The sequence below is a fragment of the Flavimarina sp. Hel_I_48 genome (assembly GCF_000733945.1).
Taxonomy (GTDB): Bacteria; Bacteroidota; Bacteroidia; order Flavobacteriales; family Flavobacteriaceae; genus Leeuwenhoekiella.
Window position 1 is genome coordinate 2,093,084 of sequence record NZ_JPOL01000002.1, and the last position, 230,686, is coordinate 2,323,769.

Sequence of the window (230,686 nt, forward strand, 5' to 3'; positions counted from 1 at the left end):
GGTCAAAAGGTGGGATACCACGATCGTTATTATAGGCACCAAGGAAACCGAATTCCATTTTGCTGCTTAAAACCAACTTACCAACCAACGATGTAAACCACTGACCTTCCATTTTCACTTTATAGTATTCCAGCCAGTTAAAGCGTTCCTGGTCTATTTCACCTCTTCGTTCAATCATTTGCGTGCTAGCAGTCTGTGCATTTACAGCGGCTTGCAATGGCGCACGTTCTTCGGCTAGTGCTTTGTAATCTACCCCATTAAAAAGAGAGTAGGGCGGAGTTAATTTGGCTGTTAAGCTAAATTTTGAACCACTTCGAGGAAATATAGGGTTGGCATCTCCTTGATTTCTTGAAATCCCAATGGTATAGGCCAGGTTTTCTGAAGATCCTTCCCCAAACGTAAAGAGCCCCACGTTGTAATTTTTTAGGTCAAAATGCTGAAAGCTGATCGCATGGGAGATGTAGAAATAAGGATCTGGAAGTTCCAGTCGTGTGCTTATCCCAACAGATCCACCGGTGATGGTAAAACGTTGATCAGTATTTGGTCTAGCTTGACGACGGCCCGGTTGAAAATCGTAGCGAAATTGTGTACTGTGGCTAAAAGAAATAGAAGCCTGTACCGGTTTTTTACCGCCTAACCAGGGTTCTGTAAGTGAAGCACTATAGGTGCGGTAAAATGTACTTGCCTGTGCCCGTAAGCTAAATTGTTGCCCATCACCCATAGGCAGTGGCTTATACGCTTCTTTGTTAAAAATATTCTGTATGGAGAAATTATTGAAGGTAAGTCCAAGTGTACCCACAAAACCACCACCACCGTAACCGCCTTGTAATTCTATCTGACTTGCGCCCTGTTCTACCAGATCATAATTGATATCAATAGTACCGTCATTAGGGTTTGCATTGAGAAATTCTGGGTTTAATTGTTCAGGGTCAAAAAAGCCAGTTTGTCCCAGTTCGCTTACCGTTTGTAAAACTGCAGCCTGACTATAACGCTGTCCAGGTCTTGTGCGCAGGTTACGGTAGATCACCCGGTCTTTTGTTTTGTCATTACCTGAAACTGTTATTCTGTCAAAAAAGGCCAGTTTACCTTCGGTAATACGTATTTCAAAATCAATGGTATCGTTTTGTACGTCCACTTCTACAGGGTTTATACTTGAAAACAGATATCCGTTGTTTTTGTAAAGGTTAGAAAGATCGTCTGCCTGAGGATCGCCTCCTTTTGAAATACGGTTTTTAAGCAATACGCCGTTGTACACGTCGCCTTTAGAAAGACCTAGTTGACGCTGCAACTCATTGTCTGTATACACACTGTTTCCTATGAAATCAATGTCGCCTATATAGTATTTGTCACCTTCTTCTATATTAAGGTTAAGGGAGATGCGATCATCACTATCGCGTACCAGTGTATCAGAAACTATACGGGCATCACGGAAACCTTTTTCCTTATACTTTTCAATTATACTTACTTTATCTTCTGCGTAATCCTCTTCTATATATTTCGATCTTTTCCAGAACCTAAAGATGTTGCGCTCCTTGGTATTCTTCATCTGCTTGCGCAGTTTTGCATCAGAGAGCTGCTCGTTGTTCTCAAAGTTGATGTCCGTAATTTTAACTTTCCCGCTTTTCTCAATGTTGATCAACATGTCCACCTTGTTTGAGGTGCTGGATGTGTCAACCACGGGCTTGGTAATGATGGTTACGTTAGAGTTGAGATAACCGTCTTTTTTATATTTATTTTCAATATAAAATTTGGTCTTGGTGATTAGGTTTTCAGTGACTTTTGTACCTTTTTTAAGATCATTGTCCTCTTTGAGCTCTTTGGTCTTTTTCTCTTTGATCCCTGTAATGGTAATTTCATTAAGTTCAGGAACCTCTTCTACCACAAGCTCCAGATCTGCTACGTTATCGCGCACGTCCTTAACATTAAGGCTTATATCGCTAAATAAGCCAATGGCCCAGAGTTTTTTTATGATCTCACTAATGCGGTCACCGGGAAGATAAACGAGATCGCCGGTTTTAAGACCGGTATAGGCTATGATCGTCTGTTCATTATATTGCTGGGAGCCTACTACGCTTATGGTACCTATTTTGTACTGTTTTCCCTCTCCGGCTAGTGGAGCGGTCTGTGCTTGTACTGTAGTGGTATGGATAAAGCAGTAAAAAAGGACTGCGGTAATAAGGCTTGCTTTGATGGGCATCTGCTCAATTAATTTGCTCACTCGTCTTTCCAAATCTTCTTTCTCTTTTCTGATAATTATAAATTGCTTCGTACAGATGTTCTTTAGTAAAATCGGGCCACAATACAGGCGTAAAGTAGAGTTCAGCATAGGCGATCTGCCATAGCATAAAATTACTTATACGTTGCTCCCCACTTGTCCTGATCAAAAGGTCAACGTCTGGCAGGTCATGAGTGTACAAATGTTCTTTAATGACTGCATCGTCAATTAAATGTGGCGAAATTAAGTCTTTTTTAACTTTAAGGCTTATTTCCTTTACGCTTTTTATTAATTCTTCCCGTGCGCCATAACTCAGCGCCAGGGTTAAGGTCATACGCGAATTGTTCCTGGTTTTTTCGATAACCTCTTCAAGCTCCCGCTGTGCTTTAGCGGGGAGGGAACTCAGATTGCCAATGGCGCGCAGGGCAATATCGTTGTCCTGCAGTGTCTTTATTTCTTTTTTTAGGGAAGAAACCAATAATTTCATGAGTGTATCCACTTCAATCTTTGGGCGGTTCCAGTTTTCAGTTGAAAAAGTATACAATGTCAAATACCTGATCCCCAGCTCTGCACTGGCTTCTACCGTTTCCCTCACCGCTTTGCTTCCTTTCTTATGGCCAGCAACACGCATAAGACCCTGGCCTTTTGCCCAGCGGCCGTTACCGTCCATGATCACAGCGATATGCTGTGGCAGTTTTGACGTGTCTATTTCCTCAATAAAGTTCATAGATGATTGATTAAAAGCCGCAGTAACACGGCTGTCTGCCAAAGGTATAGGTAAGTATTATTCCGCTAAATACATACCAGTCATTATTATTTGGATTGCCAAAGGGGCCAGAATCTATTTCGGGGCCCGGTGCGCTACCGTCAATATTATCTGTAAACATATAACGGGCACCAACTTCTGCCGCTAAAATAAAACGCCTGCTTATTGCTTTTTTATACCCAATTGCAATAGGGATCGAAAAATCGAATTCATTACCAAAATCCCGCAATACAAGATCGCCATTTTGATCAAAGCCCTGACCATGCTCCTTGTGATAAAAATAATTGATCCCTGCAAACAAGTAGGGTGTACCGGGCAAACTGAAGCCACGGGTCATATCAAACTCCCAGAAGGTATATTCAATACCCAGTGAAGCTTCCACAACGGGGCTTTTAAAAGACAAACCTCGTTGCTGGCGACTGGTTTCATCAGAGTCCAGATCATTTCCTTCAATATTACCAGCTAAAATACTTGCCCTAAAAGAATGCCTTGGACTACGATTCCATTTTAAAATTCCGCCTACGGCTGGCGTATTGGGATAAATGTAGTTTGTTCTACCCACATCTCCTATATAGTTTAGCCCACCAGCCATCACACCTATTTCATAGGTCTGGGCGACTGCCGTGCAGCAACAGATCATGGCGATCAATACAACCGTCAAATGCTTCATAGGTTTTAAAAAGTTTGCAAATATAACAATAAAGTGCAGCCCATGGCAATGCATGGGCGGGTCTTTCTGATAAACAGCAAATTCGGCTAATTATTGCCTTAATTGCGCTTATCTTCCCCCCATAGAAGTTTTTTGCGCAGTGTAGTGAGAAAGGTATCTTTTTCAAGAACTACCAGTTTGATTTTAAAAGAGGCTTTTTTAAGGATGATTTTAGTTTCCACGGGAAGTGTTGCTATTCTTGAATCCAATGAAACCAAATGCTCTTTTTCCCTGCCCGAAACCCGTATGGTTATTTCAGTGTCATCTGGGACTACAAGAGGCCTGGCGTTGAGGTTGTGCGGTGCAATTGGCGTTATTATAAAACTTGGGGTCGTGGGCATGATCACCGGGCCGCCACAGCTCAGGGAATATCCGGTAGAGCCTGTGGGTGTAGAGATTATAAGTCCGTCAGCCCAGTAATTGGTCAATTTTTCACCATTCAAGTGCGTTTCCACAGAAATCATGGAGGTGCTGTTCTTTCTACTCACCGTGATTTCGTTGAGCGCAAAGTTGAGTTCGCCCAGGTTGTCCTCTTCACCTTCACATCGCATACTAATGAGGGAGCGTTCTGTAATGCTGTAGTTGTTATTAAAAATATCCTGAATGCTATCTGCAAGTTGCTCTTTTTGTACGGAAGCCAAAAAGCCTAAACGACCTGTATTTATACCTACAATAGGAATATTAAGATCCCTTATATAGGTAATAGTCTGTAAAATAGTACCATCGCCCCCTATGCTGAAGAATAGGTCGTAACTATCGTCAAGTTCTTCAAAAGTGCTAAAATGAGAATAGGTTTTATTAATTTGTTCGTTGTCATTGATGAGTTTGAGAAAATACTCTTCAATAATCACCTCGGCATCTTTTTGGTCCAGGATATCCAGCAACTGCTGCACGTAAATACCAGAATTTTCATGATAAAACTGTCCGTAGATGCCTACTTTCATTTGTGATGTTTTTTTCAACTTATATATTTAAATACTTCTCCAGATAATCAGAACGTTCCCGTAGGTCAATAAGATAAGAATCTTCCTGGTGTTCAGAAATAACCTCATAGCCATACCTTCTAAAAGACTGCAATAATGCATTTAAACCTACGTCGCCACCTACCTTTAAGGAAAGCTGAACCATATCCTGATCAAATTTTGATATAAAAGCACCAAGTATTTTACCCTCATTGGATTCTACGATCTGGCTTATTTCACTAAAACTATAATCAAAAATACCCTTTTCAAGGACTAAAATAGTGCCTTCCTCGCTCAAAAATGGAGTCTGGTTAAAGTAATTCATGACATCCTTGAGTTCATAGTAACCCAGGTACCTGTTCTGGGAATCGAGTACGGGCATGATATTGGTCTCATTCTGGCCAAAAGCCTCAAGGGTATTCAACCAGTTTGATCTTTCCCTTATAAAAAACCCTTCATATAAGTGCGTTTGCTCGTCAATGTGCTCATCAGCTTCATGGCAATGCACATCGTTTTCGGCAAGACATCCCAGGTACACTTCTTCCCGCATAACCGGTATGTGGGAATAGGTTGTTTGCGAAAAAAGTTCCTGCGCCTCGCCCATTTTACTCTTTTCGGTAAGGGGCGCTATATCGTTTATTATATAATCAGTAAGAGTCATAACGAGCTTTTATGCAATTTAATTAAAAAAACAAGGCCAAGCCTAGGGTACTTCGTATTTTTGTCGAACAAAGATAGATGAACTGACAATGACAAAATTAAGCGTTAACGTAAATAAGATTGCCACATTGCGCAATGCCCGTGGTGGCAATATCCCCAATCTAATTAAAGTAGTTAGGGACATAGAACGATTTGGTGCACAAGGTATCACGATACACCCCAGACCAGACGAGCGTCATATAAAATATGAAGATGCCCGCGATCTAAAGAAAGTGGTGAGTACTGAGCTGAATATAGAAGGGAATCCTCTGGAGAAGTTTATCTCGCTGGTTCTTGAAGTGAAGCCAGACCAGGTTACCCTGGTGCCAGACACCGTAGATGCTATTACTTCAAATGCGGGCTGGGATACCCTAAAGAACAAATCTTTTTTGAAAGAGGTAATCGCGGAATTTAAAAGAAATGGGATAAGAACCTCCATTTTTGTGGATCCTGACAATAAAATGATTGAAGGTGCAAAAGAAACGGGTACAGATCGTATAGAACTTTATACGGAAGCTTTTGCGACAGGTTTTGCCAATGCGAACAAAAATGCGGTAAAACCCTATGCTGATGCCGCATTGTTTGCAGACGATCTGGGTCTTGGCATAAATGCCGGGCATGACCTTTCTCTCGATAATATAGAATTCTTCAATAACAGCGTTCCACATCTCATGGAAGTATCCATAGGGCATGCGCTGATAGCCGAAGCCTTATATATGGGACTTGAAGAAACGATTCACAAATACCTAGCCTTGCTAAAATGAAAGATATCCATAGCAATATATTAGGCAAGGGGACCCCTTTTATCATACTTCACGGCTTTCTGGGCATGGGGGATAACTGGAAAACCCTGGGTGGGCGGTTTGCCGAAGCTGGTTATGAAGTACATCTTATAGATCAGCGCAATCATGGGCGCAGTGTAAATAGTGATGATTTTAGTTATGACCTCATGGCAGAAGACCTGAAAAAGTATTGCGACGAGCAAAAACTGGATCAGATCATCCTTTTGGGACATTCGATGGGAGGAAAAACAGCAATGAAATTTGCAGTCAACTACCCAGATCAAGTTTCAAAATTGCTTATTGCCGATATAGCACCAAAGTATTACGCACCACATCACGAGCAGATATTAGAAGGGCTCACTGCGCTACAGGCGAATGAGGACGCGCGTACCTCTCGTGGTGACGCAGATGAATTTCTAAAGCAATACATTCAGGAATGGGGAACCCGTCAGTTCCTGCTAAAAAACCTCTATTGGAAAAAAGATAAGATTTTAGCGCTGCGCTTAAATTTACCGGTGCTTAAAAATGCCGGAGAGACCATAGGGGAGGCTCTTGAAGAAAATGAGCGCTATGAGGGAAAAACACTTTTTCTGCGCGGAGGAAAATCCGCATATATAAAGGATTCTGATTTCAACCTTATAAAAACACATTTCCCAGAAAGTGAGGTTATAACAGTTCCTGATGCCGGTCATTGGTTACACGCCGAAAATCCTGATTTTTTTTACCGCGAAGTAATAAATTTTTTATAATATTACTACTAATTATTGCTATGCATGCATAATAAATGGCTGTTTATTGCCGTTTTCTTAGTTATGCTGTGAATTTTTGAGGATATTAAAACAACCAATTACTATTTCCCCATGAAAAAACTTTTAGGAATTTTACTTTTTTTTAGCGCCTTTACTGCAGTCTATGCGGGTGGATACCGCGTTGCAATACAGGGTCAGCGTGGTCTCGCTATGGGGCACACCGGCGTTGCCTATGTAAATAGTGCAGAACTAGCCTTTTTTAACCCCGCTGGTCTTGTTTATCTGGAAGATCGCCTTAATATCTCGGCCGGTGTAAGTGGTGTTTTTTCTAATGTAACCTGGCAAAACGAGAATTTTGGGCAGGCATCAAAGACAGATAGTCCCATGGGAACACCCTTTTATCTTTATGCCTCCTACGCGGCCACAGATTGGCTTAGTGTAGGTCTTGCGGTTTATACGCCTTATGGCAGTAGTGTAGAATGGCCCACAGACTGGGCGGGTTCTCATCTGGTAAATAATATTGAGCTGCAGGCTATTTTCGTTCAGCCATTGGTTTCCTTAAAAATTTCCGAAAAATTTAGTGTGGGCGGTGGACCTATTTTTGTTACCGGAAATGTGAATTTTAACCGGAATGCCAACCGTACCTTAACGGATCTGGAGGGCAACCGCGCAAACGTTACCGTTGACGACTCTGGCGTAACAAACTGGGGCTGGTCACTTGCAACGATGTTCAACTTTACAGATCACTTTAGAATAGGTGCGCACTACCGTTCTGAAATCATACTTGACTCTAAAGATGGGGATGCGACTTTTGCCAATTTCCCAAACAATACAGGGCAGCCACTGGTGGTGAATCCTACAACGGTAATTCCTTCTAACGGTACAATTGGGTTTAATGCGTCCTTGCCCATGCCGGCAGAAATGACCGTGGGACTTTCTTATGACAAGGAGAAATGGGCGTTCAATTTTGATTACTCCAGGACGTATTGGGATGTATATAATAACCTGGACATACTATTTAGTAATGGCGGCGAGGCGATAAACCCACGGAATTATAAAAATTCCTCTACTTACAAATTCGGTGTACAGTATGATGCAAACGAACTGATTTCACTTAGGGCTGGTTATTATTTTGACGAATCACCGGTTCAGGAAGGTTATTTTGCCCCGGAAACACCTAGAAACGATGCTGATGGTTTTACCGCTGGTGTTTCATTTACCGTCAATAGCCATCTGGCCATTGACGCGTCTTTTCTATACCTCCGTTTTGAAGAAGTAGATGCCTCATACAATTTCTATTCTGAAAATGGCCAAAATGTACCCTTCGGTGGAACCTACAAATCCAGTGCTTTTGTGCCAGGGATAGGAGTAAGTTACAAATTATAAGTTTAGCAAAAATGATGAAAAATTATATCAAATATTCCGTAGTACTTGCACTGGGTTTACTGGCCTGTGAGCCAGAATTGGAAAATCCCATTGATGAGGATGATTTTTATACTTCCGGCACGGCAGACCTTTCTAATTTTGTGGCTCTGGGTAACTCGCTTACCGCTGGTTATGCAGATGGCGCGTTGTACATTACCGGTCAGCAAAACTCCTTTCCCAATATTCTTGCAGGGCAATTTGCACTCGCAGGTGGTGGCGAATTTACCCAGCCTCTAATGGCCGACAACCTGGGTGGTTTTTCCGGTTTGGCAACATTTCCCAATAGGCTGGTCCTTTCCCCTGGCGGCGACGGTCTCTCGCCCACACGCCTTGGCGGGACGCCCGCTACAGATTTTACTAATGTGCTTTCGGGGTCTTTTAATAATATGGGTGTTCCCGGCGCAAAGAGTTTTCACTTAGGTCTTGCAGGCTATGGTAGTGCGGCAGGCGTTTCCGCAGGTACTGCAAATCCATATTTCGTGAGGTTTGCTTCATCGCCAGATGCCACGGTAATAGCGGATGCTGTTGCTCAGAACCCCAGTTTTTTTACGCTTTGGATAGGTAACAACGATATACTTTCTTTTGCTACCAGTGGCGGGGTAGGTATAGATCAAACGGGTAACCTTGATCCTGCGACCTACGGTTCTAGCGATATTACAGATCCTAATGTATTCGCCTCTGTTTACAATACTTATGTGAGTGTTCTTACCGGCCTTACTCCAGATGGTATTCTTGTAAATATACCAGATGTGACCTCCATACCTTATTTTACCACCGTTCCATTTGCACCGCTAAATCCGGCAAGTCCAGATTTTGGCGCGCAGATTCCTACCTTAAATGCAACATTTGCCCCCATAAACCAGGCGTTTGCATTTTTGGGAGTTCCTGAACGTTCTATTCAGTTTAGTGCAAATGCTGCCAGTGCGGTCGTGATTATGGATGAGTCTATGCCTAATATCTCCCAGCAGCTGACCCAGGTTTTGATAGGTGGTGGACTTGATGCTGGTACTGCGACAGTCCTGGGACAGCAGTTTGGGCAGGCCCGCCAGGCGAATGAAAATGATTTGCTTGTACTTCCCAGCTCTTCCATTATAGGAGAGCCTAATGCAGAATATATGCAGCAACTTATTGCTATGGGAGTGCCGGAGCAGTTTGCCGCACAACTTTCGGTAAATGGAATAACCTATCCGCTTCAGGATCAATATACATTGACCGCTAGCGAACAGGAAATGGTCTCTACAGCTCAGCGTGCATATAATCAAACCATTGCTGCACTTGCCGCTGCTAATGATCTTATACTTATAGATGCGGAAGCAATTTTAAACCAATTAGCAGATGGCGGGATTTCCTATGATTCTGGAATGTTGACATCAACTTTTGCTACCGGCGGCGCGTTTTCATTAGATGGCGTTCATCCCACACCACGCGGGTATGCATACCTTGCGAATGAAATGATCGCAGCGATCAATAAAAAATATGAAGCGAATATCCCAAGGGTAAATCTAGGCGATTACAATACGATCAGCGTTTCTGCCAGCGCAGACTAAAATTTCTGAATTTGCTTTAAATGATAAAAAAATCGGCCTTTTTAGGCCGATTTTTGTTGGTTTTAAGGCTATTTTTAGCTGTTTTTTGACAAAAATGAAATCCTATTTCTATGAAAATACTATTAAAATTAGTGGTTACTGCCATTGCCGTGCTCGTTTTGGCCAACCTGCTACCGGGGATCTATGTAGATTCATTCTGGACATCGCTTGTCGTGGCCGTTGTTCTGGGTTTGCTTCGGTTGATCGTTAAACCTGTCCTTGTGCTGTTGACGCTTCCCATTACCTTACTTACTTTAGGTCTGTTCCTCCTTATTGTCAATGCGATCATTATTTTGATGGCGGGATATCTTGTTTCAGGTTTTGGGGTAGAAAGTATTTGGTACGCATTGATATTTAGCGTGCTTTTATCCTTATTACAGTCCGTTCTTTTCGGTTTAATTAAAGAGGAATAGGACACGATTTGCCATTTGACAAATGCTAATCTGAGCAATATTAAAATCTGCTTTTCCGTATTTTTTTGTGCTTTTCATCTAAATGTCTGGCAGATGAATACGACTCTCTAATATGGAAACTTGGCAAGGATGCAAAAAAAGTGTACTTTTGCACTCCAATTTTTATCTCCAAAATTCTATATAGCAAATGAATATCACAAGAGAAAATAAAGACGAGCTTAATGCGGTAGTAACCGTTGAGATTGCAAAAGATGATTACAACGAGAAAGTTCAGAAAATACTGAAGGATTACCGTAAATCTGCCAACATCCCCGGTTTTAGAAAAGGTCATGTGCCCATGGGACTTGTGAAAAAACAATACGGAAAGGCTGTGCTGGTAGAAGAGGTAAACAAATTATTGCAAAGTTCCCTTCAGAAATACCTTACCGAAGAAAAATTAGAAGTGCTGGGCAACCCATTACCTAAAGATCAGCAAGATCTTAACTGGGATTCTGAAGATTACAAATTTGAGTTCGAGCTTGGGCTTGCGCCAAAATTTGAACTTGACCTGAGTCCGAAAAAAGAAATTACCGCTTATAAAATTGTGGCAGATGATAAAATGCTTGACAATCAGGTAAAAACGATCCAGAAGCAATACGGTAAAATAAAGAGCCAGGACGAAGTAGCGGAAGGCGTGGAGATCACAGGTTCTTTTATTAATGAAGACGCTGAGGTAAACAAGCACACCACTTTTGAAATCAGCAAACTTGCAGATGCCCCTAAAAAAGAGTTCATCGGTAAAAAAGAAGGCGATACGGTTACCATAAATACAAAAGGCCTCTTTACGGAAGATGCCAACTATTTTGCGCACCTGGGTCTTAAAAAAGAAGAAGCTGAAGAGAAGAATGCTGATGTAACGTTGAAGATAGAAGAGATCAACCTGCGCGAACCAGCAGAATTGAACAAAGAGCTTTTTGATAAACTTTACGGGGAAGACGCCGTAAAAAGTGAAGAAGAATTAAAAGCTAAAATCAAAGAGGAAGCGGAAGCCCAATTTGAACAACAAAGCGATCAGCAGTTGCTCAACGATGTGACTGAAACCCTTCTTGAAGAAACCAAATTTGACCTGCCATCTGAATTTTTGACACGTTGGATACAACGTTCAGGAGAAAAAGAATTAACGGAAGAAGAAGCAAAAGCAGAATTTGAACGTTCAGAAAAAGGACTGCGTTACCAGCTTATAGAAGGTAAGATCATAGCAGACAATGAGTTGCAGATCACTTTTGAGGAAATCAAATCTTATGCTAAAGAAATGATCAAGGCGCAAATGGCACAATACGGTCAGGCAGATCCAGAGGAGAAACAATTAGATGATATCGCGGCACGTATATTGAGCAACCAGGATGAAGTAAAGCGACTTTCTGAACAGTTGATGAACAAAAAGTTATTGGAATTTTTTAAAGAGAAAGTAAACACAAAAACCAAGGAAGTAAGTTTTGATGATTTTGTGAAAGAAGTTTATAACTAGAGCCTTAGTAGAAAATATAGTATCTTTAAGGCGTTTGACCTAGTTAGTTAAACGCCTTTTGTTTTCTGGTTAGGATCGTTTTACCCGCTAAGTAAACTGAAAATAATGTGAAACTTCCAGCCCTATAATGGTACTGGAAAGATTCAATTTAAGGTAAAGAAGAAAAAAATGGATTATAATAAAGAATTTAAGGATTTTGCGACTAAAGATCAGGGAGTCAACAGTATGTACTACGACCAGATCATGAGCAGCATGTATCCCGTGTCCCTGACACCTAATATTATTGAGGAGCGTCAGATGAACGCGGTTGCCATGGACGTTTTTTCCAGGCTGATGATGGATCGTATCATCTTTATGGGAACCGGTATTAACGACCAGGTGGCAAATATCATACAGGCACAGCTTCTGTTTCTTGCCAGTACAGATTCCTCAAGGGATATCCAGATATATATCAACTCTCCGGGAGGTAGCGTTTATGCAGGTCTGGGTATTTATGACACCATGCAGTTTATCGCACCAGACGTAGCTACGATTTGTACCGGTATGGCAGCGTCTATGGCCGCAGTACTTCTTGCAGCAGGGGAAAAAGGAAAACGAAGCGGTTTGACACATTCCCGTGTCATGATCCATCAGCCTATGGGCGGTGCTCAGGGTATGGCCAGTGATATTGAGATCACGGCCCGTGAGATTTTGACTTTAAAAGAAGAGCTTTATAAGATCCTCGCAAACCATTCTGGTCAATCGTATGAAAAAATAAACGAGGATAGTGACCGTGATTACTGGATGAAGGCAGATAAAGCCTTGGAATATGGTATGATAGATGAAATCCTGACCAGGGACAATACCAAGAAAAAATAAGGCTGCAAAGCGTATGAAGCCTTGACAAAACGTCATAAACAGATCGTATCTAACGCTATTGCGAAGTACCCCACTCAATAGTTCATAAGATAATTTGTGCGCATTCAAAATAACAAAGTATACGCTAAAAGTGGGATTTTAAAACACTAGATTATGGCTAAAGAAGAGTTAGAATGCTCATTTTGTGGAAGAAAAAAACCGGAAACCAATCTGCTTATCGCAGGTCTGGATGCCCATATTTGTGATCGTTGTATAGAACAAGCACATGGTATTGTTCTGGAAGAATCAAAAGAGACCCAGAACGGCGATCTCTCCAAAGATTTGATGCTTAAAAAGCCAAAGGAGATCAATGCTTTTCTGGATCAATATATTATAGGGCAGGAGTATACCAAGAAGGTTATGGCCGTTGCGGTATATAACCACTATAAGCGTCTGGTTCAGCCCGGAAATGATGAAGATATAGATATTCAAAAGAGTAATATCATCATGGTAGGGCAGACCGGTACCGGAAAAACCTTAATGGCCAAGACCATTGCCCGTATGCTTAACGTACCCCTCGCAATCGTGGATGCAACAGTACTTACAGAAGCAGGTTATGTAGGTGAAGATGTGGAAAGTATCCTTACACGCTTGTTACAGGCAGCAGACTACGATCTTGAAAAAGCACAACGTGGTATTGTTTTTATTGATGAGATTGACAAAATCGCACGCAAGAGCGACAATCCTTCCATTACACGTGATGTAAGTGGTGAAGGCGTTCAACAAGCTTTATTGAAACTGCTGGAAGGGACAACGGTAAACGTTCCGCCAAAAGGGGGTAGAAAGCATCCAGATCAAAAGTTCATTGAAGTAAATACTGAAGATATCCTGTTTATCGCCGGTGGTGCCTTTGACGGTATCGAGCGCGTGATCAGTAAACGCCTTAATATGCAGGCGGTAGGTTTTAGCGCAAGTAAAAATGAAGATGTTTACGAGAAGGATAACCTACTGAAATATATCATTCCGAAGGATCTTAAGGATTTCGGTCTGATCCCCGAGATTATAGGTCGTCTGCCCGTACTTACATACATGAACCCACTGGATAAAGAAGCACTTCGCGCCATTCTTACAGAGCCTAAAAATGCCATTATCAAACAATACCAGAAGCTGTTTGAAATGGATGAGGTCGAATTTGAGATTACCGGTGAAGCTTTAGACTATATTGTGGGCAAAGCGATGGAATATCAGTTGGGCGCCCGTGGACTTCGTTCTTTATGCGAAGCGATCCTTACCGATGCCATGTTTGAACTACCAAGTTCTGAAGAAACGGAATTAAAGGTTACCCGCGATTATGCAGAGCGGAAGTTGGCCAAATCAACCATTAAAAAGTTGAAAGCGGCCTCTTAGAATCATAGGAGTAGAATAAAAAACCTGTCTGATTTGAAAGAATCAGACAGGTTTTTTTATGCTTTATAGGTTTAAAAATTAATAAAGCTTATTTATTCGAAAACAGGATATTCAATCTAAAATCAGATCATATTTAGATAACAATCCCTGCAAGGCTGGCCAGGAGAATTTCGCTTTGCGCACTTTATTTTCTTCAAGATTGATACGGTAATTTAGGGCAGACCGAAAATCAGCACCGCTCAGATTGGTATTTTCAAAAGTAGTCCCCGCAAAATCTGATAGATCAAAAATGGCCTGACTTGCATCACATTCAGAAAAATTGGCTTCTTTGATAGAGCAATCTAAAAATGAGGTTTTAGCGATTTTTTTACCGGTAAAATCAGAAAAATCAAGTACGCAGTGATCAAAATTCACAGAAAATAAAAAGTCGCTGCACACGCTAAAGTTGACCCCCAGTAAGGTACAATCCTGAAAAGAGCAAGAGTCCAACTGACTTGTATCAAGTTTGAGCATCTTAAGATTGCATCCCGTAAAAGTACAATTAGTAAACGTACAGGAAAGAAAACAGGCTTCAGAAAAATCACAAGCTATAAAAGAGCAACCGTCATATTCCACATGGCGTATAGTCCTGGAAGGAGACTTTAGTTTTTCAAAATCGGTATCTAGATAATGGGATTCGGTCATCATTTCGGTAAAAAAAGGTCTTAAATAGGCTGTTTTTCGTTCATTTTAAGTAATTCTTCAAGGTACTCGCGCGTATTGCTCAGACGTGGTACTTTGTGCTGGCCGCCTAGCTTGTTTTTTGTCTTCAACCAGTCGTAAAAAAGATTTTCACGACCGTAGTGAATTGTAGGCTCATTCAAGGTGAGGTTGTTAAAACGTTTGGCCGCATAATCACTGTTTATTTCCTGTAGTGCCTTGTCCAAGGTTTCTTTAAACCGTTGAAGGTCTCTGGGCTGGGTTTTAAATTCAATGATCCATTCGTGTGCGCCTTTTTCTTTTCCCTTCATAAAAATGGGCGCTGCGGTGTACTCCACAATTTCAGACTGCGTCAGGGCCGTTGCTTTTTTAAGGGCTTTTTCGGCATTTTCAATGATTAATTCTTCTCCAAATGCGTTGATATGGTGCTTCGTCCTGCCGGTTACTTTAATACGGTAGGGGCTTATCGAGGTAAACCTGATCGTATCGCCCACTTTATAGCGCCACAGGCCGGCATTTGTGGTAATAATCAAGGCATAATTGATCCCAAGCTCCACCGCGCTCAGCGGGATAGGATTTTGATTCCCTGAGGCTGGGCCGCTCATGGGAATAAATTCATAAAAGATACCGTAATCAAGCATCAGCAATAATTCTGAAGAATCATTTTGATCCTGGATCGCAAAAAAACCTTCTGAAGCATTATAGATTTCGTAGTATTTAAAACGAGACCGCGGGAGTATTTTGTGGTACTGTTCGCGGTAAGGTTCAAAGCTCACCCCGCCGTGAAAATAGACTTCAAGATGTGGCCAGATTTCAAAAATATGGCGTTTTTGCGTGGTTTCAAGTACCGTATTGAGCAATACGAGCATCCAGGAAGGAACGCCCGCGAGGCTGGTCACCTTTTCATTTATGGTTTCATCTACAATGGCCTGCATTTTGGTTTCCCAGTCATCCATAAGTGAAACTTCATTGCCCGGGGTGCTACTGAATTCGGCCCAAAAAGGCATATTATCTATCAGAATAGCCGATAAATCCCCATAAGAAGTCCCCTTGTTCTCGTATAATTTTTTGCTCCCGCCCAGGCGCAGGCTTTTTCCCGTAAACATTTGCGCCTCGGGATTGTTATTTAGGTAAATGCAAAGCAGATCCTTGCTTGCGGCATAATGGCAATCCTCAAGAGACTCAGGGCTTACGGGAATATACTTGCTGCGCGCGTTTGTGGTGCCACTGCTCTGGGCAAACCACCTAATGGGCGTGGGCCAGAAGATATTGGCCTCGCCCTGCCTACCGCGTTCTATTTTTTCCATAAAGCACTCGTAGGAAGTTACGGGAACGCGATTGGCAAACTGCTCATAATTCTTTATGCTCTCAAAATCATAGTGTTTGCCCAGTTCGGTGTTTTTTGCGCGTTGTACCAATTTTAAAAGTACTTCCTGCTGTACATCGTGAGGGTATTTTATAAAGAGCTCCATCTGGTGGATGCGCTTTTTGAGGAACCAGGACGCGACCGAATTGACTAAAGGAATAGGCATTTTGTTAGTATCTTTGGTTTTCTCTTAAAGGCATAACAGTTGGCTGTTTTAGCAAATGTCTTTAAGGGATTTAAAGTTAGGTTTTTCTAAATTTTAGGTACTGAAGTTACGAAATGGGAGCGGTTTTGATCCGTTTTTTTTCAAAACCAAACGCGTTTCGGCAGTAATCTTTAGAATTTTCCAAAAATACGTTTTTCCGATAATTTATTTAAAACGTCTGCGAAAGCATTCCGCAAAACAACAAAAGTTATTTTATGCACTATCAAGGGGTACTCACTAAAATGAAAACAGAATTTCAAGAACCTGTACACTATTACCTGCTGTTTGAATCTGATTTTATACATGTGAACCAACTATTAGATAAGCACATACATATAGAATTTTTACGGTATCAGTGCCTTGCCTGCGGAAAAAACAAGAAAATTTACCGTCAGGGCTATTGCTATGATGACTTTTTTAAACTTCCGCAAACGGCAGACTGGGTCATACGCCCAGAACTTAGCACTGCACACTTAGACCAGGAACACCGCGACCTGGCCTATGAAAAAAGTGTACAGCTCAAACCGCATGTGGTTTATCTCGCAAACAGCAGCAATATAAAGGTTGGGGTGACCCGAAAAACGCAGGTTCCCACGCGGTGGATAGATCAGGGTGCGCATGAGGCCATTGAAATCCTGGAAGCGCCTAACCGTTTCCTTGCCGGTATTACCGAGGTTGCTCTAAAAGCGTTTGTCGCAGATAAAACCAACTGGCGAAAAATGCTCAGAAATGATATTGAGGATGAGGATCTCTTCGCGCAGCGGGAAAAACTAAAAGGCTACATTCCAAAAGAGGCGCAGGATTATTTTATAAGCAGCACGCAGGAAACCCATATTAAATTTCCCGTATTGCGCTATCCCACGAAACTGAAAAGCCTCAACCTTGAAAAAACCCCGAGCTTTGATGGGGTTTTAAAAGGGATCAAAGGCCAGTATCTGATTTTTGAAGATGATACGGTTTTTAATGTGCGCAACTCTGAAGGTTATGTGGTAAGCATTAAAGTTTCTACTTGATTTTTTTAATGCGAAACGCTTCCCCTCTTTTCAAGGAAGGGGTGGCCGCGAATGTGGCCGGGGTGGTTAAAAACGTGAACTTAAGGTAAAACCACTTTACGTATCCAACCCTTCCGTCACCTGCGGTGCCACCTTCCCTTGACAAGAGAAGGAGCTTTTTTTTTGAAAAAAGCGACCAATAGCGCCGTAAAAACCTTTATAAAAGGCTTATTTACTGTCCTTTTAAGTTATTTTTTTAAGTAGTTCTTTGGGTAGAAGTATACAAATTCCTTATTCCTATGAATAATTAAACTAAATAATTAGTTTAAACTAAACATTTAGGTATATTTGTAAAAGAAGTAATTCAAATACCCGTACATGAAACAGTTGACAAAAGCAGAAGAAGAAATAATGCAGATCCTCTGGGATCTCAAAGAGGCGAATGTGGCCACGATTATTGAGAAAATGGCTGAGCCCAAACCTGCTTACAATACGGTATCAACGATTACGCGCATTCTCGAAAACAAAGGTTTTGTGGATTATAGAAAAGAGGGCCGTGGCCATATTTATTTCCCAATAGTGGAAAAATCGAAATACAGCAGTGACTCCATGAACAAAATGGTAAACGACTATTTTAATGGAAGTTTTAAAAGCATGGTTTCTTTTTTTGTGAAGAAAAAAGATATGAGTGTTGCAGAACTGGAAGCGATACTTAAGGAAATCAATAAAGAAAAATAATTCTGATCATGGTCAATTATATAATAGAAATAGTAGTTTTTCAAGCCATTTTTCTAGGTTTTTACCTCGTTTTTCTTCGCAAAGAGACCTTTTTTCAATGGAACCGGGCATATTTGCTTCTCACCGCGGCACTCGCATTTGTACTTCCATTTATGGAACTTCAAATTTTTAGTAACCCGGTAAATATTCCGCTGCAAATTCAGGAATTTGCCCCCGTTTTTATTGGTGAATCTTCTGCCCCAACTGACCAAGAAACAACGCAAACAGCCGAATTTTCTGCCGATGTATGGTGGATTCTTGTTTACGCAGCGGGCTTACTTATTAGCCTGGGAATACTTTTCAAAAAGTATGTAGTGGTGCGCCGGTATTTTCGGTTTCAGCAGAAGGAAAACAAGACTTTAATTAGTGTTCCCAACAGTGATGCCGCTTTTACTTTTTTGAACACCATATTCATAGGCAACAAACTGGATGACAGTACTCGCAATCATATCCTTGCACATGAGCGTGTGCACGTAGCTCAAAAACATGGCCTGGATCTGTTGTTTTTTGAACTGCTGAAGGTGTTGCTCTGGTTTAATCCCCTTATTTACGCCTACCAGAAAAGCATTAGCGAAGTACACGAATACCTCGCTGATCAACAAGCTGCCAAAATCATAGAACCCAAAAGTTATTATAACCAGTTACTGAATACCGCTTTTGGCACCCACGAAATTTCATTCATCAATACATTTTTCAATCAATCATTAATCAAAAAACGAATCGTTATGTTACACAAAAATTCAAAAACCACTGCAAAATGGAAGTATGTTCTCCTTGTTCCCGTACTTGCCGGAATGCTTACCTATGTGGGCTGCTCAAGTGATGAAAGCTCAGGAAAACTACAATCGACGTCCTTAGATCAGCAGATTTCAAACTTACAGGCAACCATTGATGCAAAAGGCGAATTGAGCGAACAGGAGAAAAAAAGAATTATAAAATTGGCCACAAGTACAATTTCCAAAGAAAAAGGTTCAAAGGCGGTTGTCTCGGTAAATCCAGGTAATTCTTCCCAGGAAGAAGATAATGTGCCTTTTGCTGTAATCGAAGAAGTTCCTATCTATCCAGGTTGTGAAGATCTAGAGACCAATGATGCTAAAAAAGCTTGCATGTCTGAGCGTCTCACTGAGTTTGTAACTAAAAACTTTGACACTAGCCTGGGTAAAAAATTGGGTATGACGGGAATTAATAAGATTTATGTACAGTTTAAGATCAATGAAGAAGGTATTATTGAATTCATGGGTTCTAGGGGGCCACATCCTGATTTGGAAAAAGAAGCTGAGCGTATTGTAAACCTGATGCCCATTATTAAACCTGGTAAACAAGGTGGTCAGAAGGTGAATGTTCTCTACGCAATGCCTATTGTTTTTAAGGTTGCTGAATAGTCTGGCAGCAAATTAATCCATAAGATTTAGGTTAAATTTAAATCATGCATAAACTACTATTTTTAATTTGGATAGCCTTTTTTCTCAAAGCCGAAGCTCAAAAAACTTCGGCTTTGACCATTGCAGATAGTCTGCATGCCGTAGGAAATTATTCTCAAGCTATTGCGGGTTATTCACTTATTCTGCCCAAAAACGAATCGATTTACTTAAAACTGGCCCGTGCGCAACGGGCAAGAGGTACTTTTGGTGATGCTTTGCAAAATTATGAACAAGCTTCAAAAAGCGGAAAAAATACCATTGCTTCAGCCGAATATGGAAAACTCCTTATTACGACTGCACAGTATCAGAAGGCCGATAGCATTTTTACCGAATTGATAGATCGCTATAACAACAACCCTGATTTTTATTATCAACGGGGCCGTGCAAGAATAAAAATTGCAGATGATCCACAAGCTGTTGATATAGACACAATCGCTGATGAAAGTTTTGAAATTGAAGCTTATATTGAAGATTTTGAGAAGGCTGTAGCGCTTGATAGTACGCATCAAAAAGCTCTTTATGAAACGGCCAAGTTTCATTTGCGGCACAAAAACTATCTTTTAGTGGAGCGTTTATGCAAAAAGGCGCTGGTAACCTATCCTGACAATGTAGAAGTCATCTCGTTGCTGGCTCAGGAAAATTTTATACGTGGTTTTGTAAGTGACGCCATTCCGCTGTTCGTGAAATTGCTTCAGTTAGGACAAGATTCGCAGTTCATTTATGAGAAACTGGGTGCGTGTTATTATAAAAAAAGGCAGTATCAAAATGCCATTTCGGCTTATCTCAAGGCCTTGAACTTTTCACAGGAAGATCACAGCATACATGCAAACCTGGCCCAACTCTATAATTTTACCGAAGATTTTGAAAATGCCGAAATGCATGGAAAACTGGCTATTTTATACAAAAAACTGCCATTGGATACCAATTATTATACACTGGGGAACACCTATAGAATCCACCAAAAGTGGAAAAAAGCATTGGAAAATTATAATAAGGTCCTGACCGAAAATCAAGAGTATAAGCAAGCCCGTTATTACAGGGCGGTAGTGGCAGATAATTATTATGAGGATAAAAAGGAAGTGCTTCAGTTATATGAACAATTCATTGAAAAATACGACGGCACCGCAGCATATGATCCTACGCTAGACCTTGCCCGTGAACGGTATAAATTACTGAAGAGGGAAATTTTTATGGATGAAAATAATTAGTTTTTTGCAATAAAATAAAAAATATGGAGCAGTTAATACTACTTACAGTTCGTACATTTGATCTTTAAAGCACCACTTTTTTGAGATCTATCCTAAGCATTATTATAATTCTTGTTTTAAGTTCCTGCGATAGCGAGAACAGTTTTGATTGTGTTCAGGAAGCCGGGGAACGGGTAAGTCAGGAATTTGAGGTTGCCCCATTTAAGTCCATAATCGTTGAGGAGCGTTTACAGCTCATCCTTAAACAGGGTTTGCAGCAAAACGTGGTTGTACAAACCGGTAAAAACCTTTTACCGGATATTGAAGTCAGCGTTGTGGATGGCGTGCTCCAACTCAACAATAGGAACGGTTGCAATCTCATTCGAGACTATAATATCACCCAGGTGGTGGTGACTTCGCCAGATCTTGACACCATTCGCAATGCTTCCGGCTATGAAGTGCAAAGTGATGGTGTGCTTACGTATTCATCGCTAACCTTGCTCAGCGAGGATCTGGAAGAGGAAGATGCATATCATAAAGACGGTGATTTTAGGTTACGTCTGGCGGTAGATACGCTCAAAATTACTGCAAACGGACTCAGTAACTTTTTTTTATCTGGAACCGCAAATGTGGCCAATATCCAACTTCTGGAAGGCGATATGCGGGTAGAGGCGCAAAATCTTGCCGTGCAGGATTTGAATATTTTTCATCGCGGAACGCAGAAAGTTATCGTAAATCCCATCCAGAGCATGCATGGTAAAGTGTTGAGCACCGGCGACCTTATTTCGGTGAACCGGCCGCCCGTGGTTGATGTAGAAGAAACCTATACGGGAAGGCTTCTTTTTGAATAGTTTTTATTTCCGCCACGGCGGAAATATGCTGAGCTCAACTTTAACCGTATCTTTGCAGTTGGAAATCTTAAAATACAACACGCTTGGACTCTGAAAATAAAAATCCGTTAACGGCTCAACCACAAGAAAATAAACCACATAAAGCTGGTTTTGTAAACATTATAGGGAATCCCAATGTGGGGAAATCCACCTTGATGAACGCGCTGGTGGGCGAGCGCCTTTCCATTATTACCTCAAAGGCACAGACTACGCGTCACCGCATTCTGGGGATTGTTAACGGCGATGATTTTCAAATGATCTTTAGCGATACGCCGGGAATCATAAAACCCGCGTACCAGCTGCAGGCCTCGATGATGGACTTTGTAAAGTCGGCTTTTGAAGATGCTGATGTGCTTTTGTACATGGTTGAACTGGGCGAAAAAGAGCTGAAAGATGAGGAGTTTTTCAAAAAAATAACCAATACGAATATCCCCGTTTTACTGCTTATCAATAAAATAGATAAAGGCAACGAAGAACTACTGGAAGAAAGCCGCGCGCACTGGCAAAAAATGGTTCCCAATGCCGAAATATTCGCGCTTTCCGCGCTTGAAAATTTTGGTGTACGGGAGGTTTTTGACCGTATTTTGACCAATTTACCAGATTCTCCACCCTTTTATCCCAAAGATGCGCTTACAGACAAGCCCGAACGTTTTTTTGTAAACGAGATCATTCGCGAGAAGATCCTGATGCATTACAAAAAAGAGATCCCTTACTCTGTAGAAATAGACACTGAAGAATTTTTTGAGGAAGAAAAGATCATACGTATGCGCAGTATCGTCATGGTGGAGCGCGAGAGCCAAAAAGGAATCATTATAGGTCACAAAGGGAACGCTTTAAAACGCGTGGGAGTTGAAGCGCGCAAAGATCTGGAGACCTTTTTTGGTAAACAAGTGCATATAGAACTCTACGTAAAAGTCAATAAAGACTGGCGCAGCAGCGACCGGGAACTCAAGAGATTCGGTTACAATAAGTAATGAGTTGATAGCATAAAAGAGGGTATGGGATAGGTTTTTTCAATATCTATAGCTCAGAATTAGAATGTTCTCTAAGTTTAATTTTAACGAGATCTTTGGATTAAAGAAAAGTTACCAGATAGGTAACTTTTTTTGTATTTTAGCATTAAATTATTTATGTGAAAATTTTTTCAAGAGGAACGTTACGTGATTTTTGGTCAGAGCATGGGGATTGCGAACTTCAGCTAAAAACGTGGTATCGTGAAATCGAGAAATCTACTTGGACATCGATTAACGACCTCAAAATGGATTATCCCAGTGCAAGTATTTTAAAAGATAACCGGATTGTTTTCAACATTAAAGGAAATAATTATCGGCTGATTGTCAAATTCAATTTTGAATATCAGCTTGCGTGGATTCGATTTATTGGAACGCACGCGGAATACGATAAAATTAACGCAAACGAGATTTAAGATGAATATAAAACCAATTAGAAGCGAAACAGATTATCAAAAATCAATGGAGCGTCTGGAAGTTATATTTGACGCAAAAAGAGGGACTGATGAAGGCGACGAATTGGAAATTTTAGCAATTGTCATTGACAAATATGAAAACGAAAGTTTTCCCATCGGTATGCCAGACCCTATTGCTGCAATCCATTTCAGGATGGAGCAAATGGGACTGAAGCAAAAGGATTTGGTCAATATTATTGGTTTCAAAAGTCGTGTCAGCGAAATAATGAATAAAAAGCGCAAACTGACTTTAGAAATGATTAGAAAACTTAATACTGAATTGAATATCCCAACCGAGGTACTAATCCAAAATTATTAAACATTTCGGTAAAGATTAAGCATGACAGCGAGCAAAAAATAATCAATTACAGTTCTTCAATCAATCCCATAAAAAGCTGGATCATATCAGGCTCCGCTTTTGCCGCAGCGGCCATAATATCATCAATGTCAACCGGTTTTAGGTTGTCAGGATCACATTCATCAGTAAGCACCGAAACCGCTGCCACGGGAAGGTCCAGGTGATTGGCCACAATTACTTCGGGAACCGTGCTCATTCCCACGGCATCTGCGCCTATAATTTTGAGATAGCGGTATTCTGCCCGGGTTTCCAGCTGTGGACCCACAACGGAAGCATAAACACCTTTGTGGAGGGTGATTCCCTTAGCTTTTGCGATCGCCTCTATTTTATCTGACATATCCCTGTCATAAGGCGTGCTCATATCCGTAAAGCGGGTGCCCAGTTTACTTACACCTTTAAATGCAAGCGGTGAACCGCCCTGTAGGTTGATGTGATCTTCAATTAGCATGATCTGGCCTTTGTCAAAGTCAAGGTTGATCGCCCCGGCGGCATTTGAAACCAGTAATTTTTTGATACCCAGCGCGTGCATAACACGAACGGGATAGCTTACATCGCGCAAGGTATAGCCTTCATATACGTGAAAACGCCCTTGCATAACGATTACTTTTTTGCCGGCCAGATCGCCATAGATCATTTTTCCCATATGAAATTCTACCGTAGCTGTTGGGAAGTTGGGAATATGATTGTAGCTCACATCTATGGCATTTTCGATCTTATCTACGATCTGTCCCAGGCCTGTACCTAAAATGATACCTATTTCCGGGACATCAAAGCCGCGCTGTTTTAAAAATTGGGCAGACTGGTCTATGTATGTTTTCATTGCTTTATTTTTTATCCTTTTAGGTTTTTTATCTTTTAAAATATCCGGAAAGAGTACAAATATAAAAGCAGATCATTTCAAGAATGGCTTAAATAATTGTTTCTTGGACCTCTTTTTGGTTATTTTATTGGTTTGGGCGTTTCCCTGCGGGTCGGGCTTTGCGTTGCAATCTTTTTGCCCGTGCCTCACAAAAAGGATTTCCGCTTCAATCCCTAACGCAAGATTCGTTTTTAGGGCACAAGATTATTTTTTTACCTCTTTCTTAAGGTTTTCTGGTAAAAACTGCTGAAAAATGGCAACATCTGCGATATCTTCGTAGTAATCCACGTCATTGCGTTCTTCAATAATCGCGACGCTTTCTTCTTTAAGATCCTTGAGTGTATCTTCAAAAACGCTAGGTGTGCTCCATTCTTTATTTTTAAAAACCTTATCGTTTAGTTTTTTCATCCCCAGTAGATAATAACCACCATCTTTTGCCGGGCCTATTACATAATTGTGATCGTTGAGTTCCCTAAAAGCAGCTTCTATATCTGGTGCGGTAAGCTCATAAAGGTCACTGCCCACGATCATTACTTTTGTGTATCCCGAGTCAAAAAGACTGCTAAAAGCGTTATGCATTTTATCGCCCAGGGTTTCCCCTTTCTGAATGCGCTTCGTGTAACTATTGTCATCCCAAAAATCATTTTCACGAATGGAATCTGTGTAATAAACAAATTTATCGGCTTTTACGCTTTTTGTGATTTTGGCGGTATGTTCTAGTAAAAATTTATAAATGCGCAACGCGCGCGCATCGCCCACGGTTTTTGCAAGCCGTGTTTTGCACTTGCCCAGTTCTGGGTTGCGGGTAAAGATCACAAGTGCCTGGGTTGATGTGGGGTAATGAAAATCTGTAGCAAAATCTACATCTTCATTGGTTTGCTTATTAAGTAATATGCCCATAAATAACTTTAGAATAATTTTTTATTGAAAAGAATTAGGCTGAAAAAAAGCAAATCATCGCTTTGATTCCCAGCACTGGGAAACCCTTTATTTACTTGTAAAATTCGGGAATTTCAATAGATTTTCTCACCATTTTTAAGATACTTTCCCCAGATCTTAGAATATACATGCACTTTTTCTGTTTCTCTTCCCGTCAGGTCAACAATGGGGAAACCTGCGTTTTTCCAGGCAAAAATGCTTCCGTAGAGGTTGTTAATATCGGTAAAACCGGAGTTTTTTAGCCGTTCGCCATAGCTTTCGCTGCGTACGCCCACCGTACAATATACCACGATAGGTTGTTCTTTTTTTAGTTGTAGGGACTCAATACGGGCAGCATCAAAATGCTCGCCCACCCAGATCGCTTCGGCAAGGTGACTTACATCGTACTCCTCTTTTTTTCGGGTATCCAGAAGTACATAGTTATCCTTTTCCATTTTTAAGGTTTCCACCGAAATATAGGGCACGCTCTGCGTATTGTATTTTTTAAGGATATCGTCTATACTTTGCTGGGCGTGCAGTGATTTTATAAAACCAAATAGAAAAGGAATTGTAAAAAGGAGGGAACTGAACTTTTGGGGCGATACGATCATTATTTTTGAATGGGGTTGAGACTATATACCGTAAAATGGGACGAGGTGGATGTGAAAATAATTACCCTTGAAATTCAAAAGTGATGCTTCCCAGCTGGTCACTTCGGGAGGCATCATTAAACATCGCCCTTTTCGCATAACTGAGCGCCTGTTCTACCAGGCAACCATTTGAAGTGGTAGAAGCGGCACCGTTAAAGGATGTTTTGGTCACATTCCCATTACCGCTCACCTGGACGTTGATCACTACTTTACCCACCGCATCGCAGGTGTACACAGGATTGGGAATGGCTAGCGCATTACGCTCTTTTAAAATGTAGCTTATGGTCGTTCTCCTGGCAGTTGATGAGGATCTGGTTTCTTTTTTCTCCGGTTTTTCTATTGGGGCGCTTTCTTCTGCTGCTTTGATCTTAGCGCGTAATTCAGCTATTTTATCCTGATAATCTGTACGTTCATTTTCCTCATTATTTTCATCACTCTCTGCCGCATTTTCCTCCTGCGCCAGTGCTTCACGTACTGCATCTAATTCTGAAAAAAACTTTTCGGCCTCGGTCTGTAAGCGTGATTCGTTTTTGAGTTGGTGGGAAATGGGTTCATTCTGAGCAATTGCTTCCTTTTCTTCCATTTTTTCCTCCAACTCTGGTTCTTCAATAATGGGAATATCCATAAATTCCTCTGCCGCCACCTGCTCCTGATAAGGATGCAGCTTACTGAAAAAGAACACCAGCACCAGTACGCATGCACTGCTAAAGGTGATCAAGAAGGCTTTATCTTGTGGACTGATATTCATAGTATAAACCGAAGTTTTATAGGGCTTTTAAATACGTAAAGTCGTCTATAATGTGTGGTAAAATAACGTTGAAAAGTCTGGTTTCCAAACGATTTATGAAACTTTTAGAGAAAGGGCATTCTTAAATTTAATCCTTTTTAGTCAAATAGTGCTCAAAATCTTCCAGATTGAGCCCGTTTTTGACCTCAAAATCCCCAATTTTAGTCCGTCGCAAAGCAGAAAGATGACCGCCATTGTTCAATGCTTTTCCAAAATCATGTGCCAGTGAGCGGATGTAGGTCCCCTTGCTACAAACCACCCTAAAATCAACATTGGGTAGGGCGATCTGTGTGATTTCAAACGCGCCAATATGTACTTCCCGCTCCGGGATTTCAACCTCTTCCCCGGCACGGGCAAACTCGTACAGCCGTTTTCCTTCTTTTTTCAGGGCCGAAAAAATAGGTGGCCGCTGTTTGATCGTTCCTGTAAATTGCGCGGTGGCGGCTTTTATTTGATCTTCTTTAAGTTCATCAAGGGGAAACGTGGCGTCAATTTCGGTTTCCAGATCGTAGGATGGCGTTGTTGCGCCCAGGGTAATGGTGCCGGTATATTCTTTTTCCTGGCCCATAAATTCCTCAATACGTTTGGTGAATTTCCCGGTACAGATGATAAGGAGTCCGGTTGCAAGCGGGTCTAAAGTTCCCGCATGTCCCACTTTTATTTTTTTGATCCCGTAGGTTTTTCTAATTAGCCAGCGCACTTTGTTCACCACCTGAAAAGAAGTCCATTCCAGTGGTTTGTCAAAAAGCAGCACCTGGCCTTCTTTAAACTGTTCTTCGGTAAACTTCATAAAACGGTATTGAAGATTCTTTTTCGGCCCTGAGCCAAAAGATCGTGTAATTAGGTAAAATAGGCGAAAAATGGGCTAAATAATCGTTTTTTAAGCAGAATAATAGCCAAAACCAACCGCAATGATACCCACAATAAGGCAGTAGATAGCAAACCAGGAAAGTTTGCTTTTCTTGACCAGTTTGATCATCCAGGTACAGGCAACCAGGCCGCTTACAAATGCGGCGACAAAACCTATGAAAAGTGTGGTAAAATTTCCTGATTCCACAGTAAGATCCCCGCCCAGAATGTCTTTGGCGATTTTGCCAAAAATCAAGGGAACCACCATCAAGAATGAAAAACGCGCCGCTTTGCTCTTATCGTTCCCCAGCAACACGGAGGTTGAAATCGTCGCGCCACTACGTGAAATACCAGGGAGCATGGCAATTGCCTGCGCAATCCCTATCGTAAATGCATTGCTGAAACTTACTGGTTTCTGGGTATCTTTAGCCCGGTCTGCCAACCAAAGCAACAAGGCGGTAATGATAAGCATCATGCCTACAAGAAGAATATTTCCGCCAAAAAGCGATTCTAACTGTTCTTCAAAAAACAGCCCTATAATTACTGCCGGGATCATAGATAAAACGATCTTGGTGCAAAACTGCGTTTCCTCATTCCACTGAAACTGGAACAAACCTTTAAAGAGATCAATAATGTCTTTTCTAAAAACCACAACGGTACTCAGTGCGGTTGCAAAATGAAGCACCACGGTAAAAAGCAAACTCTCTTCTGGTACGGTACTATCGCCTAAAATGGCTTTGCCCAGTTCCAGGTGACCGCTTGAGGAAACAGGTAAAAATTCGGTAAGGCCTTGAATAACACCAAGGATTATAGCATCTAGAACGTCCATTTACTTGTCGTGTTTTTCAGAATCAGAAAGCGTATCGTTTAAGTTTTCGCCCGCTTTAGGAGTGGGATTGAGCAAAATGGCATAAACTTCTATACCAAAACCTATCAAAACGAGGGCAGGGGCAAGGCGTATGCGTCTCCAGCTATAAATTTCGGGATTAAAAACAGTGGGGTCATCGCTGCCACCACCGGCCATGAGCAAAAATCCAAGGGTGATCACCCCAAGCCCAATGAGCATGAATTTATAGTTCTTTCTGCCAAAAACAAACGTACTGCGGTGCAGTTCGCGGTTTTTCTTTCTTTTCTGTTCTCCCATTTTTTTTGAAATTAACCTGCAAAGTGTTGCCGACGTTAGAAGGTCTCCTTGTAGGTTTTGTTTATTCTTTTATCTTTTATCGCTTCTCGATACATCCCGATGAAAAATCGGGACACTCGAAGTGACAGGCCATTTTCATCATTGTCGTCTTTATTCTATTTTCTCTATTCTTTTTTCCATTCCCCACTTTTAGGGACAGGGGATCAATAATACAATTCGTCTGTCCTTAAATTTAAAAAGCGCTGTGTGGCGAAAAAAGTTGATAACCAACTTATAACAATCCCGGCCAGAAAAACACCTCCAAAGATGATCGCCAAGATTTTCTTATCACCCAGTAAATCCAACTGTGGAAAGGTCTTGTTGAGGTAATATAGTACTCCCGCCATACCGGCCAGGGCGATAATGGCTCCTATAAGCCCCAGTTTTACATTCTGCAAAATGAAAGGACGGCGAATAAAACCTTTGGTAGCGCCCACCATTTGCATGGTTTTTATGGTAAATCGCTTTGAATATACCGAAAGCCGAATGGAACTATTGATCAGTAAAATGGCAATAAACATGAATAAACCGCTTACAATTACAATCCACAGGCTTATTTTTTTGACATTTTCGTTCAGTAAAGAGATTAAGGGTTGGTCATAATTCACCTCATCCACAAATTCCTTGCTGGCAATAGTGTCTGCAATTTCCTTCACCTGTGCTTCTGAAACAAAATCAGCGTTCAGGAACACGTCAATGGAATTCTGAAGTGGATTGTACCCTAAAAAGTCCATAAAATCCTCCCCTATTTCCTCGCTTTGCTGTTTTGCCGCCTCATCTTTGGTAATATACTGGGTGGATTTTGTGTATTTGGCAGCAGCAAGAGTATCGTTGAGCGCTTTAATTTCATTCTCTTTAGCCGAATCTTTCAGGTAGATATTTAATGCGATCTGTTCCTTGAAATGATCGGCAACCTTTTTTGAATTCAGGACCAGAAGCCCTAAGAGACCCAGTAGGAAAAGCACGAGCGCAATGCTCAATACCACCGAAAAATAAGAAGACAGCAATCTGCGGCGTTGGTACTTTTCAAACGAAGCCATAAATAGGTTAAGAATTTGGGCAAAAATAAGAAACTTAAACCTTGATAAACGTCAGTTTCTGGCTATTTGTATGCAAAACGGTTTAAAATAATGCAAAAAGCGCTATTAATTGTAAATTTGCGCCTTCCCCCTAACCCCCGAAGGGGAAACATGACCTGCTGGATTTTCAGCGAGGCAAGAGCGGTTCCTTGTAGGTCTTTCATCACATTAATGACAGAACGAAGACAATAAAATGAAATACGATCACAGCGCAATAGAACAAAAGTGGCAGCAATACTGGAAGAATAATAATACTTTTCACGCTACTAACAATCCCCCTTCGGGGGAATACAGGGGGAAATATTATGTGCTTGATATGTTCCCTTATCCTTCTGGGGCGGGGCTGCACGTAGGGCACCCGCTGGGCTATATCGCCAGTGATATCTATGCGCGTTACAAACGCCATCAGGGTTTTAATGTATTGCACCCGCAGGGGTACGATTCCTTTGGTCTTCCGGCAGAGCAGTACGCGATCCAGACCGGGCAGCACCCGGCTATCACTACCGAAACGAATATTGCGCGCTACCGCGAACAGCTTGATAAAATAGGTTTTTCATTTGACTGGAGCCGGGAGGTGCGCACCTCAGAACCTGAATATTACAAATGGACGCAGTGGATTTTTATTCAGCTTTTTGAAAGTTGGTACAACAACGATACTAATAAAGCCGAGCATATAGACACGCTTATCGCGAAATTTGAAAAAAAAGGAAATGCTTCGGTTAATGCGGTTTGTGATGAAGATATTGAACCGTTTTCCGCAGAAGAATGGAATAATTTTTCGTCCAAAGAAAAACAACAAATCCTCCTAAAATACCGCCTCACCTACCTTGCAGAAACCGAAGTGAACTGGTGCCCAGAGCTGGGAACGGTACTGGCTAACGATGAGATCGTAAATGGCGTTTCAGAACGTGGCGGGCATCCTGTTATTCGTAAAAAAATGACGCAGTGGAGTATGCGCATTAGTGCCTATGCACAGCGCTTGCTAGATGGTTTGCAGGATATCGACTGGCCACAACCGCTTAAAGACAGTCAGACGAATTGGATCGGGAGAAGTAAAGGGGCTCAAGTAGAATTCAAAATTCAAAACTCAGAATTCAGAATAGGAGTTTTCACGACTCGTCCCGATACTATTTTTGGCGTTACGTTTATGACTTTGGCACCAGAGTTGGATTTAGTACAAGAGATCACCACTCCAGAGCAAAAAGCTGAGGTTGATGCTTATATCGAGGCGACTGCAAAGCGCAGTGAACGCGAGCGTATGGCTGATGTCAAAACCATTTCTGGGGCGTTTACCGGGGCGTATGCAGAGCATCCATTTACTAAGGAACCCATCCCGATCTGGATAGGGGATTATGTACTGGCCGGTTACGGTACAGGCGCGGTGATGGCCGTTCCCTGCGGAGATCAGCGGGATTGGGATTTTGCTAAACATTTTGATATTCCAATCAAGAATATTTTTGACGGCATTGATATTTCGGAACAGGCTTACGCCGAAAAAGACAATACGCCGTTGAAGGATTCTGATTTCTTAAACGGACTTTCCTATAAACAGGCGCTTCCCAAAGCGATAGAGGAATTAGAAAAATTAGATGCCGGAAAAGGTAAAGTAAACTACCGTTTGCGTGATGCTGTTTTTAGCAGACAGCGGTATTGGGGAGAGCCTTTCCCCGTGTATTATGTGGATGGAATGCCGCAGATGATCGATGCAAAACACTTGCCGCTCCGACTTCCCGAAGTTGAGAAATACCTTCCAACGGAAGAAGGTGAGCCGCCTCTAGGTCGCGCTACAAAATGGCATTGGGACACAAACACTAACGAAGTTGTTTCAGTCCCGGAAGGTGAAAAGCCCCCTTCGGGGGTTTGGGGGATAGAATTAAACACCATGCCGGGTTGGGCAGGGAGCAGCTGGTATTTCTTTAGATATATGGAGAAAGCGATGCGCGACGAGACTTTTGCCTCAAAAGAAGCGATGGACTACTGGCAGAATGTTGATTTGTACATAGGCGGTAGCGAACATGCAACGGGTCACTTGTTATACAGCCGTTTTTGGGTTAAATTTTTAAAAGACCGCGGGTTTGCTTCTGTAGAAGAACCCTTTAAAAAGCTGATCAACCAGGGGATGATTCTGGGAGAGAGTGCTTTTGTTTATAGACTTATTGGTAGTGAACCCCTAAGTGGCACTTCTAAAGCCAATAGAACGAATGAAGATGCAAAACAATCATATTACCATTCTGGCTATTTCATTTCAAAGACTGTTGCAGATAAAATAGAAGATAATTCACTTGATTTTGATTTGAAAATCAACCTTGTCAAAATTCTGAATTCAGAAGTAATTAAAAATGGAAACAAGGAACACTATCAAGAATTGAATGTTTCAAAAACTCATACAGATGTTTCTTTTGTAAATACTTCCAACAATCTCGACATCGAAGCTTTTAAAAACTGGCGCTCGGAGTTTAAAGACGCCATTTTTATAGGAGAAACTGGCGAAGAAATCAATGATAATACCAGTAAAAATAACAAATATATAGTAGGCCGAGAAGTCGAAAAAATGTCTAAATCCAAATACAACGTGGTTAATCCCGATGATATTTGCGACGAGTACGGCGCAGATACGTTGCGTATGTATGAGATGTTTTTAGGTCCGTTAGAGCAGGCTAAACCGTGGAATACCGCTGGGATTACCGGAGTGCACAACTTCCTTAAAAAATTCTGGAAACTGTATCACGAAGTAGATAAAGATGGAAATATTGGATCTTTTAAAGTTCCCCCTTCGGGGGCGGAGGGGGATTCGGATGCAATGAAAGTATTGCACAAAACCATTAAAAAGGTACAGGAAGATATTGAGAACTTCAGTTTCAATACTTCGGTTTCTACGTTTATGATCGCGGTTAATGAACTTTCGGCCTTGAAATGCAACAACCGTGAAGTGCTGGAACCTTTGGCCGTTTTGATCTCGCCTTACGCGCCACACATCGCAGAAGAATTATGGAGTTTGTTAGGCCATGAAGGTTCTATCGCTACAGCGCCGTTTCCGGAGTTTGACGCGAAGCATTTGGTAGAAAGCAGTAAAGAATATCCCATTTCGTTTAACGGTAAAATGCGTTTTACGATGGAGCTTTCCTTAGACCTTTCTAAAGAAGAAATTGAAAAGGCGGTGATGGCAAACGAAAAAACCCAGGAGTATCTGAATGGTCGCACACCTAAAAAGGTAATTGTTGTCCCCGGTAAAATTGTGAATTTAGTGGGATAGTGCATGATAAAATGCTAAATACACGTCAGGAATCAAAGTCCAACGTAGTTAGAAGTAACCTCTAGAACTAGCCTCCTACAAATCCTGAGTCACAAAATGATTTCAGGAGGCTGTTCTGTTTTTTTTCTTGTTCTCAGGATTACCAGTGTCGCACCATAAATTAGACAAATTGCGAAAGGGATGGCTATAAATCGGTGTTCGGGAAGCAGGTACCACAGTATAAGAATCAAAATTGTTCTTGTCAGGGCGTGAAAAATACCGACCCAGTGATTTACAATCCATGAGAATGGTAGCCACATGAGTCCGGTTAAAATCCCTACGGTAAGCGGTAAAGAGGAATAATCTATTTGAAAAAATGGAATTGCAATTGCATAAACCAATATAGCTTGTGCAACTGTAAAGAAGAAGAGTTTATCAAATTCATTCTTTGGTTTACTCTTATCCATAAAATTTTCACCGGTAAATTTGGAGAGGAATAGACTTAGGTACACGATACTTCCAGTTCCTATAAAAATGGACCACACCGAAACAAAATCAGAGAAAAAAATACCGATAAATCCAATGATGATCCAGATAATCAAGCCTGCCAAAGGGGTCGCCAGAAATCTTTGATTTGAAAATGCAACCCGCTGTTCTTCAAGTGTTCTCCTCATTTCTTTCGTTTGAATAAATGTACATCATTATTGATTAAAGAACCTGTAAAAATGGAGTCAAATATGTTTGCAGTGTGCTGTAATTATCACATTCTCAAAATATAACGTTCATTTTTGCTGATTAATTTCCGCGCAACTCCCAGCTAAATATTATTTTGCCTTTTTCATTTAAAGAAGCGACTTATGATCATTGGCGTTCCCAGCGAAATTAAAAATAACGAAAACCGCGTAGCGATTACCCCTGGCGGAGTTTTTGAACTTACTAAACAAGGTCATCACGTGTTTGTGCAACAGGACGCCGGCTTTCACAGCGGGTTTTTTAATGAGGATTATAGTGATGCGGGTGCAAAAATTCTCGAAACGATCAATGAGGTTTATGCCATTGCAGAAATGATCGTAAAGGTAAAGGAACCCATTGAAGAGGAATATAAACTGGTAAGGAAGGACCAACTGATTTTTACCTATTTTCATTTCGCTTCCAGCGAAAAACTGACCCGGGCCATGCTTGACAGTGGCAGTGTGTGTATCGCTTATGAAACCGTAGAAGAAGAAGACCGAAGCCTTCCCCTGCTCACGCCCATGAGCGAGGCTGCCGGGAGAATGGCCATACAACAGGGCGCGCGCTATCTGGAAAAACCGGTAAAGTGCTTGTTCTGGGTGCGGGAGTTGTTGGGATTCAGGCGGCAAAAATGGCCGCGGGACTGGGAGCACACGTCACCGTTATGGATATCAGCATGAAACGCTTGCGGTATGTAAATGACATCATGCCACCGCACGTGGTCACCGAATTTTCCAGCGAATATAACATCCGCCGTCTTATTAAAACGCATGATCTTATCATAGGTGGTGTGTTGATACCCGGTGCGCGGGCGCCAAAACTGATCACCCGCGATATGCTAAAAGAAATGCGGCCGGGTACCGTGATCGTAGATGTGGCCGTAGATCAAGGGGGATGTGTAGAAACTTCCCGACCCACAACCCATGAAAATCCCGTTTTTATCATAGATGATGTGGTGCATTACTGCGTGGCGAATATGCCTGGCGCCGTGCCCTATACCTCTACCGTAGCGCTTACAAACGTGACCCTGCCCTATGTGGTCATGCTGGCCAATCAGGGGTGGAAAGAGGCCTGTGCCACAAGTCCAGAACTACAAAAAGGACTGAACATTGTTAACGGTGAAATTGTTTATAAGCCTATATCAGATGCCTTTGGGATCAGGTATAAGGAGGTAGATCTTTGCCTTTAGTCCTTTTATTAGGTTTATTTTATATTTTTTGACGCTCATAGGTCAAAACGACAGGTTGTTATTTCGGCTTAACTTTTGATTCTTAATTGTAACTTTAAACATCTAAAAACAAAAGATTATGATGGGAGGATATATGGGTTACTACCTAATTATAGGGGTGATCGCACTGGCCAGTTGGCTGGTAAGCAGAAAATTAAAAAGCAAATTCAAAGAGTATTCTAAGGTACACCTGCAAAACGGCATGAGCGGCGCAGAAATCGCCCGAAAAATGCTGAGTGATAATGGTATTAATGATGTAAAGGTAATCTCGGTACAGGGCCAACTTACAGATCATTATAATCCTAAGGACAAAACGGTAAATCTTAGTGAACCGGTATTTAATGAGCGTAACGCGGCAGCAGCTGCGGTTGCAGCACATGAATGTGGGCACGCGGTACAGCACGCCAAGGCCTATTCCTGGTTGAAAATGCGTTCTACACTGGTGCCTGCGGTAAGTGTCGCCTCAAAGCTTTCTATGTTTGTGATCATGGGCGGGGTCGTACTGATGGCAACCACTCAAATGGGCTTTACCGTTGCGTTGATTGGGCTTTGTCTTTTTGCAATGGGAACCTTGTTTGCCTTTGTCACCTTGCCTGTGGAATATGATGCGAGCAATCGCGCACTGGCCTGGATGAAAAGTTCTAATGTGGTAACCTCAAAAGAACTGGCCGGGGCAGAAGATTCCTTAAAATGGGCTGCACGAACGTATGTGGTTGCCGCATTGGGATCACTGGCTACATTACTTTATTTCGCTTTGCAGATTTTTGGCGGAAGAAGGTAAGCGAAGCAATAAAGATTTTGAAAAGGTCGCCCAGAAGCCGGGGGACCTTTTTTTGCGCAATGTTGTAAAGCAGATTGGTTTTCAACGGCTATTTTTATGCGTAAATAAGTTATTTCTCAATCGTTTTCGGTAATTTTTATGTATTTTAAGTACTTGAAAATAAATTAACTATGGGAATAAAAAGTTTTATGGGCAAACGCTCAGCGGTAAAGGAGGCCCCGGTAAATATACGGGTATCTGATTATATGACTCGGAAACTCATCACTTTTAGGCCAGAACAGTCTATTATGGAGGTGATGGAAAAACTGATCAAAAATGGTATTTCTGGTGGGCCCGTTGTGAATGAAAACAATGAACTGTTAGGCATAATTTCTGAAGGGGATTGTATGAAGAGGATCAGTGATAGCCGCTATTACAACATGCCCATTGATGATGCGACGGTAGAAAATAATATGGCCAGCGATGTAGACACGATAGATGGCGATATGAATGTCTTTGACGCGGCAAAAAAATTCCTGGAGCTAAAACACCGCAGGTTTCCTATTCTTGAAGATGGAAAACTCGTGGGCCAGATTAGTCAGCGGGATATACTTAAAGCGGCACTGGAACTCAAAGGCCGAACTTGGTAAAATCTCCTTTTTAGACGAAAAAACGCCAATTTTCAGCCTAAAAACGGTGTTTTTTTGCTATTTATGGTAGAAAAAAGAACTCTAAATTCTGGGAATCCCTTCCTCAAAAGGCTCAATATGAATGTGAACGTTGTCAATGTTCGGCATTTTCTCCACGAGCGTATCCTTAAGGTCGTGTGCCAGTTTGTGACCTTCGGTAACGCTTATGTGTCCGTTGACCATAGCGTGCAGGTCTACATGAAATTTCATTCCTGATTTTCGGATATAGCATTTTTCGGTATCCTTGATCCCTTTAACGGTTAATGCGATTTCCCGCACTTCATCAACCAGGTCATGATGTCGCTGTTCATCCATAATTTCCCCAAGCGCCGGCCGTAAGATCAAATAGCTGTTGTACAGGATAAAAGCGGCAGCCACAAGGGCAGCCCAATCATCTGCCGTCTCATAGCCCTTGCCAAAGATCAATGCGATTGAAATACCCACAAACGCGGTTATCGAAGTGATGGCATCGCTGCGGTGGTGCCACGCATCTGCTTTAAGCGACGAACTCTGCGTTTCCACACTTTTGCGCATCACGATCTGATAACAAATTTCTTTCCAGACAATGATAATCCCTAGAACGATGAGCGTCCAGGCCTTTGGGATTTTGTGCGGGGTACGTATATTTTCAATACTCTCGTAAGCAATTATGGTCGCTGAGGTTACCAGAAAGGCAACCACCACAAAGGTGATCAGCGGTTCGATCTTGCCGTGGCCATAGGGATGGTTATCATCTGGCGGGCGCTTGGCATATTTAAGCCCCAGCAGCACAAAAAAGGATGAAAAAATATCTGTGGTAGATTCGATCGCGTCTGCGATAAGTGCGTACGAATTTCCAAAAACACCGGCAGAACCTTTGATAAGCGCCAGGCCCAAATTGCCCACGATACTAAAATAAGTGGTTTTTATAGCGGTTTCTTCTGGGGTCATGGCCGGTTTAAATAGGTTGCCTGCATTAGGAAACCGCAAATTTACGAAGAGATAAATCTAAAAGGTGTTTTGTCTGTCCTTTTTTAGAACCGAATATACCCTATATCAAACTATTTAGACGCGAATGTAGTTTTGCCCGTGATCTTACAGATTTAACAGGTTAATGTGCTACTTTGAGGCCCAGTGCTTCTTCAGATTTTTCAAGGTGTTCTTTAAAAAGTGCTTCATTGAGCTCCGTTTTATACGTGGGTACGATCGCATTCAGTCGTGCTTTTCCTTCCTCTGTATTTACCACTTCAGGGAATGCGCGTTCAAAAACGTCAAGCATGATTTTTACCGCGGTAGAAGCACCCGGGGAAGCGCCCATTAGGCAGGTCACCGTACCATCTTTACTGCTGATGACTTCGGTACCAAATTCTAATTTTCCGCCTTCATATTCATCGCGTTTTATGGTCTGCACCCGCTGGCCGGCAACGACAACTTCCCAATCTTCGTCTTTGGCATCTTTTACAAATTTCCGCAGATCGTCCATACGGTCACTAAAAGACATCGCGACTTGTTTGATAAGGTATTCGGTAAGGGGCAAGTTGTGCCAGAACGCGCCCAGCATGGATGGGATATTTTTAAAACTGATGGATTTGAACAAATCAAGGTTAGATCCTTCTTTTAAAAACTTCGGACTAAAACCTGCAAAAGGGCCAAATAAAAGTTCGCGTTTGCCGTCAATATAGCGGGTATCCAGATGCGGAGTTGACATAGGGGGATCGCCCAACCCCGCTTTACTATAAACTTTTGCCTGGTGCTGGTCAATAACATCCCGGTTTTTGCAGACCAGCCATTCCCCACTAACGGGGAAACCGCCGTAGCCATCTTTTTCATCTATTTCCACTTTCTGTAACAAGAGCAAACTTCCGCCCCCGGCGCCTATAAATACGTGTCGCGCTTCGAGTTGGCGTTCCTTTCCGGTTTTGGTATTTTTTACTTCGACTGACCAGTCTTTTTGATCAGGATCAATATCCTTGACCTCTTCGTTGCACTGTACGGGCGTATCAAATTTGGTTTCCAGAATGTCAAAAAGCTTCCGCGTAAGCGCGCCAAAATTGATTTCGGTTCCGCGATCAATACGGGATGCCGCCATGATCTCATCAGGTGTGCGCTCGCGCATGATCAGCGGAAACCATTCATTCATCACATCTATATCCCGTGTAAAATGAATACTTTCAAACATAAAATGCTCCTGCATTTTATGGTATCTTTTTTCCAGATAATCTGCATTTTCCTTACCGCTTACCCAACTGTGGTGCGGGACATGGGAAATAAAGGATTCTGGATCGTCAAGCAGGTTTTCACGCACTAAAAACGACCAGAATTGCTTGGAAATCTCAAACTGGTTACAGATGTCTATCGCTTTTTTGATATTAATGGAGCCGTCTTCCTCCTCTGGCGTGTAATTGAGTTCGCAAAGTGCAGAGTGCCCGGTGCCCGAATTGTTCCATGCGGCAGAACTTTCTTTTGCCACTTCACCCAGCTTTTCCAGGATAAGTATTTTAAGGCTGGGATCCAGCAATTTTGCGATAAGGGCGAGCGTTGCGCTCATAATCCCGCCGCCTACGCAGATCAAATCGTATTCATATGCTGCCAGAGGTGTTTTTTTGCTCATTTTATAGCGTTTTTTGGTAATTATCGTCGGTTTTTGGTCGGTTTTGAAAAGTCCAATTTCGTATTGAAAACAGCTTTTTCGGCTAAAAAATGGTCAATTTAACTCCTAAACAGCCCGTTTTTTCAATTGTAAAATTAGTCAAGTAATTCAGAAAGAAACAGAAGGCTATGTTAATTCCGTTCTCTCCGGCCGGTCTCTATTCCCCACCCGGCTTCCCCTAAGGGGAGGAGCTCTTACGCATCTGCTAATTTAGATGTTCCACTCCTTTGGACTTGCATCCTGCGCGGGTACTGAGCGGAATACGCAAGGGGAGGATATTAACGCCATTTTTTACAGGAATCCCCCTGTTGTCTTTAGCTTTGTAGGACAAATTAGACTATATGAGCACGACCACCGCCTTACCAGGCAACCCAGCCTTAGTATCATCACACGAATCCCTTGATGCCCTGGCAGCACTGGATACCGGAAAGTACAAATACAATGTTGAAGATTATTTTGCGAAGCCCATAGCGGCAAGCTTTAATGTTTCCCCTGATGGTACATACATTTCCTATCTGGAGAAGAATGCGCAGGGCAAGCGCCATGTGATGGTAAAGGTGCAGGAAACCGGAACGGTGAAGCGCGCGATAGAAGAAAAAGACGAGCTCATACGCGGTTACGGCTGGGTAAACAATGAGCGTCTTATTTATGCGATGGACAAAGGCGGCGATGAGAATTACCATCTGTATACGGTTCATGTAGATGGCACGGAAGCTAAGGACCTCACGCCCTTTGACGGTGTTAAAGCCAGTATTTTACGTTTGCTCAAAGAGGATAAAGATCATATCATCATCTCGATGAACAAGAACAATCCTGCGATATTTGATCCCTACAAACTCAATGTGGTAAGTGGCGAGATGGAGCAGTTGTACAGCAATGACGATGAGGCTAATCCCATAACCGGTTACGATTTTGACAAAGATGGCAATCTGAAGGCCTTTACCCGTATGCGCGACGGTATAGAACAGGATCTTTATTATGTCAACGACAGCCGGGAATATGAATTGTTGAAAAGCCTCAACTGGAAAGACGCATTTTCCATTTTGGGATTTGACTATTCCAGTAAGAATCCGCATGAAGCGTACGTAATTTCCAATCTGGAAGGGGACAAGGTCAAGATCATTCTTTATGACCTGAAAAAGGATGAGAAAGTGCGTGATATCTTCAGTCATGAAGACTATGATGTTTCCGGGATTTCCATTTCGCGGAAGCGGGGCTATGAGATCGATTACTTCAGGTATGAAGGGGAAAAGAAGGTCACCATCCCGGTAAGCGATTATTATAAAAAGCTGGATGCGCGTTTTAAGGAACACTTTGGCGAAAAGCAATACGGTATAGCAGACAAGACAGATGAAGAAGACTTTTACCTGATCTATGTAAACAGCGATCGTGATTATGGCACGTACCATTCCTACGATGTTTCCACAGATACCTTTGCCGTGGTTTATGAGCTGATGCCTCAATTGCACGAAGAAGATATGTCTGAAATGAAGCCCATTTCCTTTAAAAGCAGGGATGGGATTGACCTGCACGGTTATATCACCTTGCCCCCGGCCGCGCTGGAAGGTAAAGAGGTACCGGTGGTTGTGAATCCGCATGGTGGCCCACAGGGCATCCGCGATTCCTGGGGTTTCAATCCAGAAGCGCAATTGTTTGCCAGCCGTGGTTATGCCACGCTACAGGTCAATTTCAGGATTTCCGGAGGATACGGAAAGGAGTTTCTGGAATCTGGTTTTAAACAAATAGGCCGAAAAGCGATGGATGACGTGGAAGATGGGTTGCACTATGTGATTGATCAAGGTTGGGTAGATGCCAAAAAGGCGGCAATTTATGGTGGAAGCCACGGCGGTTACGCAGTATTACGCGGACTCACAAAAACACCGGATCTATACGCCTGCGGTATAGATTATGTAGGGGTTTCTAACCTGTTTACATTTATGCAGACCATACCGCCTTACTGGAAACCGTATCTTAAAATACTCAAAGAAATTTGGTACGATGAGGCGATCGCCGAAGAAAAACAAATTATGGAAGAGGTAAGTCCGGTTTACCAACTTGACAAGATCAAAAAACCGCTCTTTGTGGTACAGGGTGCCAATGACCCACGGGTGAATATTGATGAAGCAGATCAGATCGTTTCCGCATTACGCGAAAAAGAAGTAGATGTTCCCTACATGGTGAAATATGATGAAGGGCATGGTTTTGCAAAAGAGAAGAATTCGCTTGATTTTTACAGGGCGATGATGGGATTTTTAGCAAAACATCTAGCATAGAAAACAGATGGTTTCATAAAAATGTTTAAAATTTGGCCGTTCAAAATGATAAAGGCTCTTTGTTAAGGATTATTTATCATTTTCAAAAACTACATCCCAAGAATTGGTTTTAAGTAAATTTTGAAGAGCATCCACCTTTTCTTGTTTCAGATGTTTTTTGTGGGCAGAATGACCACAACATAGTTTCTAGGACTGTTTTGTTGCGCATTTAATAAAGCAGTCACTAAATCAGATACATTTGAAAGTCCAAAATCATAAATTAAAAACGCTGAATATTCTCTAAGGTTGGGTATTCAATAGATTCAATTGAAGTAATATTTAGTGTTAAGGCTTTTAAATTATCCAAGCTTGCCAACCTTTTGTTCGATGGTGGAATAAAATGATAATAGTTCCAAGTTTGGCAGACCGGCAAGCAGTTCAGTAATATTATCTATCTGCACATCAGTCAAACTTAATTCTGTAAGTTCATCCAGATCATATAGCACCATCTTGTTTATTTCGGCTCCATCATATACTGCTGTACCCCCATTAAAAATGGCGCTTCATATATAAGTCCCATTTATTGCCAAAAACCTCCATTTTTCATCGAAAAACGGAGGTTTTTTTTAGTATTAATTCGTTTTAAAAACGAGAAATTTTAAACAAATAAGAGGATCACTGTCAGCATCACACCGGCCACGGCAAAGTACATTCCTTTTTTGAAGATAGGCATTTTAGGCGTATACATCCAGAATGCGGACAGTACAAAAAACAAAAGGGAAACGCCAAAAAAGATATTTAGGAAAAACAGCGGACTGTTTGTATTTGCTTTATGCAAACGTTCCATTTTTTGCAGTAAATAGGGCAGTTGTTTTTTCTTTACTTGAGCAATCCCTGTTTTCTGGTTGTAAGTGCCATTTTTGAAATATAAAATATCACCTTCCTGCTTTTCAATAACTTTTGCAGTGCGTATTTTTGAACTTAAATTAGCGCCGGTTAAATCAGGCTGAAGTTTTTGTTCTACCGTTACCTCGCTCTTCAGAAAATCTGTGTTCCTGAAAATCATTAAAATTCCGCTTAGCGCATATACGGCCATGATTCCCGCTAAGAAATAACCCAGATACCGGTGAATGATCCTTACCTGAAAAGAGAAAGGTGTTTTTCGTTTTGCCATCACTATAATTTGATTAGTTCACGCATTTTAAGACCCCAAAAATAATCAAGAGTTTAACGGCGCTAAAATAGGATTGTTTTGGGTTAAAACTGATTGGACAACTATTTTTCTTCAGTCCGATTATGAGCTATCAGGGTTTACATATTATTTTTACTTTGAGCGTTTGTAACCCTAAAGGTTGCAGCATAAAGAGTTGCGTCTGCATTTAATTTTCACATAAAATATCATGGGAACTGAAGCAAAACTTACCAGTAAAAACTTCTAACCGTATACTGTTCATTACCTCAACAGTTACAGCAACTCTGCCGTATTTTTAATTTCGGCATAGAAATAATCCAGCGCTGCAATAAAAGCGTTTTGCACATCAGCTGCCTTTACCTGTTTGTTGTTGATTTCTAATGTCCGCGTTGCACACGCATCTGCAATAACGGTGCACTTAAATCCTAAATCCTTAGCCGCGCGTACGGAAGCATCTATGCACATATGGGTCATCATGCCCACAAAGACCAGTTCGGTTATGTTTTCTGATTGAAGGTGATCCAGAAGATCGGTTTCCCTGAACGCGTTTGGAAAATGCTTCGTGATCACCTTCTCACCACTAAGCGGTTTTACATTGTCGTGAATTTCCGCTCCTTTGGTATCCGGTAAAAAGAAACCGGCATCTGGAGAAGCCGCGCGGTGCTGTATGTGTACGATCGCTTCTTTATCGTTTCTGAATTTTTCCAGCAATTTCTTTGCATTTTCGCTGGCTGCAAGAGGGTCTTCAAGCTCCATCGCGCCACCTTTAAAATAATCGTTTTGTATATCAATAATCACTAATGCCTTGCTCATATTTTTTTGTTTTTACAAAGGTCAAGATAAATGTGCGGAGCGGCTGTTAAGAAGTTATGAAATAGTGTTATTTTGAACTTCGTCCTTGGTGGTTGGCAGTAGTCTGCGCACGGTGATGGTATTCGAATAGTTGCGAATTTTAAACAACTAATTTTGTTAATACGAACCGAAGAAAAATTAGCGACGTTTCTAGAAGTTGGTGATAAAAGGCAATTATTTATAGCTATCATTATCGTTGTTATAAATAATTTTATACTTCTAAATATTTTGTAATTTCTTCTGGCCAGATTATAAACTGCCCATATTGACCACTTTTCTCGATTCCGCCAATTTCTTTTCCGCGTTTTGTGGTAAGCCAATCATCGTTTTTCTTGTACATAAGTTTATTGTGTGTCAACCAGCTATTAATTTTTCGACTACTTAATCCTGCAATTTGAGCTAATTCTTTTGTGGTGAGAAATTTTGAATTTGAAGTGCTCACAGCTTTTGGTTGAATTTCTTTCTTTTCCGTTGCAGCTACTTCAGGAATGGAAGTGAATTCAAATCTTTCACTCGTTTCGTCAATGAAATCTATTTCTTTACATGCGTCTTCAAATAATTCTTTGTCTAATTCGTCATTCAAGTCTATTAGAACCCCCATCTCTTTATTATTGTTCATTGAGAATTCGTAAAGATTGAGGGAAGTAATAATCATTTTTTCATCATTCAGATAACATTTTGCGTGTAAATCTTGATTGTATTTTAAAATCACAAATCTCAATCCTTGAAGAAATTTCATTTCGTGTGGATTCAATTCTTGTTTTCCGAAAATTACTGTTGTTATTTTATCCTTGCTGTTTCTGTATGTCAGTAATTCTTTAAAATCTTTTGATAATTTTAGATATGGTGAGATTAAAATCAGTCGGGTTTCAGCATTTCTTATTAGGTCTTCTATTTCAGATACTGCCTTTCTTGTGTTTAAAAATTTTGCCATTTATCTTTCAGTTTATCGGTTTCTTTTGATTTTCGTAAATTATTTGCAATAGGATTGCATAAGATTAGACACGTGTTCAAGCAATTTATTTAGCAAATACGCCTCTTCTGAAAATCATTGATTTTCAGAAGAGGCGGAAAAAAACAGTTATTTAAAGCATTTGCTAGAATACAGCTACTATTTTAATTTTTTCAGTTGTCCCACTTTTTCGGAGTTTGCGTCATTATTCATGCTTATTGTAATCAATAACTTTCCACGTTCTGTAGTGTATGTTGTTCCACTTTTAAGGGTTCCATCAATTTCTTCTGGTTTTAATTTGTGCATGGCCCCAGTAATTGGGTCAATGATAAGTCCTATCAATCCTCCAAAAGCAATATTTCCTATGTACCACGCATTGAATTTTCTTTCCAACTTAGTCTCATAAGGTTCGTAGCCGTCTAATTTGAGGACTAAACTATACTCCTGATTTCTTTTGAGATTTTTTTGTACCGGTGTGTTTCCTATTTCGATCCCATTAATGTAAACTTCAGCTGAACCTGGTTCAGAATTGATTTCCACGTTTTGGCGTGAACCTGAAATAATTGTTGCGCAACTTGAAAGCAAGAGCACAGATAAAAGCAAGATAGATTTAGATATAATTTTCATTGATTTGAATTAAAGGTTAGTCAAGTGTTAATTTGTATTGAGGTAAAGAGGAAACATCGCCATTATAGCTGTAAAGTTCAATGCTCAAGCGGTAGCAACTGCTCCATAAATTAGGTTCTTTTTTTTCCACAATTTTTACAATATTTGCTCCACTTTTTCTTGCTTCAATCCTTGCCTGGTTCATCAAGCTGTTAAAACTACAATCTGTAGAGAAACCAGAATCCTGAAATCTTAAATCTCCCACTTTTATTGGATTTTTAGGTAGTTTGTGTTCAATATCCAATAGGGCTACTTTCTCATCGCTTGCAAGCGTAGGCTGGGGATTGGTAAAATTTGATTTGATCTTTGGGCTACAACTTGTAAAGCCAACAATCAGTATCAGAAACAGTATTTTAAAAATAGCTTTCATGAAATAGTTTGTTTTCAAGTAGGATTCTTTAAACAGTACTAAAAAAGTGAATTAAAATTCACTATGCTTGAGGTTGCCAAATATAGAAAAAGTTAAAAAAATTCACATTATTTATTAAATAAATAAAAACAAACGACGAAATAACTAAAAAAGTGGTTTTTGTGTAGGCTTTTAATAACGCTTTGGTGGTGTAGATGCTTTCAGAGTAGTTGATGTCAAAACTGGTATTCTCTGATTTGAGTTATAGGAAAGTGGTTTTCTCGTCTGGATTTATATTTCCTGGTAATCCTTGTAACTTTCAAAAAGCCGGAATCACATGCATTATAAACGATTTTCAGATTCTCTCTGGTAGCTAGATTAGGTCTGCCCTAAGATGAAAATTACGTGTCCGTTTTGGTAAAAGGATAGGTCAAAAGTGAAATAAATATAACAGCCAATATCTAGAATTGTAGATTATTGGCCAAGGATAAATATGTCTCAGATTTAATGTGGAAAAGAGTTGTTTTTTACCTCAGTTCTTTGTTACCACACGTTTTTTATTCAAATTTCACTTCTCTGTATATAGCAATCGGACTTACAGAAATTTTTGGATATGTAGGAACAAAAAAGAATTTTTCAAATCCCTCAAAAGAAGAGAATACACCTCTAAATGCTTTTACAAATATTTCTTCGTCTTTTAAATCCTCATCTTCATAGCCTAAATATTCATCATTAAGGTCAACTCTTACATCTGTTTTTTGAGGACAAGATGTTATAATTCCAAATACTGATAATTTGATATTAGGTCGACTGCCATATGTGTAAATTACATTCTCAAAATCCCCATTTACTAAATATTCACTTTTCAAGTTTGCAAGGATTTGAAAATCATTAAAAACATCAAATGGTGCTAAACGAAAATTTAATCTATTTGCTGAAAATGTATTTAAGAATGTTTTTACTCTATCAATAAATGTTTCGTCAAGAAATACTGCTCCAGCTTCTGTTTCGATTGTTTTATCAAAATTTTTCTCTATAGCATTGAGTTTCCTTAATTCAGATGTCTTATTTGATTTATTACTAGACCTTATTTCTTTTCGTAAATCATTAATTTGTTCTTTTTGCTTAATTACTTCAGGATTATTTTCCAAAACAGACGCAAAAATTAATCTTTGAATTTCATTGAAATTATCCATTATATGCTTAAACCTTTCAAAATCTTCGAAAGAACTCCAACCTGTAGATTTGATGTAAGTAAAATCAGGAACTTTTTTTAAAAAATCATTAAATGGAATTCCTCCATTATCAAACTCGTCATTTATATCAGTCAGAATTTTTTTTTCAAAAAGCGACTTCTCGATTTCATTCAAAAGCTCGTGATAAAGTTCAATTTTTTCTGTTTTGAATGTTTTTCCTTTATCAGTTCCGCCAACGCTTCCTTTTAGAACTTTAATATCAAACCCTATTTCGGTCGATAATCCAGTTTCTTCTTCCATTGCTCTTGTCAATTCACTAATTATTCCACCATTCAGTTGGCTGTTTAGTGATTTAGCCTTGTCATAGTCGAAATAAATTAAATCTTTGATTGAGCTCATAGTTTTTTTCAAATGTGTGGTAACGGTCTCGGCTATGAGTAGTTGCGCGTTTTAGCACTTAACTTTGCAAGTACACACCAAGCTGAAAATCCGCAAGGATTTTCAGAAGTAGGCGAGAGCAAGCAATTACTTATAGCCATTGTTGTGCTTTCGTACTTTTAGTTTAATAGTTCATTTATTGTCTCTAACCATCCTCTAACTTCATTATTTGGGTCGCGTTCTTCAATCATATCTGCTGTCATATTTGGAAAAGCTCGTTCCGCTAGAAACTTTTTCGCTTTTGTATCTTTTATTGTATTTGGTAGTCCAGTTTTTTGAGAGTATGCTTCTGCGAAAATTTTCGGTGTTGCTTTACCATCTTCATTTAACTGGTCAGGTATTTCGATTTCTATATCAAACCCAGTGATAATGGCATTTTTATGCAAATAACTTTCTATTTCAAGCTTTTGGGTAAGTTGACCACAAGAATTATCATCTCTATTATTAACTTGGTCGATAGATTGTTGATATGTGTTTACATCATTATCGTACAAGTGAAATTCAGGCTTCCCTAATTCTTTTAAGTAATTGTGGTTAACCCAATGTTTAAGAGTAGAACCACCCATTAAAACAAATACAACTTTCTCGTTATTTGTTAAATCTGGTAATTCGGGATATTTATTATTCATTGCTTTGCTCAAAGCACAAAGAGCCGAAACATCTGTTGGGCCTTCAACACAACACAAAACATTAACTCTACTATCTGGTGTTACACCTAATGTCTTTGCGATTTTTAAGAAAACATCTTCACCAAAGCTAACTTTTAAATTACCTGAATCGATGTTTACAAACCTTAAACTCTCAATTGGTAATTCTGAGGCTAATCCTGGACTGTGTGTTGTTAATATTATTTGACAATCACTTTCATTAGCTAGTGATTTAAAAGATTCAATTAATATCTTTTGATTGTTTGGATGTTGGGCAGTTTCAGGCTCTTCGATTGCATATATAATGTTTTGTTTTGATGAAGATTTTAAACGCCTTTCGGCTTCTGCTTTAAAAAAACTTACAAGAATCATTCTTCTTACACCACTTCCTCTTTTGTTTAAAGGAATGCCATCATCTGTATCAAGTTGAATTGAAAATAGTCCGTTCCATCTTGCTGGTGTTGGTGGATTAAATTTAGGGTCTAATTTACTTGCTAAGTTCTCGTCAATTTCTTTCAATGCTTTGTGGGTATTGTTTGCAATTTCTTCTGCTTTTTCCCTCACTTTTTGTTGAATATCGTTTATTTCTTTTTGAACTTCAGAAATAGCCGTAGCAATAGCTGCTTTCATTGGGTCTTGAATTTCATTATCAGTGTCACTACTGCTTCTATCACTTTGGAATAAAGCAAAGATTGGAAGGTAGCTATCTATTTGTTCCCAAATTCTTTTTGCATCTTCTTTAGGTTTTGATACAGGTATTTCTATCGTTTGAAGTTTTAATTCGCTTATTGATTCCCAAATTGCTTTTCGCATTGTCGGGTTTCCTTTTAATTTAGAATCTAAAGATTTTGACTTTATAATTGCTTGAAGGTCTTTTTCTTTTAACTCTAAAAGATTTGAAACTTCTTTCTCAGTTGGATGGTTGGCGATAATAAATATGTCGACACTCGGTGTTTTTTTGCCACAATCAAATTTCTTTTTAATAACAAGAGTTTCATCTGTCGATAATAAATATTCGTCTTTTAAATTTGTTGGTGATGAAGTGTCTATTGATATTTCCGCGGGATAGTCTGTAAACTCACAAGTAATTTCTACTATTTTAGAAGTCGAATGGATATTGGGATCCGATGAGTCAATCTTTATTGTTTGATTATTGAAGAAGATTTCAAGAGCTTCAAGTATAGTTGATTTTCCAATATCATTTCTACCAATAATGGTTGTCAATTGGTCAAATTCAATTTTAGTTTCATTTTGATAAGCTCTAAAATTTTTTATTGTAATTGATTTTAAGTTCATTGGTTAGTTTTTTTTCAGTATGAAGCACAACGTGTTTGTGTATGATTTCGTTGCGTATTTCAGCAACTAAATTAGCAAATACAAACCAAATAGAAAATCCGCGAGGATTTTCGTAAGTAGGCGAGTACTAGCAATGAATTATACACGGTGTTGGCAATAGTGTTTTAATAAATTAATAATCGAATATCTAAATTTTTATTAAAAGTCATAAACGCTTTTAAACCCATTTCTAAATATATTCCATCTTTATCCGCTTGGACAAATTCTTCAATAATGGCGTTATCTGTTTGGTTTATAATTTCAACGAGATATCCTTTCGAACTAGTCAAAGTGAGTTTGCCATAAAAATCAGGTATTTTTGCATTGTCTGACTCAGCTTTAAAATCGATTGTACGAATTTTTTCTGATGTTTTTTTTGTATCGATTTCTGTAATAGTAATTTTTCCTTCCATTAATCCATACCAGTTTTCAAGTATACTTTTTAAGGTTTTATAGTTTTGTTTTTCTTCTAAATTCCATAAAAGTTCTTCGTATAGATTTTTAATTAGACCAAAAAATTCGGAAGTGAATTTTGGGCTTATAACTCTTAAAAATTGACTTTCCTCATTGTAGTGAAAGCTGTCAGAATATGTTTTTACAAATTCTAAAATTGATTCACCAGTCATTTGTGAACCAGCGTGAATAATTTTGTTTCTTACTTTTTGAATTTTTTCGAGCTTAGAAATAGTGCTTTCAAATGGTTCTTTAGGTATGTCAATTACTAGCTCTAAATAGTCAAAAGATGCTTTCAAATAATCCCTTGAGTTGAAATGAGTGACTTTTATTTTTTGGTTAAATATTTGCGAAGCGATATCACATATTTTGTTCAAAAAATTTTCATTCAATGAATATATTGAAACCAAAGTAGATTTACTAAAAAGGTCTAAAAAATCAGAATATTTTAGTCTAATTTTTTCAATCTCCTCATATTTATTATGCATTATATGGTCTATTCCGGAAATATGCGTAGCATAAGCAATATTGTCTTGGTCATCGGGTTTTTCGGTACTAAGAGCCTCATCATATCTTTTTTGAGCCTCTTGTTCTATTTTTTCATATCTTTTTTCTAAAGACCCTAATTCTTCATTTCTACTTTTTAAATACGAATTAATAGTGTTTGAAAACTGTTTTTCATACAAATCAATTTGTTCATTAACTTCCAAAAAAGAGTTCTCGAGGATTTCAATTTCTCGCTTATTATTAATGTAATGAAATGTAATCTGGAAAGGTGTCATTTTGTTTTTTTAGCATTATTGCCAACGTATGTATAAACGCACCATTACGCTTATCTAAAATATCCTCTCAAATATAGCAAAGCTATCTTTTTAAAATTTCCGGTTTTCCAGAATTTATTAAAAAAAGTCACAGATTTAATAAAAAAGTGACTTAAAAACACCTATTTTAGGCCAAAATATTGAGTAAATAGCCAATTTTTCTTAGTATTCAATTCCGCTTAACCAGCGCATAAAAATCCCCTTCAATAGGTAAATACCCCTGATCATACACAAAATAATAGACCGTTCCCGCCTTGGTGGTGTAGATACTCGTAAAATAGGTAAAATCAAAACCGGCGTCGAGAAGTTTGGCTTTGGGAGCTGTGGTTTTATCGTTGGGATTTAGGGTTTCCAGGATGCGGTGATTCTTGCGTAGTTTATTGTTGATGTTACGCACCAGTTTTCGGCTATCGCTGTTCAGTCGGTTGTTATGACTGTTGCGGCAGGCGTCACCACAAAACTTTTTATCGGAACGGCCCTTAAGAATATCCCCACATTCTAAACATGTTTTTGGCATTTTAAGGTTGGTTTTAGGCTGTTTTTGAGTGATTTACGCATAAATATACCTATTTATTAGATAGCAAATGATTACAAACGTTTGTAACCGGTTATAAACGAAAGTAAATAATTCGTCACCGACTTTCTTTTGCCACCCTCACCATCTTTGCCCTATCAAAAATAAATAACCACTTAATATATAGTATGATGAGCACACTTAGAAACAAAGTACAATTGATAGGCAACCTGGGCAGCGATCCAGAAATCCTCAATCTGGATTCCGGTAGCAAGTTGGCCAAATTTAGTCTTGCCACAAACGAATCCTATAAAAATAAGAACGGCGAGCGCGTTACAGATACGCAATGGCACAACGTGGTCGCCTGGGGAAAAACCGCCGAACTTATTGAAACCTACGTTACCAAAGGAAAGGAAATTGCCATAGACGGCAAGCTCACCTCAAGAAGCTATGAGACCGCTTCTGGTGAGAAACGATACATTACGGAGATTGTCTGTAATGAACTTGTTCTGTTGGGGAAATAAGTCCCCACCCAACCTCCATCCCCTCCCAGCCTCAATCCCCTCCCAGCCTCCCCCAAGGGGAGGGGTTATAATCTTTTTGCGGACTTAGATTATAATTAAAAAAGTCCCTTATAGATAATCATCTATAAGGGACTTTCAAAGTTCCCCCCTTTCTCCAAAAGAGTCAGGGAAGCAATCCCCCTCCTTCGGAGGGGCTAGGGGAGGATGGAGGATTAATAAGGCGAATTCGGGAACACGTCGTTACCGGAATTTACGTCGGTCACCTGTTTTTTAGGGTCAAATTCAACTTTTACGACCGTTTTATCGGTGCGCAATAAATGCGTCCAGCTATCGCCGCGTTCCCAGATCTCTACGGGAAGCATCACTTCTTCGGTACTTTCGTCTGTGTAAGTGACCTGTAGTTTTACGGGAATTGGGAAATCGCCCTTGTTGCTTACCGTGATCAGATAACCGCCCTGCACCGCGCGGTAGTCGTCTACCGAAATATCAATATTTCCGTTGCCATAAAACCAGCCTTTCCAGAACCAGCTTAGGTTTTCACCGGCCACATTTTCCATATGGTTAAAGAAATCTGAAGGCTGCGGGTGCTTAAACGCCCAGGTCTTGATATACGATTTAAAAGCATTGTCAAAACGCTCTGGCCCCAGGATATAATCGCGTAACATAATCAGGCCGGTCGCTGGTTTGTAGTACGCTGTATACCCTAAATTGCGCGTGTTCACCACATCAGGATAGGTATTGATGCCCTCCCGTTCAGGATTAGTCAAATAGCTGTTGATCCTGCGGGTTTCGTTTAAGGTGGAACCAAACTCGCCGTTGTTGAAGGCCTGTGTGCTGTAATGGTTTATAAAGGTATTGAAACCTTCATCCATCCACGGGTAGCGACGCTCGTTTGAACCTACGATCATGGGGAACCAGTTATGGCCAAATTCATGATCAGTCACGCCCCATAAGCTTTCTCCAGTACTCTTCCAGCTGCAAAAACTAACGCCGGGATATTCCATACCGCCCACGTTTGCCGCAACATTTACCGCATTCGCGTATGGGTAGGGATAATAGGTTTCAGAATAGAATTCAATCGCTGCTTTGGTATATTCCGTAGAACGTGACCATGCGGCATCGCCTGCGCTTTCTTTAGGATAAGCGGACTGTGCCATTCCTTTTTTACCACTGGAAAGGTTCATGCGCGCTGCATCCCAGATAAATGCTTTGGAAGTGGCAAAGGCAACATCGCGGGTATTTTCCATCTCAAAATGCCAGGTAAGGGTACCAGAACTTGTAGGTCGGGATTCAGGTTTTCCCACTTCGTCTGCCTTGATGATCATCACGGTAGAGTCGCTTTTTGCTGCTTTCGCCAGTCGCTCGCGCTGGGTGGCGGTAAGCACGTCGCGTGGATTTTCCAGCACGCCAGATCCTACTACAATATGGTCGTAGGGTACGGTGATCTCATAATCAAAGGCACCGTATTCCAGGTAAAATTCACCGGCGCCCAGATACGGTTCGGTATTCCAGCCTACCACATCGTCAAAAACGGCCACGCGCGGGTACCATTGTGCCATGGCATAAATAGTCCCATCTTTTACATCCAGCCGGCCCATACGGTCCATGCCTTCTATCGGTATTTTGTATTCAAAGTCCATCGTGATTTCGGCTTCATCGCCATCAGCTTCAAGGGGCTCGTCAAAAAATACCTGCATGCGGGTATCGTTTATAAGGTGTTTGCTGGATGCGTTGCGGCCCACTTTGGCCTTAAGGTTGCTAATGGTGTAGCCGCCGTCAATATCGCCATTGTACCGGTTTCCCTGTACGGGCGTGGTCAGGGTGCCGCGTGAATCTTCGGTAAAGCGGTTCTGCTCCAGGTAAAGCCAGATAAAATCCAGCGCTTCCGGACTGTTATTGGTGTAGGTGAGGGTAAGTTTTCCGGTTAGGGTGTGGGTTTCCTCGTTCAAGTCGGCCTTGATATTATAATCGGCTTTGTTTTGCAAATAGCTGGGGCCAGGTTTTCCATCTGCGGTGCGATAGGCACTGCCCTGGCGGTACATTAGGTCATCAAATTGGGTTTGGTTGTCTTTGGCCGTGCTTTCCTGCGCACGTGCGCCCTGCGTGATCCCCATCGCTATAAGAAGGGTGAGCAGCACATTCATTCTATAGTTCATGTATTATAATTTTAGGATGTCAAAATTACGGAAACAAGCGGCATCAGGCAGCGCCATTGCTCAATTTCTATAGTCCTGGTTTATTAATATTTTCATAATGAAAAGTGAAACTTTCTCGATCTTAGGATTGCGTTACAGGAATAAAAGGCCATTAAATACCCTCAACTGATTGATCTGTATTTATTTAATGTTTTTATTTTAAAATTTATAATGCGTTCCTTAACCTGAATGCGCAGATGTTTTAATACGGCAGAGCCGGAAGAAGTTTGGCGTATAACTGTATATTTAGCCCTATTCTTGAATGATAAACGGTACACTATGAAAAAGATACTTTTAATGTTCGTTTTGATCGCGCTGAGCACGGGCTGTGATACCAAAGAAAAACCAAGTTCCATTGACCCTATTAAATGGGAAGAACGCGAGGTGACCAAAGGAAAATTGCCAGATTCGCTGGAAAGTGGTAAAAGTTACCTGTCTATTTATTCCCAGATTTTTAGCCTTACAGAACACAAAACGCATAATCTGACTGTCATGGTAAGCTTGCGGAATACCAGCGATACAGATACGATTTATATGGATACTGCACGGTATTATGACACGCATGGCAAACGCATTCACGATTATTTCAAGAACACTATTTATCTCGCTCCGCTGGAAACTCTTGAAATAGTCATTGACGAAATGGATACCGCAGGGGGCACAGGCGGTAATTTTATATTTGATTGGAAAATACCGCGGTCATCACCAGAACCTCTCTTTGAGGCGGTTATGAGTTCTACCACCAGCCAGCAGGGACTTTCCTTTATTACCGAAGCCAAACGAATTGACTAAAAATGCCGGTTTACGGCCGATTTTTGGGTAAAAAACCAAGTATTTTCTTCTATGACGCTCACCACCGAAAACATTTTACTCATAGGCTCCATTTTGCTGTTGATCAGTATCATAGCGGGTAAAACCTCCTACAAATTTGGAGTGCCCACTTTAGTGCTTTTCCTCGCTATTGGTATGCTCGCGGGATCAGATGGGATAGGGGATATTCATTTTGACGATCCCAGTGTTGCCCAACTCATAGGCGTGGTATCGCTCAATTTTATACTTTTTTCCGGGGGGCTTGATACGAACTGGAATGCGGTAAAGCCCATTCTCAAAGAGGGGATTGCGCTTTCTACCCTTGGCGTACTGCTTACCGCGCTTTGCGTGGGCGGTTTCGTTTTTTACATAACCGATTTTACAATTTATGAGAGCCTGCTACTGGGGGCGATTGTTTCTTCTACAGATGCGGCCGCCGTATTTTCCATTTTGCGTTCAAAAAACCTGGACCTTAAGAATAATTTAAAGCCCACTTTAGAACTGGAGAGCGGTAGTAACGATCCTATGGCGTATGTGCTTACGATTGCCTTTTTAGGTCTGGTGGTCAATGAAAATCTGAGCGTATATTCTATGATACCGCTTTTTTTACAGCAAATGATCCTGGGCGCCATTGCAGGATATATCTTTGGAAGGTTGAGCAAAATGATCATAAATGAGATCAGTCTCGATTTTGAGGGACTGTATCCGGTACTGGTCATCGCATTGATGTTTATCACTTTTTCGGCAACAAATTTTATAGGTGGTAATGGTTTTCTTGCCATTTACATCTGCGCGGTCTATCTGGGCAATCAGTACCTGATTCATAAAAATACCATACTCAGAATGTTTGACGGTCTGGCCTGGTTAATGCAGATTGTCCTTTTCCTAACCCTGGGCCTGCTGGTGTTCCCCACGCAGGTACTGCCGCTTATGGGCATTGGTTTGATTATTTCGCTGTTCCTGATGTTCGTGGCGAGGCCCGTAAGCGTATTTATAAGTCTGATCCCTTTTAAAATGAAAATGCGCCGGCGTTTTTATATTTCCTGGGTTGGTTTAAAAGGTGCGGTGCCCATAGTGTTTGCGACCTATCCGCTGCTTGCCGGTATAGAAAAGGCAAATGTGATTTTTAATATCGTGTTCTTTATATCGCTGACTTCTATTTTAATTCAGGGAACCACACTATCGCTGGTCGCAAAGTGGCTCAAGGTAGCCCTGCCGGAACAAACTAAAAAGAAAAATCCGGCTGAATCCCTTGCTTTTGAACACCCCAAAGCCATTATGCTAGAGATAGGGATAGATAACCACAGTATTGCCGTGGGCAGGAAAATCGTAGATCTGGAATTCCCTAAAACCGCAATCATCGCCATGATCAAGAGGGATGATAAATACATCACACCGAACGGTTCTTCTATCATTGAAGCGAATGATCAGTTGGTCGTACTTTCAGATTCACAAAACGGAATTGATGAAGTTTATGCCCGACTAAAATAATATTCATTTTCAAAAAAGGCAATTTACTTAATCTTTTAATGAATATGCGCAAAGGATTTCAATATTGAGGGAACGTGTGTTGGAGAAGCTTGATTATGTGATTATTTTATTGTTTTTGGGCGTTACCCTGTGGGTCGGGCTTTTTGTTTTAATCTTTTTGCTCGTACCTTACAAAAAGGATTTCCACTTCAATCCCTAACGCAAAACTAAGTAGATTTTGAAGGTGGTTTATATCTCAACTATGCTATTTATTATCTATTCTGATCAGTTTTTGAGAGTTTTGGGTTTTTTTTGGGCGTTACCCTTTGGGTCGGGCTTTACGTTTCAATCTTTTTGCTCGTACCTCACAAAAAGGATTTCCACTGTAATCCCTAACGCGGAATAAGTATTTTTTATGGTGGATTTTCGAAAGCGCTTTATGGTTTAATTAGGCTATTTATTACCTTTTATGGTCAGTTTTTTAAAGGTTTTTAGTTGTTTTTGGGCGATACCCTGTGGGTCGGGCTTTTTGTTTTAATCTTTTTGCTCGTGCCTTACAAAAAGGATTTCCACTTCAATCCCTAATGCGGAATAAGTATTTTTTATGGTGGATTTTCGAAAGCGCTTTATGGTTTAATTAGGCTATTTATTACCTTTTATGGTCAGTTTTTTAAAGGTTTTTAGTTGTTTTTGGGCGATACCCTGTGGGTCGGGCTTTACGTTTCAATCTTTTTGTTCGTGCCTCACAAAAAGGATTTTCACTGCAATCCCTAACGCAAAATTTGTTTTCAGGAATAGGATTGTTTTCAAGGAAAACGTCTTAAACAACGCAAGCGGTTTGGGAACTCTAATTTTCAGGTTTTGACCCGTTTTTTCACTAATAAATAGCGATTTTTGAAATCATTTCTTCGCCGCCATTTCTGTGATGCATTGTTACGATTTGTTATTTTTGCGCAATTAAGTGGTCAATTTCAGAACTAAGTTTAGGAAGGTGATATATTAAAATTGACCAAATATTCTCGTCAGAAATATTATCATAAGCATGTATTACGTGATTTCGAAGACTGATAATTGATTTGGCATTTGAAATTTGATTTTCTAATGTTTTATCCTTCTTAAGAATTCTATTTATTGCTTCTCCAATTATTTCTAAATCCCGTTCAATTGCCCTTTTGAGCATTGTGTTTTTTTGATATTGAAAGAAGTCCTACTCTTGATTTTCGAAATATCCATCAATTTCATCAATAGCTATTTTGATGTCATATAACCATTTGAGAATTCTTTCATCCATAAATCAATTCTTTGTTTTTTTCAATTGAATTGATAAGTATTGGATTTTTTAAAGTCTGTTCTTCGACCAAATCAATTTCGCGTCCGAGAAGTATTTTTAAATTCTCTTTGAAATCCATATAGTTTTCAAAGTATTTAGCTAAATCGATAGGCTTAAACTTTACCAGAAAATCAATATCACTTTTTGAGTTAAAATTTGAATTAAGAGCGGAACCAAATAGATACATTTTGTCAACGTGATATTTATCACATAGATTTTTTAAATTTTCAATTTGATTTTCAATTAATATCATAATCAAATTTACTTAAAATATTCGCATCAATGTATTAACGTTTGTTTTTATAAATGCTAACTAACGCATATACAAATCTTTCTCCTTTAGAATTCTAATTTTAAAAAAACATTCCAAAAGCATTCGGTTTTTTAAAAAATCAAGAATTGAACGCAGCGGAAGGATTTCTTTTGAGGTTCCGCTGATGTCTCAGAACCATCAAGGTGACCAGCGCACCGCTCAATGCGAGACCGGCGCCCACCCATTCTGGTGAGGTAAACCCATAACCTGCCGCTATGGGAAGTCCGCCCAGAAAAGCGCCTATGGCATTTCCTATATTAAACCCTGCCTGATTAACTGAAGAGGCCAACATCTCTGAACCGCTTGCCGCCCTGATCATAAGCATCTGTATAGGGGAGGATATGGAAAATGCAAGTGCACCGGTAATGAAGGTCATCGTAAGCAATGCCCATTGATTTTCTGCCACTTGTGAAATGGTTAAAAGAGAAACCGCGATAAGTGTTAGTAAAATAGCGGTTGCCTTGCTGGGGGAGACGGCATCGGCCATTTTTCCGCCCGCAATATTTCCTACCGTCATGCCCACCCCGGCAAACATGAGGATAAAAAGTACATTGTTTTTGCTAAAACCGCCTACTTCGGTCAGCAGCGGCGTGATATAGCTGTACCAGGCAAAAAAACCGCCCGTACCTATAGCGGTAACCGCCAGGATAAGCCAGGGTTCTTTTCGGGTAAAAACGCGCAGTTCGTCTTTCACACTGGAACCTCCATTCTTCTTGGGTAGTGCCGGCATTAAAAAAATTAGGGAAAGAATGGCCAGTACGCCTACAAAAGCAACAAGGGCAAAGGTGTAGCGCCAGGAGATATTTTGTCCTAAATACGTACCTGCGGGTATTCCAAAAATATTGGCAAACGTGAGACCGGCAAACATGATGGATACCGCGCTGGCAGCTTTATTCTCTCGTGCGAGTCTGCTCGCCACTACCGCACCAACACCAAAAAACGCCCCATGCGGCAATCCTGAAAGTAAACGCGAGGCCATCATAAAACCATAGTTGGGCGCCATTATGGTCAAACTATTAAAAACGGTAAAGCAGATCATCAGGGTGATCAATAATTTCTTAGGAGGGAAACTGCCAGCGATCATTACCAGTAAAGGGGCTCCTATAACCACGCCCAGCGCATAGGCTGAAATAAAATGTCCCGCCTGTGGGATGGTAATGTGAAGGTCTGAAGCTACTTCGGGCAGGATGCCCATCATCACAAATTCTGTAAGGCCTATTCCAAAGCCTCCCATTGCAAGTGCCAGTAATCCTTTATGAAATCCCATAAGTTCCTTTTGATATCAATGGGCAAAAGTACGTGACCAAATCTGATACTAATGGATTTTTTATAGCAATTGTATGTTTTCCTGTTATTTTTATCAATTTGATCGGTAATGGTTTACAAAGCTTTTAAGTTGGCAATGCTACGAGGTTTTCGCCTGTCGTTTTGATTACAGATACCGGCAGACTGTCCATTCTAAAACAGATTGATGTATCATTGCAAATCTATATTTAGTCTATTATGTATTTTTTGAACAGCATTTTAATTGCGCTTATTCTTTTTATTGTCATTGTCATTGCAAATGAGCTTGGTATGCGTCTGGGACAATACCACGAGACGCAATCCAACAGTGATATAAAATCACAAACGACCGCAATACAGGGCGGTATTTTAGGGTTGCTGGCGCTTATTTTGGGTTTTACATTCAATATGTCTTTACAGCGTTTCGACAACCGTGCTGCGGCAGAAGTGGCCGAAGCTAACGCCATAGGCACAGCACTTTTGCGTACCAGCCTGTTGCCTGATCCTTACAATGTGCAGGAAGAAGGGTTTATTAACGAATATATCAATTTGCGTCTGGCCGAAAACAAAACCGATCTTACCCAGAAAAAGTTACGCGCCACCTATCATAAAAAAGTGCAGCATTTGCAGCAGCAGATCTGGGATACTGCAATAAATGCGGCAGATGAAGCGCCTAATCCTGTAAAAACTGGTTATTTTGTTCAGGCAGTCAACGATATGATAGACGCACAGGGCTATCGTACAGACCAGCTGGAACGCCACGTGCCACCAGCCATATTTTACCTTCTTTTTGTCATTTTTATTGCTACGGGAGCGCTTATTGGCTACGCGACCGGCCTGGGGAAACGAACGTCAAGAACGCCCGCCCTGGTGTTGAGTTTCCTGATCTCGCTATTGGTATTTATCATTGTGGATCTTGACCGACCCAGACGTGGGATCATTCAGGTGAAACAGGATAGTATGGAAAATTTGATAGACGGATAATTACTATTCTATCCTACACTTAAAAGTTCCAAAAAGTTCATTTCGCCTTCAGCGGAATCTATAAAATAACCAGCAAGTTTATCAGCACTGTTAAATTGAAAATTAACCTGGGATTCATAGGCAGCACAGGCCTGAAATTTCAGCATATTGACCGATTTTAAGTCGAAAAGGATCGGTTTTTCACTGTTTTCTTTAAAGAGACCTTTTAAAATTTCTACGGAAACCTTGTTCTGGACGATGGGATTTTCAGTAAGACTGTCTGGATTTCGCATTAGATAGGGCTGGTCGTACCATTGCAGATAATTTATGGTGGCAAACCTTTTTTTTAGTTGCTGCATGACATTGCAAACCTGTTGATGGTCCACGTGATTGCCTATCCCTTTTGGATAAAGGACAAGCCCGGGTTTAATTTCTTCAATCCATTTTTCGATTAAAGGGAGTAGTTTTTCGGCAATAGTATCTTGTTTTTTAAGATCCTGAAACAATTCTTTTGCCGAAGTATAACCGCGGTGCGGCGCTTCGGGTAGATCGCCCCAGTAGGTTTTGATACCCAGCAGTTGGCAGGCTTTCTGATCTTCCAGTCGGCGCAGTTCCATATAATCAACATCTGCGGGCAGGTTTTTATCTAACTGGCAGGCGAGGGCAAAACCGGTAGGGTTTTTAACTGATTGCGTAAAACACGTGAGTATAGAAACCTCAGTTCCCTGTGCAGCGAGTTCAGCGGCAATGCCACCCACCGAAAACACCGCATCATCCAGATGTGGGGAAATAAGAAGGATTTTTTGTTTTTTGTTCATAAGTATAGAAAAACGGTAAAAGGTATAGAACTAAGATTAAGTGGCTCCTCCCCTTAGAGAAGGGGAGGTACCGCCTTTTCGGCGGTGGAGGGGTTTTTGCTGAATTTTATAACAAATGTGGATTCTTCCTGAACCTACAACTCAAATCGGCATCTTCAAGTCTATCTGAAATATTATATTTTTCCAGCCAGTCCGTATCAATTTTCTCTTCGGAAATTTTCTTGTAGACCGTTTCCAGTTGCTCCGCCACAACCGGCCAGGAATATTTGGTTTCCACTTCTTTTTTAGCGTTTTCGGCCAGTTTTCGGCGTAATTCTTCGTCAGAAATGAGTTCTTTGAGAACTTTTGCCAGCGCAGGAATAGCTCCCGGCTGGGTCAACATTCCGTTGATTCCATGGGATACACAATCTTTCACACCCACCGTGTCTGTTGAAACTATGGGCAACCCACTGGCCATCGCTTCTAAAATGGTATTTGAAAAACCTTCGGCATAGGTGGGCGAAACAAAAATATCCCCTTGATGATACACCTCATGCGCATTTTTATAGGAAACCATACCTAAAAATTCGGTTACAGCGTCAATTTTCAGTGTTTTTACCCTGTTTTTTGCAGCTTCCAGATCAGGTCCAATACCTGAAATTATCAATTTGATATTGATTTTTTCATCCAGCAGTAATTTTCCTGCTTCAATAAAATCAAGCACTCCCTTCCGCTGATCTACCCGACCGTGATACAGTAAACGTGCAGGATTTTGAATGTTTCCCAATGCTTGCGACGGTTGAAACTGTTTTGTATTGGTCGCTCCGGGTATGATCGTAAACCGTTGCAGTGGAATATTGTGATTTTCGGAAACTTCCTTCGCAAAACTTTCGCAGCCTATAATAAGCGCCATGGCGTGTTGCAGCACGGCGTCCATCGCTTTTTTATGGGTCTTGCAGCATAATCCTACCCAGTGACCATCGCCGCCCTGTATAGAGGTAATGTTAGGTACGTTCCAGCGTCTGCTGAGCTCTAGTGCGACCAGTCCGTTAGGGTAACAGTATTGCGCATGCACCACATCAAAAGGTTTTTTTGCGTGGTATTCTTCCGCGGTAGCGAGCATTTCACGCATATCCATTTCAAAATCTGCCGGAGTGTTTTCATCGGCTTGCTCTTCGCCAAAAGAACGCAGGCCGTCCACTTCCATCCAGGTTTCATCAGGCGGAGGGCCGCCCCCATAAATTCCCACCCCCTTTTCATCCTCCCGATACTGACTGATCATTACAATCTCATGCCCACGGTCTGCCAGGGCTTTGGTCATATTGCGCGCATAGACGCTCATGCCGGAAACGGCTGGAAAATACCTTCTGGATAAAAAACAAATTCGCATATTATGAGTTTAATTTTTTGTTTTTATAGGATCAATAGTTGGTTGCACATACCATCAACTCTTTAATATTCTAACCTTTCATTGAATTTGTTTCAGGATCACATCAACAACTTAGCACGCGTGATACTGAAACAAGTTTGGTATGAAGGAAATCATTTCTCTCGTCTCTTCTTTTTTTTCTTTGCTCTTTCAGCGAAGCGGTCTTGAATTTTATTCCATCTCCATCTTCCGCAGGGCAGCAATACTTTCAAAAATAGCTTTGTGCGCGCGGTGCGATTCCCGGGAAAGCTCCACACAGATCAGTTTATCATAATCCTGCTTTTTAAAAGCGGCAATGATTTTAGGCACATCCATATCGCCTTCAGTAACGGGCAGGTGTATGTGCACCCCTTTATTCATGCCTTCAATCGCTGCGGTGGCGCTGTTTTGTACATGTTGCCTCACCGCTTCGTCAGGATCCATTTCCCCGGTTACCCAGACGTGGCCCACATCAAGCGCGAGCGGCAGCGGGATGGTGAGCTCTTTGTTCAATTGTTCCAGATCTGCTAGCGTTTCGATCAACATACCGGGTTCTGGTTCTAAGGCAAGCGTGACTTTTTTCATTTCCGCATAAGCGCATAATATATCCATCCCGGTTTTTAGATAGTTCCAGGCATCCTTAGTCTGTACTTGTTCCTGTTTTACGCCTGCCCAGAATGAAACCGCTTCCGCATCAAGGATCGCAGCGATATCCACAGCACGCTTTAAAAATGCGAGTCGGTGGTCGCGGCCTTCCTGCAGCGGATTTAAAAAAGTAGGTTCGTGTTTCTCCCGTGGATTGAGCAGATAGCGCGCTCCGGTCTCGATCACACAGCCCAGTCCCAAGGTGTGCAGTCTCTCTTTTAATTTTTCGGACTGGTCCTGCCAATCTTCCGCAAAAGGATCCAGATGTTGCCAGTCTAACGTCAGCGCGACACCATCATAACCAGCTTCGGCGATGAGGTCCAGCGCATCGTTAAGGCGGTGATTGTTGCAACCGTTTGTGTTATAGGCAAAACGTAATTTTTGAGACATGGGATTTATATAGTTTTTTCTTCTGAAAAATAACCGGTTTTAAGCGCGTGCATGGCACTGTGGGCATTGGGTTCGCGGTATAGTGGATAGAGATCGTTGATTTTTTCGTCCAGCGCGTGCGTATCGAGCCAGAAACGACCTCCCAGCTCTTTTTCTTTTTCCGCGGTGAGGCGTATACGCTTTTTGCCTGGTCCGGAAACCGTGCTGATCAGTTTGTCTTTGCGTTCCAATAGTCGCTGTATCCCACGATAACCAATACGGTGGTAGCTGCCAAATTCCATTTCTATGCCCGGTACGATCGCGCGAACCACTTGTATGGGATGCCCTGGTGGCGTGGCCTGGTAATAATAGATTTCCAGACCTTCTTTTTTATACCCTTTGATAACGTGTTTCAACCGATCGTCCACGGAAGTCTTATCAAAATGCGGTAAATTTTCAGTCGAAATAATTTCTTTTTCTGAAAACACGCTATCGTTTAATTTCTCGCGTAGTTTTTCCTTGCCCATTTCCAGCCATTCCACGTGGGTACGCAGGGCGCGCTGTTCTTCGGCTTCAAGGTCAATAAGTTTTAAATTTTCCTCCGCATAGCCTTCAGGCGTGATCGTGGTCTTGCGCTCCATGCTGCTGTGATAGAAAATTTTCCGCGAATGTGAAGAGGCACACTCAAGGACCGCCTTGCGGATGGCATGGTCAAAATCTGGATCAGCCGCTTCCCCACACGCGGCCACCGTAAACGGAAAATCATCTTCGGAAAGATCGTCGCCCACCGCATATAAACTTACACAGCCACAGGTGGTTCGCGCCAATTTTGGGATCACTTTCAGCCCTTTCTCTTCTAATTTTTGCATCAATTGGCGTGTTTCTTGTGAAATTCCTTCCAGATTGATCACTTTTCCCTGATCCAGCGCCCGGAAACAATCGGCATTGCCATCACGCTGTAAAAGTTCTAAAAGGCCATGCAGGAGCGCGCGTTCAAAAGTATCGCCGGCGCCACAACCATTGGTAATCGCAGTGATCAACTGGTTGGGATAGGCAACATATTCATTATAATTGCCCAAAAATTCAAGGGGAACCCATGCCGGCGCATCGTCTGAAAGCCTATTGATCTGCACCCATTTTAAGTGTAAATCCTTATCGTATTTTGAACCGGCCTCAAGCACCAGCGTAAGTGGATCGATCACGATCTCTTCTTTATATTTCTGCTGCATATCAGCAAAAGAAGCTTCCACGCGTGGTATATTCAGCGAAGCCTGCATAATAAAAAATTCTTCATAAAGCTCGCCATAAGCGCCCACTTCAGCCTCTGTGGGCGTGGCGCCATAACCCAGCCCATTACCGTATGAACCGTCATCGCCCAGAAAAGTAGCATCTACGATAGGAATTTCCAATTGGTCAATACCGTCAATGCGGAAGGTTTTCAGTTCCCCTTTCGGCATACTGTTTTTGTAGGTCTCAAGTACTTTTTCTAATTGTTTGTCTTTGCTCATGCCAGAAGGGTTTTTAAGGAAACGGGATGGGTGTGCGGCTCGGTTTGCAGCAAATGGTTTACCAGTGAGAGCGCCTTTTTCTGCGAAACATCGCGGCCAAATTCAAAGGGCGTGCACACATGGTCAAAATCATACATGGAAAATATTTTCTGATAATGCCGCAGCTCATCTGGCGTAAGCGGAATGTGATAATGATAGCCTTTGTGGCAGCTCAGGGCGCAAGCTTCGCCGTTTGAATCAAAATCAATTTTGAGCGCATCGCCGGCAAATAGGATTTTTTTCTTCGCATCAAAAAGTGCGGTCTGACCATCATAGTGCCCACCCATGCGCACCATCACATGGTGGTCGTCCAGCTGTTCAAAATCATCAATGGGATGATTTACCTTAAAAGCTTTCGTATGTTCCAGGTCGTTTTTATGAATGATCAATTTGGGCGAAAAAGCTTCCTGTAACTTCCATAACGCACCATAACCGTGCGGATGCGAAGCCGCGAGGATAGAAATCCCGCCAAGCGCTTCAATCTTGTCCAGTGCGGCCTGCGAATAATGCGGCGCGGCCTCAAATGCGATATTGCCACCTTCGCGAATGATCAACCAGCCATGGGAGCCCAGACCCAATTGGGGCGCGGTGCTAAAATCCCACAATCCCGGCAAAACTTCCTGCCATTGGGTTGTATATTTCGCTTTGGCAGCGTCAATATGAATATAGGTAAAATCTTCATCGGGCAGGGCGTTCCGCACGTCCATACAATTTTTGCAGTAAATGGGCTCGCGCGTATCAAACCACAAAATCCAGCTTCCACAGTGCGTGCATGCGTAGTGCGTTAATGCCATTGGGTTTCTCTTTTAAGTGCGTTGAACAAAAGTGTGAATAGGCGGAGGTCGTCTTCCGGTGAACGTGACGGAATCTTTTTTACTAAAATACTGTTCACAAAACCGTTTAGCTGGGCTTCAAAAGGGGATTTTTCCATGTCAAAAGCAATTGGTTTTTGTGTTCCGGTAGCGCTATCTATAAAGGTGAGGTTCCCGCCGGGATCCTGACCCATGGTATTTGTGGCGCGCAGCATTCCGGCAGTGCCGAAAATTTCCAGTGTGCGCCGCGGAAGCGTATCTGGACGGTTGTAACCTACGTGCATACTTCCCAAAACCCCTGAGGCAAACCGAAGCATAAGCACCCCGCCATCATCCACCTTATAATCCTGAACAACATTTTGCTCAAAAATTTTAATTTCCACAATTGTATCGTCCAGCAGGGTTTCCAAAAGATCAAGACCATGCGGCGCCAGGTCTATAATAGCGCCACCGCCGGCCCTTTCCTGGTCTATACGCCAATTATCAACGCTCCAGTTTTTGGGCAGCCAGCACGCATAATCTATTTTAACCTGTGTAATTTGACCGAGTTTACCTTGCTGAATTTGCTCATAAACCTGTTCGTGCGCAGGGTGAAAACGCTGGTCGTATGCGGTGGCATAGACCGTTTTAGCCGACTGCGCGGAAAATATCATGGCTTCTGCATCTGCAAGGCTCGTGGCGAGTGGTTTCTCGCACAAAACATGCAATCCCGCCTCAATACTGGCAATCGTATGCGCTGCATGCAAATGGTTTGGTGTCGCAACATAAACAGCATCCAATGCGCTATGCTTTAAAAACTCATCTATTTCAGTATATTTTTTGACCGTTTGGGGCAGGTTTTTCATTTCCGAAGCGTGTTGCGCACAAGCCGCCACCAACTGAACACGCGGATTTTTCTGAAGCGCCGGGTACATATAATCCCGCGCCACCCAGCCGTAACCTATGATTCCCATTTTCAATATACTGCTCATAATTGTGGGGTATCAAGCAAAATACGCTGTTTGAAATAGTCCATTTTATGGGCTTCGGAAGCCGTTTTTAGGACATTTAAGTCCGTTTTTGACAACTTTACCGCATTAAAATACGGCATTTCCGCTTCGTATTCCTTTTTATAACCAGGTGTGGGCCAGTTGATTTTCAAACCTTTTTCTCCTTCGGAAAGCATAGGGTTGAGGTGCAGTTCGCCGGCAAATTCATTAAGTGGGTCATTTATTTCATCTGATGGATTCTCAATCCAGGAAACTACCGGATGATCCCCTGACTGTAGTGGTGTGATCCCTTGTTTTTCGTTAGGATTTAGCCAAAAATCAACCAATTCCTTATCAGCGTAAAACATGGTGTTTTTAGGTGCCATATCCCGGTATTCCTTTTCTGAAATGGGATGGCCACTTACGCCGTGATCAATTGCGTTAGTATGTACATGGCCCACAATAATGCTGCCGCCAGCCGCAAGTTTGCGGAGATTTTCAAGAACTTTTTCCTTTTTTTCAAAGAAATAAAACGCATCATGACAAAAAACGGTAGCTGGTTTAGTCGGTTTAAAAATGGGTTTCCCCATGGTGTCCGCACAGATTAATGGCCCCTGGACATTCATAAACTTTCGCGCCAGCCAGAGTTTAGAGAACACAAGATCAATTCCTGTTGCCTGATAGCCGTTAGCTTCCAGCGTACGCAGAAAATGACCGGCACCGCAGGCGACTTCAATAAGCGGAACTTCCTTTTGCGCCCCCAGTTGCAGTAAGGTCAAACCTGATAAAAAAGTGGGTGCGGTGGTGCGGTGGGCAAAATACTCGGTGACGGGACCATAATTGAGCAGGCGCATGGTTTCCAGAAAACCGGTATTTTTATCTAAAATCTGGTCTAAGGCTTCATTTTCCGGTGGCGGAAGAGGCGCAAAATCATCCTGATCTTTAAGTAAAACCCGGAGGGCGTTTTTAAGTTTTCCTTCTTTTATAAACTTTACCGATTGCTCCCGTAGCGCAGGTTTATCACGTAAATAAGCAATGTTTTGCAGATAGGGAAATTCCTGTTTTCCGTCTGTAAGTATATTAGGTTCAGACTGCCACAAAAGCTGTTCATTTGAAGGACTTAATAATCCCTCTAAAACACCAATTTTCGCGTCTTTTTGGTCGATTTTGGTCATAAGTCGGCACTTTTTAGCACTTCCATCTGAAAGCTTTTTATAGGTCCGTCATGTACAAGTTCAAGATCATCAAGAACATCCTTTTCAATTACCGATGCGGCACGAACGCGCCATTTAATATCCAAAACACGATCTAAAACGTCTGCGGCGCTGCTGCTTCTGCCTTCGGCATTTTCCAGATTTTCATGGTTTAAAATGGCATTCATAATATGTTCTGACGATTTTTTATCCACATGCTTTAGCGCCTCAGCCCTTGAATTTTCGATAATGGGATGCAAATATTCACCCAGCGCAATCTCCCCGGCAAAGCCACAATCTGGCAAAACTGCGTTGTGCAAATGGTGCGTAAGACCAGTCAGAAAGGGCAGGCCTATTTCCGCATTAAAACCGGGACTAAGCAATACCGCATACACTGCGGTTATCAAACAATGTTCAGAATGCATCTCTGGCGGGACCAGCAGCAATCTTGACATTCCGGGTTTTGTGGCGCCGGCGCGCGGCTGATTGCAAAGGGCTTCGACAAACCAGTATTTTGAATCGTAAGGGTCTAATTTTTTTCTGAAATTAGTTTCGACAAAAAATTCCGCGACCAACTCAGGGATTTCCTTCCATAAATTTTGATAGAGTCTTGAATCGATTCTATCCCCAATTTGTTCATAAAATGCCGATTTTAATATGGTTTCAGCCGATTTTTGATCAATCCCAGCTGTTTTAAAGAAATGCCCGTCGCAACCTGGCAGTACTATGGCTAGCAAGGCTTTCAGGGTAATCCTTAAAGCAATATCCTTTGGGTTTTTCCCATATAAAAGCCGCTCCCAGCTTTCTGTAAACAGGCTGGAAGCAATGCTTTTAGTATAATGGGCGGGCTGTTGCCGTTTAAGATCCTGAAGTTCGGGAAGCATTTCTTTTAATGCTCCCATAGGTTCAAGATGCACGGTCTGCGCGTCTGTTTTTTTCAAAATCAGTGGGACTTAGACCAGTGATTTTTCGCCTTCTGGGGCTTTGATTTTTTCTTTGTTTTCCTTGTCTACATCCTCATGCAACCAGTCCACAAGGTTTTGCTGCTGGATAGCAAAACGGTGTTCTGGCGCTTTATTATCGGCAGTCAAAGGTGCTTTAAAAAATACACTGAGGGCTTCTATGGGGCCGCCTTCATTACGCTGTGAAGCAAGGTTAAGGCAACGCGCGATCTCTATGGCGAGCGGTGCCGCAAGAATGGAGTCCTTACATAAAAAGTTGATCTTCATCTGCATTTTGTGACCTAAAAAGCCGGTGACATCAATATTGTCCCATGCTTCTTTATCATCGCCCCGAGGCTTATAATAATGAATCTGCACCATATGATTTTCCACCTTATAGTTGAGGCAAGAATCGAGTACGCTCCCTTTCGTATTGATTTTGGACTGTAAAGATTCTGGTTTGGCCAGTGCCTGGCCGTCGCGGTTACCCAGAATATTTGTAGAGAACCAGCCGTCCACTTTAAGCGCGCGTGCACGTAAGGCAGGAGCAACAACGGTTTTGACAAATGTCTGACCGGTCTTGCCATCTTTACCGGCAACGGGAACATTCCGCTCTTGTGAGAAATGAATGAGCGCGGGAACATCCACACCCATACTTGGGGTAAAATTACCGTAAGCAACACCCATATCTATAGCGGCATAAGCATACACCATTGCCGGGGAAATTTTCTTACTGTCGTCATCAAGCGCTTTTTCAAAAGCTTCCACGGTCTGAAAAATAGGATCGGTCACGTCAACAGCGTGTTCGGTAGAGGCAAGGTTGATGAGGATGACAGGGGCATTTATATCTTCGGAAAAAGACTGAAGGTTGTCCTGTATTACTTTAACCTGATCGCGAAGGGTATATTCACTTATCTTATTGTCAGTTACGCCAGAGCAAAAATCTTTATTGGCAATGGCTTTCCACGGGGTTATTTTCTCAAGATCGTCCTTTATGGCCGCGAGTTGCTCACTGTTGAGAACACCATGTTTTTTTGCGGATTCATATAAATTATCGTCAAAAATATCCCAACCGTTATAGTGGATATTCTCGTAAGCGGTAAGATTTAGATTGTCAAATTCTGCAAGTGGCAGCCCGGTTTTATCCTGAATACCGTTCTTAATAAGCAATGAACCAGCAACAGCGGTAGTGCCTACCGCACCGCCAAGACCTACAATGGCAATACCTAAATTTTTGTTCTCTTTTTGCATAAAGCGTTTTTTTAATTTGTTTTTTAAGTTGATCAAAACGTATTCTTAAACTAAAAATCCTTAAAGATAGAATTCAAATTAGTTCAAAAATTATTCACTAGAAGGTTGTGGTTGCAGGTTGTCTTACAAGTAAAAATAATTGAAAACTATTTTCAAAACGGAGAAACAAGTGTTAATTGATTGCTAAATCCAAACCATCTGATCGTATTGATTTGCAAGATCCAAAAAGCAAAACAGACCGCAATGCCAAAAACGGTATAATGAAAAATTCAGGTTGATCCAGAATGCCCACTTTTCCTTTTATCAATTCAAAACAGTATCGTATTTTTGTAAAACGGCACTAGTATTCCGGCTGAAGAAATTATAACGATGTTGTGTTGCCATGCCTCGTGTATGGCAGGGTTTGTAGTGAAACCCAATGAGAAGCTTTACCTATACAGGTAAGGCTTTTTTGCTTTTATGAAGATAGTAAAATAGCTATATTCAGCCTAAAAAACGGATGTTTTTATGCCGTTTTTTGCTACTTTTAGGGGTAAATTCAGAAAGCATTTTTAATGGAATTCATAGATTACTATAAAACGCTGGAGCTCGATAAATCAGCTACAGAAGCAGACATCAGGAAGGCATACCGCAAAGCTGCCCGTAAGTACCATCCTGACCTCAATCCCAATGACCCGGTGGCGGAGCAGAAGTTCAAGGAGGTCAATGAGGCAAACGAGGTGCTGAGCAATCCAGAAAATAGAAAAAAATATGACCAGCACGGTAAGGACTGGCAGCATGCAGATCAATTTGAACAGGCACGAAGATCACAGCGATATGGCAGACCGGGAGGGCAGGGTGCAGGTTATGGCCAGGGCTCTGATGCAGATTTTTCAGATTTCTTTGAATCCATGTTCGGCGGTGCGGGCGGCCGTGCGCAAAATTCCCGTAACGTGAGGTTCCGTGGGCAGGATTTAAATGCCAGTTTGCAGCTAGATCTTCTGGATGTGCTCACCACGCAAAAGCGCACACTTACCTTAAATGGAAAAAATATAAGGATTACCGTACCCGCGGGTATTGAGAACGAGCAGGTCATTAAGATAAAAAATCACGGTGGCGAAGGCAAAAACGGTGGTCCCAACGGTGATCTTTTTATTACTTTCAGAATTAATAACAATACCGCTTTTAAACGCGATAAAAGCGATCTTTTCAAGGACGTGGAAATTAGTTTGTACGATGCCGTGCTGGGTGGCGAGATTATGGTAGATACGCTTAGCGGCAAGGTCAAATTAAAAATCAAGGAAGGCACTGATAGCGGTACCACGGTTAAATTGAAAGGAAAAGGTTTTCCGGTATACCGAAAAGAGAACGTATACGGCGATTTGTACCTGAATTACAAAGTGATTATGCCGAAAGATCTTTCTGCGGAAGAACGGGAATTGTTCAGCAAACTAGCAGCACTTTCATCAAAAAAATAAAATCATGAAGACCGAAGCATTAATACTTGCCGAAACCTTTTGCAGCAGCCATGAGATTGAGTTTACCTATATCTACACCCTGCGCGATCATGGGTTTATAGATCTTATTGAAGAACAGGAAACGGTATTTATAAAACCGGAAGAACTTCCTAAACTGGAACAGATCATGCGTTTTAACCGCGATCTGCACATCAACCTGGAGGGTATTGACGTTATCATGAATTTACTGAACAAAATTCAGGGTTTACAGGAAGAGAAAAGAACGTTGAAAAATAGGGTAAATATAAATCCCCTGCCGACCTCTAATCCCCACCCAGCCTCCCCGAAGGGGAGGAGTTTGTAATTGCTTTCCATGGGAAGGCCACGGGCTACTTAATCTTCAATTTCTACGGTAGATTCAAATTCGCCTGTTTCAAAATCAGTCTGGTCAAGCCAGTATTCTGAAGTTATAAGTCGGTACTGATCTTCGCCCAGGTCTTTAAATTCCCAGAGAATAGCTTCCGCCTCCGGAAACTCTTTTTCGCCATTGAGCTGATCTTCAAAAAGACGTTTAAGCACCGCGCGCTGGTTTATTCCTCCCGCAAGTGCCCGCAATGCAAATACTTTATCTACTTCTTCGGGTTTTTCCTTTTTGAGCGGTTTCAGTTCAAATTCTATGATACTCGCTTTTGCACTTGGGAAATTCCCGTTATAGCCTTTATATAAGAGCTGATTGATGTGGAATAGCTCATGGTGAAAGTTGATATTTGCGTACTCTTCAGAAATTTTGTCCTGCAACATTTCATGTGAGATCTGATCAATTTGCCCTTCGTTCAGACTGTCGCCCAGTTTATAATCAAGCACGATGCGCGCAGATTCTTCTGGTTCAAGGTCAGACATGGCAAGAAAAAGCATCTCGCGCAGTTCGCTATCAGCAACACCGGCTGCGTCGCTAAATTCAAAAGCCTCTAAGAGTTGGCGGTAATCATCGCTGCTCCAGTGCTCTGGGAATTCGTCTACAAGTTTTGCTTTCGTTATGGTTATGTTGAATTTCATGGATGGTTTATTTTATCCCAAAGTAGGCAAATAGCGCACGGCAGCAAGTGGTATTGATCTTTCTTTAACGCGGAAACAACCTTCATCTATAGGCATATATAAAGCCTTAAAAATTAAATAATTAAGCCTTTGTTAACGCGGTATGTGTTCATGCGTGACTACTTTAGGCAAACAAACCAAAAACGAGTCACTATGTCTATTTTAAATATAATCCTGGCTATTTTATTGCCGCCGCTCGCCGTTTTTCTTACCCATGGGCTGGGCAGTAAATTCTTGATCTGTCTCTTATTGACCTTTGTAGGATGGCTTCCCGGTGTGATCTATGCGTTTTATGTAAATTCCAATTAATAGGTTTAATACTAAAGTTAACGCTTTAAACGGGTGATTTTCATGCTTTTTCGGTAATTTAAATAAAACGGGGCATGATGTTCGGCTATTAAATAATTGAAGTATCTTTGCGCTCTTAAATAACAAAATTATAAACGGGGTCGGGTACCTCAAAAATTAATTCTTATGCCAGTAAAAATTAGATTACAGAGACACGGTAAAAAAGGAAAACCTTTTTTCTGGGTTGTAGCAGCAGATGCACGTTCAAAGCGAGATGGTAAATTTCTTGAGAAATTGGGAACCTACAATCCTACCGCGAATCCAGCGATAATAGATCTTGATGTTGACGCTTCGGTAAAATGGTTACAAAACGGGGCGCAGCCCAGTGAGACCGCTAAGCGTTTGCTTTCTTATAAAGGAGCATTGTTGAAGAACCACCTTGCAGGAGGCGTGCGTAAAGGCGCGATTACCGAAGAGCAGATGGAAGAAAAATTCAATGCCTGGTTAGAAGAAAAAGGTGGTAAGATAGATTCTAAGAAAGAGAATCTTACCAAAGAGCAGGAAAAAGCCAAAAAAGAGGCATTAGAAGCTGAAAAAGCGGTGAATGATGCACGTATCGCAGCAAACCAGCCAGAACCAGAACCAGAAGCTGCGGCTGAAGGACAGGATGATGCTCCGGCCGATGCTGAAAATACAGAAGCCAAAGAAGCCCCTGAAGAGGAAAAAGCTCCTGCAACAGAGCAAGAAACAAAGGAAGAAGAAACTAAATAAATACGCGGTCACGATGCTAAAAGAGGATTGTTTCTATCTGGGCAAAATCGTGCGCAAATTTAGTTTTAAAGGCGAGCTGCTGGCCAAACTGGACACAGACGAAGCCGAAACTTACCAAAATCTGGAATCAGTTTTTGTCGATTTTAACGACAAACTGATTCCTTTTTTTATTACCTCCTGCCAGCTTCATAAATCTACCTTGTTGCGTATTGATTTTGAAGATGTGGAAGATGAGGCTGACGCCGAAGATCTTATAGGCGCAGACCTTTACTTACCCCTGGACAAACTGCCCAAACTTACGGGCGATAAATTTTATTATCACGAGATTACCGGTTTTGCCGTTGAGGATGTTTCCTATGGCCCTATAGGCGTGATCAAAGGTGTAAATGACAATACCTCCCAGGCGTTATTTGTGATTGACGCTAACGGAAAAGAGGTGCTAATTCCGGTAAACGATAAGTTTATCAAAAAACTCAATCGCGAAGAAAACAAGATCATTCTTGATGTTCCCGAGGGATTGATTGAGATTTATCTTTAGGTTATTCTGGTTTTTTACTTATATTTATAAGCATTACCTTAGCTTTTACAAAGATTGTTCAACTATTAATCTTATAAGTTTTTTTAAATTTAAAAGTATGTATAACCCCCTTGCAGTTGCTAATTATTTCATTTATAAATCTATAGATGAAGGTGTAAGTATTACCCCGATGAAGGTATTAAAACTGGTTTACATCGCACATGGCTGGCACTTGGGCATTAGAAAAGAACCTTTGATTACCGAACAAACCGAAGCTTGGAAATATGGCCCTGTCGTAGAATCAGTTTATGTTGCATTTAAAAAATATGGCCGGAATGATATAGATGCGATGCAGTTTTTTAGCAAAAATGATAAATCTGAATTTAATGAGCTTTTAGCTAATTTTAATGATAGAGCCCTTCTTGATAAGGTATGGGAAGTTTACAGAAATTATACGGGAACAGAGCTTTCAGCGCTTACTCATATGCCAGACACCCCCTGGTTTACTACGTGGAACAAAGAAGGGGGAAGTTTAAAATCTGGCGCTATAATTCCCAATGCCGCCATAAGGTCATACTACGAAAAAAAAGCCCAAACCAGCAGTGAGGAACTAGTCAATTCTTAAAATACCCCCCTGTGGATCAAAAAAGTCAGGAAGAATTAGAGGTTATTGAGGAAGCATCTAGCGAAAAAAGGAAGCTTTTAAAAACCAGGGAAGAAACTGAACTTTTTGAAGAAGAAAATAAACGGGCTAAAAATAAACATCGACACAGAATATTTATAGGTTCTCTTTACTTTCTGTGGATTGTTGCCCTTATTGTGATTGTCATACGCGTTTATCACTTTCTAGCACCCACCTATTTATTCTGGCTGGATGCCAATCAAATTCAAGCGTTGGACAAACTCGTGTTCAGCGGAGCAATTGGCGCCTTATTGGGTCGCTACGGAAACAAATTGCTAGAATAAATTGATTTTTTGAATCTTTAGGAAGCGAAATTAATCCTGTATACATTTCCACCAAAATACTTATCTTAACGGTTTTTCCACAAACCAATGAGAGCAATCCACACCTTCCTATTTCTTCTTTTTTCCAGTACACTTTTTAGCCAAACTATCATGCTTTCCGCAGAGCGTCTTTTTGACGGAATGGAAATGCATTCTAATTATGCTGTTTTAGTAAATGGCAACAGGATAACGGAAGTAGGCCCTACCAAAAACCTGCAAGGCAAGGCAGATTCCATAATCAACCTGGGAAACAGTACGCTGATGCCGGGAATGATAGAAGGCCATTCGCACGTGCTGCTTTATCCTTATGATCAAACCGACTGGAATGATCAGGTGCTTAAAGAATCCCGTAGCCTTCGCGCCATTCGCGGTGCAAAAATGGCCGAAAAGAACCTTATGGCCGGTTTTACCACTATTAGAGATCTGGGTTCAGAAGGCGCTGCTTACGCAGATGTCGCTATAAAACAGAGCATTGAGCTGGGCATCAATCCCGGGCCAAGGATGCTTGTCGCTGGTAGGGCGATTGTCGCTTCGGGCAGTTACGGCCCAAGCGGTTACAACCCGGATATGGATGTGATCCTGGGCGCACAACCTGCTGATGGTGCTGATTTAATTCGCGTGACGCGGGAGCAGATAGGCTACGGAGCAGATGTGATCAAAGTGTATGCAGATTACCGCTGGGGACCCAATAAAACCGCAATGCCCACCTTTTCGGTTGACGAACTCAAAACGATTGTGGAAACGGCAAAAAGCAGTGGCCGCGATGTGGTCGCACATGCGTCAACCGCAGAAGGCATGCGCCGCGCCATACTCGCCGGTGTACGCTCCATTGAGCACGGCAGCGATGCTACGGATGAGGTTCTGGAACTAATGAAAGAACATGACGTGGCACTGTGCCCTACACTTGCCGCGACCTACGCCATCACAACGTATCGTGGCTGGGATGATAAAACACAACCTGAACCGGAAGCAATCCTGAAATCCCGCGAGTTCTTTAAAAAAGTGCTCAAAAGTGATGTAAAAGTGGTTGCCGGCGGCGATGTTGGGGTTTTTGCGCATGGCGAAAATGCGCGCGAACTCGTTCTCATGTCTGAATATGGAATGGAAAATAACGATGTTTTAAAAGCAGCAACCAGCGGTAATGCCGAAGTATTTCGGCTTTCTGATTTGGGACAACTAAAAGAAGGTTTTTTGGCAGATATCATCGCAGTTAACGGGAATCCACTAACCGAAATTAAGGACCTTTTTAATGTTGGTTTTGTGATGAAAGACGGCGTTGTTTATAAGAGTGAAAATAAATAGTTCTCCTTTAGTTCCCCTTAATCCATATTGTATGAAAACGGTTTTAACGCTATCCCTTTTACTCTCGATTATAGTACTTTCCTGTAAAAGTGAAAAAGTGCAGCCAGATCTTTTATCCAATGGTATTTCGGAAAATCTCGCCATTTACCGGAAAAATCAGGTAGATGGTGTCATTTATCGGCTTGATTTTAAAATTCCGCTTCAGCAGGAGGATTCCATTCCCGCAAAACTTGAGCTTAACCTGAACATCAATACGCTTGACCAGCCGCTTTACCTGGACTTTAAGGAGAAGAAGGAAAATCTGATATCGGTTTCGGTTAATGGTAAAAATATTCCCATTGATTATCGCGAGCAGCATTTGATAATTGACCAAAAACACCTGAAAATCGGTGAAAATATCCTGAAAATCGACTTTATTGCCGGGGAATTATCTTTAAACAGGAATCCGGATTTTCTTTATACCCTGCTCGTTCCAGACCGCGCCAGTACGGTTTTTCCGTGTTTTGACCAGCCTAATATTAAAGCAGAATATATTCTGCATATCACCGCGCCAAAAGACTGGAACGTAATGGCCGGTGCGCCGGAAGAAAAAACAATTGAAAAAGATGATTTCACCGAACATCAATTCGGCAAAACGGACAAGATGAGCACCTATTTGTTTTCTTTTGTCGCTGGTAAATTTGAGGAAGCGATCAGTGAAAAGGAAGATCTCACCATGCACATGCTCTACCGCGAGACAGATCCCGAAAAGATAGAATACAGTGTAGATACTATATTTGATCTGCATCAGCAGTCAGTTGATTTTCTGGAAGACTACACCGGTCATCCGTTTCCGTTTCAGAAACTGGATTTTGCCGCGATTCCTGTTTTTCAGTACGGCGGGATGGAGCATGTGGGCGCGATTCAGTATCGGGAATCTTCGCTTTTTCTGGATCACACAGCCACCGAAAGTCAAAAACTGAGCCGCGGCAAACTCATTGCGCACGAGACTTCGCATATGTGGTTTGGCGATCTGGTGACCATGCAATGGTTCAATGACGTCTGGATGAAAGAGGTTTTCGCCAATTTTATGGCAGATAAGATCGCAAATCCCGCATTTCCTGATATTAACCACGATTTGCTTTTTGTGCTCAATCATTATCCCAGCGCCTATGGCGAAGACCGAACGCGGGGCACAAACCCCATACGTCAGGATCTGGAAAACCTGAAAGATGCAGGGTCACTTTATGGCGCTATAATTTATAATAAAGCGCCCATCATGATGCGGCAGCTGGAGCTTGCCGTGGGCAAAGAAAAATTCCGCGAAAGCATACGGGAATACATAAAAACCTACGCGTATGACAATGCCGACTGGAACAATCTGATTGAAATTCTGGATGGGAAAACGGCACTGGACATGAAAAAATGGAGCGCTATCTGGGTAAACCAAAGCGGCCGTCCCGTTTTTTCTGATGACGTAAAGTATGATAAGGATACAATTTCATCTTTTGAAATTCTTCAGCAGGCAGAAGATGGTTCAGATAAAATCTGGCCACAAACCTTTAAAATCGGCTTGATTTATCCCAATTCTACCCGGATTTTCACCGTTAATTTAACCGATAGAAAAACTCAAATTAATGAAATTGAAGGCTTACCAAAACCACAAAACATCATTTATAACTATGATGGCCTGGGTTATGGCGTTTTTCCGCTTGCGGAAAATACAGTGATGCAAATCCCACAAATTAAAGATGAAGTGGCGCGTGCTTATAGTTATATCAACAGTTACGAAAAGACACTGAATGGGGAAATTGATGTACTTGCGGAATTTAAATTGCTAGAAGAAGGTTTAAAAAGTGAGAAAAACGAATTTATACTGAATTTGATCTCAAGTGAATTGCAGAGCATTTTTTGGCATTTCCTCACGCCTGAACAACGTGATGACCATCAAAAAGAGCTTGAAACTTTAGTTTATAATGCGCTTAAAAACAATTTGAAACCGAACATAAAGAAGACCCTTTTTAATGTTTTTAGCAATGTGGCATATTCTGAAGAAGGCAGGGAAAAACTGTATAAAATCTGGAAAAAAGACACAAAAATAGCCGATTTAAGGCTAAACGAGGACGATTTTACGGCTATGGCGCAGGATCTGGCGGTTTATAAACACCCAAAAAGAGCAGAGATTTTAGAACAAACGGAAGATTTTATCTCAAATCCAGATAAGAAGAAACGCTTTCAGTTTTTACTTCCTGCCTTGTCTGAAGATGAAAATGAAAGGGATGCCTTTTTCAATTCCTTTAAGGAAGAAAAAAACCGCGAGAAAGAATCCTGGGTTACAGCTGCAGCAAATCTTATCAACCATCCGTTGCGGCAGCAAAGTGCGATAAAACACATACAACTTTCGCAGGATCTGGTAGAAGAAATTCAGCGTACGGGTGATATTTTCTTTCCCAAAGCCTGGCTGAATAGCACGATAGGCAATTATTCAGGCAAAGAAGCCTACGATATCCTGCAAAACTTTTTAACTTCACACCCTGATTTTAGTCCTATTTTGAAAAAGAAATTATTGCAGGCGACAGACGATCTGTACCGTGTGCAAAGTATTAGAATCGATAAAAAATAAAATCATGAAACACCTAAAATATATAGTTGCAGCTCTCTTTTTTGTACTAAGCTTTTCGGGAAATGCGCAAACCCAGGAAGCTAGATTGATCTATGTGATGGACCCGCAATGTAGCTGGTGCTACGCAAATACCAGTAATATTGAGGAAATCGAAAAAGTCCTTAACGGAAAGATGGATGTTCAGTTAAAAGCGGCAGGTATGTGGCTGGGCAATGAAGCACCACAAGGTGGCGTTGCTTTTTTAAGTAGGATATCGCAGCACCTTCCGGCAATGATTTCAAGGACCGGTGCAAGCGTAGGGACTAATTATTACGATCTCGCCTCAGATGCTTCCTATACCTTCAGCAGCCTGGAACCAGCGGCCGCCATTGAACAGGTGGGTGCCACAAATCCAGATAAAAAGTTACTTTTTGCCAAAATGGTTGAAGAAGCCCTATTTAAAGATGGAAAACGCCTTGATAAATTAGAAACCTATCTGGGAATCCTCAAAACTTTAAACATAGATGTCGAATTGTTTAAGAAAAACTGGATGAGCGCCGAAAATCTGGCCAATACCAGAGCGGATTTTGAACGTGCCAAAAAGCTGGTTATCACGTTCCCTACCTTAGTACTGCAAAAGGGCGGAAAAAATGAGATTTTAGGTGTGGGATATTTTACAAAAGAAGAGATACTGCCAAAGATTGAAGCCGCTCTGAATAATTAGAAATTCCTCCCACTCACAGAATTATCAGTTTTTTTATATGTCAAAACCTTTTCGCTTTAAACAATTTACGGTTGCCCAGGACCGCAGCGCCATGCAGGTGGGAACAGATGGTGTATTGCTGGGCGCCTGGGCTCCGCTGGATACAACACCAGAAAGTATACTTGATATAGGCACCGGTACGGGAGTAATTGCCCTGATGCTTGCTCAGCGCTGTGACGCACAGACCATAGACGCACTGGAGCTTGACGATGCCGCTTATGAACAGGCGACCGATAATTTTGAAGATTCCCCCTGGGGCGACCGGCTGTTTTGCTATCATGCACATCTTTATGAGTTCGTCACCGAAATGGACGACACCTACGATCTTATAGTCTGCAATCCGCCTTTTTTTGAGAACGGACAAAAAACCGGTGATAATGCTCGGGATCAGGCGCGTTTTGAAGAAGCCATGCCTTTTGAATTGTTGGTTTCCGCTGCTGCGAAATTATTAAATCCCGAAGGTGTTTTTGCCGTTATACTTCCCTTTTCCCGCAAAGCGGAATTCTTGAAACTTGCCGCTCAGGTGGAGCTCTTCCCATTTAAAATCACCAATGTGAAAGGTAACGCTGAAAAAGATTTCAAAAGGGTATTGATCGCTTTTTCAATCAAAACAAAGGATATGACAGAAGACGAACTTGTGATTGAAAAAGCCCGTCACGACTACACCGATGCCTATATCGCACTAACCCAGGATTTCTATCTCCAGATGTGAGTTATTGATTCTCTTATAAAGAAATCATCCTAAAAAAGACTTTTTCGTTCAAAAAATGGACTTAAAATAGGTGTTTTTTTGCCTTTTCAAGCCTTTTTTTCTTTTTGCTGAATACTTTTAAATAGGCCTAAAATATTGCTTTCTCCTTGCTAAAAACCTAAATTTACGGGAAGTCCATTGCGAAATTATTAATCGCTTTTGGGCCGCAATAAAACAATTTCTTATGAAGCCAGATCTTTTTGAAGCCCCAGATTATTACAATCTCGACGACCTGCTTACTGAAGAACATAAATTAGTACGCAGTGCCGCACGGGAGTGGGTGAAGCGGGAAGTTTCCCCCATTATTGAGGAGGCCGCACAAAAAGCGGAATTTCCGAAACAAATTATCAAAGGTCTTGCAGAAATTGGTGCTTTTGGTCCTTACATTCCTGAAGAATATGGCGGGGCAGGGCTTGATCAAATTTCGTACGGTCTCATTATGCAGGAAATTGAACGCGGTGATTCTGGGGTGCGTTCTACCGCTTCGGTACAATCTTCGCTGGTGATGTACCCCATTTATAAATATGGCAATGAAGATCAGCGGAAAAAATACCTTCCCAAGTTGGCCAGCGGCGAATTTATGGGCTGTTTTGGCCTTACCGAACCCGATCACGGCTCCAATCCAGGTGGGATGACGACCAACTTTAAAGACAAGGGCGATCATATTGTTTTGAACGGGGCGAAATTATGGATCAGCAATGCGCCGTTTGCAGACATTGCCGTGGTGTGGGCAAAAAATGAAGAAGGCCGCATTCATGGAGTTATCGTAGAACGCGGGATGGAAGGTTTTACCACGCCCGAAACGCACAATAAATGGTCGTTGCGCGCAAGTGCTACCGGCGAACTCATTTTTGACAACGTAAAAATCCCTAAGGAAAACATCCTGCCGAATAAATCAGGTCTCGGTGCCCCGCTGGGATGTTTGGATTCCGCACGTTTTGGTATTGCCTGGGGAGCTATAGGCGCCGCAATGGATTGTTATGACACAGCTTTGCGTTATGCTAAAGAACGGCATCAGTTCAGCAAGCCCATAGGTAGTTTTCAGCTGCAGCAAAAGAAACTTGCTGAGATGATTACTGAAATCACAAAAGCACAATTGCTGGCCTGGCGTCTGGGAACGTTGAGAAACGAAGGGAAAGCAACTTCGGCACAAATATCGATGGCAAAGCGTAACAACGTGGAAATGGCCTTAAAGGTCGCAAGGGAAGCACGTCAGATCCTGGGCGGTATGGGAATTACCGGTGAGTATAGTATCATGCGGCATATGATGAACCTGGAAAGTGTTATCACTTATGAAGGTACCCACGATATTCACCTTCTAATTACCGGTCTTGATATTACCGGTCTAAACGCTTTTAATTAGCATTTTATCCTTTTGTCTATTAATAAAATCATTTTTTTATTTTAACCCGTTGTTTGTCAGTAGATGTGTGTACTTTTATAGTTTTGTAAACCTAATTCCAACTTATGATTCAAGATATAGAGAAAGCCATTCAGCCTTATCAGCAACAATTGCTAAAACATCCCCTTTACGAGTCGCTAAAAACACCAGATGACCTAAAACGTTTTATGGAGCATCACGTTTTTGCAGTATGGGATTTTATGTCTTTGCTGAAATCTTTGCAGTTTGATCTTACCAAGGTTTCTACGCCCTGGTATCCACTGGGCAATCCTGAGATACGTTACCTTATCAATGAGATTGTTCTCGCAGAGGAGACTGATATCAATATGGACGGGAAGCGCCAGAGTCACTTTGAGATGTACCTGGATGCCATGGATAAGGCGAACGCTTCAACCTCAGATATCAATAGGTTTATCAATCACGTTAAGCATGGTACAGATATCTTTCTGGTTATATCAGTAAGTGAGATTCCTCAATCTGTAAAGGATTTCCTTTTGTTCACATTTGAAACTATAGCAGATCGAAAACCGCATAAGATCGCCGCTGCATTTACCTTTGGAAGGGAAGATCTTATCCCATCCATGTTCACGCAGATCATAGGCAGTATCCAAAAGAATTTCCCAACGAAAGATCTTACGCTTTTCAAATATTATTTTGATCGTCACATTGAACTTGATGGTGATGAGCATGGCCCAATGGCCTTAAAAATGATTTCAGAACTTTGTGGAGACGATGCTACGAAGTGGAAAGAAGTTGAAGATATTTCTGTTGAAGCACTACAAAAGCGTATAGGCCTTTGGGACGGTATTGCTCAGGAAATTGAGCAAAATAAGGTCGCCAAAACAGTTTAAAAAACGCTTTTATTTATTAAGAAACATTAATACGCTAAAAATTAAGTTTTTAGCGTATTAACTTTCTGGGGCTAGTTTTACTTCTAATCCGTTAAGATCTGGGGTAATGGGTATCTGGCAACCCAGGCGGCTGTTATCTTCCACAAAAAACGCTTCAGAAAGCATGGCTTCTTCATCATAACCCATTTCATTGAGCTTGTGGTCAGAAAGCACATAGCACTGGCAAGAAGCACACATCGCCATACCTCCACAGGTGCCTTCCACAGGGAGTTCGTACATTTTACAAACTTCCATTAAGTTAAGATTCATATCTGTAGGCGCTTCAACAGCATGAGCTTTTCCTTCGCGATCTATAATATTTATGGTAATGTCTTGCATGGGTATGTAGCGGTAGGTTTTGAAACCTCAAATTTAGGCATTTTCAGGCGATTCTTAATTGAAAAAGACAATTTAAGGCGTGTATTGTACGTATGTAAATGGCTTAGAAAAGTGAAATTTAATTTAAGCTCATAGCAAAGTTGAAACTAGAAAAATTGGTAATCCTTACGGAATCTAGGAAGAAGGATTCAGAAGTATTTTTTTATTCTTTTATCATTCGAATTGTTTCTTTGCCTACGGTAGTATTCAGCTGAATAAAATAAATTCCGGGACTCCATGCTGAGCTGTCAAGACTGTAGGAAGTAAACTGCGTTTTAGTAAACGGCTGATTTTTAATAAGACGTCCCTGTATGTTATATACAGAAATTTGAGAGATAGGGGAGTTGCTTTGCAGGTTTACGCGTGCGCTGGCAGGATTCGGGAAAACAACGGTTTTTCCTAAACTTTCGGATTCTATGCCGAGCGTTATGCCCATGACGTACTTAATACCTTCTTCAATATGTTTTCTAAAGTTGGCATCTCCCGTGTAATCGCTTTCATTGTGACCTAGCGCAGTATAAAAAGACCTGCCTCCTTTGTATTCTTTGTACCAGGACATGGGACGCGCTTCATCGTAGGTCTCACTTCCCGTAGCCTCAACTTCAAGAATATTGATATTGTCCTGAAATAAATAACCACCGTTGCGTTCCCAGTAATAATATTCTTCTGCTTTAGGGTATCCATTATCCAGAAAATCTACGGCAGGATGCGAATTTATAACAGTCATGGTTGCCTGATAATTGTTTGCCGTATGGTTTGGGTTTGCCTGAATGATACCGCCCACAAGTTCGTTATAAAAAGGCCAGCTACCGTTGCGATAAGTGTCAGTTGCAGCATGAATGCCCATAAAGCCGCCACCATTAGCAATATACTCTTCAAAAGCCTGTTGCTGGGACGTGTCTAAAAGGTCATCGCCGCTGGTATTGCACCAGATCACTGCGGAATATTTGGCAAGATTTTCCGAAGTAAATACACTGGCATTGTCTGACTGATCCGTTTGCCACAGGTCATTTTCGGCACCAAGATCAGTAATTAACTGTATACCCTCGTCAATTGAAACATGTTCAAAACCATTTTGCGCACCCACTTTTGTAAATACCAAAACACGCTCTTGCGCCGAGAGCATGAGATTAAAATAGAGGAACAAAAAGGCAAATAGAAAAGAAGCTCTTGATGTATTTTTTTTCATGGCGAGTTGGATAACGTATTAAAAACCTTAAAGTTATAAAACCATTGCACATAGAATTCGCTTTAAAGAATGATTTAACTATATGCGATTGAAAATATATTTTTCAGCTATAAAAATGCTTTCAAAACTTTTAGGGAAATGCAATCCTGTAATGGTTCTGAATTTATATAAAACAGGTTTAAAAAGTACCGGAAACCTCCTGTTTTTACGTCAAAAAGGTCTGTTTTTGAGTAAAAACAGACCTTTTTATTAAACTTTTCAAGCAGGATTAAACCTCAATATTGATCACATTTTCAATTTGTGGCGCATGTTTTTTAATGGTCATTTCAACTCCGCTTTTAAGAGTCATTTGATTTACCGAACAACTGACACAAGCCCCCATCAATTTAACTTTTACAGTCTTACCATCCTCAATGGAAAGCAGCGAGATATCCCCACCGTCACTTTGTAAAAAAGGCCTGATTTCATCTAAGGCATCCTGTACTTTTTTCTTTAAAATTTCTTCGCTCATTTTTTATTTTTTAACTGCAGAACAACCTGCCATCGTGGTTATTTTAATAGCCTCGGTAGGGGGGAGTTCGTCATTACGGTATACAACCTCTTCAACCGTGTTTTTTGTAAGTTCTTTAAAAGCTTCTTCTAAAATGCCAGACTCTTGAAGGGCAACCGGCCTACCTACATCACCAGCTTCACGAATACTTTGCACAAGTGGAATCTGCCCCAATACCCTGACGTCAAGATCTGCCGCAAGATTTTTAGCTCCGTCTTTACCAAAGATAAAGTATTTGTTGTCAGGAAGCTCATCTGGGGTAAACCAGGCCATATTCTCAACGATGCCCAGTACGGGGACGTTGATACTTTCCTGTTGAAACATGGCGACACCTTTTTTTGCATCGGCGAGGGCCACATTCTGCGGCGTACTTACGACCACTGCACCTGTAAGCGGCATGGCCTGCATAATGCTTAAGTGGATATCTCCCGTTCCCGGAGGCAAATCAACAAGTAGAAAGTCCAGTTCGCCCCATGCTGCGTCAAAAATCATTTGGTTTAGTGCCTTAGAAGCCATGGGTCCGCGCCATACCACCGCCTGGTCAGGCTTGGTGAAAAAACCAATAGATAATATCTTGACACCGTAATTCTCTACGGGTTTCATTTTTTTCTTACCGTTTTCGGTCACGGAAAGGGGGCGTTCATTTTCCACATCAAACATCATGGGAATGGATGGGCCATAAATATCAGCATCTAGAATACCCACCTTAAAACCCATTTTAGAAAGGGTCACCGCAAGATTTGCAGTAATGGTAGATTTACCCACACCCCCTTTACCAGAGGCTACCGCAATAATATTTTTTATTCCCGGTAAAGGTTTTCCCTTAATTTCGTTTTTGGCTTCTTTAGGGGGTGCATCTACACGCACGTTCACCTTTACCTTGGCTTTCTGGTGTACCTGATCATGAATGACTTTCATGATATCCACCTCGGTACGTTTTTTAGCCTGTAGGCTGGGATTTTTAATAGTGATATCAACGACTACTTCATCAGCAAAAGTCATGATATTGGTAACCGCCCCACTCGCGATCATATTCTCTCCTTCCCCGGGAGCACTAATGCTCTGCAGGGCTTCATTAATGTCTTTTTTCTCTATCTTCACAGCTAATTACTTAGATTCATTCTAAAAACAAAGATACACGGAATACTTCAGAAAGGCGAATCTCAAAATCAAAATGATTGATGCTTCTATTAAAGAGCGTTATCGTTTTCCTGTAAAAGGAAATATTGCTCTAAAGAGCCTTTAGCGCATATTTTTTAGCTGTTGATTCCTTTGATACTTTTGTATTTTTGTCCAAAATAATTTGATTTATGGATACTGAAAAATGTTTGATTACCCGCCGGTCTATTTTTCCGGAGCAATTTACAGATAAGGAAGTGGCCAAGGGGGATATAGAACACATCCTTGCGATGGCAAACTGGGCACCAACCCACAAACGAACGGAACCCTGGCGCTTTAAGGTGGCGACCGGCAGGGCAAAAGAAGATCTCGCCGAATTCTTTGTAAGCCTTTATAAAGAGAACACGCCAACCGAAGAACAAAGCGATACTAAAATCGAAAAAACCCGTTCCAAAGTTGATAAATCTGCAGCCGTTATCGCCATTTGTATGCAACGCGACCCTAAGGAGCGTTTACCAGAATGGGAAGAAGTTTCGGCTGTGGCCATGGCAGTACAGAACATGTGGCTTATGGTCACTGCACTGGGACTAGGGGGCTACTGGAGTTCTCCAGGTACCATAGACCAGATGCACCGGTTTTTTGACCTTGCGGAAGGTGAAAAATGCCTGGGCTTCTTTTATCTGGGCCATCACGCTGAAGAACATAAAACCGGAAGGCGCGATCCCATTGAAAATAAAGTAGAATGGCTGTAGCCTGCTACTCATTTTTGTAGACCACACCATTTTTCATCACAAAAACGACCTCATTCATCGTGTCGATATTTTGCGTGGGATCTTCTTTTAAGGCAATGATATCTGCCATAAGTCCAGATTTTATGGCGCCTATGTTGTCATCCTGCCTTAAAAGTTTTGCGTTTACGCTTGTTGCACTTTGCAAACTCTGCATTGCAGGCATATCCGCTTCAACCATATAACCGAATTCTTTTGCATTTTCGCCATGCGGAAACACGCCTGCATCAGTACCAAAGCCGATAGAAACACCTTTTTTATAGGCCTTGGCAAATGTTTTTTCCAGTTGGGGGCCAATGGCCAAAGCCTTAGGGACAATGATCGCAGGATAATAACCGTCAATTTTAGCTTTTTCGGCTACATATTTACCGGCACTTAAAGTAGGTATATAAAACGTATCATACTCCTTCATTAGGTTCATGGTTTCCTCGCTCATGAGCGTACCGTGCTCTATGGTTTTTACGCCATTTTTAATCGCGCGCTGCATCCCTTCATCACCATGGGCATGCGCGGCCACCTGCATGCCATAATCAGCAGCGGTAGTTGTTATCGCTTTTATTTCCTCTTCGGTGAATTGTGGATTTTGACCGTTTTTAGCCACGCTCAGTACCCCACCAGTTGCGGTGATCTTAATCCAGTCCGCGCCATTTTTATAGCGCTGACGCACGGCTTTTCGAGCATCGTCAACACTGTTGACGACTCCTTCTTTAGGACCGGGGTTGCCCATTAATTCTTTACTGTATCCATTAGTGGGATCTGCGTGACCTCCCGTAGAGCCTATGGTTTTTTCAGCAGTAAAAATACGGGGGCCGGTGACTTTATCTGCATTGATGGCATTGCGCAAAGAAACATTGATGCCACTGCCGCCCAGATCCCGAACAGTGGTAAAACCTGCCATTAAAGTTCTTTCGGCGATAGCCTGTGCATTGTATGCAACATCAGCATCGTTCAGGGTAAAAGGTTCGAGGTAGCGGTTGGGATTGGTCTCACCTTCAATGTGTACGTGCATATCGATAAGGCCTGGCATTACCGTTTCTGTCTTCAAATCCACTACACTATCCTGATCATTTTTGGCGGGAACATAGCCGTCCCGGACTTCTTTGATCTTTCCTTTGGAAACGATTATGGTCTTTTCTTTGAGTACTTTCCCTGCTTCGGTATCTATAAGCTTACCGCAATGCAGGTAGGTGTCCTGAGCGGAAACAGAGAGAGCCAAAAAGAATAGGATAAGAAAGGTGTAATGGTTTTTCATGTAAACTGGTTTTTTGTTGGTATCAAAAACCAAGATAATAATAAACTCATTAATTCCTTCAATTAATATTTATGATTGAGCAATAAACAGGATATTTTATACTGAGAGGAAATTGAATTATGCTTTATCAATAAATTCCAGAACGGTTTTGGTTATATAATCGATCTGCTCGTCATCTAGTTCCGTATGCATGGGTAAGGAAATCACTTCCTGGACCAACTGATTTGTAACCACAAAATCGTTCTCGTTATAGCGCTCATCTGCATAGGCTTTTTGTTTATGCAAAGGTATGGGATAGTAAACGCCACAGGGAATGTCTTTGCTGTTTAGGTGTTTTACAAGCGCATCACGATCTACATTCTTGAGACGTAAGGTATACTGGTGAAACACGTGACAATCGCAAATATCACAGATCATGGGAGTCGTGATTTTTGGATTTCCTATCAGCGCTCTAGTGTACTTTCTCGCCGCCTCACGCCGCTTGTGGTTGTACGTGTCCAGATGTGGAAGTTTTGCGCGCAAAACTGCCGCCTGTATGGAGTCAAGTCGGGAATTTACACCCACTACATCATGATGATAGCGCTCATACATACCGTGGTTTACTATTCCACGTAAAGTGTGAGCTAGGTCGTCATCATTCGTAAAAATGGCACCACCATCACCGTAGCAACCCAAATTTTTAGAAGGGAAAAAAGAAGTGCTTCCCACATGGCCTATGGTGCCGGCCTTAATTTTAGATCCATCAGCCTGTGTATAGTTTGAACCAATGGCCTGGGCATTATCCTCAATTACAAAAAGATCATGCGTTTTTGCGATGCGCATAAGTTCCTGCATTTCGGCAACCTGTCCAAAAAGATGAACGGGAACAATAGCTTTGGTTTTTGGGGTAATCGCCCGTTCCACCGCTTTGATATCAATATTGAAAGAATGTGGATTCACATCTACCAGAACAGGGGTAAGCCCTAAAAGCGCAATGACTTCCACGGTTGCCGCAAAGGTAAAATCTGCGGTTATGACTTCGTCACCGGGCTTAAGGCCAAGTCCCATCATGGCAATCTGAAGGGCATCTGTCCCGTTCGCGCAGGGAATTACATGTTTTACGCCCAGATATTCTTCAAGTTCTTTTTGAAAGGCCTGTACTTCAGGACCATTGATGAAAGCGGTACTTTCCATTACTTCGGCAATAGAAGTATCTACGCGCTCTTTTATTTGTTCATATTGACCTTTGAGGTCAACCATCTGTATTTTTTTCATGCTTTACTTTTAAAACAAGGTTCCTTAAAAAGAAGGATAAGCGCCATTATGCAGTAGCATTATTGAGGCTCAATTTTTATACGAAAATACAAAACTAGCACCTTCCTATCCTCTGGTTTTTGTGAAAAGGCTATTTTTACGGCTTATGCATACACTATATTCCATTTTTATTCAATTATTCGACAGTTTACTGCCCCTATTGGGTGTTTTTAGTGAAAAACTAAAGACCTTTTATACGGTACGAAAAGATGTTTTTGATACGCTGGAAGGTCAAATTTCCCAGAACGAACGCATCATCTGGGTGCATGCCGCGTCGTTAGGAGAATATGAGCAGGGCGTACCGGTGATGGAAGCTTTAAAAAAACAATTTCCGCAGCATAAACTACTCCTTACATTCTTTTCACCCTCGGGATATACACAGAAAAAAAACAACCCAATTTCTGACTTTACAACCTATCTACCGCTTGATACTTCAACTAATGCAAAACGTTTTGTAAATATCGTAAAGCCTGAAATGGCCTTCTTTATCAAGTATGAATTTTGGCCAAATTATTTGAACGAATTGGATAGAAAATCGGTGAAAACGTACCTCATTTCGGCTGTTTTTAGAAGAAAACAGCTGTTTTTTAAGTGGTACGGGACATGGATGAAAAAGTCGCTTCATGCTTTTGACCATTTTTTTGTTCAGGATCAAAAAAGCATTGATCTAGTTAAAACCCTCGGTTTTCAAAACGTTTCCCTGAGCGGGGATACCCGTTTTGACCGGGTAAGCAAACAACTGGAGATGGATAATAGCCTGCAGGTTGTTGAAGCATTTAAAAACGGCATGCCGCTGCTGGTCTGCGGAAGTACATGGCCAGAAGATGAACTCCTGCTGCTTGATTATATCAACAAGCACGCTGCGCAGAAGGTGAAAATATTGGTTGCACCCCATCAAATCCAGGAGGGAAAAATTGACCAATTTATGGCAAAAATCGGTTCAAAAGTGGCAAAATATAGTCAGCATAATCCTGAAAATCTGGCCGATACCGATGTATTTATTCTAGACACTATAGGGATGCTGGGCCGCGCCTACAGCTACGCAGATGTGGCCTACGTGGGTGGCGCGGCCGGCAAGACCGGGATGCACAATATCTTGGAACCGGCAACCTTTGGAATTCCCATCTTAACGGGAACGCAGATTGATAAATTTCCGGAAGCTGAACAATTACGTCGTATTGCAGGATTATTTACGGTGGAATCCCCGGAAGAAACCACCGAAATCCTGAAAAAATTGTTTGCCGATATATCCTTCAGACAAAATGCAGGAATGATTGCGGGCCATTATGTACAGCAACAGACAGGGGCTACCCAGATAATCCTGAATTATTTAGAAAAAAACAATGCTGAAAACCCTGACTTTTGAAAAGTTAAACGCTTGCCGCTTTGTTGAGGTAGTTTCTAAAAGGTAACATCTCTTTATAAATTTCGACCACACGATCATCAAAATCGGCGCTTAGTACTTCTTTCTCGGTTAATTCAACCCGAATGGCAAAGGTTTTTCTACGTAGCAATTCTATGTGCTTATGCTCTTGAGAATAACCCTTGGGAGCTGTTTTTAGGGAATCTCCATCATCAGTTAACTCACCAAAAAGCGCTTTAAAGCTTTTTTTATTCCTTATTTTGTTAAACTCTTCGCCATTGTAATCAATGCCCTGTCTAATGCTTTTTAAGATGGAAGGTTTCGGTTTATAAAAGCCGCCGGCAATAAAACTTTCCCGTATTCCCAGGTGAATATAAAAATCGCTTTGTTTGTTTTCCTTGTCAAGCCCCGCACCAAAATGATCTTTGTAAATGGGTTTGTGAGGATGGTACATTAAATTATTATTGATGCGGTTTATCGCCTGTTTACCGGTAGTGGAAGAATAATCGGGATCTATTTTTGCAAGCTTTAGATCCATTGTGTTTAACCAGGATATATAAGAATCACGTACCTCTTCGTAGCGTTTTCTGTTGGCATCCATCCATTCTTTACTATTGTTTTGCTGAAGCTCCTTTAAAAAAGCATATAACTTTTCGAAATCCATTTTTTAAGTGCAAAAGTAGTTTTGATGGAATGGAAGGATACCCTTGAGTATATATTTTAACGTAATATTCAAAATAACCGATTTTTATTTCATTTTATCGATTAAAATATTACTTTTGTCGCCAATCCCAAATTGTAATTATGAGAAAAGGAATATTTTTTACGGTATTTTCACTTTTAGCAGTGATTGCCTGTCGTGAAACAGAGACTAAGACGGTCGTACGAGAAGTGGAAACTACTCAGGAAGAAAAAGGTGCTCTTGAACGTACCGCGGAACGTGTGGATAATGAAGTAGATGAAAAAGTAGATGAGCAAATCGATAGAATAGGGGACGACAATTAACATCCATCTTATCTAAAGTATTGAAAACCTCTTCTACAACTTTGAAAGAGGTTTTTTTATGCTTTTATGCTACTTACCTGGTTTTTCAATTCTTCCATAGAGCGATGCAATTCGCGTAGTAAATTACTTTCAGAAGGAGCTTCTAAGTTGAAGGTGAGTTTACTATTGACCTGCCACAATTCCTGAATATCGCTAACATTGACTTCAAAAGGAACATATTCCTGGTTTAGGGAGATCAATAAGATTCTGGAAGGATCTGGAAGTTTTTGTAGTTTTTTTACAAGAACCGAATCCGGTAAAACCACAACATAGATCTTATTATTATTTGCCTCATTCATATTTGCGGTTGCCTTGGCAAGAACCCAGTCTTCTTGTTGAAAAACGGGTAGCATACTATCCCCTTCAATCTGAAAACCGCGGTAGGTCGCGTTGCGATATTGTGGTAATGGAAGATCAAAGGCCGGGAGCTGTTGATACCATTCCACGTCCTGAACGTTATGGGGATAACCCGCGGCCGCTTTCTGATTTACGAGCACAAGGTTTTCATTATCCATTTTGTCTATGGTCACCACCTTAGGACTTACATCGCCCTTGCCTGCATTAAGGTTTTTCTGGTTACTGAAGCCGTAAAGCCATAACGGATTTACATTATATATACGCAAGAGTTCGGTCACGACTTGTCCTGATAGTTTTGTGCGCCCACGCTCTATATCTGCTGTAGAATTTTTAATACCCAGCGCTTCTGCGAATTCGCTCTGCGTGAGCTGCTGCTCCTCGCGTATCTGCTTAAAACGGCGAACATCGCCTGTGACATCGTTGATTCCCATATCGTAAATATACCATAATCTGGAAAAAATCCTAATGAATCTTCGGAAAATGTCCTTAAAATAGGAAAATTACCTTAATTTTGAATAAAGGCTATAACTATCGATTATCAAATGCAATCGAATATTTGACGGGTACGTTAGCACGACAATAAAACCATCACTATGAACTTTGAACGCATCAAGGAGAAATTAAATATACTGGCAGACGCCGCCAAGTACGATGTATCCTGCTCGAGTAGTGGAAGTGCCCGGAAAAACACGAATAAAGGCTTAGGCGATAGCAGTGGTATGGGGATTTGTCACAGTTACAGTGAGGATGGCCGTTGTATTTCCCTATTGAAAATTTTACTTACTAACCATTGTATTTTTGACTGTGCGTATTGCGTGAGCCGCAGCAGCAATGATATTAAAAGGGCCGCGTTCAAAATCCAGGAGGTGGTAGATCTTACCATAAATTTTTATCGCCGCAATTATATAGAAGGTTTGTTTTTAAGCAGCGGTATCTTTCACACGCCAGATTATACGATGGAACGGCTAATTACGGTTGCCAGAAAATTGCGTTTGGAAGAAAATTTCAACGGTTACATTCATTTAAAATCCATTCCCGGTGCAAGCGATGAACTCATGCGCGAAGCGGGACTTTATGCAGACAGACTTTCCATTAATATTGAAATACCTACCGTTTCTGGCTTAAAACTTCTTGCTCCGGAAAAAGACCACAAAGATTTCATCAAACCCATGGAAAAGGTGAAGAATGAAATCATCCAGTACAAGGAAGAAAAAAACTAATCAAATCCACACCAAAATATGCCCCAGCAGGTCAGAGTACGCAAATGATCGTGGGCGCTACTGGGGAAAGTGATAAAGATATCATGTATTCCGCAGTGCATTATTACTCTAAATACCAGATGAGGCGTGTGTACTATTCTGGTTATGTGCCGGTGATGCAGGACGATCGCCTGCCGGCCTTAGGTTCTGAAGTGCCTATATTAAGGGAAAACAGATTGTACCAGACAGACTGGCTGCTTCGGTTTTATGGTTTTGATGTCCGCGAACTCCTCAATAACGAGCATCCCAACCTGGATGTTGATATAGATCCAAAATTGAGTTGGGCGTTGCGTAACATGCACGAATTTCCCATAAACGTAAACACGGCAGATAAGCGCATGCTTGCAAGAATTCCTGGTTTGGGAATGAAATCAGTACATAAAATAATCAATGCGCGGCGCTTTAGGAAACTCTCTTTAGAGCATCTCAAAGCCTTGGGAGTAGCCCTTAACAGGGCAAAATACTTTATCGTCTGCAATACGCGGGACTGGCGCTTTAACGATCTTGCCCCAGAACGTATAAAAGGAATGATACTGCAAAGCTCGCAGAGCAAGTATCAGAAAATGTACAACCAGCAGATGCGCTTGTTTTAATGGAAGCTATGCAGCACCAACTTGTTTACGATGGCAGTTTTGATGGTTTTTTAACCGCGGTGTTCATGGTTTATGAGGAGCGGCTGGAAGTTGTAAGCCTTACACCAGAAGCTTATTTTCAAGCCGGTTTTTTTGCTGAAGGCATTACCGTTATTACAGATTCGGTAAAGGCAAATCGTGTGTGGAAAGGGCTGAGTAAGTATGCTAAATTTCGTTCAGATGTCTATTGGTCTTTTTTAAGTGAAATTGAAGGTAATGAGTTGGTGTTGCTCAAGGCCATTCAGTACGTGCTGGCAACTTCCCGGGTTGCAGATTATGGTCACCCACAGATATTGCGCACTGCGCAGGTGCGAAAAATGGTGGGCAGGGAAAAACATCGCATGGAAGCCTTTATACGTTTTCAACTTACCAAAGACGCGATTTATTTCGCCCATGTAGAGCCAGATTTTAACGTCCTTCCGCTTATTGCCACGCATTTCAAAAATCGATATGCTGATCAGGCCTGGATCATTTATGATTTGAAAAGATCTTACGGTCTTTATTATGATTTACATGACGTAGTACCCATGCAGATGGACTTTAATGAAAAGAATTTTAAGAAAATCGATTTTACCGAAAATGAGCCCGATTATAGTGCGCTTTGGCGGAATTATTTTAAAAGTACTACCATAAAATCCCGCATCAACCTGAAACTTCACACGCAACATGTTCCTAAACGTTATTGGAAATACCTTAATGAGAAAGCACCTGATTAAAATAGATACATTAAATGTACATATCCTTAAAATTAAATAGAATATATAGTTGTATTACAGATATTTAGGTTGAAATGATTTTCTGTAATTATGGTGAATTTTATTTTTTATTTTTTAGTTAAATTATTCATTATACCCCTAACTAGTGTTTCTTAAATTATATACATTTACCGCCAATAAACACTAATTATAAAACAAACTTATCATGAAAAAATTAATGTACAGTGCTTTTGCACTTATGCTCGTTGTATCTGTTTCTGCTTGTCGTGAAACTCAAGCTGACAAAACTGAAGACGCTATGGAAGATATGGGTGATGATATCCAGGATGCAGCTGATGATACCGGCGATGCTATCGAAGATGCAGCTGAAGATACTGGTGATGCTATGGAAGACGGAGCTCAAGAAGTAGAAGACGAAGTTGAAGGAAACGATGACAATATGTAATATTGTTTGATTATAAAATGAAACTGCCTGAAAACATTATGTTTTCAGGCAGTTTTTTTATGTGGTTAGTTGAAAATCTAGTCTAAACTGGCACTTTTTGTTTCGACATTTCGGTCTATTTTTTTCACGAGACCCTGAAGTACTTTCCCTGGGCCAACTTCAATAAACTCTGAAGCTCCATTTTCTATCATTTTCTGAACGCTCTGTGTCCATTTTACGGGAGAAGTAAGTTGGAAGAGCAGGTTTTCTTTTATTTCTTCCGGTTTTTTAACCGCAAACGTACTTACGTTTTGATAAATGGGACATTTTGGTTTGTCAAAAGTCGTGTTCTCTATGGCCGCGGCAAGCTCTTCGCGTGCAGGTTCCATTAAGGGAGAATGAAACGCGCCGCCCACAGGCAATAGCAAAGCACGTTTTGCACCACGCTCTTTAAGGCGCTCACAAGCTTCTTCGACTGCTTTATTTTCTCCAGATATTATTAACTGACCCGGACAGTTATAGTTAGCGGCAACGACCACGCCGTCAACGTCAGCACAAACAGCTTCCACCGTTTCATCATCCAGTCCTAAGACTGCGGCCATGGTAGAGGGTGTATTTTCACAAGCCTTTTGCATCGCCTGAGCTCTGTGCGCGACTAATTTCAGTCCGGCTTCATAGCTCAAACATCCATTGGCCACGAGAGCAGAAAATTCACCTAAAGAATGACCTGCAACCATATCTGGGCGCGCATTATTCAAACTTTTAAAAAGTGCCACAGAATGAATAAAAATAGCGGGCTGGGTAACTTTGGTTTCCTTTAGTTCATCAGCGCTGCCTTCAAACATTATTTTTGTAATATCAAAACCCAAAATATCATTGGCTTTTTCAAATAGTTTTTTCGCTTCTGCTGAGGATTCATACACCTCTTTGCCCATCCCTGTAAATTGCGCTCCCTGACCGGGAAATATATATGCTTTCATGTTGGTTAATTTTAATTGTTTAGCAAAAATAGTTATTTGGAAGGGAAATGGCTTTTAAAGCCAGGGTTCTCTCTCATATGTGAAAAATTCTATTCGGAAAATGGCTAAAAATGATCAAATAATGGCTGTTTTAAGGCGAAAATTGCCTTATTTTCTTCAGAAATAGTAGTTTTTAAAACATAAAAGTTGGCAAAAAAACATAAACAAAAACCTCATAAGTTTGAAAGCCTATGAGGTTTGAATATGTATAGAATCTAGTTCCTTAATTAGGGGAAACTACATTTCGAGAGCTCTAAGTACGTCGTTGTCCATAAGAAGTTCTTCAGGATTCTCAAGTGCTTCTTTAATGGCCACTAAAAAGCCAACGGATTCTTTTCCGTCAATAATACGGTGATCATAAGAAACCGCAACATACATTACGGGAGCTACAACAATACCACCATCACGAACAATAGGGCGATCTACGATATTATGCATACCCAGGATTGCGCTTTGCGGAGGATTTATAATGGGTGTTGAAAGCATGCTGCCAAATACGCCACCATTAGTAATGGTGAATGTACCACCGGTCATTTCATCAACGGTAATCTCACCATCACGCGCACGTAACGCAAGTCGTTTAACTTCCTGCTCTATACCACGGAAACCAAGATTTTCAGCATTACGAATCACCGGAACCATCAGGCCTTTAGGCCCAGATACGGCAATTGAAATATCCTTATAATCGTATGTGATCATTTCTTTGCCATCTATCATTGAATTAACGGCAGGATATTGATCAAGCGCGCGGACCACGGCTTTTGTAAAGAAGGACATAAAACCAAGGCTTACGCCATATTTCTCTTTAAAATCTTCTTTATACTTGCTTCTCAAATCGTAAATGGCCTGCATATCTACCTCATTAAACGTGGTAAGCATAGCGGTCTCGTTTTTAACCGAAACCAAACGCTCTGCAACTTTGCGACGCAACATGGATAATTTTGATCTGCTCTCGCTACGGGTTCCCGTACCTGCAGTTCCCATAGAAGGTTTTGCCTGTATGGCATCTTCTTTTGTAATACGACCGTCACGGCCACTGCCTTTTACATCTTTGCTGTCAATCCCTTTTTCATCAAGGGTCTTTTTGGCCGCGGGAGATGGAGTTCCCGTTGCGTAGTTTTTAGTGTCCTGCTTTTGATCTGGCGTGGAAGATTTTGAGGGCTGTTCGGTTTTTGCCTCAGCCTTTTTATTGGTGTTTTCCTTCTCGTAATCTTTTTGCTTTAATTCTTTTTCAGCATCACCACCGCTACCTTCATCACCAGACGATTTTTTTGTGTCCTCTTTTTCTTTAGACTCCTTTTTGTCTGAGCCTCCACCTGGTTTTTCGGCTTCTGTATCAATCAGGCAAACAACTTCCCCTACGGCTACAGCATCGCCTTCTTCCGCTTTAAGCGTAATAATCCCACTCGCTTCCGCAGGAAGTTCAAGAGTTGCCTTATCACTATCAACCTCTGCAATGGGTTGGTCTTTTTCTACATAATCGCCATCTTCAACAAGCCATTGTGCGATTTCAACTTCTGTGATTGATTCTCCCGGAGAGGGGACTTTCATTTCTAAAGCCATAATAATTAGGTGTTATTTTTAGTTGTGCAAATGCTATAAAAGAATTTGCTTTATTGTTTTCTTTATTTTTAAAGATCTATTCTGATCAATCCTGTTCTTTATTAGATGAAAATACATCTTCAAGAACGCGCTGATGTCTTCTTTTATATCGTGCTGAACTACCTGCAGCCGGAGCACCGTAAAATTTACGGCTACAAACCCTAAATTTTTGAGCTTCTGGCAAATGCATCAACATATGCCCGTATGCTCCCATATTGCGCGGTTCTTCCTGTGCCCAAACAATATCTTCTGCGTTGCTGTATTTCTTGATCGCAGCCCGAATCTCTTTTTTAGGTACGGGAAACAATTGTTCCACACGAACCAACGCCACGTCATCACGATCTAACTCTTCGCGTTTATCAAGCAGGTCATAATAAAATTTACCCGTTACAAACACCAGTGTTTTTACATTTTCAATAGTAACATTGTCATCATCAATAGTCATCTGGAAGCTTCCTTCAGCGAGTTCTTCTTTGGTTGAATTTACTTTTGAGTGTCGTAGCAGGCTCTTCGGCGTGAATACGATTAAAGGCTTCCTATAATTGGTTTTCATCTGGCGACGAAGCAAGTGATAAAAGTTGGCCGGCGTCGTACAATCTGCAACATACATATTATCCACTGCGCACATTTGCAGGTAACGTTCCATACGAGCAGATGAATGCTCCGCTCCCTGACCTTCGTAGCCATGAGGTAACAATAATACCAGTCCATTCTGCAATTTCCATTTATCTTCTGCTGCGGAAATGTATTGATCAATCATGATCTGCGCGCCGTTGCTAAAATCACCGAACTGCGCTTCCCAGATAGGCAACGTATTGGGGCTGGCCATTGCATAGCCATAATCAAAACCTACCACTCCATATTCTGAAAGCAAAGAGTTGAAAATATAGAAATGCCCCTGATCACCGTCAAGATTGTTTAGAAGTACAATTTCTTCTTCACTTTCTTCCACTTTGGTAACGGCATGGCGGTGGGAGAACGTACCACGTTCACAATCCTGACCGGTCATACGTACATCAAAACCTTCTTTGAGCAACGTTCCATAAGCAAGTAATTCTGCAAGGCCCCAGTCTATTTTGTTATCTTCAAAATACATCGTTTTGCGCGCGTCAATCAGTTTTGAAATCTTGCGCATAAATTTCTTGTCCTCGGGAAGCTTAGTAATAACTTCAGCTATTTCAGAAAGCGATTCCTCGTCAAAAGTTGTATCTACCGGCGTCATCATCTGTTCTTCTGTGGCAGGTTCAAAACCATCCCACTCATCCTGCATGATCGCCGTGATGTGCGTAGTATCTTCTTCTTTGGACTTTTCTAATTTTTCTTCTAAAGCCTCTTTATATTCCTCTTCAAGTTTGCTTACATAGTTTTCATCAATGATACCCTGCTCAATCAATTTTTTGGCATAAATATCACGGGGATTATCATGTTTAGCAATGGCCTTGTACAATTTAGGCTGCGTAAACCTGGGTTCATCCCCTTCGTTATGGCCATATTTACGATAACCCAGAAGATCAATAAAAACGTCCCTACCAAACTCCATTCGGAAATCAAGCGCGAACATGGCAGCATGAATAACGGCTTCCGCATCGTCTGCATTTACGTGCAATACCGGCGATAAGGTGGTTTTTGCAACATCTGTACAGTAGGTGGAAGAACGCGCGTCCAGGTAATTTGTGGTAAAACCTATCTGGTTATTGATGACAATATGAATGGTTCCTTTTGTGTTATAACCATCCAGTTGCGCCATCTGTATAACTTCATAAACCACACCCTGAGCAGCGATCGCTGCATCGCCGTGTACAACAATAGGTAAAACATTGTTAGGCTTATCAAAATGATGCCTGTCTTGTTTTGCCCTTGCGATCCCTTCTACCACAGCGCCCACGGTTTCCAGGTGCGATGGGTTAGGGGCGATGTTGATGTTGATCTCGTGACCGTTTTTGCTTTTACGTTTAGAGGTCCATCCCAGGTGATATTTTACATCCCCGTCAAAAACTTCCTGATCATAATCCTTACCATCAAATTCGCTAAAAATATCCTTGGCATTTTTACCAAAAATATTGGTTAGTGTATTTAGTCGGCCACGATGCGCCATGCCCATAACAAACTCCTTTACACCACGGTCTGCAGCTTCCTCAATGATGGCATCTACAGCGGGAATGAAGCTCTCACCACCTTCCAGTGAAAAACGCTTTTGACCTACATACTTAGTATGCAGGAACGTCTCAAAAGAAAGGGCCTCATTTAATTTTTTGAGAATATTTTTCTTGGTTTCCGGAGAAAAATCAGGATGGTTGTCGTTTTTGTTCAACTTGTCCTGTATCCACTGAATTTCCTCTGGCTTGCGGATGAACATATATTCCACACCTATCGCATCGCAATAGATCCTTTCTAAATGTTCAATAATATCGCTTAGCGTAGCATTGCCGATACCCAGTATCTGTCCTGCTGAAAAAGTAGTGTTCAGATCGCTTTTCTGGAGACCAAAATTCTCGATATCTAGCGTAGGATTATACTGGCGCCTTTCGCGTACGGGATTTGTTTTTGTAAACAGGTGACCGCGCGTACGGTAACCATCAATAAGGCGTACTACCTGAAATTCTTTTTCCAGGTTTTGAGGTATTTCCAAACTTGTTGCGGATGCGACCTGTTGAGGCGCGGCAACGGTTTGAACTTCTGCTTCTGCAGATTCCTGAGAACCAAAGTCAAACCCTTGAAAAAAAGCTCTCCAACTTGGCTCTACACTATCGGGATGTCTTAAGTATTGATCGTATAATTCAGCAAAATAGGCAGGCTGAGCTGCGTTAAGAAACGAAAATCTATCCATTATATGGTGTTGAAACTGTCAATTTTTTGGGCAAATATGTTTCAAAAATACAATTTTTACAGGGTTACGCCTTTGGTAATAGCTTTTTTTATGGTTTTGGTTAACTTATATTTAACGATATGCGGTATCTTGTATCATCGTGCATAATGGATTGATTTAACGGTTATAAGAGCGCATAAATATGGGTAAAAATAAACCTCAAATTAAAATAGTGTTATATCCTTGTGCGTATTTTTCTGCTCAGGCAGTATGTATGCGCAACAGAGCCAGTCTGCTTTTTGGGATAGGGTTTCTTACGGGGGTAGCCTCGGGATTAATTTTGGTAGCGGTTATTTTTCCGGGAATGTTGCGCCAAGTGCCATTTATGAGTTCAATCCTTATTTCTCAGCAGGTCCCGGACTGAGTTTCGGCTATGTAAAAAATGATTTTTACAGGTCTTCCCTTGCGGGTGCCAGTCTTATTGCGCTAGTGAATCCTTATAGATACATACAATTTTCGGCGGAACTTGAAGAGGTTTATGCCAGTCAGAAATATGAAAATTCTAATGTTGCCCAGACCAGGGAATTCTGGAATACCGCACTCTTTTTAGGCTAAGGCTACCGTAACGGACCGATGACTTTTGGGGTGCGCTATAACGTACTGTATGAAGAATCAGACCGAATTTATACAGATGCTTTCCAGCCTTTTGTCAGTATTTATTTTTGAGGATAACTTTGTTGAATTCGCGTTTGACAATAAGCAGGCATACGGCTTGAGCGAGTTCATCAACGTTTTGTACAGGCATTTTTTTTATCTCTATTTCATCTACATCAATAATATAGAGCAAGCTCAGATAGCGCTCAAAATCTGAAACTATAAGTGCGTAAACCGCTGCTACAAGATTGCGGGCGGATTTTGCAGGTTCATTTTCCGCCATAAAATTTTCCGATAGGCCAGCCCTTAAAAAATCTTTATCAATTTGCCTGAGCAATGCCTCAAACAATCCATCTCCTTTAGCATTTATGAATTGCGCTTCGATTTCAGGAGTGGACGACATATAATGAATTTATGCTTTTCGGTTCATCAGGCTTTTTCCAAAATCGCGTAAAACCTGCTTTTTTTCGTCAGAAACCTCGATTTTCTCCAGTTTTTCAAAGGCACGTTGCGTGTATTTCTGAATTTCAATCTGTGTGGCCTGGGCTGCGCCCGAATCGAGAAAGAGCTGTTTTACGGTTTCGATTTTCTGGGTGGGGTCAGTAGGTTCTATAGAAAATAAATGCCGCAATTGCTGTGATAAACCAGTTTCTAATTGTGCGCTTGCCGTAAGGTACAGAAAGGTTTTTTTGTTTTCAATGATATCACCACCCACTTGTTTCCCGAAGGTCTCGGGGTCTCCAAAAGCATCCAGATAATCGTCCTGTAGCTGAAAAGCAATACCCAGATCCCGACCAAAATCATAAATATTATCACAGCATCCTATGGGTGCGCCGGCCACTATACCTCCCATTTTGAGGGAAGCGCCCACAAGCACGGCTGTTTTATACTCGATCATTTTTAAATATTCGGGCAGTGTAACATCGTCGCGTGTTTCAAAATCAACATCATATTGCTGTCCTTCACAAACTCTAATGGCAGTTTGGGTAAACAGTTTTGCTAAATCCCTGAACGTTTCCCCCTCATAATTTTCAAAAAGTTGATACGCGTTAATAAGCATGGCATCGCCTGAAAGTATCCCGGTATTGATATCCCATTTTTCATGTACGGTTTCATTTCCCCGCCGTAATGGCGCATCATCCATAATGTCGTCGTGCACCAGTGAAAAGTTGTGAAATACCTCAACCGCAAGTGCTGCGTCAAGCGCTTTCTCGTACGTTGTGTCAAATAGTTCTGATGCAAGCAGGGTTAAAACCGGCCTAAGGCGCTTGCCGCCTATTTGTAGGATATAAAGAATAGGTTCGTAAAGATTTGCCGGTTCCCGGCTCGTGATACGCTTGTTGAGATAAGAAGTGAACAGGCCGGTAAACTCTTCAATAGAACGCATGAAATACTTTTTGGGCAAAAGTAGGAGAATAATGGCAATTAGCGATCAAAAAGGTTCTGGACTCCTAATAATTATGAGTGTCTGCCCATCTCATTTTTATGCTTTATCAAAAATCTATAAAATACTTAGGAAACTTATATAGTTTTTTTAGTTTCCTTTAGTATATTTGCAGCATTATGAAAGAGGAGATTTTAGAGAGCGCCACAGATCTTTTTTTGAACTTAGGTTTTAAAAGTGTCACCATGGATGATATCGCCACAAAAATGGGAATATCAAAAAAGACGATTTATGACCATTATAGTCACAAGACTGACTTGATACATGAGGTATGCGTGTTTCTTCTCAATCAGATTTTATATGGGGTCGATGCCATTGTAGAAACAAATAAAAATCCCATTGAAGAACTTTATGCAATCAAAAAATTTGTATTGCAGCATTTAAAAGGGGATAAATCATCTGCGGTTCAGCAATTACAGAAATACTATCCCAAGGTTTGTGAAAGTATGCGTTCCAGGCAATACAACTACATGCAGGAACGCGTTTATCAAAATCTGACAAGAGGCATTGAGCAGGGATTGTTTCGAAGAAACTTAAATATAGACTTTGTTGCCCGTATTTATTTTATTGGCATAACCGGTATAAAAGATTCAATGATCTTTCCCACTGATAAATACCCGGCGGCTATGCTGCACGAACATTACCTTGAATACCATTTAAGGGGCATTACCACTGTAAAAGGCAGAGAAATACTCAATAAACTGATAAAACCCGATACCGAGCAATGAGATATTTATTAATTACAAGCTTGTGCTTTTTTACAAGTATACTCGCAAGTGCCCAGGATAGCCCCCAGGACAGCCTTGTGCCGCAATCCTATAGTTTTAGTCTGGAGGAAGCCCTTGTCTATGGGATGGAGAATAATTATACCGTTAGGAATGCTGCTACTGATATCACCATTGCGCTCAAGCAGAAATGGGAGATCATAGCACAGGGATTACCGCAAATAGGCGGCGAGGTGACTTATCAAAATCAGTTGATTCAGCCGGTATCCTTCATTCCTGCGGTGTTTTTTGATCCTGAGGCACCTGCCGGGGATTTCATACCCGTTCAGTTTAGTCCCAAACAGAACGTAAGTGCCCTTGCTACCTGGAACCAACTCATTTTTGATGGTTCTTATTTTGTGGGAATACAGTCCGCTCGTACCTTACTTCAAATTTCAGAAAATGCTAAGGTAAAGACAGATCTGGAAATTAAGGAAGCCATAACCTCAGCGTACAGCAATGTCCTATTGGCGCAGGAAAGTCTCGCTATTTTGCAGGAAAATCTTAAAACCGTCAAGAAAAACCTTGATGATACAAAACAGATTTTTGAGAACGGTATGACCGAAGAAGAAGACGTGGAGCAGTTGGGCATCACATATCTCGACCTTGAGACAGACCTCAACAATACTTTACGTCAGTTAGCTATTGCTTATGATATGCTTAAACTTACTTTGGGCATGCCATTGGAAACAAAACTCGCCATTACAGATGATCTTGATCAACTTTCCATGCAATATTATGATCTTGAACTGCTCAAAAGGGAGATACCGCTTGAAGAAAATATAGATTACCGCATCTCGCAGGATCAGGCAAACCTGGCCGAAGTTGAAGTAAAACTGGAAAAAAGCAAAGCCTTACCACGGCTTAGTGCGTTTGTGAATTATGGCGCAAATGCAAGTTCCAACTCTTTCACGTTCCTTAACGAAGAGCAGCGTTATTTTGAACAAAGCATTTTAGGGTTCAATTTAAACATACCTATATTAAGCAGTGGTATGCGGGGTGCACGTACGGCACAAAAAGAATTGGCGTATCAACAACGCCTTGTTGATCTGGAGGAAACCGGGAACCAGGTAAAGCTTGATATCGCCTCTGCCCGCAATGATTATCAGTTTAGCCTTGATAATTTAACCACACAAGAAAAAAACCTTGACCTCGCCCAGCGTATCGAAAAGAAAAACCAGACCAAATTTTTTGAGGGAATTGCTACAAGTTTTGAACTGAGTGAGGCCCAGCAGCAGCTATTTCAGGCGCAGCAGAATTATTTACAGGCCATGCTTGAAGTAATTACCAATAAAGCAGCCCTTGAAAAAGTACTTGATACCCGAAAATACCAACCCAAAGAACAAAAAAATTAAATACTGAATTTGTCATGAAACAATTCTTCAAAATACTTTTTATAAGCAGTTTTCTTATCGCCTGCGGCGGAAAATCGGAATCTGTTGACGATGTTATCAAAGAAGGCGACCTGGCCAAGCTTAAGGCAAAAAAGACAGAACTGGCCTCACAGCAAAGCGCGCTAAAGGAACAATTAGACCGTCTGGATACAGAAATCGATAAAAAAGATACACGGAAACGTGGGTCACTGGTAACGGTCATGACGCTTCAGGACAGTATATTCAAACATTATATTGAAGTGCAGGGCAATGTGCAAACGGATAAAAATATTATTATCTATCCCGAATATTCAGGGATTTTAACAGAGATCTTTGTCAAAGAAGGCGATAGGGTACGCAAGGGGCAGCGTCTGGCACGTATTGACGATGGCGGTTTGAGCAGTGAGATGACGCGTCAAAAAGCGCAGACCGCGCTGGCAAAAACTACTTTTGAGCGTCAAAAACGACTGTGGGACCAGAAAATTGGTTCAGAAATGAGTTATCTAGAGGCTAAGACCAATTATGAATCTTCAAAGGCAGCGTCAGATCAGTTAAGCTCACAAATAGGTAAAACGGTAATTACCGCACCATTTTCTGGGGTTATTGACGATATTATAGCTGATCAGGGAGAAGTGGCCATTCCTGGGCAAACTCAAATTATACGCATCGTCAACTTGGAAGATATGTATGTGCGCGCATCTGTGCCTGAATCGTTTCTTGGCAAGATGAAAGTAGGTACTGCGGTCATGATAGAGCTTGCCTCACTGGGGGAAAGCTACGAGGGCAAAATAAGTCAGGTAGGTAATTTTGTGAGTCCAGATAACCGTACGTTTGATATTAAGGTAGCTATCCCCAATCCGGATAACACCGTAAAACCAAATCTGATCGCTACGGTAAAAATCAACGATTATACCTCAGAAAACGCCGTTTCTATACCAGAAAACGTGATTCAGCAAAACGCCGTGGGCAACAGTATCGCCTATGTATATGAGCCCAGCACAGACAGTACGGGTGTGGCAAAACAAGTAAAACTGGAATCCGGCTATTCTTACGATGACCGTGTAGAAGTCGTTAGCGGTGTCAAAGCCGGCGATAAACTCATAATTGAAGGGGCGAGGTCCCTTCGCGATGGTCAGGAAGTGACTATTAAAAGTCAGAATCAATCCCAGAACTAAATAAAATGGCAAAAAACACCTACAAAGAATTTGGCATTTCGTCATGGGCCATTGATAATAAAATGACCGTCTATGTGATCACCGCAATTATATTGATAAGTGGTATCGCCGCTTATTATAGCATGCCGCGGGAAGCCTTCCCGGAAATTGTGGAGACAAAAATCTATGTAAGCTCGGTCAATCCCGGTAACGCTGCAGAAGATGTGGAAAAATTCATCACAGAACCGCTTGAAGAAGAATTCAACGATATAGGTGGTGTCAAAGAGATTTCCTCTACGACCTTACAGGATTACTCCATCATTATTGTGGAGTTTGAAGAAGATGTAGATGTTGATGTCGCGAAAACAAAAGTCAAGGATAAAGTAGATCTTGTAAAGGCCGAAACCACCTGGCCCACGTTAGATAATGGTGCTAAGGTTGAACCCAATATTTTTGACCTGAATATTTCTGAGGAAATGCCTATCCTCAACGTAAATTTTACGGGCGACTTTCAAGTGCAGCAATTAAAGGATTATGCTGAGCACCTTCAGGAAAAGATAGAACTACTTCCGCAGATTAAGGAAGCCACCATACGTGGAGCAGAAGATATGGAAGTGGAAATTGCCGTAGATGTCTATAAAATGACAGCTTCTAAGGTAAGTTTTGATAATATCATCAATGCGGTGCGCTCAGAAAACAGTACAATTTCTGCGGGTAATGTTATCGTGAATGGCCAGCGCAAAAATATACGCGTACTTGGGGAAATTGAGAATCCCAGCGAGTTGCGCAACGTGGTCGTGAAGCGTGACGGGGGCAATATTTTTCTCAAGGATATCGCAACTATAAAATTCAGGGAAAAAGATCCCACCACGTTTGCGCGCGAGAGCGGTCAGCCGGTGGTCATGCTTGATGTTAAAAAGCGTGCCGGGAAGAATATGATTGAAGCCGTAGATCAGATCAAGGAACTTGTAGCTCAGGAAAAGGATGATTATTATCCAGAATCGCTTCATATTTCACTTACGAATGACCAGTCTATAAAAACGGCAAACCAGGTAGATGATCTGGTAAACAACATCATTTTTGGGGTAATTCTCGTCGTGGTCGTGCTCATGTTCTTTTTAGGTTTCCGCAATGCGTTGTTCGTAGGTTTTGCCATACCGCTTTCCATGTTTATGTCGCTGACCATCCTCTCCGCTTTTGGACTGACTTTAAACACCATGGTACTTTTTGGCCTGGTTATGGGCTTGGGGATGCTCGTGGATAATGGTATTGTGGTAGTTGAAAATGTATATAGCCTGATGGACCAGGGCATGCCCCGTATCAAAGCGGCAAAACAGGGTCTGGGTGAGATTGCGTGGCCCATTATCGCTTCAACCGCTACAACGCTTGCCGCATTTTTCCCTCTGGGACTATGGCCGGGAACGATAGGGAAGTTTATGGTTTATTTCCCCATTACGCTTTCTGTGGTACTGAGTTCGTCACTCTTTGTCGCCCTGATCATCAACTCCATGCTTACTTCGCAGTTCATGAAAACGGAAGAGGAAGATATTTCCAAGAAAAAACTGATACGCAATAGCCTTATACTTGCGGTTATAGGTGTTATTATGCTTATTGCCGGTTTTGTGATGGATGTTGGCGGTTTGCGCGGCATGGGTAATTTATTGTTGCTATCTGCTATTTTATTATGGTGCTATAAGTACTTTCTTGCTGGAGCGGTGCGCTATTTTCAGTATAAATCCTTAAAAAGACTGGAAGAGTTTTACGGGCGTTTTTTAAAGTATGCGCTTCGCGGAAAAAAAGCCTATGTGTTTTTCTTTGGTACACTGGTCATGCTTGTCCTTTCGTTTGTTCTGCTTGGCATCGTTCAGCCTAAAGTGTTGTTCTTTCCAGAAAACCAGCCCAACCAGATCATTACCTATATTGAATATCCTGAAGGTACCGCAATTGAGAAAACCAATGAACTGACCAGGAAAATTGAGGACCGCATCTTAAATACCATTAAAAAATATGAAGTTGATAATGGTTACAATTACATGGTTGAAAGTGCTATTAGCCAGGTAGGACAGGGTGCCGGAAACCCACAAACCGATGGTGGTCAAAGTAATGAAATGCCTCAAAAGGGTAAAATAACCCTGTCTATGCGTGATTTTAAATTACGTCGTGGTGTAAAGAGTAGCCAGGTGCTTTCAGAAGTCCGTAATGCTGTTAAAGGCTTTCCCGGTGCTTCGGTTATTGTAGAAAAAGATGCGGCCGGACCTCCTACGGGTTATCCTGTGAATATAGAACTTAAAGGTGAAGATTATGGCCAGATGCTTATTGAAGCCGAAAAGATGCGGAGTTATATAGACGGCTTGGGTGTAAGTGGTATCGAAGAACTCAAAATTGACGTCAACAAGAGCAAGGCAGAGCTTGGCGTGACCGTAAACCGTGAGAAGGCGGGGCAACTGGGTATTTCCACCGCTCAAGTAGGACAGACCCTTAGACGTTCTGTTTATGGTGAGGAGGTTTCTACCTATAAAGAAGGAGATGATGATTACGAGATCAATGTGCGCTTCTCCCCAGAAAACCGCTATGATGAGAACATCCTTTTCAATCAACCCATTACCTTTAGAAACAATCAAGGGGAGATATTGCAAATACCTATTTCTGCACTGGCCGAGAAAAAAGCTTCCGCGGCTTTTAGTTCCATTAAAAGGAAAGATCTAAAACGGGTAATCACGGTATATTCAAACGTGCTTGAGGGTGCTAATCCCACGGAGATCGTAAACCAACTCAAACTAGAGTTAAAAGGTTATGAACTTCCTGAGGGAATAAATTACGCCTTTACGGGAGAACAGGAGAAGCAGGCAGAGAACATGAGTTTTCTTCTGCTGGCACTTGGTGTTGCCATGGGTTCTATTTTGCTGATTCTCGTAGCGCAGTTCAATTCGCTTTCTAAACCCATTATCATCTTAATGGCAGTGGTTTTAAGTCTTGTGGGCGTGTTTTTTGGGCTGATCATTTTCAATATGGACTTTGTGGTGATCATGACCATGATGGGTATCATATCGCTGGCTGGTATTGTGGTTAACAATGCGATCGTACTTATTGATTATACCCAGATTCTTATAGATCGTAAAAAGGACGAACTAAACCTTGAAGATGAAGATTTGTTAACTAGGGAACAATATTTTGCACTTACTGTTGCTGGTGGTAAATCAAGATTACGCCCCGTATTGCTAACGGCAATTACAACCGTTCTTGGGTTGATACCGCTCGCCGTGGGATTAAACATTGACTTCTTCGGACTTTTTACAGACTATGACCCGGCTATTTATATAGGTGGGGACAATGTAATTTTCTGGGGCCCGCTGGCATGGACGGTAATCTTTGGACTTGTTTTTGCAACATTCCTTACGCTGGTAATCGTGCCGGTAATGTTCTATCTGGTAAACCGTGCAAAAGTGCGCTTTGCAGATAAGAGAAAATTGAAGGCAGCAAAAAGAGCCGAAGAAAAAGCAGCGCTAAACAGGCCTGTTGGGGATGAAGAAAATAGAGCTTAAACGTGTTCTAAGGACACGGAGCTTTAGTTGATATTATTTACCTTTTTTATATAAAATAAAAGGCTTTGTTTTAACTTTACCATTGTGAAACAAAGCCTTATTTTATTTGCTTTAATGATCGTGTTCAAACCGGTTTTTCCAGTCGTGGAATATGTGTTTGATTACGAGTATATCAGCGAGGTTTTGTGTATTAATAAGGATAAGCCAGAATTGCATTGCAACGGTAAATGCTACCTGATGCAATCCCTTGCTGAGGTCGCAAAGGAAGAAGCCGCTCAGAAAAAACAGGATCTGCTCAAAAAAGTGGATGTTCCCCTTCTTTTTATTGAAACGATGGAACGTACTGTTGCAGCAGACGCTAAGATTTCAGAACAGCGCATTATCTATTCTTTGCCCAGTTGCTACACGTTTCAGGAAACATCAAATGTTTTCCATCCCCCTATAGTCTAGAACACTTTTTTCAGTCCTGAAAAATTAAATAGATTCAAAATTATCCACTGATTTTCTTCGGAAAATAGCTTGTTAAATGGGCTATTTCAGATAAAAATTGGTCAAAAAATGCATTTTTCTGATCGTTTTGTACTTAAAATTGCCAGAAAATGTGTTTTTACACCAGTTTTTAATCCGCTGAATATTTTTAGTGGTAAACTACACTACAATGATTTCAAAAACTTTTTTGGCAGGCGTCTCCTTTCTTGCCCTTTTACTAATTTCCTGCGGTGAGGATACCTCAAAACAACAGGAAGAATATCAATCTATTTTTAAAGATGTATTGCATGAGCACGATAAGTTGATGGTGCGCATGACCGATATGTATGAGTATTCTAAAGAACTTGAAAATATTGCAGATACCAGCGCTACACCAGAACCCTATGTAAAAGCAGAACAAGCCCTCAAAGAATCTGATGATGCGATGATGAACTGGATGGAACATTTTGGCGACGAATTTGTGAAGAACAAGTCCGCTATTAAAAAGATGAATTCCCAGCAACTCGACGTACAGATTGAAGCCATAAAGGACGAACTGGAGAGCGTTGAGGTAATGCAAACCGAAATGACGGCGCGTCTTGATAAAGCCCAGGCATTAATAGAGCAATAAAGGTTATCAGTGCGCTACTTAGGGCTATTTATAGTATTGCTTATCGTGGGGAGACCCGCGCTGCCGGTTATTGACTATGTCTTCAATTATGAATATATAGCCACGCAACTATGCGTTAACCGCGAGCGCCCAGAACTCAACTGTAATGGGAAATGTTACCTCATGCAGGCCATGGCCCAGGAAGCCGCTCAGGAACGGCAGGATAAGAAAGGAAACCTCATCCTCAGGTATGAACTTCCCGTGCTTTATTTTGAAGAGCTTTCCCTTCATTGGGACCATGCTAGCCTTGTAACCCCAACTATAGTCGTAGCTGACAGTTATAACAAATCGTATCGATTGGTTTTTCACAAACTTCCACTGCGCCCTCCCATCGTTTAAAATGACATTCCGAAAAGTTGCTAAAACAGCCAGAAAACCGGTCTTTTAGCCCCAATTATGTTCCATTTTAAACAAAAATCACAATGATTACCAAGCATATAAAACTAGTATTATTAACCGCGCTTATTTCCCTTAGCGCGTGTTCATCAGATGATGACAATTCCGCAGATAACCTTACGGGCACTAATGACCTTACCCTTGAATTTGATAATGGTTTTAACGGTGATGACCTATTGTTAGGTGCATCAACGTTTACCAATTCAAACGGCGAGGTATTGACCATAAATCGCTTCAATTATCTCGTGAGCAATTTTGTGCTTATTGACAAAGAAGGCAACGAGTATGTTTACCCAAAAGATGACAGCTACTTCGTCATTAGCGAGGAGAATGACCTTACGGAAGTAAAACTTACAAATATCCCCGCGGGAGAATATGTAAGTGTACGTTTTGGTTTGGGAGTGGACCAGGAAAAGTACCAGCAGGGCGCCGAAGGTCAAAACGATGTTTTTTTAAAAACTGCCGAAGACAACGAGATGATGTGGTCCTGGCAGGCGGGTTACAAATTTTTGAATTTTGAAGGAAGTTTTACCAGCGCTACGGTAACCGAAGCAACCAATTTTCAAATTCATATGGGCAGTCACGGCACCGCATTAGATAATTACAGGGAAGTCGAAATTACCATGCCTACGACGGCTTTGGTAAGTGCTACCCTGAGTCCTGTGGTACACCTTGCCGTAGATGCAAACAAAATACTGGATGGCGAGCATAAGATCATACTTTCTGAAGCACCAGTGGTAATGGTAGATGCAGTTAAAAGTCCGCAAATCGCTGAAAACGCAAGCCAGATGTTTCGTGTGGATCACGTGCATAACGGGGAAAATATTGACCATTAAGCAATAAAAAGGAGCCGAAAAGTGGTATAAATTACCGCTTTTCGGCCTTTTTTAATCTTCTATGATGAAAAATCAATTAAGAGTTTTTCCACTGCTTTTTGCGGTCATTTGTTGTATTTCCTGCGCTACGGATTCTGATGAAGATTATGTGCCAATTAATGAAGAACTGCAGCTTGAGATTCCTGCAAACTTCCCGGAAATGGTATATGACGTCAGTAAAAATCCGCCTACAGAACAGGGTTTTGAACTTGGTAAAAAGCTGTTTTATGACGGTAAACTTTCCGCAAACGGATTTATATCCTGCGGTTTTTGCCACCAGCAGCGCTTTGCTTTTACGCACCACGGCCACCAGTTTAGTCATGGGATAGATGACCTGGAGGGTGTGCGAAACACGCCCGCTATTCAAAATGCCGCTTACATGCGCCAGTTTACCTGGGATGGTGCAACGGCACATCTGGATCTCTTTCCCATTATTCCCATTGCTAACGAGGTTGAAATGGGGGAGACGGTTTCGAATGTACTGGCAAAGTTGAAAGCAGATGCTGAGTACCGGCGTTTATTTGCAGATGCATTTAAAAATGGCGAAGTGAGCAATGAAAATTTCTTCAAGGCCCTTTCTCAGTTTATGGTGATGATGGTTTCTTCCAATTCAAAATATGATAAATATGTGCGGAATGAAGAGGGCGGAACCTTTACCGAAGAGGAGGAGCGCGGACTGGGAATTTTTCGGCAAAAATGTGCCAGTTGCCATAAAACCGATCTTTTTACGGATGATTCCTTCCGCAATAATGGCCTGCCGCAGTATCCAGGACTTAATGATTTGGGTCATGCCGAGGTGAGCGGCAATGTTGCAGACAATTATAAATTTAAAGTTCCAAGCTTGCGCAATGTGGCGGTCACGGCGCCTTATATGCATGATGGCCGTTTTGGCAGTTTGCAATCCGTACTTGATTTTTATGCTAACGGTGTGGTAGATTCCCCAACCTTGGATCCTATTTTAAAACAGAATGGTAAGTTGGGCATTGACTTGAGCGCAGAAGATCAGCAAGCGCTTATCTCTTTTCTCAATACGCTTACCGATGAAGACTATTTAAACGATAAACGCTTCGCAGAATATTAGCAAACAAAACATAAACTCATGAATCAATTTAAATATATAAAGACCAATTATTTCCTTATAGTTACCTTGTTTACCTGGCTTAGTATGAGTGCAAACACACCGCTGGACTCTATTGCCGCAACAACAGTTTCCCATTATACATTTGAAGACGACTGCGACGTGTGTGGTTGTGGCGGCAGTGGTGGGAGTATGGGCTACGGCACCGTGGGGAATGGTAATTTTGTAGGGTTGCGCTACATTTATCAGCAATATCGCTCTAAAGATGGCATTTTCAACAACTCCCCGTGGATTGATGAAAATTTTAATACCCTACAGGTATGGGCGCAGATCCCAATCTCAGATAAAATAAGCGTCAATGCGATTGTTCCCTATCATTTTCACAACAGGGAGTTTAACGATGGCAGTGGGCAAAATATCAACGGACTGGGAGATATAAGTGTTTTGGGCTTTTACAACCTCATTTCCCCACGAATTGATGGACTTTTCCCGCAGCAGCAGTATATATTAAAACATAATTTGCAAGTGGGCGCGGGTATAAAATTGCCCACAGGGGATTACAAACGGGAGAATAATACCGGCAGTGTAAATCCCAGTTTTCAGTTGGGAACAGGGAGTCTGGATGTTGTTTTGGCCGGTAATTATTCTATTTCTCACAACGAATGGGGCGCTGGCGTTCTTGCCAATTATACGTTTAAAACAGAAAATCAGGAAAACTATCAGTTTGGGAATCAGTTCAATTATGGTTTTAATATTTACCGAACATTTACCACAATGAAAATGCGCTCCTTTACTCCCGTTGTGGGATTGGCCGGTGAGGTTTATGAGACCAATAAAAGTTTTGGTTTAGATGTGGCAAAAACTGCCGGGAATATTTTGTTTACCAGACTGGGTGTCGAAACCAATATAGGTAAATTCTCAGGTGGTATCAACCTGATGTTGCCATTGGCTCAAGAACTTAATGATGGTAATGTAGCGGCTAAAAGTAGGCTAGGGATTCATCTGAATTTTATTATTTAAGGGATAGAATTCAAATTTATCCCGATAAAATAAATGGGCCAGTCCATTTACAATCGCTGGAAGGTGAATTTAATATCACCGGCCACTACTGCCGGTGTTTCCTGAATTTCCTGTTCTTGCGTAAAAGTAAATTCAAGGACCAGGGTAGTTTCATCAAGTTCGAGAATATTCATTTGTTGCGTCTCAATGCCATTGTCAACGGTTAGAAGCGCAGTACTTCTGGACCAGGTTCCTGAGTTTAAAACTTCTGTAGCCTGTATTTCCTGTAGTTCGTCAAGTGTTTGTAAACCAAAAGAAATAGTGATGTTTTGAACATAAGAACCTGTAGCAACCACTTCATCATCCTCAGTAAAGAGAATTTGAAGGTCATAATCCCTTCCGCTTCCGGTAATGGGAGTAACCACGGGATTTCCATTTATATCTAAAGTAGCGGTGGTATCCAGGAGTATGGCCTCGGTGAGGTTCCAGTTACCTAGGATCAGGTCCGCCTGCGGTAGAGGTTTGGGTTCTGTGGTTTCCGTAAAATCTATGGGTTCGTTATCACAGGAAAGCAGAAAGAATAAAGAAAAAATGGAAAGGAATAGGGGATTTATATATTTCATGGGGGTGCTTCTTTGGCTCTTGAATAAAATCGTGTTTGCTCGTACTATTTTAAATACAGTGCTGTAATTTACGATCTTAAATGCCTTTTGCGTCAAATTTATTCCTTTACAAAGATCATGCAGTGCTGCCAGGGCAAGTTGGTCATGTTTTCCATAAGTTTCATGCCGGCTGCTTCCATCTCTTTTACGGCTTGTTTTTCGGTCATTTTGTGCAGTTCTTTGATAGGGATAGCAGCGTCTTCACCACGGTATTCTATAAGATAGATTTTGCCATCTGGACGCAGGGCTTTTTTAATGGAGGCAATCATTTCAACGGGATAATTAAACTCATGGTACACATCTACCATAAGTACTTTATCTACTGAATTTTCGGGTAGATTTACGCTTTTTTCGCTCCCTTTGGTCAGTTTTATATTGCTGATACCGGTTTCTTCTTTTTTGGAGCGCATGGCAGTCAGCATTTCCTCCTGAATGTCTACCGCATACACAATACCTTTTGAAGCTTTGGGTGCCATTTTAAAGACGTGGTAGCCAGATCCCGCGCCAATATCTGCAATCGTATCATCTGCCGCGATATCCATATTACGGAGTAGCTTGGTCGTATTTTCCTCTTCCTCCCGCTCGTCCCGCTCCAGCCAGTTGATACCCTGATAGCCCATGACATGGGCAATTTCCCTTCCCAGGTACCACTTCCCTATACCATCATAACTTCCCTGTTTATAGGTGTAAGCACCTTCTGCGCGAGTTTCCTGACCTTTACAGTGCATGCAACAAAAGGCTAGGCAAAAAAGGATTAGGAGAGAAAATAATCTTTGCATTTTTTAAACTTTTAGAAGGATAAAAAATACACTATAAAGAGCAATTTATTGCCTGGTAAAGGTAATTTTATTAGTGCCTGTAACATTTTCGAGAGCGCCTTCAAACAATTCTGGAGAAACCGTTTTAAGATCAACACTTATGCGTAAGGTCGTTTCGGTAAGTTCGTCAATAGCTGCGTTTACCGTTTGACCAGCGTTGATCACGGTAAGCTGATCATCTGAAATTCGGTATTTGCCAGACAGTAATAAACCATCACTGCCATCACCAGTTTGAAGTGGGATTTCCTGAGTTTCGCTTTCCGTTAGAACGCTAAAGGTTAGCACAGCGGTGAATCCGCCTTGTTCCTGCACATTGTTGTCTTCATCGAAAGTAAGCTGGTAATCATAATCCTTGCCTTCTCCTGTAATATTTACAGTAACGGGAAAACCCTGTACCGTAGTGCTTGCTCTCCCGTCTTCTACAGTATTTGATGTCATGTCCCAGGTGCCCACGATAAGATCTGCATTTGTAACTTCTGGGGTGGCATCATCATCGCTTTTACAGGAAATAGTAGTTGTGAGGCATAAAACGGCAATAAAGAGGGTAGAAATGACTTTCATATCGTGTTTTTGAGTTTTGTGCTAATGTACTATTTTAGGATATTGATTTGCAATTTTTTAGTCAAAATACTGATTATTCAGACAGTAAGATTAATCACTGATTTTTGAAAACGGATTTCGCGTTAGGGATTGCAGCGAAAATCCTTTTTGTGAGGCACGAGCAAAAAGATTGCAACGTAAAGCCCGACCCGCAGGATAACGCCCAAAACCAACAAAAGAACCAATTTAACGATTTTACAGCCATTCAATTAAAATTATGCCTGCTGAAAAATTAAGTAGCGCCTTATCTTCTTAAATTTGCACCTTCAAAATCACAAGCATGTATAGAACGCACAACAATGGTGCCCTTAGGGCAGAACATATAGGAGAAACGGTAACACTGGCCGGCTGGGTACAAAAAAGCCGCGATAAAGGCTTTATGATCTGGATAGATTTGCGAGATCGTTATGGGATTACCCAACTTATTTTTGACGAGGAGCGTACGCCCAGCGAAGTGATGGAACTTTCTAAAACCTTGGGCCGTGAGTTTGTGATACAGGTTACGGGTAAAGTGATAGAGCGCGAATCTAAAAACGCAAATATGCCCACGGGTGAGGTAGAACTTTTAGTTGAAAAACTTGACGTTTTGAACCAGGCAAAAACCCCTCCTTTTACCATAGAAGATAAAACCGATGGAGGCGAGGATCTGCGCATGAAATACCGCTACCTGGATATACGCCGTAACCCGGTAAAGGAGAAACTTATCTTTCGCCATAAAGTGACCATTGCGGTGCGCAATTACCTTTCGGAAAAAGGATTTATCGAGGTGGAAACGCCGTATTTGATCAAATCTACCCCAGAAGGTGCGCGCGATTTTGTCGTTCCCAGCCGTATGAACGAAGGGCAATTTTATGCCCTGCCACAATCGCCACAGACCTTTAAGCAATTGCTTATGGTGGGCGGTATGGATAAGTATTTTCAGATCGTAAAATGTTTCCGCGATGAAGACTTGCGCGCAGATCGCCAGCCCGAATTCACCCAGATTGACTGCGAGATGGCTTTTGTGGAGCAGGAGGATATTTTAAATGCCTTTGAGGGACTCACAAAGCATTTATTAAAAGATGTGGTAGGTTTTGAAATTGAAAATTTCCCGAGGATGACCTACGATGACGCCATGCGGAAATACGGTAACGACAAGCCAGATATTCGATTTGGGATGGAATTTGGTGAGCTTAACGATGTTGCCCAACATAAAGAGTTCAAAGTATTCAATGACGCCGAACTTGTTGTAGGTATTGCGGTGCCCGGCGGTGCAAGCTACACCCGTAAGGAAATCGACAAGTTGGTTGACTGGGTAAAACGCCCGCAGGTAGGCGCGCTGGGCATGGTTTACGTTAAGTATAACGAAGACGGAAGTTATAAATCCTCGGTAGATAAGTTCTACGATCAGGAAGATCTGGCAAAATGGGCCGAAAAAACGGGAGCAAAACCAGGTGACTTGATCTGTGTCCTTTCCGGCGACAGTCATAAAGTTCGTGGTCAACTCAGCGCCCTACGTATGGAAATGGCCACGCGTTTAGAACTTAGAAAATCAAACGAATTTGCACCGCTCTGGGTAACCGACTTCCCGTTATTGGAATGGGATGAGGAAACCAATCGCTACCACGCGATGCACCATCCGTTTACCTCACCCAAGACTGGCCAACTGGAACTCTTAAAAACCGATCCTGGTGCCGTAAAAGCCAATGCGTACGATCTAGTTTTAAACGGAAATGAAATAGGCGGTGGTTCCATTAGGATTCATGACCGGGAAACCCAGGCAAAAATGTTTGATTACCTCGGTTTTACCGAAGAAGAGGCGAAAGCACAATTCGGTTTCCTTATGGACGCGTTTACCTACGGGGCGCCACCACACGGCGGGATTGCCTTTGGTCTGGACCGATTGGTCGCCATTTTGGGCGGTCAGGAAACCATACGTGATTTTATCGCCTTCCCTAAAAATAATGCGGGCCGCGATGTAATGATCGATGCACCGGCTAAGATTGATGATTCACAATTGAAGGAATTGAATCTAAAGGTTACTGTGTAGTTTAAAAATCGTTGTTTAAGTTCATTTTTTTACCATTTAAGCATAAAAAAACCGGCAATTTGCCGGTTTTTTTATTTTATATTTATAGTGAATCAAGTGGCTATTGAATAGTCCAGCCTATACCCCAAGTGGCATAGTCTGTTCCTGTAGCTTCACCTTCGGTAATTAATTGATCTATGGTAAAAGCAGGGCCACTGTTATCTTCTGCAGGCACATCTAATAGTGTTCCTACATTATTAAAGGCGATGTTATTGATGTTGAGGTTGTCATCCAGAATTTGCTGAGCTGTTGGACCAGCAGAATCATCGCCTCTAATCTGTACGCCTATTTGAAAATCATTGACAACAAAATTTGTAAATGTTCCTTGCGTACCTTCCCTTAATAGAATAGCACGTAAACCATTATTTTCACCAATACCATTTATGGTGAAATTTTCGAATATTGGGTTGGCAAAGTATTCTGGGTTTGCGTTATTGCCTGAATCTGGGCTGTAGCCATCAGCTTCAATACCGTGATCATGCTCCTCGCCATGTCTGATGTAAACATCTGTGAGCGTACCGCTATATCCTTCCGTATAATCTATTGAATCATCTTCACAGTCAATGACTACAATGTGGTTTGCATTTACGGTTCCACCAAAAAACTCAACGCCATCATCGGTACCTTTAAATGCTTCAATGTATTCAACTGTAGTTCCATTTCCTACACCATAAAAAGAAAATCCATTATTTTCAGATTGACCGTCTGCTGCTGCGCCAGAGTATTCTACACGTACATAGCTCAAAATACCAGAATTGTCTGCTTCATCAACCCCTCCATATTTTAGATTCCCAATTTCTGAAGTGGCAAAAGCACCTGCACTTACATCTGCAGAATTAACAGGGGCCTTGCCCAACAGGATAAGTCCACCCCAGTCACCAGGTCTTGCGCTTGAAGCTCCAGAAGTCATAACAATAGGTTCGTCAGCAGTTCCCTGTGCATCAATTTTTGCTCCTTGGGAAATAGCGATATAAACGTTAGCTCCACCAGCGAAAGCGTTAAGGGTTGTGCCTGCTGGGATAGTAAGGGTTGTACCCTCAGCCATAATCATACTCCCGGTTATGGTATATGTATTGTTAGGATCCAAGGTAAGATCAGAATCGTAGGTTCCCGTTAGATTTATCTGCTCCCCCGTTGGTGTTGTTGGGGTGTTACCACCATTATTGTTTACAACACTGTTATCTGTGCTATTTATAACGATATCCGCAGTATCGTCAGCTTCACAAGAACCGAAGAGGGCGGCCGCCGTAATCAAACCTGTAAATAAATAATTTATTTTCATCACTTTTAAATATTTAATTAATTTTTGTTCAGTTATTAAAATTTGTATTTGGCAGAGAGGCTAAAATCAATACCTCTCTTGTAGATTGACGTTGTAAAATCTCCTGCCTCTGTACCTTCTCTTACATACTCAAAATTTGGATCGAGTAAATTTTTAGCCCCAAGATTTATTTCCAGATGATCGCCAATAGCATTTCTCATAATAAAATCAAGACTTGTCACGCTTTTTTCAACGAGATTACCAATACTTCCAGAACCTAAAGCGTCAATACGATCTGCAAAATAGGAGAATACTACATTGGCGACAGGTTTGTATGTTCCGAATGTTGGAGAGTAGCTCACGTCGGCATTAAGCAAAAATGGAGAAGCTCCTTGAAGCTGATCAGTACGGTCCAGTGTAGTAGAAAAGAGTCCGTTCACGCTGCTTAGTTTCTGCTCAGTATACATATAGGTGGCATTCAAACCCATTGACATTATATTGTTCTCGTCCTGATCTGATAATAAGTTTTTTCTTAACTCCAGCTCAACCCCATAAACATTGGCTTTATCTCCAGTTCTAAAAAAGCGCTGATCTCCTGTGGCACTATTGGAGATCACTTTGTTTACCGGATCTTTAATTTCTTTGGCAAAACCAGCGATGGAAAATAACTCCCCACTTGACATGAACCACTCGTATTTTAGGTCTAAATTATAGATGTCGCTTACCGTGGTTCCTACCAACAGATCGGAATTACCACCTACTCTGGTTGTTACGTCTTCGTAAAGGAATGGTGCTACTTCTTTAAATTCTGGTAGCGATGCGGTTTTGGAGATTGAAAAACGTAAGTTCTGATCTTCGGAGAGAGCATACTTAACATTAATGCTAGGTAAGAATACATTAGTGTAGGCACTAACAGTATCTATATTTTTACGGATGTTTATCACATTGTAATTAATGGCCTGTTTAATGGATTCTACCCGAACACCAGGTACTATCAAAAACTTTCCAGCCGTGATTTCGGCATTGATATATCCCGCATGGATATCAAGGTTACCTGTATATGTATTCTCTGGTAAACCAGGAAAATTACGTTGATCTATACCCAATTCAGGACTTATACTGTTGAATACAAACGTATCATAGTTTTGGCCTAGGTTGCTAACATCAAAAAAGTCATTCAGATTATTTACGTCAGCAACGGTTACATTTACTCCTAAAATATCATATCCGTAGCGGATATTCTCAAAATAGCGTTCTTTGGTACGCCCATTATATCCAAAGTTAAATTTTAGCTTGTCTGACGCTTTATATTCAAGGTTAAGGCGACTATTGAGTTCTTCGTCCTCGATATCTTGAAAATAGCGCTGATTGTCAAAGTTGACGTTATCATAAAACGAAGCATTAGTACTTGGATCACCGTCTAGGGCGAGATTATAGTTCTCAAAACTGAATCGCTTTCTATCTGGCTGATGAGCAAATACCTTATTGTAACCCACACCCCAAGTAAGTTCAAAATTTTCACCTACCTGATCAACTCCAGATAATTGATTTACGAAGATGAGGTCTTCTTTAAATAAAATATTTTTAGTAAAAAAACCTGCGTCTTGATTGAGGAATGCATTTCTATTCCTACCATTACCATCTATCCCAAAATTCCCTACCTCATCAGAAGAGCTGTTTAGAAATAGAGAATTGAAATTAATGCGGTGTTCATTGCTTATTCGGTAAGCGAGATTTAGCATTCCCGTTGTAGTTGTTGAATATTCATATTCTTCAACGTCGCTATAACTTGTTTTTACCCGAGTCGTAAAGTCTGCAGCAGAACCTCTCCTATACTCAAAATCATTTGTAAAAGATGCTGTACCAAAAATACTTAGGCGGCTTTCTCCAAGATCAAAAGATTTTCCTCCAGAAATAGAACCATTGATGTTGATTGCTTCTCCTCCATCAACTGCATCTACAGGGTGAGAAAGTATTACTGCAAATGGATTGTTGTCGTATCTATTATAGAATCCAAAATATCCTGTACCCTCACTGCGTACGAAATTTTTGCCTGCTGCACGCGAATTGAACCCTGTGCCCAGATCAATATCCAGAAAGCCCCTGCCCTTATAATCTTTAGCAACCACATCTATGTTTCCGGCAGCAAAGTCTCCAAAGAACTTCGTTGAATATGCCTTGCTCACTGATACGTTCTGAATAATATCAGAAGGAAATAGATCCAGGTTCATATTTTTTCTGTCAATGTCATTGGACGGGAGTGAAAGACCGTTATATGTGGTGTTTAAATAGCGATCACCTAAGCCCCGCACATATACGTTGCCTGTACCTCCCGATTGTTTAGATACACCTGATATTTTTGCAATCGCCGCAGCCGCGTTGCTCACCCCTTTTCTGGCTAATTCATCGGCGCCTATGTTCTGCTGAATAGCTACCGCGTTTTTCTGCTCCAATAAGAGCGCAACTTCAGATTCTCTTGAAGTCGTAACCGTGATCAAAACCTCGTCTAGCGTTGCTGAACTGGCGCCCAATCCGGAATTTATCGTGGTCACCTTACCAGATTCTACGTTTACATTGGGTACTTCTAGGGTTTCATAACCCACAAAACTAAATACCAATGTATAAGTACCGGGATCTACATTGTCTATTTTATAAAGCCCATCAAAGTCGGTAGTCCCACCTTTTGTTGTGTTTTTGAGTTGGACGGTGGCAAATGGAAGGGGTTCCCCATTTGCCTCTTTATCGCTTAAAACGCCCACTATACTTCCTTTTTCTTGTGCACCGGCAGAAAATACCGTTGTTATTAGTAATAAAAGTATATAGATTGCTCTCATTGTGTTGTTTCAGTTTATATGGGGGCAAAGTAACGGGACGGCTGTAATGCTAATGTTACCTCAGGATTAAACTAGGGTCACCATTGCGTTAGCTTAATGTTACCATGTGGTTGAAAGATGATGTGGTTGATTCTGTTCTGTTTTTCAAAAAATGTATCTTGCGCCAAATAGAACAAAGGAGTTATGATGCACTGGGAGCAGTTACTTTCATTAAAACGCTTCGGCGATACCGCGATACGTCAACGTAAGGAACAAGATGAAACCCGTCTGGGTTTTGAAGTAGATTATGACCGCATTATATTTTCTTCGGCCTTTAGGAGCTTGCAAGATAAGACCCAGGTCATCCCGCTCAGTAAGACAGATTTTGTGCACACCCGTTTAACGCATAGTCTTGAGGTGTCTGTGGTGGGGCGTTCTTTAGGAAGGCTGGTAGGGCAAAAACTTCTCGAAAAATACCCAAATTTAGCCGAAAATGGGTACCGTTTCAGTGATTTTGGGGCAATTGTGGCTGCGGCGGCACTGGCACACGATATCGGGAATCCGCCGTTTGGCCATTCTGGCGAAAAAGCCATTGGTGCTTATTTTGAGCACGGCGAAGGCGCACGTTATAAGGATAGCCTAACGGCGAAAGAATACCAGGATCTTATCAAATTTGAAGGTAATGCCAATGGTTTTAGGATTCTCAATGAATCCAAACCGGGCGTTCCCGGCGGCATCCGACTTTCTTACGCTACTTTAGGTGCATTTACTAAATATCCCAAGGAGTCGCTACCGCATAAACCCACAAAGAATATTGCAGATAAAAAGTATGGTTTTTTTCAGAATGATAAAGACTTTTTTAAAGAGGTAGCTAGAGAATTAGGTATGAAGCCTACGGGAAGTGTAGATGATCAGGCTTTTGCCCGGCATCCACTCGCCTTTCTCGTAGAAGCTGCTGATGATATCTGCTATACGATTATCGACTTTGAGGATGGTATAAACCTGGGGCTTATCCCGGAGGAATTTGCATTGGAATATCTTATAAAGTTAGTAGGCAGTGCCATAAGTACGAAAACCTATAACCAGATGCAGGACACGGCATCCAGGCTGAGTTATTTGCGTGCCTTAGCGATCAATACACTGATCAGGGAAGCCGTCAATTTGTTTATGGCAAACGAAGAGCAGATCTTAAAAGGTGAATTTCACGTTGGTCTGCTTGAAAAAAGCAGTTTTAAAGCGCAGATTGAGGATATTATCAGTCTAAGCGTCGATAAAATCTACCAGAGCCGTGAAGTTATTGAAAAGGAGATTGCTGGTTTTGAGATCCTGACCACATTGCTACATGCACGTACAAAATGCATTGATGACGATTCCCTGCATTATAATAAACTGGTAAAAAATCTTTTTGGTTCGGCAATCATTGCTGAGCCTTCAAGTGTTTACGATGCCTTGATCGCAATCTGCGGTGAGATTTCCATGCTGACCGATAGTAAAGCGTTACTTTTTTATAAAAAAATTAAGGGATTAGATATAGAATAGAATCTTTAGATTAAATATTAAGTCTGCGGTATAAAACCTTCAATTTTTTATATGATTTGTTTAAAGTTCTGTTAAGCTGTCCGTGATTACTAAACGGTTGGTTAGTTTTGCAGAGTAGTATAGGAACAATGGCCAGAAAAAAAGAATATATAGAAGAAGAAGTGATTGAAAAGGCCATGAACCTATTTTGGAGAAATGGTTATGAAAATACTTCAATGCATATGCTGGAAAAGGAAATGGGAATCAATAAATTCTCAATTTACTCCAGTTTTGGCAATAAAAACGGTGTTTTCATCGAAAGCTTGAAATGTTACAGGCAAAAGCTAAATGCACTTATCGTCAAATTGAAAGCTTCGGGAAACGGGATTACTGGTATTCAGGAATATTTCTACGATTTTATTGAATTTACAAAAGAGACTGAATTTGGTAAGGGATGTCTGGTAACCAATACCGCTAATGAACTCCGTGAAGAAACAGATGTGAATATTAAGGATGTTCTGTCCAAATTTACCGAAGATATTAAAGCCATTTTTGCCGAATGTTTGAGACAAGACCAGAATAAGGATAAGGAGACTATCGAAGAACAGGCTGATTTTCTGTTGATCTCCATGTTTGGATTGTCGTCCGCCACACGGATATTCACTAAAAAACAACTTGATAATTATATAACAAACATTTTTAAGCACATCGCTTAATTTTTTGCCTCATTTCTAAACAATCGTTTAGAAACTTAATAATCAGAAATAATTGAACTTATGACATCATTAAAAATTCACAGTATCGAATCTGCACCTGAAGAAAGCAAGGTGTTTTTAGAAAAATCCAAGAAAGCTTACGGGATGGTTCCCGGATTGCACGGCGTGTTGGCCGGGGCTCCCCAATTACTTGAGGCCTATCAAACCTTGCACGAGCTTTTCACACAATCATCTTTTAACAAAGAGGAATTGACCGTGGTTTGGCAGGCTATAAATGTAGAGCATGCTTGTCATTATTGCGTACCTGCTCACACGGGGATTGCCAAATCTATGGGCGTTGACGATGCAATCACCGAAGCTCTGCGCAACGAGACCCCTCTGGAAAATGAGAAATTGGAAGCCCTGCGCACCATGACACTTTCAATTGTACGCAACCGCGGTAATGTTTCACAAGAAGAATTAGATGCGTTTTATGCAGCCGGTTATGAGGAACGACAGGTATTGGAGATCATTTTGGGACTTTCTCAAAAAGTGATCAGCAACTATACCAACCACATTGCGAATACCCCGGTAGATAAAGGTGCAGAGAAATACGCGTGGTCAAAAGAAAATGTTGAGAAATAGGCTGTATTTAATAATATAATTTCGAAAATAGCTTTTGCCATTTCTTTATGTTTTAATGAAGGAGCAAAAGCTATTTTAAATATTTTCAGCGCATTTTTGAGCCGTGAATGGTTCGTAATTTGCACTATACCTTACAATCGATAAATTTTCAAAAAATGAAAGATAAAATAAAGATAGATATCGTTTCTGATGTGGTTTGCCCTTGGTGTACCATAGGTTATAAGCGGCTTGAAAAAGCAATTGCGGTACTGAATATGGAAGATCAGGTCGAAATTGAATGGCAACCCTTTGAACTGAATCCCAATATGCCCGCAGAAGGTCAAAATCTTAAAGAGCATATTGCAGAAAAATACGGTTCTACGGAAGAGCAGCAGCAGGAGTCGCAGCAGCGTATGATAGATGCCGGCGAAGAACTTGGTTTTACATTTGATTATTTTGACGGAATGCGGATGGCCAATACTTTTGAGGCGCATGTCTTACTGGATTACGCCAAAGCATTCGGCAAGCAAACCGAACTAAAAATGCAGCTTACCAAAGCCTTTTTTAGCGAAAGAAAAGATGTTTCTAAAAGAGAGGTTTTAAAACAAGCGTTGCTGGATGTTGGCCTAAATGCAGAGGAAGGCTTGTCTACATTGGATAATGAAGAAGCGCGTTACCACGTAAGAACCGAGCAGAATTATTGGAAAAATTCGGGAGTGAATTCTGTGCCCACCATCGTTTTTGATCGTAAAAGTGCCGTGACCGGCGCCCAACCTGTAGATGTATTTAAACAAATACTAACTGAAATAGCCGCGGAAGCTTAACAGAAATAGAATTATTCAGTATTTGAGCTTAGTATGTATTCTGGATTTAGATTGGTTCAAATCCAGAATTGTATTTTTAGGAATGCACTTTAAGTTGGCCATTTAATCGTTCACTTGTTTATAAGTGTTTCAACTGTTCGCGCAGGATTTCTTTAATCGTATCTACATCTATTCCAGCTTCTTTTTGTAATTCATCAATACTCCCATGTTCTATAAAGCGATCGGGAATGCCCAAGATTTTGATGGAGCCTTTATAATTCTTTTCAGCCGCATATTCCGCTATTGCGGAACCGAAACCACCAATTTTTACGCCATCTTCTAAGGTGATAATAGCCTTAAATTGGTCAAAAATGGTATTTAACGCTTCAAAATCAAGTGGTTTTATAAAACCAAAATAGTAAACGGCTACTTTCTTTTCACTTTCTGAAGCAATTTTTAGTGTGCGCTCCGTAAGATTTCCGGTTACCAAAACAGCAATTTTGTTTCCATCGCGCAGTTTTTCGGCCTTGCCAATTGCGACTTCTTCAAACGGCGTTTCCCATGCTATTACATTTCCCCTTCCTCTTGGGTAGCGAATGGCGATAGGATGTTGCAAGCCTTTTTGCGCGGTAAACAGGATATTCCGAAGGGTTTCTTCATTCCGTGGAGCGTAAAGGATCATATTTGGGATACAGCGCAGATAGGCAATATCAAAAATACCGTGGTGGGTGGCACCATCTTCACCCACAAGGCCGGCACGGTCCAGACAAAAGATTACAGGTAAATTTTGTAGTGCCACATCGTGAATAAGTTGGTCATAACCGCGCTGTAAAAATGTAGAATAAATAGTACAAAAGACCGAAAAACCTTCGCTGGCCATTCCTGCCGCAAGGGTAACCGCATGTTGTTCTGCAATGCCCACATCAAACGCGCGCTCCGGGAAGCGTTGCATCATGTATTTTAAGGAACTCCCCGTGGGCATGGCAGGAGTGATACCTATTATTTTTACGTTTGTTTCGGCCAGTTCTACTAAGGTATGGCCAAAAACATCCTGATATTTGGGAGGTTGAGGTGCTGCAGGATATTGCTCTAGATCACCCGTTTTGGCATTAAATCGGCCAGGGGCGTGGTACTTTACCTGATCTGCCTCGGCTTGTTTCAGTCCTTTTCCTTTTGTGGTTATCACATGCAATAAACGCGGGCCGGTTTCATTCTTTAATTTATTCAGAACATCTAAAAGAGCGCTAAGATCATGCCCATCCACAGGGCCATAATAGCTAAAATTAAGTGCTTCAAAGCTATTTTTAGCTTCAGAATGACCATTTTTTAGCTCAAAAAGGTAGTTTTTAAAAGCGCCCACGCTGGGATCAATGCCCATCGTATTGTCATTGAGCACCACGAGTAGGTTAGCATTTGTCGCGCCGGCATGGTTGAGGGCTTCAAAGGCCATTCCGCTTGCGATGGAAGCATCGCCTATTACCGCAATATGTTGTCGGTTTTTGTCACCTTTGAGTTGGGCGCCTATCGCCATGCCCAGCGCGGCAGAAATAGAAGTGCTGGAGTGTCCAGTCCCAAAGGCGTCGTATTGGTTTTCTTCCCTACGCGGAAAACCGCTCAGACCGCCATATTGCCTATTGGTTTCAAAGATATCCCGCCGACCCGTAAGAATTTTATGCCCATACGCCTGGTGTCCCACATCCCAGATCAACTTGTCGCGTGGGGTGTAAAAAATGTAGTGGAGGGCGATAGTCAATTCCACCACACCCAGGCTTGCACCCAGATGCCCTTCTTTTACCGCAACTATGTTAATGATAAACTGGCGCAGTTCCCTGGCGAGATCATCCAGTTTTTCCGGGGGCAGTTTCCGCAAATCTGCGGGGTCATCAAGGTGTGAAAGTAAATCTGTAGACATGCTGCAAAGGTAGCCGAAGTGTACATTATTTTTTAAAATGTGGTCAAAAATCAATTACTTGCAGGTAATTAATCCGAATATACAAAGCGACGAAATTCAGTGCCATGCTACAACCTTTTGACGATACCTATTTTATGAAAAGAGCACTGCAGGAAGCGGAGATCGCCTATGAACTTGGCGAGATTCCAGTAGGTGCCGTCATAACGGTAAACAATACAATAATCGCCCGCGCGCACAATCTGACCGAACGTCTCAATGATGTCACCGCGCACGCTGAAATGCAGGCCATTACCGCTGCAGCGAACTATCTGGGAGGCAAATATCTTACCGATTGTACACTTTATATCACGCTGGAACCTTGTCAAATGTGCGCCGGTGCATTGTACTGGAGCCAGATTTCAAATATTGTGATCGCTGCGCCAGATCCTGTGCGGGGCTATCAGCATATGGGTACGCAATTGCATCCCAAAACCAGGGTACATCAGGGGATTATGGCAGATCAGGCTGCTGCTTTATTGAAACGTTTTTTCATAGAACGACGCAATCTAAATTGAATGAAAAGTCTTGTTTTATGCTGAATTTAAACGGTTTAATGCTGATTTACGCCTAAAAATGTCCTATTTATCGACTTTGGTGGTATTCGATAATAAAATGCGAAATTTACATTGACCGCAAACGATCCAAACGTCCCCTGTCATGCAAAACACAATTGCCGAACGCATTTATGATTTTTTAAAAGGATTTCCCCCATTTCAGTTTATGGATGAGAAAAACCTGCTCATCATTGCCGGTGAGGTAAAGGTCATTTATTTAGAGAAAGACAAACCCATCTTCAAGGAAAACGAAGCAAACCACGGGATGTTCTATGTGGTAAAGGACGGTGCGGTACGCATTTTCAGAATAGAAAATAAAGAACCACAGATCGTTGATATTTGCGATGAAGGTGATCTGTTTGGGTTGCGGCCGCTGATCACTAAAGAAGATTATCAATCCTCAGCTTCGGCAAACGAAGAGAGCATATTGTATGGTATTCCCATAGCTCTGTTTCTACCCATGGCGCTGGAAAATAAAAAGGTAAGCAACTTTTTGATCGCCAGTTTTGCCTCAAACGTAAGTGACCCGCGAGCACTGGAAAAAAGTGGTAAACTATTCACCGAATATTCCGTAGAGCGGGGCAGTGAGATTTTAGACCTGAAAAAAGCAAAATACACTAAAAATCCAGTCACCTGCGCACCAGAAATCTCCATTAAGGAAGCGGCAAATATCATGGTAAGCAAACATGTGGGCAGCATTGTGGTCATTAAGGACAAGAAACCCGTGGGAATGATCACTAACCAGGATCTTAGGGATAAAATCGCAACAGGAATAAACAGTATAACAGAGCCGGTTACCCAGATCATGAGCGCGCCGGTAAAATGTTTTCAAAAAGGGCCCACGGTATCCCAGGCCCAACTTATTATGCTTAAAAATGACATCAGTCATTTATGTATTACCCAGGATGGGACACCAGATACGGAGTTGCTGGGTCTTATCACGCAGCAGGATATAGTAGTTTCTTTTGCCAATAATCCCATAGTGCTCCTTAAAGAGGTAAAACGGGCGGATAAACCTAATACGCTGCGCGAAATCAAGATCAAAACCGGAGAACTACTCAAAAAATACCTGGATCAAAACCTGCCGCTTTCCCAGATCTTAAATATCCTCAATGAGATAAACTATGCGATCACCGTACGCGCGATCGAGATTTCCCTAAAAAAGATGGAAACACCGGCACCGTGCAAATTTGCCTGGCTGGCACTGGGCAGTCAGGGGAGAAAGGAACAGACACTTACCACAGATCAGGACAACGCGATCGTATTTGAGGACGTGCCCGCTGCAGATTATGAGGTAACCCAGGAATATTTTCTGGAGCTGGCGCGCCATGTTACACGCACATTGCATAAAGTGGGCTACGCGTATTGTACGGCAGATATGATGGCCAGCAACCCGCGCTGGTGCCAATCCCTAAGTGAGTGGCAATCCCAGTTTACCCAATGGATCACAAACCCCAGTCCAGAAAGTTTGTTGTTGTCTGCTATTTTCTTTGATTATAGTTATGTTTATGGAGATACGCCACTGGTCACTACGCTGTCTGACCAAATTTTTGAAGTTTTGGACGGCAATACTTTCTTTTATCGCCATATGGCAAGGGACGCAACCAAGAGTCCGGCGTTGCTAGGATTCTTCCGTCAATTTCTGGTGGAGGAAAGCGGGGAGCACAAAGACTTTTTTGATATCAAGCAACGCGCATTGATGCCGCTTATAGATGCTGCACGCGTATTGAGCCTGCACCATAAACTACGCAATATCAACAATACCGCGGGACGTTTTGAACGTCTTGCAGAACTGGAAGAAAATAATAAGGAAGTTTATGAAAGCTGTAGCTATGCGTTTAAGGCACTTTTAAAATTCAGGACAAAACAGGGCTTGCTTCATGACGATTCTGGTCGTTTTATAGAACTTGCCAGTTTAAATAAAGCCGAAAAGCTGAAATTAAAAAGATGTTTTAGGCCTATACGGGATATTCAGGAAATACTTACCGTGCGCTATCAGTTAAAATAGTTTTCTTTAAAAAGACGTAAGATTTAAGACATTTGAAGTAGAATGGCTCGATAATTTTTAATTTTGTCCTAAGTCCTAAGTCCTAAGTCCTAAGTCCTAAGTCCTAAGTCCTAAGTCCTAAGTCCTAAGTCCTAAGTCTGGTTTTCTCAAATTAGATAAACGTATTGCTAGTTAGAAAAATCACCCTATAACCTCAAAAAGTATGATAAAACTGCCATTTTTTGACCTTTTTAATAGAAAATTGAAAAACGCTCCTGCTTTCTATAAAGACTATGCTGCTGCTTTTCAGGCAAAAAAGGTTAAGAATGCGCCACTTCATTCCCTTCGTTTTGTGGTTTTTGATACGGAAACAACCGGTCTGGATGTTCGCAATGATCGTATGCTCAGTATAGGCGCGATAGGAATTGAGGGAAATGTGATAAATGTGAGGGATACTTATGAATATTATATCCATCAGGAGAAGTTTAAGGCTGAAACCGTTCCCGTACACGGTATTCTAAAACAGGGTAAACAAAAGCAAATTTCGGAAGAAGATGCGGTAAAAGGATTTCTTAAATTTATAGGCAACAGCGTTTTGGTAGGTCATCATGTGGGTTTTGACCTGGCCATTATCAATTACGCATTAAAACGCCTGGGCGCGCCAAAACTTAAGAACAAAGCGCTGGATACAGGGATACTTTATAAAAAAACCATTCATCAGGTCAATATTCTCAATAAGGATAAGCAGTATAGTCTTGATGAACTTTGCGCAGATCTCAAAATAGAAAAAGCCGACAGGCACAAGGCAGCAGGTGATGCCTTTATCACAGCACTTGCATTTCTAAAGATAAGAGGTAGGCTTGACGTAAAAGGGCAACTGACCTATAAACATTTAACAAGGGGGTAAAATTTTTGAAGACAATGCGTTGTAGGAAATAGCTTTTTTTGCCTAAATTCAGGGTGATTTTGACTAATTTGTGGTGTTTCTTGAAGAAAATGCTTTTAATAACCGCTGCTTGGCATCATTCGTTTTCAAAAAAGGTTCTTCTTTTTCCTCCCTAAGTTGTTTTATTTTCGCAGAAAAAGGAACGCGATCCTCAGTAATCAAACGATTGAGTTGGTTATCAAAGCACGTATAGAGCATCTTGTTTAAAGGGGTTTTTATCCCCAGATCGTTAAAACGTGCAATAAGTTTTTTACTGGTAGATAAAAATAACTGGGGATGCCCGGAGAGACTTTCCACTGCATGGTCAAAAAAATCAAGGACAGCAGTCCCATTCCTTTCTTCCATACTTAAGGAATTTTTTTTATCACTTTTGTCCGTTTGGAAAAACCATAAATGCTTTGATATAAAGGAGGCTTTACTGGTGGTTGATAAATAGTACACATCAAGCCCCAGACGCGTACCTATTAAAAAAACATTTTCCCCAAGGGCACGCGTCAGGAAATTCAGAAAAGCGTATTCTTCACTGGGCAAAAGTAACTTTTTGCCCGTGTAGCCCCGATTTCTAAATCTTACCGATTGCAATTCCTTTATGGGTGCCTCAATCATTTTTCGAATATATTGACGATATCTTTAAGTCCCTGCATTTTTGCATGATCTACAGCTTTAAGTCCCCTGGAGTCCTTTAGTTCAGGATCAGCTCCATTTTGAAGCAGCAATTGTATAATATCTTTTTGGTTGAATGTAGCCGCATAGATCAACGCTGTAGCGCCATTGAAGTTTTGCACATTAACGTCTGCTCCTTTTTGAATGAGCATTTTAGCAATTTCTGGATAGCCTTTAAAACATACGCCCATAAGTGCGGTGTTTCCAGAAGCATCTTTAGCATTAATGGTACCTTCCCGTTGCATTAAAACTTCGGCAATAGTCATATGGCCATAATAGGTTGCCAGGAGCAGGGGTGTAGAGCCACGCGCATCCTTTTCATGAATAAGCTCTGGGTTTTCATTTAAAAGTGATTCTACCTGAGCGGTCTCTCCTATGCGTATAGCGTCGAATAATTGATCTGTTTTCATAATTTTAAAAGTAGCATAAAATATATTAAATACGTCATGCGTGGTATCACTTTAGTCTATTTGGTCATTGTCTAATTTAAGAAAGATACTCTTAATTTTGAGTTGGCAGTACCAATAAACTTCCAATTTTCACTTCGGAATACCTATTTTAGCCTGCAAAAGCCCAATTATTTATGAAAATTCATCTTTTAGGAATATTACTGTTTGTTTTTTACGCTGGCGTTTACGCTCAGGAAAGCTATTTTCCAGAATCTGGACCCAATTGGGAAAAGCATTCCGCTAAAGAAGCGGGCATAACTGCCAAAGATCTTCAGGAAGCCATTGATTTTGCCGAAGCAAATGAGTATACCGGTTCTCGGGATTTGCGACAAGCTATTCTCGAAGGTTTTGAACATGAACCCTTTCACGATATACAAGGACCAACAAAAAAACGGGGAGGCCCGGCCGGGATGATTATCAAAAATGGTTATCTGGTTGCGTCCTGGGGCGATACGCATCGCGTTGATATGACCTTTAGTGTTACAAAAAGTTTTCTTTCTACGGTTGCCGGTCTTGCCGTGGATGAGCAGATTATAGGATCAGTCAATGATTCGGTTTCCAGCTATGTATGGGATGGAACTTTTGACGGCGAGCACAACGCTGGGGTAAGTTGGAAGCATCTATTACAGCAAAATTCTGACTGGAGCGGTTCGCTCTGGGGCAGTGCAGACTGGGCAGACCGGCCACCAAAAGAGGGCGGACTGGACGATTGGCGCTATAGGGAACTAAACAAACCGGGAACTGTTTTTGAATACAATGATGTGCGCGTAAACGTGTTGGCCTACGCCCTTACCAATGTATGGCGCAAACCTTTGCCTGTGATCTTGAAAGAAAAAATTATGGACCCTATTGGCGCTTCTACCACCTGGCGCTGGTACGGTTATGATGATGCTTTTACCATAATAGATGGTCTAAATATGCAATCGGTCACAGGTGGTGGCCATTCTGGTGGGGGAATGTTTATTAGCACGGAAGATATGGCGCGCTTTGGCCTATTGTTTTTAAATAATGGTAACTGGAAAGGTAAACAGCTTCTTTCCGAAAGATGGATAAAGGAGGCCATTCAACCTTCCCGGCCCAATGTGAATTATGGCTATATGTGGTGGATAAACAAACAAGGTCCTCGTCACTGGGAAGGCGTTTCAGAAGATATTTATTATGCGGCAGGTTTTGGCGGTAATTTTATTGTTGTTGATAAAGCAAACGATCTGGTGGTGGTATTGCGCTGGTTAGAGCCATCAAAAATTGAAAATTTTATGCAATTATTAGGCAAAGCGCTATAAACCGCAAGCTAATCTTTAGGCGCTACAGGATTAAAAAGCATGTTAAATGCGAACTGTCAGAGGACAGGTTTTTTTAAATTTGATTTAAAATTAAAGACAATGAGTTCAAATATAGAAGCCTGGTTAGAGAAAGATACTCTGGCCTCAAATGTAAGTAGGGGATTAATTTCTGGTGTATTGGGAGGTCTTGCTGGCACTATGGTAAAAGTGGCCATTGAGCAGGTTTTGCCCGTTAGAAGACCTGATACAAAATCTGCACAATTAAAAATGGTAGATGAACTTTCGGTAGTGGTGACCGGTGAACCCATAAGTGCGAATAATAAAGAGCTGGCAGAGCAATTTGTAAATTTCCCCTTTGGGGCAAGTATAGGCGCGACCTACGGCTATGGCAAGCGTGACGATATGGAAACAAGTCTTTTTGATGGCGCAATGCTGGGCGCCAGCACTTGGGTGGGTACACATGAAACCTCTTTGCCCATGCTGGGTTTAAAAGAAAAACCAGAAGATATCCCGATGAAACTTCAGGCGAACGAACTTATAGCGCATGTAGCCTTTGGCCTTACTGCAGAAGTAGTGCGTGCATTTGTTGCCAGAAAGTTGAGGGAGTAAAATTTTTGGTGTTGACCAAATCAATTTAGCTTTAGGTTTGAGAAGCTGTGCAGTAAAAATTATCTTTGCGCATATAGCATAGATAATGATACAGAAAAACATACAATATATACTGGGCCAGGAGCCCAGACAACAGGAACTTGAAATTAAGGGATGGGTACGCTCGTTTAGGGCAAATCGATTTATAGCCCTTAATGATGGTTCTACAATAAATAACCTGCAGTGCGTAGTAGATTTTGAGCAGACAGATGACGCGTTGCTCAAGCGTATTACGGTGGGCGCCGCTATTGCGGTAAAAGGCAATCTGGTAGAAAGCCAGGGCGGCGGACAGGCAGTTGAGGTCGCGGCTATCGAAATTACAATCCTGGGCGATGCTGATCCCGAAGAAGTAAAACGCACCATTTTACAGCCTAAAAGGCACAGTCTTGAGAAATTGAGGGAGCAGGCTCATTTACGCGTGCGCACAAACACTTTTGGTGCGGTGATGCGTTTGCGCTCTAAACTTTCTTACGCCATTCACCATTATTTTCAGGAAAACGGTTACTTTAATGTACATACGCCGGTAATTACCGGGAGTGATGCAGAAGGTGCTGGCGAAATGTTTAAGGTAACCGCGATGGATCTAAAAAATCCCCATAAAAATGAGGATGGAACTGTGGATTTCAAGAAGGATTTCTTCGGAAAAGAGACAAATTTGACAGTTTCTGGTCAGCTGGAAGCAGAGACTTTTGCCATGGGTCTGGGCAAGGTGTATACTTTTGGCCCAACATTTAGGGCAGAAAATAGTAATACTTCACGTCATTTGGCCGAATTCTGGATGATAGAACCAGAAATGGCGTTTTGTGATCTTGACGGAAATATGGATCTCGCGGAAGATTTTATTCAGTTTGTAATTAAATACGCATTGGAGCACTGTCAGGACGATCTTGAATTTCTGGAACAGCGCTTAATAGATGAAGATAAGTCAAAGCCCGCGGCAGAACGCGCGCCCATGAAGTTGCGTGAAAAGCTGAGCTTTGTACTTGAAAACAACTTTAAAAGGGTAAGTTATACCGAGGCCATTGACATCCTTAAAAATTCCAAACCAAACAAGAAAAAACAATTTAAGTACCCCATCGAGGAATGGGGAGCTGATCTACAGAGCGAACATGAGCGCTACCTGGTAGAAAAACATTTTAAATGTCCGGTAATTTTGTTTGACTATCCTGCAAAAATAAAGGCGTTTTACATGCGTCTCAATGATGATCAAAAAACGGTGCGGGCGATGGACATTTTATTTCCCGGTATAGGTGAGATCGTAGGAGGTTCTCAACGGGAAGAGCGCCTGGAAGTGCTACAGGAGAAAATGAAAGCCCTTGATATTTCTGAAAAGGAATTATGGTGGTATCTTGATACCCGTAGATTTGGTACTTGTGTACACAGTGGCTTTGGTCTTGGTTTTGAACGTCTGGTATTGTTTGTTACCGGTATGAGCAATATACGTGACGTGATCCCATATCCCAGGTTTCCACAAAATGCAGAATTTTAAACTGAAATAGGTTTTTTATCGTATATCGGTGTGGTATATGAGTAGGAAGATAGCCACGTATTTTAATGCTTAAAAGCTTTCTTACCCGTTAACCGCTACAGCACATGTAAATTTTAGTGCTTATTTGTCTATTTTTGTATTATTATAGCTGATTTATGCTCAAACAACAATTAAACTTCAAGCTTTCCCAGAAGCTCTCGCCGCAGCAGATCCAGTTGATGAAACTGATTCAATTGCCTACTCAGGCATTTGAACAGCGCGTAAAGCAGGAGTTAGAGGAAAACCCCGCACTTGATTCCGGCAAAGAGGAAGCAAATGACGAATTTGAAGAGTTTGATAATACAGATCAGGAAGAGCAGGATTCTGAATCTATAGAAACCGAGATTAACGTAGATGATTATTTATCTGATGATGAGATACCCAGTTATCGCTTAAATGCAAGCAATTACAGTGCAGATGATGAGGACAAGCAGATCCCCTATGCTTCTGGTACTTCTTTCACACAATACCTACAAGGCCAGCTAAATACATTTCGGCTTGATGAAGAGGAGCTGCAAATCGCTAAATTTTTAATAGGTAGTGTTGATGAGAGCGGTTATTTAAGACGTTCTATGGCAGATATTGTAGATGATATGGCTTTTACCCAAAACATCTATACTTCGGTTGATAAAATAGAGCGCATATTGATGCTTGTTCAAACCCTTGATCCCGCAGGAGTAGGTGCACGCGGATTAGAAGAGTGTCTTTTGATTCAATTAAAGCGCAGGGAGGCTACAGAGTCTGTTAGTCTTGCAATTGATATCCTGGAGAATGCGTTTGACCATTTCACAAAAAAGCATTACGCCAAACTAATTTCCAAATTCAATATCACCGAAGATCAGCTGCGCAATGCTATTGAAGAAATAGAACATCTTAACCCTAAACCTGGAAGTTCCTATAGCAGTAATTCCCGTATTGTGGAACACGTTGTCCCAGATTTTACCATTCGCATTGCAGATGGGGAACTTGACTTAAGCCTGAATGGCAGGAACGCGCCGCAAATGCACGTTTCAAGGGAATACAGTGATATGCTAAAAGGGTATAAAGCTTCTAAAGAGAAAAGCAAATCGCAAAAAGACGCGGTTATGTTTATTAAGCAAAAGCTAGATTCGGCAAAATGGTTCATTGAGGCTATAAAACAGCGCCAGCAGACTCTTTTTGTTACCATGAGCGCGATCATGAACTATCAGGAAGAATATTTTCTAACCGGGGATGAACGTAACCTGCGCCCCATGATCCTCAAAGATATTGCAGAGGAGATCGATATGGACGTTTCTACGGTTTCGCGTGTAGCCAACAGTAAATATGTGGATACACCCTACGGAACTAAACTGATAAAAGTTTTTTTTAGTGAAAGTATGACCAATGATCAGGGAGAAGAAGTGTCTACCCGCGAGATCAAAAAAATACTGGAAATTACCATTCAGGAAGAAAACAAGCGTAAACCGCTTACCGATGATAAACTCGCTAAGATTTTGAAAGAAAAGGGCTATCCCATAGCAAGAAGAACTGTGGCAAAATATAGGGAGCAACTAGATGTTCCCGTAGCGCGTTTGCGCAAAGAAATATAAAAAGAACTTACTTTTGTAGGGCATTAGTTGATTTAAATCAGAATCTTACGTTAATAATGAAATACTTTTTGAGGTCTTTTTCGTACGTATTTCATCCTATATTTATGCCTCTTCTGGGCACTGTCCTTTATTTTAAGATTACCCCTAAATTCATCCCGGAGAGCTTTTTGTATGCCAAATTAATGGCAATTTCTATTCTCACGATTATAGTACCAAGTTTGTTTTATTTTATGCTCCGTAATTTGGGGAGGATAGATAGTATTTTTGTTGAAAATATAAAACAACGCAGGACTCCTTTATTCTTTCAGGTAATACTTACAGGAATCGTTCTTTTTATAGTTGTAAAGGGATATGAATTTCCTGAGCTTTATTACTTTTTCCTGGGAATACTTGTTTCAGCTATTATTGCCTTTTTAGCGTCGCTGCTGCGTTATAAATTAAGTCTGCACATGGTAGGTATTGCAGGAGTTCTTTTCTTTATAATAGCGCTTAGTATGCATTATGGCAGCAATCTTCTTATGGCTATTGGAGTACTCTTTTTTATTACGGGTGCGATTGCTTCCTCCAGATTAGAGCAGAAAGCACATTCATCTTCTGAATTATTTATGGGAATGGTAATAGGTGCGCTGCCTCAATTAGGATTATTGTTTTTCTTATAGAATGTAGAAAATCAAGCCTAATTTAAAGGCATTTAGTTCGATAGTCTGATTTTCTACCGTATACGCATTTTTAAAAAAGGGTTCAAGGCTATAATAAAAGTAGAAATTAAAGCTGGCATAGCCAAAGGCAAATGTCGCACCCACCCTGTAGCGCTCCAGTTCGGGAATGTCTGTTTGTATAACTTGATTGCCCGGTTGTTCAAAATTTGCCTTATACGCATAGATATAGCCTAGTTGAAGCCCTGAATAGATTCTCCAAAAATTATACGTGTCTGCTGTTGAGGTGCGCCATCGAAATTGCAGCGGTACTTCAATTTGATACGTAGAAAGCCAATTTTTATTATAATCCAGACCTGGGCCTAAAACCTGAAAAACAGTCTCTTCATTTTCCAGCTCACCTATAAAAAGATTCTCATTATAAGTATTCATTGAAAGTCCGGCACCTAATCCTATAGATAAATTGCGTCTCTTATTGATTGGCATATCGCGTATATAACCAAAATGAAGACCGCCGCTAAAACCATTCTGAGATATGCCATCAGGTTTGTCAACGAGCAGATTGAAGGTAATCGCTAGATAAAACTGATCTTCCCGGTATTTGTTGTCAATAACGGAATCTTTTATAGTTTGCTGGCTGTACACCGGGGCCAACGAACACATAAACAAAATCAACAGATACGTAAATTTCATGCTATAAAGATACTTTAGATGTAGGTAACGAAGGTATTGTATAGACTAAATAAATTTCAGAAACTTTATTTGAAAATATGGCACAAAAAAAACGCTCTGATAGGAGCGTTTTTAAATTTTTGAAACTTTTTAAATTAGTTATTGGCTTCAACGGCATTACCGTTTTTAGTCACATAATTAATTTTAAGTGCATCTACATCTCTCAGATGTTGTTTTATGTCTGAAACTAGGCCCATATTCGTATCACCATCTACTTTAAGCGCAGTGGTAAGTAATGGTAAAAGTTCTTCTCGCTTTGTAGCTCTCTCCTCGTAAATAAAACCTGGGATATCATTAACATCAGCTAATTTATCGTTCAGTTGTATTTTTGCTTCGGTTCCATAGGTACTTTGATACCTAGGGCTTGGCTTACCAGCGTAAACATACATGATAAGATCTTTTTTATCAAGTTTTTCAATCTGATTGGCTGTAGGCAAATTGTTATTTATTTTCAAAGTGGTTTCTCGCATTGTTGTAGCAACCATAAAGAAAAAAAGTAACATAAAAACAATATCGGGTAGTGAAGCCGTATTTACTGCCGGCAGGTCACCACTTTTCTTTTTTGCAAATTTAGCCATATTGATATTTTGTTAGATTAATTACTTTTAGGTTCAGCCTCAGAAAGTTTTTCAGGAAACATTTCCCTAATTCTCTCTAATTTAGGCCTTAGCTTATCTTTCGTGCTTGACGAAGTTCCAGGATCATTGTACGTGTTCTCCATTTCTGTAAATGCGACATTATACATTTTCATAGATTCTCTATCACGCAGCTGATTGTAAGCAGCTACAAGCTCGTTTTGTACCGAAATATACCGTTTGTACGATGTACCTCTATTATTAACCAGGGATATGATTGCCGTGGTAGGGTTCACAGATGAACTTTCATCCTTAGCCCCCTGGCAGTAATTACAAGCATCATCACCTGTTCCAGCGCCGTTGTCCAAAAATTCTACAGCGGCGGCACGTAAATCTTTTAAATCCATTGATTCTTCTTCAACAAGAAGATCATCATTGGCATTTACATTTACCACAAATAAATTACGCTGTTTAATAATAGGTGGTGGCGGTTGGTTCTCGTCTAATTTAGGAGGCAGCTTACGGCTAATACCGCTATCTGTCTCAATTGTCGTCGTTACCAGAAAGAAGATAAGCAATAAGAAGGCAATATCTGCCATCGATCCTGCATTCACCTCTGGTGCATCTCTCTTTGCCATAGTATTGTTATTTAGCTAATTTTTTAACGCCGGAAAAGACCATAGCGCCAATCGCAAGTATTGCTAGGATATAGAATGCATAAATACCAGTCTCAACCCATCGTGATCCCGATGCCGATAACACTTCGCCATCCTGCATTGGGGTCTCCTGACCTGAAGCCAACACATAGGATATGACAATTACCGCGGCAAATGCGCCCAAACCTATTAATGTACTCTTTAAACTATTAGCATTGCTGAAAAGGTTCTTAAGGACAAAGACCACTACGAACACCAGGGCTATTGCAAAAATTATGTATGCAATATAAATAAATGGTGTAACAAGAGAACTTTGTAAATCATTAGAATCTGCAATTGCTGTATCGCCGGCCAAGATGATCCTCACAAGCCAGACAGCCGCAAGAATACTTATTATGATCGAAACGATTTTTAAGATTTTATGTAACATAAGTATAAATTGTATAAAAGATTGATATTACTTTCTGATAGTAGGATTCTTGTAACGTACAAGCATGTCAATCAAAGTAATAGAAGCATCTTCCATATCGTTTACAATACTATCAATCTTAGCGATAATATAATTATAGAAAATCTGAAGGATAATTGCCACGATAAGACCGAATACAGTCGTCAAAAGTGCAACTTTAATACCACCCGCAACAAGTGAAGGCTGCATGTCCCCTGCTGCTTCAATACGGTCAAATGCCTCAATCATACCAAGTACGGTACCCATGAAACCAAGCATAGGAGCAAGAGCGATAAATAAGGATACCCAAGAAACGTTTTTCTCAAGTTGGCCCATTTGAACACCACCGTAAGCTACAACAGCCTTTTCAGCAGCATCAACGCCTTCGTCAACACGGTCTAAACCTTGGTAATAAATAGATGCAACCGGTCCGCTTGTGTTTCTGCAAACTTCTTTAGCTGCTTCCACACCGCCACTGTTTAATGCATCTTCTACATCCTGCGCTAATTTTTTTGTATTAGTTGTAGCAAGATTAAGGAATATGATACGTTCTATAGCAATTGCAAGACCTAAGATCAAACATAAGAGTACAATACCCATAAATGCTGGTCCACCTTCAATAAAACGTTTTTTAAGCGTTTGTGTAAAAGAAAGATCCTCTTCAGTATCGGCTGCCATTTCCTGGTCAGCTTGCTCATCTTGTACCGCTGTGATTACGGCAGAATTAGTTAAAGTTAATGCAGCAGTATTTGCCTGCATCGAAAAATTGCCCACTGCCATAACAGCTGCGATTGTTAAGATTGAAAATAGTCTTTTCATTGCTTTTGATCTTAAAATTTGGTTAGTAAAGTGATAAAGATATAAAAATAATTGTTTAAAAATAAAATTAGCAGAGAGGAAGGGATTCGAACCCTCGATACGCTTTTGGCGTATACACGCTTTCCAGGCGTGCGCCTTCGACCGCTCGGCCACCTCTCTCAATAACAAAACCCAAAAAAGGCATAAGGTCCTTTCACTGAATTAGGGATAAGCAAATAACGAAAAAAAAACCGTTCTCAAAAACGTGAAGAGAATAAAATATTTTAAATATTAGCACATTTCCCCACGAATTGATGTTTCAAATATAGTTTTAAAGACTTGTTTTCCCAAATCCTGACCCAAGAGATACATCATCTTTGCAATCGCCGCTTCGGTTGTTATATCCTTGCCAGAGATCACTCCAAGTTGCCCCAATTGTGTACTCGTCTCATAGTTACCCATTTGCACAACTCCGGAAAGGCATTGTGTTACATTGACCACTGGAATATCCCTGTCTATACAATTTTTTAAAAGTTTTAAAAACCAGGGTTGTGTACTGGCATTTCCATTTCCAAATGTCTTTAAAATCACTCCCGAAAATTTTGTTTTCGTGAGCATTTGTGTTAATAATTCCTCATTTAAGCCCGGAAAAAGATGAATAACCAAAATATCGGTGATCATTTTTTCATGAACTATAAGTTTTTTACGCCTATAGGGACGCAGATTTTGATCTGCAATCGTAAGATTTACCCCAGAAGTGGCAAGTGGAATACAATTAGGAGAGGCAAAAGCTTCAAAATGTTCTGCACTTGCCTTAGTTGTCCTATTGCCACGATATAGTTTGTATTCAAAGTAAAGGCATACTTCGGTAATATAAGGACGTCCATTTTTGCGTAGGGAGGCCAATTGTGCCGCGGTAATCAGATTTTCTTTTGCATCTGTGCGTAAGTCGCCTATGGGCAATTGTGAGCCGGTAAGTATTACCGGTTTTGAAAGGTTTTCAAGCATAAAACTAAGGGCAGAGGCTGTGTAGCTCATGGTGTCACTGCCATGAAGAACTACGAATCCATTATGGTCTGCATAGTTTTCATTGATAATGTTACAGATGTCAACCCAATTTGTAGGTTGCATATTTGAGCTATCGATAGGTTGCTCCAGCGAAATAGTTGAAATATCGCAATCAAGCAACTTTAGTTCAGGGATCTGATTTAAAAGTTGGTCAAAATTGAAATTCTTTAGGGCACCGGTTTCAAAATCCTTAACCATACCTATAGTACCACCAGTATAGATAAGGAGTATAGAGCTCTTTTTGCTCATTTCTAAAATTTTTCCTTATTGATTACAGGGTTGGCGTACATAAGTAAGAAACTTTCGCGGGCAACTTCTGTTTCGGTAGTTATCCTTCGTTCTATACGTCGTTCAAAAGAACGCTTGTCCCTTTCTGTATAGGCGTGTTCATATTTTGTGGTATTGTTGTAAAGGTCGTAAGCCACAAGATTAGAAGGCCATAATTTATAAATACCATAGATACAGCGGTCTATTTCCTGGGCAAGTTCTTGTAGCTTATCATTATCAGAAATGGGTTTTGCGTCTATGGTGTCAAAAATTGAATCATCAAGGCTGCCAAGGCTTATATGAACACGTTTTTTGCTGCCCAGGGCACCGCGCATGATACTATTAAAATCCTCATTGCTGCTCTTTACATATTCTACATCTTCACTTTTTGCTATGAGTTCAGGGACCTTGAGAATATCTGTGGGATCAAATTCATAAGAAATCGCCACAGGTACGATTCGCATTTTTTTCAAACAGGTCATTACTGAATCTTGGCCACGATTCATTGCAAGCATTTTCAAAACACCCTGCTGGGTCCTGTCGTTACCATCTTTTGTGCGGCCTTCGCGTTGCGCCATCCATATAGATTGCTTTTCACTTAACAGCGTCTGTATATAAATAGACAGTTTTTTTGAACTGGCAAGCATTTCACGTGGTGATAGGCTGCGGCGAACGAGAAAGTTGCGGTTGAGCTTTGAAAGCGTCAACAAAAAGGATTTTTTGACAAGATTGTCACCTATGGCAGACGCGGTCATGATTTGCTCATGATTTAGTAAGGCAAAATTGATAAAGGAAGTATCCAGGATAATATCCCTGTGATTAGAAAGATAGAGATAGGACTGTGTTCTGTCAAGGTTGTCAAACCCTGATGTGGAAAAGCCTTCCGTACTTTTCTCTATTACTTTTGCCACGGAATAATAGATCACATAGTTCTGAAAATCTTCAATGGAATGGCATTTTTCTAAAATTTCCAGAATTCCCTTTTCATCTTTATCTGGAAAAGTGAATTGTAACAGAGCCCGAAACATGGGGTGCCTGGCGTACTCCATAATGGCGCCATTTACCTCTGGTGCATCGTAAAACCGGATGTCATCGAAAGTTTGCAATAGTTTGTGTTTAATCGATTAGCTATTTATTGGGTAAAAGAACAAAATAATTTGATTTATAGGCAAAAAAACCTGCTTTTTACATGTTTTAGCTCATTTTTAGATTAGGATTTAAAATATTTCGATCAATTATACGGAAGATTTTTATACTTAAATATGCATTACCTGGAGTAGGCCCATCATGTCTAAATATTTCAGGGCTACTTTGTAACTGCCTTAATCCGTATTCAGGTCAAAAATTTGAAGGGTGTTGGCACTTGTTATTTTGGCGACTTCCTCTAGTGGTATGTTATAAATGTGCGCTATTTTTTGTGCTATTTTTAGGAGATAGGCACTTTCATTTCTCTTCCCACGATAGGGGGCAGGCGCGAGGTAGGGGGCATCTGTTTCAAGTATAATTTCTTGAATGGGTATTTCTTTTAAGAACTGATCTATTTTCCCGTTCTTGAAAGTAGCTACACCACCTATGCCCAGTTTTAAATTAAAACTTAGCGCCTTTTTTGCTTGTTCGAGTGTGCCGGTAAAACAGTGAAACGCACCATACAGGTCGTCGTCATGTTCGCTTTCTAAAACCTCAAATGTTTCTTCAAAAGCATCTCTGCAGTGAATTACGATGGGAAGCTTATTCTTTTTCGCCCATTGGATCTGGGTTTTAAATGCTTCCTTTTGAATGTTTAGTGTTGACTTGTCCCAGTAGAGGTCAATCCCTATTTCGCCAACGGCCGTAAAACTTTTTTCCCCGAGCCTATCTGCAACATGTTTGAGTTCACTCTTATAGGTATCCTCTTTCACCTGAGTGGGATGAAGCCCGGTCATTAGGTGCATTTGTTTAGGATATTCAGATTTGAGACGATCCATTTCAGGGGTGTGGGTAGAATCTATTGCGGGCAGGACAAAATTCAATATTCCAAGATCATTTGCCCGTTTTATTACGGCATCACGGTCCTGGTCAAATTCTTCTTTATATAAATGAGTATGTGTGTCTATAAAATGCATGGGCTAAATGTAACCAATGGGAGCCCGTTGTTACAAACTTTAATAAACATTTAATGGAGAGAAGAGCCGTTAAAATCTAAGTTTGTTTGCAATCAATAAAACCAATAGATGTCTTTACGCCAATTTCTAGAACAGAAGGATTATGAACGTATCAAGTTAAATACTACACAAACGGGTCATTATAAGTTTTGTCTTTTCCTTAATAATGTAAAAGGCACGTTTATATTAGATACCGGCGCTTCAAATACCTGCGTTGACCTTAATGCCATAGATCAGTATAATCTATTTGCCATTGATAGCGATATCAAAGCCGCAGGAGCTGGTGCCATTAATATGATGACTCAGATTTCTTCAGATAATACCATAAAAATAAATAAGTGGAAATGTACTGGCGTGGATATAGTCCTGTTTGATCTCTCACATGTAAATACGGCGCTAATAGATCATGAGATTGCTGCCGTTGATGGTATTATGGGTGCAGATATACTCAATCTGGGTAAAGCTATCATTGATTACGACAAAAACTGTTTGTATTTAAAAAGGTTAAAATAAAAATTCGAACAGCTCAATTATCGGTCGAAATGCATATATTTAAAGATAAAGTGAAATTAAGTGTTAAATTAAACTAAATATTTATTATATTGCGGTCTGTTAATTTGATAAACCCCATTTGATATGCATTTAGTTCCTGTTTTCAGCACTTTTTGCGGAATGTTATTATTAGTCATCTTGATTTACAAAATCTTTCAACTATGTTGTGGTAAACGCTACACGGAGAATATGGTAGACGATCAATAGATCGCATTTGAAGAGCACTTTTTTTAGAGGTAAAGCAATTGTGGCGTAGGTATAAATAAAGAAAGCCAGCTACGAGAGCTGGCTTTCACCCCAAATCATAATTGATTATTACAAGTCAATTACAACAGTCTTAAATATTTTCTGCCGTTAAGCAACGCAAATATAAAATAAAATTTGCAATTAGTTCCCGATCCTAAAATTAAATTAAAATTTTTTTATTTTATTTAATTTCAATGGTTGCGTAAATCTAATCAAAAGTATGAATTTTTAAGTGTTGAAATGATTTTTTTCATAAAATTTTTATTCGATTTCTACTTAAAAAAATCATCGTATTGATCATCCCCCAAAAATTAGGACAGTAATTTAAGTTCAAAAATAACTTTAAATTTACTGTATCATGACAAGAAGAAAATTCACATCGAAATTCAAGACCAAAGTAGTCCTTGAAGCTTTAAAAGAGCGTCAAACAACCCAGGAACTGGCTCAGAAATTTGAAATAACCCCTCAGCAGATAGGCACTTGGAAACGGGAGTTTTTAAAAGAAGCCGATACGGTTTTTTCCAAGGGGGGCAAATCCAAAAAATCGGAAGAAGAGGAAAAGAAAGATCAGCTTCTTAAGGTGATCGGGGAGCTTAAAGTTGAGAATGATTTTTTAAATAACGCCTTGCGATAAAGCCTTTAGGGGAGCGTCGAACAATGATAAGCAAGGGTCATTCCAAACTCAGCCTTAAGCGGCAGTGCAAACTATTACAGATCCATCGCAGCGGTATTTATTACAAGCCCCGTGGGGAGAGCGAACTTAATCTAGAACTTATGCGATTGATGGATGAACATTATACCGATCATCCCTTTAAAGGGGCCAAACGGATGCATACCTGGCTTAGCCTGGACAAAGGATACAAGGTTAACAAAAAGCGTATTGAACGCCTCTATTCCAAATTGATGGGGCTCCAGGCTATTATGCCTGGTAAGCATACTTCACGGCGACACAAAGAACATAAGGTTTATCCCTATCTCTTAAGAAACCTCACAGTAGAGCGTCCCAATCAGGTCTGGGCCACTGATATTACTTACATACCCATGCGAAAAGGTTTTATGTACCTGATAGCGATCATAGACCTGCACAGCCGCTTTGTGCTCAATTGGTCGGTATCCAATTCCATGGACGCCCAATGGTGTAAAGAAGCTTTGGAAGAAGCTATTGAGCTGCACGGTAAACCTGAGATACTCAACACAGATCAGGGAAGCCAGTTTACTTCAGAGACCTTTACTGAAAGTGTGCTCTCCAATAAAATCAAACTCAGTATGGATGGTAAAGGAAGAGCTATTGATAATGTTTTTATAGAACGCTTATGGAGAAGTGTGAAATACGAAAACATTTATCTCAATCCCCCGGAATCCGGGGTGGGCCTGTACAGGCAACTCCGGGAATACTTTGATTTTTACAACCATAGACGAAGGCACCAGGGAATAGAAAATCAGATACCCATCAACCGATATTTAAAACAAGAAAGAAAAGCTGCTTAATAAATGAAAAATAGAACTTAATTTAGCAGCAAAGCTGTCCTAACAAATGGGGTTCTTCATTATCTCCTTTCTTTTTAGAATCTTTATATGGTTTTAAAATTTAAAGCCAAATAATCGTATTTAAATGAATTAAAAGACTTTTAAAAACTAATTTTCTGGCACTCTGTATTATTACTTTACGCTAATTTCAGCTTTATGATAACTTTAGTTTAGAGAGTTTTATTTTTTGAAATTGAAAATATTAACACCTTCTTTAAAGGTTTTAAAACCATGATTTCAATTATTCAATACTGGCTATAGTATTTATTTACGGTTCTCTTTTTTACATATTATTCATTTTTAGAACTTATCACACTTAAGTGTAAAGTTTCAGAAGTAGAATTGAAATAATGCTTTCTGAGTAAATGAATATTTTGATAAGATAATTTACTAATTGCATAATACCTGGAAAATAGTGCCGTGTTTTTGAATATGTACTATCATCTTACGGTATTCATTGACTAATATTGCGAACTAAAATCGTAGTATGCGTTGGTTTATTTTTATTCTTCTTTACATTGCCATAGATATTTATTCATTTCAGGCCTTTAGGACGATCACAAAAGTGCAATGGCTACATTATGTGTATCTCGCTCTATCTTTAATTGTACTTGCCAATTTAATTTATCATATCGCCAATACCGATCCGTACAAAGGGTTTGATAGGCTTACCATGTACGCCTTGGGATTTTTTTTGGTCCTGTTTGTACCGAAACTTTTGACGGTCGTTTTCATGTTGATGGAGGATCTGATTCGTTTGTTGGTGGGTCTTTATGATAGATATATTGCCCACGAAAATAGGTTTGTCCTGCCTTCCCGTCGCAAATTTATAAGTGGTTTGGCACTTGGCCTTGCCGCAGTTCCTTTCCTATCCCTTTTGTATGGGATGTATAAGGGTAAATACCGGTTTAGGGTACTTAATTACGAGTTGTTCTTTGAAGATCTGCCGGATGCTTTTGATGGTTATAAAATTACACAGATCAGCGACGTACATAGCGGAAGTTTTGATAATCGTGAAAAAATTGCTTATGCGGTAGATCTCATTAATCAACAAAATGGTGATGTAATTCTTTTTACTGGTGATCTGGTGAATAATACCGCCACGGAAATGAATGATTGGAAATCCTTATTTAGCACCTTACAGGCTAAAGATGGAGTTTTTTCAATCTTGGGAAACCATGATTATGGAGACTATGTAACATGGAAAAGTGGACAAGCCAAAAGGCAAAACCTTGAAGATCTTAAGAATTTACAACGTGATATGGGTTGGGATTTGTTGCTAAATGAACATCGTCTCCTGGAGCGTGATGGTCAAAAGATCGCATTAGTAGGTGTGGAAAACTGGGGTGCCGGGGGTTTTAAAAAAGCTGGAGATGTAGATGTTGCTTCCGCTGGTTTAAAAAGTACAGATTTCAAGATACTTATGAGTCATGACCCTTCTTACTGGGCGGAAAAAATTAAAATGCACCCTAAGAATTTTCAGCTTACACTGAGTGGCCATACCCATGGGATGCAGTTTGGTATAGAAATACCTGGATTGATTAAATGGAGTCCCGTGCAATATCGCTATAAATACTGGGCAGGAATTTATGAGCAGAATAAAAGAATGATAAATGTAAATAGGGGTTTTGGATTTTTAGGTTATCCTGGAAGAGTGGGAATATGGCCAGAAATTACCACTATCATTTTGAAAAGGGGAAATATGAGTACTATTTAACACGTCCTTCGTAAATTTAATCTGAGTATAAATCTTAAAATAAATCGTTTAAATAACAAATTATTACGATAATCGGTATTTTTTTGTAAATTGGTATAAGTTTACAAAAATAAATGTTATGCGTTTTTTTATAAAGTTTTTGACTTTGGCCTTCTTCTTGAGTACACCTAATTTGGCCATAAGTCAAATAGGAATAGGTACCCAGAGCCCTGATGCCTCTGCATTAATGGATATAAGTTCACAGAATCAAGGTATTCTTACCCCGCGAATGACCACGTTGCAACGGGAAGCAATTGACAATCCCGCAAATGGTTTACTTGTTTTTGATACTGATTTAAATGCTTTTCAGTATTACAACAGTTCTTTAGGAACATGGGAGAAAATGAGTAGCGAAAAAAGGAATAATTATGTACTGGTTAAAAGTCAGGCAGATTTTCCCATGCCATCAGGGGGGGTGATCACTCTTGATGCCGGGACTTATTATGAAATAAACGGTCTTATAACACTTTCTTCACCCATTGATATCAACAACGCTTATATCTCAGGACTTGATTCGACTGAAGATGTTTTATCTTATCCTGGAGGAACAATTTTTCAAGGAAATAATGGAGGAAGTATACGTAATGTGACCTTAACAGGTGGAAGGGCTTTTAATATTACTGGATCAGGATCCAGTAACAGTATAATGCTGTTACAAAATTGTATTATTACTAATATGACTATAAGTGTAGGTGGCATATCTGGTATAGGTGTATATTTTAGCAGTGTAATTCAATTTCTAAACAACGCAGATGGAATAACCTATAGCAACATTGGTAAATTGTTATTAAACAATCAAGGTTGGTTCACTAATAATGCGGGAACCTACGAAACATTGAAAGGTGCGTTCAACCAAGTAGAAAAAATAGGAGGATTTTCTAATGTGGAAGGATCTGCCGTGGGTTTTGATGTAAGTTCTAATCCCACAGTTAAAACAGGCGTAGTTCTAAGTAGGGTTTTTTCGGGATCAGGTATTTATGTAAAGGGATATACATCTGGTAGTTACCCGGGGTATAACTTTACAAATAACTGGACTATTAATTGTCCTGGTCTTCCAGAAGAGTCTGATGTTAGGGCAACGGCAAATTTGTATTACTCAAACTCTAACATTGTAGTTTTGTCAAACAATACACCTAGGAAGTTACCTGTAACTACAGTGAGTGCACGCAATTTTAGAACTACTAGTCCAGAATCGAATCAAGTTGTTTATAAAGGGTCGAAGCCACGTTCTTTAAATATTTATACCTCAATTTCATTTACTGCCATAGCAGGAATGCGCTTAACTTTTTCACTTTATAAAAACGGTAGCCAAGTAATTGGTACGAACACTGTCTATGATGTACCTCAAACAAACGGACGTTTAAGTTTGCCCATAATAGGTACTGTAATGGTTGATCCCGATGATAAGATAGAAGTTTGGGTTGAAAGAAATACAGGTAGCGGTGGTAATGAATTTCTTGTCACCAGCTATAACCTATTGGTTAATTAATGTTCTTTTAGTAAGATTTAAGACAAGCGACTTATAAAGCTTATATTTAAACTTCTAAATTAGAAGGTACTATGTCAAATTTTGGGACACTTATAGATTCAGATTTTCCTGTTTTGCTTGATTTCTACACAGACTGGAACGAAGCTTCTACCACAATGCATCCCGTATTAAGGGATGTGGCCGCGGCGATGGGGGATCATGCCAAGGTTATTAAAATAAACATAGACAAAAATCCAGAACTTGCCGAAGCCCTTCGTATAAAAACGATTCCCACTCTAATGATCTATCAACGAGGAGAGATGCGATGGCGTCAAAGCGGTGAACAGGATGCAAATACACTCATTGCACTTATACAAAAATTCGCTACAAAGACTTAAAAGTATAGCCTTCACGGGCAAAACTTTCCAGCACTTTGGGCAATGCGATTTTAATATTCTCATAAGCCTTTAAACTATCGTGAAAGAGGATAATACTGCCATTTTCGGCATGGTTTAAGACGTTTTTTGAGCATTTATTGCCAGTAGTAGATTTATCCCAGTCGTAGGCAAGTACATCGTAAAGTACGATGGTGTAGCCTTTCTTCTTTAATAATTTAGCCTGGTTGCTTCTTAACTGGCCATACGGTGGCCTAAACAATTTTTGCTTTTTATGATATGCTAAATAGCGTTCTGGCGCTGTTTTTTGAATGTTTTCTTGTATTTTTTGGTCTGTTTTAATGATATTCTCCCAGTAAAACTTCAACTCTGATTTCTTACCATTTAGGTGATTGTAGGTGTGATTACCTATTCTATGACCATTGTACAAAACATCCTGAAAGATTTCAGGATGTTTTGCTACATTTTCACCTATGACAAAAAAAGTGGCTTTTGCATCGTATTTTCTTAAGAGTTCCAGAACCCATGGTGTTACCATGGGAATGGGGCCATCATCAAAGGTCAGGAATAAAATTTTCTCTCCCTTGCACTCCTTTTTTTTATCCCATAAATAGTTGGGATAGATCCATTTTACGATCTGTGGCATTTTTACCGGTAGTGGTAAACGTATCATCGCATGGTGGTGTCTGGCATTTCTGGAGCAATCTGCCTCGACTGATTTGTGTCTCTTGGCATTAGTTCAGGGTCAGACGGTATTTGCTCCTCGTCGCTATAGAAGTGCGCAAATTTTTGTAAGTAACTGTTGAATTCCTCAGCTTTTTCAGGAAGTAACTCGCTGTCTTTGTTGCGTGCAAGCAGATCAATAAGACTTCGGTAGCGCTCTATGTCTGTAATCACATCTTCGGCATAATTGCGCTGTCTGGAAATAGGCAAGGTGCTCCAGTAATCCAGCTTTTCCTGATATTTCTTAGCTAATTCATTCCAGAGATTGCGCGCGGTTTCTTTCTCACCTACCGCATAATAACCACTTACATAAGGCTCCAATAACGTGTAATATTCAAAGTACTCTAAAGGCATTTTTTCCATAGCGAGATCTAAAAGGTCTTTGGCTTTATCCTTTTTACCTTCCGAAAGTAATTTTTCTATTCCCCTGGCGATGTTTCCGCGGTAAGTAATCCCATTGCGACGGGTTTCTGTATCATAATATAAATCAGGATCACCACTATTTCCCCAGTACCAACCTGTAACAATATTATAGAATTTATCGCTATCTATCCTTCCCATATCGTACGGGTTCCGCTTATCAATAGGTGTTTTTATGGGTACAAGCTTATAGGTAACTCCATCCAACTGGAGATAATCTTTCATCCAGAGATAATCATCATCGCCAAAACTTCCACCGGTAAAATTAATAGGCCGTTTCCAATTATTGTTTGCTATAATATCCAGCATAAGGAGTCGGTTTTTATAAAGAACATCCCCTTTTATGGTTAAATTGACTTCATCTGCGATACGATCGGCATCCTTTTGTGCGACCACTTTATTTGCCAAAACACTGCCTTTATCTACCGGAATCGTAATATTTTTAGTAGGGAATGTATGTATCATGGTACCGCTTTGTAGTTCTGCCATGGTGCGAGGATCATCACTTGCGATCCAGTTCATCCATTGTTTGATATCTAAGGTATCCTTAGTGGTGGGTTTGAAAAAGACAGCATCACGCGTACCTGCTATATACTGATCATGCGTCAACTGAGACGGTATGGGGTCGCTGTCGTAAGCCTTTTTCTTCATATCGTCAATATACCATGACGTCTGGAAAAGACTGGTGTTTACGATACGTACATCCCGGCGGTATCCTTCAATTTCCTGGGCGTACCATAAGGCAAAAGTATCATTGTCCCCTATGGTAAAAAGTATGGCATTGGGGTCGCACGAATCCAGATACATTTTTGCCATGGCAAGGGCTGTTTTTTTGCCAGAACGGTCATGATCGTTCCAGTTTTCTGAAGCAAGTACAACGGGTACGGCCAGCATGCAAACTACGGTCACAAGGGGCAGGACTATTTTTGGTTTCAAATATTCCTTTAGCATATCAAAAAGCGCATAAACCCCAAAACCTATCCAGATGGCAAAGACATAAAAGGAGCCCACCAGTGCATAATCCCGCTCACGAGGTTCAAAAGGACGCTCGTTTAGGTAGATTTTAAGCGCAATACCGGTAAATAGGAAAAATACAAGCAATACCCAAAAGCTTTTTCTGTCTTTGCTGGCCTGAAATATCAACCCAAGCAAGCCTAAAATAAGCGGTAGAAAATAATATGTATTTCTACCTTTATTGTTCTCTACATCGCTGGGCAGATTTTCCTGGGAACCCAAGCGGGCTTCGTCAACAAAATCAATACCGCTCAGCCAGTTACCGTGCAGATCATTGTAATTACCCTGAATATCGTCCTGTCTGCCAGTAAAATTCCACATAAAATAGCGCCAGTACATATACCCAAACTGATAATCGAAAAGGTAGTTCATGTTATCGCCAAAGCTGGGTTTTTCTACATCGATATATTCCCTAATCTGCATAAGGAATTTGTGATAACCATCATTATCTACACGACCTAACGCGTAATCAGATCTAAACTTTGCAATGGCCTGTTGCAAATCCTGGTTTGAAGCATATTCTGGTTTAACGGTAAAATCGAGAGGCCCGGTAAACTGCATATAATTTGCAATATGCTCTGTGCTCCACATTCTGGGAAGCAATGCTTTCTGGGAATCATCTGTGTTTTGAACAGAATTTTTCCAGTTGTTTACAATGATGTATTTTCCGCTTGCTTCGTCTTTTTCATAATTGGGCTTATCATCAACATAAGGATTGTCAGGATCCAGCCCACCATAAATCTCTGAAAACTGGGGTCCGTAGAAAAGTGCAGGGCCAGAATATTGTTCCCTATTGTAATAAGCAAGCAGTTCCTGTGCATTGTCCGGATTATTTTCATTGATCGTGGTGCCCGCATTCGCACGAATGGGAAGCATCAACCAGCTGGAAAAACCGATAAATATAAAGACTACACAAAGCAATAGAGTATTTAACTGATAGTATGATTTTTTTTGTGTGTAGCGGAACAGGTAATAAAAAATAGCGATAAATATAAGGCCTGCGATGATAGTACCACTGTTAAAAGGCAGACCGAAGGTATTGACGAAGAAAATTTCGGCGTAGCCAAAAAAGCTCAGTGTATAGGGAAGCAAAAATTTAAATATAAATAGGAGTATCGCGACTACCACCACGTTTGCAATAATAAAATTGCTTACGGTGACCGGTTTGTAATTTTTAAAGAAGTAAAGGAAACCAATAGCGGGAATCGTAAGTAGAGCCATGAAGTGCACTCCAAAGGAAAGGCCTATGACAAAACAGATCAATATCAGCCAGCGATTGCCGCGGGGTTTGAACATATCCCGTTCCCATAACAACGCGAGATAGAAGAGAAGCGCCAATAGAAAAGTGGCCATTGCATAAACTTCTGCCTCAACAGCGTTAAACCAAAAGCTATCTGTAAACACAAATGCCACAGACCCTATGAAAGCGCTTGAAAGAATAGCCCAGGATTTTGTGACGGTCAGTGATTCTTTAGAACGTTTTAAGAGTTTAAGGAGTAAAAGTATGATAGACCAGAACATAAAAAGTACCGCAAAAGCAGAGGCGAGGCAGGACATAAAATTTACGGCTAGGGCAACATACGTGCTATCTGGGGCAAAAGTTGAGAAAAAAGCGCCCATCATTTGATAAAGCGGTGCTCCCGGCGGGTGACCTATTTCTAATTTTGAAGAAGTGGAAATGTATTCTCCCGCATCCCAGAAACTTGCGGTGGGCTCTACCGTTAAACTAAAGGTAACGAGGGCAACGGCGAAGGCCAGCCAGCCAAATATTCTGTTATACTTCCTAAAACTGAAGTCATTCATAAGGTCAAAATTGTCTATGGGAGCGAATTTAAGCATTTAATATAAATGCGATGCCGTTTTTTGGCAAACGCGTTAATAGACGTGTTATTTTTACAAATGAGAATTTATTCACTAAAAGTTTGTACAACTAAAAGTTTGTTTTAAATTTGCACCCGCCTACAAAACGCTAGTGCGTTTTTACAACGGTTCATTCCGTTTGATTTTTATTTATTTTATTGGCCTATGGTGTAACTGGCAACACGTCTGGTTTTGGTCCAGAAGAGTCTAGGTTCGAGCCCTAGTAGGCCAACGCTTATTCAAAATCCGTACTTAATTTTAAGTACGGATTTTTTTTATGCCCTAAAAATTGGTGCAACGTTTATTCTGAGCGAGTGGCGGGCAGAGTTTAACGTCAGTTATTCATGATAAAAATCGATATCAAGTTTTTGAATAGTTGGTTGTGGTTTTTGTACTATAAACTTCAGCATCCGTCTCCTTATCTCAAATTAGCGCGTTCAGTTTTTACTAAGTACTTCTTAATTAACCTTTATTTAGAACCTCGTAGGGGATCGCTTTAGTAACTTTCAGAAAAAAACAAAGATTATGGCAGAAGAAATCCATAAAGTGAAAATCCTGAGAAAAAGTTTTATCAATCATGATGTGATGCATATTGAAACCGAGAAACCGCAAGGTTACTCTTACACACCGGGACAAGCCACGCACGTACGTATAGATAAAGAAGGCTGGAGGGGTGAGAAAGGAGCTTTTACGTTCACTAATCTTCCAGATGAAGACCATTTGGAATTTACCATTAAATCCTACCCTTCGCACAATGGCGTTACTGAGCGTATGGCGAGCCTTGAAGAAGGTGATACCTTGATTTTAGAGGAGGTTTATGGCGCTATTGAATACAAAGGCAAGGGCGTTTTTATTGCGGGTGGTGCTGGAGTCACCCCATTTATTGCAATCTTTAAGGATTTAGTCAATAAAAAAGATATTGAGGGCAATACCTTGATTTTTGCCAATCAAGAAGAGCGTGATATTTTCAAAAAGGAAAGCCTTGAAGCAATATTGGGAGACAATTTTCTAAATATTCTTTCTGAAGAAAAAACAGAGGCTCATGCCCATGGCCGTATAGATCTCGAGTTTCTAAAAAAGAACATTGAAGATTTTAGTCAATATTTTTACCTCTGCGGTCCACCAAAGATGATGAAAGAAGTTAAAAAGCATCTTTTTGGACTGGGTGTTACCGAAAAACAAATCGTTCAGGAGGATCTCGATTAAACCGAATTTTGGTACTTAAAAAGCTAAAAACAGGTCGTTTTTAGCCTTTTTTGTGCTTTTTATTTCAAATATTAAATGTTATTACGGGTCGTTTTGCGTGATTTACCAGGTCCTGACTTATGGATCCATTGAAGAAATGGGAGAGTCCTTTGCGGCCATGGGTTCCTATACCTAGAAGTTCAACGTTCTTGTAATTTATAAAGTTGAGTATGCCGCGTTCTATGGTCTGGTCATTGAAGATTGTAAAATTGTCAATTGAAGTACCCAGATACTCCACAAACTTATTAAAATTGTTCATGATTTCCAGTGTGGTCTTAAACCTGTTTGGCGTATTGATATAGACTAGCTGAAACGTTGCCTTTTCCTTGTGTGCAAATTTTAATGCCTTTCTTACAGGTTCTATATTGTCTTCCTGTAGATCTGTTGCAAAAACAAAGTTTTTGATCTTAAAATCAAGGTTTTGGCTCTTTATTACCAAAACCGGTACTTTAGAATGACGAACAACCTTTTCTGTATTTGACCCTATGAAAAGCTCCTGGATCCCTTTTGCGCCATGAGAGCCCATAACAATGCCATCAATTTCATATTTATTGACGTACTCCATAATTCCTTCAAAGGCCCCATAAAATTCTGCAGCTTCTATAATTTCAACATCTTGTAAAAGTGGTAATTCCAGTATAGAATCAAATTTTTTGTGTGCAAGGCGCATAAAAAATAATGCTTCAGGCAATTCGCTGGTTTTTGCCAGAGGGCCATCGCCCAGCATTTCCGGCATTTCAAGCAAATGCAAAAGATAGATTTTTGCATTGTAACGTTTGGCCAGTTGAACAGCAATTTCCAATGCATACATGGCCTGTTCTGAAAAATCTGTTGGGACGAGTATTTTGTTCATGATTCAGGGATTATAAATTAGGGGTGTTAGCTCTATCGTTTAAAAATAAACATTTTATTTGCCTTGACAGTCAATTTTATATATCGATAATTATTATTATATTTGCAGCGTTGAAATTAGATAATCTACTTGAGGGGACAAAAAAGTCCCCTCTTTTTATAGTAAATGTGCTTTGTTTAAGGAAAAAGTAAATGCTCTGGTTACACAGGCATTAGAAGAAAATACATCCCTGTTTTTAATAGACCTGTCCATTAAGGGCAATAACGCGATCACCATAGTGCTTGATGGCGACAATGGTGTGACCATTGATGATTGTATTGCTTTCAGTAGGAAGGTAGAGCATAATCTGGATCGTGAAGAAGAAGATTTTTCACTCGAAGTTATGTCTGCAGGTGCTACAGAAACGTTTGTAAACAACAGGCAGTACGGTAAAAATATAGGCAGGCTTTTAGCGATCAAGCTAAAAGATGACACCAAGATGGAAGGCGAATTGCTGGATGTCAATAATGATTCTGTAAAAATAGGCTGGAAATCGCGCGAGCCGAAGGCTGTAGGTAAAGGCAAGGTGACCGTAAACAGGGAGGTAGTCCTCAACTATGATGATATCGCCGAAGCTAAAGTGAAGATTAAATTTTAAGGAACTTTCCATATGGAGAATATTGCATTAATAGAGTCATTTTCAGAGTTTAAGGACGATAAACTTATCGATAGGGTAACGCTAATGGCGATACTTGAAGAAGTCTTTAGGAGTACGTTGAAAAAACGTTTTGGGAGTGATGATAACTTTGATATCATTATAAATCCAGATAAGGGTGACCTTGAGATCTGGCGTAATCGTATTGTTGTTGCAGATGGTGAGGTTGAAGATAACAACTCTGAAATAAGCATTTCAGACGCCAGAAAAATAGAGCCTGACTTTGAAGTGGGGGAGGATGTTTCGCAAGAAGTGAAATTGATTGATCTGGGGCGTCGTTCCATATTGGCGCTGAGACAAAATTTGATAGGAAAGATACACGAGCACGACAACACGAATATCTATAAGAACTTTAAAGAGCTTGAGGGTGAACTTTACAATGCAGAAGTGCACCACATTCGCCACAGGGCGATTATATTGCTTGATGATGAGGGCAATGAAATCATCATGCCTAAGGATAAGCAGATCCCTTCAGACTTTTTCCGTAAAGGGGAAAGTGTACGTGGGCTCATAGAAAGTGTTGAACTTAAAGGGAACAAGCCCGTCATTATCATGTCGCGCACGTCTCCTTTGTTTTTAGAAAAGCTATTTGAAGCGGAGATCCCAGAGGTTTTTGATGGTTTGATCACTGTTAAGAAAGTTGTACGTATCCCTGGTGAAAAAGCAAAAGTTGCAGTTGATTCTTATGATGACCGTATAGATCCCGTTGGGGCCTGTGTGGGTATGAAAGGTTCGCGTATTCATGGCATTGTTCGTGAGTTGGGCAACGAAAATATTGATGTGATCAACTTCACAAACAATTTACAACTTTATATCACCAGAGCCCTTAGCCCGGCAAAAATCACTTCCATAAAAATGGATGATGAGAAGATGACTGCAGAGGTTATGCTTAAGCCAGAGGAGGTTTCAAAGGCTATTGGCCGGGGCGGTCACAACATACGATTAGCTGGTCAGCTCACAGGCTATGAGATTGATGTATTTAGAGAAGGCGTTGAAGAAGACGTGGAACTCAAAGAATTTTCAGATGAAATTGAGGATTGGGTTATAGCAGAATTTGCTAAGATAGGTCTGGATACCGCAAGAAGTATTTTAGAGCAGGATGTAGAGGAATTAGTGAGGAGAACTGACCTGGAAGAAGAGACCATTGCAGATGTAATGCGCATCCTTCGGGAAGAGTTTGAATAAAACTAGGATATTACTAGTATTTTAGGTTAATTTTACAAAGAATTAAAGCAGTTTATGGCAGAAGTAAAAAATATGAGGTTAAATAAAGTGTTACGCGAACTTAACATCTCACTTGATCGTGCCGTTGATTTTCTTAAAGAGAAAGGTCACGAGATCGAAGCGCGCCCAAACACCAAAATATCTGCCGACATTTATGGGGTCCTTTCCGATGAATTTCAGACAGATGCCCATAAGAAAATAGAGTCCAAAGAAGTCGCTATTGAGAAAGAGAAGGAGAAAGAGGCATTGCGTGCTGCCCGTGAAGAGGAAATAGAAGAAAAGCGGAAAAAGCAGGAAGAGTCAGACAGGAGGAGAGAGAAGGAGTCTGATGTTATCAAAGCTAAAGGCAAAATTGAAGGTTTCAAACAGGTGGGTAAAATTGACCTGGACAAGAAACCTAAGAAGTTTGTCAAAGGTGAGGACAAGGAAGTTGAGAAAGAACAGCCGAAGGAAATAGAAAATCCAAAAGAAGAGCAAGTTCCAGAAGCTAAAGAAAATAAAGAGGGCACTGCAGATAAGAAAACTGAAGAGCCGGCAGCTGTAGCGCCTAAACAGGAGGATAAAGTTCAGCCAAAAGAGGAGGCTAAAGACCAAAAAGAAGATTCTAAAGTAGAATCCCCTAAAGTCGAAGCGCCAAAAGCTGAAGCGGACAATAAAGAGGCTGTAAAAGTTGAGGGTGATCAAAAACCTAAAGAAGAAGTACAGGCTTCTACAGAAAAAGAAGCATCTGCCGAATCCAAGTTAGGCGATGATGTTGTAAAGACCGATTATAAGAAACTGGAGGGATTAAACTTCACCGGTGAAAAAATTGATCTTTCCAAATTTAAAAAACCTGAAAAGAAGAAAAAGGCTACTGCTGCTTCGAATGATAAAAAACGAAGAAGAAAGCGTATAACCAAGAACGCCCCCACAGGAAATAGACCTCGTGGTACGGGTGCTCGGGGTGGTAACCGCAGAGGTAGTACAAGTCAGGTTTCCAAAGCTGAGCCTACGGAAGAAGAAGTACAAAAACAAGTGCGTGAAACCCTTGAGAAGTTACAGGGGAAATCAAGTAAAGGTAAAGGTGCTAAATACCGTAGGGACAAGCGTGATCAACACCGTCAGAAAACGGAGGACGATGCTGCGCAGCAAGAAGAAGAAAACAAAATCTTAAAAGTAACGGAATTTGTTACGGTAAGCGAAGTAGCTACCATGATGGATGTTTCGGTAACTAAAATTATATCTGCGTGTATGTCGCTAGGTATGATGGTAACCATGAACCAGCGTCTGGATGCTGAAACGTTAAGTATCGTTGCAGATGAGTTTGGATTTGAAGTTGATTTTGTAACTGCAGATCTTGAAGAAAATATTGAAGTAGAGGAAGATAGAGAAGAAGATTTAAGGTCTAGGGCTCCTATCGTGACCGTTATGGGACATGTTGACCATGGTAAAACCTCGCTACTGGATTATATAAGGGAAGAAAACGTAATTGCCGGTGAGAGTGGTGGTATTACGCAGCACATTGGTGCCTACGCAGTAACACTTAAGAATGGTCAAAGTATGGCATTCCTGGATACTCCAGGTCACGAGGCCTTTACGGCAATGCGTGCACGTGGTGCCCAGGTTACCGATATCGCGATTATTGTGGTTGCAGCAGATGATGATGTGATGCCGCAGACTAAAGAAGCCATATCTCACGCCCAGGCTGCAGGAGTTCCCATTATATTTGCAATAAACAAGGTGGACAAGCCAGATTCCAATCCAGAAAAGATAAAAGAACAGTTGGCAAATATGAACCTGCTGGTAGAAGATTGGGGTGGTAAAATTCAATCCCATGATATTTCTGCAAAAACAGGTATAGGTATACCAGAGTTGCTTGAAAAAGTACTCCTTGAAGCCGAAATTTTAGAGCTGAAAGCGAATCCTAACAAAGCTGCTAACGGTACTGTGGTAGAAGCTTTCTTAGATAAAGGTAGAGGATATGTTTCAACGGTTCTGGTTTCCGGAGGCACGCTGCGTATTGGGGATTATGTCCTTGCGGGCACTAATAGTGGTAAAGTTAAGGCCATGCAGGATGAACGCGGGAAAGAGATCAAGGAAGCCGGACCTTCTACGCCTGTATCCATTTTAGGTCTTGACGGTGCGCCACAGGCTGGTGATAAGTTCAGGGTAATGGCAGATGAGCGTGAGGCTAAGGATATTGCTTCAAAACGTACACAATTGCAGCGTGAACAATCTGTAAGAACACAGCGTCATATTACACTTGATGAGATAGGGCGTCGTATAGCACTTGGTGACTTTAAAGAGTTAAATATCATACTGAAGGGTGACGTGGATGGTTCTGTAGAAGCATTGACAGATAGTTTCCTAAAACTTACAACTGAAGAAATTGCGGTTAATATCATACATAAAGGTGTGGGTGCCATTACAGAAAGTGATGTACTCCTGGCATCTGCTTCAGACGCCATAATAATAGGTTTCAACGTGAGGCCTGCTGGTAATGCCCGTCAGATTGCAGACAAGGAGGAAATCGACATCCGTATGTACTCTATCATCTATGATGCTATCAATGACTTGAAAGATGCTATGGAGGGAATGCTTTCTCCAGAGATCAAAGAGGAGATAACGGGTAACGCAGAGATACGTGAGACATTCAAAATTTCTAAAGTAGGTACCATTGCAGGTTGTATGGTTACAACTGGTAAGATCTTCCGTAATTCTGGAATACGTCTCATACGAGATGGAGTAGTTATCTATACCGGGGAGCTTGCATCCCTTAAACGTTTCAAAGACGATGTTAAGGAGGTTAGCAAAGGTTATGACTGTGGTATACAGGTCAAAAACTACAATGATATCCATGAAGGTGATATCATAGAAGCTTACCAGGAAGTAGCTGTTAAGAAAAAGCTGAAATAGGACTTGAATTCATAGAATAAAAAAACCCTGACTATTTAAGTCAGGGTTTTTTATTATAAAACATTACACTGAATACGTCATTTGGACACAAAAAAAGAGCTGGTACAGCTCTTTTTTTATTTAAATTAAAGTTATTTGAAATACCAATTCAAAACTTTATCTGATTATTTCATAATAGGCATTTAGTTATTAGGCTGAAATACAAAGGCATTGGGGAACTCTTTTTTGACTTCCAGTAAAGCACGATCTGCCTCAAGCCTGTTTGCAAAATGGCCCACCCAGACTTTATAATTAGGGGATTGATAGGCCACATTAGCAGGCCATTGATCAAATGTTTTTTTGTAAGTATCTATTATATCGTTGGCATCTTTGAGATCGCCAAACCCCATTATCTGGATTTTAAAACGGTCGTTGAGTTCATTATTCTTAATCATTTGAGATTTTAAGGCAAGAAGTTTAGGGATTTTAGAATCCTGAACAATAGTAACTTCCGCGTTTTGTGCCAAGACGTTATATGAATTAAGGGCGAAAAATGAACCCAGGATCAACGTGCTAAAAGATTTAAATTTCATAGAAAATTGTTTAATGCAAATGTATATTTAATAACTTTAAACCCTATGTTTTTATTATTTAGAACAGGTATAAATTATGTTTTAACGGATTGCTAACACTTTAAAACGCTTCAAAAATCCACTTTGAAGTCTTACTTTTGCGTTCAAATTTCGCGGTATCTTTTTCATGTTTGAGCTTGAAATCTGTACTGAAAAATTTAGCAAACAACGAAGACAATTCTATCTTACTATGAGACAGGTTAAAAACCTCAATTCAATTTCAAGAACCGCATTGCTTCTGCTAGCATTTTTGATTTCATTATCATCTGTAGCATTCGGTCAGGATGCTGCCGCTGCGGCAGACGGGGCTGATACGCCTTCTGGAGAGCCGCAATCTGCAGCTGTTTCAAGTGCTGATGCCGGTGCCGGTAAAGAGCTTTTCAATGCAAATTGTGCGGCATGTCATAAGCTTTATAGCCGTGCAGTGGGGCCGGCACTTTATGATGTAACTAGCCGTCATGATAAGCAGTGGCTTTATAAGTGGATCAAAAACAATAAAGAACTTATTGATGCAGGTGATTCAGAGGCCCTTGAAATTTATAATGAATTCAATCAAGCGAACATGAATGCGTTTCCGCAATTGACCAATGCGGATATTGATAATATTCTAGCGTATACTGATACTGCAAAACCGGAGCCAACTGCTGGTGCAGCTACTGCAGTAGCTGCTAATGGATCTGGTGGTGGTTCGGGTATCTCAAATAATATCATTTTAGGTGTTCTTGCTGTTGTTTTGCTAATGCTTGTCGCCATATTATTTTTGGTGAACAATACACTAACTCGTTTTGCTACCTTACAAGGTGTTGAATTACCTGTGAAAGAAAAGCGCAAACCTATCTGGAAGGCTTTTGTCGATAATCAATTTTTAGTACTTGTATCCACAATATTTCTTCTTTTGGGAGGTGCGTATTTTGCCTATGGGTGGATGATGCAGGTAGGTGTTGATCAGGGGTATGAGCCTATACAGCCTATACATTATTCACACAGAATCCATGCGGGGTTGAATGAGATAGAATGTAAGTATTGCCACTCTTCCGCACGTACTTCCAAACATTCCGGTATACCTTCTTTAAATGTTTGTATGAACTGTCATAAAAGTATAGCCGAGGTGGCGGATGCTACTTCTGAATATACTTCTGTTACTGAAGACTATTCAAAGGAATTTTACGATAAAGAAATTCAGAAGCTTTACAAGGCTGCAGGTTGGGATCCTGCTACGCAATCTTATACTGGTGTAACCCAACCAGTGGAATGGGTTCGCATTCACAATTTACCTGACTTTGCATACTTTAATCACTCACAACACGTGACTGTTGCTGGTATACAATGTCAAAAATGTCATGGTCCTGTAGAAGAAATTGAGGTTATGTATCAATTTGCTCCGCTGACAATGGGGTGGTGTATTAATTGTCACCGTGAGACACAGGTTACTATGACTGGGAATGCATATTACGATAAGATACACGAAGCGCTGTCCAAGAAATACGGTCTTGAGAAATTGACCGTTGCGCAGTTAGGTGGACTCGAATGTGGTAAGTGCCACTACTAATAAAAAAAGACTAGGCTTTAGCTGCTGCTAATCCTTTCAAATATAATAACAGATAATTTATGTCATCAAACAAGAAATACTGGAGAAGTGTTGAGGAGCTTAAAGAAAATAGCTCTATTGTTGAGACACTCAAGCAGAATGAGTTTGTTGAGGAGATACCTACAGATGAATTCCTTGGTAACAAGGAGTCCCTTGAAGGTTCTGCAACCTCACGCCGAGATTTCTTAAAGTATGTAGGTTTTTCTACTGCGGCCGCAACACTGGCTGCTTGTGAGGGTCCCGTGAATAAATCAATACCTTATGTGGTAGCGCCAGAGCGAATCACGGTAGGTAAGGCTGACTATTATGCTACTACAATGGCTAATGGTTTTGATTTTGCGAGTATTTTAGTTAAAACCCGCGAAGGCCGGCCTATCAAAATTGAGAATAATGACATGGGCAATAACATAGGCAATACCAACGCCCGTGTACATGCTTCGGTTTTGTCTTTATACGATTCTAAAAGATTACAGGAGCCTAAAATCAAGGGTGAGGCTGCATCCTGGGAGCAATTGGATAAAGATCTTTTAAGCAGGTTGAATTCTTTGAATGGAAAACAAATAGCGCTATTGACGCCTACCTTTGCAAGTCCTTCTACAGAAAAACTAATTGCTTCTTTTTCTAGTGCTTATCCTAATGTGAACCATGTCATTTACGATACAATAAGTGAAAGTGCCGCATTAGATGCTTTTGAAAGTAAGTATGGCTCCAGGGCCTTACCAGATTATGATATGTCTGATGCCGAAATGATTGTTTCGGTAGGAGCTGATTTTCTAGGAGATTGGCAAGGTGGCGGTTACGATTCCAGCTATGCGCAAGGTCGTATTCCTAAAAATGGTAAAATGTCGCGTCATGTACAATTTGAAGCAAATATGACACTTACAGGTGCTAATGCTGATAAACGTATAATGATGACCCCGATGCAGCAGAAGCAAGCCGTTTCTGCAATGCATGCGCTGATAATGGGCGGTAATTCAACTGGTCTTTCCGGTAAAATGGATGAAGCGGTGCGTAATGCAGCGGCTCAACTTCGTAAGGCTGGCAGCAAGGGTGTGTTTGTTACCGGAGTTCAGGATGCAAATGCTCAGATGCTTGCGCTTTCTATAAACGAAAGACTTGGAAGTACGATAATAAATACAACAAAGCCCAAATTAATACGCCAGGGTAGTGCTCAAAAAGTTCTCAAGCTAGTTGAGGATATGAATGCTGGCAACGTTGGGGCGCTACTTGCGGTAGATGTGAATCCCGCATATAGTTTGCCCAATGTTCAGGAATTTAAAAAAGGCATCAAGAATGTAGATCTTACTGTTTCTTTTACAATGAAAGAAGATGAAACTGCTATTCTTTGCGAATATTTGGCTCCCATACCTCATTATTTGGAAGCCTGGGGTGATGTTGAAATTAAACGAGGATCAGTTTGCTTGATGCAACCTACAATACGTCCTTTATTCAATACGCGCCAATTTCAGGATAACTTGCTTATATGGACTGGTGCCAATACGAGTTATTATGACTACTTGAAGTCTAACTGGGGTGGAAGCAGTAAAAGTTTCAATCAAGCCCTTCAGGATGGTATTGTTGAAATGGATGCTTCTTCATCACCTACTTCAGAAAACGTGCAAAATGAAAGCATGAGTTCTTCCGCAGGGATTACAGTAGCAAGTGCTGTTGCTGCTCTTTCTGCTCAGGAGCAAGCTGCGTCAAATAATGGTTTTGAGCTTACTTTATATTCAAGCACAAGCATAGGTGACGGTCGCCAGGCAAATAACCCATGGCTTCAAGAGATGCCAGATCCTATTACCAGGACTTCCTGGGACAACTACTTAACAATGTCCAAGGCTGATGCAGAAGCCCTAGGTGTTGAAAATGAACATGTTTCAAACGGTGCGCTCAACGGTAATTACGTAAACATCACCGTTGATGGGGCAACGCTTAAAAATGTGCCTGTCTTTATACAACCGGGTCAAGCTAAAGGATCTGTAGGTTTGGCCTTAGGTTATGGTAAAAAGGAGGCCGTACAAGAAGAAATGCAAGTAGGGGTAAATGCTTACCCTCTTTATAAAAATTTCAATACTGTTCAGTCGGTAACTATAGAAAATGCAGAAAATGGCTGGCATGAATTCGCATGTGTTCAGTTGCAAAATACAATGGCTGGGCGTGCAGATGACATTATAAAGGAAACTACTTTAGAGATATTTAATACTAAAGATAAAGGTGCCTGGAATCATGTAGGAGAGGTTGATTATAATCATTCTGAAATAGATGTGCGCAATCCTAAAGCTGACATCTGGGAATCTTTTGATACTTCCCTAGGGCCTTTCTTCAATCTATCAATTGACCTGAATGCCTGTACGGGTTGTGGAGCTTGTGTAATAGCATGTCATTCCGAAAACAATGTCCCGGTAGTAGGTAAAGATGAAGTGAGGAATTTCAGGGATATGCACTGGTTGCGTATTGATAGATATTATTCTTCTGCAGATACTTTTGAGGAAGAAACTAAAAATCTTGAGGAATTACCTCTAATGGACTCTTATTCAATTGTTGAAGAGGAGTCTTACGATAATCCTGAAGTTGCTTTTCAACCAGTAATGTGTCAGCATTGTAATCACGCACCATGTGAAACTGTTTGTCCAGTGGCGGCAATAGGCCACGGTAGACAAGGTCAAAATCAAATGACTTATAATCGTTGCGTAGGTACCAGGTACTGTGCAAACAATTGTCCTTATAAGGTACGTCGTTTTAACTGGTTCCTGTATAGTGAGAATGATGAGTTCCCATACAATATGAGTAATGATTTAGGCCGTATGGTTCTCAATCCTGATGTAACGGTGCGTTCTCGTGGTGTTATGGAGAAATGTTCTTTTTGTATCCAAATGACGCAGAAAACCATTTTAGATGCTAAGCGTGAAGGCAGGCCAATAGAAGATGGTGAATTTTCTACTGCATGTAGTAATGCGTGTAACAAAGGGGCTATCAAGTTTGGAGATGTAAATATTCCTGATTCAGAGATATCTAAATTGAAGGACGATGACCGTAAATATTATCTGCTAGAAGATATTGGTGTTAAACCGAATGTTTTTTATCATGTTAAGGTAAAAAACACAGCAGAAGCTTAAATCTAGTACAATAAATATCAATAAATTAATATGTCGTCACATTACGAAGCACCTATAAGAGAGCCTTTAGTTCTAGGAGATAAATCCTACCATGACATTAGTGTTGATGTGGGAGCTCCCGTCTTGGGGAAGGCCAACAAATCATGGTGGATAGTATTTTCTATCGCACTTGTTGCGTTTTTATGGGGATTGGGCTGTATCGTTTATACCGTTTCAACAGGTATAGGCGTATGGGGTCTAAACAAAACAATTGGCTGGGCTTGGGATATTACCAACTTTGTATGGTGGGTAGGTATTGGCCACGCGGGTACTTTGATTTCTGCGGTTTTGCTGCTCTTCCGTCAGAAATGGCGTATGGCAATTAACCGTAGTGCGGAGGCAATGACCATCTTTGCGGTAGTGCAGGCAGGTCTTTTTCCTATTATTCACATGGGTCGCCCCTGGTTAGCATATTGGGTGTTGCCTATCCCTAACCAATTTGGTTCTCTATGGGTCAATTTTAACTCCCCATTACTTTGGGACGTTTTCGCGATATCAACGTATCTTTCAGTATCCCTTGTATTTTGGTGGACCGGTCTGCTTCCTGACTTTGCTATGATTCGGGATAGGACTAACAGTCCCTTCCAGAAGAAAATTTATACAATACTAAGTTTTGGGTGGAGCGGTCGCGTTAAAGACTGGCAACGTTTTGAGGAAGTATCACTGGTTTTGGCAGGTCTTGCTACTCCACTTGTACTTTCTGTGCACACGATCGTATCTTTTGACTTTGCTACTTCCGTAGTACCTGGATGGCATAGTACTATATTCCCTCCCTATTTTGTTGCAGGGGCGATATTTTCTGGTTTCGCCATGGTGCAGACTCTTCTTTTGGTTATGAGAAAAGTATCCAACCTCGAAGATTATATTACGGTTACGCATATTGAGTTTATGAATAAAGTAATACTTCTTACGGGAGGTATTGTTACAGTGGCATACCTGACGGAATACTTTATAGGATGGTACTCAGGTGTCCCTTATGAAAATTATACGTATTTGTCTTTTGGTGCAGCTACCGGTCCTTACTGGTGGGCATTCTGGGCACTTATAATATGTAACCTGATCGTTCCCCTTTCCTTATGGGTTAAGAAACTGAGAAGGAATATAAAATGGACGTTTTTTGTTGCATTGGTCGTGAACATCGGTATGTGGTTTGAGCGATTCGATATCATTGTTATCTGTTTAAGTAAAGACCGTCTGACTTCTTCCTGGGCAATGTTTACCCCTACATTTGTTGACATTGGTATCTTTATCGGAACGATAGGCTTTTTCTTTGTATTATTTTTGCTATACGCAAGAACTTTCCCGGTAATTGCACAAGCAGAGGTGAAAACTATCCTAAAATCATCTGGTGCTAAATACAAAGCACTACGTGAAGCTGGTAAGGTTATGAATGGAAGTGATAAGAGAACTTCCAGTAGTTACAAGGATTTTAATGTAATGGCAAGAACGCCTGTAGCCAACTCTTCTGTAAGTGAAGGCCGTAGTGGTTTTGATGATAATAATCTGGAACATGAACCTACAGTTAATGCTGATGCGCTTATAGATAGCGAAGTTAAAAAGGATCAAATTGACCAAATGCTCGTTCGAGTAGGAAGATTCAATCCAGCCAATCAAACTGCTGATGATCTTCAGAAAATCAGCAAAGTAGGTCCTGTAATGGAGCAGAACCTGCATCAGGTAGGTATCTACACCTACGATCAGGTTAGCAAAATGACAAAAAAGGATTACGATCTTCTGGATGATATCATACCTTCTTTCGCCGCACGGGCGGAACGTGATGATTGGGCAGATCAAGCAACAAAACTTAAAAAATAAGAATATGGCATCGCCAAATGTTATCCATGTACTTTATAACGATGACGACATTCTAATGAATGCTGTCAAAGAAATTCGTGCAAATCATTATACGATCGAAGAAGTGTATACACCTTTTCCTGTGCATGGTCTTGATAAGGCTATGGGTCTAGCACCTACACGTCTCGCTATCACTTCCTTTATGTATGGCCTTGTGGGCTTGAGTGTGGCGGTTTTAATGATGAATTATATAATGATCGAAGACTGGCCACGAAATATAGGTGGTAAGCCAAGTTTTAGTTTTCACCAGAATATGCCGGCATTCGTACCGATTATGTTTGAACTTACCGTATTTTTCGCGGCGCATTTAATGGTAATTACTTTTTATATGCGCAGTAAGATATGGCCTTTCAAAAAACCCGAAAATCCAGATTTGCGAACTACAGATGACCATTTTCTAGTTGAAATGCATATTGGAGACAATGATCTTGAGAAGGTGTCTAAGTTTCTTAGGGATACCGGTGCAGCAGAAATCAGTTTAGTTCATAATGAAGAAGCTTAATAAATGAAGAAATCAATCCAAATAATGCTAGTGACCGCTATGGTAGGTTTTCTAACCTCCTGCCAGAATACTGGGGAACCTAACTATCAGTATATGCCAAACATGTATCAAGAAGTTAGCTACGAGGCATATGGGAATTATGAGGTATTTCCTAGTGGAATGGAAGCGATGATACCTGCCGAAGGTTCTGTCTCCCGAGGATGGATGCCCTACGAGTATGACAACGATAGGGAAGGGTATGAGGCGGCGAAGACCAACTTGAAGAACCCTATCCCTTTTACTGAGGATAACGTAAATGAAGGGAAAGCCCTTTACACAACGTATTGTGCCGTATGTCATGGCGACCAGGGCAATGGTAAAGGTATTCTTGCACAACGCGAGAAAATTTTAGGTATACCTGCTTATAATGATGAAGGACGGGCTATTACAGAAGGTAGTGTTTACCATGTGATGTATTATGGCATAAACAACATGGGTTCTTATGCATCACAGACAACAGAGAATGAACTTTGGCAAATCAATCATTACGTTATGATTTTAAAGGATAAGCTGAACGGTAATCCCGAACGTCCTTTTGAAAATTCAGGTTCTTCAGACAATGAAGTTCAAATGACAGCTAGTAATGCTAACGCTGGAAGCAATGCCGACGATGCTGAAGCAACTGTAAAAAATCAATAATACACCTCAGGAGAACTATACTTATGTACACTTTATCTAGTAAATTAAGAATCTTTTCCATAATTATTATGGTGCTCGGCCTGGTAGGTTTGGTATTCGGTTTTATTTCGGTTCCTTCCACTATAGAGGAAGCCAAAGCCGCGATGACTACTTCCCATGAAGGTGAATCTCATGGAGAAGCAACGAATGAACATGCTTCGGATGCACACCATGAGGAAGAAGCCAGTTTCGTTGATATGGCTCGAGGGGAAGAAGGATATTCTGAAGCAGCAATGTCTAAATCCAAGGATTCTGGCACAGCAGAACATCATAGTGATGAAGAACATATGGGTCACGTCTTGCACCAGATGCAAACTAAACCTTGGTCTGCTTTATTTGTCGCTGCATTTTTCTTTATGATGATTGCTTTGGGTACGCTGGTATTCTATGCTATTCAATATGCATCACAATCAGGGTGGTCACCAGTGCTATATCGTGTTATGGAAGGTATTACTTCCTATTTGTTGCCTGGATCTATAATTGTAGTGCTCATCGTTCTCTTTGCAGGAACACATTTTTACCCTTGGCAGGACCATGAACTGGTGGCCGAAGATAGTATCCTACAAGGAAAGTCTGGTTATCTTAACTTTCCATTCTTCATTATAAGGGCAGTTGTTTATTTGATCGGGTGGAACCTTTTCCGCTATTTTTCAAGAAGAAATTCTTTATTACAGGATACTGCCAATGACATTGAGCCTTACAAGAAGAATTTTAAATATTCTGTATTATTCCTGGCCTTTTTCCTGGCAACGGAATCGATGATGGCGTGGGACTGGTTCATGTCTATGACTCCGCACTGGTTCAGCACCTTATTTGCCTGGTATATTCTTGCAAGTATCTTGGTTTCGGCAGTTACTGTTATAGCTTTAGTAACCATATTTTTAAAAGGTCTTGGTCACTTGGATTTTGTAAATGACAGTCACTTGCATGACCTGGCCAAGTTTATGTTCGGTTTCAGTATATTCTGGACCTACTTATGGTTCGGTCAATTCATGTTGATCTGGTATGCAAATATTCCAGAAGAGGTCACCTATTTTATTTTAAGAATTCAGGAGTACAACTTGCTGTTTTTTGGGATGCTAGTGCTTAACTTTGTGTTCCCTATTTTAATGCTTATGAACAGCGATTATAAGCGCGTACCATGGTTTGTTGTTATGGCGGGAGTGATCATTCTAGTAGGACATTATATAGATATATTTTTACTTGTTATGCCCTCTACTGTTGGGCCATACTGGTCTTTTGGAATTACGGAAATTGCAGCAGTACTTTTCTTTTTAGGTCTTTTCATTTTTATTGTGGGGACCGGTCTTGGAAAAGTATCCCTGCGACCCAGAAGAAATCCATATATTGTGGAGAGCGAGCATTACCATTATTAATAGCAACGACAAAGAAAAGAGACTCAAATGACCGTTTTTTTAGTACTTATAGTAATTATTCTTTTTGCTATTGCCATTTGGCAAATGAGCAAGATTTACAAGCTTTCTAAGCCTGTCAATAAGGATAGTAGTTTTCAGCACGAAGTTGCTAATGATAAGGATAACCGTATCAATGCAAAATTGATGCTTATGTTCCTCATTTTTATGTACTTTTTGATGGGGTATTGTTTTTGGTATTACTCCAGATTTTATCTTCCAGAGGCTTCATCAGATCATGGCGGACTTTATGATAGCTTATTTTTTATAACCCTTGCGGTAATAATGTTTGTGCAATTGGTTACACAGGTTTTAATTCACTGGTTTTCCTATAAATATCATGGGAAAAAAGGAAGAAGAGCATTATTTTATGCTGACAATGATAAATTAGAGTTTATCTGGACCATTATCCCGGTAATAGTTCTTTCTGGATTGATTATATATGGATTGTTTACCTGGTCTGATATTATGAACTTTGAGAAAGACGAAGATGCACTTGTTGTAGAGCTTTATGCGCAACGTTTCAACTGGAAGGCCAGATATGCCGGAGAAGATAGAATATTAGGTAATGCTAATGTTCGCTTTATCGAAGGTGTTAATACTGTAGGTGTTGATGCCAGTGATGATGATGGAATGGATGACGTTATCACTCAGGAGTTACATTTACCTGTAGGGAAACAGGTCGTTTTTAAACTGCGTTCTCAGGATGTATTGCACTCCGCATATATGCCTCATTTTAGGGCTCAAATGAACGTGGTTCCTGGGATGATTACTCAATTCTCATTCACTCCTACTGTTACCACAAAAGAGATCCGTGAAACTGATTATATTAAGGATAAAATGAGAAGGATCCAAAAAATCAGGACTGAAAAGAGTAAGGAGCTTGTAGCTTCTGGTCAGGCACAACTTGATGATTATGAAAATTTTGATTACTATTTGTTATGTAATAAAATTTGTGGTCAGAGTCATTACAACATGCAAATGAAGATCGTAGTGGAAACGCAGGAGGAATATGAGGAGTGGATAGCTACTCAAAAGACTTTTAAGCAAACGATCGCACAACAGTAAAAAAATTGTTTTTAAAGAATAGAACTATATGTCAGCACACGCACCAGCATTAGACCACGGTCATGATGATCATGCGCATCATCATAAACAGACTTTCATAACTAAATATATTTTTAGTACAGATCATAAAATGATCTCAAGACAATACCTAATAACTGGTATTTTCATGGGATTCATTGGTATCGCAATGTCCCTTCTTTTTAGGATGCAATTAGCGTGGCCAGGTGAAAAGTTTGCCATTTTCGAAGTATTACTTGGTAAATGGGCGCCTGACGGTGTCATGGATCCAAGTATTTATCTTTCTTTGGTTACTATTCACGGTACCATTATGGTATTCTTCGTACTTACAGCTGGTTTGAGTGGTACGTTTAGTAACCTATTGATTCCACTTCAAATAGGTGCCCGGGACATGGCTTCAGGGTTTTTGAATATGGTATCTTATTGGTTGTTTTTCTTATCATCCATCATAATGCTGAGTTCTTTATTCGTTGAATCTGGACCTGCAGCTGCAGGCTGGACAATATATCCACCTTTAAGTGCCTTACCAGAATCAATCCCGGCAGCTGGTCTGGGGATGACTTTATGGTTGGTATCTATGGCTGTATTTATTGCATCTTCATTATTAGGTTCTTTAAATTATATAGTGACCGTCATAAACTTAAGAACTAAAGGTATGTCTATGACTAGACTACCTCTTACGATTTGGGCGTTCTTTGTTACTGCTATTATTGGTGTCGTATCGTTCCCGGTTTTGGTATCTGCGGTTTTACTTCTTATAATGGACCGTAGTTTTGGAACCTCTTTTTACTTATCTGATATTTATATAGGTGGTGAGGTGTTGCATAACAGTGGTGGATCTCCGGTTTTATTTGAACACCTTTTTTGGTTCCTGGGTCACCCAGAAGTTTATATCGTACTGTTGCCAGCGCTTGGTATTACTTCGGAAATTATTGCAACAAATTCCCGTAAACCTATTTTCGGTTATAGGGCCATGGTTGCCTCTATTCTAGCAATCGCATTTTTATCTACGATTGTATGGGGACACCACATGTTTGTCTCTGGTATGAATCCATTTTTAGGATCTGTATTTACTTTTACAACTTTATTAATTGCAATTCCTTCGGGAGTTAAAGCGTTCAACTATATAACCACTTTATGGAAGGGTAATCTTCAGATGAACCCAGGCATGCTGTTTTCCATAGGTCTTGTTTCTACGTTCATTACTGGTGGTCTTACGGGTATTATTCTTGGGGATAGCACACTTGATATAAACGTACATGATACTTATTTTGTGGTAGCTCACTTTCACCTGGTAATGGGTATATCTGCACTTTATGGACTTTTCGCTGGAGTGTATCACTGGTTCCCTAAAATGTTTGAAGGCAAGATGATGAACAAGAATTTAGGCTATCTCCACTTTTGGGTGACTGCTATAGGTTCTTACGCTATCTTTTTTCCCATGCACTTTATCGGGATGGCAGGACTTCCAAGACGATATTATTCTAACACGGCTTTTCCATATTTTGATGATCTTGCAGATGTAAATGTTATGATCACCATTGCGGCACTTGTTACTGGCGCTGTACAATTGGTCTTCCTTTACAATTTCTTCCATTCTATGTTCTACGGAAAAATAGGAGCTAAGAATCCATGGAGGTCTAATACATTGGAATGGACTACAGAGCATAAGCATATTCATGGTAACTGGGAAGGTGCGATTCCTCATGTATACAGATGGGCCTACGACTATAGTAAGCTTAACGAAGACGAGGATGACTACGTAATCGCTGGTCAGGATTATACTCCACAGAATATTCCACTTCAGGAAAATGAGGAAGAGATGAATCACTAAATATCTTTGATTTCTATAAAATTTAAGACCCGTTCCATGTAGGAACGGGTCTTTTGATTTGAAAGGTTTTAAATATTCTTCTATTTATTCTTTTCCATTTCTATAGTAAATAATAACAAACAAGAGCTTGATTCGTTTTCTTATATTTGATGTATGAATGAACATCTTGATCCCACTGGTGAGAACCTTTCAAATACGGAGCATGATATAGAACGTGCCCTACGTCCTGTAAACTTTGACGATTTTGCCGGGCAGGATCAGGTGCTTGAAAATCTTAAGGTATTTGTGGAGGCTGCAAACCGCAGGGGCGAGGCGCTTGATCATACCCTTTTTCATGGACCTCCGGGACTGGGTAAAACTACACTCGCCAATATACTTGCAAATGAGCTTGGGGTCAGTATCAAAATAACCTCTGGTCCCGTACTTGATAAACCTGGTGATCTGGCAGGTTTGCTTACAAATCTTGAAGAGCGGGATGTCCTTTTTATAGATGAAATTCATCGTCTCAGCCCTATAGTTGAAGAGTATTTATATTCAGCTATGGAAGATTACAAGATCGATATCATGATAGAAAGTGGGCCAAATGCCCGCACCGTACAGATTAATCTTAATCCATTTACCTTAATTGGCGCGACTACCCGTTCCGGTTTATTAACTGCGCCTATGCGTGCGCGTTTTGGTATTGCTTCGCGGCTGGAGTATTACAGTACAGAATTGTTGACCACGATCGTAGAACGCAGTTCAGAGATTTTAAATGTTCCCATAGCGCTTGATGCCGCTATTGAAATTGCCGGTCGTAGCCGGGGTACACCACGTATTGCAAATGCCCTTTTACGTCGTGTTCGTGATTTTGCCCAGATCAAAGGCAATGGATCCATAGATCTTGAAATCGCTAAATACAGTCTGAAGGCATTAAATGTTGACGCGCATGGCCTCGATGAGATGGATAATAAAATCCTGCGTACCATCATAGACAAATTCAAGGGCGGTCCGGTAGGAATTACCACCATTGCTACCGCTGTTTCTGAAAGTCCGGAGACCATTGAAGAAGTATACGAACCTTTCCTAATTCAGCAAGGGTTTATCATGCGTACCCCACGGGGTCGGGAAGTAACGGAAGCGGCCTACAAACATTTAGGACGCGTTAAAAATAATATCCAGGGGGGCTTATTTTAAAAGTTTTGCTTTATGGCCAAATTTACTGAAATACCTCAGGTTTCCACCTTTCGCTTTGTGCGTCACGCCAACGAGATCTTAAATAAGCCGCTGCCATTTCACGCCGAAAATTTTAAGCGCCATGGGGATACCTTTCAGCTCAATCTAGGCTTTGGTCAGTCCGTTGTATTTTCCAGGGATGCGGGCTTTGTTCAGCATGCCCTGCAAAAAAATCAGAAAAACTATTCCAAATCCCCCATACAGACTAAAGATGTTGCAAAATATGTGGGTGAAGGACTCCTAACGGCTGAGGGCGAACATTGGCGTAGACAACGTAAAATGATTCAGCCGGCATTTCATAAGAAACAACTTTATACGTTGCTTGGGCGTATTCAAGAAGCCATAAATACCGAACTAAACCGTATAAAAACTGGTGAAAAGATCGATATTTTTCCTGTTTTTAATGATCTGGCTTTTCAAACTGTTGTAAAGTCATTGTTCAGTAGTGCCGTGGGAGTTGAAGAGATCAACAGGTTGCAGCATATAACGGAAACTACCCAGAAAATGCTGGTACGGGAATTACGTCAGCCTTTTAAGGGATGGTGGTTCAAATTAAGTGGACAAATTAAAGAACATACTGATTTAACGGATGAAGCCCGGGACATTTTGATAAAACTTGTACAGGAAAGGCGTAAAAGCAAACAACGGGAGGATGATTTGCTTGACATGTTGCTCGAGGCACGTTATGAAGATGGTAGCGCCATGAGTGAAAGACAGCTCATTGATGAGATTTTAATCCTATTTACCGCGGGACATGAGACCACTTCAAATGCACTCACTTTTACTGCACAATTACTGGCACAACATCAGGATATCCAGGAGCAGGTTTATGAAGAAATATGTCAAATAAGGTCAAAAACAACCGATTTATTGTCCTTTTTAAAAGGTTTAATCTACACAAAGCAAGTGGTTGAAGAATCATTGAGGCTCTACCCGCCCGCCTACTTTATTGACCGCATGAACAGGGAAGAAGATATTTATAACGGCATGCGCATTCCGGCGCAATCCCGTTTGCTGTTTTCCATACAGGAAATTCACCGGCATACTGCGCATTGGGAAGCTCCAGATACATTTGATCCCTCGCGTTTTGATGATGGGAATTCCTTAAAATATTCTTCGTTTTATTATCCTTTTGGAGCTGGTCCAAGAATGTGCATCGGTAATAATTTTGCTATGTATGAGATGATTTTGGCAGTTGCAGAATTGATCGCTACCTTTAAGATCTTTAAAAAGAAAACTCCTATTGAAATATTGCCCCTGATCACACTGAAACCAAAAAACGCGTTTCTGGAGTTTGAAAAGAGATAGCAATGACTTCTAATAAAGCAAACCATACTGCTTTTATCAAAGCCGAAGCAAAGCGGCTTGGATTTATGTCCTGTGGTATTTCCAAAGCCGAATTTCTTGAGGAAGAAGCCCCGCGGCTGGAATCCTGGCTCAACAAAAACCACAATGGTAAAATGCATTACATGGAAAACCATTTTGATAAGCGCCTTGATCCTACAAAACTCGTTCCCGGTGCAAAAAGTGTGATTTCCATGTTGCTCAACTATTATCCAGAAAAGAAACAAACAGAAGACAGTTATAAACTTTCCAAATACGCGTACGGTACAGATTACCATTTTGTGATCAAGGATAAATTAAAGGAACTCCTATTTATGATCAATGCTGAGATAGGCGAAGTGGATGGCCGCGCCTTTGTAGATTCGGCTCCCGTTCTGGACAGGGCTTGGGCCGCAAAAAGCGGTCTGGGTTGGGTAGGTAAAAGCAGTAATTTATTGACAAAACAAACCGGTTCCTTTTATTTCATTGCAGAACTGATCCTGGATCTGGATCTTGAATATGATCATGCGGTTACAGATCACTGCGGTTCCTGCACTGCTTGTCTTGACGCATGTCCCACACAAGCTATTTTAGAACCTTACGTGGTAGATGGCAGCAAATGCATAAGTTACTACACTATAGAACTCAAAGATGAAATTCCTGAAGAGGCTAGTGGTACTATGGCAGACTGGATGTTTGGCTGCGATATTTGCCAGGACGTTTGCCCGTGGAACCGTTTTTCCAAAGCACATAACGAACCCCTTTTTAATCCACAGCCTCAGTTGCTGGATATGACTAAAGAAGACTGGCAGGAAATTACCCAGGAAGTTTTCTCTCAGATATTCAAAAAATCAGCCGTAAAACGTACAAAATTCAGTGGCTTGACCCGAAATATCGACTTTCTTCAGAAATAGAAGTTTAAGAACAATTTCAATCTCTTGGATCTTTCCGAAGCAAATACTTCAAATATTTGAAATGAGAGCCAGAAAACCCATGAAGCGTCAATAAGAACAGTTATTTTTGTTTAGCATAGGCCTAACAATACCTTCCATTATGAGTAAAGAAAGCAAACGGCGAGAAGCCTTGATATATCATGCAAAACCACAACCTGGTAAAATCGAGGTTGTCCCCACTAAAAAATATTCCTCGCAGCGGGACTTATCCCTGGCCTATTCGCCTGGCGTGGCAGAACCTTGCCTGGAGATTGCAAAAGAAACCGAGAACGTATATAAATATACCGCAAAGGGTAACCTTGTTGCCGTAATTTCAAATGGAACCGCGGTACTTGGTCTGGGTGATATAGGTCCGGAAGCATCAAAACCAGTAATGGAAGGCAAGGGACTTCTTTTTAAGATTTTTGCAGGTATTGACGTTTTTGATATTGAAGTAGGTACTAAGGACGTTGATGCTTTTATAGAGACCGTTAAGAATATTGCGCCAACATTTGGCGGCATCAACCTTGAAGATATTAAAGCTCCGGAAGCCTTTGAGATTGAAAGACGTTTAAAGGAAGAACTTGATATTCCCGTGATGCATGATGATCAGCACGGTACGGCCATAATTTCTGCGGCTGCACTTCTTAATGCTTTGGAAATTAATGGTAAAAAGTTAGAAGAAGTACGTATTGTAATTAGTGGTGCTGGAGCCGCTGCGATCTCATGTACACGTTTATACCAGGCCTTTGGTGCAAAACGTGAGAATATTGTCATGCTTGATAGCAAAGGTGTCATTCGAAACGATCGCGAAAACCTGGCTGGCGAAAAAACCGAATTTTCCACCCATAGAAAAATTGATACGCTGGTTGATGCTATGAAAGACGCAGACGTGTTTGTAGGCCTTTCCATAGCAAATATAGTTGATCAGGATATGCTTAGATCCATGGCACAAGACCCCATTGTTTTTGCGATGGCTAACCCTGATCCTGAGATCGCCTATGATCTTGCCATTGCAACCCGGGATGATATTATTATGGCCACAGGCCGTTCAGATCATCCTAATCAGGTAAACAATGTATTGGGTTTCCCTTTTATTTTCCGCGGAGCGTTAGATGTTCGAGCCACGAAAATCAATGAAGAAATGAAAATGGCAGCGGTCAAAGCACTTGCTGATCTTGCGAAGGAGTCTGTACCTGAACAGGTGAATATCGCCTATGGGGAGACCCGTCTTAACTTCAGCAAAGAGTATATCATACCTAAGCCCTTTGATCCGCGTCTTATAACTGCCGTTCCTCCAGCAGTTGCAAAAGCAGCCATGGAAAGCGGTGTTGCCCGTGAACCTATAACTGACTGGCAAAAATACGAGGACGAGCTGCTTGACCGTATGGGCTCTGATAATAAAATCGTGCGCCTACTCCTCAACCGTGCACGTACAAATCCTAAACGTATCGTGTTTGCTGAATCTGACCAGCTGGATGTGCTCAAGGCAGCCCAGATCGTTCATGATGATGGTATTGCGCACCCAGTACTTTTAGGTAACAGGGAAACCATTCTGGAACTTATGCAGGAAATAGATTTTACTGCAAACGTAGAAATCATTGATCCAAAATCTACCGAAGAAAAAGATACTGTAAACAAATACGCAAACACCTACTGGAAGTCACGCAAGCGGAAAGGAATAACCCTTTTTGACGCCCAGAAGTTGATGAGGCAACGTAACTATTTTGCTTCCATGATGGTAAGTGAAGGGGATGTAGATGGTATGATTACAGGGTACAGCAGCAGCTACCCTTCAGCCGTAAGACCTGTACTTGAAGTTATAGGTGCTGCCCCCGGCGTTCAAAAAGCTGCAACCGCAAACTTGATGATCACGTCCCGCGGCCCACTGTTTCTTGCAGATACCTCTATCAATATTGAGCCTTCTGCTAAAGAATTGGCTAAAATAGGCCAGATGACCGCACATACGGTGCGTATGTTTGGGCTTGAGCCGGTAATGGCCATGACTTCCTATTCTAACTTTGGATCTTCGGCAAATGAGAAGGTTGCCAAAATAAGGGAGGCCGTTTCCTATTTACACCGTAATTATCCAGATTTGCTTGTTGATGGGGAGGTACAAGCTGATTTTGCGCTGAATATGGAACTCATGAAAAGCAAATTTCCATTTTCAAAAATAGCGGGCAAAAAGGTAAATACACTCGTTTTTTCTAATATAGATTCCGCTAATATTACCTACAAAATGCTCAAGGAGCTGAATAAAGCGGATAATATTGGTCCCATAATGATGGGTATGCGTAAGCCCGTACACGTTTTGCAATTGGGAGCGAGTGTTGATGAGATCGTAAATATGGCAGCGATTACCGTAATTGATGCCCAGCAGAAGGAAAAAAAGCAAGAAGTCGAAGAAATTTAGATTTTTAAAATTTAAAATGTTTTTTACAGAGGTATCTAGAGAGGTTTCTTTTGATACCTCTACGTTTTTTTGAGGGTCAATATTATAAAAAGTCAAATTTTATGATCTATATTGAAACTTAAGATCGAATAAAATTACTCAAATATATTTTCGTAAATTTCTAAATAATTGAAAGATATTATGGGTAGATTTTGAATTCCCTCTACTTTTTGTCTAACGGCTATAATTAATTTCCATTTATAAATTTATAATTTCTTTTGAAACAAAACAACAATAAACAGGGTGTGGAACATATTGTACTATTGGGTGCTTCTGCCGGCGGCCTGAAGGCTTTCAAAGAGTTTCTGGAAGGGGTTAAAAAGAGTTTTTCTACGGCATATATTCTGTTACAACACCTAGACCCCAATCATAGAAGCATGCTCCCAGAGCTTTTGCAAAGTGTTTCTTCCATTCCTGTTGTTGAGATTTCAAATGGGCTTACACTAGAAAGTGATACGGTTTATGTACTGCCAAGTGATAAGGTGCCGCAACTTAATAAAGGTGTTTTCAGCTTACATAAAAAAGATAGTGTAACTGGATCTGCGCATTTAATTGATGACTTTTTTGAGATCATGGCAAAAGAATATTCTTCAAAACTTATAGGTGTTATCCTATCTGGTACCGGTAGTGATGGAGCTAATGGCCTTAGGAAAATAAGGGAAAGAAAAGGGGTTACTTTTGTACAGGAACCCGCTTTGGCAGAGTGGTCTGATATGCCAGAATCTGCAATTAATAAAGGTGTGGTGGATTTTATACTTCCTGCGGCTGAAATCCCACAAAAGATCTACGAACTTAATATTACTGGTAATCTAGATATGGCTGGAAACGTCCCACAGATGCAGCAGGATTCTCAACAGGAAGAAGTACTCTATGAGATATTGCTGATCATGGAGCGTCGAAAGGGTACAGACTTCAGTAATTACAAAAAGAATACCATCTTACGACGCGTAAAGAGACGCCAGGTATTAAACGGCTATAATAATTTAAAGGATTATTTAGAGTATATGGAAGATAACAATGATGAAATTTCGGCATTGTTTGATGACTTTCTTATACCAGTGACAGAATTTTTTAGGGATCAGAGCACTTTCGTTTATTTGGAAAAGGAGATTTTTCCAAAATTACTGGCAAATAAAGATAGCAAAAACATGCTGCGTATTTGGATACCGGCATGCAGTACCGGGCAGGAAGCCTATTCCATTGCCATTTGTATTCTGGATTATATAAAGAAAATAGGTAATGACAATCCGTACGGTGTGACAAATGGTAATGAAAAAGAATTCATTAAAATATTTGCTACAGACCTAAGCTCTAAAGCTATTCTAAGGGCGAGAAAAGGGATTTATCAAGAACCTGAGTTGAAAGGTGTAAGTAACGAGAGGCTGGAGGCCTATTTTAACAAGACTTCTTCTGGCTATGAAATTAATAAGGATATTAGGAGCATGTGTGTTTTTGCGGAACACGATTTTCTAAATGATTATCCATTTGGTGCCATGCATCTGGTCAGTTGTAGAAATGCACTTATTTATTTAAATTCAGAACTTCAGGAAAAGGCGCTTACTAATTTTCATTATGCCTTAGTGGAAAATGGTATGCTGCTTTTAGGTAATTCAGAAACTATAAATAGTGTTCCAGAGCTCTTTAACCGTATAAAGAGTGGTTATAAAATATACAGGCGTAGCAGTGCAAAACGTAAAATCATAACACATCTGGCAAAAAATAAAAATCACAAATCCCTAAAACCTTCTACATCTGCGGCAGGAAAGAGCGTGTCACGGAATATAAAAGACTATGCTGAAGCACTTTTGTTAAAAGATTATGCTCCAGTTGCCATTGTGGTAAACAAAAACCTAAACCTTGTAACCATACATAGCAAAACCGGTAAATATTTAGAACATGCTCCTGGTACTGTTAGTCATAATATTCTGAAACTTGCCAAGGGAGACTTAGGATTTGAGATTAAACGAATCATAAGAAAATTCAATCTCGAGAAGGATAAAACTTTAGAAAGGAAAGGCATAAAATTATTAAGTGAAGGTAGAAGGTATTTAGTTGATATTTCGGTAAGCCGTATAGAAGAAATGGATCCCCCTCATTTTCTTGTGGTTTTTAAAGATAAAGAAATTGAAGAGTTACCTGCGTTACATGAAGATAGTGATGAGAAGGAAATTTATATCGCTTCATTAGAAAGAGAACTGGTGAGTTTAAAAGAGGAAATACTCGCAAATTTAGAAGAACATCAGGTAGCGGAAGAGGAATTACAAAGTGCCAATGAGGAGCTCATGAGCAGTACCGAAGAGCTCCAAACCCTTAATGAAGAGCTTGAGACTAGTAAAGAAGAATTACAAAGCACGGTTGAAGAAATAACAATTGTAAACCAGGAGCTCAAAACCCTTAATAGCCTATTGATACAGGAGAAGAAATTTTCCGAAAGTATAATAAGGACCATTAGAAATCCTTTGTTAATTCTTAATAAAGACTTTGAGGTAATAATGGCCAATAGGTCATTTTATAAGAATTTTAAAGTTGAGGAGTCCACTACATTAGGGAGACTCTTATTTCAATTGGGCAATGGCCAGTGGGATATTCCAAAGCTGCATACATTACTCGAGTCTATCCTTCCCTTAAGAGGGGCATTTGCAGATTATGAAGTCACACACACGTTTGAGACACTAGGCAAGCGCACCATACTGCTCAACGGGCAAATATTAAAAGAGGAAGCCGGTCAGGAAGAATCGATACTCCTTTCTTTTGAAGATGTTACAGAACGTAACAAAGCGCAAAAAGACCTTAGGGAAAGTGTAAATATTCATAAAGAATTCATAGAAAGTTCTCCTTGGCCTATTGCTGTATTGAAGGGGGAAGAACACACGATTGATATTGCAAATGAATCTATGTTGAGATCACTGCGCAAGAAGAGCAATATTATAGGCCAAACCTTCAAAAAAGCGATGCCGGAACTTGAAAAACAGGGTTTCTTTAAATTACTTGATCAAGTTTACAAAAGTGGTGTGGCGCACGAGGCTTTCAACACACCAGCATATTTTATAAATGAAAAGGGAGAGGAAGAACTGGACTATTTTGATTATATCTATCAGCCACAGCGTAACCTGGATGGTGATGTGGTAGGTGTTTCAATAATTACTACCGTGGTGACACAACAAGTGATTCTAAATGAAAAGATTAAAAAAAGCGAGAAACAATTCAGGCAGCTGGCAAACCATCTTCCTGAGCTAATCGTAAGTTATGATATCAAAGAAAAAACACGTTATTTTAATAAAAGCTTTCTGAAATTTACGGGAATGAATGTCAGGGAATTGAAAGAAAAAAGTTGGTATACTGCTGTACATCCTGATGACTATGAACGCATGATGAGAGAGTATGGAAAAAAAATAGAAAATGCTGAAAATTTTGAAATGGAACTGCGTATCCGCAATGCAGATGGTGACTATCTCTGGTGCCTCAACAAAAATCATTGTGTGACTGATCGCCAGGGCGAGCCCATAAGGTGGATAGGTACTAATATGGTGATACAGCGTATAAAGGACGAAGAAAAACGTAAGGAGGATTTTCTAAAACTCGTAAGCCATGAGCTAAAGACCCCAGTTACTTCCATTAAAGGGTATGTGCAAATGCTCCTTAGTATGATCTCAAAAGATCCAGGTAAATCTATAAATGCACTACCTATTGAATCTTCACTTCTTAGGGTGGAAAATCAGATCACGCGTTTGACACATCTTATTTCAGAAATGTTGGACCTATCTAGGGTAGAGGAAAGCAAACTGGAACTCAATCTAGAAATGTTTGAACTTTGTGAACTTGTGGAAGAAACCATTCAAGATGTAAAACACTCAAACGGTATGGTGCCTATCGTTTCAGATTATATAGATGACTGGGAAGTCAGGGCAGATAAGGACCGCATAGGCCAAGTCCTCATTAATCTCATCACTAATGCCATAAAATATTCACCTAAACAAAAAAACATAAAAGTAACGGTTTATAATAATGAACCTGGATTTATCGCAGTAAGCGTTAAGGATTCGGGTATAGGAATAGGTAAAGAGGACTTAAGCAAGATATTTGATCGGTTTTACCGTGTAAGTGGGGAGAATGAGGCTACCTACGATGGTTTTGGTATAGGTCTTTATCTTGCCAAAGAAATTTTGGATAGGCACAAGGGAAAAATTAAAGTAGAGAGCACGCTAGGGGAAGGATCAAATTTCATTTTCAGCCTGCCTCTTGAATAATAAATTATGAAGAAAATTTTAATCGTTGATGATGATCCCATTCTGGGCATTATGATTCAAGAAATGCTGGAGTGGAAAGGTTATGAAGTTACTTTATTGCGCTTACCACAAGAAACGGAACAAAATATTATAGAAAAACAAGTAGATCTTGTGATCCTTGATAAACTTATATCTGGTACAGATGGTATAAATGTCTGTAAATGGATTAGGATCAATGAAAAAACCAGAGATGTGCCTATAATAATGATAACGGCAATGCACGCTTCTAAACAGGCCTGTTTGGACGCAGGAGCTGATGAGTTTATAGCGAAGCCTTTTGAAATGGAAGATTTTTTATCAAAAGTTAAAAAGCTATTGGCTTAGCAAAGAATCCTGAGTAAAATCAATTTGCATAGTATTTTGCTTTGCTTTTTATGTAATAAAAGGGTAGAGTACTTATTGCTCGTAGTATTCAAAAGCATCAACCAGATCTAAATAGACTCCATTAAAACCAGCATTGATTATTTTATTTAGATAAGAGTCTGAATTTCCAAAAATGATTTTTTGCCAGTTAGGGTTCCAATATTTCACTTTATAATTGCCTTTCCAGTCGGGATTTTCATTATCTAACCAAGAAGGTGGGTTCTTCGTCCATTCCTCTTTCCAGTAATATCTGTAATCTTCAGCCTCACCTATGGACATGTAGGCAATTACCAAACGACTACCGCCATTTTTCTTGGTTTTTAATTGGTTGATTTCAGTTGCTGTTAAACTGTTTCCGTCATTAAAGAAAAGGTCTAAAATTATAAGATCGTAGTTAGTATTTGCAATAGCTTCCAATAGTTCTTTTCTAGATTCAAATTCTTCAAGATTGATGAGGTATAAAAAGTTTTTGACCAGTCCTAAATTTTCTATGTTATTTGAATTTTCGGCATATATGGGAATTGGATGGTTAGGGATATTATTGAGTTCTCTGTGATCTGCGGCAAAAGAAACGTAATTTAAGTCGTTATTGTTTTGATAAGAATCATTCATTTTGGCTGGTGTAGATACATAATCGGTAACCAGGATTTTCTTTCCGTTATTTTTAGAAAGATTTAAAAATTCTTTTAGGTAAAGAGTCCTCTCTTTTGGAGTGACTTTATTGTCCTCGTCATAGCCATAAAATAGATCTTCTTGACCATGACCATCTATAGCGTTGATGTATGCTGATGTTATTTCCTCTGTGGTATTTTCAACTCCTGCAATCAGTTCAATACCGTTTTGGGGAACGACCAGAAATGAAGAGTCCCTTTCTTTTGCGTAACCACTCATATTTTCAATAAAAGATCGCATTTCATCTCTGTAGGTAATATTTTCGGTTTCCATATCATCTTGTGAGTTTGAGGATGCACAAGAGATTAAAAAAGCGATTATAATCAAAAGGACGATAGAACAGTGGGTTGTTTTCATGGCGGTAAAAGTAATTTTTTTCATATAAATGTTGAGATTAAGTTTACATAGAAAGTTTCTATGATATAGGAACACAACATTTTAGAAGGGTTAAAAACTTAGTGGGATGCTTCAAAAAGAATTTTTTTTATACGGCTCTGTTTTGGGATTTTGTGCTTTTCCTAAATCCGCTTTATACTGGATGTTTCTAGAAAGATAATTTATTTACGCAATTATGAAAATTATGAAAATTCGATTTTGGCAAAGCAATAATGAGTATTTTGAATAATTTTTTTGTATATGAACGATATTATTACATATAAATTTGTTAATTTATGTTAATTGCATATATTTGTAATCCTACACAAAGGTTGTTTTTAGTTGAGTCAAGTGGATTATAATAATATAGATTCTTTTCTTAACATAAATTTTCTATGTGAGTTTAACCCCAACAATAATGTTTCCTGATAAAAAATCCATTCTGCTTATTCTTGAAGGTACCTATCCCTTCAATGGGGGAGGTGTATCAACCTGGGCTCATATTTTATGCAACCGCGTTTCCTGCGTAGATTACAAACTTTATTCAATAAACTCTGATTTTGAGGATAAACCGCGTTATGAACTAAGCAAAAACATTAGCGAGGTTCTTCAAGTACCGCTTTGGACCCCTGATGAACCCTATGATTATAGAAGCTATGGTGAGGAATATTATAAAACAGTAGGCAAAAAAGAGTGGACAACGGGGGCCGTTGTGAAGCGTAAGTTCGTTCCTATTTTTAAAGATCTTTTAAAAATTATTTACAGTGATGAACCGAACATGCCAGAACTGGATGCTATTTTTAAAAAACTTTGGCTCTATTTTGAACATTATGATTATAAGGAGACCATACGTAATGAGTTTGTGTGGATCACCTATAGGGACACCGTTTCAAAATTAATAGTAGGTGAGCGCAACCCAGATGCTTCACTTATAGATTTAACCATTGGCTTAAGGTGGATCTACCGTTTTTTAATTCCTTTGGCCATTGTAAATGTACCAAAGGTTGATATTGCCCATTTGACGCTGAGTGGTTTTGTTATAATACCTGCCCTAATTGCTAATTATAAGTATGGCACCAAGATCATGCTTACGGAGCACGGGGTTTTTATCAGGGAAAGATTACTCGCAATAAACAATTCAGAATATCCTTTTTTTCTTAAAAATCTTTTGATAAAATTTTCAGAAGCCATGGCCAGGTTGGTTTATTATAAATCTGAAAAAATTATTTCTGTGAATAATTTTAATAGGAAATGGGAAATCATGTACGGGGCAGATCCTAGAAAGATCCAGGTTGTTTATAATGGTATAGATACAGATCTATTTAAGCCCAAGGCTAAACCAGATCATCTATCTGCCATTCCTACGGTAGTTGCGGCAGCGCGTATCTTTGATCTCAAAGATATCGTTACCATGATCCAATCGTGCGCTGTGGTCATAAAGGAAATTCCTAACGTACAATATCTAATTTATGGTGATGATCAGGCAGTTCCAGAATATACCGAAGAATGCCTAATCCTTATTAAGGAACTTGATCTGGAACGCAATTTTAAATTTATGGGCCCACGCCCAGATCCTCATAATATTTTTCCTGAAGGCGATATCTCTATTTTAACTTCCATTTCAGAAGGTTTTCCCTATACCGTATTGGAGTCTATGAGCTGCGGCGTGCCGGTTATAGCCACAGATGTGGGTGGTGTTAGTGAAGCTCTAGGTGAGGGTTGTGGTTTTGCCTGCAAGCCCAAGGATCCCGAAGAAATAGGTGCGCGCGTAATTGAGGTGCTTAAAAACGTTGATTTAAGAGAGAGAATGAGCAAAAATGCCAGACGGCGGGTGCTCGAAAATTTTACTATAGATACGTTTATAAACCAGTATGAAGAGGTTTATGAGTCAGTACTAAAAGGTACAATTAAAGAAAATTACGAACTAGAAAAAGTATTACTCTAATTTGACCTCCCACCACCTCAAAGCAGTAGCAAAACTCATTGTGGCCGTAAAAGAGCGCAATGGTAAGCCTATTAACGTAAATGTAGTTGCGGCCTCTATAGAGTCTTTTGGCATTCGGGATATGGATGTTAAAGAAGATTATGGTTTTGAAGATATCTCAGATCTTGCCCGTTATATTTACAAAAGCTTGGATTTCAAAGCTTTTGCTAACCTGAAAAATAACAAACAGCGGGTTGCAGAATTTGAAAATAGGAAAAAATTAGCGCTCACGGATTATATTACGGCCAGAAATACAAAGCGTTTTGTACGTGATTATACTGCCGGGCTCATTCATCTTTTTCCTGTTTTTCTTCAAGTTGTTGGCATCGTGCTCTTCGGTTTTTCATTGTGGACCTTTTCAAAGTTCAACAACTTACAATCTACCGCAGTTGTATTAGGTGTGATAATTGGTTTTGTTGTAACGGGCGGTTTTGTACAGGTTGTGGGTAAGCAGGTCTCCTTTTACTGGTATAATAAAGATTTTGTTATGGCAAAACATTCAATAATTAATATTATTAGGAATGGAGTATTGACAATGCTCGCTGTTTTTGGACTTATTGCCATCTTAAACATTGTTCTTCCGCTTTATCCATTTTCTTTTATACTTATAACATTTATATACGCATTTTTAATAGGTTTTTTATTGCTTGTACTTTCCCCATTATATGCAATAAAACAAAGGTGGGTGCTTTCCGTAAGTATTTTAATAGGGAGCCTTACCGCATTTTTCTTTCACTTTTATACACCCTTATACATATATATCGTTCATTGGGTAGGGATTTTGACATCCTGTTGTTGCTCCGTTATATTCCTTTATTTTTTCCTAAAACATACCTTGGGAAATCATAAAGGTCTAGCGAATGCAGCACCTAAATTAATGCTTTCGGTATACCGTAATTTCAACTATTTTTTCTACGGTATTTTACTTTTTATTTTTGTTTTTCTGGATCGTATTTTGGCCTGGTCGTCTACCTTGAACCGTAATATACCCTATGTGGTATATTATGAAAAGAACTACGAAATAGGTATGGACCTTGCGATCCTGATGTTTTTTCTTATGGGTGGTGTTCTGGAATATAGCATATCTTCTTACAACCGCCATATGGATTTTCATCAGCTTAAAACCAAATACTTTGAGTATCATGAGTTTAATAAAAAACTGATGAAAATGTATGTAAAACACCTGCGAATATTTTTTTTTAGCGCTTCTGTTATCGCATTTTTTCTCTATTGTATTATAACAAAACCCTGGGGGTACCAGGCGGGTTTTGACGAGTCATTATTGCCACTTAGTATTAAGGTTTGCGTCATAGGTGGAGCAGGTTATCTTTTTTTGACTTTGGGAATGCTTAATGTACTCTACGCCTACACCCTTGGTCAACATAGAAAACCACTGGTGGCCATAATAATCGCACTTGCATGTAATCTGGTTGTGGGTATACTGCTCAGCAGATTAATTTCATATGAATATAGTGTGGTAGGCATGCTCGTGGGATCTATTGTTTTTGCCTTTATTACCACGCTAGATACTTATAGATTTTTTAAAAACCTGGATTACTACTATTATGCCGCTTATTAATTTTTTATTTATTTTTTTAGCTTGCTCCATGGCAAAATCACTTAATTCCCAGACTTTGGTTCGCCAAAAAGTACTTTTCAACTACGGGGATTTCTATCCAGAGGATGTTGCCGGTTATGATTATGTGATATTGGAAAGTGCTCATTTTAGCAGTGCTGATATTGCAGTCCTAAAAAAGAACAACGGTCTCGTACTTGCCTATGTTAGCCTGGGGGAAGTAAATGAAGGCGCTTTACATTACGATGAGATTAAGCAATATACTTTTGGAAAAAACAAACTTTGGGACAGTCACTTTCTTGATATTAAGAATGAGGAAACAGCCGCTATTTTGCTCGATATATTTGAGTTGAACATCGTGGAAAAGAATTTTGACGGTATGTTTTTGGACAATATAGATAATTATACAATTCACGGGCCTACTCCAGTCCGTAAAGAAGCGCTTATTGAATTCCTGTCAAAGGCGAAAATTAAATTTCCAGAAGCGCATTTTATGCAAAATGCAGGGGTACTGATCTTAAAAGATACCAGTCCTTACATCAATTCGTTGGCGATAGAGTCTGTTGCGACCGATTATGATTTTGAAAAATCCAAGTATAAGTTGAGAAAACTTGAACAATTCTCCTCCATTTTAAATGAACTGGAGCAGGCGCATCAAGATTATGATCTACCCATAATATTAATAGAATATGCCGACACAAAAAAACTTTATAACGAGGTGATAGACCGTATAGCATATAAATGCTGGCCTTTTTTTATTGGTTCAATAGAACTTCAATCCATAACAGAATTCAAATAAGACCTGGTCTTCTATGAACGCAGCCCCATCCATGTTTTTAGGACCTTTAAGACTTAGCATCTTTTTCTTTTTGATCTTTGTGCTATACCGTATTGCGTCTCTAAAAATCTCAAATCAGAAGGGGCTTAACTTCTTTTTTCCAAGATATTGTTTGTTGCTTTCTATTAGCGTGATCACTGGCTTTCTACTCACGCTTCTCAACGCTTTTGATCTAATGGTGATCTTTTTGATCCTATTTTTTATCATTCTAATGGTCTTTATGAACCTCAAAAGAAAGAAAGCCCTTCGTAAACAATTCAATAGAATATATACCAGGATTATTCTTTATACGGTAATCAAATTTGAAAAGGACGAGTTTTTTATTGATAGGGATAATGTGAACAAACTGAAAAAGACAGACAGCTTCTCAGAACTTTCAGGTCTCAATAGAAAGTGGCAATATGCGCTAGCTACAGTGATCCTTGTTGTGACCTATTCCTCAAGGTACTTTTTTTATGAATACGATAGTTTCACACTTTCAGAATCTTGGTATTACGAACTTTCCCTTATCAAGGAAATTTCTGCTCAGCGGTGGTTTTTTCATTCGGGCAGCATGATGGGAGATCATGTACTGATTAATATTTATGGAAAATTAGCTCACCTAAGCGATGCTATTGCCCTTCAAAGTTTTGGCCTTATAGAAATTTCTATACTCGCGCTGGTATTGTACTGGGTCTCTTATAAAATTACAGGAAGGCATGGTCCAGGTTGCATTGCGGCATTTTCTTTTGGTTTCCTCTATGCTTTTTTGCCTTTGAATATTGATCAGTTACTTCAACATAAATCTATTTTTTTAGCGTTGACACTGGCCATTCCCACTATGGTATTTTCTATATATCCTAAGGCACTTCGGTTAAAACACAGCATCTATTTACGGTGGATGACTTATTTCTTTAGTGCTGTTTTATTGATCGATCTGTACGTAGGTCTTTATATAATACCTCCATTTTTAGTACTTACCGGTCTATTCAACTATAAATATAGAAAACCCTATGTGCTGCGGGGCCTTCTTGCATATGTTATTGCCTTCGCATGTGTGGGAATCATATATTATGCTGCTTCAATTATTAAGGACCAGAACTTACGGGATTTTGTGATCTCAAATTTATTTTCATTCAATAGTTATACCTACACTCCACAACTCATTATTCCTTTTGATTCGCTCATGCACTATTATCAGGGAGCAGCTGTGCTGTTGCTGATAATAAGCTTTGTAAGATATACTTTGAGTCCAGAAAAGTGGACGGGAGTCATCATTTTTATGGTTTATTTCAATCTGCTTTTTAACCTGTACTGGCTAGATGATTACTTTCTTGACTATGATTTATTTACCCAGACCATCTCTGTATTTTTACCATTGTTTTTTGGATTAGGTTTTTACATTCTGTCCTCTTTGATCCCCACAATTAAAAAAAGTGTAAGGTTTATTACGGGGATGGATTTTGCGATTGCAACGGCCTTTGTTTTCTTGATTGGTTTTTTTACTAAAGATTATCTCACCGTACTACCGGTAACCGGGTACAGGTTGCAAGACCAGATCTTTGATGCATACATTGATATTGAATCTTCAAGATTGCCCTACTCCTACACGGTGGTCAATTCTAATGCTAATTCCATTCTGAGCAGGGGGAGTCATTATTATTTGAGCTACAATGTTTTTAATGCAGATTACCTTGATCGCGATGCGCGGTTCAATAAATTCAAAAAAAATACGGAGTATCTCAGGAAGCATACAGAGCTGATACTGCCGCAAAGTGTCCTTGTATTTATTTATAATGATGAGGCCCTTAAAAATAAATCGTATGGCCTATATGAAGACCAGCAAACTTTGACAAGAAAACAATTGGCAAGACTAAAAGAGCGCGGGAGAAGCGTAGAACTTGTTTATAAAAAACCATTACTGGAAGTCTATGAAATAATAAATAGACCTCGCTCCAGTAAAATCAATGATCTAATATTTTGAGCAAAACCCATTCAAACATACTGTTCATTTTATTCATCTATGTTCTGGGCGCTTGCTTTCTTTCATGTCAAAAAGAGGAGCGGGAAGATAAGATTGATAAAAGTAGCCCAAGGGTAATCTATGCGCCAGAGAGTCAACAACCTCTTGTTGCTTTTGTGCGCGATAGTACAAATAATCAAAATCTACAGCTTGAAGGGCAAATAAGAAAACCTCTTGGCTATAGTAAGATACCATACCAACACATAGATCTAAATGAATTGAATAAAAAAGCCAGCATCAAAAATTCAGTAAGGGTCCTGGTTGTACAGGATGTTTCAATATTAAGTGATGTGGCTATAACGGCTGTCATAAAATTTGTAGTGGAAGGAGGGACGCTTTTTTTACCACAGGGAAATACAGACCGGAGTTTTGGTTTTTTTGCAGGTGTAAAAAAGGATGCTACTTATAAAATTGATTTTGATGCCATAGGTCTGGATTTTAAAGTGGCTCTTGTGCCTGATTTTAAAGGGAAAACCATAAAGAATGGACAGCGGCATTATGGCCTTGAAGCTTCTAATTTTGATGAAAATATTGAATTTATCGCAACTTCATCATCAAATCCTGCATACCCGCTCATCATAAAAAATAAAATGGGCGTGGGCAAGGTTATTGCTTTTAATACACAGTTACAGCCAGAAAAAAGAAACCGCGGAATCTATTTTGGCTGTATGCTTTACGGTCTTAATGGGATTCCCTATCCGGTTGCCAATGTAAGTAGTATTTTCCTGGATGATTTTCCAGCGCCATTGTATAACTTAAAAATGGAACCGGTGGCCTCTGAGATGAATGTCACACAAGCTGCCTTTTATACAGATTATTGGTGGCCAGATTTACTCAAGCTGGCCAAGGATGAAAATTTGGAATATACGACCTATGTTTGTTTTGATTATCGTAATCTAACAGAGCCCCCATTCAACTTTAAAGAGTGGGAAATTGCCAGCACTAATAAGGGCAACCATACTGTTTCGGCACCAGACTGGCTTATGCAAGAGGTACGCAACAGTAAGCACGAACTTGGATTTCATGGCTACAATCACGTATCGCTTATTAAAAAAGACTGGAACAATCCTTCTTTTATGGGCCTTGGTCTGCGGGCGGTAAAGAAACGGTGGGAGGCAAGGGCTTATGGTAATTTGCCGGTCTCTTATGTCCCACCGTCAAACGATATTGATAGTATTGGGATAGTAGCCCTCGCCTATAATATGCCCTCTCTAAAATATAACAGTAGCCTGTATCATGGTACTTTTGAAGAAGGTGGGGAGCGAGAATTTGATCCTGAGCCTTTTGCCCCCCAACTATTCAATTACCCACGTGTAACGAGTGGATATATAATGAACAATTCCCGTCAATTTTCCCAGCAGTCCCTTTACCTTTATACCGGTATTTGGACACATTTTATACATGCTGATGATATTTACCAGATACCGTCAAACGATACTGATAGCGTTGATGATGAGTATGGCTTGAGAAATATACATGGTTATGGCTGGCACATTTCGGAAAACGGCTCGCCAGGTCTTTTGCCCAGGTTTAGGGAGTATCTCAAACATATTAGGGAATTATTTCCACTCTCTCGCTATCTCACAGTAGATAAAGCTGCACCCATTACTAGAAGTTGGAGGGAAGCCACCTTTCAGCACTCCATAAAAAAGAACTCCTATACGGTTAAAACCACTTCAAAAACAGAAAAAAACCAACCGTTCTATTGGTTTTATTATGCCGAAGAAAATGATATTAAAAACATTGAAAACAAATTAGAATCAAAAGATTATAGGTTTCATAAGATCCCTTTACTTGATGGAGCATTGTTTAATATCGAAACAAACTCAGGCTCATTAACTTTACCAGTCACTCAACACAAAGAGGAAAAACTATTGACTTATGTTGATTTTAAAGCGTATAAAGGCTTTTTAGATGAGGAAGGGTCGCCACAACAAGATACAGAGACCCAGATAACCAACCTCAAAATACAGCTTGCGGGATCAGCAATTGTTTCAGAAAAATCCTGGTTTTCTTTATTTAAATATTTGGGCTGGCAAAGTCGGGAAAAAGAAATCTGGCCTTTGCTTGAAAATACGTACAACAAGTTGAAATCAAATAGCCTGGTGGTTTTGGCAGACAAATTCATTGCCCACAGCGATTACCCAGATATGGAAACAAGAAAAAGGTGGATGCAACGTCAGATAGCAAATGATCCTCAGGACCTTGAGCTCAAAATGCGTTATGTCTCTTACTTTGGCGAAGACCAGAATGTGCAAATCCAAATGGCTGAACTCATAAATATTTTTGAAAATGAAAAGAGTATAGAAAATAGGACAAGCACCGTTGACCTTCTAATTAAAAAATATCCCGAAACAGCCAGCTCGTTTCTCTCAAAAATTGATGCTGAAAATTTAGATTATAACAAAGCAGCAAAAAACATCATGTGGTTTTTCGCAGATCAGGAAAATTACTTAAAAGCAATTGCCTGGTCCAAGAAAGTGGAAACTATAGACGTAGAAACGGTAGATAACTGGCGCTTACAAACCGGGGATTATGAATTTTTAAAGGAAAAGGATTTTCCTAAATACATCAATTACCTATTGGGCTATAATCCAAAAAAGGCAACAGCCGCCCTTATTGATAAAACGCCATGTATGCCGGTATTGCTCCCACAGGCCACTGCTATTGCATACGAATTTGGCAATCAGGGAAGTTATAGAAAAGCAATTGCCTGGTCTAAGTGCGCGGTAGATTTTCCGCTGGTTAATCAATTGCAGTGGTATTATGGGCTCAAGGATACTAAAGCAATAGATGCTATCTACACGGCGCATATTCAAAATAATATTCCCACTGAAGCTTTGAAAGGTTTCATGGCCGATTATTATATAGGGCGCGCCCAATTTGTAAATGCCTGGAAAATGGCAGAATCCCTGAAAAATTCAGACAAGCGGGAGACATTGCGCTTACAGTACAACAAAGATGTGGTTTTTGCCGAAAGCGAAACTCAAAAGCTGCTCATGAATGAAAATCCCGATTTTTTCTATCCTGAAACCTTGGCTAGAATTAAAAAAGACCTGCGCATTGCAACTGGTGATTTTTTAGAACTTGAAAATAGGGTGATCAGCGATCGCTTTGAGCCCACATCTTTGGGCAATGCCATTTTTTATGGTATTAGGGATTCGCGTTTAAATGAACATAAATTTGGTATAAGTCAGTTTAGGGCTTATCCGTTGATCGGTAATTTTGATGCTCGTATAAACAAGCCGCACGACCTTTACGGCATTGCCTATGAATTTAAAGAACTGCCGAAACCAAACACGTTCAGTTATGGGGCAGGGGGCAAGATTGAATTTGATGACGAGGGTAAAACATATTACCACATAAATACATCCGCGGCAATTACAAAAGACAGTCTTTATGCCTCTGTACAGATCTTTAGGCGCCCGGCGATCACAGGCCCAGCGTACAGTTTGAATATATATCAAACGCAGCTCAATATGTACTCAGAACTGCGTATGAAGAAGAATTATCAGGCCATTTTTTACCTGGAAAGCAATCAGTTTGACGATCAGGGCGCGCTGGATGCTACCGCACTGATCAATTTTGGGAAAAATTTTAAATTAAACCAAAGCGTCAAAATTAAGGGCTACGCCGAAATTTCAGGAATGCTGGGCAATACAGACCAGCGGCAGGGTTACCCATATTGGACCATTAATGAACGGCTATATGGTGGCCTTGGGGTGAGCTACAATTACGCTAACAATAGCAATAAGCTACAGTTTAGCTTAGATGCCTCCTCTTTTCTTGATACATTTTCAGAACAGTTTCAGCGCTACCGCGGGCAGTTGAACGTACCGCTTTTTAACTATTTGCACCTGGAGGCAAATGCCGAATTCTTCACGTTGAAAGACTTTTATTCCAATAGTTTTGGCCTTGGTCTACGGTATTATTTAAATTAAAACTATGTTGGATTTTGACGTTTAAAAGGTTATTTTAAGAACGTAAAAATCCATTTTATGCCAGAGTTGCCAGAAGTTACTTATTATAAAAAATATGTGGATGCCACCGCCCTGCATCAGGAAATTGTTGCAGTGCATGTAGATGATCCCAAGATTGCCCAGGCTTCAGAAAAAGATTTTAAAGAAGCTTTGCTACAGCAAAAACTGGAAAAAAGCCTTCGTCACGGCAAATATGTACTCCTCACTCTGAGCAATAACAAGATACTGATATTTCATTTTGGGATGAGCGGTAGTTTTGAATATCTCAAACACGACGAACTCCCGAAATACGCGTATTTTACATTGATTTTCAGTGATAATTCGAGATTGTGCTTTACATGTCCGCGTAAGTTCGGTAAAGTATTTTTGGCCGAAAGTATTGAAGCGTTCAAAAAAGAGCATAACCTTGGTATTGACGCTATGGATCTTGATTTCAATACTTTTAAAAATTTACTTTCCGGTAAAAAAGGAAGTATAAAAGGAGCCCTTCTTGATCAGCACCTTATCGCGGGCATAGGGAATATGTATGCTGATGAAATGCTGTTTCAGACTAAAATACACCCTAAAACAAGCATAGATAAACTTTCTGAATCCACTATTAAAGCACTTTTCAAAAGCATGCATCCAGTCCTAAAAACTGTGATCAATAGTCAATCTCAGGATGAACCTCTGCCTAAGGACTATCTTACGCCCCATCGTAAACCAGATGCTCCATGCCCTAACGGAAATGGAAAAGTAGAGAAAATAAAGGTTTCCGGAAGGAGTACTTATTTTTGTCCGGAATGTCAAAAGGAAAAGTGATTGTTAACTTTGGGTTATTTCCCATTAAATAGCCTAAAAACTACTAAAACCTGTTTTATACTGATTTTTTTCAATTGGTATTCTGCTTTTTAATTTTTAAAATAATTCTATATTTATTGTTGGAAATAGGGTGTGGGCGTGAATGGAAATAGTTCCGCCAGAGGCGAAAAATCAGCTTAAAATGCCTAAAAAACGGTTTAAAACTATGAAAAAACTACTACTTTTTATCTTCGTCTTATTTTTGCTTGCATCCTGTAAAACCGAACCAAAAATGGAACCCCAGGCCCAGATTCCCGATACCATGGATCAAAAATGGTGGAAGGAAGGTATTATCTACCAGATTTATCCACGCAGTTTTAAAGATACTGATGGCGATGGGGTAGGCGATATTCCAGGGGTGATCGAGAAACTGGATTATATAGACAGTCTGGGTGTGACCATGGTGTGGATGAACCCGTTTTTTAAATCTCCCAATGTAGATAACGGTTATGATGTGAGCGATTACCGCGTCATTCAGTCTGAATTTGGCAGTATGGAAGATTTTGATAAACTGCTCGCCGGGCTACATGCCCGCGATATCAAGTTTGTGCTTGATGTGGTTGTAAACCACAGCAGCGACCAGCATGAGTGGTTTCAACAAGCACGCAGTTCACGCGATAATAAATACCGCGATTACTACCACTGGTGGCCGGCAGAAAAAGGAAAACCCAACAACCGCTACAGCTTATTTGATGAAAAGGGCGAGGCGTGGAAATACGATAGCCTTACAGACGCGTACTACCTGCACTATTTTGCCCAGGAGCAGCCAGATCTCAACTGGGAAAACCCAAAAGTGCGCCAGGAGGTTTATGATATCATGAAATTCTGGGCAAAAAAGGGTGTTAATGGTTTTCGGCTTGATGCGTTTCAGTATGTTTCAAAAGACACCATCTTTCCCGCCCTTCCCGAAGGTTATGAAAAGGATGTGATCAAGTATTATGGTATGGGGCCAAACCTGCATGAATACCTGCGCGAAATGAATGAGGAGGTGCTGAGCAAATATGATGTTTTTGCCGTTTCTGAAGGTGTGGGCAGTACCTTTGAAGATGCCCACGATCTTGTGGACGCTGATCGCGCTGAACTCCAGCTCGCCTATCATTTTCAGGGTATGGATGTGGGCAACAGTTTGGAAGGTTATGACCTTTCGGAATTCAAGGAAGTGTATTCTAAATGGGATAGCGCATTTGCGAAAAAAGGCTGGCTTTCTATTTTTCTGGCGAATCACGATGTGCCACGCATGGTTTCAAAATTTGGTGATGACCGCCCAGAATTTAGGGCTGCCTCAGCAAAAATGCTGAATACTTTTTTATTGAGTATGCGAGGAACGCCCTACTGTTATTATGGTGACGAACTGGGGATGACCAATATTGATTTTCAGGAAATTGACCAATATCAAGATATTTCGGCTATAAACGGGTATAAAAAAGCCAAAGCTGAAGGTAAGGATATGGAGCAATTCATGAAAGAACTCAACCTGCTCTCGCGTGACAATGGCCGCACGCCCATGCAGTGGGATGCTTCGGCACATGCCGGTTTTACGGTGGGAAATCCCTGGTTGCCAGTCAATGAAAATTATAAAGAAGTAAATGTGACGGTGGAACGCGACGATCCTAATTCTACCTTAAACCATTTTATGAAAATGACCGCACTGCGAAAAGCCAATAAAGTACTGGTTTATGGCGATTATACCCTGATTCAGGCAGAAAATCCTACCATTTATGCGTACACACGTACTCTGGGAGATAAGAAAATGCTCGTACTTCTCAATTTTTCAGATGGCAATTCCACTATAAAATTGGATGCTGAATTAAAAATGGAAGGAGTGCATATCAATAATTATCCAGATTTTCAGATAAATGAAAATAGGGTTGAATTGAAGCCCTATCAGGCGATGATTGTTGAAGTTGAAAACTAAATAGATATAATGTTATTCGCTAATTTAAAAGATGAATAATGCTTAATCTATACCTAAATTAAGCCGATTTTTGATATAAATAACCAATTTTTCCAACCTAATCTAACAATGAAATTAATTTTTTCAATTTTAATCACCTTGGTTTTTGTTTCATGCAAAACCACAAAAGAAGATTTACCCAAGTATGCCCGCGTATCCACGCAAAACGGTAACTTAGAAGGTATTTACGCGCCAGATACGAAGCTAAATATGTATTATGGTATTCCCTATGCATCCCCTCCGGTGGGCGATTTGCGCTGGAAGGCACCCCAACCTGTTGAAAACTGGACGGGAACGCGTGATGCAAAAACCTTTGGAGATCGTCCCATGCAAGAGCGCCTGTGGGATGACTTAATCTACAGGTCCCAAAAAATGAGTGAGGATTGCCTCTATCTCAATATCTGGGCTCCTGCAAACGCTTCAGGAAAGAAACTTCCCGTTCTTTTTTACATACACGGCGGTGGTTTTAATGCTGGTGACGGTTCTGAGTTACGTTATGACGGTTCAAGCATGGCGCAAAAAGGCATGGTCGTGGTCACGATCAATTACCGTTTAAATATTTTTGGGTTTTTAGCATCGCCCGAACTGAGCGCCGAATCAGCATACAACGCTTCCGGAAATTATGGGTTACTGGATCAGGTCGCAGCCTTAAAATGGGTAAAAAACAATATCGCAGCCTTCGGGGGAAATCCAGACCAGATCACGGTTGCTGGTGAATCTGCGGGATCTATTTCGGTAAGCAGCCTTATGGCTTCGCCACTTTCAAGGGACATGATCGCGGGAGCAATAGGGGAGAGCGGTGCGGCAATAAATCCCACGTTAGCACCTGTTTCCCTAAATAAGGCGGAAACTAACGGTTCCACTTTTGTGAAAGCTATGGGAAATGTTTCCCTTGCAAATTTGCGTGCGATGGATGCCGAAGAACTTTTTGATATCTATAAAAACGCAGAAAATAAAAGCTTCCCTACGGTTATTGATCAGCATTTTTACACAGAAAATCTTGCTCAAACATTTAATGCAGGCAAACAGGCGCAGGTTCCTCTATTAGTAGGATGGAATTCTGCTGAACTTCCCGGCGCCGCGTTTATGCAAGGCCAGGAAACTACTCCTGAAAATTTTATAAACCGTGTGGAAGAAAGCTACCCAGAAAACGCAGATGAGGTTTTAAAACTTTATGCCCATGATACGCCCGAAGAAGTGGGGCTGTCCAGTACCGCATTGATTTCAGATGGTTTTATAGCTTTTAGTACATGGAAATGGTTTGACCTCCACCGTAAAAACAGCGATCAACCGGTTTACAGATATCTTTACAGTAAAATCAGGCCGCAGGCCGAAGCAGATTCTTTAGCGCCGAAATCCCTGGGTGCAGGTCATGCGAATGAGATTGAATATGCCCTTGGTAATTTACACTATATAAAAGCACACCAGTGGACTGAAGAAGATTACAGCGTTTCAGAAACAATGCAGGATTATTTTGCCAACTTCATCAAAACGGGCAATCCCAATGCGGAAAGCCTACCGCAATGGCCAGCTGCCGAAAAGGATTCCGCTGCGCCCCCACTTATGAATATTGACACAAAATCACAAGCGGAAGAAGCCAAGGATGACGATCGCTACCGCTTCTGGGATACGTATTATTCAAAGAATTAAATTTGATTAGCCAATAGTCAACTAATTATAAAACTTGGATTTTTTAATAAATAGGGTTAGAATTGTAGTGTTAAAATCAGTAAATCGCATAAAAAAACCGGTAAAAAAGGAGTATTTAATCCTTTTTACCGGTTTTTTAGCAAAAATTCTATTCCGTTTTAGCGGTTTATTTTCCCCATTCGGTATGAAAAATTCCTTCTTTGTCCTTACGTTCGTAGGTATGTGAGCCAAAGTTGTCACGCTGCGCCTGTATTAAGTTCAACGGTAAATGGCTAGAGGTGTAGGCTTCAAAATAATTGAGCGAATTACACAATCCAGGTACTGGAACACCGCTTTTTACCGCGAATGCGACAATTTCCCTTACAGAACTTATGGTATCCTGAACCTGAGGTACAAAAGATGGCGCTAATAACAGATTTTTCAGGTCATTATCTTTCTTGAACGCATCGGCGATGTCTGCAAGCAGACCGGCACGTATGATGCAACCGGCACGCCATATTTTAGCGACGGTGGCCATATTCAGTTCATATCCATATTCTTTAGAAGCTGCCGCCAGCTGGCTCATACCCTGGGCATAGGCCATAATAAAGGAAAAGTACAGCGCTTCTTCTGCCATACTGATGAGTTTTTCCTTTTCCATTTCTAAAGGCTCTGGGCGATCGTATAACTTGTCTGCCGCTACACGCTCATCCTTAAGGGCAGAAACCTCGCGCATACTAACCGCGATATCAATTGTAGGAATAGGGATTCCCAGGTCCATGGCGTTTTGTGAAGTCCATTTACCGGTACCTTTTTGTTTGGCTTTGTCTAAAATCTTATCTATAAGATCACCATCTGATTCTTCGTCTTTCTGGGCAAAAATTTCAGCCGTGATTTCAACAAGGAAGGATTGCAACCTTCCATCGTTCCATTTGCTATAAACTTTATGAAGCTCTTCATTTGTGAGTCCGCCGGCTTTTTTCAGAAGATCATAAATTTCTGAGGTAAGCTGCATCATACCATATTCAATACCATTATGAACCATTTTCACATAGTTTCCGGCAGATTTTGGGCCTAAATAGGCAACACATGGATCTCCTTCATACTTTGCGGAAACCGCTTCAAAAATTGGTTTTACATGTTGATAGGCTTCTTTATCGCCACCGGGCATAATGCTGGGGCCTTTACGCGCGCCTTCTGCACCTCCGGAAACACCGGCACCAAAAAAGTGGATGCCTTTTTCTTTTAATTCTGCTTCCCTACGGTCAGTATCTTCAAAATAGGAATTACCACCATCTATAATCAAATCGCCTTTGTCAAGGTGCGGCAGCAAACCATCTATAACGGTGTCAACAATTTTTCCGGCAGGTACTAATAACATGATGACCCGTGGGGTGCTTAAAGATTGCGTAAATACTTTAACATCTGTTGATGCATTTACTTTTTCCAGATCATCACCTGCTTTTTTTAGCGCATCTACTTTTTCCTGATCAAGATCCTGACCAAAAGCCCTAAAACCACTGTCTGCGACATTTAAAATAAAATTTTGTCCCATGACCCCAAGACCTATTAATCCAAAATTATAATCTTTATACTCCATAATTATTTGTTAGCATTGTTATAAATTAAAAGCCATTCTCTATAAGAAAAGCCCGCACTCAGGTAAATTATCTCTAACTTTACCTTTGATGCCATTCAAATTTAACTGAAATGATTTAAATGACGTTTTTTTTAGACTTAAACTAGCCTTAAAATACCAATAATAACCTTAAATCAGCTTTACAAAATACCTATTATTTATGGAAAAGACCATTAATCAAATGCTTATCATATTTGGAGCTTCGGGAGATCTTACGGCTCGTAAACTTATCCCAGCGCTTTATAATCTATATAAAAACAAACATATCCCAGAAAATTTTGTTGTCCTGGGAGCCAGCCGTAGTGCAATGACAGATGCCGCTTTTCGTAAAAAAGTGGTTCAGGAGAGCAAATACCTGCAGGAAAAAATAGGCAAGGAGGACAAGGATTTCATCAAGAAGTTTTCTGATAAAATGCACTATGAAGACATAGGGGATGATTATGATACAGATTATACAAAACTTGCAAAACGCATAAAAGAACTGAACGAAAATGCGGGCACAGATGATAATTTCATCTTTTACCTTTCCACACCGCCCAGCTTATATGAAACAATCGCAAAGAACCTTTCTAATGCAGGGCTTACCGATGAGAAAAAAGGCTGTAAAAGGATCATTGTCGAAAAACCTTTTGGCTATAGTTTAAAAACCGCAGAGGAGCTCAATAACGGACTCCAGAAATATTTTGGGGAATCCCAGATTTACAGGATTGACCACTACCTGGGTAAAGAAACGGTACAGAACTTACTGGTAACCCGCTTCTCAAATTCTATTTTTGAACCGTTATGGAACCGTAACTACATTCATCATGTAGAGATTACAAATGCCGAAACGGTAGGAGTTGAAAAACGTGGTGGTTATTACGATAAGTCTGGAGCCCTACGGGATATGTTTCAGAGTCACCTGCTACAAATTGTATCGCTGATCGTTATGGAACCGCCCATAAACTCAAGCGCTGAGGAAATCAGAAATGAAAAGGTAAAGGCCTTAAAATCCCTGCGTATTATGAAGGATAAGGAAACCCTATTCAATAACACGATGAAAGGGCAATATGTTTCTTCAACTATAGATGGTAAAAAAGTTAACGGCTACCGTCAGGAAGAAGGGGTAGATACAAAATCAAAAACCGAAACCTATGCGGCGATCAAATTTTTTGTTGACAACTGGCGATGGAAAGATATCCCATTCTATGTGCGTACCGCTAAGCGTATGCCTACTAAAGTTACCGAAGTAGTAATACATTTTAAATCGCCACACCATGCGATTTTCACGAACGAAGATCGCTACAATACCGATAATAAACTTATCATCAGAATTCAGCCAGATGAAGGTATTTTGATCAAATTTGGTGTAAAAGTACCAGGACAGGGCTTTGACGTAGAGCGTGCGAACCTTGATTTTTATTATTCTGAGCTTGTGGATACCGTGGTTATGGATGCTTATGAGCGTTTATTGCTGGATGCGATGCAAGGTGATGCCACCCTTTACGCGCGTGCCGATGAAGTTGAGGCCGCATGGGCATTTGTAGATCCTATTCTTGAATACTGGGCGAAAGATAAAAGCGTTAACACGTATGGTTATCCTGCCGGAACCTGGGGTCCCAAAAATTCTGATGATTTGATTGAAGATAGTTTTGGGTGGAGAAACCCAGGTCAGCATCTAACCGATGAATCAGGATTTTCAATTATTAAGTAAAATCGGCATTTTTTAGCTAAAAACCGGCAAAAAGAACAAGTAATGGATTTACATGTAAACGATACAAAGCAGGAAGTTGCGGAGAATTTTTCAAAGTATTTTAGAAATGCTGCCCACGATACCGATGTTTTTCGGGTGGCACTTTCTGGCGGAAGCACACCAAAAATAGTTTTTGACTTTATGGCCGAACATTATAAAGAGGAGGTGGACTGGTCGCGCGTACATTTTTTCTGGGGTGATGAGCGCTGTGTGCCACCCACAGATGAACAGAGCAATTATAAAATGACCAGGGATCATCTGTTGTCGAAAATTGATGTTCCAGAAGCAAATATATTCCGTATAAAGGGAGAAAATGACTCGGAAGAAGAAGCAAAACGCTATAGTGAAGTGCTTGAGAAAGACCTTCCTTCCGCAAATGGATTACCGCAATTTGATCTTGTGATCCTGGGAATGGGCGGTGATGGACATACAGCTTCTATTTTTCCCAGTGAAATACACCTTTGGGATGAGAAAGCCTATTGCGCGGTTGCCACGCATCCAGAATCTGGTCAAAAACGCGTAGGGCTTACCGGCGGTATAATCAACAATGCAAAAACGGTTGCTTTCCTGGTAACGGGTAACGACAAAACCGAAAAAGTATCAGAAATCATTGGTCAAAAGTCGGGTTACAAAGCATACCCTGCAAGCAAGGTAAATCCCAAGTCTGGTGACCTGCAGTGGTTTTTAGACGCTAATGCAGCTTCTGGCCTCAGTTAATATCTTGAGTGTTCGGTAATAGGTTTAGTGGTTCTCGCAGACTTTTGGTCTTCCGGTTTACCATTTTGACGAATTTGGGCATTATAATACGCGTATAATTCGTTAGCATCTGCTCCCTGCCACTTCTTAAAATATATTTTTAAGAAGTGGTACTGCACATGCCAGACGCCTTTTCTTTCATACAAACGTGCTGAAGTAGTCAACCAGTGCGGGATTACAGTAAAAGTATTGCGTGCGTAAAGTTCGTCAATGAGAATATTGTCCTCATAAATTATATAGGTTTCATCATATCCGCCTATTTCCTCAAAAAGAACTTTGGTAATAAAGAGACTTTGATCTCCCCCGCGGCAGGCACGCCAGTCAAACTGGGTGAACCAACTTACTAAACGCAACCACCAGTGCTTACTGTCAAAACGCATGCAAAAACACCCTGCTGAATTGTCATTTTTAACGGTTTCTACTATAAATCTATCAAAGTAAGCAGGTGGAAAAGAATCTGCATGCAGAAAATAAAGAACGTTTCCTACAGCGATAGCGGCACCCGCATTCATTTGTTTCGCCCTCCCTTTTGCCGAAGATATTACGCGTATAGCGACATCAGTATAACGATTTGCGGCGTACGCCACCTGTTCTATGGTATCATCTTCGCTTCCCCCGTCAACCATAATAATTTCTGAAATATTAGCGGGATTACAGTGAGTAATGAGGTGATCAAGCAGGATTTTAATAGTGCCGGCTTCATTGAGTACAGGTACGATAATGCTTAACATAAGTACTATTTACGAAAGGGATTGACATTGGGTTTTCAATCTTTCGTTTTTATTATTGTTCGTTGAGCGACCAGTTGTATTCCTTAAAAACAATAGGAGCATCAAGATTTATTTTTGTGTCGCTAAATTGATTGATATATGCGTTTAGGCTAGGTGTTTCATCGGTGATAAAATCTTTCGTATAAAATTTAAAAATCGCCGATATTTTCGGGTTATCAGCTGTGATATCATTTTTTTCCGAATTTATAAATCCTTTGACCGCTTCCTCGAGTTGTTCGTTAATTTTAGCGGCCGTATAGGCATCCCGGGAAAGTTTAGGACAGGAAACCGAAGCACAGTTTATGGCAAAATGAATACGCGGCTCGTTCATTTTGCGCAATACTCCATTTTCAAGTCCGCCCAATGATAACGTATGTTTTCCAATGGGAATAAACGCTTTTGTAAACGCGCCATCTATATCTTGAATACTCTTTAAAGGATAGTTCTTCAGGATCAAATCTACCGTGTATACATTATAAAGATTAATGTAATACGCTAATAACTCTTGAACTGACCAATTTTTATCAGGTTCAAGCGAAGAGAGTTTTTTCATATAAGCATCCAGCGCAGGGCGGTCTTTTTCAAAACCTTTATAATCCAAATAGCCAGCAGCATTTACATGCTTTTTCAGCAGTGCGTCCCAGCCGCTATGATCAACGTTGACTTCAGAATTAGTGGTCATTGAGGTCAATTTATCAGGTGTTTTTTTTGTAGGCTGGCCCTGACTTCCCAGTCCGGCAGCGGTGAGAAGGTGACAAGAAACAGCGCTATGCGCAATCAGAAGAAGCAATAGCAATCGTATATAAACTTTCATAAAACAGGAATTAAAATAGGAAAGGTACTGGCTAAATAGATTAAAATGACGATGAACTGCAATATTTTTTCTGAAAATACATTAAAAACCTTACAAAATCAATTAAAAAGGAGCAATAAATAGCCGGTTTGTGCCATTAATTATTATCGTAGTTTTGCAGCCTTCCCGTAAGGGAATAAAAGATACGTAATATGAGCAGTATAGTGGCAATTGTAGGGAGACCTAATGTAGGAAAATCAACACTTTTTAACCGATTGATTCAGCGTCGTGAAGCGATAGTAGATGCTGTGAGCGGTGTTACCCGTGATCGTCACTATGGTAAAAGCGACTGGAATGGAAGGGAATTTTCAGTAATAGATACCGGAGGTTATGTGAAAGGAAGCGATGACGTGTTTGAGGCACAGATTGATAAACAGGTGGAAATCGCCATTGAAGAAGCAGATGCCATCATTTTTATGGTAGATGTGGAGGCCGGGATTACCGGCATGGATCAGGATGTTGCAAAATTGTTGCGAAGGGTCAAAAAACCTATATTCCTGGTAGTAAATAAAGTGGATAACGCAATGCGTGCCCAGAATGCGGTAGAATTTTACAATCTGGGCCTGGGAGATTACTTTACCATTGCCAGTATCAATGGAAGTGGTACCGGTGATTTGCTGGATGCGGTAATAGATGCCCTGCCAGAAAAAGAACCCGATACAGATTCAGACCTGCCACGTTTTGCCGTTGTAGGCAGACCTAACGCGGGGAAATCTTCATTTATAAATACATTGATAGGGGAGGAGCGCTATATCGTAACGGATATCGCCGGTACTACACGGGATTCAATAGATACAAAATACAAACGTTTTGGTTTTGAGTTCAACCTTGTGGATACGGCCGGGATACGCCGCAAGTCAAAAGTAAAAGAGGATCTAGAATTTTATTCGGTGATGCGGTCTGTCCGCGCCATTGAGCATTGTGATGTTTGCCTTGTTGTCGTTGATGCCACCCGTGGATTTGATGGTCAGGTTCAGAATATATTCTGGCTGGCAGAGCGTAACCGCAAAGGCGTTGTGATCCTTATAAATAAATGGGATCTGGTCGAAAAGGATACGAAAACCGTCAAGGAATACGAGCAGTCCATACGCGAGGAAATAGCACCTTTTACAGATGTCCCTATTGTGTTTATTTCGACCATTAGCAAACAGCGTGTTTTTAAAGCTATTGAAACGGCCATAAAGGTATATGAGAACAGGAGCAAGCGTATCAAGACCAGCGAACTCAACGATGTGATGCTTCCTATTATAGAGCATACACCACCACCAGCGATCAAAGGAAAATATGTTAAAATCAAATATTGCATGCAGTTGCCCACGCCGCAGCCACAATTTGCATTTTTCTGTAATTTGCCGCAGTATGTAAAAGATCCTTACCGCAGGTTTATTGAGAATAAATTACGGGAGCAATTTGATTTTAACGGTGTTCCCGTTGCGGTTTATTTTAGAAAAAAATAAGTACGCGCAGACGTTTATCAAAATTCAAAGTAACAGACCGTTTAGCATAATCCTAGCAACGTTTTCAAAAAAGAACAATTCATTGCTGTTATCATTTGAAATACTACCCGCTATTTTAATAAAAGAGCTGGTATATCAGTGTATATTGTACTTTAAATAGAATATTGAATACACCATTTATTTAAGTTAGAGTATTCTACTTAAATGATTTAGGAAGTGGATTAAACATGTTAATAAAAAACTAAATATAAAACTATATTTTTAGTTTTTACTTTTAATGTAGTACTTGCAGTATCAATCAAAAATCAATCACTGCATGAGATCCAAGTACTGTTTTTTAATCCTTTTTGGATGCGTTATTTATTCCACTCAAGCGCAAAAATTCAAAATTACAGGTAAACTTATTGATGCTCAAAATGAAAGTCCGTTAGAAGCAGCGACGGTAGTGGTAGAAACTGTTAAGGATAGCAGTATGATCACCTACACCATTACAGATAAATCGGGTGCTTTTAACCTTGAAGGAAAAGCGTATCAGGATACCGTAAACTTTTACGTGACTTTTGTGGGTTATGCCCCGTACTCAAAAAAGATCAACTTGAAGGAAAGCACCGCTATCAGTTTAGGCGACATCCCCCTGGGTTTTGCGGTAGAAGCCCTAGGTGATGTTGTGGTAAAAGCACGTGCGGCCCCCGTTACCATAAAAAAAGATACACTTGAATTCAATGTAGCCTCTTTTAAGACGAAAAAAGATGCCAATGTGGAAGATCTTTTGCGCGAACTGCCCGGTGTGGAAGTAGATGAGCAGGGACAGATCACCATAAATGGAAAACCGGTCAACAAAATCCTCGTAAACGGTAAGCCATTTTTCTCAGATCCTACCATGGCCACAAGAAACCTGACGAAAGAAATCGTAGATAAAATCCAGATTGTAGATACAAAAACCGAATCTGAAGAATTTACCGGGGAAGAGGGGGACGATCAGAACAAAACCATTAATATCACGATAGACAAGGAAAAGAACAAGGGGATTTTTGGACGCGTGGCCGGTGGTTTGGGTACAGATGAACGGTTTGAATACGCCGGAATCCTTAATTATTTTGACAATAATAGGCGTCTTAGTGTTTTGGGTAACGGGAATAATATCAATTCGCCGGGTTTTAGTTTTGGGGAAATTGAAAGTATGTTCGGTAGTGCGCGTTATATAAGTGTAAGTGACAACGGTAGTTTCAATATAAATGGCAGGAGTTTTGGGGGTGGTGATGGTATAAACAATTCACGTACAGCTGGGGCCAATTATGTGGATGTTATAGGAAAGGACAATGATGTAAGCGCAGATTATTTTTATACCGGTTCAAATAATTTTCAGGAGGAGAAGCGCAGCAGGGAAACCACACTTCCAGAGCGTTCCTTTTTTTCAAATTCAAGTTCGCGTAGTGTGGGCAATAATGACAGCCATGCGCTAAATACGCGATTCGAAATTAGGGTGGACTCTACTTTTCTTATCGAAGCAAGGCCAGAATTTACGTACACCGAGGGGATGAACAACTTCACCAGTAATCAAAGTACCCGTAATGCAGATGGAGAACTTACTAACCAGGCAGATGTCAATAATGCTAGTTATCGCAATGGACGTAACTTCGAGAACCGCCTTACGTTTACTAAGCGTTATGGTGGCAAGGGTGGTTTTGCACAGTTAGAAGTACAAAATAACATCAACAATACTGCGACAAATGCCTATCTGGAATCCAATACGCAGATCTTTGATGATACGCTAACGGTAATAGAGCGTAACCAATTTACAGATGGTACACTTGCCACGAACGGAATTGGTTTTAATGCGGAATGGAGAATTCCCCTGATAGCAAAAAAACTTTTTGCCCGAGCGCAATACCGTTACAATACAGACAAGAGGGAGGACAGGCAGAGTGTCTTTGACTTTGAGGATGCAAACAATCAATATACGGGATTTAATATAGCACAGAGCACAGACTTCACAAATACAGATCGTAGTTCACGGCCAGAGTTAGGTTTAAACTTTAATAGCGATAAAATGCGGCTTAGTTTTAGTGCTGCCTATATTTTCCGTACGTTAGAAAGTGACGACGCGCTTCGCGATATCAATTTTTCAAATGAGTTCAATGCCCTGGAACTGGACGGTCGTTTCAATATTAATTTTTCAAAAAAAACGAGCTTATATTCCGGTTATAGCCTTAATAACAATGCACCCGGCGTACGGCAGTTATCTCCTTACATAGATGTTTCTGACCCTTTGAATACGGTACAGGGTAATCCAAACCTCAGACCGACAAACTCACATAGTATCTATTTTGGTATTAGCAATTTCGACTGGCAATCCAGGACGGGCTTCAACAGTTATTTCAACGCTAATTTTGATAATGACAGGGTGGTAAACCGTTCTACCATAGATGAGAACAATGTTAGGAATACAACCTATGCTAATGTAGACGGGTATTATAATCTCTATGGGCGGGCGAGCTATAGCAAGAATATAGAAATTGATACCTCGCGAACCCTCAAATATGATCTATCAATAGGTATCAACACGTCAAGAGTTGTAAATTTTAATAATGGTGTTCAATACGCGAGCAGGACCATCGCCTATGAGCCTCAAGTAGAGCTTCGTTTTACCTGGAAGGAAATTCTTGATATACGACCAGCCTACACTCCAAGTTTCAGTAGAAATTCATTTGATCTTGACATATTTAAAGACAGGGATTTCACCCGTCATGAATTCCGATTAAGAACCACAACGTCGTATCCCAAAAGGGTGGAGTGGGAAAATGATATTCGGTTTATCAATAATCCTAATGTGGCCTCCGGCTTTCAGACAAATTCAGTTTTCTGGAACAGTTCGCTGGCGTATTCTGTACTGGATGACAAAGGTACAGTTGCCTTAAAGGCGTATGACCTGCTCAATCAGAATACAAATGCGCAGCGTACGGCAACAGAAGATTATATACAGGATATACAGAGCACGGTACTGCAACGGTATTTTATGCTTAGTTTCAGTTATAAATTCAATACGCTTGGGAAACAGGGAGAGATCAGGGAAAACAATTGGTTTGATTAATTTTCAAATCATCATGGCCTTTGATATTTTATGTTGAACTTTACTTGACCGTTATACTTGATAATGATAAAATGTTAAGGGAAATGCACTTAACATTTTTCAATTCGATTATTCAAATAGTTTTTTTAAATTTCAGCCTTAATTAAATAGATGAACACGAAGTACATTGATCTCATAGATCAGACCTTTTACTTTCCACAGGAAGATTTCAAATTAGAGGACAACCATTTACAGTTTCATGACATCGACCTGATGGCGCTGGTAGAAAAGTATGGCTCTCCTTTAAAATTCAGTTACCTTCCAAGTATCTCAAACAATATAGCGCGTGCAAAAAAATGGTTTGCGGATGCTATGGAAAAGCATGATTATAAGGGGAATTACAATTATTGTTACTGTACAAAAAGCTCTCATTTTAAGCACGTTCTTGATGAGGCCCTTAAAAACAATATTCATATTGAGACCTCTTCAGCCTTTGATATTGATATTGTAAACAGTTTAAAGAAAAGTGGTAAAATCACAAATGATACTTTTGTGGTCTGTAATGGTTTTAAGCGCAATGGTTATATTAAAAATATTGCAGACCTTATAAATAATGGTCACCGCAATTGCATCCCTGTGATTGATAATCATGAAGAGGTAGAACTTCTCACAAATGAGATTAAAGGGGATTATAAAATAGGGATTCGTATCGCTTCGGAAGAAGAACCCAAGTTTGAATTCTATACCTCAAGATTAGGTATTGGGTATAAAAATATCATTCCATTTTATGAAGATCAGATCAAAAATAATGACAATGTTGAGCTTAAAATGCTTCATTTCTTCATAAATACAGGTATCCGTGACACGGCATATTACTGGAACGAACTTAATAAATGTTTAAAAGTTTATACAAGGCTCAAAAAAGTCTGTCCGTCATTAGATAGCCTTAATATAGGCGGCGGTTTTCCCATAAAAAATTCACTGGCCTTTAATTTTGATTATGCCTATATGGTAGATGAGATCATCAACCAGATCAAAATTACCTGTAAAAGTGAGGAAGTACCTGTGCCTAATATCTTTACGGAATTCGGGAGTTTTACCGTAGGTGAAAGTGGGGGTGCTTTGTACGAGATACTTTATCAAAAGCAGCAAAACGACCGCGAAAAGTGGAACATGATCAATTCCTCATTTATCACTACTCTACCAGACAGTTGGGCAATTAGCAAACGTTTTGTGATGTTGCCGCTCAACCGGTGGGATGATGAGTATGAACGCGTGTTACTGGGCGGCCTTACGTGCGACAGTGACGACTATTACAACAGTGAGCAGCACAGTAATGCTATTTACCTGCCCAGATACAGAAAAGACAAGCCTTTATATATAGGTTTTTTCAATACGGGCGCCTATCAGGAAACCATAGGCGGCTATGGCGGCTTACAACACTGCCTGATCCCACAACCTAAGCACATTCTTATCAATAAGGATGAAAATGGTAACATAACCACAGAATTGTTTAACGAGCAACAAAAAGCAGCCGATTTGCTTAAAATATTAGGCTATGAGCACAACTAAAAATTATGCAGGCATTGCTGATGAGCATGCCAAATTGGAAACTTCTAAAATCGTACTTATCCCTGTGCCCTATGACGGTACAAGCACATGGCAAAAAGGAGCAGACAAAGGCCCAGAGGCTCTTCTGGAGGCTTCCCGAAACATGGAAACCTACGATATAGAAACAGATACCGAAGTTTTTAAGCAGGGTATTTATCTTGCAGACTCCATTGATGAGAAGGAATCGCCCAAAGCTGTGGTTAAAACCATGCACACCACGGTAAAGGATTACATAAAACGCAACAAATTTGTGACCGTTGTGGGGGGTGAGCATTCTGCCTCCATAGGTACGATCAGGGCGTTTAGCGAACTTTATGAAGACCTAACTGTAATCCATATCGATGCGCATGCAGATATGCGCAAAGAATATAACGGCAGTAAATATAACCATGCCTGCACCGCATACGAGGCAAGCCAGACCACAAACCTCATACAGGTGGGCATACGCAGTATGGATGTGCTTGAAAAAACGGTCATGGATGAAGAAAAGACCTTTTTTGCGCATCAGATGATCCAGGATGAATACTGGATCGATAATGTGATTGATGCCTGCACTGAAAATGTGTTCATCACCTTTGATCTTGATGCGCTTGATCCTTCCATTTTTCCGGGTACGGGAACACCAGAACCTGGCGGACTTTTTTGGTATGAGACCATGGATTTCCTAAAAAGGCTATTTGAGGAGACTAATGTAGTAGGTTTTGACCTGATGGAACTTTGCCCCATTGAAGGTGATAAAACTTCAGAATTCCTTGCGGCCAAGCTGTATTACAAAATGCTTAGTTATAAGTTTCAGGGGCAGGAAGTAGAAGAGGATTATAATAATACTTACGCTGCAAAAGATAAAGCAGGATTAGGAAAATTAAAAGATAATGACAAAGACTAAAGGAGCAATCTCTGAATTTATAGAGAAATACTATTTACACTTTAACGCAGCCGCGTTAGTGGATGCCGCAAAAGCATATGAGGAGCAGCTCAATAAAGGCGCAAAAATGCTGGTTTCCCTGGCAGGTGCGATGAGTACGGCAGAACTGGGTAAAATCTTTGCAGAAATGATTCGCCAGGATAAGGTGCAGATCATTTCCTGTACAGGGGCAAATCTTGAGGAAGATATCATGAACCTCGTTGCGCATTCCCATTACGAGCGCGTACCTAATTACCGCGATCTTACCCCTAAAGAGGAGTGGGATCTTTTAGAAAGGGGACTCAACCGTGTTACAGATACTTGTATTCCCGAAGAGGAAGCTTTCCGTCGTTTACAAAAACATATTTTTAAGATATGGAAAGATGCAGATGATAAGGGCGAGCGTTACTTACCACATGAATTTATGTATAAAATGCTTTTGAGCGGTGTGCTTGAAGAGTATTATGAGATCGATCTTAAAGATTCCTGGATGTACGCTGCCGCGGAAAAAAACCTGCCCATAATCTGCCCAGGTTGGGAAGATAGTACGATGGGAAATATTTTTGCCTCCTACGTGATGAAAGGCGAACTTAAGGCCACGACCATGAAAAGCGGCATTGAATACATGACATTCCTTGCTGACTGGTACACCGAAAATTCGGAGAATGGCATTGGCTTCTTTCAGATAGGTGGTGGTATTGCGGGAGATTTCCCTATTTGTGTGGTACCTATGCTTTATCAGGATATGGAGCGTACAGATACACCATTTTGGAGCTATTTCTGCCAAATTTCAGACTCTACAACCAGTTATGGTAGTTATTCCGGCGCAGTGCCGAATGAGAAGATCACCTGGGGAAAACTGGATATCAATACACCAAAGTTTATCATTGAAAGTGATGCTACCATTGTGGCTCCTTTAGTATTTGCTTACATACTGGATATGTAACCCCCCCCTGGTCCCCAAAGGGGAACTACTTAAAATAATTAGACCTCACAGATATGTAAAACCTGTGAGGTCTTTTACTTTTTAACGCTATGAATTGATGAAGAATTTCGCGTTAGGGATTGAAGTGAAAATCCTTTTTGTGAGGCACGAACAAAAAGATTGTAGCGTAAAGCCTGACCCGTAGGGAAACGCCAGGAATCAATGAAATAATCAAAAGTAGCTCCTGAGCAAATACTAACGATTACTATTGAGACCCTCAATTCTTAAGATGCTTTATGGGTTTTCAATTCAAAATTGCACGCACATTAATCTGGATGACTTTACCTACATTGAATAAGAAAAGTGCATATTTTAATCTCTTTCAATCTTTTCGTTCTGCTCTTTTTCAGTTTTCCAATCTATCAGAGGGGAAGGATAATAGTTTACGTCCATACGTTCTAAAAATGGTGCCTGATTGCCCAAACGTACTTTGTAATTTTCCCAGTCCCTGTTTTCTGGTTTTGACCAGTTCAATTCAGCAAAACCTATGGCTCTGGGGAAAGCAAGGTATTCCAGTTCGTTGCTATTGCTTACAGTTTCTGACCACAAAGGCGCTTCGATACCCATAACACTTTTTAAAGGAATATTTTCGTAAGCTTCCGGTTTCCAGATGTAAGCAGAATCCACGGGCACATATCCCGCCCAGTTAAGGCCATATTCTGATTCTAAATCGTATTTCATATCCAGGTAGGCTTTATTTGCTGGGGACATGATAATCTTCAGGTTTTTGTCAACTGCCTTTCTTGCATTCTCTGCATTGGACCAGAATTGTGAGATGGAGGTAGAATCCACATCCGCAGTCGCGATCTCATCCCAACCGATCATTTGCTTGTCATATTTCTGCACAATTTTCTCAACCTTATTTACAAAATAAATGTAATCAGCCTTTTTTGTCGCGTGACTTTCATCACCGCCAATATGAAAATAAGGAGCAGGTGACAACGCGGTAATTTCCCTTACTACATCATCTATAAAAGCGTAAACCGTATCTTTTCTGGTATCAAAAGTGCTGAAACCTACTTTTGTGCCTTTATAGATTTCTGGGGTTTTGCCGTTACCGTTCAAAAATGGATATGCGACCGAGGCTGCATTTGTGTGTCCCGGCATGTCCACTTCCGGTACGATCATCATGTAATTTTTAGCCGCGTAATCCACGATTTCTTTGTAGTCTTCCTGGGTATAAAAACCGCCGGGTTCATCGCCCACTTCGGTGATGCCGCCCACTTCCGTGAGTTTGGGCCATGATTTGATCTCGATACGCCATCCCTGATCATCAGTAAGGTGAAGGTGCAGTACATTGTATTTATAATAGACGAGTAGATCAATATATTTTTTTACTTCCTCCAGCGTAAAAAAGTGCCTGGCCACGTCTAGCATGGCACCACGATATTCAAAAAACGGAGCATCTTCAATTGATCCCGAAGCGATGGGCCAGATGGGATAATCAGCAAGCGTATCATTTGACTTTAAGGGAATCAGTTGGCGTAGGGTCTGCACGCCTCTAAAGGCACCTTCGGCACTTGCTGCGCTTAATACAATACTATCTTTTCCTATTTTCAGTTGGTACCCTTCCTTATTTTCCGCGGGAATACTATCTGATTTTTTTATATAAATAGTACTTTCCTGATCTTGTTTGTCTTCATTAATAGATAGGTCAAGTCTGGTAATGTCTTTTATTTTTTCAGCAAGGAATGAGCCTACATTTTCGAAATCTTCTGCGCTTGAAGTTGTATAAACCGCGGTATATCGATCTAATGGAAAAGCGGTCATCGTCGCGTTTACCATCGCTGGTTTGGGAATAAGATCCCTGGCTGCAAGATCGGTTTTGGGAAGGTTTAGCATTCTTGGTTCCTTTTCCTCTTTGCAGGAAAAAAAAGCCAGTGGAATACAGATTAGTGCTAAATACGCAAATAGTGGGTGTTTCATTTAGTAAATTTTCACTAAAGTAGCATAATATTTTTAAAAAAGACCTATTTAAGAAATACAAAGCCATGTTCTATTGCCTGCTTTGGGACGTTTTGAATAAATCGATTTAATACCACATATGGAAAGGGTTCTTTAAATAGTTCTAAATGATCAAAAAACAGGTGCTATTTGCCTAAAAAAGGTCTAAAATACCCAAAAATCAAAAACCTACAGTTCTTAAAATTTCCTTTAAAACATTTACGTATTTTCGCCCCTTCAATCAACTGCATGAACTATTTATTGACCATCGTAGTACCGCTTTATAACGAGGCTGATAACCTGCCACGGGTAGAAACCGCTATGCAGGATTATCTTAAAGGCGCCGCCGCCAAATCAAAAATCCTTTTTGTAAATGACGGCTCTACAGACGATAGTTTGCGCCTCGTAGAAGCTATTTGCGCTAGAAATATGGATTTTGAATATATTTCATTTGAAAAAAATTGTGGTCTTAGCGCGGCTATAAAAGCAGGTTTTGATTATACCGAAACCGAATATGTGGGCTATATAGACAGCGATCTGCAGACTACGCCAGAGGATTTTAATACACTTATGCCCTTTATAGGGGAGTACGACCTGGTTACCGGCCTGCGTGGGGCTCGGAAGGATAGGTTTATCAAAAATATGTCCAGCAAAATAGCAAACGGGATACGTCGCGCGTTCACCCATGATGGTATGGATGACACCGGTTGCCCACTTAAGATTATTAAAACAGATTACGCTAAACGCATCCCTATGTTTAAGGGGTTGCACCGCTTTCTGCCCGCAATGGTTTTGTTGCAAAATGGGAAAGTGATCCAGATTCCCGTCAACCATTTCCCACGGATTGCAGGAACGGCAAAATTTGGTGTCTGGAACCGACTTTTAGGTCCTTTACTGGACTGTTTTGCCTATTTATGGATGAAAAGAAAATATATAAACTATACTGTATCAAAACGTTCTGATGCATAGCCCGTGGTGGATTTATACTGTAGGGTTTTTAGCGCAGCTCATGTTCTCTGGCCGGCTGGTACTGCAATGGTTGCTTTCAGAAAAGCAAAAAAAAGTACTTACGCCATCCACGTTCTGGTGGTTTAGCCTTGGCGCGTCATTTCTTCTTTTTGTTTATGGCTATTTACGGGAGGATTTCGCCATCATGCTGGGGCAGGCGCTTACATATTTTATTTATATCCGGAATTTGCAGCTGCAGGGGCAATGGTCAAAATCACCTAAAATCGCCCGTATTTTTTTACTCATATTCCCTGTTTTAATTGTGATCTATGGTTATAATAATGGCGATTATGATATTGAAAAGCTCTTTCAGAACGAAGCAATACCGCTGTGGCTATTGCTTTTGGGAACGGTGGCGCAGATCATTTTTACCCTGCGTTTTATTTACCAGTGGATTTATTCTGAACGAAAGAAAAAATCAAGCCTGCCGCTGGGGTTCTGGATGCTGAGTCTGGCCGGTGGCCTGCTCATTCTTACCTACGCGATCTTACGGAAAGATCCCGTTTTGTTTGTGGGCCACCTGATGGGTGTATTCATTTATATTCGGAATATTAAACTTTCATTCGGTATAGATAAGTCATGACAATAAGATCAAAATATCACCTTTTACTGCTATTTTTTGCCTGTTTTTGCCTGTTTTTCACCCATCTTGACGTCCTTTATGAGAACATCATGGAAGCGCGTAATTTCAATACGGCACGTGAAATGGTGAACTATGACAACTGGGTACTCACTACCATGAACGGCGAGGCACGTTACGAGAAACCGCCTTTGCCCACCTGGCTTGCTGCGATTTCTGGGGCTATATTTGGGATGGAAAATACCTGGGCCCTTCGTTTGCCCTCGGCACTGGTAACGACTTTTTTAATTTTCTTTTTTTACCGCTTTGTGGAATATAGCACCCGGCAAAAAGAACAGGCTTTTAACGCTGCGCTTATTCTTGCGACATCCTTTTACATCTTATTTGCAGGGCGTAATGGCACTTGGGATATTTTTGCACATGCCTTTATGCTTGCGGGTATTTACTTTCTGTTTCAGTTTTTTGAAAAAACAGAAAACACCTATAAAAATGCTGTTTTTTCGGGCATTTTCATCGGTTTATCGTTTATGAGTAAGGGGCCGGTAAGCCATTTTGCGCTGCTGTTGCCTTTTCTCATCGCTTATGGAATCGTTTATAAATTCAAAGCTTTTCGGCCTAAAGTGGTGCCTTTTATTCTTATGATCATCCTGATCGCGGTGCTGAGTTCGTGGTGGGCGATCGCGGTCTATGTTCTCGATCCTGCTTCGGCGACCGCGATAGCGGATAAGGAAGCGACCGCCTGGGCAAACCACAACACGCGACCGCTGTATTATTACTGGAGTTTTTTCACGCAAAGCGGAATCTGGACCATCCCGGCCTTTATCGGGTTGTTATATCCCTATTTAAAAACACGGGTCGAGAACTTAAAAGCTTACAAATTCTCCCTGATCTGGACGCTTGCAGCGGTAATCTTACTATCGCTCGTCCCCGAAAAAAAATCACGTTACCTGTTGCCGGTTTTGATTCCGCTGGCGATGAATACTTCATTTTATGTTCAGTATTTATTCCGATATTTTTCGGCTTTAAAGGATAAAAAAGAAACGGTGCCAGTCTATTTCAATTTCGGTTTGATCAGTGTGATTGCATTGTCCGCGCCTGTTGCAAGTTATATTTTTCTTCGTGAAAATCTGAACGGTTTATGGATTTGGTTTATCCCATTCAGTATATTTTCGGTGGTTGTTGGTATTTTTATGTTCAGGTCTTTGGTTAAAAAAGTGCTTCCCAATGTATTTTATTTGACCGTTTTATTTCTTTGCGGAATCGTTGCGCTGGGATTTCCGCTGGCAAGGGCAAGTTATACCAATACGGATTATGCCCGTCTCGCACCAAAGGTTCGGGAATTAGACAAACAGGAAATTCCACAGTATTTATTCACGAATGGTTCACCGGAGCTCATTTGGGACCTTGGCCAGCGCGTGCCGTTGATTCAAAGCGCTGGTAAAACGTTGCTCCCTTCAGAAAAGAAATTCGCCGTGTGGATGACGCCCGATGAGGAGACTGATTTTAAGTCCGTTTTTAAAAACTATAACCTGCAATTTCAAACGCAGATTGATGGCAACATCACTTCAAAAGCCGACAGAAATTATAAAGAACGGCGTATCGCAAAGCTTTATTTTGTGCAAAAAACCGACTAAAATGGACTAAAATTGGGCTATTTTTTGTGGTTTTATACCGGTTTATTACCGCTGTGTTTACCAAAAGTTAACAACTGTATCTATTTAAATTAGGGTGGCCGAATCTTAAAGTAAGGATAACCCTTGTCATCATTCTCTTTCAGGTCTCGAAAGTAAATTGTGTTTTTAATTCATAAAAACCAATTTCGATGAGAAAAAATTACATGAGCCTTCTTTTTGGCTTTTTCAGTCTTTTAGCAATAGCACAGGCAGATCCGGAAATCAATTTTGATGAGGCTTATATTTCGGTGAATGAAGATGAAGGCACGGCCACTTTAACGGTCAGCATTTCAGAATCACCTTTGATGATTGCTTCTGTAGATGTTGCGATTCTTACAGAGGAAAGCACGGCAATGGCGGGTACAGATTATGAGTATGACAGCCAGACGCTCACCTTTGCTTCTTCAGGCGATCTTACCCAGAGTGTGACCATAAACATTACAAACAATGCTGAAATGGCTCCCGATAAGTTGGTCGCGCTCCAGCTACAAAATCCTGTAAATAGCAGTGTAGGTGAAGACAACATTGCCGTGATCTACATTCTTGATGATGAAGCGCATACGCCCAGTTTTACTAATTCGCTCGGAGTGACTTTTGGGACCAGTTATGCGATCACCGGTGATAATCCCGGTTCTGAAATCGTGGGCCATGATCCCGAAACTTCCCGCCTTTTTGTAATGAACAGCGGCAATGCTTCCGTAGAAATTCTTGATTTTAGTGATCCTTTAGACATAAGTGCTCTGAGCACGATAGATCTTTCGGCTTATGGCGAAGGAGGCACCAGCGTGGCGGTTCATGATGGTATTGTGGCTGCAACCGCTGTTCCTGATGAAGTGGGCGTTAATGGCACTGTTGTTTTTATGGATGTAGACGGCACCATTCTCAGCACCATTGAAGCGGGCGCGCTTCCTGATATGATTACTTTTACCCCAGACGGGAGCAAATTGTTGGTAGCCAATGAAGGCGAACCCAGTCAGGATTATTTGACCGATCCCGAAGGAAGTATTACCGTGGTTGATCTTTCCGGCGGGGTTGAAAATCTGACTCAAAATGAGGTGAAAATGCTGAATTTTAATGCTTTTGATGCCGAAATTGACGCGTTAAGGGTAGAAAATATCCGGATTTTTGATCCCAATGCAAGCGTTTCACAGGATCTGGAACCTGAATATATTACCGTTTCAGCCGATTCACAGCACGCCTGGGTGACTTTGCAGGAAAACAATGCCATAGCGGTCGTTGATCTTGATGCTATGGAAATTACCGATATTTTTCCCATGGGTCTTAAAGATCACAGTTTGCCACAAAATGCGCTGGATACTTCTAACGAAATGGATTTTGCTTTTATGGCCAACTGGCCCATCAAGGGGATGTATATGCCCGATGCGATTGCAAATTATACCGTGGGCGAAACTACCTATTATGTAACCGCAAACGAAGGCGATGCGCGGGAGTATGATGCTTTTGAGGAAGAAACAAACCTGGAAGATATGGTGCTTGATGCAGCAGTTTTTCCGAATCAGGAGTTTTTACAGCGCGAAGAGAATCTTGGCAAACTCAATTTTTCAAGTGTAGATGGTGATCTTGATAATGATGGGGAGTATGAAGAACTGCATGCTTACGGGGGGCGTTCTTTTAGTATTTATAATGGTACAACCGGAGAGCAGGTTTATGACAGCGCAGACGATTTTGAACGTTTTACGCTTGAGGATGACGTTTTCGGTGCCATTTTTAATACGACCAATGATGAAAACGAATTTAAAAACCGAAGTGATAACAAAGGTCCGGAGCCCGAAGCGTTGATTGTTGAAGAAATAAACGGTGCTTTTTACGCGATCGTTGGGCTGGAACGCATTGGTGGTTTTATGGTTTATGATGTGACCAATCCTATGGCACCGGTTTTTGAAGGTTATTTTAACAACCGCAGCACAGAACCTGGTGAAGACATAACCGGCGACCTGGCTCCGGAAGGAATAATTTATGTAAAACCGGAAGACAATGCTACCCAAAAAGGACTTATTGTAATTGCCAATGAAGTGAGCGCCACGATTAGTGTATATACGTTAGAAAACAACAATTTGTCGCTTGAAGATGCTGTAACGGCCAAAACAGATTTTACAATGTATCCGAATCCCGCTGCGGGCGAACGTATATTTTTCAACAAGCCCACGACATTTGTGCTCTATGATATACAGGGACGTGAATTGCAGCGCAAAGAGGATGCAACTTATATAAATAGCACCAGTCTGAGCAGCGGAACCTATATTGTTTGGAATGATAAGGGCGAGAGCAAAAAGCTTTTGGTAAAATAATTTTTCCAGATTCAGACCTTGAGCAGCACATCGTAAAGTTTTGCTCAACGGAATAAACAGCTGAAAAATAACTCCTAAAATGGCCATTTTTAGTGCCTTTTTGGAGTTTTTCATTTAAAGATTATTTGCCAGGTTGAAGTTGTAGATTATGACGTAACCACAGTCTAAAAACCTTATTCTGACCTAAAAAATGCGTCAGATTGAGTGAAATTCTGAAGGAATTTCGTATCGAGATCAGCGTTTTTCGATTAAAAATTCATCTTTCTCAATACAATTTTTTTGCAAAAAATCACTCGAAATGACCAGTTTTAATGTTATAATAGTGAATTTGGCATAAAACAGATTTTTGTCATGCTGATTTCGTTTCAGCATCGCACTAGAATCTGCCGCATGTAGCTCAAGGGGTGACAAATCAATGCCTGAGCTACTTGTGAGACCCCGAAATAAATTCAGGGTGACACTGGATTAATATAGTTTAAGAATATTTAAAACCATAATATATTGAATCAAAGTCAGATTAAATGGTTCACTATACAATCTACAGTTTGAGTTATACAGCTTTAATAGTCTCCATATCTTCAGATTTGTTAAATTCCCAAACCGCATAACCAATCGCTACGCTATATTCCAGCGCGACAAGCCACAGATTTTCCTCCACTTCGTTTTTACCATAGGCGGAATAACTCAAAAATACAAGTGCGCACCAAACAATAGGGAACCGATATCTGGTAAAAATACTTAGAAGCAAAGGCGTAGCCAGGTACCACGGGTGTACGGTTGTACTCAGTAGAAAATAAAAACTTACCGCAAAAAGCATGGCTTCCAAAAGACTGCGTAGGCTTATGTTGTTTCTGAAAAAAGCGAGCAGTACCACAAAAACAAAAATATATTTGGGCAGAATGGCACCTATTTCAGCAATCATATTGAAACCGCGATCCTGATAGCCCAGCCAGCGGATGAGGTAATACACACTGGCATTGAATTCAAATTTCTGAAACCAAAGGGAGATAGTAGCGGTAAAATTTGTCAGGAATTCGCCGGAAATAAGGGGGGCAAAAGTGAGCAGTACCGCAAGCAGTACAATAAGATAAAAAGCTATAGGTCTTAAAATCCCTTTTCCGGTGCCTTTTAAAATATGCGTTAATTGTTTGGGAATGTTTTTTTTCGCAGGAATATCTTTGATTAAAGATTGCCAGAGCAGTGGCAGGAACAGGAGCGGCAACAATTTCACCGAAACAGAAATCCCCAGGATTATGGCGGCCCAAATCCATTTTTGCCGCAGTAAAAGATAAATGGAAACCAGCATAAAAAAGAGCATAACGCCTTCAAAATGGAGATTTCCGGTGAGTTCTATAATGATAAACGGATTCAGTGCATACCAGAATATGCGGGTTTTCGGCAGTTTTAAATAACCCAGGATTTTAGCGCCTACGTATAAAATTCCCAAATCTGCCGCAATAATCAACATGCGTAAGGCGATTATTCCGCCCAGAAGACTGCTTTTTCCAAGGAAAGCGGCAATTGCGAAAAGCAACTGATTTATGGGCGGATAGTTGGAAAAATGGGTTGCACTCAGGTTTCCCATTCCAGATAGAAGCTGGTCGCCATGCGCGATTTCCGCTCCCGAGGCGAACAGTTGTTGCGGTGTAAACAGATATGGATTTATGCCTGATAACACCAACTGCCCATCCCAGAGAAACCTGTAAAAATCCTGAGAAAGATTAGGTGTGGCAAGAAGAAAAATCAGCCTAAAAATCACCGAAAATAGCACTAAAACTGCCCAATTTCCTTTGAAAATGGAGATTATTTTATAGCTCAGAAAGCAAAGCGCGGCATAAAGCGTAATGAGTTTTGTAAAATCCCAGCGTTGCAGATCATACGCAAATGACCAGTAAAAAGCCAGCGCACTGAGAACCAGCAGCAGCGGTATTTTATAAAGCTGAAAATAACGTTTTAGATCCAAAAGACAATTCTTCTATAAGAAGGAAAGATAAGGAACAGATGCCAATTTTTGAGAGTGCCTCAACGTACTTTTTTCGGCTAGGGAAGCGAGAAAAAATGACCTAAACTCTGGAGAAAACCGATTTAAAAGCGACAAATCCAAAACCGAAGAAAAGCATGATATGAAAAAGGATGAGCCCAAAATCCTGAATTAAGAATGCACTATAAATGGCAAAGCCAAAGTAAGCGCAAAGCAAGAGTTCAAGAACCGTATTCAGTGGGATTTTGCGATTGATGTATTTATTGTTTTTTAAAGTGCTGAGATTAAATTTTGGGGTACGTATAAAATCTGATTTCTTTCCAAAATGCCCTTCCAGCACCGCCAGCGAATTGTGCACGCTAAAGCCCATCGCCACCGAAAAAAACGTAAAAAACATCCCGATATAGCTGATGAAATTCTTGAATCCGCCGCCATGTATGCGTTTGTAGGTGACCCAGTAACAACCAAAGAAAATCACCGTGCTAATGGCAAAAAACGCGATGATATTCAGGTAATTGCTGTACATGGGATTCGTATTTTTAATATATAAAACAGGCACACTGAGTATGGCCAGAATAAGTACGAGCAGGAACATACTACTATTGAGGAGGTGAAAAAAGCTATGGAATTTCGTCTTTAGGGAAATACTGGGATCTTTTAAAAGCCTTCCATACAATTTCTGAAAATTTTCGGCAGCGCCCTTGTTCCACCGGAATTGTTGCGATCGCGCGGCGCTTATCGCCATGGGAAGTTCTGCCGGGGTAACCACTTCTTCCAGATATTTAAACTCCCATTTTTTGAGTTGGGCGCGGTAGCTGAGGTCAAGATCTTCGGTGAGGGTGTCCCCGGCCCAGTTGCCGGCATCTTCTATGCAGGTTTTGCGCCATACACCCGCGGTACCGTTGAAATTGATAAAATGATGACCATAATTGCGCCCCACTTGTTCCAGCATAAAATGAAAATCCAGGGCAAAGGCCTGAATACGTGTTAAGATAGAAAAATCCCGGTTGAGGTGGCCCCAGCGCGTCTGTACGACGCCTACCTTATCATCTTTAAAATACGGAATTGTGTTGCGCAGCCAATCGGGTTTTGGTATGAAATCAGAGTCGAAGATGGCAATAAATTCGCCTTTTGCTGACTGTAATCCTTCTTTTAGCGCTCCGGCTTTAAAACCCTGGCGATCGGTGCGGGTGAGGTGTTTGATATCTAGCCCGGTTTGCTGTAGCTTTTGGATCTGAGCCCTGGTGGTTACAAGCGTTTCATCAGTAGAATCATCCAGGACCTGAATTTCCAGTTTATCTTTTGGATACTCGAGCAGGGCAATATTTTTGAGCAAGCGTTCGGTAACATACAACTCATTATATAAGGGGAGCTGAACGGTAACCGTAGGGATTTCTTCGGCTTTTTGAAAATCAAATTTGGGCGCGGTATCTTCTTTTTTCTTTGCTTTTAAATAATTGATGAGCAAATGTAGCTGTGCCAGGCTGTACACTAAAACGAGCGTCAGGGCCAGGGTATAAAGAATGATGATCGCGGTCTGCATTATTTAAAACTATACTTAAAGATCCAACCTAAAATTTTCACGCCGGCCAGAAAAGCACCTTTAAACGTGCCGGAAACTTTAGAAACGCCGATACGTTTGCGGTATTTTACCGGTATTTCTACATACGTAAAATCTCTTTTTAAGGCTTTCAATTGCATTTCTACCGTCCAGCCATAGGTTTTGTCCTGCATGTTGAGCGTCAGTAACTTATCATATTTTATGGCTCGGAACGGACCTAGATCAGTGAATTTTGAATTAAAAAAAACGCGCATTAAAAAGGTGGCCAGCGCGTTACCAAAGCGTTGTGGAAAGGTCATGCTTCCCGCTTCCCTCAAATTTTCCGCGCGAGCGCCAATCACAAGATCTATATTTTCTTCAACAATAGGTCCTATAAGTGCGGTCATTTCTTCAGGATAATCGCTGTAATCACCATCTAAAAACACGATAATATCTGGTTTTTTGGCCTTATTTGCCACATATTCCATTCCCTTCAAACAGGCATAACCATAGCCACGTTTGTTTTCGGTTAGTACCGTAGCACCTGCGGAAATGGCATTTGCCACGGTCTCATCCGTAGAATTGTTGCTGACAACAATAATTTCAGCTACAAAACCGGGAATATCACTAATTACCTTTGCTATGGAATCTGCTTCGTTAAAAGCCGGTATAATGACCTTGATGCAATACTCCATAGTTTAATTTCGAAATTGCCGATTGAGGTTGCAAAAGTCGGTATTGTTCTGTAAAAAGAAGGGTTTTGAGCAGATTTTATGCCCAAAAACAGTGGATTTTAGCTGAATATTGGCAATTTTAAATAGGTTGCCTATTGGTTGAAAAGTTCTCAAAAAGAAAACTTAACTCAGCGCCTATACTATGGGATTTAGTTTCCCTGATTTACATAATCCATCAAATCCACATCATTGCCCAGTAAAACCTCCCGGGAATTGATACGGTTTGAATACGTGTCATTTTCCAGTTTAAGTACGCCACGTGGACAAACAGCTGAGCAGATCCCGCAGCCCACACATGAGCTTCGTACGATGTTTTCACCCTTTTGTGCATACGCCCGTACATCAATCCCCATCTCGCAATAGGTGGAGCAATTTCCGCAGGAAATACACTGACCGCCGTTTGTGGTTATCCTGAATTTTGAAAACAAACGCTGCTGAAAGCCTAAAATCGCTGCCATGGGACAACCAAAACGGCACCAGACCCGGCTACCAAATATAGGGTAGAAGCCCACACCTATAACCCCGCTGAAAATTGACCCGATCACAAAACCGTAGGTAGATCGCAATTGATAGGCGTCAAAAAAGAAAAGCTGGCCAGAACCGTTGAAATAGGTGATAAACAAAATAGACATCACTACTACAAAATAACCTATAGCGCCATATTTTGCGTCTTTGGCCAGTTGCTTTCTTCGGAAAATCATCACCCAGCCGAAAACGAGGGTCAAAAGGGCGACCACAGACCACATAAATGCTTCTTTGCTCAACCACAAATTATCAAAAAACTGCGTCTGTGTTTCTGAAGAAATATTGAGTTTAGGACTGTTTGCAGCCTGGTTTATAAGTGTAGCCGCACCGCCTTGTTGAATTGTTTTAAGTGCCTGTACATTTTCGGCTTCAGAAATAATCGTGTATGGTATTTTTATAGCGCTACTGCTTTCTGGTGCAACTTGTTTTTTATCGTTTTGATTTATAATTACCACTGATTTGGCACTGGCTTCTTCCGCGGCAGCAATGCGTTCATTCAATGGTTTAGTGCCGCTGGCATTCATAAAGGCGACCTTGTCCTGCAAATTGCTCCATTGCGAGATCCCGGAAGATTCATTGCCTGCCAGATAGGAAAATACAACGGCAATCGTCATTACGGTCACAAAAACCACTACGCTGTGTACGACCCAGCGCTCAATTTTCCAGGCTGACTGACTTTTATCTGAAAGATGCCGGTAGGGATCCCCGGCAGTTTCCGCCAGGCCGCCGCAGCCGCAAACCCAGGAACAATACCAGCGTTTACCATATTTGTACGTAAGGATAGGAGTGATCACAAAGATGGAAAGTATGCCGAAAATCAGCATGAACAACCCAATATCACCCGCGCTTAAGAATTCGTCGATTTTATAACCTGCAAAAAGCTCGTAATTGAGCGGCCAGATGTTTTTAAGATCATAATACGGCTGGTTAAGACGCGCCAGAATCTCAGGAATTATGAATGCAAAACTCAATTGAAAAAACATAACAGAGCACGTACGCAAAATTTCATACCGACTGTGGCGGTATTTTAGGATAAATTTCACCCCAAAACTAAGTATGGCCAGCGTGTACAGCGTCCCGTAGACAAACCACTGGCTTGCGGGATTTCCACTTATGAATTTGCTTAGTGGGTCAAAAAGTCCCACCAGACCGGTATTATCGCCTTCAGTATTAAGACCCAAATACTGTGGAAACCAATACAGCGCAACATAAAAAAGGGTAAGCAGAATCCCTGTCGCCCAGCCAAGTACTCCTCGCGAGGTCATGCTCTTAAAGTAAACACCATCATTTTTAATGCCCGCGTGTTTGTTTAAATACAAGTCTGCGGCAAAAAGAATGGTTCCGCCGGCGATAAGTAAAAGTGCTGCACTTAGGAAAACGGTCTTATTGGGGAAATTGACATTAGCAAGGGCCAAAATCAATATAAATAAACCGATCAATCCAATGCCCACGGCCAACTTTTGACGCGTGGTAATAGCTTTTGGCGGTTCACCGGTAAGGGACATATCGCGGTTGAGGGTGCTCATAGGGATTTATTGTTATTGCAATTATTTTAATTCCTTTTTCAGGCTTTTAAGATCTGGTAGTCCTTGTTTATTTGTCAGATCGAGTGCGCGACGTCAGGAGCGTGTATCGAGATCGGTCTGGGTTGAAAAGCTTCTCGATACATCCCGAAAAAAAACCAGGATACTCGTAGTGACGTTTTTAGTTGTTCTCAAATTTTAAACAATTTCTTTTTTGGCAGTTTTTTGATATGCCCTCAAAATCTCTTTTTCGTAATGTTTGTAAAATTCAGGATCAAAATTCGCTGCTTTGAGGTTGTTAATAACAAAATCAACATCTTTTTCGGCAGTAAGCCAGCGATTAAAAACTTCATGCCGCATGCGTATTCCGAAGGTGTTTATTCCTAAAAATGCACCGGTTTCTTTGTTATAGGCGACCGTAATACATTTGGTGTCGTCCTCATGTTTCCAATGAAAATGAGCCTCATGTTCCGGTTTTGATTTTTCACTGAATACCCATCCATACGTCTGATATTCGATATCAAAGAATTTAGCCGAATTGAACCAGTGCCCGGGCTTGTATTCAAATGTTTTTCCGCAAAGGGTCTGGGCAAGAGCTTCGCCCATCATGCGGCCGGTGTACCATACCGCTTCTACCGGTTTTCTATTTCCTATAGCTTCTCGCTGCTGTGCACAATCGCCAATGGAATAAACATCCTTAATATTGGTCTCCAGCATGCGGTTGACCAGAACGCCTTTGTCTGTTTCAATGCCAGAGTCTTTTAAAAAGTCAATTTTTGGCTTAACGCCGGTGGCAATTCCCACGAGTTGGCATTCAATTTCTTCCCCAGCTTTAGTAAGTACGCCGCGAACACGACCATTTTCATCCCCCAGAATTTTATCAAGGTTGGTCTCGTGGCACAGATCAATCCCGTGGGAAAGAATGTGCCTGGAGATCATTGCCGCTTCGCCTTGAGGTAGCGTACCGCCCCAGAATGCATTTTCCCGAACGAGCATGGTCACGGCGATACCGCGGGTATGCAGCATTTCTGCAAGCTCCACGCCTATGAGTCCGCCGCCCACGATCACTGCGCGCTGACAAACTTCTTTATTTGGCGCGTTCTTTTCCAGCTTTTCAAGATCCTGTTTTGTAACAAGTCCCTGTACACCTTCTAACTCGAGACCTTCCCAGCCAAAAGTCTGCGTGGTAGAGCCGGAAGCAATGATTAATTTGTCATAGGCCAAAGTTGCGCCATCTGCAAAATGTAGGGTTTTTGAAGTGACATCAACCTGCTGCACATATCCACTTTTACGTTCCAGAAGGTTTTTATCCCAAAAGTGTTCTTCGTAAGGTTCAATATCCTTCCAGCGCATGTGACCCATATACACATACATTAACGCCGTACGTGAAAAAAACGCATCACTTTCCGCAGAGATCAGCGTAATTTTTTTGTCGGAATTTTTACGGATATGCCGTGCAGCGGTAACGCCCGCAATGCCATTACCTATGATAACAATATGTTCCATACTGGGGAGTGCTTGCTTTTATGGTCGGTTTTAAAGATAGGAACTAATGGGCTTTATTTAATTTATAAGCACTCTAAATATGTTGTGGCATTATACTTGGTTTTATGTAACTGGAAAAATGCCATTTTACGGCTCTCTTATCTACTGGCTCATTTAAAATAGTGCTTTATGAAAATGTTGATGTTAAGTTTTTTACTGGTTTGGAACAGTACTGTTTTTAGTCAGGAAACAGCCTTTTTTGATGCGGCGAATACTGTTTTTGTCACCTATGTTTCTGATGGAAAAGTAGATTATGCCGAAATAAAAAAGAATCCCGAAACGCTCAATAAAGCGTTGAGTCTCGCCGCAGAAAGCAGGGTTACCCCTCAAAATACGGAAGTTTATAAAGCTTTTTGGATAAACGCTTATAACCTCGCGGTCATTAAAGGGATTGTAGAGACTTACCCTATCAATTCCCCACTGGACAAAAAAGGTTTTTTTGATGAAATTACCTATGATCTTGGCGGTCAGAAAATAACATTGAACGCCATTGAAAATGAATTTTTACGGGCAACATTCCCTCAGGAAGCGCGCTTTCATTTTGCATTGGTCTGTGCCGGTTTAAGTTGTCCGCCATTGATTGACCAGGCGTATTATCCAGATACGCTGAAGAACCGGTTGCAAAAACAGACTATAGCTGCCCTCAATGATCCCAATTTTATAAAGGTAAAAGGCAAAAAAGTAGCCGTTAGCATGATTTTTAAATGGTATGCAGCAGATTTTGAAAGACAGGGCGGTGTACTCTCCTTTATCAATAACTTCAAGACTAAAAAATTACCAGAAGATGCCGTTATGAGTTTCTACGACTACGATTGGGCGCTAAACGAACAGAAATAAACCTCAAAAACGCTCTAAAAACACGCCTATTTAGGCTGTTTTTTGATTGTTTTAGGCGTATTTTGACTTTATGAAATACAGCTACTTTGGATTTCTGATCGTTTTACTTCTTTCCGCCTGCCAGGCGCAAGAGGTTTCTACCACCCCTAAAATAAATGGTGTGAGCTATGTTGCCTCCCGCGATATTGTGGAGGAAAATCATTTGCAGCCACTCGTAGACCTGGGTGTAAATTTTGCCGCTGTGATGCCTTTCGCCTTTATGCGGAGCACAGAGGAGCCCCGGCTTATATTTAACGGTGAGCACCAGTGGTATGGCGAGACCTATGGCGGTGCAGGTGATTTTATCCAACTTCTGCACAAAAAGAAC

194 protein-coding genes, 2 tRNA genes and 3 pseudogenes (2 of these 199 cut by a window edge) are annotated in these 230,686 nt (G+C 40.7%); 114 read left to right on the plus strand and 85 right to left on the minus strand.

What is annotated here, in order from left to right; translation table 11 throughout:
* From bamA to P162_RS09265, 5 genes are all read right to left on the minus strand, one after another.
* Window positions 1–2,197: the 5' portion of an outer membrane protein assembly factor BamA gene (gene bamA, locus P162_RS09245; protein ID WP_031427055.1), read on the minus strand. The gene continues 422 nt to the left of window position 1, outside the view; only the first 2,197 of its 2,619 coding nucleotides appear in the window; the start codon lies at window positions 2,195–2,197; the stop codon falls past the left edge of the window.
* A 4-nt stretch (window positions 2,198–2,201) separates the two neighbouring features.
* Entirely contained in the window at window positions 2,202–2,942 is a 741-nt protein-coding gene (locus P162_RS09250) for an isoprenyl transferase (RefSeq protein WP_031427056.1), read from the minus strand.
* Window positions 2,943–2,952: 10 nt separating this feature from the next.
* A complete protein-coding gene (locus P162_RS09255) occupies window positions 2,953–3,651 on the minus strand; it encodes a DUF6089 family protein (protein ID WP_031427057.1) in 699 nt (232 codons plus the stop codon).
* Window positions 3,652–3,749: 98 nt separating this feature from the next.
* On the minus strand, window positions 3,750–4,634 hold the full coding sequence (locus tag P162_RS09260; protein ID WP_031427058.1) for an NAD kinase: 885 nt from the start codon (window positions 4,632–4,634) through the stop codon (window positions 3,750–3,752).
* Between the two features lie 19 nt (window positions 4,635–4,653).
* Window positions 4,654–5,313: a CBS domain-containing protein gene (locus P162_RS09265; protein WP_031427059.1), complete on the minus strand. Its 660-nt coding sequence runs from the start codon at window positions 5,311–5,313 to the stop codon at window positions 4,654–4,656.
* An 88-nt stretch (window positions 5,314–5,401) separates the two neighbouring features.
* Between P162_RS09265 and P162_RS09270 the strand changes: the two genes are divergently transcribed.
* The 8 genes from P162_RS09270 (at window position 5,402) to clpX (ending at window position 14,057) form a co-directional block, all read left to right on the plus strand.
* On the plus strand, window positions 5,402–6,115 hold the full coding sequence (locus tag P162_RS09270; protein WP_031427060.1) for a pyridoxine 5'-phosphate synthase: 714 nt from the start codon (window positions 5,402–5,404) through the stop codon (window positions 6,113–6,115).
* Complete coding sequence (locus tag P162_RS09275) at window positions 6,112–6,882, plus strand: alpha/beta fold hydrolase (protein WP_031427061.1); 771 nt, start codon at window positions 6,112–6,114, stop codon at window positions 6,880–6,882. Before P162_RS09270 ends, P162_RS09275 begins: the two co-directional genes overlap by 4 nt.
* A gap of 111 nt (window positions 6,883–6,993) precedes the next feature.
* Window positions 6,994–8,268: an OmpP1/FadL family transporter gene (locus P162_RS09280; RefSeq protein WP_031427062.1), complete on the plus strand. Its 1,275-nt coding sequence runs from the start codon at window positions 6,994–6,996 to the stop codon at window positions 8,266–8,268.
* Between the two features lie 14 nt (window positions 8,269–8,282).
* On the plus strand, window positions 8,283–9,854 hold the full coding sequence (locus tag P162_RS09285) for an SGNH/GDSL hydrolase family protein (protein WP_031427063.1): 1,572 nt from the start codon (window positions 8,283–8,285) through the stop codon (window positions 9,852–9,854).
* 110 nt (window positions 9,855–9,964) lie between these two features.
* On the plus strand, window positions 9,965–10,306 hold the full coding sequence (locus P162_RS09290; protein ID WP_031427065.1) for a phage holin family protein: 342 nt from the start codon (window positions 9,965–9,967) through the stop codon (window positions 10,304–10,306).
* A 187-nt stretch (window positions 10,307–10,493) separates the two neighbouring features.
* Complete coding sequence (tig, locus tag P162_RS09295; RefSeq protein ID WP_031427066.1) at window positions 10,494–11,813, plus strand: trigger factor; 1,320 nt, start codon at window positions 10,494–10,496, stop codon at window positions 11,811–11,813.
* A 168-nt stretch (window positions 11,814–11,981) separates the two neighbouring features.
* A complete protein-coding gene (gene clpP / locus P162_RS09300; protein WP_031427069.1) occupies window positions 11,982–12,671 on the plus strand; it encodes an ATP-dependent Clp endopeptidase proteolytic subunit ClpP in 690 nt (229 codons plus the stop codon).
* A 153-nt stretch (window positions 12,672–12,824) separates the two neighbouring features.
* A complete protein-coding gene (gene clpX / locus P162_RS09305) occupies window positions 12,825–14,057 on the plus strand; it encodes an ATP-dependent Clp protease ATP-binding subunit ClpX (RefSeq protein ID WP_031427070.1) in 1,233 nt (410 codons plus the stop codon).
* Between the two features lie 111 nt (window positions 14,058–14,168).
* On the opposite strand, the gene P162_RS09310 is transcribed toward clpX, so the two are convergent.
* Together P162_RS09310 and P162_RS09315 are read right to left on the minus strand one after the other, a co-directional pair.
* Window positions 14,169–14,744, minus strand: coding sequence for a pentapeptide repeat-containing protein (locus P162_RS09310; protein WP_081868407.1), 576 nt, complete (start codon window positions 14,742–14,744; stop codon window positions 14,169–14,171).
* Between the two features lie 17 nt (window positions 14,745–14,761).
* Complete coding sequence (locus tag P162_RS09315; protein WP_031427072.1) at window positions 14,762–16,288, minus strand: GH3 auxin-responsive promoter family protein; 1,527 nt, start codon at window positions 16,286–16,288, stop codon at window positions 14,762–14,764.
* Between the two features lie 254 nt (window positions 16,289–16,542).
* Here P162_RS09315 and P162_RS09320 point away from each other — a divergent pair, with 254 nt between their 5' ends.
* The 8 genes from P162_RS09320 to P162_RS09355 all read left to right on the plus strand — a co-directional run bounded on the left by P162_RS09320 (window position 16,543) and on the right by P162_RS09355 (window position 23,378).
* Complete coding sequence (locus P162_RS09320) at window positions 16,543–17,340, plus strand: DUF2797 domain-containing protein (RefSeq protein ID WP_031427073.1); 798 nt, start codon at window positions 16,543–16,545, stop codon at window positions 17,338–17,340.
* 357 nt (window positions 17,341–17,697) lie between these two features.
* The gene (locus tag P162_RS09325; RefSeq protein ID WP_031427074.1) at window positions 17,698–18,057 is read left to right on the plus strand and encodes a BlaI/MecI/CopY family transcriptional regulator; all 360 of its coding nucleotides are present in this window, start codon (window positions 17,698–17,700) and stop codon (window positions 18,055–18,057) included.
* Between the two features lie 8 nt (window positions 18,058–18,065).
* Window positions 18,066–19,478 (plus strand): M56 family metallopeptidase, encoded by a 1,413-nt coding sequence (locus P162_RS09330; protein WP_031427076.1) that lies wholly within the window; start codon window positions 18,066–18,068, stop codon window positions 19,476–19,478.
* A 44-nt stretch (window positions 19,479–19,522) separates the two neighbouring features.
* Window positions 19,523–20,725, plus strand: coding sequence for a tetratricopeptide repeat protein (locus P162_RS09335; protein WP_031427077.1), 1,203 nt, complete (start codon window positions 19,523–19,525; stop codon window positions 20,723–20,725).
* Between the two features lie 80 nt (window positions 20,726–20,805).
* Window positions 20,806–21,555: a head GIN domain-containing protein gene (locus P162_RS09340; protein ID WP_031427078.1), complete on the plus strand. Its 750-nt coding sequence runs from the start codon at window positions 20,806–20,808 to the stop codon at window positions 21,553–21,555.
* A gap of 83 nt (window positions 21,556–21,638) precedes the next feature.
* Window positions 21,639–22,568: a GTPase Era gene (era, locus tag P162_RS09345; protein WP_051907841.1), complete on the plus strand. Its 930-nt coding sequence runs from the start codon at window positions 21,639–21,641 to the stop codon at window positions 22,566–22,568.
* A gap of 158 nt (window positions 22,569–22,726) precedes the next feature.
* On the plus strand, window positions 22,727–23,020 hold the full coding sequence (locus tag P162_RS09350; RefSeq protein ID WP_031427081.1) for a type II toxin-antitoxin system HigB family toxin: 294 nt from the start codon (window positions 22,727–22,729) through the stop codon (window positions 23,018–23,020).
* 1 nt (window position 23,021) lies between these two features.
* A complete protein-coding gene (locus P162_RS09355) occupies window positions 23,022–23,378 on the plus strand; it encodes a type II toxin-antitoxin system HigA family antitoxin (RefSeq protein WP_031427082.1) in 357 nt (118 codons plus the stop codon).
* A gap of 46 nt (window positions 23,379–23,424) precedes the next feature.
* Here the strand turns inward: P162_RS09355 and P162_RS09360 are convergent, their stop codons facing one another.
* From P162_RS09360 to P162_RS09400, 8 genes are all read right to left on the minus strand, one after another.
* Complete coding sequence (locus P162_RS09360) at window positions 23,425–24,237, minus strand: purine-nucleoside phosphorylase (RefSeq protein ID WP_031427083.1); 813 nt, start codon at window positions 24,235–24,237, stop codon at window positions 23,425–23,427.
* 243 nt (window positions 24,238–24,480) lie between these two features.
* The gene (locus P162_RS09370; protein ID WP_031427085.1) at window positions 24,481–25,176 is read right to left on the minus strand and encodes a TIGR04282 family arsenosugar biosynthesis glycosyltransferase; all 696 of its coding nucleotides are present in this window, start codon (window positions 25,174–25,176) and stop codon (window positions 24,481–24,483) included.
* 113 nt (window positions 25,177–25,289) lie between these two features.
* Window positions 25,290–25,805 carry a rhodanese-like domain-containing protein gene (locus P162_RS09375; protein WP_035916990.1) on the minus strand — a complete coding sequence of 172 codons (516 nt, stop codon included), beginning with the start codon at window positions 25,803–25,805 and terminating at the stop codon, window positions 25,290–25,292.
* Between the two features lie 61 nt (window positions 25,806–25,866).
* The gene (locus P162_RS09380) at window positions 25,867–26,592 is read right to left on the minus strand and encodes a hypothetical protein (protein ID WP_031427088.1); all 726 of its coding nucleotides are present in this window, start codon (window positions 26,590–26,592) and stop codon (window positions 25,867–25,869) included.
* A 127-nt stretch (window positions 26,593–26,719) separates the two neighbouring features.
* Complete coding sequence (gene truB / locus P162_RS09385; protein ID WP_031427089.1) at window positions 26,720–27,421, minus strand: tRNA pseudouridine(55) synthase TruB; 702 nt, start codon at window positions 27,419–27,421, stop codon at window positions 26,720–26,722.
* A 90-nt stretch (window positions 27,422–27,511) separates the two neighbouring features.
* Entirely contained in the window at window positions 27,512–28,309 is a 798-nt protein-coding gene (locus P162_RS09390) for an undecaprenyl-diphosphate phosphatase (RefSeq protein ID WP_031427090.1), read from the minus strand.
* Window positions 28,310–28,624, minus strand: coding sequence for a DUF3098 domain-containing protein (locus tag P162_RS09395; RefSeq protein ID WP_051907842.1), 315 nt, complete (start codon window positions 28,622–28,624; stop codon window positions 28,310–28,312).
* Between the two features lie 203 nt (window positions 28,625–28,827).
* Window positions 28,828–29,703 (minus strand): cell division protein FtsX, encoded by an 876-nt coding sequence (locus P162_RS09400; protein ID WP_031427092.1) that lies wholly within the window; start codon window positions 29,701–29,703, stop codon window positions 28,828–28,830.
* A gap of 232 nt (window positions 29,704–29,935) precedes the next feature.
* Here P162_RS09400 and P162_RS09405 point away from each other — a divergent pair, with 232 nt between their 5' ends.
* Window positions 29,936–32,995: a leucine--tRNA ligase gene (locus P162_RS09405; protein ID WP_031427093.1), complete on the plus strand. Its 3,060-nt coding sequence runs from the start codon at window positions 29,936–29,938 to the stop codon at window positions 32,993–32,995.
* Between the two features lie 89 nt (window positions 32,996–33,084).
* On the opposite strand, the gene P162_RS09410 is transcribed toward P162_RS09405, so the two are convergent.
* A complete protein-coding gene (locus P162_RS09410; RefSeq protein WP_031427094.1) occupies window positions 33,085–33,648 on the minus strand; it encodes a DUF7010 family protein in 564 nt (187 codons plus the stop codon).
* 183 nt (window positions 33,649–33,831) lie between these two features.
* Between P162_RS09410 and P162_RS09415 the strand changes: the two are divergent.
* The 3 genes and pseudogenes from P162_RS09415 (at window position 33,832) to P162_RS09425 (ending at window position 36,344) form a co-directional block, all read left to right on the plus strand.
* Window positions 33,832–34,895 (plus strand): annotated as a pseudogene (locus P162_RS09415) (alanine dehydrogenase).
* Between the two features lie 118 nt (window positions 34,896–35,013).
* Window positions 35,014–35,715: a zinc metallopeptidase gene (locus P162_RS09420; protein WP_410471166.1), complete on the plus strand. Its 702-nt coding sequence runs from the start codon at window positions 35,014–35,016 to the stop codon at window positions 35,713–35,715.
* Between the two features lie 170 nt (window positions 35,716–35,885).
* The gene (locus P162_RS09425) at window positions 35,886–36,344 is read left to right on the plus strand and encodes a CBS domain-containing protein (RefSeq protein ID WP_031427097.1); all 459 of its coding nucleotides are present in this window, start codon (window positions 35,886–35,888) and stop codon (window positions 36,342–36,344) included.
* 81 nt (window positions 36,345–36,425) lie between these two features.
* Here the strand turns inward: P162_RS09425 and P162_RS09430 are convergent, their stop codons facing one another.
* Complete coding sequence (locus P162_RS09430) at window positions 36,426–37,313, minus strand: cation diffusion facilitator family transporter (RefSeq protein ID WP_031427098.1); 888 nt, start codon at window positions 37,311–37,313, stop codon at window positions 36,426–36,428.
* A gap of 160 nt (window positions 37,314–37,473) precedes the next feature.
* Window positions 37,474–38,973: a malate dehydrogenase (quinone) gene (mqo, locus tag P162_RS09435; RefSeq protein WP_031427099.1), complete on the minus strand. Its 1,500-nt coding sequence runs from the start codon at window positions 38,971–38,973 to the stop codon at window positions 37,474–37,476.
* A gap of 380 nt (window positions 38,974–39,353) precedes the next feature.
* Here mqo and P162_RS09440 point away from each other — a divergent pair, with 380 nt between their 5' ends.
* Window positions 39,354–41,285, plus strand: a complete 1,932-nt coding sequence (locus tag P162_RS09440) for an alpha/beta hydrolase family protein (protein WP_081868408.1) — start codon at window positions 39,354–39,356, stop codon at window positions 41,283–41,285.
* A gap of 637 nt (window positions 41,286–41,922) precedes the next feature.
* On the opposite strand, the gene P162_RS09445 is transcribed toward P162_RS09440, so the two are convergent.
* The 9 genes from P162_RS09445 to P162_RS09485 form a co-directional block, all read right to left on the minus strand.
* Complete coding sequence (locus P162_RS09445) at window positions 41,923–42,438, minus strand: membrane protein (RefSeq protein WP_031427101.1); 516 nt, start codon at window positions 42,436–42,438, stop codon at window positions 41,923–41,925.
* A 291-nt stretch (window positions 42,439–42,729) separates the two neighbouring features.
* Complete coding sequence (locus P162_RS09450; RefSeq protein ID WP_031427102.1) at window positions 42,730–43,269, minus strand: cysteine hydrolase family protein; 540 nt, start codon at window positions 43,267–43,269, stop codon at window positions 42,730–42,732.
* Window positions 43,270–43,519: 250 nt separating this feature from the next.
* Window positions 43,520–44,242 carry a phospholipase D family protein gene (locus P162_RS09455; protein ID WP_031427103.1) on the minus strand — a complete coding sequence of 241 codons (723 nt, stop codon included), beginning with the start codon at window positions 44,240–44,242 and terminating at the stop codon, window positions 43,520–43,522.
* Between the two features lie 177 nt (window positions 44,243–44,419).
* Window positions 44,420–44,887, minus strand: a complete 468-nt coding sequence (locus P162_RS09460) for a PEGA domain-containing protein (protein WP_031427105.1) — start codon at window positions 44,885–44,887, stop codon at window positions 44,420–44,422.
* A 16-nt stretch (window positions 44,888–44,903) separates the two neighbouring features.
* Window positions 44,904–45,296 carry a hypothetical protein gene (locus P162_RS09465; protein ID WP_031427106.1) on the minus strand — a complete coding sequence of 131 codons (393 nt, stop codon included), beginning with the start codon at window positions 45,294–45,296 and terminating at the stop codon, window positions 44,904–44,906.
* Window positions 45,297–45,832: 536 nt separating this feature from the next.
* The gene (locus P162_RS09470) at window positions 45,833–46,870 is read right to left on the minus strand and encodes a hypothetical protein (protein WP_031427107.1); all 1,038 of its coding nucleotides are present in this window, start codon (window positions 46,868–46,870) and stop codon (window positions 45,833–45,835) included.
* Between the two features lie 158 nt (window positions 46,871–47,028).
* Window positions 47,029–48,852 (minus strand): ATP-binding protein, encoded by a 1,824-nt coding sequence (locus P162_RS09475; RefSeq protein WP_031427108.1) that lies wholly within the window; start codon window positions 48,850–48,852, stop codon window positions 47,029–47,031.
* Window positions 48,853–49,016: 164 nt separating this feature from the next.
* The gene (locus P162_RS09480; RefSeq protein WP_031427109.1) at window positions 49,017–50,126 is read right to left on the minus strand and encodes a hypothetical protein; all 1,110 of its coding nucleotides are present in this window, start codon (window positions 50,124–50,126) and stop codon (window positions 49,017–49,019) included.
* A gap of 208 nt (window positions 50,127–50,334) precedes the next feature.
* Entirely contained in the window at window positions 50,335–50,682 is a 348-nt protein-coding gene (locus P162_RS09485) for a hypothetical protein (protein ID WP_031427110.1), read from the minus strand.
* A gap of 188 nt (window positions 50,683–50,870) precedes the next feature.
* On the opposite strand from P162_RS09485, the gene P162_RS09490 reads away from it, so the two are divergent.
* Window positions 50,871–51,203 (plus strand): single-stranded DNA-binding protein, encoded by a 333-nt coding sequence (locus tag P162_RS09490; protein WP_031427111.1) that lies wholly within the window; start codon window positions 50,871–50,873, stop codon window positions 51,201–51,203.
* A 212-nt stretch (window positions 51,204–51,415) separates the two neighbouring features.
* On the opposite strand, the gene P162_RS09495 is transcribed toward P162_RS09490, so the two are convergent.
* Entirely contained in the window at window positions 51,416–53,359 is a 1,944-nt protein-coding gene (locus P162_RS09495) for a M1 family metallopeptidase (protein WP_031427112.1), read from the minus strand.
* Between the two features lie 318 nt (window positions 53,360–53,677).
* Here P162_RS09495 and P162_RS09500 point away from each other — a divergent pair, with 318 nt between their 5' ends.
* Window positions 53,678–54,190 carry a DUF3124 domain-containing protein gene (locus P162_RS09500; protein ID WP_031427114.1) on the plus strand — a complete coding sequence of 171 codons (513 nt, stop codon included), beginning with the start codon at window positions 53,678–53,680 and terminating at the stop codon, window positions 54,188–54,190.
* A gap of 51 nt (window positions 54,191–54,241) precedes the next feature.
* Entirely contained in the window at window positions 54,242–55,699 is a 1,458-nt protein-coding gene (locus tag P162_RS09505; protein WP_031427115.1) for a potassium/proton antiporter, read from the plus strand.
* Window positions 55,700–56,621: 922 nt separating this feature from the next.
* On the opposite strand, the pseudogene P162_RS09510 reads toward P162_RS09505, so the two are convergent.
* From P162_RS09510 to P162_RS09520, 3 genes and pseudogenes are all read right to left on the minus strand, one after another.
* Window positions 56,622–56,867 (minus strand): annotated as a pseudogene (locus tag P162_RS09510) (DUF86 domain-containing protein); the annotation flags it as partial.
* A gap of 94 nt (window positions 56,868–56,961) precedes the next feature.
* Entirely contained in the window at window positions 56,962–57,261 is a 300-nt protein-coding gene (locus P162_RS09515; RefSeq protein WP_031427117.1) for a nucleotidyltransferase family protein, read from the minus strand.
* Window positions 57,262–57,400: 139 nt separating this feature from the next.
* Complete coding sequence (locus tag P162_RS09520) at window positions 57,401–58,588, minus strand: MFS transporter (protein WP_031427119.1); 1,188 nt, start codon at window positions 58,586–58,588, stop codon at window positions 57,401–57,403.
* 245 nt (window positions 58,589–58,833) lie between these two features.
* Between P162_RS09520 and P162_RS09525 the strand changes: the two genes are divergently transcribed.
* The gene (locus P162_RS09525; RefSeq protein ID WP_206340683.1) at window positions 58,834–59,589 is read left to right on the plus strand and encodes a hypothetical protein; all 756 of its coding nucleotides are present in this window, start codon (window positions 58,834–58,836) and stop codon (window positions 59,587–59,589) included.
* A gap of 8 nt (window positions 59,590–59,597) precedes the next feature.
* Here P162_RS09525 and P162_RS09530 read toward each other — a convergent pair whose 3' ends face one another.
* The 9 genes from P162_RS09530 to P162_RS09570 all read right to left on the minus strand — a co-directional run bounded on the left by P162_RS09530 (window position 59,598) and on the right by P162_RS09570 (window position 69,499).
* Window positions 59,598–60,386: a PIG-L deacetylase family protein gene (locus P162_RS09530; protein WP_051907843.1), complete on the minus strand. Its 789-nt coding sequence runs from the start codon at window positions 60,384–60,386 to the stop codon at window positions 59,598–59,600.
* A gap of 106 nt (window positions 60,387–60,492) precedes the next feature.
* Window positions 60,493–61,755, minus strand: coding sequence for a glycosyltransferase family 4 protein (locus P162_RS09535; RefSeq protein ID WP_031427123.1), 1,263 nt, complete (start codon window positions 61,753–61,755; stop codon window positions 60,493–60,495).
* A gap of 210 nt (window positions 61,756–61,965) precedes the next feature.
* Complete coding sequence (locus tag P162_RS09540; protein ID WP_031427124.1) at window positions 61,966–62,808, minus strand: sugar phosphate isomerase/epimerase family protein; 843 nt, start codon at window positions 62,806–62,808, stop codon at window positions 61,966–61,968.
* Between the two features lie 5 nt (window positions 62,809–62,813).
* Complete coding sequence (locus tag P162_RS09545; RefSeq protein ID WP_031427125.1) at window positions 62,814–64,295, minus strand: YcaO-like family protein; 1,482 nt, start codon at window positions 64,293–64,295, stop codon at window positions 62,814–62,816.
* Window positions 64,292–65,128, minus strand: coding sequence for a hypothetical protein (locus P162_RS09550; RefSeq protein ID WP_031427126.1), 837 nt, complete (start codon window positions 65,126–65,128; stop codon window positions 64,292–64,294). The genes P162_RS09545 and P162_RS09550 overlap by 4 nt, the downstream gene beginning before the upstream one ends.
* Window positions 65,119–66,117: a Gfo/Idh/MocA family protein gene (locus P162_RS09555; protein ID WP_051907844.1), complete on the minus strand. Its 999-nt coding sequence runs from the start codon at window positions 66,115–66,117 to the stop codon at window positions 65,119–65,121. Before P162_RS09555 ends, P162_RS09550 begins: the two co-directional genes overlap by 10 nt.
* Entirely contained in the window at window positions 66,114–67,289 is a 1,176-nt protein-coding gene (locus P162_RS09560; protein ID WP_031427128.1) for a class I SAM-dependent methyltransferase, read from the minus strand. Before P162_RS09560 ends, P162_RS09555 begins: the two co-directional genes overlap by 4 nt.
* Window positions 67,286–68,248 carry a hypothetical protein gene (locus tag P162_RS09565; RefSeq protein ID WP_051907845.1) on the minus strand — a complete coding sequence of 321 codons (963 nt, stop codon included), beginning with the start codon at window positions 68,246–68,248 and terminating at the stop codon, window positions 67,286–67,288. Before P162_RS09565 ends, P162_RS09560 begins: the two co-directional genes overlap by 4 nt.
* Before the next feature lie 12 nt (window positions 68,249–68,260).
* A complete protein-coding gene (locus P162_RS09570; RefSeq protein WP_031427130.1) occupies window positions 68,261–69,499 on the minus strand; it encodes an inositol-3-phosphate synthase in 1,239 nt (412 codons plus the stop codon).
* A gap of 554 nt (window positions 69,500–70,053) precedes the next feature.
* Between P162_RS09570 and P162_RS09575 the strand changes: the two genes are divergently transcribed.
* Both P162_RS09575 and P162_RS09580 read left to right on the plus strand, forming a co-directional pair.
* Window positions 70,054–70,956, plus strand: a complete 903-nt coding sequence (locus P162_RS09575) for a DnaJ C-terminal domain-containing protein (protein ID WP_031427132.1) — start codon at window positions 70,054–70,056, stop codon at window positions 70,954–70,956.
* A 4-nt stretch (window positions 70,957–70,960) separates the two neighbouring features.
* A complete protein-coding gene (locus P162_RS09580) occupies window positions 70,961–71,299 on the plus strand; it encodes a chaperone modulator CbpM (RefSeq protein ID WP_051907846.1) in 339 nt (112 codons plus the stop codon).
* Between the two features lie 29 nt (window positions 71,300–71,328).
* Here the strand turns inward: P162_RS09580 and P162_RS09585 are convergent, their stop codons facing one another.
* Window positions 71,329–71,991: a hypothetical protein gene (locus P162_RS09585; protein WP_031427135.1), complete on the minus strand. Its 663-nt coding sequence runs from the start codon at window positions 71,989–71,991 to the stop codon at window positions 71,329–71,331.
* Between the two features lie 192 nt (window positions 71,992–72,183).
* On the opposite strand from P162_RS09585, the gene P162_RS09590 reads away from it, so the two are divergent.
* The 11 genes from P162_RS09590 to P162_RS09640 all read left to right on the plus strand — a co-directional run bounded on the left by P162_RS09590 (window position 72,184) and on the right by P162_RS09640 (window position 82,261).
* The gene (locus P162_RS09590; protein WP_031427136.1) at window positions 72,184–72,339 is read left to right on the plus strand and encodes a YqaE/Pmp3 family membrane protein; all 156 of its coding nucleotides are present in this window, start codon (window positions 72,184–72,186) and stop codon (window positions 72,337–72,339) included.
* A gap of 165 nt (window positions 72,340–72,504) precedes the next feature.
* A complete protein-coding gene (locus P162_RS09595) occupies window positions 72,505–73,089 on the plus strand; it encodes a 30S ribosomal protein S16 (RefSeq protein WP_031427137.1) in 585 nt (194 codons plus the stop codon).
* A 13-nt stretch (window positions 73,090–73,102) separates the two neighbouring features.
* Window positions 73,103–73,627: a ribosome maturation factor RimM gene (gene rimM / locus P162_RS09600; RefSeq protein WP_031427138.1), complete on the plus strand. Its 525-nt coding sequence runs from the start codon at window positions 73,103–73,105 to the stop codon at window positions 73,625–73,627.
* Window positions 73,628–73,724: 97 nt separating this feature from the next.
* Window positions 73,725–74,231: a Panacea domain-containing protein gene (locus P162_RS09605; RefSeq protein WP_035916997.1), complete on the plus strand. Its 507-nt coding sequence runs from the start codon at window positions 73,725–73,727 to the stop codon at window positions 74,229–74,231.
* Window positions 74,232–74,242: 11 nt separating this feature from the next.
* Window positions 74,243–74,572, plus strand: coding sequence for a hypothetical protein (locus P162_RS09610; RefSeq protein WP_031427140.1), 330 nt, complete (start codon window positions 74,243–74,245; stop codon window positions 74,570–74,572).
* Window positions 74,573–74,659: 87 nt separating this feature from the next.
* A complete protein-coding gene (locus P162_RS09615) occupies window positions 74,660–75,913 on the plus strand; it encodes a metal-dependent hydrolase family protein (protein WP_031427142.1) in 1,254 nt (417 codons plus the stop codon).
* Window positions 75,914–75,944: 31 nt separating this feature from the next.
* Entirely contained in the window at window positions 75,945–78,515 is a 2,571-nt protein-coding gene (locus P162_RS09620; RefSeq protein WP_031427143.1) for a M1 family aminopeptidase, read from the plus strand.
* Window positions 78,516–78,519: 4 nt separating this feature from the next.
* Window positions 78,520–79,218, plus strand: a complete 699-nt coding sequence (locus P162_RS09625) for a DsbA family protein (protein WP_031427144.1) — start codon at window positions 78,520–78,522, stop codon at window positions 79,216–79,218.
* A 37-nt stretch (window positions 79,219–79,255) separates the two neighbouring features.
* Window positions 79,256–79,969, plus strand: coding sequence for a tRNA1(Val) (adenine(37)-N6)-methyltransferase (locus tag P162_RS09630; protein WP_031427145.1), 714 nt, complete (start codon window positions 79,256–79,258; stop codon window positions 79,967–79,969).
* A 223-nt stretch (window positions 79,970–80,192) separates the two neighbouring features.
* A complete protein-coding gene (locus P162_RS09635; protein ID WP_031427146.1) occupies window positions 80,193–81,371 on the plus strand; it encodes an acyl-CoA dehydrogenase family protein in 1,179 nt (392 codons plus the stop codon).
* A gap of 104 nt (window positions 81,372–81,475) precedes the next feature.
* On the plus strand, window positions 81,476–82,261 hold the full coding sequence (locus P162_RS09640) for a DUF3050 domain-containing protein (protein ID WP_031427147.1): 786 nt from the start codon (window positions 81,476–81,478) through the stop codon (window positions 82,259–82,261).
* 57 nt (window positions 82,262–82,318) lie between these two features.
* On the opposite strand, the gene P162_RS09645 is transcribed toward P162_RS09640, so the two are convergent.
* The 4 genes from P162_RS09645 to P162_RS09660 all read right to left on the minus strand — a co-directional run bounded on the left by P162_RS09645 (window position 82,319) and on the right by P162_RS09660 (window position 85,518).
* Window positions 82,319–82,639 carry a 2Fe-2S iron-sulfur cluster-binding protein gene (locus tag P162_RS09645; RefSeq protein WP_031427148.1) on the minus strand — a complete coding sequence of 107 codons (321 nt, stop codon included), beginning with the start codon at window positions 82,637–82,639 and terminating at the stop codon, window positions 82,319–82,321.
* Between the two features lie 202 nt (window positions 82,640–82,841).
* On the minus strand, window positions 82,842–83,867 hold the full coding sequence (locus P162_RS09650; protein WP_051907847.1) for a ThuA domain-containing protein: 1,026 nt from the start codon (window positions 83,865–83,867) through the stop codon (window positions 82,842–82,844).
* Window positions 83,868–84,135: 268 nt separating this feature from the next.
* Window positions 84,136–84,378, minus strand: a complete 243-nt coding sequence (locus P162_RS09655) for a NifU family protein (protein ID WP_031427150.1) — start codon at window positions 84,376–84,378, stop codon at window positions 84,136–84,138.
* Window positions 84,379–84,381: 3 nt separating this feature from the next.
* Window positions 84,382–85,518 carry an Mrp/NBP35 family ATP-binding protein gene (locus P162_RS09660; protein WP_031427151.1) on the minus strand — a complete coding sequence of 379 codons (1,137 nt, stop codon included), beginning with the start codon at window positions 85,516–85,518 and terminating at the stop codon, window positions 84,382–84,384.
* 209 nt (window positions 85,519–85,727) lie between these two features.
* On the opposite strand from P162_RS09660, the gene P162_RS09665 reads away from it, so the two are divergent.
* Window positions 85,728–86,288 (plus strand): nitroreductase, encoded by a 561-nt coding sequence (locus tag P162_RS09665; protein WP_031427152.1) that lies wholly within the window; start codon window positions 85,728–85,730, stop codon window positions 86,286–86,288.
* Window positions 86,289–86,292: 4 nt separating this feature from the next.
* Here the strand turns inward: P162_RS09665 and P162_RS09670 are convergent, their stop codons facing one another.
* Together P162_RS09670 and P162_RS09675 are read right to left on the minus strand one after the other, a co-directional pair.
* Complete coding sequence (locus tag P162_RS09670) at window positions 86,293–87,576, minus strand: metal-dependent hydrolase family protein (RefSeq protein WP_031427153.1); 1,284 nt, start codon at window positions 87,574–87,576, stop codon at window positions 86,293–86,295.
* A 117-nt stretch (window positions 87,577–87,693) separates the two neighbouring features.
* Window positions 87,694–88,830: a DegT/DnrJ/EryC1/StrS family aminotransferase gene (locus P162_RS09675; RefSeq protein WP_031427154.1), complete on the minus strand. Its 1,137-nt coding sequence runs from the start codon at window positions 88,828–88,830 to the stop codon at window positions 87,694–87,696.
* 145 nt (window positions 88,831–88,975) lie between these two features.
* Here P162_RS09675 and P162_RS09680 point away from each other — a divergent pair, with 145 nt between their 5' ends.
* Complete coding sequence (locus P162_RS09680; protein ID WP_031427155.1) at window positions 88,976–90,235, plus strand: 3-deoxy-D-manno-octulosonic acid transferase; 1,260 nt, start codon at window positions 88,976–88,978, stop codon at window positions 90,233–90,235.
* Between the two features lie 4 nt (window positions 90,236–90,239).
* Here P162_RS09680 and P162_RS09685 read toward each other — a convergent pair whose 3' ends face one another.
* Window positions 90,240–90,896, minus strand: a complete 657-nt coding sequence (locus P162_RS09685; protein ID WP_031427156.1) for a DUF2461 domain-containing protein — start codon at window positions 90,894–90,896, stop codon at window positions 90,240–90,242.
* A 140-nt stretch (window positions 90,897–91,036) separates the two neighbouring features.
* Between P162_RS09685 and P162_RS09690 the strand changes: the two genes are divergently transcribed.
* The gene (locus tag P162_RS09690) at window positions 91,037–91,237 is read left to right on the plus strand and encodes a hypothetical protein (RefSeq protein ID WP_031427157.1); all 201 of its coding nucleotides are present in this window, start codon (window positions 91,037–91,039) and stop codon (window positions 91,235–91,237) included.
* 56 nt (window positions 91,238–91,293) lie between these two features.
* On the opposite strand, the gene P162_RS09695 is transcribed toward P162_RS09690, so the two are convergent.
* The gene (locus P162_RS09695; protein WP_031427158.1) at window positions 91,294–92,064 is read right to left on the minus strand and encodes a S24 family peptidase; all 771 of its coding nucleotides are present in this window, start codon (window positions 92,062–92,064) and stop codon (window positions 91,294–91,296) included.
* A 162-nt stretch (window positions 92,065–92,226) separates the two neighbouring features.
* Here P162_RS09695 and P162_RS09700 point away from each other — a divergent pair.
* The 3 genes and pseudogenes from P162_RS09700 (at window position 92,227) to P162_RS09710 (ending at window position 94,685) form a co-directional block, all read left to right on the plus strand.
* Window positions 92,227–93,485 (plus strand): annotated as a pseudogene (locus P162_RS09700) (putative DNA modification/repair radical SAM protein).
* 8 nt (window positions 93,486–93,493) lie between these two features.
* A complete protein-coding gene (locus P162_RS09705) occupies window positions 93,494–94,240 on the plus strand; it encodes a TIGR03915 family putative DNA repair protein (protein WP_031427159.1) in 747 nt (248 codons plus the stop codon).
* Between the two features lie 205 nt (window positions 94,241–94,445).
* Window positions 94,446–94,685: a hypothetical protein gene (locus tag P162_RS09710; RefSeq protein WP_031427161.1), complete on the plus strand. Its 240-nt coding sequence runs from the start codon at window positions 94,446–94,448 to the stop codon at window positions 94,683–94,685.
* A 77-nt stretch (window positions 94,686–94,762) separates the two neighbouring features.
* Here P162_RS09710 and fabD read toward each other — a convergent pair whose 3' ends face one another.
* From fabD to P162_RS09725, 3 genes are all read right to left on the minus strand, one after another.
* Window positions 94,763–95,644: an ACP S-malonyltransferase gene (gene fabD / locus P162_RS09715; protein ID WP_031427162.1), complete on the minus strand. Its 882-nt coding sequence runs from the start codon at window positions 95,642–95,644 to the stop codon at window positions 94,763–94,765.
* A gap of 276 nt (window positions 95,645–95,920) precedes the next feature.
* Window positions 95,921–97,246, minus strand: a complete 1,326-nt coding sequence (gene odhB, locus P162_RS09720; protein ID WP_031427163.1) for a 2-oxoglutarate dehydrogenase complex dihydrolipoyllysine-residue succinyltransferase — start codon at window positions 97,244–97,246, stop codon at window positions 95,921–95,923.
* 85 nt (window positions 97,247–97,331) lie between these two features.
* Window positions 97,332–100,112, minus strand: a complete 2,781-nt coding sequence (locus P162_RS09725) for a 2-oxoglutarate dehydrogenase E1 component (RefSeq protein WP_031427164.1) — start codon at window positions 100,110–100,112, stop codon at window positions 97,332–97,334.
* Window positions 100,113–100,334: 222 nt separating this feature from the next.
* Between P162_RS09725 and P162_RS09730 the strand changes: the two genes are divergently transcribed.
* Window positions 100,335–100,706 carry a hypothetical protein gene (locus P162_RS09730; RefSeq protein ID WP_051907848.1) on the plus strand — a complete coding sequence of 124 codons (372 nt, stop codon included), beginning with the start codon at window positions 100,335–100,337 and terminating at the stop codon, window positions 100,704–100,706.
* A 94-nt stretch (window positions 100,707–100,800) separates the two neighbouring features.
* On the opposite strand, the gene P162_RS09735 is transcribed toward P162_RS09730, so the two are convergent.
* Both P162_RS09735 and P162_RS09740 read right to left on the minus strand, forming a co-directional pair.
* Window positions 100,801–101,148 (minus strand): hypothetical protein, encoded by a 348-nt coding sequence (locus P162_RS09735; RefSeq protein WP_051907849.1) that lies wholly within the window; start codon window positions 101,146–101,148, stop codon window positions 100,801–100,803.
* Between the two features lie 9 nt (window positions 101,149–101,157).
* Window positions 101,158–102,132, minus strand: coding sequence for a polyprenyl synthetase family protein (locus P162_RS09740; protein ID WP_031427166.1), 975 nt, complete (start codon window positions 102,130–102,132; stop codon window positions 101,158–101,160).
* A gap of 176 nt (window positions 102,133–102,308) precedes the next feature.
* On the opposite strand from P162_RS09740, the gene P162_RS09745 reads away from it, so the two are divergent.
* The 10 genes from P162_RS09745 to P162_RS09790 all read left to right on the plus strand — a co-directional run bounded on the left by P162_RS09745 (window position 102,309) and on the right by P162_RS09790 (window position 113,529).
* Window positions 102,309–102,917, plus strand: coding sequence for a TetR/AcrR family transcriptional regulator (locus P162_RS09745; protein ID WP_031427167.1), 609 nt, complete (start codon window positions 102,309–102,311; stop codon window positions 102,915–102,917).
* A complete protein-coding gene (locus P162_RS09750) occupies window positions 102,914–104,308 on the plus strand; it encodes a TolC family protein (RefSeq protein WP_031427168.1) in 1,395 nt (464 codons plus the stop codon). The genes P162_RS09745 and P162_RS09750 overlap by 4 nt, the downstream gene beginning before the upstream one ends.
* Before the next feature lie 14 nt (window positions 104,309–104,322).
* Window positions 104,323–105,501 (plus strand): efflux RND transporter periplasmic adaptor subunit, encoded by a 1,179-nt coding sequence (locus P162_RS09755; protein WP_031427169.1) that lies wholly within the window; start codon window positions 104,323–104,325, stop codon window positions 105,499–105,501.
* 5 nt (window positions 105,502–105,506) lie between these two features.
* Window positions 105,507–109,022: an efflux RND transporter permease subunit gene (locus tag P162_RS09760; protein WP_035916999.1), complete on the plus strand. Its 3,516-nt coding sequence runs from the start codon at window positions 105,507–105,509 to the stop codon at window positions 109,020–109,022.
* A gap of 84 nt (window positions 109,023–109,106) precedes the next feature.
* Entirely contained in the window at window positions 109,107–109,472 is a 366-nt protein-coding gene (locus P162_RS09765) for a hypothetical protein (RefSeq protein WP_051907850.1), read from the plus strand.
* 208 nt (window positions 109,473–109,680) lie between these two features.
* Entirely contained in the window at window positions 109,681–110,121 is a 441-nt protein-coding gene (locus tag P162_RS09770) for a DUF1741 domain-containing protein (protein ID WP_031427172.1), read from the plus strand.
* Between the two features lie 9 nt (window positions 110,122–110,130).
* Window positions 110,131–110,499 carry a hypothetical protein gene (locus P162_RS17700; protein ID WP_164076241.1) on the plus strand — a complete coding sequence of 123 codons (369 nt, stop codon included), beginning with the start codon at window positions 110,131–110,133 and terminating at the stop codon, window positions 110,497–110,499.
* Between the two features lie 83 nt (window positions 110,500–110,582).
* Window positions 110,583–111,392, plus strand: a complete 810-nt coding sequence (locus P162_RS09780) for an MbnP family protein (protein ID WP_031427174.1) — start codon at window positions 110,583–110,585, stop codon at window positions 111,390–111,392.
* A 64-nt stretch (window positions 111,393–111,456) separates the two neighbouring features.
* Window positions 111,457–112,512, plus strand: coding sequence for a cytochrome-c peroxidase (locus P162_RS09785; RefSeq protein WP_031427175.1), 1,056 nt, complete (start codon window positions 111,457–111,459; stop codon window positions 112,510–112,512).
* 18 nt (window positions 112,513–112,530) lie between these two features.
* On the plus strand, window positions 112,531–113,529 hold the full coding sequence (locus tag P162_RS09790) for a transporter (RefSeq protein ID WP_241077753.1): 999 nt from the start codon (window positions 112,531–112,533) through the stop codon (window positions 113,527–113,529).
* A gap of 47 nt (window positions 113,530–113,576) precedes the next feature.
* Here the strand turns inward: P162_RS09790 and P162_RS09795 are convergent, their stop codons facing one another.
* The 3 genes from P162_RS09795 to P162_RS09805 form a co-directional block, all read right to left on the minus strand.
* Window positions 113,577–114,131, minus strand: a complete 555-nt coding sequence (locus tag P162_RS09795; protein WP_031427177.1) for a hypothetical protein — start codon at window positions 114,129–114,131, stop codon at window positions 113,577–113,579.
* Between the two features lie 98 nt (window positions 114,132–114,229).
* Window positions 114,230–114,898 carry a class I SAM-dependent methyltransferase gene (locus tag P162_RS09800; RefSeq protein ID WP_241077754.1) on the minus strand — a complete coding sequence of 223 codons (669 nt, stop codon included), beginning with the start codon at window positions 114,896–114,898 and terminating at the stop codon, window positions 114,230–114,232.
* Window positions 114,899–114,994: 96 nt separating this feature from the next.
* Window positions 114,995–115,549 (minus strand): hypothetical protein, encoded by a 555-nt coding sequence (locus P162_RS09805; protein WP_031427180.1) that lies wholly within the window; start codon window positions 115,547–115,549, stop codon window positions 114,995–114,997.
* Between the two features lie 319 nt (window positions 115,550–115,868).
* Here P162_RS09805 and aspS point away from each other — a divergent pair, with 319 nt between their 5' ends.
* Window positions 115,869–117,617 (plus strand): aspartate--tRNA ligase, encoded by a 1,749-nt coding sequence (aspS, locus tag P162_RS09810; RefSeq protein ID WP_031427181.1) that lies wholly within the window; start codon window positions 115,869–115,871, stop codon window positions 117,615–117,617.
* Between the two features lie 100 nt (window positions 117,618–117,717).
* Here aspS and P162_RS09815 read toward each other — a convergent pair whose 3' ends face one another.
* Together P162_RS09815 and P162_RS09820 are read right to left on the minus strand one after the other, a co-directional pair.
* Entirely contained in the window at window positions 117,718–118,938 is a 1,221-nt protein-coding gene (locus tag P162_RS09815; protein ID WP_031427183.1) for a hypothetical protein, read from the minus strand.
* 35 nt (window positions 118,939–118,973) lie between these two features.
* Window positions 118,974–121,751, minus strand: a complete 2,778-nt coding sequence (locus P162_RS09820; RefSeq protein WP_031427184.1) for a TonB-dependent receptor — start codon at window positions 121,749–121,751, stop codon at window positions 118,974–118,976.
* Between the two features lie 186 nt (window positions 121,752–121,937).
* Here P162_RS09820 and dgt point away from each other — a divergent pair, with 186 nt between their 5' ends.
* The 4 genes from dgt to P162_RS09840 all read left to right on the plus strand — a co-directional run bounded on the left by dgt (window position 121,938) and on the right by P162_RS09840 (window position 125,391).
* Window positions 121,938–123,269 carry a dGTP triphosphohydrolase gene (dgt, locus tag P162_RS09825; protein ID WP_031427186.1) on the plus strand — a complete coding sequence of 444 codons (1,332 nt, stop codon included), beginning with the start codon at window positions 121,938–121,940 and terminating at the stop codon, window positions 123,267–123,269.
* Between the two features lie 107 nt (window positions 123,270–123,376).
* Window positions 123,377–123,964, plus strand: a complete 588-nt coding sequence (locus P162_RS09830; protein WP_316931599.1) for a TetR/AcrR family transcriptional regulator — start codon at window positions 123,377–123,379, stop codon at window positions 123,962–123,964.
* A 60-nt stretch (window positions 123,965–124,024) separates the two neighbouring features.
* Window positions 124,025–124,588 carry a carboxymuconolactone decarboxylase family protein gene (locus P162_RS09835; protein WP_031427188.1) on the plus strand — a complete coding sequence of 188 codons (564 nt, stop codon included), beginning with the start codon at window positions 124,025–124,027 and terminating at the stop codon, window positions 124,586–124,588.
* A gap of 155 nt (window positions 124,589–124,743) precedes the next feature.
* Window positions 124,744–125,391: a DsbA family oxidoreductase gene (locus tag P162_RS09840; protein WP_031427190.1), complete on the plus strand. Its 648-nt coding sequence runs from the start codon at window positions 124,744–124,746 to the stop codon at window positions 125,389–125,391.
* A 118-nt stretch (window positions 125,392–125,509) separates the two neighbouring features.
* Here P162_RS09840 and P162_RS09845 read toward each other — a convergent pair whose 3' ends face one another.
* Complete coding sequence (locus P162_RS09845; protein ID WP_031427191.1) at window positions 125,510–127,282, minus strand: 1-deoxy-D-xylulose-5-phosphate synthase; 1,773 nt, start codon at window positions 127,280–127,282, stop codon at window positions 125,510–125,512.
* 104 nt (window positions 127,283–127,386) lie between these two features.
* Here P162_RS09845 and P162_RS09850 point away from each other — a divergent pair, with 104 nt between their 5' ends.
* The 3 genes from P162_RS09850 to P162_RS09860 all read left to right on the plus strand — a co-directional run bounded on the left by P162_RS09850 (window position 127,387) and on the right by P162_RS09860 (window position 130,769).
* Window positions 127,387–127,836 (plus strand): nucleoside deaminase, encoded by a 450-nt coding sequence (locus tag P162_RS09850; protein ID WP_031427192.1) that lies wholly within the window; start codon window positions 127,387–127,389, stop codon window positions 127,834–127,836.
* Between the two features lie 142 nt (window positions 127,837–127,978).
* Window positions 127,979–129,883, plus strand: a complete 1,905-nt coding sequence (locus P162_RS09855) for a DUF294 nucleotidyltransferase-like domain-containing protein (RefSeq protein ID WP_031427193.1) — start codon at window positions 127,979–127,981, stop codon at window positions 129,881–129,883.
* A 202-nt stretch (window positions 129,884–130,085) separates the two neighbouring features.
* A complete protein-coding gene (locus tag P162_RS09860; protein WP_051907851.1) occupies window positions 130,086–130,769 on the plus strand; it encodes a PolC-type DNA polymerase III in 684 nt (227 codons plus the stop codon).
* A gap of 63 nt (window positions 130,770–130,832) precedes the next feature.
* Here P162_RS09860 and P162_RS09865 read toward each other — a convergent pair whose 3' ends face one another.
* Entirely contained in the window at window positions 130,833–131,414 is a 582-nt protein-coding gene (locus P162_RS09865) for a hypothetical protein (RefSeq protein WP_031427195.1), read from the minus strand.
* Window positions 131,411–131,881, minus strand: a complete 471-nt coding sequence (locus P162_RS09870) for an ankyrin repeat domain-containing protein (RefSeq protein ID WP_031427196.1) — start codon at window positions 131,879–131,881, stop codon at window positions 131,411–131,413. The genes P162_RS09865 and P162_RS09870 overlap by 4 nt, the downstream gene beginning before the upstream one ends.
* Window positions 131,882–132,054: 173 nt before the next feature.
* On the opposite strand from P162_RS09870, the gene P162_RS09875 reads away from it, so the two are divergent.
* From P162_RS09875 to P162_RS09895, 5 genes are all read left to right on the plus strand, one after another.
* The gene (locus P162_RS09875; protein ID WP_031427198.1) at window positions 132,055–133,203 is read left to right on the plus strand and encodes a serine hydrolase domain-containing protein; all 1,149 of its coding nucleotides are present in this window, start codon (window positions 132,055–132,057) and stop codon (window positions 133,201–133,203) included.
* 99 nt (window positions 133,204–133,302) lie between these two features.
* Window positions 133,303–133,812, plus strand: coding sequence for a DUF1440 domain-containing protein (locus tag P162_RS09880; RefSeq protein WP_031427199.1), 510 nt, complete (start codon window positions 133,303–133,305; stop codon window positions 133,810–133,812).
* Window positions 133,813–133,897: 85 nt separating this feature from the next.
* Entirely contained in the window at window positions 133,898–135,340 is a 1,443-nt protein-coding gene (gene asnS / locus P162_RS09885) for an asparagine--tRNA ligase (protein WP_031427200.1), read from the plus strand.
* Between the two features lie 155 nt (window positions 135,341–135,495).
* The gene (rpoN, locus tag P162_RS09890) at window positions 135,496–136,950 is read left to right on the plus strand and encodes an RNA polymerase factor sigma-54 (RefSeq protein ID WP_031427201.1); all 1,455 of its coding nucleotides are present in this window, start codon (window positions 135,496–135,498) and stop codon (window positions 136,948–136,950) included.
* A gap of 182 nt (window positions 136,951–137,132) precedes the next feature.
* Complete coding sequence (locus P162_RS09895; RefSeq protein WP_241077755.1) at window positions 137,133–137,609, plus strand: hypothetical protein; 477 nt, start codon at window positions 137,133–137,135, stop codon at window positions 137,607–137,609.
* Here the strand turns inward: P162_RS09895 and P162_RS09900 are convergent.
* The 9 genes from P162_RS09900 to P162_RS09940 form a co-directional block, all read right to left on the minus strand.
* Complete coding sequence (locus P162_RS09900) at window positions 137,604–138,299, minus strand: porin family protein (protein ID WP_051907852.1); 696 nt, start codon at window positions 138,297–138,299, stop codon at window positions 137,604–137,606. The genes P162_RS09895 and P162_RS09900 overlap by 6 nt on opposite strands.
* A gap of 134 nt (window positions 138,300–138,433) precedes the next feature.
* A complete protein-coding gene (locus tag P162_RS09905) occupies window positions 138,434–138,916 on the minus strand; it encodes an ExbD/TolR family protein (RefSeq protein WP_031427204.1) in 483 nt (160 codons plus the stop codon).
* A gap of 17 nt (window positions 138,917–138,933) precedes the next feature.
* A complete protein-coding gene (locus P162_RS09910; RefSeq protein ID WP_031427205.1) occupies window positions 138,934–139,551 on the minus strand; it encodes an ExbD/TolR family protein in 618 nt (205 codons plus the stop codon).
* 7 nt (window positions 139,552–139,558) lie between these two features.
* Window positions 139,559–139,999 carry a hypothetical protein gene (locus tag P162_RS09915; RefSeq protein ID WP_031427206.1) on the minus strand — a complete coding sequence of 147 codons (441 nt, stop codon included), beginning with the start codon at window positions 139,997–139,999 and terminating at the stop codon, window positions 139,559–139,561.
* Window positions 140,000–140,026: 27 nt separating this feature from the next.
* The gene (locus P162_RS09920) at window positions 140,027–140,836 is read right to left on the minus strand and encodes a MotA/TolQ/ExbB proton channel family protein (RefSeq protein WP_031427208.1); all 810 of its coding nucleotides are present in this window, start codon (window positions 140,834–140,836) and stop codon (window positions 140,027–140,029) included.
* A 71-nt stretch (window positions 140,837–140,907) separates the two neighbouring features.
* A tRNA-Ser gene (locus P162_RS09925) sits at window positions 140,908–140,995 on the minus strand.
* Window positions 140,996–141,106: 111 nt separating this feature from the next.
* Entirely contained in the window at window positions 141,107–142,132 is a 1,026-nt protein-coding gene (locus P162_RS09930; protein WP_031427209.1) for an asparaginase, read from the minus strand.
* A 2-nt stretch (window positions 142,133–142,134) separates the two neighbouring features.
* Window positions 142,135–143,256, minus strand: a complete 1,122-nt coding sequence (locus P162_RS09935) for a 1-acyl-sn-glycerol-3-phosphate acyltransferase (RefSeq protein ID WP_031427211.1) — start codon at window positions 143,254–143,256, stop codon at window positions 142,135–142,137.
* Window positions 143,257–143,472: 216 nt separating this feature from the next.
* A complete protein-coding gene (locus P162_RS09940) occupies window positions 143,473–144,252 on the minus strand; it encodes a TatD family hydrolase (RefSeq protein ID WP_031427213.1) in 780 nt (259 codons plus the stop codon).
* 108 nt (window positions 144,253–144,360) lie between these two features.
* On the opposite strand from P162_RS09940, the gene P162_RS09945 reads away from it, so the two are divergent.
* From P162_RS09945 to P162_RS09970, 6 genes are all read left to right on the plus strand, one after another.
* Complete coding sequence (locus P162_RS09945) at window positions 144,361–144,804, plus strand: retropepsin-like aspartic protease (RefSeq protein WP_031427215.1); 444 nt, start codon at window positions 144,361–144,363, stop codon at window positions 144,802–144,804.
* Window positions 144,805–145,447: 643 nt separating this feature from the next.
* A complete protein-coding gene (locus tag P162_RS09950; RefSeq protein ID WP_031427216.1) occupies window positions 145,448–145,723 on the plus strand; it encodes a transposase in 276 nt (91 codons plus the stop codon).
* 23 nt (window positions 145,724–145,746) lie between these two features.
* Window positions 145,747–146,577: an IS3 family transposase gene (locus P162_RS09955; RefSeq protein WP_031427217.1), complete on the plus strand. Its 831-nt coding sequence runs from the start codon at window positions 145,747–145,749 to the stop codon at window positions 146,575–146,577.
* Between the two features lie 526 nt (window positions 146,578–147,103).
* A complete protein-coding gene (locus P162_RS09960; RefSeq protein ID WP_031427219.1) occupies window positions 147,104–148,333 on the plus strand; it encodes a metallophosphoesterase in 1,230 nt (409 codons plus the stop codon).
* Window positions 148,334–148,451: 118 nt separating this feature from the next.
* A complete protein-coding gene (locus tag P162_RS09965) occupies window positions 148,452–149,861 on the plus strand; it encodes a hypothetical protein (protein WP_035917001.1) in 1,410 nt (469 codons plus the stop codon).
* Between the two features lie 71 nt (window positions 149,862–149,932).
* Complete coding sequence (locus P162_RS09970) at window positions 149,933–150,238, plus strand: thioredoxin family protein (RefSeq protein ID WP_031427221.1); 306 nt, start codon at window positions 149,933–149,935, stop codon at window positions 150,236–150,238.
* Here the strand turns inward: P162_RS09970 and P162_RS09975 are convergent.
* A complete protein-coding gene (locus tag P162_RS09975; protein ID WP_031427222.1) occupies window positions 150,225–150,908 on the minus strand; it encodes a polysaccharide deacetylase family protein in 684 nt (227 codons plus the stop codon). The two genes, P162_RS09970 and P162_RS09975, sit on opposite strands and share 14 nt — an antisense overlap.
* Entirely contained in the window at window positions 150,905–154,195 is a 3,291-nt protein-coding gene (locus P162_RS09980; RefSeq protein WP_031427223.1) for a DUF2723 domain-containing protein, read from the minus strand. The genes P162_RS09975 and P162_RS09980 overlap by 4 nt, the downstream gene beginning before the upstream one ends.
* Before the next feature lie 216 nt (window positions 154,196–154,411).
* Between P162_RS09980 and P162_RS09985 the strand changes: the two genes are divergently transcribed.
* Both P162_RS09985 and P162_RS09990 read left to right on the plus strand, forming a co-directional pair.
* Window positions 154,412–154,484: transfer RNA gene (locus P162_RS09985), tRNA-Gln, on the plus strand.
* 293 nt (window positions 154,485–154,777) lie between these two features.
* Window positions 154,778–155,458 carry a flavodoxin reductase gene (locus P162_RS09990; RefSeq protein WP_031427224.1) on the plus strand — a complete coding sequence of 227 codons (681 nt, stop codon included), beginning with the start codon at window positions 154,778–154,780 and terminating at the stop codon, window positions 155,456–155,458.
* A gap of 64 nt (window positions 155,459–155,522) precedes the next feature.
* On the opposite strand, the gene P162_RS09995 is transcribed toward P162_RS09990, so the two are convergent.
* Window positions 155,523–156,350, minus strand: coding sequence for a universal stress protein (locus P162_RS09995; protein WP_031427225.1), 828 nt, complete (start codon window positions 156,348–156,350; stop codon window positions 155,523–155,525).
* 172 nt (window positions 156,351–156,522) lie between these two features.
* Here P162_RS09995 and rimP point away from each other — a divergent pair, with 172 nt between their 5' ends.
* From rimP to infB, 3 genes are read left to right on the plus strand one after another with little or no spacing between them, the layout of a single operon-like run.
* Window positions 156,523–156,987, plus strand: a complete 465-nt coding sequence (gene rimP, locus P162_RS10000; RefSeq protein WP_031427226.1) for a ribosome assembly cofactor RimP — start codon at window positions 156,523–156,525, stop codon at window positions 156,985–156,987.
* A gap of 12 nt (window positions 156,988–156,999) precedes the next feature.
* Window positions 157,000–158,229 carry a transcription termination factor NusA gene (nusA, locus tag P162_RS10005; RefSeq protein ID WP_031427228.1) on the plus strand — a complete coding sequence of 410 codons (1,230 nt, stop codon included), beginning with the start codon at window positions 157,000–157,002 and terminating at the stop codon, window positions 158,227–158,229.
* Window positions 158,230–158,283: 54 nt separating this feature from the next.
* A complete protein-coding gene (infB, locus tag P162_RS10010; protein ID WP_031427229.1) occupies window positions 158,284–161,163 on the plus strand; it encodes a translation initiation factor IF-2 in 2,880 nt (959 codons plus the stop codon).
* Window positions 161,164–161,345: 182 nt separating this feature from the next.
* On the opposite strand, the gene P162_RS10015 is transcribed toward infB, so the two are convergent.
* Window positions 161,346–161,735 (minus strand): SPOR domain-containing protein, encoded by a 390-nt coding sequence (locus P162_RS10015; protein WP_031427230.1) that lies wholly within the window; start codon window positions 161,733–161,735, stop codon window positions 161,346–161,348.
* A gap of 229 nt (window positions 161,736–161,964) precedes the next feature.
* Between P162_RS10015 and P162_RS10020 the strand changes: the two genes are divergently transcribed.
* The 14 genes from P162_RS10020 to P162_RS10085 all read left to right on the plus strand — a co-directional run bounded on the left by P162_RS10020 (window position 161,965) and on the right by P162_RS10085 (window position 184,454).
* Window positions 161,965–163,323: a c-type cytochrome gene (locus tag P162_RS10020; RefSeq protein ID WP_031427232.1), complete on the plus strand. Its 1,359-nt coding sequence runs from the start codon at window positions 161,965–161,967 to the stop codon at window positions 163,321–163,323.
* 59 nt (window positions 163,324–163,382) lie between these two features.
* Window positions 163,383–166,478: a TAT-variant-translocated molybdopterin oxidoreductase gene (locus P162_RS10025; RefSeq protein ID WP_031427233.1), complete on the plus strand. Its 3,096-nt coding sequence runs from the start codon at window positions 163,383–163,385 to the stop codon at window positions 166,476–166,478.
* A gap of 30 nt (window positions 166,479–166,508) precedes the next feature.
* Window positions 166,509–168,332 carry an NrfD/PsrC family molybdoenzyme membrane anchor subunit gene (nrfD, locus tag P162_RS10030; RefSeq protein WP_081868409.1) on the plus strand — a complete coding sequence of 608 codons (1,824 nt, stop codon included), beginning with the start codon at window positions 166,509–166,511 and terminating at the stop codon, window positions 168,330–168,332.
* Window positions 168,333–168,336: 4 nt separating this feature from the next.
* Window positions 168,337–168,873, plus strand: coding sequence for a DUF3341 domain-containing protein (locus tag P162_RS10035; RefSeq protein ID WP_031427236.1), 537 nt, complete (start codon window positions 168,337–168,339; stop codon window positions 168,871–168,873).
* A 3-nt stretch (window positions 168,874–168,876) separates the two neighbouring features.
* Window positions 168,877–169,551 (plus strand): c-type cytochrome, encoded by a 675-nt coding sequence (locus P162_RS10040; protein WP_031427237.1) that lies wholly within the window; start codon window positions 168,877–168,879, stop codon window positions 169,549–169,551.
* Window positions 169,552–169,574: 23 nt separating this feature from the next.
* On the plus strand, window positions 169,575–170,966 hold the full coding sequence (locus P162_RS10045) for a hypothetical protein (protein WP_031427239.1): 1,392 nt from the start codon (window positions 169,575–169,577) through the stop codon (window positions 170,964–170,966).
* A 27-nt stretch (window positions 170,967–170,993) separates the two neighbouring features.
* Window positions 170,994–172,070, plus strand: a complete 1,077-nt coding sequence (locus P162_RS10050; RefSeq protein WP_031427241.1) for a cytochrome c oxidase subunit II — start codon at window positions 170,994–170,996, stop codon at window positions 172,068–172,070.
* Between the two features lie 28 nt (window positions 172,071–172,098).
* A complete protein-coding gene (locus P162_RS10055; protein ID WP_031427242.1) occupies window positions 172,099–173,922 on the plus strand; it encodes a cbb3-type cytochrome c oxidase subunit I in 1,824 nt (607 codons plus the stop codon).
* 153 nt (window positions 173,923–174,075) lie between these two features.
* Window positions 174,076–175,098 carry a Holliday junction branch migration DNA helicase RuvB gene (gene ruvB, locus P162_RS10060; RefSeq protein WP_031427244.1) on the plus strand — a complete coding sequence of 341 codons (1,023 nt, stop codon included), beginning with the start codon at window positions 174,076–174,078 and terminating at the stop codon, window positions 175,096–175,098.
* Window positions 175,099–175,110: 12 nt separating this feature from the next.
* Window positions 175,111–176,445 (plus strand): cytochrome P450, encoded by a 1,335-nt coding sequence (locus tag P162_RS10065; RefSeq protein ID WP_031427245.1) that lies wholly within the window; start codon window positions 175,111–175,113, stop codon window positions 176,443–176,445.
* Window positions 176,446–176,447: 2 nt separating this feature from the next.
* Window positions 176,448–177,374 (plus strand): tRNA epoxyqueuosine(34) reductase QueG, encoded by a 927-nt coding sequence (gene queG, locus P162_RS10070; protein ID WP_031427246.1) that lies wholly within the window; start codon window positions 176,448–176,450, stop codon window positions 177,372–177,374.
* A gap of 139 nt (window positions 177,375–177,513) precedes the next feature.
* Window positions 177,514–179,805: an NADP-dependent malic enzyme gene (locus P162_RS10075; RefSeq protein ID WP_031427248.1), complete on the plus strand. Its 2,292-nt coding sequence runs from the start codon at window positions 177,514–177,516 to the stop codon at window positions 179,803–179,805.
* A 257-nt stretch (window positions 179,806–180,062) separates the two neighbouring features.
* Window positions 180,063–184,091, plus strand: a complete 4,029-nt coding sequence (locus P162_RS10080) for a CheR family methyltransferase (protein WP_051907853.1) — start codon at window positions 180,063–180,065, stop codon at window positions 184,089–184,091.
* 6 nt (window positions 184,092–184,097) lie between these two features.
* Window positions 184,098–184,454: a PleD family two-component system response regulator gene (locus P162_RS10085; RefSeq protein ID WP_031427250.1), complete on the plus strand. Its 357-nt coding sequence runs from the start codon at window positions 184,098–184,100 to the stop codon at window positions 184,452–184,454.
* Between the two features lie 72 nt (window positions 184,455–184,526).
* Here the strand turns inward: P162_RS10085 and P162_RS10090 are convergent, their stop codons facing one another.
* Entirely contained in the window at window positions 184,527–185,546 is a 1,020-nt protein-coding gene (locus tag P162_RS10090) for an endo alpha-1,4 polygalactosaminidase (RefSeq protein ID WP_241077756.1), read from the minus strand.
* Between the two features lie 412 nt (window positions 185,547–185,958).
* Here P162_RS10090 and pelF point away from each other — a divergent pair, with 412 nt between their 5' ends.
* The 8 genes from pelF to P162_RS10130 all read left to right on the plus strand — a co-directional run bounded on the left by pelF (window position 185,959) and on the right by P162_RS10130 (window position 200,364).
* Window positions 185,959–187,485: a GT4 family glycosyltransferase PelF gene (gene pelF, locus P162_RS10095; RefSeq protein ID WP_031427253.1), complete on the plus strand. Its 1,527-nt coding sequence runs from the start codon at window positions 185,959–185,961 to the stop codon at window positions 187,483–187,485.
* Between the two features lies 1 nt (window position 187,486).
* Entirely contained in the window at window positions 187,487–189,103 is a 1,617-nt protein-coding gene (locus P162_RS10100) for a hypothetical protein (RefSeq protein WP_051907854.1), read from the plus strand.
* A gap of 28 nt (window positions 189,104–189,131) precedes the next feature.
* Entirely contained in the window at window positions 189,132–189,899 is a 768-nt protein-coding gene (locus tag P162_RS10105; protein WP_164076242.1) for an endo alpha-1,4 polygalactosaminidase, read from the plus strand.
* 154 nt (window positions 189,900–190,053) lie between these two features.
* Window positions 190,054–191,901: a hypothetical protein gene (locus tag P162_RS10110; protein ID WP_164076243.1), complete on the plus strand. Its 1,848-nt coding sequence runs from the start codon at window positions 190,054–190,056 to the stop codon at window positions 191,899–191,901.
* Complete coding sequence (locus P162_RS10115) at window positions 191,898–195,881, plus strand: DUF2194 domain-containing protein (RefSeq protein ID WP_031427258.1); 3,984 nt, start codon at window positions 191,898–191,900, stop codon at window positions 195,879–195,881. Before P162_RS10110 ends, P162_RS10115 begins: the two co-directional genes overlap by 4 nt.
* A 57-nt stretch (window positions 195,882–195,938) precedes the next feature.
* A complete protein-coding gene (locus tag P162_RS10120) occupies window positions 195,939–196,721 on the plus strand; it encodes an Fpg/Nei family DNA glycosylase (protein ID WP_031427259.1) in 783 nt (260 codons plus the stop codon).
* Window positions 196,722–196,926: 205 nt separating this feature from the next.
* Window positions 196,927–198,675, plus strand: a complete 1,749-nt coding sequence (locus P162_RS10125; protein ID WP_117434225.1) for a glycoside hydrolase family 13 protein — start codon at window positions 196,927–196,929, stop codon at window positions 198,673–198,675.
* 108 nt (window positions 198,676–198,783) lie between these two features.
* Window positions 198,784–200,364 carry a carboxylesterase/lipase family protein gene (locus P162_RS10130; protein ID WP_031427262.1) on the plus strand — a complete coding sequence of 527 codons (1,581 nt, stop codon included), beginning with the start codon at window positions 198,784–198,786 and terminating at the stop codon, window positions 200,362–200,364.
* 166 nt (window positions 200,365–200,530) lie between these two features.
* On the opposite strand, the gene gndA is transcribed toward P162_RS10130, so the two are convergent.
* Window positions 200,531–201,943, minus strand: a complete 1,413-nt coding sequence (gene gndA, locus P162_RS10135; RefSeq protein ID WP_031427263.1) for an NADP-dependent phosphogluconate dehydrogenase — start codon at window positions 201,941–201,943, stop codon at window positions 200,531–200,533.
* A gap of 199 nt (window positions 201,944–202,142) precedes the next feature.
* On the opposite strand from gndA, the gene zwf reads away from it, so the two are divergent.
* Window positions 202,143–203,675, plus strand: a complete 1,533-nt coding sequence (gene zwf / locus P162_RS10140) for a glucose-6-phosphate dehydrogenase (protein WP_031427265.1) — start codon at window positions 202,143–202,145, stop codon at window positions 203,673–203,675.
* A gap of 42 nt (window positions 203,676–203,717) precedes the next feature.
* Window positions 203,718–204,431 carry a 6-phosphogluconolactonase gene (pgl, locus tag P162_RS10145; RefSeq protein WP_031427267.1) on the plus strand — a complete coding sequence of 238 codons (714 nt, stop codon included), beginning with the start codon at window positions 203,718–203,720 and terminating at the stop codon, window positions 204,429–204,431.
* On the opposite strand, the gene P162_RS10150 is transcribed toward pgl, so the two are convergent.
* Window positions 204,428–205,201 carry a TIGR04283 family arsenosugar biosynthesis glycosyltransferase gene (locus P162_RS10150; protein WP_035917005.1) on the minus strand — a complete coding sequence of 258 codons (774 nt, stop codon included), beginning with the start codon at window positions 205,199–205,201 and terminating at the stop codon, window positions 204,428–204,430. The two genes, pgl and P162_RS10150, sit on opposite strands and share 4 nt — an antisense overlap.
* A 52-nt stretch (window positions 205,202–205,253) precedes the next feature.
* Window positions 205,254–206,054: a DUF547 domain-containing protein gene (locus P162_RS10155; RefSeq protein ID WP_031427269.1), complete on the minus strand. Its 801-nt coding sequence runs from the start codon at window positions 206,052–206,054 to the stop codon at window positions 205,254–205,256.
* 191 nt (window positions 206,055–206,245) lie between these two features.
* Here P162_RS10155 and der point away from each other — a divergent pair, with 191 nt between their 5' ends.
* The 5 genes from der to P162_RS10180 all read left to right on the plus strand — a co-directional run bounded on the left by der (window position 206,246) and on the right by P162_RS10180 (window position 214,081).
* Window positions 206,246–207,550 carry a ribosome biogenesis GTPase Der gene (gene der, locus P162_RS10160; protein WP_031427270.1) on the plus strand — a complete coding sequence of 435 codons (1,305 nt, stop codon included), beginning with the start codon at window positions 206,246–206,248 and terminating at the stop codon, window positions 207,548–207,550.
* A gap of 316 nt (window positions 207,551–207,866) precedes the next feature.
* The gene (locus P162_RS10165) at window positions 207,867–210,641 is read left to right on the plus strand and encodes an outer membrane beta-barrel protein (RefSeq protein ID WP_031427271.1); all 2,775 of its coding nucleotides are present in this window, start codon (window positions 207,867–207,869) and stop codon (window positions 210,639–210,641) included.
* A 150-nt stretch (window positions 210,642–210,791) separates the two neighbouring features.
* Window positions 210,792–212,192 carry an arginine decarboxylase gene (locus tag P162_RS10170; RefSeq protein WP_031427273.1) on the plus strand — a complete coding sequence of 467 codons (1,401 nt, stop codon included), beginning with the start codon at window positions 210,792–210,794 and terminating at the stop codon, window positions 212,190–212,192.
* On the plus strand, window positions 212,179–213,117 hold the full coding sequence (gene speB / locus P162_RS10175) for an agmatinase (RefSeq protein WP_031427274.1): 939 nt from the start codon (window positions 212,179–212,181) through the stop codon (window positions 213,115–213,117). Before P162_RS10170 ends, speB begins: the two co-directional genes overlap by 14 nt.
* Window positions 213,104–214,081, plus strand: a complete 978-nt coding sequence (locus P162_RS10180) for a deoxyhypusine synthase family protein (protein ID WP_031427276.1) — start codon at window positions 213,104–213,106, stop codon at window positions 214,079–214,081. The genes speB and P162_RS10180 overlap by 14 nt, the downstream gene beginning before the upstream one ends.
* A 351-nt stretch (window positions 214,082–214,432) precedes the next feature.
* On the opposite strand, the gene P162_RS10185 is transcribed toward P162_RS10180, so the two are convergent.
* Window positions 214,433–216,046, minus strand: a complete 1,614-nt coding sequence (locus P162_RS10185; RefSeq protein ID WP_031427277.1) for a family 20 glycosylhydrolase — start codon at window positions 216,044–216,046, stop codon at window positions 214,433–214,435.
* A gap of 267 nt (window positions 216,047–216,313) precedes the next feature.
* On the opposite strand from P162_RS10185, the gene P162_RS10190 reads away from it, so the two are divergent.
* The 4 genes from P162_RS10190 to P162_RS10205 all read left to right on the plus strand — a co-directional run bounded on the left by P162_RS10190 (window position 216,314) and on the right by P162_RS10205 (window position 221,634).
* Window positions 216,314–217,033 (plus strand): glycosyltransferase, encoded by a 720-nt coding sequence (locus P162_RS10190; RefSeq protein ID WP_031427278.1) that lies wholly within the window; start codon window positions 216,314–216,316, stop codon window positions 217,031–217,033.
* Complete coding sequence (locus tag P162_RS10195; protein ID WP_031427280.1) at window positions 217,026–217,655, plus strand: lipid-A-disaccharide synthase N-terminal domain-containing protein; 630 nt, start codon at window positions 217,026–217,028, stop codon at window positions 217,653–217,655. Before P162_RS10190 ends, P162_RS10195 begins: the two co-directional genes overlap by 8 nt.
* Window positions 217,652–219,286, plus strand: coding sequence for an ArnT family glycosyltransferase (locus P162_RS10200; RefSeq protein ID WP_031427281.1), 1,635 nt, complete (start codon window positions 217,652–217,654; stop codon window positions 219,284–219,286). The genes P162_RS10195 and P162_RS10200 overlap by 4 nt, the downstream gene beginning before the upstream one ends.
* 188 nt (window positions 219,287–219,474) lie before the next feature.
* Window positions 219,475–221,634 carry a choice-of-anchor I family protein gene (locus P162_RS10205; RefSeq protein WP_051907855.1) on the plus strand — a complete coding sequence of 720 codons (2,160 nt, stop codon included), beginning with the start codon at window positions 219,475–219,477 and terminating at the stop codon, window positions 221,632–221,634.
* A 550-nt stretch (window positions 221,635–222,184) separates the two neighbouring features.
* Here the strand turns inward: P162_RS10205 and mptB are convergent.
* The 5 genes from mptB to P162_RS10230 form a co-directional block, all read right to left on the minus strand.
* Window positions 222,185–223,597 (minus strand): polyprenol phosphomannose-dependent alpha 1,6 mannosyltransferase MptB, encoded by a 1,413-nt coding sequence (mptB, locus tag P162_RS10210; RefSeq protein ID WP_031427283.1) that lies wholly within the window; start codon window positions 223,595–223,597, stop codon window positions 222,185–222,187.
* 100 nt (window positions 223,598–223,697) lie between these two features.
* A complete protein-coding gene (locus P162_RS10215; RefSeq protein ID WP_031427284.1) occupies window positions 223,698–225,158 on the minus strand; it encodes a cellulose synthase family protein in 1,461 nt (486 codons plus the stop codon).
* Window positions 225,158–225,850 carry a glycosyltransferase family 2 protein gene (locus tag P162_RS10220; RefSeq protein ID WP_031427286.1) on the minus strand — a complete coding sequence of 231 codons (693 nt, stop codon included), beginning with the start codon at window positions 225,848–225,850 and terminating at the stop codon, window positions 225,158–225,160. Before P162_RS10220 ends, P162_RS10215 begins: the two co-directional genes overlap by 1 nt.
* 188 nt (window positions 225,851–226,038) lie before the next feature.
* Complete coding sequence (locus P162_RS10225; RefSeq protein WP_035917010.1) at window positions 226,039–227,940, minus strand: 4Fe-4S binding protein; 1,902 nt, start codon at window positions 227,938–227,940, stop codon at window positions 226,039–226,041.
* A 195-nt stretch (window positions 227,941–228,135) separates the two neighbouring features.
* Window positions 228,136–229,443 (minus strand): NAD(P)/FAD-dependent oxidoreductase, encoded by a 1,308-nt coding sequence (locus P162_RS10230; protein WP_031427289.1) that lies wholly within the window; start codon window positions 229,441–229,443, stop codon window positions 228,136–228,138.
* A gap of 168 nt (window positions 229,444–229,611) precedes the next feature.
* Here P162_RS10230 and P162_RS10235 point away from each other — a divergent pair, with 168 nt between their 5' ends.
* Both P162_RS10235 and P162_RS10240 read left to right on the plus strand, forming a co-directional pair.
* Complete coding sequence (locus tag P162_RS10235; RefSeq protein WP_031427290.1) at window positions 229,612–230,319, plus strand: DUF547 domain-containing protein; 708 nt, start codon at window positions 229,612–229,614, stop codon at window positions 230,317–230,319.
* A 70-nt stretch (window positions 230,320–230,389) separates the two neighbouring features.
* Window positions 230,390–230,686, plus strand: the beginning of a protein-coding gene (locus P162_RS10240) for a glycoside hydrolase family 113 (RefSeq protein WP_031427291.1). Its footprint extends 717 nt past the window's final position; 297 of the gene's 1,014 nt are visible here — the first part of the coding sequence; its start codon is at window positions 230,390–230,392; the stop codon falls past the right edge of the window.

What these genes read in the sequence shown, in the direction of transcription:
- P162_RS09250 (WP_031427056.1), bottom strand. Translation starts at nt 2,942, where the DNA reads ATGAACTTTATTGAGGAAATAGACACGTCAAAACTGCCACAGCATATC.
- P162_RS09255 (WP_031427057.1), bottom strand. Translation starts at nt 3,651, where the DNA reads ATGAAGCATTTGACGGTTGTATTGATCGCCATGATCTGTTGCTGCACG.
- P162_RS09260 (WP_031427058.1), bottom strand. Translation starts at nt 4,634, where the DNA reads ATGAAAGTAGGCATCTACGGACAGTTTTATCATGAAAATTCTGGTATT.
- P162_RS09265 (WP_031427059.1), bottom strand. Translation starts at nt 5,313, where the DNA reads ATGACTCTTACTGATTATATAATAAACGATATAGCGCCCCTTACCGAA.
- P162_RS09270 (WP_031427060.1), top strand. Translation starts at nt 5,402, where the DNA reads ATGACAAAATTAAGCGTTAACGTAAATAAGATTGCCACATTGCGCAAT.
- P162_RS09275 (WP_031427061.1), top strand. Translation starts at nt 6,112, where the DNA reads ATGAAAGATATCCATAGCAATATATTAGGCAAGGGGACCCCTTTTATC.
- P162_RS09280 (WP_031427062.1), top strand. Translation starts at nt 6,994, where the DNA reads ATGAAAAAACTTTTAGGAATTTTACTTTTTTTTAGCGCCTTTACTGCA.
- P162_RS09285 (WP_031427063.1), top strand. Translation starts at nt 8,283, where the DNA reads ATGAAAAATTATATCAAATATTCCGTAGTACTTGCACTGGGTTTACTG.
- P162_RS09290 (WP_031427065.1), top strand. Translation starts at nt 9,965, where the DNA reads ATGAAAATACTATTAAAATTAGTGGTTACTGCCATTGCCGTGCTCGTT.
- tig (WP_031427066.1), top strand. Translation starts at nt 10,494, where the DNA reads ATGAATATCACAAGAGAAAATAAAGACGAGCTTAATGCGGTAGTAACC.
- clpP (WP_031427069.1), top strand. Translation starts at nt 11,982, where the DNA reads ATGGATTATAATAAAGAATTTAAGGATTTTGCGACTAAAGATCAGGGA.
- clpX (WP_031427070.1), top strand. Translation starts at nt 12,825, where the DNA reads ATGGCTAAAGAAGAGTTAGAATGCTCATTTTGTGGAAGAAAAAAACCG.
- P162_RS09310 (WP_081868407.1), bottom strand. Translation starts at nt 14,744, where the DNA reads ATGATGACCGAATCCCATTATCTAGATACCGATTTTGAAAAACTAAAG.
- P162_RS09315 (WP_031427072.1), bottom strand. Translation starts at nt 16,288, where the DNA reads ATGCCTATTCCTTTAGTCAATTCGGTCGCGTCCTGGTTCCTCAAAAAG.
- P162_RS09320 (WP_031427073.1), top strand. Translation starts at nt 16,543, where the DNA reads ATGCACTATCAAGGGGTACTCACTAAAATGAAAACAGAATTTCAAGAA.
- P162_RS09325 (WP_031427074.1), top strand. Translation starts at nt 17,698, where the DNA reads ATGAAACAGTTGACAAAAGCAGAAGAAGAAATAATGCAGATCCTCTGG.
- P162_RS09330 (WP_031427076.1), top strand. Translation starts at nt 18,066, where the DNA reads ATGGTCAATTATATAATAGAAATAGTAGTTTTTCAAGCCATTTTTCTA.
- P162_RS09335 (WP_031427077.1), top strand. Translation starts at nt 19,523, where the DNA reads ATGCATAAACTACTATTTTTAATTTGGATAGCCTTTTTTCTCAAAGCC.
- P162_RS09355 (WP_031427082.1), top strand. Translation starts at nt 23,022, where the DNA reads ATGAATATAAAACCAATTAGAAGCGAAACAGATTATCAAAAATCAATG.
- P162_RS09360 (WP_031427083.1), bottom strand. Translation starts at nt 24,237, where the DNA reads ATGAAAACATACATAGACCAGTCTGCCCAATTTTTAAAACAGCGCGGC.
- P162_RS09370 (WP_031427085.1), bottom strand. Translation starts at nt 25,176, where the DNA reads ATGGGCATATTACTTAATAAGCAAACCAATGAAGATGTAGATTTTGCT.
- P162_RS09375 (WP_035916990.1), bottom strand. Translation starts at nt 25,805, where the DNA reads ATGATCGTATCGCCCCAAAAGTTCAGTTCCCTCCTTTTTACAATTCCT.
- P162_RS09380 (WP_031427088.1), bottom strand. Translation starts at nt 26,592, where the DNA reads ATGAATATCAGTCCACAAGATAAAGCCTTCTTGATCACCTTTAGCAGT.
- truB (WP_031427089.1), bottom strand. Translation starts at nt 27,421, where the DNA reads ATGAAGTTTACCGAAGAACAGTTTAAAGAAGGCCAGGTGCTGCTTTTT.
- P162_RS09390 (WP_031427090.1), bottom strand. Translation starts at nt 28,309, where the DNA reads ATGGACGTTCTAGATGCTATAATCCTTGGTGTTATTCAAGGCCTTACC.
- P162_RS09395 (WP_051907842.1), bottom strand. Translation starts at nt 28,624, where the DNA reads ATGGGAGAACAGAAAAGAAAGAAAAACCGCGAACTGCACCGCAGTACG.
- P162_RS09400 (WP_031427092.1), bottom strand. Translation starts at nt 29,703, where the DNA reads ATGGCTTCGTTTGAAAAGTACCAACGCCGCAGATTGCTGTCTTCTTAT.
- P162_RS09405 (WP_031427093.1), top strand. Translation starts at nt 29,936, where the DNA reads ATGAAATACGATCACAGCGCAATAGAACAAAAGTGGCAGCAATACTGG.
- P162_RS09410 (WP_031427094.1), bottom strand. Translation starts at nt 33,648, where the DNA reads ATGAGGAGAACACTTGAAGAACAGCGGGTTGCATTTTCAAATCAAAGA.
- P162_RS09420 (WP_410471166.1), top strand. Translation starts at nt 35,014, where the DNA reads ATGATGGGAGGATATATGGGTTACTACCTAATTATAGGGGTGATCGCA.
- P162_RS09425 (WP_031427097.1), top strand. Translation starts at nt 35,886, where the DNA reads ATGGGAATAAAAAGTTTTATGGGCAAACGCTCAGCGGTAAAGGAGGCC.
- P162_RS09430 (WP_031427098.1), bottom strand. Translation starts at nt 37,313, where the DNA reads ATGACCCCAGAAGAAACCGCTATAAAAACCACTTATTTTAGTATCGTG.
- mqo (WP_031427099.1), bottom strand. Translation starts at nt 38,973, where the DNA reads ATGAGCAAAAAAACACCTCTGGCAGCATATGAATACGATTTGATCTGC.
- P162_RS09440 (WP_081868408.1), top strand. Translation starts at nt 39,354, where the DNA reads ATGAGCACGACCACCGCCTTACCAGGCAACCCAGCCTTAGTATCATCA.
- P162_RS09445 (WP_031427101.1), bottom strand. Translation starts at nt 42,438, where the DNA reads ATGGCAAAACGAAAAACACCTTTCTCTTTTCAGGTAAGGATCATTCAC.
- P162_RS09450 (WP_031427102.1), bottom strand. Translation starts at nt 43,269, where the DNA reads ATGAGCAAGGCATTAGTGATTATTGATATACAAAACGATTATTTTAAA.
- P162_RS09455 (WP_031427103.1), bottom strand. Translation starts at nt 44,242, where the DNA reads ATGGCAAAATTTTTAAACACAAGAAAGGCAGTATCTGAAATAGAAGAC.
- P162_RS09460 (WP_031427105.1), bottom strand. Translation starts at nt 44,887, where the DNA reads ATGAAAATTATATCTAAATCTATCTTGCTTTTATCTGTGCTCTTGCTT.
- P162_RS09465 (WP_031427106.1), bottom strand. Translation starts at nt 45,296, where the DNA reads ATGAAAGCTATTTTTAAAATACTGTTTCTGATACTGATTGTTGGCTTT.
- P162_RS09470 (WP_031427107.1), bottom strand. Translation starts at nt 46,870, where the DNA reads ATGAGCTCAATCAAAGATTTAATTTATTTCGACTATGACAAGGCTAAA.
- P162_RS09475 (WP_031427108.1), bottom strand. Translation starts at nt 48,852, where the DNA reads ATGAACTTAAAATCAATTACAATAAAAAATTTTAGAGCTTATCAAAAT.
- P162_RS09480 (WP_031427109.1), bottom strand. Translation starts at nt 50,126, where the DNA reads ATGACACCTTTCCAGATTACATTTCATTACATTAATAATAAGCGAGAA.
- P162_RS09485 (WP_031427110.1), bottom strand. Translation starts at nt 50,682, where the DNA reads ATGCCAAAAACATGTTTAGAATGTGGGGATATTCTTAAGGGCCGTTCC.
- P162_RS09490 (WP_031427111.1), top strand. Translation starts at nt 50,871, where the DNA reads ATGAGCACACTTAGAAACAAAGTACAATTGATAGGCAACCTGGGCAGC.
- P162_RS09495 (WP_031427112.1), bottom strand. Translation starts at nt 53,359, where the DNA reads ATGAACTATAGAATGAATGTGCTGCTCACCCTTCTTATAGCGATGGGG.
- P162_RS09500 (WP_031427114.1), top strand. Translation starts at nt 53,678, where the DNA reads ATGAAAAAGATACTTTTAATGTTCGTTTTGATCGCGCTGAGCACGGGC.
- P162_RS09505 (WP_031427115.1), top strand. Translation starts at nt 54,242, where the DNA reads ATGACGCTCACCACCGAAAACATTTTACTCATAGGCTCCATTTTGCTG.
- P162_RS09515 (WP_031427117.1), bottom strand. Translation starts at nt 57,261, where the DNA reads ATGATATTAATTGAAAATCAAATTGAAAATTTAAAAAATCTATGTGAT.
- P162_RS09520 (WP_031427119.1), bottom strand. Translation starts at nt 58,588, where the DNA reads ATGGGATTTCATAAAGGATTACTGGCACTTGCAATGGGAGGCTTTGGA.
- P162_RS09530 (WP_051907843.1), bottom strand. Translation starts at nt 60,386, where the DNA reads ATGAACAAAAAACAAAAAATCCTTCTTATTTCCCCACATCTGGATGAT.
- P162_RS09535 (WP_031427123.1), bottom strand. Translation starts at nt 61,755, where the DNA reads ATGCGAATTTGTTTTTTATCCAGAAGGTATTTTCCAGCCGTTTCCGGC.
- P162_RS09540 (WP_031427124.1), bottom strand. Translation starts at nt 62,808, where the DNA reads ATGTCTCAAAAATTACGTTTTGCCTATAACACAAACGGTTGCAACAAT.
- P162_RS09545 (WP_031427125.1), bottom strand. Translation starts at nt 64,295, where the DNA reads ATGAGCAAAGACAAACAATTAGAAAAAGTACTTGAGACCTACAAAAAC.
- P162_RS09550 (WP_031427126.1), bottom strand. Translation starts at nt 65,128, where the DNA reads ATGGCATTAACGCACTACGCATGCACGCACTGTGGAAGCTGGATTTTG.
- P162_RS09555 (WP_051907844.1), bottom strand. Translation starts at nt 66,117, where the DNA reads ATGAGCAGTATATTGAAAATGGGAATCATAGGTTACGGCTGGGTGGCG.
- P162_RS09560 (WP_031427128.1), bottom strand. Translation starts at nt 67,289, where the DNA reads ATGACCAAAATCGACCAAAAAGACGCGAAAATTGGTGTTTTAGAGGGA.
- P162_RS09570 (WP_031427130.1), bottom strand. Translation starts at nt 69,499, where the DNA reads ATGCAAAAAGAGAACAAAAATTTAGGTATTGCCATTGTAGGTCTTGGC.
- P162_RS09575 (WP_031427132.1), top strand. Translation starts at nt 70,054, where the DNA reads ATGGAATTCATAGATTACTATAAAACGCTGGAGCTCGATAAATCAGCT.
- P162_RS09580 (WP_051907846.1), top strand. Translation starts at nt 70,961, where the DNA reads ATGAAGACCGAAGCATTAATACTTGCCGAAACCTTTTGCAGCAGCCAT.
- P162_RS09585 (WP_031427135.1), bottom strand. Translation starts at nt 71,991, where the DNA reads ATGAAATTCAACATAACCATAACGAAAGCAAAACTTGTAGACGAATTC.
- P162_RS09590 (WP_031427136.1), top strand. Translation starts at nt 72,184, where the DNA reads ATGTCTATTTTAAATATAATCCTGGCTATTTTATTGCCGCCGCTCGCC.
- P162_RS09595 (WP_031427137.1), top strand. Translation starts at nt 72,505, where the DNA reads ATGCCAGTAAAAATTAGATTACAGAGACACGGTAAAAAAGGAAAACCT.
- rimM (WP_031427138.1), top strand. Translation starts at nt 73,103, where the DNA reads ATGCTAAAAGAGGATTGTTTCTATCTGGGCAAAATCGTGCGCAAATTT.
- P162_RS09605 (WP_035916997.1), top strand. Translation starts at nt 73,725, where the DNA reads ATGTATAACCCCCTTGCAGTTGCTAATTATTTCATTTATAAATCTATA.
- P162_RS09615 (WP_031427142.1), top strand. Translation starts at nt 74,660, where the DNA reads ATGAGAGCAATCCACACCTTCCTATTTCTTCTTTTTTCCAGTACACTT.
- P162_RS09620 (WP_031427143.1), top strand. Translation starts at nt 75,945, where the DNA reads ATGAAAACGGTTTTAACGCTATCCCTTTTACTCTCGATTATAGTACTT.
- P162_RS09625 (WP_031427144.1), top strand. Translation starts at nt 78,520, where the DNA reads ATGAAACACCTAAAATATATAGTTGCAGCTCTCTTTTTTGTACTAAGC.
- P162_RS09630 (WP_031427145.1), top strand. Translation starts at nt 79,256, where the DNA reads ATGTCAAAACCTTTTCGCTTTAAACAATTTACGGTTGCCCAGGACCGC.
- P162_RS09635 (WP_031427146.1), top strand. Translation starts at nt 80,193, where the DNA reads ATGAAGCCAGATCTTTTTGAAGCCCCAGATTATTACAATCTCGACGAC.
- P162_RS09640 (WP_031427147.1), top strand. Translation starts at nt 81,476, where the DNA reads ATGATTCAAGATATAGAGAAAGCCATTCAGCCTTATCAGCAACAATTG.
- P162_RS09645 (WP_031427148.1), bottom strand. Translation starts at nt 82,639, where the DNA reads ATGCAAGACATTACCATAAATATTATAGATCGCGAAGGAAAAGCTCAT.
- P162_RS09650 (WP_051907847.1), bottom strand. Translation starts at nt 83,867, where the DNA reads ATGAAAAAAAATACATCAAGAGCTTCTTTTCTATTTGCCTTTTTGTTC.
- P162_RS09655 (WP_031427150.1), bottom strand. Translation starts at nt 84,378, where the DNA reads ATGAGCGAAGAAATTTTAAAGAAAAAAGTACAGGATGCCTTAGATGAA.
- P162_RS09665 (WP_031427152.1), top strand. Translation starts at nt 85,728, where the DNA reads ATGGATACTGAAAAATGTTTGATTACCCGCCGGTCTATTTTTCCGGAG.
- P162_RS09670 (WP_031427153.1), bottom strand. Translation starts at nt 87,576, where the DNA reads ATGAAAAACCATTACACCTTTCTTATCCTATTCTTTTTGGCTCTCTCT.
- P162_RS09675 (WP_031427154.1), bottom strand. Translation starts at nt 88,830, where the DNA reads ATGAAAAAAATACAGATGGTTGACCTCAAAGGTCAATATGAACAAATA.
- P162_RS09680 (WP_031427155.1), top strand. Translation starts at nt 88,976, where the DNA reads ATGCATACACTATATTCCATTTTTATTCAATTATTCGACAGTTTACTG.
- P162_RS09685 (WP_031427156.1), bottom strand. Translation starts at nt 90,896, where the DNA reads ATGGATTTCGAAAAGTTATATGCTTTTTTAAAGGAGCTTCAGCAAAAC.
- P162_RS09690 (WP_031427157.1), top strand. Translation starts at nt 91,037, where the DNA reads ATGAGAAAAGGAATATTTTTTACGGTATTTTCACTTTTAGCAGTGATT.
- P162_RS09695 (WP_031427158.1), bottom strand. Translation starts at nt 92,064, where the DNA reads ATGGGAATCAACGATGTCACAGGCGATGTTCGCCGTTTTAAGCAGATA.
- P162_RS09705 (WP_031427159.1), top strand. Translation starts at nt 93,494, where the DNA reads ATGCAGCACCAACTTGTTTACGATGGCAGTTTTGATGGTTTTTTAACC.
- P162_RS09710 (WP_031427161.1), top strand. Translation starts at nt 94,446, where the DNA reads ATGAAAAAATTAATGTACAGTGCTTTTGCACTTATGCTCGTTGTATCT.
- fabD (WP_031427162.1), bottom strand. Translation starts at nt 95,644, where the DNA reads ATGAAAGCATATATATTTCCCGGTCAGGGAGCGCAATTTACAGGGATG.
- odhB (WP_031427163.1), bottom strand. Translation starts at nt 97,246, where the DNA reads ATGGCTTTAGAAATGAAAGTCCCCTCTCCGGGAGAATCAATCACAGAA.
- P162_RS09725 (WP_031427164.1), bottom strand. Translation starts at nt 100,112, where the DNA reads ATGGATAGATTTTCGTTTCTTAACGCAGCTCAGCCTGCCTATTTTGCT.
- P162_RS09735 (WP_051907849.1), bottom strand. Translation starts at nt 101,148, where the DNA reads ATGTCGTCCACTCCTGAAATCGAAGCGCAATTCATAAATGCTAAAGGA.
- P162_RS09740 (WP_031427166.1), bottom strand. Translation starts at nt 102,132, where the DNA reads ATGCGTTCTATTGAAGAGTTTACCGGCCTGTTCACTTCTTATCTCAAC.
- P162_RS09745 (WP_031427167.1), top strand. Translation starts at nt 102,309, where the DNA reads ATGAAAGAGGAGATTTTAGAGAGCGCCACAGATCTTTTTTTGAACTTA.
- P162_RS09750 (WP_031427168.1), top strand. Translation starts at nt 102,914, where the DNA reads ATGAGATATTTATTAATTACAAGCTTGTGCTTTTTTACAAGTATACTC.
- P162_RS09755 (WP_031427169.1), top strand. Translation starts at nt 104,323, where the DNA reads ATGAAACAATTCTTCAAAATACTTTTTATAAGCAGTTTTCTTATCGCC.
- P162_RS09760 (WP_035916999.1), top strand. Translation starts at nt 105,507, where the DNA reads ATGGCAAAAAACACCTACAAAGAATTTGGCATTTCGTCATGGGCCATT.
- P162_RS09770 (WP_031427172.1), top strand. Translation starts at nt 109,681, where the DNA reads ATGATTTCAAAAACTTTTTTGGCAGGCGTCTCCTTTCTTGCCCTTTTA.
- P162_RS09780 (WP_031427174.1), top strand. Translation starts at nt 110,583, where the DNA reads ATGATTACCAAGCATATAAAACTAGTATTATTAACCGCGCTTATTTCC.
- P162_RS09785 (WP_031427175.1), top strand. Translation starts at nt 111,457, where the DNA reads ATGAAAAATCAATTAAGAGTTTTTCCACTGCTTTTTGCGGTCATTTGT.
- P162_RS09790 (WP_241077753.1), top strand. Translation starts at nt 112,531, where the DNA reads ATGAATCAATTTAAATATATAAAGACCAATTATTTCCTTATAGTTACC.
- P162_RS09795 (WP_031427177.1), bottom strand. Translation starts at nt 114,131, where the DNA reads ATGAAATATATAAATCCCCTATTCCTTTCCATTTTTTCTTTATTCTTT.
- P162_RS09800 (WP_241077754.1), bottom strand. Translation starts at nt 114,898, where the DNA reads ATGCACTGTAAAGGTCAGGAAACTCGCGCAGAAGGTGCTTACACCTAT.
- P162_RS09805 (WP_031427180.1), bottom strand. Translation starts at nt 115,549, where the DNA reads ATGAAAGTCATTTCTACCCTCTTTATTGCCGTTTTATGCCTCACAACT.
- aspS (WP_031427181.1), top strand. Translation starts at nt 115,869, where the DNA reads ATGTATAGAACGCACAACAATGGTGCCCTTAGGGCAGAACATATAGGA.
- P162_RS09815 (WP_031427183.1), bottom strand. Translation starts at nt 118,938, where the DNA reads ATGAAAATAAATTATTTATTTACAGGTTTGATTACGGCGGCCGCCCTC.
- P162_RS09820 (WP_031427184.1), bottom strand. Translation starts at nt 121,751, where the DNA reads ATGAGAGCAATCTATATACTTTTATTACTAATAACAACGGTATTTTCT.
- dgt (WP_031427186.1), top strand. Translation starts at nt 121,938, where the DNA reads ATGCACTGGGAGCAGTTACTTTCATTAAAACGCTTCGGCGATACCGCG.
- P162_RS09835 (WP_031427188.1), top strand. Translation starts at nt 124,025, where the DNA reads ATGACATCATTAAAAATTCACAGTATCGAATCTGCACCTGAAGAAAGC.
- P162_RS09840 (WP_031427190.1), top strand. Translation starts at nt 124,744, where the DNA reads ATGAAAGATAAAATAAAGATAGATATCGTTTCTGATGTGGTTTGCCCT.
- P162_RS09845 (WP_031427191.1), bottom strand. Translation starts at nt 127,282, where the DNA reads ATGTCTACAGATTTACTTTCACACCTTGATGACCCCGCAGATTTGCGG.
- P162_RS09850 (WP_031427192.1), top strand. Translation starts at nt 127,387, where the DNA reads ATGCTACAACCTTTTGACGATACCTATTTTATGAAAAGAGCACTGCAG.
- P162_RS09855 (WP_031427193.1), top strand. Translation starts at nt 127,979, where the DNA reads ATGCAAAACACAATTGCCGAACGCATTTATGATTTTTTAAAAGGATTT.
- P162_RS09860 (WP_051907851.1), top strand. Translation starts at nt 130,086, where the DNA reads ATGATAAAACTGCCATTTTTTGACCTTTTTAATAGAAAATTGAAAAAC.
- P162_RS09865 (WP_031427195.1), bottom strand. Translation starts at nt 131,414, where the DNA reads ATGATTGAGGCACCCATAAAGGAATTGCAATCGGTAAGATTTAGAAAT.
- P162_RS09870 (WP_031427196.1), bottom strand. Translation starts at nt 131,881, where the DNA reads ATGAAAACAGATCAATTATTCGACGCTATACGCATAGGAGAGACCGCT.
- P162_RS09875 (WP_031427198.1), top strand. Translation starts at nt 132,055, where the DNA reads ATGAAAATTCATCTTTTAGGAATATTACTGTTTGTTTTTTACGCTGGC.
- P162_RS09880 (WP_031427199.1), top strand. Translation starts at nt 133,303, where the DNA reads ATGAGTTCAAATATAGAAGCCTGGTTAGAGAAAGATACTCTGGCCTCA.
- asnS (WP_031427200.1), top strand. Translation starts at nt 133,898, where the DNA reads ATGATACAGAAAAACATACAATATATACTGGGCCAGGAGCCCAGACAA.
- rpoN (WP_031427201.1), top strand. Translation starts at nt 135,496, where the DNA reads ATGCTCAAACAACAATTAAACTTCAAGCTTTCCCAGAAGCTCTCGCCG.
- P162_RS09895 (WP_241077755.1), top strand. Translation starts at nt 137,133, where the DNA reads ATGGCAATTTCTATTCTCACGATTATAGTACCAAGTTTGTTTTATTTT.
- P162_RS09900 (WP_051907852.1), bottom strand. Translation starts at nt 138,299, where the DNA reads ATGAAATTTACGTATCTGTTGATTTTGTTTATGTGTTCGTTGGCCCCG.
- P162_RS09905 (WP_031427204.1), bottom strand. Translation starts at nt 138,916, where the DNA reads ATGGCTAAATTTGCAAAAAAGAAAAGTGGTGACCTGCCGGCAGTAAAT.
- P162_RS09910 (WP_031427205.1), bottom strand. Translation starts at nt 139,551, where the DNA reads ATGGCAAAGAGAGATGCACCAGAGGTGAATGCAGGATCGATGGCAGAT.
- P162_RS09915 (WP_031427206.1), bottom strand. Translation starts at nt 139,999, where the DNA reads ATGTTACATAAAATCTTAAAAATCGTTTCGATCATAATAAGTATTCTT.
- P162_RS09920 (WP_031427208.1), bottom strand. Translation starts at nt 140,836, where the DNA reads ATGAAAAGACTATTTTCAATCTTAACAATCGCAGCTGTTATGGCAGTG.
- P162_RS09930 (WP_031427209.1), bottom strand. Translation starts at nt 142,132, where the DNA reads ATGAGCAAAAAGAGCTCTATACTCCTTATCTATACTGGTGGTACTATA.
- P162_RS09940 (WP_031427213.1), bottom strand. Translation starts at nt 144,252, where the DNA reads ATGCATTTTATAGACACACATACTCATTTATATAAAGAAGAATTTGAC.
- P162_RS09945 (WP_031427215.1), top strand. Translation starts at nt 144,361, where the DNA reads ATGTCTTTACGCCAATTTCTAGAACAGAAGGATTATGAACGTATCAAG.
- P162_RS09950 (WP_031427216.1), top strand. Translation starts at nt 145,448, where the DNA reads ATGACAAGAAGAAAATTCACATCGAAATTCAAGACCAAAGTAGTCCTT.
- P162_RS09955 (WP_031427217.1), top strand. Translation starts at nt 145,747, where the DNA reads ATGATAAGCAAGGGTCATTCCAAACTCAGCCTTAAGCGGCAGTGCAAA.
- P162_RS09960 (WP_031427219.1), top strand. Translation starts at nt 147,104, where the DNA reads ATGCGTTGGTTTATTTTTATTCTTCTTTACATTGCCATAGATATTTAT.
- P162_RS09965 (WP_035917001.1), top strand. Translation starts at nt 148,452, where the DNA reads ATGCGTTTTTTTATAAAGTTTTTGACTTTGGCCTTCTTCTTGAGTACA.
- P162_RS09970 (WP_031427221.1), top strand. Translation starts at nt 149,933, where the DNA reads ATGTCAAATTTTGGGACACTTATAGATTCAGATTTTCCTGTTTTGCTT.
- P162_RS09975 (WP_031427222.1), bottom strand. Translation starts at nt 150,908, where the DNA reads ATGATACGTTTACCACTACCGGTAAAAATGCCACAGATCGTAAAATGG.
- P162_RS09980 (WP_031427223.1), bottom strand. Translation starts at nt 154,195, where the DNA reads ATGAATGACTTCAGTTTTAGGAAGTATAACAGAATATTTGGCTGGCTG.
- P162_RS09990 (WP_031427224.1), top strand. Translation starts at nt 154,778, where the DNA reads ATGGCAGAAGAAATCCATAAAGTGAAAATCCTGAGAAAAAGTTTTATC.
- P162_RS09995 (WP_031427225.1), bottom strand. Translation starts at nt 156,350, where the DNA reads ATGAACAAAATACTCGTCCCAACAGATTTTTCAGAACAGGCCATGTAT.
- nusA (WP_031427228.1), top strand. Translation starts at nt 157,000, where the DNA reads ATGGAGAATATTGCATTAATAGAGTCATTTTCAGAGTTTAAGGACGAT.
- infB (WP_031427229.1), top strand. Translation starts at nt 158,284, where the DNA reads ATGGCAGAAGTAAAAAATATGAGGTTAAATAAAGTGTTACGCGAACTT.
- P162_RS10015 (WP_031427230.1), bottom strand. Translation starts at nt 161,735, where the DNA reads ATGAAATTTAAATCTTTTAGCACGTTGATCCTGGGTTCATTTTTCGCC.
- P162_RS10020 (WP_031427232.1), top strand. Translation starts at nt 161,965, where the DNA reads ATGAGACAGGTTAAAAACCTCAATTCAATTTCAAGAACCGCATTGCTT.
- P162_RS10025 (WP_031427233.1), top strand. Translation starts at nt 163,383, where the DNA reads ATGTCATCAAACAAGAAATACTGGAGAAGTGTTGAGGAGCTTAAAGAA.
- nrfD (WP_081868409.1), top strand. Translation starts at nt 166,509, where the DNA reads ATGTCGTCACATTACGAAGCACCTATAAGAGAGCCTTTAGTTCTAGGA.
- P162_RS10035 (WP_031427236.1), top strand. Translation starts at nt 168,337, where the DNA reads ATGGCATCGCCAAATGTTATCCATGTACTTTATAACGATGACGACATT.
- P162_RS10040 (WP_031427237.1), top strand. Translation starts at nt 168,877, where the DNA reads ATGAAGAAATCAATCCAAATAATGCTAGTGACCGCTATGGTAGGTTTT.
- P162_RS10045 (WP_031427239.1), top strand. Translation starts at nt 169,575, where the DNA reads ATGTACACTTTATCTAGTAAATTAAGAATCTTTTCCATAATTATTATG.
- P162_RS10050 (WP_031427241.1), top strand. Translation starts at nt 170,994, where the DNA reads ATGACCGTTTTTTTAGTACTTATAGTAATTATTCTTTTTGCTATTGCC.
- P162_RS10055 (WP_031427242.1), top strand. Translation starts at nt 172,099, where the DNA reads ATGTCAGCACACGCACCAGCATTAGACCACGGTCATGATGATCATGCG.
- ruvB (WP_031427244.1), top strand. Translation starts at nt 174,076, where the DNA reads ATGAATGAACATCTTGATCCCACTGGTGAGAACCTTTCAAATACGGAG.
- P162_RS10065 (WP_031427245.1), top strand. Translation starts at nt 175,111, where the DNA reads ATGGCCAAATTTACTGAAATACCTCAGGTTTCCACCTTTCGCTTTGTG.
- queG (WP_031427246.1), top strand. Translation starts at nt 176,448, where the DNA reads ATGACTTCTAATAAAGCAAACCATACTGCTTTTATCAAAGCCGAAGCA.
- P162_RS10075 (WP_031427248.1), top strand. Translation starts at nt 177,514, where the DNA reads ATGAGTAAAGAAAGCAAACGGCGAGAAGCCTTGATATATCATGCAAAA.
- P162_RS10085 (WP_031427250.1), top strand. Translation starts at nt 184,098, where the DNA reads ATGAAGAAAATTTTAATCGTTGATGATGATCCCATTCTGGGCATTATG.
- P162_RS10090 (WP_241077756.1), bottom strand. Translation starts at nt 185,546, where the DNA reads ATGAAAAAAATTACTTTTACCGCCATGAAAACAACCCACTGTTCTATC.
- pelF (WP_031427253.1), top strand. Translation starts at nt 185,959, where the DNA reads ATGTTTCCTGATAAAAAATCCATTCTGCTTATTCTTGAAGGTACCTAT.
- P162_RS10105 (WP_164076242.1), top strand. Translation starts at nt 189,132, where the DNA reads ATGGCAAAATCACTTAATTCCCAGACTTTGGTTCGCCAAAAAGTACTT.
- P162_RS10120 (WP_031427259.1), top strand. Translation starts at nt 195,939, where the DNA reads ATGCCAGAGTTGCCAGAAGTTACTTATTATAAAAAATATGTGGATGCC.
- P162_RS10125 (WP_117434225.1), top strand. Translation starts at nt 196,927, where the DNA reads ATGAAAAAACTACTACTTTTTATCTTCGTCTTATTTTTGCTTGCATCC.
- P162_RS10130 (WP_031427262.1), top strand. Translation starts at nt 198,784, where the DNA reads ATGAAATTAATTTTTTCAATTTTAATCACCTTGGTTTTTGTTTCATGC.
- gndA (WP_031427263.1), bottom strand. Translation starts at nt 201,943, where the DNA reads ATGGAGTATAAAGATTATAATTTTGGATTAATAGGTCTTGGGGTCATG.
- zwf (WP_031427265.1), top strand. Translation starts at nt 202,143, where the DNA reads ATGGAAAAGACCATTAATCAAATGCTTATCATATTTGGAGCTTCGGGA.
- pgl (WP_031427267.1), top strand. Translation starts at nt 203,718, where the DNA reads ATGGATTTACATGTAAACGATACAAAGCAGGAAGTTGCGGAGAATTTT.
- P162_RS10150 (WP_035917005.1), bottom strand. Translation starts at nt 205,201, where the DNA reads ATGTTAAGCATTATCGTACCTGTACTCAATGAAGCCGGCACTATTAAA.
- P162_RS10155 (WP_031427269.1), bottom strand. Translation starts at nt 206,054, where the DNA reads ATGAAAGTTTATATACGATTGCTATTGCTTCTTCTGATTGCGCATAGC.
- der (WP_031427270.1), top strand. Translation starts at nt 206,246, where the DNA reads ATGAGCAGTATAGTGGCAATTGTAGGGAGACCTAATGTAGGAAAATCA.
- P162_RS10165 (WP_031427271.1), top strand. Translation starts at nt 207,867, where the DNA reads ATGAGATCCAAGTACTGTTTTTTAATCCTTTTTGGATGCGTTATTTAT.
- P162_RS10170 (WP_031427273.1), top strand. Translation starts at nt 210,792, where the DNA reads ATGAACACGAAGTACATTGATCTCATAGATCAGACCTTTTACTTTCCA.
- speB (WP_031427274.1), top strand. Translation starts at nt 212,179, where the DNA reads ATGAGCACAACTAAAAATTATGCAGGCATTGCTGATGAGCATGCCAAA.
- P162_RS10180 (WP_031427276.1), top strand. Translation starts at nt 213,104, where the DNA reads ATGACAAAGACTAAAGGAGCAATCTCTGAATTTATAGAGAAATACTAT.
- P162_RS10185 (WP_031427277.1), bottom strand. Translation starts at nt 216,046, where the DNA reads ATGAAACACCCACTATTTGCGTATTTAGCACTAATCTGTATTCCACTG.
- P162_RS10190 (WP_031427278.1), top strand. Translation starts at nt 216,314, where the DNA reads ATGAACTATTTATTGACCATCGTAGTACCGCTTTATAACGAGGCTGAT.
- P162_RS10195 (WP_031427280.1), top strand. Translation starts at nt 217,026, where the DNA reads ATGCATAGCCCGTGGTGGATTTATACTGTAGGGTTTTTAGCGCAGCTC.
- P162_RS10200 (WP_031427281.1), top strand. Translation starts at nt 217,652, where the DNA reads ATGACAATAAGATCAAAATATCACCTTTTACTGCTATTTTTTGCCTGT.
- P162_RS10205 (WP_051907855.1), top strand. Translation starts at nt 219,475, where the DNA reads ATGAGAAAAAATTACATGAGCCTTCTTTTTGGCTTTTTCAGTCTTTTA.
- P162_RS10215 (WP_031427284.1), bottom strand. Translation starts at nt 225,158, where the DNA reads ATGCAGACCGCGATCATCATTCTTTATACCCTGGCCCTGACGCTCGTT.
- P162_RS10220 (WP_031427286.1), bottom strand. Translation starts at nt 225,850, where the DNA reads ATGGAGTATTGCATCAAGGTCATTATACCGGCTTTTAACGAAGCAGAT.
- P162_RS10225 (WP_035917010.1), bottom strand. Translation starts at nt 227,940, where the DNA reads ATGAGCACCCTCAACCGCGATATGTCCCTTACCGGTGAACCGCCAAAA.
- P162_RS10230 (WP_031427289.1), bottom strand. Translation starts at nt 229,443, where the DNA reads ATGGAACATATTGTTATCATAGGTAATGGCATTGCGGGCGTTACCGCT.
- P162_RS10235 (WP_031427290.1), top strand. Translation starts at nt 229,612, where the DNA reads ATGAAAATGTTGATGTTAAGTTTTTTACTGGTTTGGAACAGTACTGTT.